This window comes from Sphingomonas hylomeconis (assembly GCF_025370105.1).
In the GTDB taxonomy this organism is placed as follows: domain Bacteria; phylum Pseudomonadota; class Alphaproteobacteria; order Sphingomonadales; family Sphingomonadaceae; genus Sphingomonas; species Sphingomonas hylomeconis.
Genome location: NZ_JANQBK010000001.1, coordinates 564,291 through 769,055 on the forward strand (window position 1 = coordinate 564,291; position 204,765 = coordinate 769,055).

General features: G+C 65.7%; 207 protein-coding genes and 2 tRNA genes. 112 read left to right on the plus strand and 97 right to left on the minus strand.

The genetic code is table 11. The features are described 5' to 3' along the window. Nucleotides 1-266: 266 nt before the first annotated feature. Both NV401_RS02775 and NV401_RS02780 read left to right on the plus strand, forming a co-directional pair. Nucleotides 267-767, plus strand: coding sequence for a hypothetical protein (locus NV401_RS02775; RefSeq protein ID WP_261292844.1), 501 nt, complete (start codon nucleotides 267-269; stop codon nucleotides 765-767). A gap of 2 nt (nucleotides 768-769) precedes the next feature. Next, nucleotides 770-1,156 carry a SpoIIAA family protein gene (locus NV401_RS02780; RefSeq protein WP_261292845.1) on the plus strand — a complete coding sequence of 129 codons (387 nt, stop codon included), beginning with the start codon at nucleotides 770-772 and terminating at the stop codon, nucleotides 1,154-1,156. 20 nt (nucleotides 1,157-1,176) lie between these two features. Here NV401_RS02780 and NV401_RS02785 read toward each other — a convergent pair whose 3' ends face one another. The 5 genes from NV401_RS02785 to NV401_RS02805 all read right to left on the minus strand — a co-directional run bounded on the left by NV401_RS02785 (nucleotide 1,177) and on the right by NV401_RS02805 (nucleotide 7,036). Then, complete coding sequence (locus NV401_RS02785) at nucleotides 1,177-1,935, minus strand: class II aldolase/adducin family protein (RefSeq protein WP_261292846.1); 759 nt, start codon at nucleotides 1,933-1,935, stop codon at nucleotides 1,177-1,179. 52 nt (nucleotides 1,936-1,987) lie between these two features. Then, on the minus strand, nucleotides 1,988-3,094 hold the full coding sequence (locus NV401_RS02790) for a CaiB/BaiF CoA transferase family protein (protein ID WP_261292847.1): 1,107 nt from the start codon (nucleotides 3,092-3,094) through the stop codon (nucleotides 1,988-1,990). 161 nt (nucleotides 3,095-3,255) lie between these two features. Continuing rightward, complete coding sequence (locus tag NV401_RS02795) at nucleotides 3,256-4,374, minus strand: CaiB/BaiF CoA transferase family protein (protein WP_261292848.1); 1,119 nt, start codon at nucleotides 4,372-4,374, stop codon at nucleotides 3,256-3,258. A gap of 109 nt (nucleotides 4,375-4,483) precedes the next feature. Beyond that, nucleotides 4,484-5,668: an acyl-CoA dehydrogenase gene (locus tag NV401_RS02800; protein ID WP_261292849.1), complete on the minus strand. Its 1,185-nt coding sequence runs from the start codon at nucleotides 5,666-5,668 to the stop codon at nucleotides 4,484-4,486. Nucleotides 5,669-5,794: 126 nt separating this feature from the next. Next, complete coding sequence (locus NV401_RS02805) at nucleotides 5,795-7,036, minus strand: TetR/AcrR family transcriptional regulator (RefSeq protein ID WP_261292850.1); 1,242 nt, start codon at nucleotides 7,034-7,036, stop codon at nucleotides 5,795-5,797. 157 nt (nucleotides 7,037-7,193) lie between these two features. On the opposite strand from NV401_RS02805, the gene NV401_RS02810 reads away from it, so the two are divergent. The 6 genes from NV401_RS02810 to NV401_RS02835 all read left to right on the plus strand — a co-directional run bounded on the left by NV401_RS02810 (nucleotide 7,194) and on the right by NV401_RS02835 (nucleotide 12,658). Continuing rightward, nucleotides 7,194-8,471 (plus strand): acyl-CoA dehydrogenase family protein, encoded by a 1,278-nt coding sequence (locus tag NV401_RS02810; RefSeq protein ID WP_261292851.1) that lies wholly within the window; start codon nucleotides 7,194-7,196, stop codon nucleotides 8,469-8,471. Nucleotides 8,472-8,600: 129 nt separating this feature from the next. Continuing rightward, the gene (locus NV401_RS02815; protein WP_261292852.1) at nucleotides 8,601-9,686 is read left to right on the plus strand and encodes a Zn-dependent alcohol dehydrogenase; all 1,086 of its coding nucleotides are present in this window, start codon (nucleotides 8,601-8,603) and stop codon (nucleotides 9,684-9,686) included. Next, nucleotides 9,686-10,738 (plus strand): phosphotransferase family protein, encoded by a 1,053-nt coding sequence (locus NV401_RS02820; protein WP_261293064.1) that lies wholly within the window; start codon nucleotides 9,686-9,688, stop codon nucleotides 10,736-10,738. The genes NV401_RS02815 and NV401_RS02820 overlap by 1 nt, the downstream gene beginning before the upstream one ends. A gap of 125 nt (nucleotides 10,739-10,863) precedes the next feature. Further along, nucleotides 10,864-11,628, plus strand: coding sequence for an SDR family NAD(P)-dependent oxidoreductase (locus NV401_RS02825; RefSeq protein WP_261292853.1), 765 nt, complete (start codon nucleotides 10,864-10,866; stop codon nucleotides 11,626-11,628). Between the two features lie 11 nt (nucleotides 11,629-11,639). Next, complete coding sequence (locus NV401_RS02830; protein WP_261292854.1) at nucleotides 11,640-12,440, plus strand: SDR family NAD(P)-dependent oxidoreductase; 801 nt, start codon at nucleotides 11,640-11,642, stop codon at nucleotides 12,438-12,440. 23 nt (nucleotides 12,441-12,463) lie between these two features. Continuing rightward, nucleotides 12,464-12,658, plus strand: a complete 195-nt coding sequence (locus NV401_RS02835; protein ID WP_261292855.1) for a hypothetical protein — start codon at nucleotides 12,464-12,466, stop codon at nucleotides 12,656-12,658. Here NV401_RS02835 and NV401_RS02840 read toward each other — a convergent pair. From NV401_RS02840 to NV401_RS02870, 7 genes are all read right to left on the minus strand, one after another. Then, the gene (locus NV401_RS02840) at nucleotides 12,655-13,956 is read right to left on the minus strand and encodes an NRAMP family divalent metal transporter (protein WP_261292856.1); all 1,302 of its coding nucleotides are present in this window, start codon (nucleotides 13,954-13,956) and stop codon (nucleotides 12,655-12,657) included. The genes NV401_RS02835 and NV401_RS02840 overlap by 4 nt on opposite strands. Nucleotides 13,957-14,111: 155 nt before the next feature. After that, complete coding sequence (locus tag NV401_RS02845) at nucleotides 14,112-15,956, minus strand: DUF885 domain-containing protein (RefSeq protein WP_261292857.1); 1,845 nt, start codon at nucleotides 15,954-15,956, stop codon at nucleotides 14,112-14,114. A gap of 40 nt (nucleotides 15,957-15,996) precedes the next feature. After that, complete coding sequence (locus NV401_RS02850) at nucleotides 15,997-16,875, minus strand: acyl-CoA thioesterase (RefSeq protein WP_261292858.1); 879 nt, start codon at nucleotides 16,873-16,875, stop codon at nucleotides 15,997-15,999. Nucleotides 16,876-17,022: 147 nt separating this feature from the next. Further along, nucleotides 17,023-18,150: an acyl-CoA dehydrogenase family protein gene (locus NV401_RS02855; protein ID WP_261292859.1), complete on the minus strand. Its 1,128-nt coding sequence runs from the start codon at nucleotides 18,148-18,150 to the stop codon at nucleotides 17,023-17,025. Nucleotides 18,151-18,268: 118 nt separating this feature from the next. Then, nucleotides 18,269-19,459, minus strand: coding sequence for an acyl-CoA dehydrogenase family protein (locus tag NV401_RS02860; RefSeq protein ID WP_261292860.1), 1,191 nt, complete (start codon nucleotides 19,457-19,459; stop codon nucleotides 18,269-18,271). A 110-nt stretch (nucleotides 19,460-19,569) separates the two neighbouring features. Further along, nucleotides 19,570-21,603 carry a 3-hydroxyacyl-CoA dehydrogenase NAD-binding domain-containing protein gene (locus NV401_RS02865; RefSeq protein WP_261292861.1) on the minus strand — a complete coding sequence of 678 codons (2,034 nt, stop codon included), beginning with the start codon at nucleotides 21,601-21,603 and terminating at the stop codon, nucleotides 19,570-19,572. 97 nt (nucleotides 21,604-21,700) lie between these two features. After that, nucleotides 21,701-22,921: a serine hydrolase domain-containing protein gene (locus tag NV401_RS02870; protein ID WP_261292862.1), complete on the minus strand. Its 1,221-nt coding sequence runs from the start codon at nucleotides 22,919-22,921 to the stop codon at nucleotides 21,701-21,703. A gap of 130 nt (nucleotides 22,922-23,051) precedes the next feature. On the opposite strand from NV401_RS02870, the gene NV401_RS02875 reads away from it, so the two are divergent. Next, a complete protein-coding gene (locus tag NV401_RS02875; RefSeq protein WP_261292863.1) occupies nucleotides 23,052-24,803 on the plus strand; it encodes a class I adenylate-forming enzyme family protein in 1,752 nt (583 codons plus the stop codon). A gap of 11 nt (nucleotides 24,804-24,814) precedes the next feature. Here NV401_RS02875 and glpK read toward each other — a convergent pair whose 3' ends face one another. Further along, a complete protein-coding gene (gene glpK, locus NV401_RS02880; protein WP_261292864.1) occupies nucleotides 24,815-26,287 on the minus strand; it encodes a glycerol kinase GlpK in 1,473 nt (490 codons plus the stop codon). Between the two features lie 77 nt (nucleotides 26,288-26,364). Between glpK and NV401_RS02885 the strand changes: the two genes are divergently transcribed. Together NV401_RS02885 and NV401_RS02890 are read left to right on the plus strand one after the other, a co-directional pair. Beyond that, entirely contained in the window at nucleotides 26,365-27,615 is a 1,251-nt protein-coding gene (locus NV401_RS02885) for an AI-2E family transporter (protein ID WP_261292865.1), read from the plus strand. Nucleotides 27,616-27,682: 67 nt separating this feature from the next. Continuing rightward, a tRNA-Asp gene (locus NV401_RS02890) sits at nucleotides 27,683-27,759 on the plus strand. Nucleotides 27,760-27,917: 158 nt separating this feature from the next. On the opposite strand, the gene NV401_RS02895 is transcribed toward NV401_RS02890, so the two are convergent. The 4 genes from NV401_RS02895 to NV401_RS02910 all read right to left on the minus strand — a co-directional run bounded on the left by NV401_RS02895 (nucleotide 27,918) and on the right by NV401_RS02910 (nucleotide 29,357). Further along, nucleotides 27,918-28,193 carry a DUF2842 domain-containing protein gene (locus NV401_RS02895; RefSeq protein WP_315369052.1) on the minus strand — a complete coding sequence of 92 codons (276 nt, stop codon included), beginning with the start codon at nucleotides 28,191-28,193 and terminating at the stop codon, nucleotides 27,918-27,920. After that, nucleotides 28,139-28,681 (minus strand): 5-formyltetrahydrofolate cyclo-ligase, encoded by a 543-nt coding sequence (locus tag NV401_RS02900; RefSeq protein ID WP_261292867.1) that lies wholly within the window; start codon nucleotides 28,679-28,681, stop codon nucleotides 28,139-28,141. Before NV401_RS02900 ends, NV401_RS02895 begins: the two co-directional genes overlap by 55 nt. A gap of 212 nt (nucleotides 28,682-28,893) precedes the next feature. Beyond that, the gene (locus NV401_RS02905; protein ID WP_261292868.1) at nucleotides 28,894-29,181 is read right to left on the minus strand and encodes a cell division protein ZapA; all 288 of its coding nucleotides are present in this window, start codon (nucleotides 29,179-29,181) and stop codon (nucleotides 28,894-28,896) included. After that, a complete protein-coding gene (locus NV401_RS02910) occupies nucleotides 29,181-29,357 on the minus strand; it encodes a hypothetical protein (protein ID WP_261292869.1) in 177 nt (58 codons plus the stop codon). Before NV401_RS02910 ends, NV401_RS02905 begins: the two co-directional genes overlap by 1 nt. Nucleotides 29,358-29,622: 265 nt before the next feature. Between NV401_RS02910 and gap the strand changes: the two genes are divergently transcribed. The 8 genes from gap to thiE all read left to right on the plus strand — a co-directional run bounded on the left by gap (nucleotide 29,623) and on the right by thiE (nucleotide 35,148). Continuing rightward, entirely contained in the window at nucleotides 29,623-30,633 is a 1,011-nt protein-coding gene (gap, locus tag NV401_RS02915) for a type I glyceraldehyde-3-phosphate dehydrogenase (RefSeq protein WP_261292870.1), read from the plus strand. Further along, nucleotides 30,633-31,172, plus strand: coding sequence for an MOSC domain-containing protein (locus NV401_RS02920; RefSeq protein WP_315369053.1), 540 nt, complete (start codon nucleotides 30,633-30,635; stop codon nucleotides 31,170-31,172). Before gap ends, NV401_RS02920 begins: the two co-directional genes overlap by 1 nt. Continuing rightward, entirely contained in the window at nucleotides 31,169-32,365 is a 1,197-nt protein-coding gene (locus NV401_RS02925; protein WP_261292871.1) for a phosphoglycerate kinase, read from the plus strand. The genes NV401_RS02920 and NV401_RS02925 overlap by 4 nt, the downstream gene beginning before the upstream one ends. A 55-nt stretch (nucleotides 32,366-32,420) precedes the next feature. After that, nucleotides 32,421-32,690: a hypothetical protein gene (locus tag NV401_RS02930; RefSeq protein ID WP_261292872.1), complete on the plus strand. Its 270-nt coding sequence runs from the start codon at nucleotides 32,421-32,423 to the stop codon at nucleotides 32,688-32,690. Beyond that, on the plus strand, nucleotides 32,687-33,013 hold the full coding sequence (locus NV401_RS02935; protein ID WP_261292873.1) for a type II toxin-antitoxin system PemK/MazF family toxin: 327 nt from the start codon (nucleotides 32,687-32,689) through the stop codon (nucleotides 33,011-33,013). The genes NV401_RS02930 and NV401_RS02935 overlap by 4 nt, the downstream gene beginning before the upstream one ends. A 61-nt stretch (nucleotides 33,014-33,074) precedes the next feature. Then, complete coding sequence (locus tag NV401_RS02940; protein WP_261292874.1) at nucleotides 33,075-33,983, plus strand: class I fructose-bisphosphate aldolase; 909 nt, start codon at nucleotides 33,075-33,077, stop codon at nucleotides 33,981-33,983. A 9-nt stretch (nucleotides 33,984-33,992) separates the two neighbouring features. Continuing rightward, nucleotides 33,993-34,475 (plus strand): hypothetical protein, encoded by a 483-nt coding sequence (locus NV401_RS02945; RefSeq protein ID WP_261292875.1) that lies wholly within the window; start codon nucleotides 33,993-33,995, stop codon nucleotides 34,473-34,475. Beyond that, complete coding sequence (gene thiE / locus NV401_RS02950) at nucleotides 34,465-35,148, plus strand: thiamine phosphate synthase (RefSeq protein WP_261292876.1); 684 nt, start codon at nucleotides 34,465-34,467, stop codon at nucleotides 35,146-35,148. Before NV401_RS02945 ends, thiE begins: the two co-directional genes overlap by 11 nt. 211 nt (nucleotides 35,149-35,359) lie before the next feature. On the opposite strand, the gene NV401_RS02955 is transcribed toward thiE, so the two are convergent. After that, on the minus strand, nucleotides 35,360-35,953 hold the full coding sequence (locus tag NV401_RS02955; protein ID WP_261292877.1) for a DUF882 domain-containing protein: 594 nt from the start codon (nucleotides 35,951-35,953) through the stop codon (nucleotides 35,360-35,362). An 80-nt stretch (nucleotides 35,954-36,033) separates the two neighbouring features. Here NV401_RS02955 and NV401_RS02960 point away from each other — a divergent pair, with 80 nt between their 5' ends. The 25 genes from NV401_RS02960 to NV401_RS03080 all read left to right on the plus strand — a co-directional run bounded on the left by NV401_RS02960 (nucleotide 36,034) and on the right by NV401_RS03080 (nucleotide 58,491). Next, the gene (locus NV401_RS02960; RefSeq protein WP_261293066.1) at nucleotides 36,034-36,990 is read left to right on the plus strand and encodes a L,D-transpeptidase family protein; all 957 of its coding nucleotides are present in this window, start codon (nucleotides 36,034-36,036) and stop codon (nucleotides 36,988-36,990) included. A gap of 9 nt (nucleotides 36,991-36,999) precedes the next feature. Beyond that, a complete protein-coding gene (locus tag NV401_RS02965) occupies nucleotides 37,000-37,608 on the plus strand; it encodes a M23 family metallopeptidase (protein WP_261292878.1) in 609 nt (202 codons plus the stop codon). A 36-nt stretch (nucleotides 37,609-37,644) separates the two neighbouring features. Further along, nucleotides 37,645-38,208, plus strand: a complete 564-nt coding sequence (gene efp, locus NV401_RS02970; protein WP_260599351.1) for an elongation factor P — start codon at nucleotides 37,645-37,647, stop codon at nucleotides 38,206-38,208. 124 nt (nucleotides 38,209-38,332) lie between these two features. Beyond that, entirely contained in the window at nucleotides 38,333-39,145 is an 813-nt protein-coding gene (locus tag NV401_RS02975; RefSeq protein WP_261292879.1) for an inositol monophosphatase family protein, read from the plus strand. A 240-nt stretch (nucleotides 39,146-39,385) separates the two neighbouring features. Further along, nucleotides 39,386-39,760, plus strand: coding sequence for an NADH-quinone oxidoreductase subunit A (ndhC, locus tag NV401_RS02980; protein WP_261292880.1), 375 nt, complete (start codon nucleotides 39,386-39,388; stop codon nucleotides 39,758-39,760). Further along, nucleotides 39,751-40,305, plus strand: a complete 555-nt coding sequence (locus NV401_RS02985; RefSeq protein WP_261292881.1) for a NuoB/complex I 20 kDa subunit family protein — start codon at nucleotides 39,751-39,753, stop codon at nucleotides 40,303-40,305. The genes ndhC and NV401_RS02985 overlap by 10 nt, the downstream gene beginning before the upstream one ends. Beyond that, entirely contained in the window at nucleotides 40,302-41,129 is an 828-nt protein-coding gene (locus tag NV401_RS02990) for an NADH-quinone oxidoreductase subunit C (protein ID WP_261292882.1), read from the plus strand. The genes NV401_RS02985 and NV401_RS02990 overlap by 4 nt, the downstream gene beginning before the upstream one ends. Before the next feature lie 17 nt (nucleotides 41,130-41,146). Beyond that, nucleotides 41,147-42,361 (plus strand): NADH-quinone oxidoreductase subunit D, encoded by a 1,215-nt coding sequence (locus NV401_RS02995; protein WP_380817277.1) that lies wholly within the window; start codon nucleotides 41,147-41,149, stop codon nucleotides 42,359-42,361. Continuing rightward, the gene (locus NV401_RS03000) at nucleotides 42,358-42,585 is read left to right on the plus strand and encodes a hypothetical protein (RefSeq protein ID WP_261292884.1); all 228 of its coding nucleotides are present in this window, start codon (nucleotides 42,358-42,360) and stop codon (nucleotides 42,583-42,585) included. Before NV401_RS02995 ends, NV401_RS03000 begins: the two co-directional genes overlap by 4 nt. Next, on the plus strand, nucleotides 42,585-43,253 hold the full coding sequence (locus tag NV401_RS03005) for a complex I 24 kDa subunit family protein (protein ID WP_261292885.1): 669 nt from the start codon (nucleotides 42,585-42,587) through the stop codon (nucleotides 43,251-43,253). The genes NV401_RS03000 and NV401_RS03005 overlap by 1 nt, the downstream gene beginning before the upstream one ends. Continuing rightward, nucleotides 43,250-43,414, plus strand: coding sequence for a hypothetical protein (locus tag NV401_RS03010; protein WP_261292886.1), 165 nt, complete (start codon nucleotides 43,250-43,252; stop codon nucleotides 43,412-43,414). Before NV401_RS03005 ends, NV401_RS03010 begins: the two co-directional genes overlap by 4 nt. After that, nucleotides 43,415-44,719, plus strand: a complete 1,305-nt coding sequence (gene nuoF, locus NV401_RS03015; protein WP_261292887.1) for an NADH-quinone oxidoreductase subunit NuoF — start codon at nucleotides 43,415-43,417, stop codon at nucleotides 44,717-44,719. It begins immediately after the preceding gene. Then, nucleotides 44,719-46,722, plus strand: a complete 2,004-nt coding sequence (gene nuoG, locus NV401_RS03020; protein ID WP_261292888.1) for an NADH-quinone oxidoreductase subunit NuoG — start codon at nucleotides 44,719-44,721, stop codon at nucleotides 46,720-46,722. Before nuoF ends, nuoG begins: the two co-directional genes overlap by 1 nt. Next, nucleotides 46,719-47,897, plus strand: coding sequence for an NADH-quinone oxidoreductase subunit NuoH (gene nuoH / locus NV401_RS03025; RefSeq protein ID WP_261292889.1), 1,179 nt, complete (start codon nucleotides 46,719-46,721; stop codon nucleotides 47,895-47,897). The genes nuoG and nuoH overlap by 4 nt, the downstream gene beginning before the upstream one ends. Further along, entirely contained in the window at nucleotides 47,894-48,379 is a 486-nt protein-coding gene (gene nuoI / locus NV401_RS03030) for an NADH-quinone oxidoreductase subunit NuoI (RefSeq protein ID WP_261292890.1), read from the plus strand. The genes nuoH and nuoI overlap by 4 nt, the downstream gene beginning before the upstream one ends. 33 nt (nucleotides 48,380-48,412) lie before the next feature. Further along, nucleotides 48,413-49,024 carry an NADH-quinone oxidoreductase subunit J gene (locus NV401_RS03035; RefSeq protein WP_261292891.1) on the plus strand — a complete coding sequence of 204 codons (612 nt, stop codon included), beginning with the start codon at nucleotides 48,413-48,415 and terminating at the stop codon, nucleotides 49,022-49,024. Then, nucleotides 49,021-49,326 (plus strand): NADH-quinone oxidoreductase subunit NuoK, encoded by a 306-nt coding sequence (gene nuoK, locus NV401_RS03040; RefSeq protein WP_261292892.1) that lies wholly within the window; start codon nucleotides 49,021-49,023, stop codon nucleotides 49,324-49,326. The genes NV401_RS03035 and nuoK overlap by 4 nt, the downstream gene beginning before the upstream one ends. Before the next feature lie 4 nt (nucleotides 49,327-49,330). Beyond that, complete coding sequence (gene nuoL, locus NV401_RS03045) at nucleotides 49,331-51,457, plus strand: NADH-quinone oxidoreductase subunit L (protein ID WP_261292893.1); 2,127 nt, start codon at nucleotides 49,331-49,333, stop codon at nucleotides 51,455-51,457. After that, nucleotides 51,454-52,980 carry an NADH-quinone oxidoreductase subunit M gene (locus NV401_RS03050; RefSeq protein ID WP_261292894.1) on the plus strand — a complete coding sequence of 509 codons (1,527 nt, stop codon included), beginning with the start codon at nucleotides 51,454-51,456 and terminating at the stop codon, nucleotides 52,978-52,980. Before nuoL ends, NV401_RS03050 begins: the two co-directional genes overlap by 4 nt. Then, nucleotides 52,977-54,425, plus strand: a complete 1,449-nt coding sequence (gene nuoN, locus NV401_RS03055; protein ID WP_261292895.1) for an NADH-quinone oxidoreductase subunit NuoN — start codon at nucleotides 52,977-52,979, stop codon at nucleotides 54,423-54,425. The genes NV401_RS03050 and nuoN overlap by 4 nt, the downstream gene beginning before the upstream one ends. Before the next feature lie 5 nt (nucleotides 54,426-54,430). Next, a complete protein-coding gene (locus tag NV401_RS03060; RefSeq protein ID WP_261292896.1) occupies nucleotides 54,431-55,174 on the plus strand; it encodes a biotin--[acetyl-CoA-carboxylase] ligase in 744 nt (247 codons plus the stop codon). A gap of 9 nt (nucleotides 55,175-55,183) precedes the next feature. Next, nucleotides 55,184-55,966, plus strand: coding sequence for a type III pantothenate kinase (locus NV401_RS03065; RefSeq protein ID WP_261292897.1), 783 nt, complete (start codon nucleotides 55,184-55,186; stop codon nucleotides 55,964-55,966). 72 nt (nucleotides 55,967-56,038) lie between these two features. Then, nucleotides 56,039-57,724, plus strand: a complete 1,686-nt coding sequence (locus tag NV401_RS03070) for a ribonuclease J (RefSeq protein ID WP_261292898.1) — start codon at nucleotides 56,039-56,041, stop codon at nucleotides 57,722-57,724. A gap of 10 nt (nucleotides 57,725-57,734) precedes the next feature. Continuing rightward, the gene (locus NV401_RS03075) at nucleotides 57,735-58,013 is read left to right on the plus strand and encodes a DUF1467 family protein (RefSeq protein WP_261292899.1); all 279 of its coding nucleotides are present in this window, start codon (nucleotides 57,735-57,737) and stop codon (nucleotides 58,011-58,013) included. Nucleotides 58,014-58,161: 148 nt separating this feature from the next. Continuing rightward, nucleotides 58,162-58,491 (plus strand): GIY-YIG nuclease family protein, encoded by a 330-nt coding sequence (locus tag NV401_RS03080; protein WP_261292900.1) that lies wholly within the window; start codon nucleotides 58,162-58,164, stop codon nucleotides 58,489-58,491. 150 nt (nucleotides 58,492-58,641) lie between these two features. Here NV401_RS03080 and NV401_RS03085 read toward each other — a convergent pair whose 3' ends face one another. Next, complete coding sequence (locus NV401_RS03085; protein WP_261292901.1) at nucleotides 58,642-60,933, minus strand: coiled-coil domain-containing protein; 2,292 nt, start codon at nucleotides 60,931-60,933, stop codon at nucleotides 58,642-58,644. An 81-nt stretch (nucleotides 60,934-61,014) separates the two neighbouring features. Between NV401_RS03085 and NV401_RS03090 the strand changes: the two genes are divergently transcribed. From NV401_RS03090 to NV401_RS03115, 6 genes are all read left to right on the plus strand, one after another. Continuing rightward, nucleotides 61,015-61,308: an Hpt domain-containing protein gene (locus NV401_RS03090; protein ID WP_261292902.1), complete on the plus strand. Its 294-nt coding sequence runs from the start codon at nucleotides 61,015-61,017 to the stop codon at nucleotides 61,306-61,308. 102 nt (nucleotides 61,309-61,410) lie between these two features. Further along, nucleotides 61,411-62,592 carry a hypothetical protein gene (locus NV401_RS03095; protein ID WP_261292903.1) on the plus strand — a complete coding sequence of 394 codons (1,182 nt, stop codon included), beginning with the start codon at nucleotides 61,411-61,413 and terminating at the stop codon, nucleotides 62,590-62,592. Nucleotides 62,593-62,626: 34 nt separating this feature from the next. Further along, the gene (locus NV401_RS03100) at nucleotides 62,627-63,727 is read left to right on the plus strand and encodes a DUF2336 domain-containing protein (protein WP_261292904.1); all 1,101 of its coding nucleotides are present in this window, start codon (nucleotides 62,627-62,629) and stop codon (nucleotides 63,725-63,727) included. After that, a complete protein-coding gene (locus NV401_RS03105) occupies nucleotides 63,724-65,094 on the plus strand; it encodes a sensor histidine kinase (protein ID WP_380817083.1) in 1,371 nt (456 codons plus the stop codon). Before NV401_RS03100 ends, NV401_RS03105 begins: the two co-directional genes overlap by 4 nt. A gap of 236 nt (nucleotides 65,095-65,330) precedes the next feature. Beyond that, the gene (locus tag NV401_RS03110; protein WP_261292905.1) at nucleotides 65,331-66,170 is read left to right on the plus strand and encodes a tetratricopeptide repeat protein; all 840 of its coding nucleotides are present in this window, start codon (nucleotides 65,331-65,333) and stop codon (nucleotides 66,168-66,170) included. 469 nt (nucleotides 66,171-66,639) lie between these two features. Further along, nucleotides 66,640-66,873, plus strand: a complete 234-nt coding sequence (locus tag NV401_RS03115) for a hypothetical protein (RefSeq protein ID WP_261292906.1) — start codon at nucleotides 66,640-66,642, stop codon at nucleotides 66,871-66,873. 6 nt (nucleotides 66,874-66,879) lie between these two features. Here NV401_RS03115 and NV401_RS03120 read toward each other — a convergent pair whose 3' ends face one another. Further along, nucleotides 66,880-67,179, minus strand: a complete 300-nt coding sequence (locus NV401_RS03120) for a hypothetical protein (protein ID WP_261292907.1) — start codon at nucleotides 67,177-67,179, stop codon at nucleotides 66,880-66,882. Between the two features lie 236 nt (nucleotides 67,180-67,415). Here NV401_RS03120 and NV401_RS03125 point away from each other — a divergent pair, with 236 nt between their 5' ends. Continuing rightward, complete coding sequence (locus NV401_RS03125) at nucleotides 67,416-69,290, plus strand: M1 family metallopeptidase (protein ID WP_261292908.1); 1,875 nt, start codon at nucleotides 67,416-67,418, stop codon at nucleotides 69,288-69,290. A 128-nt stretch (nucleotides 69,291-69,418) separates the two neighbouring features. Here NV401_RS03125 and NV401_RS03130 read toward each other — a convergent pair whose 3' ends face one another. Beyond that, complete coding sequence (locus NV401_RS03130) at nucleotides 69,419-70,495, minus strand: SDR family oxidoreductase (RefSeq protein WP_261292909.1); 1,077 nt, start codon at nucleotides 70,493-70,495, stop codon at nucleotides 69,419-69,421. 96 nt (nucleotides 70,496-70,591) lie between these two features. Between NV401_RS03130 and NV401_RS03135 the strand changes: the two genes are divergently transcribed. Then, nucleotides 70,592-70,978 (plus strand): winged helix-turn-helix transcriptional regulator, encoded by a 387-nt coding sequence (locus NV401_RS03135; protein ID WP_261292910.1) that lies wholly within the window; start codon nucleotides 70,592-70,594, stop codon nucleotides 70,976-70,978. 19 nt (nucleotides 70,979-70,997) lie between these two features. On the opposite strand, the gene NV401_RS03140 is transcribed toward NV401_RS03135, so the two are convergent. Further along, nucleotides 70,998-71,708, minus strand: a complete 711-nt coding sequence (locus NV401_RS03140; RefSeq protein ID WP_261292911.1) for an SDR family NAD(P)-dependent oxidoreductase — start codon at nucleotides 71,706-71,708, stop codon at nucleotides 70,998-71,000. 123 nt (nucleotides 71,709-71,831) lie between these two features. After that, nucleotides 71,832-73,289, minus strand: coding sequence for an amidophosphoribosyltransferase (purF, locus tag NV401_RS03145; RefSeq protein WP_261292912.1), 1,458 nt, complete (start codon nucleotides 73,287-73,289; stop codon nucleotides 71,832-71,834). Between the two features lie 133 nt (nucleotides 73,290-73,422). Here purF and NV401_RS03150 point away from each other — a divergent pair, with 133 nt between their 5' ends. From NV401_RS03150 to NV401_RS03170, 5 genes are all read left to right on the plus strand, one after another. Further along, nucleotides 73,423-73,671 (plus strand): DUF7218 family protein, encoded by a 249-nt coding sequence (locus tag NV401_RS03150; RefSeq protein ID WP_261292913.1) that lies wholly within the window; start codon nucleotides 73,423-73,425, stop codon nucleotides 73,669-73,671. Between the two features lie 252 nt (nucleotides 73,672-73,923). Then, complete coding sequence (hisI, locus tag NV401_RS03155) at nucleotides 73,924-74,286, plus strand: phosphoribosyl-AMP cyclohydrolase (RefSeq protein ID WP_261292914.1); 363 nt, start codon at nucleotides 73,924-73,926, stop codon at nucleotides 74,284-74,286. Then, nucleotides 74,283-74,792, plus strand: a complete 510-nt coding sequence (locus NV401_RS03160; RefSeq protein WP_261292915.1) for a hypothetical protein — start codon at nucleotides 74,283-74,285, stop codon at nucleotides 74,790-74,792. Before hisI ends, NV401_RS03160 begins: the two co-directional genes overlap by 4 nt. 31 nt (nucleotides 74,793-74,823) lie before the next feature. Next, the gene (locus tag NV401_RS03165) at nucleotides 74,824-75,246 is read left to right on the plus strand and encodes a MerR family transcriptional regulator (protein ID WP_261292916.1); all 423 of its coding nucleotides are present in this window, start codon (nucleotides 74,824-74,826) and stop codon (nucleotides 75,244-75,246) included. Nucleotides 75,247-75,256: 10 nt separating this feature from the next. Then, nucleotides 75,257-77,059 (plus strand): acyl-CoA dehydrogenase C-terminal domain-containing protein, encoded by a 1,803-nt coding sequence (locus NV401_RS03170; protein WP_261292917.1) that lies wholly within the window; start codon nucleotides 75,257-75,259, stop codon nucleotides 77,057-77,059. Nucleotides 77,060-77,103: 44 nt separating this feature from the next. Here the strand turns inward: NV401_RS03170 and NV401_RS03175 are convergent, their stop codons facing one another. From NV401_RS03175 to NV401_RS03200, 6 genes are all read right to left on the minus strand, one after another. Continuing rightward, nucleotides 77,104-78,174, minus strand: coding sequence for a winged helix-turn-helix domain-containing protein (locus NV401_RS03175; protein WP_261292918.1), 1,071 nt, complete (start codon nucleotides 78,172-78,174; stop codon nucleotides 77,104-77,106). A gap of 92 nt (nucleotides 78,175-78,266) precedes the next feature. Continuing rightward, nucleotides 78,267-78,539, minus strand: a complete 273-nt coding sequence (locus NV401_RS03180; RefSeq protein ID WP_261292919.1) for a hypothetical protein — start codon at nucleotides 78,537-78,539, stop codon at nucleotides 78,267-78,269. Further along, nucleotides 78,539-79,549 carry an aldo/keto reductase gene (locus NV401_RS03185; protein ID WP_261292920.1) on the minus strand — a complete coding sequence of 337 codons (1,011 nt, stop codon included), beginning with the start codon at nucleotides 79,547-79,549 and terminating at the stop codon, nucleotides 78,539-78,541. The genes NV401_RS03180 and NV401_RS03185 overlap by 1 nt, the downstream gene beginning before the upstream one ends. Before the next feature lie 217 nt (nucleotides 79,550-79,766). Next, on the minus strand, nucleotides 79,767-81,386 hold the full coding sequence (locus tag NV401_RS03190) for a DHA2 family efflux MFS transporter permease subunit (protein WP_261292921.1): 1,620 nt from the start codon (nucleotides 81,384-81,386) through the stop codon (nucleotides 79,767-79,769). Beyond that, entirely contained in the window at nucleotides 81,373-82,440 is a 1,068-nt protein-coding gene (locus NV401_RS03195; RefSeq protein ID WP_261292922.1) for an HlyD family secretion protein, read from the minus strand. Before NV401_RS03195 ends, NV401_RS03190 begins: the two co-directional genes overlap by 14 nt. Further along, complete coding sequence (locus NV401_RS03200; protein WP_315369054.1) at nucleotides 82,433-82,894, minus strand: MarR family winged helix-turn-helix transcriptional regulator; 462 nt, start codon at nucleotides 82,892-82,894, stop codon at nucleotides 82,433-82,435. The genes NV401_RS03195 and NV401_RS03200 overlap by 8 nt, the downstream gene beginning before the upstream one ends. A 127-nt stretch (nucleotides 82,895-83,021) precedes the next feature. On the opposite strand from NV401_RS03200, the gene NV401_RS03205 reads away from it, so the two are divergent. The 5 genes from NV401_RS03205 (at nucleotide 83,022) to NV401_RS03225 (ending at nucleotide 88,546) form a co-directional block, all read left to right on the plus strand. After that, on the plus strand, nucleotides 83,022-85,484 hold the full coding sequence (locus tag NV401_RS03205; RefSeq protein ID WP_261292923.1) for a TonB-dependent receptor: 2,463 nt from the start codon (nucleotides 83,022-83,024) through the stop codon (nucleotides 85,482-85,484). 75 nt (nucleotides 85,485-85,559) lie between these two features. Continuing rightward, entirely contained in the window at nucleotides 85,560-86,243 is a 684-nt protein-coding gene (locus NV401_RS03210) for a Fe2+-dependent dioxygenase (RefSeq protein ID WP_261292924.1), read from the plus strand. Then, nucleotides 86,240-86,824 carry a DUF922 domain-containing Zn-dependent protease gene (locus NV401_RS03215; protein ID WP_261292925.1) on the plus strand — a complete coding sequence of 195 codons (585 nt, stop codon included), beginning with the start codon at nucleotides 86,240-86,242 and terminating at the stop codon, nucleotides 86,822-86,824. Before NV401_RS03210 ends, NV401_RS03215 begins: the two co-directional genes overlap by 4 nt. A 121-nt stretch (nucleotides 86,825-86,945) precedes the next feature. After that, on the plus strand, nucleotides 86,946-87,779 hold the full coding sequence (locus NV401_RS03220; RefSeq protein WP_261292926.1) for a diacylglycerol/lipid kinase family protein: 834 nt from the start codon (nucleotides 86,946-86,948) through the stop codon (nucleotides 87,777-87,779). Then, nucleotides 87,776-88,546 carry a metallophosphoesterase family protein gene (locus NV401_RS03225; RefSeq protein WP_261292927.1) on the plus strand — a complete coding sequence of 257 codons (771 nt, stop codon included), beginning with the start codon at nucleotides 87,776-87,778 and terminating at the stop codon, nucleotides 88,544-88,546. Before NV401_RS03220 ends, NV401_RS03225 begins: the two co-directional genes overlap by 4 nt. On the opposite strand, the gene NV401_RS03230 is transcribed toward NV401_RS03225, so the two are convergent. The 4 genes from NV401_RS03230 to NV401_RS03245 form a co-directional block, all read right to left on the minus strand. Beyond that, a complete protein-coding gene (locus NV401_RS03230) occupies nucleotides 88,543-89,028 on the minus strand; it encodes a hypothetical protein (RefSeq protein ID WP_261292928.1) in 486 nt (161 codons plus the stop codon). The two genes, NV401_RS03225 and NV401_RS03230, sit on opposite strands and share 4 nt — an antisense overlap. Nucleotides 89,029-89,132: 104 nt before the next feature. Beyond that, nucleotides 89,133-89,690 (minus strand): 30S ribosomal protein S9, encoded by a 558-nt coding sequence (gene rpsI, locus NV401_RS03235; protein WP_261292929.1) that lies wholly within the window; start codon nucleotides 89,688-89,690, stop codon nucleotides 89,133-89,135. Further along, the gene (rplM, locus tag NV401_RS03240; protein WP_261292930.1) at nucleotides 89,690-90,169 is read right to left on the minus strand and encodes a 50S ribosomal protein L13; all 480 of its coding nucleotides are present in this window, start codon (nucleotides 90,167-90,169) and stop codon (nucleotides 89,690-89,692) included. Before rplM ends, rpsI begins: the two co-directional genes overlap by 1 nt. A gap of 135 nt (nucleotides 90,170-90,304) precedes the next feature. Beyond that, nucleotides 90,305-91,339 carry a COX15/CtaA family protein gene (locus tag NV401_RS03245; protein ID WP_261292931.1) on the minus strand — a complete coding sequence of 345 codons (1,035 nt, stop codon included), beginning with the start codon at nucleotides 91,337-91,339 and terminating at the stop codon, nucleotides 90,305-90,307. Between the two features lie 166 nt (nucleotides 91,340-91,505). Between NV401_RS03245 and NV401_RS03250 the strand changes: the two genes are divergently transcribed. From NV401_RS03250 to dxs, 3 genes are all read left to right on the plus strand, one after another. Then, nucleotides 91,506-91,898, plus strand: coding sequence for a MerC domain-containing protein (locus tag NV401_RS03250; protein WP_261292932.1), 393 nt, complete (start codon nucleotides 91,506-91,508; stop codon nucleotides 91,896-91,898). Between the two features lie 61 nt (nucleotides 91,899-91,959). Beyond that, complete coding sequence (locus tag NV401_RS03255; RefSeq protein ID WP_261292933.1) at nucleotides 91,960-92,430, plus strand: Fur family transcriptional regulator; 471 nt, start codon at nucleotides 91,960-91,962, stop codon at nucleotides 92,428-92,430. Between the two features lie 248 nt (nucleotides 92,431-92,678). Continuing rightward, complete coding sequence (gene dxs / locus NV401_RS03260; protein WP_261292934.1) at nucleotides 92,679-94,604, plus strand: 1-deoxy-D-xylulose-5-phosphate synthase; 1,926 nt, start codon at nucleotides 92,679-92,681, stop codon at nucleotides 94,602-94,604. A gap of 39 nt (nucleotides 94,605-94,643) precedes the next feature. Here dxs and NV401_RS03265 read toward each other — a convergent pair whose 3' ends face one another. Continuing rightward, the gene (locus NV401_RS03265) at nucleotides 94,644-95,315 is read right to left on the minus strand and encodes an RBBP9/YdeN family alpha/beta hydrolase (RefSeq protein WP_261292935.1); all 672 of its coding nucleotides are present in this window, start codon (nucleotides 95,313-95,315) and stop codon (nucleotides 94,644-94,646) included. A 265-nt stretch (nucleotides 95,316-95,580) separates the two neighbouring features. Here NV401_RS03265 and NV401_RS03270 point away from each other — a divergent pair, with 265 nt between their 5' ends. From NV401_RS03270 to proC, 5 genes are all read left to right on the plus strand, one after another. Next, nucleotides 95,581-96,327: a TlyA family RNA methyltransferase gene (locus NV401_RS03270; protein ID WP_261292936.1), complete on the plus strand. Its 747-nt coding sequence runs from the start codon at nucleotides 95,581-95,583 to the stop codon at nucleotides 96,325-96,327. Nucleotides 96,328-96,445: 118 nt separating this feature from the next. Next, nucleotides 96,446-97,000, plus strand: coding sequence for a TspO/MBR family protein (locus NV401_RS03275; protein ID WP_261292937.1), 555 nt, complete (start codon nucleotides 96,446-96,448; stop codon nucleotides 96,998-97,000). Nucleotides 97,001-97,019: 19 nt separating this feature from the next. Continuing rightward, a complete protein-coding gene (locus tag NV401_RS03280) occupies nucleotides 97,020-97,274 on the plus strand; it encodes an accessory factor UbiK family protein (protein ID WP_261292938.1) in 255 nt (84 codons plus the stop codon). Between the two features lie 109 nt (nucleotides 97,275-97,383). Continuing rightward, the gene (locus NV401_RS03285; RefSeq protein WP_261293069.1) at nucleotides 97,384-97,881 is read left to right on the plus strand and encodes a type III secretion system chaperone family protein; all 498 of its coding nucleotides are present in this window, start codon (nucleotides 97,384-97,386) and stop codon (nucleotides 97,879-97,881) included. After that, nucleotides 97,881-98,669 carry a pyrroline-5-carboxylate reductase gene (gene proC, locus NV401_RS03290; protein ID WP_261292939.1) on the plus strand — a complete coding sequence of 263 codons (789 nt, stop codon included), beginning with the start codon at nucleotides 97,881-97,883 and terminating at the stop codon, nucleotides 98,667-98,669. The genes NV401_RS03285 and proC overlap by 1 nt, the downstream gene beginning before the upstream one ends. Nucleotides 98,670-98,679: 10 nt before the next feature. Here proC and NV401_RS03295 read toward each other — a convergent pair whose 3' ends face one another. Beyond that, complete coding sequence (locus NV401_RS03295; protein ID WP_261292940.1) at nucleotides 98,680-99,168, minus strand: MarR family winged helix-turn-helix transcriptional regulator; 489 nt, start codon at nucleotides 99,166-99,168, stop codon at nucleotides 98,680-98,682. A gap of 88 nt (nucleotides 99,169-99,256) precedes the next feature. Between NV401_RS03295 and NV401_RS03300 the strand changes: the two genes are divergently transcribed. Together NV401_RS03300 and NV401_RS03305 are read left to right on the plus strand one after the other, a co-directional pair. Continuing rightward, a complete protein-coding gene (locus NV401_RS03300; RefSeq protein ID WP_261292941.1) occupies nucleotides 99,257-100,354 on the plus strand; it encodes a branched-chain amino acid aminotransferase in 1,098 nt (365 codons plus the stop codon). A 53-nt stretch (nucleotides 100,355-100,407) separates the two neighbouring features. Beyond that, nucleotides 100,408-100,482 (plus strand) — tRNA-Gln (locus NV401_RS03305). A gap of 344 nt (nucleotides 100,483-100,826) precedes the next feature. Here the strand turns inward: NV401_RS03305 and NV401_RS03310 are convergent. Then, nucleotides 100,827-101,831 carry a zinc-binding dehydrogenase gene (locus tag NV401_RS03310; protein ID WP_261292942.1) on the minus strand — a complete coding sequence of 335 codons (1,005 nt, stop codon included), beginning with the start codon at nucleotides 101,829-101,831 and terminating at the stop codon, nucleotides 100,827-100,829. A 162-nt stretch (nucleotides 101,832-101,993) separates the two neighbouring features. Between NV401_RS03310 and NV401_RS03315 the strand changes: the two genes are divergently transcribed. Beyond that, a complete protein-coding gene (locus tag NV401_RS03315) occupies nucleotides 101,994-102,818 on the plus strand; it encodes an alpha/beta fold hydrolase (RefSeq protein WP_261292943.1) in 825 nt (274 codons plus the stop codon). 32 nt (nucleotides 102,819-102,850) lie between these two features. Here NV401_RS03315 and NV401_RS03320 read toward each other — a convergent pair whose 3' ends face one another. From NV401_RS03320 to NV401_RS03415, 20 genes are all read right to left on the minus strand, one after another. After that, a complete protein-coding gene (locus tag NV401_RS03320; RefSeq protein ID WP_261292944.1) occupies nucleotides 102,851-103,141 on the minus strand; it encodes a DUF1330 domain-containing protein in 291 nt (96 codons plus the stop codon). 69 nt (nucleotides 103,142-103,210) lie between these two features. Beyond that, on the minus strand, nucleotides 103,211-104,104 hold the full coding sequence (locus NV401_RS03325) for an alpha/beta fold hydrolase (RefSeq protein ID WP_261292945.1): 894 nt from the start codon (nucleotides 104,102-104,104) through the stop codon (nucleotides 103,211-103,213). Beyond that, nucleotides 104,064-104,621, minus strand: coding sequence for a carboxymuconolactone decarboxylase family protein (locus NV401_RS03330; protein ID WP_261292946.1), 558 nt, complete (start codon nucleotides 104,619-104,621; stop codon nucleotides 104,064-104,066). The genes NV401_RS03325 and NV401_RS03330 overlap by 41 nt, the downstream gene beginning before the upstream one ends. Beyond that, nucleotides 104,611-105,357 carry a DUF3108 domain-containing protein gene (locus NV401_RS03335; RefSeq protein WP_261292947.1) on the minus strand — a complete coding sequence of 249 codons (747 nt, stop codon included), beginning with the start codon at nucleotides 105,355-105,357 and terminating at the stop codon, nucleotides 104,611-104,613. The genes NV401_RS03330 and NV401_RS03335 overlap by 11 nt, the downstream gene beginning before the upstream one ends. Beyond that, nucleotides 105,354-106,343 (minus strand): MDR family NADP-dependent oxidoreductase, encoded by a 990-nt coding sequence (locus tag NV401_RS03340; RefSeq protein WP_261292948.1) that lies wholly within the window; start codon nucleotides 106,341-106,343, stop codon nucleotides 105,354-105,356. Before NV401_RS03340 ends, NV401_RS03335 begins: the two co-directional genes overlap by 4 nt. Further along, nucleotides 106,340-107,131, minus strand: coding sequence for an aspartate/glutamate racemase family protein (locus NV401_RS03345; RefSeq protein WP_261292949.1), 792 nt, complete (start codon nucleotides 107,129-107,131; stop codon nucleotides 106,340-106,342). Before NV401_RS03345 ends, NV401_RS03340 begins: the two co-directional genes overlap by 4 nt. Then, nucleotides 107,128-108,027: a VOC family protein gene (locus NV401_RS03350; protein ID WP_261292950.1), complete on the minus strand. Its 900-nt coding sequence runs from the start codon at nucleotides 108,025-108,027 to the stop codon at nucleotides 107,128-107,130. Before NV401_RS03350 ends, NV401_RS03345 begins: the two co-directional genes overlap by 4 nt. Beyond that, entirely contained in the window at nucleotides 108,027-108,791 is a 765-nt protein-coding gene (locus tag NV401_RS03355; RefSeq protein WP_261292951.1) for an enoyl-CoA hydratase/isomerase family protein, read from the minus strand. The genes NV401_RS03350 and NV401_RS03355 overlap by 1 nt, the downstream gene beginning before the upstream one ends. Next, nucleotides 108,788-109,654 (minus strand): polysaccharide deacetylase family protein, encoded by an 867-nt coding sequence (locus tag NV401_RS03360; protein WP_261292952.1) that lies wholly within the window; start codon nucleotides 109,652-109,654, stop codon nucleotides 108,788-108,790. The genes NV401_RS03355 and NV401_RS03360 overlap by 4 nt, the downstream gene beginning before the upstream one ends. Then, entirely contained in the window at nucleotides 109,654-110,451 is a 798-nt protein-coding gene (locus NV401_RS03365; RefSeq protein ID WP_261292953.1) for an SDR family NAD(P)-dependent oxidoreductase, read from the minus strand. The genes NV401_RS03360 and NV401_RS03365 overlap by 1 nt, the downstream gene beginning before the upstream one ends. Further along, nucleotides 110,451-110,756 carry an REDY-like protein HapK gene (locus NV401_RS03370; RefSeq protein WP_261292954.1) on the minus strand — a complete coding sequence of 102 codons (306 nt, stop codon included), beginning with the start codon at nucleotides 110,754-110,756 and terminating at the stop codon, nucleotides 110,451-110,453. Before NV401_RS03370 ends, NV401_RS03365 begins: the two co-directional genes overlap by 1 nt. Before the next feature lie 10 nt (nucleotides 110,757-110,766). Next, entirely contained in the window at nucleotides 110,767-112,086 is a 1,320-nt protein-coding gene (locus tag NV401_RS03375) for an amidase (protein ID WP_261292955.1), read from the minus strand. Beyond that, nucleotides 112,087-113,457, minus strand: a complete 1,371-nt coding sequence (locus NV401_RS03380; RefSeq protein ID WP_261292956.1) for a phenylacetate--CoA ligase family protein — start codon at nucleotides 113,455-113,457, stop codon at nucleotides 112,087-112,089. Beyond that, a complete protein-coding gene (locus NV401_RS03385) occupies nucleotides 113,454-114,767 on the minus strand; it encodes an MmgE/PrpD family protein (RefSeq protein WP_261292957.1) in 1,314 nt (437 codons plus the stop codon). Before NV401_RS03385 ends, NV401_RS03380 begins: the two co-directional genes overlap by 4 nt. After that, entirely contained in the window at nucleotides 114,764-115,999 is a 1,236-nt protein-coding gene (locus NV401_RS03390; protein ID WP_261292958.1) for an MmgE/PrpD family protein, read from the minus strand. Before NV401_RS03390 ends, NV401_RS03385 begins: the two co-directional genes overlap by 4 nt. Further along, nucleotides 115,996-117,075: a CaiB/BaiF CoA transferase family protein gene (locus NV401_RS03395; protein ID WP_261292959.1), complete on the minus strand. Its 1,080-nt coding sequence runs from the start codon at nucleotides 117,073-117,075 to the stop codon at nucleotides 115,996-115,998. Before NV401_RS03395 ends, NV401_RS03390 begins: the two co-directional genes overlap by 4 nt. Beyond that, a complete protein-coding gene (locus NV401_RS03400; protein WP_261292960.1) occupies nucleotides 117,075-118,277 on the minus strand; it encodes a CaiB/BaiF CoA transferase family protein in 1,203 nt (400 codons plus the stop codon). The genes NV401_RS03395 and NV401_RS03400 overlap by 1 nt, the downstream gene beginning before the upstream one ends. Further along, a complete protein-coding gene (locus NV401_RS03405) occupies nucleotides 118,277-119,458 on the minus strand; it encodes an acyl-CoA dehydrogenase family protein (RefSeq protein WP_261292961.1) in 1,182 nt (393 codons plus the stop codon). Before NV401_RS03405 ends, NV401_RS03400 begins: the two co-directional genes overlap by 1 nt. Nucleotides 119,459-119,465: 7 nt before the next feature. Next, the gene (locus NV401_RS03410) at nucleotides 119,466-119,975 is read right to left on the minus strand and encodes a MaoC family dehydratase (RefSeq protein WP_261292962.1); all 510 of its coding nucleotides are present in this window, start codon (nucleotides 119,973-119,975) and stop codon (nucleotides 119,466-119,468) included. Next, a complete protein-coding gene (locus NV401_RS03415; protein ID WP_261292963.1) occupies nucleotides 119,968-120,798 on the minus strand; it encodes an HpcH/HpaI aldolase/citrate lyase family protein in 831 nt (276 codons plus the stop codon). The genes NV401_RS03410 and NV401_RS03415 overlap by 8 nt, the downstream gene beginning before the upstream one ends. Before the next feature lie 357 nt (nucleotides 120,799-121,155). Here NV401_RS03415 and NV401_RS03420 point away from each other — a divergent pair, with 357 nt between their 5' ends. From NV401_RS03420 to NV401_RS03445, 6 genes are all read left to right on the plus strand, one after another. Further along, on the plus strand, nucleotides 121,156-123,690 hold the full coding sequence (locus tag NV401_RS03420; protein ID WP_261292964.1) for a TonB-dependent receptor: 2,535 nt from the start codon (nucleotides 121,156-121,158) through the stop codon (nucleotides 123,688-123,690). A 2-nt stretch (nucleotides 123,691-123,692) separates the two neighbouring features. Next, the gene (locus NV401_RS03425; protein ID WP_261292965.1) at nucleotides 123,693-124,970 is read left to right on the plus strand and encodes an MFS transporter; all 1,278 of its coding nucleotides are present in this window, start codon (nucleotides 123,693-123,695) and stop codon (nucleotides 124,968-124,970) included. Continuing rightward, nucleotides 124,951-126,510 carry an FAD-binding oxidoreductase gene (locus NV401_RS03430; RefSeq protein ID WP_261292966.1) on the plus strand — a complete coding sequence of 520 codons (1,560 nt, stop codon included), beginning with the start codon at nucleotides 124,951-124,953 and terminating at the stop codon, nucleotides 126,508-126,510. Before NV401_RS03425 ends, NV401_RS03430 begins: the two co-directional genes overlap by 20 nt. Before the next feature lie 84 nt (nucleotides 126,511-126,594). Then, nucleotides 126,595-127,791, plus strand: a complete 1,197-nt coding sequence (locus NV401_RS03435) for a class I SAM-dependent methyltransferase (protein ID WP_261292967.1) — start codon at nucleotides 126,595-126,597, stop codon at nucleotides 127,789-127,791. Nucleotides 127,792-127,857: 66 nt separating this feature from the next. Beyond that, on the plus strand, nucleotides 127,858-128,220 hold the full coding sequence (locus NV401_RS03440) for a hypothetical protein (RefSeq protein WP_261292968.1): 363 nt from the start codon (nucleotides 127,858-127,860) through the stop codon (nucleotides 128,218-128,220). Next, nucleotides 128,220-128,951 (plus strand): DUF3108 domain-containing protein, encoded by a 732-nt coding sequence (locus NV401_RS03445; protein WP_261292969.1) that lies wholly within the window; start codon nucleotides 128,220-128,222, stop codon nucleotides 128,949-128,951. Before NV401_RS03440 ends, NV401_RS03445 begins: the two co-directional genes overlap by 1 nt. A 90-nt stretch (nucleotides 128,952-129,041) precedes the next feature. On the opposite strand, the gene NV401_RS03450 is transcribed toward NV401_RS03445, so the two are convergent. From NV401_RS03450 to NV401_RS03460, 3 genes are read right to left on the minus strand one after another with little or no spacing between them, the layout of a single operon-like run. Next, on the minus strand, nucleotides 129,042-129,965 hold the full coding sequence (locus NV401_RS03450; protein ID WP_261292970.1) for a polysaccharide deacetylase family protein: 924 nt from the start codon (nucleotides 129,963-129,965) through the stop codon (nucleotides 129,042-129,044). Then, nucleotides 129,962-130,858 carry a polysaccharide deacetylase family protein gene (locus tag NV401_RS03455; RefSeq protein WP_261292971.1) on the minus strand — a complete coding sequence of 299 codons (897 nt, stop codon included), beginning with the start codon at nucleotides 130,856-130,858 and terminating at the stop codon, nucleotides 129,962-129,964. The genes NV401_RS03450 and NV401_RS03455 overlap by 4 nt, the downstream gene beginning before the upstream one ends. Beyond that, the gene (locus NV401_RS03460; RefSeq protein WP_261292972.1) at nucleotides 130,851-131,543 is read right to left on the minus strand and encodes an isochorismatase family protein; all 693 of its coding nucleotides are present in this window, start codon (nucleotides 131,541-131,543) and stop codon (nucleotides 130,851-130,853) included. Before NV401_RS03460 ends, NV401_RS03455 begins: the two co-directional genes overlap by 8 nt. An 83-nt stretch (nucleotides 131,544-131,626) precedes the next feature. On the opposite strand from NV401_RS03460, the gene NV401_RS03465 reads away from it, so the two are divergent. The 9 genes from NV401_RS03465 to NV401_RS03505 all read left to right on the plus strand — a co-directional run bounded on the left by NV401_RS03465 (nucleotide 131,627) and on the right by NV401_RS03505 (nucleotide 139,623). Further along, nucleotides 131,627-133,003 carry an alpha/beta fold hydrolase gene (locus NV401_RS03465; protein ID WP_261292973.1) on the plus strand — a complete coding sequence of 459 codons (1,377 nt, stop codon included), beginning with the start codon at nucleotides 131,627-131,629 and terminating at the stop codon, nucleotides 133,001-133,003. Next, nucleotides 132,990-133,490: a DUF3598 domain-containing protein gene (locus tag NV401_RS03470; protein ID WP_261292974.1), complete on the plus strand. Its 501-nt coding sequence runs from the start codon at nucleotides 132,990-132,992 to the stop codon at nucleotides 133,488-133,490. The genes NV401_RS03465 and NV401_RS03470 overlap by 14 nt, the downstream gene beginning before the upstream one ends. Then, nucleotides 133,459-134,883, plus strand: a complete 1,425-nt coding sequence (locus tag NV401_RS03475) for a 3-isopropylmalate dehydratase large subunit (protein ID WP_380817050.1) — start codon at nucleotides 133,459-133,461, stop codon at nucleotides 134,881-134,883. Before NV401_RS03470 ends, NV401_RS03475 begins: the two co-directional genes overlap by 32 nt. Continuing rightward, entirely contained in the window at nucleotides 134,880-135,500 is a 621-nt protein-coding gene (leuD, locus tag NV401_RS03480) for a 3-isopropylmalate dehydratase small subunit (RefSeq protein WP_261292976.1), read from the plus strand. The genes NV401_RS03475 and leuD overlap by 4 nt, the downstream gene beginning before the upstream one ends. Continuing rightward, on the plus strand, nucleotides 135,497-136,423 hold the full coding sequence (locus NV401_RS03485; RefSeq protein ID WP_261292977.1) for a hydroxymethylglutaryl-CoA lyase: 927 nt from the start codon (nucleotides 135,497-135,499) through the stop codon (nucleotides 136,421-136,423). The genes leuD and NV401_RS03485 overlap by 4 nt, the downstream gene beginning before the upstream one ends. Continuing rightward, nucleotides 136,420-137,544: a CaiB/BaiF CoA transferase family protein gene (locus NV401_RS03490; protein ID WP_261292978.1), complete on the plus strand. Its 1,125-nt coding sequence runs from the start codon at nucleotides 136,420-136,422 to the stop codon at nucleotides 137,542-137,544. The genes NV401_RS03485 and NV401_RS03490 overlap by 4 nt, the downstream gene beginning before the upstream one ends. Before the next feature lie 95 nt (nucleotides 137,545-137,639). Beyond that, nucleotides 137,640-138,392 carry a GntR family transcriptional regulator gene (locus NV401_RS03495; RefSeq protein ID WP_261292979.1) on the plus strand — a complete coding sequence of 251 codons (753 nt, stop codon included), beginning with the start codon at nucleotides 137,640-137,642 and terminating at the stop codon, nucleotides 138,390-138,392. A gap of 170 nt (nucleotides 138,393-138,562) precedes the next feature. Then, complete coding sequence (locus tag NV401_RS03500; protein WP_261292980.1) at nucleotides 138,563-139,249, plus strand: hypothetical protein; 687 nt, start codon at nucleotides 138,563-138,565, stop codon at nucleotides 139,247-139,249. After that, on the plus strand, nucleotides 139,249-139,623 hold the full coding sequence (locus tag NV401_RS03505; protein WP_261292981.1) for a c-type cytochrome: 375 nt from the start codon (nucleotides 139,249-139,251) through the stop codon (nucleotides 139,621-139,623). The genes NV401_RS03500 and NV401_RS03505 overlap by 1 nt, the downstream gene beginning before the upstream one ends. A 211-nt stretch (nucleotides 139,624-139,834) precedes the next feature. On the opposite strand, the gene NV401_RS03510 is transcribed toward NV401_RS03505, so the two are convergent. Continuing rightward, nucleotides 139,835-140,437: a pseudouridine synthase gene (locus NV401_RS03510; RefSeq protein WP_261293070.1), complete on the minus strand. Its 603-nt coding sequence runs from the start codon at nucleotides 140,435-140,437 to the stop codon at nucleotides 139,835-139,837. A 155-nt stretch (nucleotides 140,438-140,592) separates the two neighbouring features. Further along, on the minus strand, nucleotides 140,593-143,277 hold the full coding sequence (gene acnA, locus NV401_RS03515) for an aconitate hydratase AcnA (RefSeq protein ID WP_261292982.1): 2,685 nt from the start codon (nucleotides 143,275-143,277) through the stop codon (nucleotides 140,593-140,595). A 408-nt stretch (nucleotides 143,278-143,685) separates the two neighbouring features. Here acnA and NV401_RS03520 point away from each other — a divergent pair, with 408 nt between their 5' ends. Continuing rightward, the gene (locus tag NV401_RS03520; RefSeq protein WP_261292983.1) at nucleotides 143,686-143,958 is read left to right on the plus strand and encodes a hypothetical protein; all 273 of its coding nucleotides are present in this window, start codon (nucleotides 143,686-143,688) and stop codon (nucleotides 143,956-143,958) included. 131 nt (nucleotides 143,959-144,089) lie between these two features. Here NV401_RS03520 and NV401_RS03525 read toward each other — a convergent pair whose 3' ends face one another. Further along, nucleotides 144,090-145,088, minus strand: a complete 999-nt coding sequence (locus NV401_RS03525; RefSeq protein ID WP_261292984.1) for a 2-hydroxyacid dehydrogenase — start codon at nucleotides 145,086-145,088, stop codon at nucleotides 144,090-144,092. Between the two features lie 97 nt (nucleotides 145,089-145,185). On the opposite strand from NV401_RS03525, the gene NV401_RS03530 reads away from it, so the two are divergent. Further along, complete coding sequence (locus NV401_RS03530; protein ID WP_261292985.1) at nucleotides 145,186-145,674, plus strand: SH3 domain-containing protein; 489 nt, start codon at nucleotides 145,186-145,188, stop codon at nucleotides 145,672-145,674. Next, nucleotides 145,674-146,129, plus strand: a complete 456-nt coding sequence (locus tag NV401_RS03535) for a GNAT family N-acetyltransferase (protein WP_261292986.1) — start codon at nucleotides 145,674-145,676, stop codon at nucleotides 146,127-146,129. The genes NV401_RS03530 and NV401_RS03535 overlap by 1 nt, the downstream gene beginning before the upstream one ends. A gap of 148 nt (nucleotides 146,130-146,277) precedes the next feature. Here the strand turns inward: NV401_RS03535 and NV401_RS03540 are convergent, their stop codons facing one another. After that, nucleotides 146,278-147,471, minus strand: coding sequence for an acetyl-CoA C-acyltransferase (locus NV401_RS03540; protein ID WP_261292987.1), 1,194 nt, complete (start codon nucleotides 147,469-147,471; stop codon nucleotides 146,278-146,280). Nucleotides 147,472-147,674: 203 nt separating this feature from the next. Here NV401_RS03540 and NV401_RS03545 point away from each other — a divergent pair, with 203 nt between their 5' ends. The 5 genes from NV401_RS03545 to NV401_RS03565 all read left to right on the plus strand — a co-directional run bounded on the left by NV401_RS03545 (nucleotide 147,675) and on the right by NV401_RS03565 (nucleotide 153,147). Continuing rightward, nucleotides 147,675-149,444 carry a putative bifunctional diguanylate cyclase/phosphodiesterase gene (locus NV401_RS03545; protein ID WP_261292988.1) on the plus strand — a complete coding sequence of 590 codons (1,770 nt, stop codon included), beginning with the start codon at nucleotides 147,675-147,677 and terminating at the stop codon, nucleotides 149,442-149,444. 169 nt (nucleotides 149,445-149,613) lie between these two features. After that, nucleotides 149,614-150,342, plus strand: a complete 729-nt coding sequence (locus NV401_RS03550; protein WP_261293071.1) for a prepilin peptidase — start codon at nucleotides 149,614-149,616, stop codon at nucleotides 150,340-150,342. After that, nucleotides 150,339-150,779: a hypothetical protein gene (locus NV401_RS03555; RefSeq protein ID WP_261292989.1), complete on the plus strand. Its 441-nt coding sequence runs from the start codon at nucleotides 150,339-150,341 to the stop codon at nucleotides 150,777-150,779. Before NV401_RS03550 ends, NV401_RS03555 begins: the two co-directional genes overlap by 4 nt. A gap of 13 nt (nucleotides 150,780-150,792) precedes the next feature. Then, the gene (locus NV401_RS03560; protein WP_261292990.1) at nucleotides 150,793-152,208 is read left to right on the plus strand and encodes a coniferyl aldehyde dehydrogenase; all 1,416 of its coding nucleotides are present in this window, start codon (nucleotides 150,793-150,795) and stop codon (nucleotides 152,206-152,208) included. A 63-nt stretch (nucleotides 152,209-152,271) separates the two neighbouring features. After that, on the plus strand, nucleotides 152,272-153,147 hold the full coding sequence (locus NV401_RS03565; RefSeq protein WP_261292991.1) for an ATP-grasp fold amidoligase family protein: 876 nt from the start codon (nucleotides 152,272-152,274) through the stop codon (nucleotides 153,145-153,147). On the opposite strand, the gene NV401_RS03570 is transcribed toward NV401_RS03565, so the two are convergent. The 4 genes from NV401_RS03570 to hppD form a co-directional block, all read right to left on the minus strand. After that, on the minus strand, nucleotides 153,144-153,767 hold the full coding sequence (locus NV401_RS03570) for a DUF1989 domain-containing protein (protein ID WP_380817039.1): 624 nt from the start codon (nucleotides 153,765-153,767) through the stop codon (nucleotides 153,144-153,146). The two genes, NV401_RS03565 and NV401_RS03570, sit on opposite strands and share 4 nt — an antisense overlap. Then, nucleotides 153,734-154,441 carry a guanitoxin biosynthesis heme-dependent pre-guanitoxin N-hydroxylase GntA gene (gene gntA, locus NV401_RS03575; RefSeq protein WP_261292993.1) on the minus strand — a complete coding sequence of 236 codons (708 nt, stop codon included), beginning with the start codon at nucleotides 154,439-154,441 and terminating at the stop codon, nucleotides 153,734-153,736. The genes NV401_RS03570 and gntA overlap by 34 nt, the downstream gene beginning before the upstream one ends. A 185-nt stretch (nucleotides 154,442-154,626) precedes the next feature. Further along, entirely contained in the window at nucleotides 154,627-155,913 is a 1,287-nt protein-coding gene (gene hmgA / locus NV401_RS03580) for a homogentisate 1,2-dioxygenase (protein WP_261292994.1), read from the minus strand. Between the two features lie 144 nt (nucleotides 155,914-156,057). Continuing rightward, nucleotides 156,058-157,140 (minus strand): 4-hydroxyphenylpyruvate dioxygenase, encoded by a 1,083-nt coding sequence (gene hppD / locus NV401_RS03585; protein ID WP_261292995.1) that lies wholly within the window; start codon nucleotides 157,138-157,140, stop codon nucleotides 156,058-156,060. A gap of 109 nt (nucleotides 157,141-157,249) precedes the next feature. Here hppD and NV401_RS03590 point away from each other — a divergent pair, with 109 nt between their 5' ends. The 9 genes from NV401_RS03590 to NV401_RS03630 all read left to right on the plus strand — a co-directional run bounded on the left by NV401_RS03590 (nucleotide 157,250) and on the right by NV401_RS03630 (nucleotide 173,683). Next, nucleotides 157,250-157,903 carry a YoaK family protein gene (locus NV401_RS03590; RefSeq protein ID WP_261292996.1) on the plus strand — a complete coding sequence of 218 codons (654 nt, stop codon included), beginning with the start codon at nucleotides 157,250-157,252 and terminating at the stop codon, nucleotides 157,901-157,903. Further along, on the plus strand, nucleotides 157,900-158,358 hold the full coding sequence (locus NV401_RS03595; RefSeq protein WP_261292997.1) for a MarR family winged helix-turn-helix transcriptional regulator: 459 nt from the start codon (nucleotides 157,900-157,902) through the stop codon (nucleotides 158,356-158,358). The genes NV401_RS03590 and NV401_RS03595 overlap by 4 nt, the downstream gene beginning before the upstream one ends. A gap of 219 nt (nucleotides 158,359-158,577) precedes the next feature. Continuing rightward, nucleotides 158,578-160,650 (plus strand): malate synthase G, encoded by a 2,073-nt coding sequence (locus tag NV401_RS03600; protein ID WP_261292998.1) that lies wholly within the window; start codon nucleotides 158,578-158,580, stop codon nucleotides 160,648-160,650. A gap of 181 nt (nucleotides 160,651-160,831) precedes the next feature. Next, nucleotides 160,832-162,943 carry an autotransporter assembly complex protein TamA gene (locus NV401_RS03605; RefSeq protein ID WP_449325412.1) on the plus strand — a complete coding sequence of 704 codons (2,112 nt, stop codon included), beginning with the start codon at nucleotides 160,832-160,834 and terminating at the stop codon, nucleotides 162,941-162,943. Further along, nucleotides 162,943-167,214 (plus strand): translocation/assembly module TamB domain-containing protein, encoded by a 4,272-nt coding sequence (locus NV401_RS03610; RefSeq protein WP_261293000.1) that lies wholly within the window; start codon nucleotides 162,943-162,945, stop codon nucleotides 167,212-167,214. The genes NV401_RS03605 and NV401_RS03610 overlap by 1 nt, the downstream gene beginning before the upstream one ends. A 133-nt stretch (nucleotides 167,215-167,347) precedes the next feature. After that, nucleotides 167,348-168,835: a flavin-containing monooxygenase gene (locus tag NV401_RS03615; RefSeq protein ID WP_261293001.1), complete on the plus strand. Its 1,488-nt coding sequence runs from the start codon at nucleotides 167,348-167,350 to the stop codon at nucleotides 168,833-168,835. 631 nt (nucleotides 168,836-169,466) lie between these two features. Further along, nucleotides 169,467-170,708, plus strand: coding sequence for an EAL domain-containing protein (locus tag NV401_RS03620; RefSeq protein ID WP_261293002.1), 1,242 nt, complete (start codon nucleotides 169,467-169,469; stop codon nucleotides 170,706-170,708). 55 nt (nucleotides 170,709-170,763) lie between these two features. Continuing rightward, nucleotides 170,764-173,238: a tetratricopeptide repeat-containing sensor histidine kinase gene (locus tag NV401_RS03625; RefSeq protein ID WP_261293003.1), complete on the plus strand. Its 2,475-nt coding sequence runs from the start codon at nucleotides 170,764-170,766 to the stop codon at nucleotides 173,236-173,238. A 55-nt stretch (nucleotides 173,239-173,293) separates the two neighbouring features. Then, the gene (locus NV401_RS03630) at nucleotides 173,294-173,683 is read left to right on the plus strand and encodes a response regulator (protein WP_261293004.1); all 390 of its coding nucleotides are present in this window, start codon (nucleotides 173,294-173,296) and stop codon (nucleotides 173,681-173,683) included. A gap of 13 nt (nucleotides 173,684-173,696) precedes the next feature. On the opposite strand, the gene NV401_RS03635 is transcribed toward NV401_RS03630, so the two are convergent. Continuing rightward, nucleotides 173,697-174,533 (minus strand): class I SAM-dependent methyltransferase, encoded by an 837-nt coding sequence (locus NV401_RS03635; RefSeq protein ID WP_261293005.1) that lies wholly within the window; start codon nucleotides 174,531-174,533, stop codon nucleotides 173,697-173,699. 42 nt (nucleotides 174,534-174,575) lie between these two features. On the opposite strand from NV401_RS03635, the gene NV401_RS03640 reads away from it, so the two are divergent. Genes NV401_RS03640 through NV401_RS03655 form a run of 4 tightly spaced genes read left to right on the plus strand, consistent with a single transcriptional unit; the run spans nucleotide 174,576 to nucleotide 176,878 of the window. After that, complete coding sequence (locus NV401_RS03640) at nucleotides 174,576-175,310, plus strand: ComF family protein (RefSeq protein ID WP_261293006.1); 735 nt, start codon at nucleotides 174,576-174,578, stop codon at nucleotides 175,308-175,310. Nucleotides 175,311-175,341: 31 nt separating this feature from the next. Beyond that, the gene (gene grxC / locus NV401_RS03645; protein ID WP_261293007.1) at nucleotides 175,342-175,599 is read left to right on the plus strand and encodes a glutaredoxin 3; all 258 of its coding nucleotides are present in this window, start codon (nucleotides 175,342-175,344) and stop codon (nucleotides 175,597-175,599) included. Further along, the gene (locus tag NV401_RS03650; protein ID WP_261293008.1) at nucleotides 175,596-176,417 is read left to right on the plus strand and encodes a carbon-nitrogen hydrolase family protein; all 822 of its coding nucleotides are present in this window, start codon (nucleotides 175,596-175,598) and stop codon (nucleotides 176,415-176,417) included. The genes grxC and NV401_RS03650 overlap by 4 nt, the downstream gene beginning before the upstream one ends. Then, nucleotides 176,414-176,878 (plus strand): DUF1178 family protein, encoded by a 465-nt coding sequence (locus NV401_RS03655; RefSeq protein ID WP_261293009.1) that lies wholly within the window; start codon nucleotides 176,414-176,416, stop codon nucleotides 176,876-176,878. The genes NV401_RS03650 and NV401_RS03655 overlap by 4 nt, the downstream gene beginning before the upstream one ends. A 252-nt stretch (nucleotides 176,879-177,130) precedes the next feature. Here NV401_RS03655 and NV401_RS03660 read toward each other — a convergent pair whose 3' ends face one another. After that, a complete protein-coding gene (locus NV401_RS03660) occupies nucleotides 177,131-177,427 on the minus strand; it encodes a hypothetical protein (protein WP_261293010.1) in 297 nt (98 codons plus the stop codon). Between the two features lie 183 nt (nucleotides 177,428-177,610). On the opposite strand from NV401_RS03660, the gene NV401_RS03665 reads away from it, so the two are divergent. After that, nucleotides 177,611-177,841 (plus strand): hypothetical protein, encoded by a 231-nt coding sequence (locus tag NV401_RS03665; protein WP_261293011.1) that lies wholly within the window; start codon nucleotides 177,611-177,613, stop codon nucleotides 177,839-177,841. A 728-nt stretch (nucleotides 177,842-178,569) separates the two neighbouring features. Here the strand turns inward: NV401_RS03665 and NV401_RS03670 are convergent. From NV401_RS03670 to NV401_RS03745, 16 genes are all read right to left on the minus strand, one after another. Continuing rightward, the gene (locus NV401_RS03670) at nucleotides 178,570-180,558 is read right to left on the minus strand and encodes an acyltransferase family protein (protein WP_261293012.1); all 1,989 of its coding nucleotides are present in this window, start codon (nucleotides 180,556-180,558) and stop codon (nucleotides 178,570-178,572) included. A 708-nt stretch (nucleotides 180,559-181,266) separates the two neighbouring features. Then, the gene (locus NV401_RS03675) at nucleotides 181,267-182,172 is read right to left on the minus strand and encodes a hypothetical protein (protein ID WP_261293013.1); all 906 of its coding nucleotides are present in this window, start codon (nucleotides 182,170-182,172) and stop codon (nucleotides 181,267-181,269) included. 225 nt (nucleotides 182,173-182,397) lie between these two features. Further along, on the minus strand, nucleotides 182,398-183,177 hold the full coding sequence (locus tag NV401_RS03680; protein WP_261293014.1) for an FkbM family methyltransferase: 780 nt from the start codon (nucleotides 183,175-183,177) through the stop codon (nucleotides 182,398-182,400). A gap of 1,018 nt (nucleotides 183,178-184,195) precedes the next feature. Next, entirely contained in the window at nucleotides 184,196-185,284 is a 1,089-nt protein-coding gene (locus NV401_RS03685) for a tyrosine-type recombinase/integrase (RefSeq protein WP_261293015.1), read from the minus strand. A gap of 207 nt (nucleotides 185,285-185,491) precedes the next feature. Continuing rightward, nucleotides 185,492-185,641 (minus strand): hypothetical protein, encoded by a 150-nt coding sequence (locus NV401_RS03690; protein ID WP_261293016.1) that lies wholly within the window; start codon nucleotides 185,639-185,641, stop codon nucleotides 185,492-185,494. Then, nucleotides 185,638-186,897 carry a phosphoadenosine phosphosulfate reductase domain-containing protein gene (locus NV401_RS03695; RefSeq protein ID WP_261293017.1) on the minus strand — a complete coding sequence of 420 codons (1,260 nt, stop codon included), beginning with the start codon at nucleotides 186,895-186,897 and terminating at the stop codon, nucleotides 185,638-185,640. The genes NV401_RS03690 and NV401_RS03695 overlap by 4 nt, the downstream gene beginning before the upstream one ends. Further along, the gene (locus NV401_RS03700; protein WP_261293018.1) at nucleotides 186,897-187,085 is read right to left on the minus strand and encodes a hypothetical protein; all 189 of its coding nucleotides are present in this window, start codon (nucleotides 187,083-187,085) and stop codon (nucleotides 186,897-186,899) included. Before NV401_RS03700 ends, NV401_RS03695 begins: the two co-directional genes overlap by 1 nt. Continuing rightward, nucleotides 187,085-187,252, minus strand: a complete 168-nt coding sequence (locus NV401_RS03705) for a hypothetical protein (RefSeq protein WP_261293019.1) — start codon at nucleotides 187,250-187,252, stop codon at nucleotides 187,085-187,087. Before NV401_RS03705 ends, NV401_RS03700 begins: the two co-directional genes overlap by 1 nt. Continuing rightward, on the minus strand, nucleotides 187,252-187,623 hold the full coding sequence (locus tag NV401_RS03710) for a DUF2312 domain-containing protein (RefSeq protein ID WP_380817022.1): 372 nt from the start codon (nucleotides 187,621-187,623) through the stop codon (nucleotides 187,252-187,254). The genes NV401_RS03705 and NV401_RS03710 overlap by 1 nt, the downstream gene beginning before the upstream one ends. Further along, nucleotides 187,620-188,063 carry a hypothetical protein gene (locus NV401_RS03715; RefSeq protein ID WP_261293020.1) on the minus strand — a complete coding sequence of 148 codons (444 nt, stop codon included), beginning with the start codon at nucleotides 188,061-188,063 and terminating at the stop codon, nucleotides 187,620-187,622. The genes NV401_RS03710 and NV401_RS03715 overlap by 4 nt, the downstream gene beginning before the upstream one ends. 16 nt (nucleotides 188,064-188,079) lie before the next feature. Then, nucleotides 188,080-188,286: a hypothetical protein gene (locus NV401_RS03720; RefSeq protein WP_261293021.1), complete on the minus strand. Its 207-nt coding sequence runs from the start codon at nucleotides 188,284-188,286 to the stop codon at nucleotides 188,080-188,082. 10 nt (nucleotides 188,287-188,296) lie between these two features. Next, the gene (locus tag NV401_RS03725; protein ID WP_261293022.1) at nucleotides 188,297-190,789 is read right to left on the minus strand and encodes a toprim domain-containing protein; all 2,493 of its coding nucleotides are present in this window, start codon (nucleotides 190,787-190,789) and stop codon (nucleotides 188,297-188,299) included. 7 nt (nucleotides 190,790-190,796) lie between these two features. Beyond that, nucleotides 190,797-191,174 carry a hypothetical protein gene (locus NV401_RS03730; RefSeq protein WP_261293023.1) on the minus strand — a complete coding sequence of 126 codons (378 nt, stop codon included), beginning with the start codon at nucleotides 191,172-191,174 and terminating at the stop codon, nucleotides 190,797-190,799. Nucleotides 191,175-191,271: 97 nt separating this feature from the next. Next, a complete protein-coding gene (locus NV401_RS03735) occupies nucleotides 191,272-191,634 on the minus strand; it encodes an ogr/Delta-like zinc finger family protein (protein ID WP_261293024.1) in 363 nt (120 codons plus the stop codon). Beyond that, a complete protein-coding gene (locus tag NV401_RS03740) occupies nucleotides 191,631-192,128 on the minus strand; it encodes a hypothetical protein (protein WP_261293025.1) in 498 nt (165 codons plus the stop codon). Before NV401_RS03740 ends, NV401_RS03735 begins: the two co-directional genes overlap by 4 nt. Further along, on the minus strand, nucleotides 192,125-192,472 hold the full coding sequence (locus NV401_RS03745) for a transcriptional regulator (RefSeq protein WP_261293026.1): 348 nt from the start codon (nucleotides 192,470-192,472) through the stop codon (nucleotides 192,125-192,127). The genes NV401_RS03740 and NV401_RS03745 overlap by 4 nt, the downstream gene beginning before the upstream one ends. 42 nt (nucleotides 192,473-192,514) lie before the next feature. On the opposite strand from NV401_RS03745, the gene NV401_RS03750 reads away from it, so the two are divergent. Both NV401_RS03750 and NV401_RS03755 read left to right on the plus strand, forming a co-directional pair. After that, nucleotides 192,515-193,216 (plus strand): XRE family transcriptional regulator, encoded by a 702-nt coding sequence (locus NV401_RS03750; protein WP_261293027.1) that lies wholly within the window; start codon nucleotides 192,515-192,517, stop codon nucleotides 193,214-193,216. Nucleotides 193,217-193,280: 64 nt separating this feature from the next. Further along, nucleotides 193,281-194,264 (plus strand): DUF2971 domain-containing protein, encoded by a 984-nt coding sequence (locus NV401_RS03755; RefSeq protein ID WP_261293028.1) that lies wholly within the window; start codon nucleotides 193,281-193,283, stop codon nucleotides 194,262-194,264. A gap of 126 nt (nucleotides 194,265-194,390) precedes the next feature. Here NV401_RS03755 and NV401_RS03760 read toward each other — a convergent pair whose 3' ends face one another. From NV401_RS03760 to NV401_RS03815, 12 genes are all read right to left on the minus strand, one after another. Continuing rightward, the gene (locus tag NV401_RS03760) at nucleotides 194,391-195,392 is read right to left on the minus strand and encodes a contractile injection system protein, VgrG/Pvc8 family (RefSeq protein ID WP_261293029.1); all 1,002 of its coding nucleotides are present in this window, start codon (nucleotides 195,390-195,392) and stop codon (nucleotides 194,391-194,393) included. Further along, a complete protein-coding gene (locus NV401_RS03765; RefSeq protein ID WP_261293030.1) occupies nucleotides 195,389-195,775 on the minus strand; it encodes a phage tail protein in 387 nt (128 codons plus the stop codon). Before NV401_RS03765 ends, NV401_RS03760 begins: the two co-directional genes overlap by 4 nt. Beyond that, nucleotides 195,772-198,270: a phage tail tape measure protein gene (locus NV401_RS03770; protein WP_261293031.1), complete on the minus strand. Its 2,499-nt coding sequence runs from the start codon at nucleotides 198,268-198,270 to the stop codon at nucleotides 195,772-195,774. Before NV401_RS03770 ends, NV401_RS03765 begins: the two co-directional genes overlap by 4 nt. Nucleotides 198,271-198,273: 3 nt before the next feature. Further along, a complete protein-coding gene (locus NV401_RS03775) occupies nucleotides 198,274-198,390 on the minus strand; it encodes a GpE family phage tail protein (protein WP_261293032.1) in 117 nt (38 codons plus the stop codon). A gap of 14 nt (nucleotides 198,391-198,404) precedes the next feature. Then, nucleotides 198,405-198,710, minus strand: coding sequence for a phage tail assembly protein (locus NV401_RS03780; RefSeq protein WP_261293033.1), 306 nt, complete (start codon nucleotides 198,708-198,710; stop codon nucleotides 198,405-198,407). 86 nt (nucleotides 198,711-198,796) lie between these two features. Beyond that, nucleotides 198,797-199,309, minus strand: coding sequence for a phage major tail tube protein (locus tag NV401_RS03785; RefSeq protein WP_261293034.1), 513 nt, complete (start codon nucleotides 199,307-199,309; stop codon nucleotides 198,797-198,799). Between the two features lie 50 nt (nucleotides 199,310-199,359). Beyond that, on the minus strand, nucleotides 199,360-200,559 hold the full coding sequence (locus tag NV401_RS03790; protein ID WP_261293035.1) for a phage tail sheath subtilisin-like domain-containing protein: 1,200 nt from the start codon (nucleotides 200,557-200,559) through the stop codon (nucleotides 199,360-199,362). An 11-nt stretch (nucleotides 200,560-200,570) separates the two neighbouring features. Beyond that, nucleotides 200,571-200,936 carry a GPW/gp25 family protein gene (locus NV401_RS03795; RefSeq protein WP_261293036.1) on the minus strand — a complete coding sequence of 122 codons (366 nt, stop codon included), beginning with the start codon at nucleotides 200,934-200,936 and terminating at the stop codon, nucleotides 200,571-200,573. Further along, nucleotides 200,933-201,484 (minus strand): phage baseplate assembly protein V, encoded by a 552-nt coding sequence (locus NV401_RS03800; RefSeq protein ID WP_261293037.1) that lies wholly within the window; start codon nucleotides 201,482-201,484, stop codon nucleotides 200,933-200,935. The genes NV401_RS03795 and NV401_RS03800 overlap by 4 nt, the downstream gene beginning before the upstream one ends. A 320-nt stretch (nucleotides 201,485-201,804) precedes the next feature. Beyond that, nucleotides 201,805-202,731: a hypothetical protein gene (locus NV401_RS03805; RefSeq protein ID WP_261293038.1), complete on the minus strand. Its 927-nt coding sequence runs from the start codon at nucleotides 202,729-202,731 to the stop codon at nucleotides 201,805-201,807. After that, nucleotides 202,728-204,461 (minus strand): TolB-like translocation protein, encoded by a 1,734-nt coding sequence (locus NV401_RS03810; protein WP_261293039.1) that lies wholly within the window; start codon nucleotides 204,459-204,461, stop codon nucleotides 202,728-202,730. The genes NV401_RS03805 and NV401_RS03810 overlap by 4 nt, the downstream gene beginning before the upstream one ends. Beyond that, nucleotides 204,458-204,765, minus strand: a 308-nt coding sequence (locus NV401_RS03815; protein ID WP_261293040.1) for a hypothetical protein, incomplete at its 5' end; no start/stop codon positions are given. The genes NV401_RS03815 and NV401_RS03810, both read right to left, overlap by 4 nt.

A 204,765-nucleotide genomic window follows, 5' to 3' on the forward strand; every position in this document is an offset into this window, starting at 1 on the left:
CGTTCGCGGCCCCGACCGGGCATACAGCAGCGCCGCCGGATTTGTCACGACATCGCACCGTCCTAGCAGGCTTTGCTCCGCCGCGTTGCGACACCGGACGTCGTCCAGCCAATCCCACAAACCGGCCACCGGCGGATAGCTGTCGTTTCGGATCGATTTTCGACAAAATCGTTCTTTAACATCTTGGTAGCGAGACCCGCCTAGCCCGGATGTGCGCAGCGCGGCCATATCGCGTCGTAGCTGCAGCGCGAGAGGATATCGATGTCGTGATCCATTCCGAAATCTTGGCGTCTTCGAACGACCCTGGGCGCGACGGCGCGGTGGGTCATGTGCACGCGTCGGCGGAAAAGGTCTCGAGCGGGAAATACAGCATTACCGTCGATCCCCAGACCGCCTTTGTGCGGATCACGCTGGATGGGTTCTTCGCGCTCAGCGACGTGCAGGAATTCGCGGCGGCGCTGGCGCGCGCTTATGCCGGGCTGGCGTCGGGCAGGGGCCATCACCTCACCTTGTGCGACGTCTCGGAATGCAAGATCCAGCCCCAGGAAGTGGTCGAGGCGTTTCGCGGGCTGCTCACCGACCGGAGCCTGATGTCGGAACGCCTGGCCTTCGTCACGGGCGGATCGCCGGCGAAGATGCAAATCCGCCGGTTGATTGCGCGGGATACGTGCCGCTTCTTCGAGCAGGCCGATGCCGCGGAGCGATGGCTGCTGGATCTCGGCCGGGGCGGCGGCCGGGCCGATGCCGCGCATTGGGCGGGGTTGTAAGCGTGTATACCGTCGTTCCGGACCCGATCCATCCGCTGGTGCGGATCCACCTGTCGGGTTTCTTCGACAGCGCCGAAGTGGCCGTGTTCTGGCGTGAGGAGCAGGATGTGGCGCGGGACGCGTTTGCCCGACACGGCCTGTACGACCTGCTGATCGAGACGCCGGGGGGCGGCCCGCAGGGGCAGGAGGTTCTCGACGCGTTTCGGCGCATCGTGACCGAATCCCCGGTCAAGGCGCGTCGCATCGCGATCGTCTCGGGCAGCACGCTGCTGCGCATGCAGATCCGCCGCGTGTTCGTCAGCGACACGTTCCAGGTATTCGCGACGACCGCCGAGGCGGAGGCGTGGCTGACCTCGCTGGTCGCCGACGCCGCCGCCACGGTCGCCTGAGGCGCGCGCGCCAGCCGCGGCTAGTTGCGCCAGCTGGTGTCGATCTTGTCGACCTTGCGCACCATCGCCGCGAAATCGGCCGCGCCGGCGCCGCCCGGCACCTGCGCCATATGCAGATCGCGCTGGTGCACTGCGACCACCGCCTCGTCGACCAGCAGCGGCCGGCCCATGCTCATCGTCGCGACCTGGATCTCGCAGGCGCGCTGCAGCGACCAATGCTTGATGAACGCTTCCGGCAGCGTCTTGCCCATCACCAGGATGCCGTGATTCTTGAGCAGCATGACGCGCTTGTTGCCGAGATGCGCGAGCAGGCGATCGCCTTCCTCGTCGCGCACGGTGACGCCCTCGAAATCATGGTATGCGATCTGGCCGGCGAAATTGCAGGCGTAGAAATTGCTCGGCTGCAGCCCGCCCTCGACCGAGCTGACCGCCATGCCCGCCGTCGTGTGCGTGTGCATGATGCAATGCGCATCGGGCAGATGGCGGTGAAACAGCGCGTGCTGGACGAAGCCGGCGCGGTTGACCGGATAGGGGCTGTCGTCGAGCTTGTTGCCGTCGATATCGATCTTGACCAGGCTGGAGGCGGTGACCTCGCTGAAATGCAGCCCGAACGGGTTGATCAGGAAGGCGCCTTCCTCATCGAGCTTCACGGTGATGTGGTTGTAGATCATCTCGGACCAGCCGAGCATGTCGAAGACGCGATAGCAGGCGGCGAGCTGCTGGCGCGCTTCCCATTCGGCTTCGCTCATCTGGCTGTTGCGGAAGACTGCGGTGGCCATGATGCTCTCCAATTTTCTGAACTGTCGGTATGATTATCGCACGACAGGCGGATCAGTGCAAAGCGGCGATTTCCGCGTCGCTGAAGCCGAGCTCGCCGAGCAAGGTGGCATCCGGCCCGGTCGACATGACGGGGGCGACGGTCGGGCTGGCGGAGTAACGCGGGGCAGGCGCGGGCTGGGTGACGCCGCCGGCGTCGACAAAGGCGGCGCGCGCGACATTATGGGGATCGGCGACGGCCTCGTCGAAGCCGAGGACAGGGGCGAAGCATACCTCGTGGCCTTCGAACGCGGCGCACCATTCGTTGCGCGTCCTGGTCTTGAACTGTTCGCCGAGCCGCGCCTTCAGCGCCGGCCATTGTCGCGGATCGAACTGCGCGGCCCATTCGTCGCCATCGAGCGCCATCACGCGGCGCAGCGCGGCATAGAATTGCGGTTCGATCGCGCCGATCGAGACATATTTGCCGTCGGCGGTTTCGTACGTGTCGTAGAAATGCGTGCCGCCATCGAGCAGATTGGTGCCGCGCGCATCGCTCCAGCGGCCCATCGCGCGGAAGCCCCAGATCATGCTCATCAGCACCGACGAGCCTTCGGTCATCGCGCAATCGACGACCTGGCCTTCGCCGCTCGCCTTGGCGTGGAGGATCGCGGCGAGCATGCCGAAGGCCAGCATCATCCCGCCGCCGCCAAAGTCGCCGACCAGGTTGATCGGGAATTGCGGCTTGCCGCCGGCCGCGCCGAGCGCGTGCAGCACGCCCGATTGCGCGATATAGTTGATGTCATGCCCGGGTTGCGGCGCCATCGGGCCGGTCTGCCCCCAGCCGGTCATCCGGCCGTAGACGAGCCGCGGGTTGGCGGCGAGCAGCACGTCCGGCCCCAGGCCCAGCCGCTCCATCACCCCGGGGCGGAAGCCCTCGATCAGGCCATCGGCGGTGGCGACGATGCGCTTGACCGCGGCAATCGCCGTCGGCGATTTGAGATCAAGCGCGATCGTGCGGCGCGAGCGGAGCAGCGGGTCCCTGGCACCCGCGCCGGCGTCGCCGGGGCGCTCGATGCGGATCACCTCCGCGCCATGATCGGCCAGCATCATGCCGCAAAACGGGCCGGGGCCGATGCCGGCGATCTCGACGATGCGGATGCCGTGGAGCGGGGCGGTGGGCATGATGGCTCTCCTGAGTGTCGTTTTGTTTTGCTTAGATTGCCTGCTCGTCCGTCATCCTGAACTCGATTCAGAATCCATTTCGCCTCTCGGACGATCGCCCCTGAGGCGCGACGGATCCTGAAACAAGTTCAGGATGACGGGGTCGGGGCGGCGTCTGCCGGTCACGGCCGGGGCGGGCTGGGGGTATCGGAGACCATGCGGACGCCGTCGATGACGATCGGCGAGGCGACGCCGGGGATGCCGTCGCGCGTGATCGCGAGGCCGCGGGCGACGACCTGCGCGTCGGCGAAGACCTCGTCGACGCGGTTGATCGGGCCAGCGGGAACGCCCGCCTCGTCGAGCGCCCAGGCAAGATCGGCCTTGCGCCAGGTGGCGATCGCGGTGCTGAGCAGCGGGATCATCGCCAGGCGGTTGCGGACCCGCGCCGGGTTGGTTGCGAAGCGGTCGTCGTCGGCGAGCGGCAGATCGAGGATCGCGCAGAGCTTGGCGAACTGGCTGTCGTTGCCGACCGCGATGATCAAGTCCCCATCCGATGCCGCAAACGCCTGATACGGCGCGAGGTTGGCATGCCCGTTGCCCATGCGGTGCGGCACCGTGCCACTCGCCATCCAGTTGAGCGCCTGGTTGGCGAGCACGGCGACCTGGGTGTCGAGCAATGCCATGTCGATATGCGCGCCGGTCCCGTCGCGGTCGCGGGTACGCAGCGCGGCGAGGATCGCAACGGCGGCATAGACGCCGGTGAAGATGTCGGCATAGGCGATGCCGGATTTCTGCGGCGGGCCGTCCGGCTCGCCGGTCAGCGACATGATCCCGCCGATACCCTGGATGATGAAATCGTAGCCGGCGCGCTGCGCATAGGGGCCGGTCTGGCCGAAGCCGGTGATCGAACAGGTGATCAGGCGCGGGTTGAGCGCCGCGAGCGCGGCATGGTCGAGCCCGTATTTGACTAGGCCGCCGACCTTGTAATTCTCGATCATCACGTCGGACTGGGCGGCAAGCGCGCGGATCTCGGCCTGGCCTTCGGGCGTGGCGATGTCGACCGCGCGGCTCGTCTTGCCGCGATTGGCCGAATGGTAATAGGCCGCGTCGAGATTCTCGCCGTTCGGGCCGGTGATGAACGGCGGGCCCCAGTGGCGCGTATCGTCACCGGCGCCGGGGCGTTCGATCTTGATCACCTCGGCGCCGAGATCGGCGAGCAGCTGGCCGCACCACGGGCCGGCCAGGATTCGCGCGAGTTCGAGGACCTTGATACCGGCGAGGGGTTTTAGTTGCCCGTCCACCGTTATCCCCGCGACCGCGGGAATCCCGCTTCTCTGCCCGGTCGAGCAGAAGAAGCGGGACCCCGGGTCAAGCCCGGGGTGACGGTAGGGGGTGGGCCGCCGGCGTGCATCAGAACGCCGCGATCCCCGTGATCGCGCGGCCGAGGATCAGCGCGTGCACGTCATGCGCACCCTCATAGGTGTTGACCGTCTCGAGGTTCATCATGTGGCGCATGATCTGATATTCGCCCGAAATGCCGTTACCGCCATGCATGTCGCGGCTCATGCGCGCGATATCGAGCGCCTTGCCGACATTGTTGCGCTTGACGATCGAGACCATTTCCGGCGCGAAGCGGCCTTCGTCCATCAGGCGACCGACGCGCAGGCTGGCCTGCAGCCCGAGCGCGATCTCGGTCTGCATGTCGGCGAGCTTCTTCTGGTAGAGCTGATTGGCGGCGAGCGGCTTGCCGAATTGCTGGCGGTCGAGGCCGTATTGGCGCGCCGCGTGCATGCAGAATTCGGCGGCGCCGAGCGCGCCCCAGCTGATGCCGTAGCGCGCGCGGTTGAGGCAGCCGAACGGGCCCTTGAGGCCCTGCACGTCGGGCAGCAGCGCGTCCTCGCCGACCTCGACCTCGTCCATCATGATCATGCCCGTAATCGAGGCGCGCAGGCTCAGCTTGCCTTCGATCTTCGGCGTCTCCAGGCCCTTCATGCCCTTGTCGAGGATGAAGCCGCGGATGCCGCCACCATGCTCGTCGGACTTCGCCCAGACGACGAACACGTCAGCGATCGGCGCGTTGCTGATCCAGGTCTTGGCGCCGGAGATGACATAGCCGCCATCGACCTTGCGCGCGCGCGTCGTCATGCCGCCGGGGTCGGAGCCGGCATCGGGCTCGGTCAGGCCGAAGCAGCCGATATATTCGCCGCTCGCCAGCTTGGGCAGATATTTCATCTTCTGCGCTTCGGAGCCGTAGGCATAGATCGGATACATGACGAGGCTCGACTGCACGCTCATCATCGAGCGGTAGCCGCTGTCGATCCGCTCGACCTCGCGCGCGACCAGGCCGTAGGCGACGTAGCTCGCACCGACGCCCCCATATTGCTCCGGCACGGTGGGGCCGAGCAGGCCGAGTTCGCCCATCTCGCGGAAGATCGCGACATCGGTGACCTCGTTCTGGAATGCATCGATGATGCGCGGCGCGAGCTTTTCCTGCGCATAAGCGCGCGCGGTGTCGCGGATCATGCGCTCGTCATCCTCGAGCAGGTCGTCGAGCAGGAAGGGGTCGGCCCAGTCGAATTGGCCCATGCCGGTCATGATATACTCCACACTGAATTGCTTCCCCGGCACCTGCCGGGATCGATCATGCGATAGACGATATCGTGCGCCGCACCGCGCTTCCACCGCCATCGCAGGCGAAAGCGCCGGCGCGCCGCACTATTCCTATTGCGACAGCACCCGATCATCGAACAGGCCGAACGCCAGCGTCGAGGCATAGAAGGCCACCGCCTTGTCGCGCGGCATCGTCGCGGCCCATTTGCGCATGTCGAACGCGGCATTCTGCAGTGCCATCAGCGCTTGCGCGGCGACCAGGGCGTCGACCGGGCGGATCGAGCCTTCGGCGATGCCGTCGCTCATCGTGCCGGCATAGCGCCGGGCGATGCGGTTCGAGCGTTCGAGCATCTCCGCGCGCACGCCGAACGGCAGGCCGGACAAGGCCGTGGTGCGCAGCAGCGGCCCGCGTTCCGAGAACTGCACGTCGAGCAGGGTAGCGATCGTGCTGGTCAGCCGCTGCCAGTGGCTGCCGCCGGCTTCGTCCGCGAGATGCTGCGCGTCGGCGATCGTATCGAAACTGCGCTTGTAGCAGGCGATGACGAGATCGTCCTTGGCATCGAGATGATGATAGAAGCTGCCCTTGGTGACGTTGAGCTCCGAGGCGATCTTCTGCACCGAAGCGCCGCGATAGCCGAGCTCGTTGATCAGCCGCGTGGCAGCGAGCAGGAATGCGGCGCGGCCGGGCTCCGCACTGTTATGGTCGAGATCGACCAGCCCGGGCGCCCAGTTCTGGCCGGGCGCGGCGATGCCGTGTTCGAATACGTCCATCAGCCGCGCCTCGACGCGCGCGAACTGATCGGGATCGTAGCGGGTCAGCCAGACCGGCAGCCAGAAGGTGTTCTCGAGCAGGACGTGAGCGCGCGCGCCGCGCAGATCGGTTTCCGCACGGTTCTTGGCCGGGCCCCAGAGCGTGCGGGTCTTGCGGAACACGTCGCGCCAGGCGGTCATCAGCTGGCCGCGCGCCGGTTCTTCCATCGCGCGCAGATCGGACAGCACGGCGAACGGCGTCTGCGTGCCGGCATGGATCGCGGCGAGCCGGCCCATGTTGATCGAGAGATATTTCGCGACGCGCGCCTGCGGCGTCGGCTCGCGCAGCGCTTCGTCGAGCATCGCCTGCAGCCGATCCAGCGTGTTTTCGAAACAGGCGGACGCGAGGTCCTCCTTGCGCTTGAAATAATAGGTGACGCTGGTCGTGTTGAGGCCGACGCGGCGCGCGACATCGGCAAAGGTCATGCCCTTGGCGCTTTGTTCGTTGATCGCCTGGGCCGCGGCGGCCAGGATTGCGTCGCGCTTGGCGCGGAACCGCTTGGTGCCGCTTTCTTCGTCGAGGAGCGTGGGGTCGGTCGCCATGATCCATGTCTATCAACTTCCTTTAGAAGAGACAGTCTTTTTTCCGGGCCTGTCCTAGCGGGCAAAATTTGTCGTGCGGCGGCTTTACCGAAAACGCGGTACGGTCTACCCAACGGTCAAACGGTGATCAGCCAGAGCGGTTTTGAGGAGAGAGATCATGGATTTCACGCTGAGCGAGCGGGAGACCTATTTCCGGGATCGGGTGCGCGATTTCATCGACCAGAACATCCGGCCGCGGCAGGATGTGTATGATGAGCAGGCACGTGCCGGAGAGCGCTGGAAGGTCATCCAGGTGATCGAGGACATGAAGGTGAAGGCCAAGGAGGCCGGCCTGTGGAATTTCTTCATGCCGCCGCATTCCGGGCAGAACCATGTCGACGATACCTTCGAGTTCGAAGGCACGCAGCTCAGCAATCTCGAATATGCGCTGTGCGCCGAAGAGATGGGCAAGGTCGGCTGGGCCTCGGAAGTGTTCAACTGCTCGGCGCCGGACACCGGCAATATGGAAGTGTTTCATCGCTACGGTACGCGCGCGCAGAAGGAACGCTGGCTCACGCCGTTGATGAATGGCGAAATCCGCTCGGCCTTCCTGATGACCGAACCGGCGGTCGCCTCGTCGGATGCGACCAATATCGAGACCTCGATGGTCCGTGACGGCGACGACTATGTCATCAACGGTACCAAATGGTGGTCGAGCGGCGTCGGCGATCCGCGCTGCGCGGTGGCGATCGTGATGGGCAAGACCAATCCGGAAGGCGCGCGGCACAGCCAGCAGAGCCAGATCCTGGTGCCGATGGACGCGCCCGGCGTGACGATCAAGCGCATGCTCAGCGTCTATGGCTATGATCATGCGCCGCACGGCCATGGCGAAGTGGTGCTGAAGGACGTGCGCGTGCCGGTGGACAACCTGCTGCTCGGCGAAGGCCGCGGGTTCGAGATCGCGCAGGGGCGGCTGGGGCCGGGCCGGATCCATCACTGCATGCGCACGATCGGCGTGGCCGAGACGGGCATCGAGGCGATGGCCAAGCGCCTGCTGACCCGCGTCGCGTTCGGCAAGCGCATCGCCGACCAGTCGGTATGGGAAGAGCGGATCGCGCGGGCGCGGATCGATATCGAGATGACGCGGCTGTTGTGCCTCAAGGCCGCGGACATGATGGACCGTGCCGGCAACAAGAGCGCGCAACAGGAAATCGCCATGATCAAGGTGCAGGCGCCCAACATGGCGCTGAAGATCCTCGACGATGCCGTGCAGGCGCATGGCGGCGGCGGCGTTTCGGGCGATTTCCGGCTGGCGCATGATTGGGCCAACATGCGCACCTTGCGGTTCGCAGACGGGCCGGACGAAGTGCACAACCGGGCGATCGCGCGCAACGAGTTCGGCAAATATGCCGATCTGCCCGCGGCGGTCGCGGCGAAGGATGCGGTGCGGCGATAAGCCGACGCCCTCTCCCCGCTTGCGGGGACAGGGCAGGGAAGCGGGCAGTCCGCGATCAATGCAGATACGGGCCGGAGGAGGGACTGCCCCTCTCCCCGGCCCTCTCCCCCGAGGGGAGAGGGAGATAATGTGAAAGCAGCAGTCCTTTACGCCCCCAAGACCGATCTGGTGATCGAGGACATCCGCGTTTCCGATCCGGGGCCGCGCGAAGTGCTGATCCGCACGATGGCGGTCGGCGTGTGCCGCAGCGATCTGCATTTTATCGATGGTGCCTTCCCGCACCCGATGCCGACCGTGCCGGGGCATGAGGCGGCGGGGATCGTCGAGGCGGTCGGCTCGGACGTCGCGCATCTCAAGGTCGGCGATCATGTCATCACCTTCTTCACCGTATTCTGTGGCGCGTGCGAGTTCTGCGTGAGCGGGCGGCCGAGCCTGTGCATCGATCCCTCGACGCGGCGGGCAAAGGGCGCGCCGCCGCGGCTGAGCCTGAACGACGGCACGCCGCTGGCGCCATTCCTCAACCTCTCGGCCTATGCCGAGATGATGCTGGTGCACGAAAATGCCTGCGTCGCGATCTCGAAGGAGATGCCGATGGATCGCGCCGCGCTGCTCGGCTGCGCGGTGATCACGGGGGCGGGCGCGATCTTCAACGACAGCCAGCTGCGGCCGGGCGAGACGGTGGCGGTGATCGGCTGCGGCGGGATTGGCCTTGCGGCGATCAACGCAGCCAAGATCGCCGGCGCGGGGCAGATCATCGCGATCGATCCGGTGGCGGACAAATTGGCGCTGGCGGAGAAACTCGGCGCGACGCACGGCTTCGATGCGATGGACCCGGACCTGACCAAGAAGGTGATCGGGCTGACCGGCGGCGGCGTGCATTATGCGATCGAGGCGGTCGGCCGTCCGAACACCGCGGAGCTGGCGTGGAATATCCTGCGCCGCGGCGGCACGGCGACGATCCTCGGCATGATCGCGCCGGGCGGCGAGGTGAAGATCCCGGGGCCAACCTTCCTGACGGGCAAGAAGCTGCAAGGCTCGCTGCTGGGATCGACGCGCTTCCCGATCGACATGCCGCGACTCGTGCAACTGTATCTCGACGGCAAGCTCGATCTCGACACGATGGTGGCGGAGCGGATCAGGCTCGAGGACGTAAACGCAGCGATGGGCAAGTTGCGCACCGGCGATACGGTGCGCTCGGTGATCGAGTTCGCATGATGGATGAATCCCCGCAGACGATGGATGTGCCGGAGAAGGACCGGCTCGACGAAGCGAAGCTGACCGCCTGGATGGCGGACAATGTCGAGGGGTTCGAAGGACCCTTGCGCTATTCGAAATTTTCCGGCGGGCAGTCCAACCCGACGTTCAAGATCACGTCGCCGTCCGGCACCTATGTGCTGCGGCGCAAGCCGTTCGGCAATCTGCTGCCCTCGGCGCACGCGGTGGACCGCGAATATCGCGTGATCGAGGGACTGTACCCGACCGGCTTTCCCGTCGCGCGGCCATATGGTCTGTGCACCGATCCCGATGTGGTGGGGACGGATTTCTACGTCATGGGCTTCGCCGACGGGCGCAACCTGTGGGACGGGACGCTGCCGGATTATGCGCCGGCGGAGCGGACCGGCATCTACAATGCGATGTGCGACACGCTGGCCGCGCTCCACAATACCGATCATGTCGCGGCGGGGCTGGGCGACTATGGCCGGCCGGGCAATTATTTCGAGCGCCAGGTAGCGCGCTGGACCAAACAGTATCGCGCGTCCGAGACCGAGCATATGGAATCGGTCGAGCGGCTGATCGACTATCTCGGCCGGACCGTGCCGGAGCAGACGCGCACCTCGGTGGTGCATGGCGATTTCCGCATCGACAATATGATCTTTCACAAGACCGAGCCGCGCGTGATCGCGTTGCTCGACTGGGAATTGTCGACATTGGGCGATCCGCTGGCAGACTTTTCCTATTTCCTGATGAGCTGGGTGACCGAGCCGGAAGGCCGTTCGGGCGTGAAGGGCATGACCGGGGCGGAGACGGGCATTCCGACGATCGAGCAGATGGTGACGCGCTATTGCACGGCCACCGGGCGCGACGGCGTGCCGGACCTCAACTGGTATTTCTCGTACAATCTGTTCCGGCTGACCGGGATCGTCCAAGGGATCAAGAAGCGGATCGTCGAGGGCACGGCATCCAGCGCGCAGGCGGAGAAATCGGCGGCGGGCGTGTACCGGCTGGCCGATGCGGCGTGGGATTTTGCGGTGAAGGCGGGGGCATAAATTCCCCTCCCGCTTGCGGGAGGGGCTAGGGGAGGGCGTGTCCCAATAAGGCGCCATTCGCTGGCGAGCAGGCCCTCCCCCGACCCCTCCCGCAAGCGGGAGGGGAGACAAGAAGGAGAGGCAGAATGTCGCTATTCGATCTGACGGGGAAGGTGGCGATCGTCACCGGTTCGACCAAGGGCATTGGCAAGGCGAGCGCGATCGCGCTGGCCGAACAGGGCGCGAAGGTCGCTATCTCGAGCCGCAAGCAGGAGGCGTGCGACGCGGTCGCGGCGGAGATCAACGCGCGGTTCGGCGCGGACACCGCGATTGCCGTGGCGGCGAATATTTCGGACAAGGCCGGGCTGCAGCACCTCGTGGATGCCACGCGCGCCGCGTTCGGGCCGATCGACGTTTTGGTCTGCAACGCTGCGTCCAATCCCTATTACGGGCCGCAATCGGGGATCAGTGACGAGCAGTTCCGCAAGATTCTCGACAACAATATCGTCTCGAACCACTGGTTGATCTCGATGGTCGCGCCGGAGATGCGCGAGCGCAAGGACGGCGCGATCGTGATCGTCTCGTCGATCGCGGGCATTCGCGGCACGCCGACGATCGGCGCCTACGGCATTTCCAAGGCGGCGGACATGCAGCTGGCGCGCAACCTGGCGCACGAATTCGGGCCGGACAATGTGCGCATCAACTGCATTGCGCCCGGGCTGATCAAGACCGATTTCGCGCGTGCCTTGTGGGAAGATCCGGCGCGGATCGCGGCGGCGAACAATACGGTGCCGCTGCGCCGCATCGGCGTACCGGAGGAGATTGCCGGGGCCGTGGTGTTCCTCGCCAGCCCGGCGAGCGCGTTCATGACCGGCCAGGCGATGGTGATCGACGGCGGGGTGACGATTTGACGGAGGAAAATATGGCACGGTTCAGCGGCAAATCGATCATCGTCACCGGGGCGGGCTCGGGCATCGGTCGGGCGGCGGCGCGCTTGTTTGCGCAAGAAGGCGGGTCGGTGGTGTGCGCCGACATCACCGCGGCGGCGGAGGAAACCGCGGAGATGATCGTCGCGGCCGGGGGCACGGCGCACGGCATCATCATCGATGCGGGCAAGGAGGAGGACGTGATCCGCGCGGTCAGCGTCGCAGGCGAATATTATGGCGGGCTCGACGTGATGTTCGCCAATGCCGGCATTTCCGGCGGCATGGCCAATATCTTCGATACCGATGTCGCGCTGATCACCGAGGTGCTGCGCGTCAACCTGATCGGGCCCTATCTGGCGATCAAGCATGCCGCGCCGAAGATCGCCGAACGCGGCGGTGGGGCGATCGTGCTGACCGCAAGCGTGGCGGGGATCCGTTCGGGGGCGGGGTCGCCGGCCTATTCCGCGTCCAAGGCGGGCGTGATCAACCTGGCGATGGTCTCGGCGCAGCAATTGTCCGGCTCGAACGTGCGCGTCAACGCGATCTGCCCGGGGCTGACCGAGACGGGGATGACCAAGCCGACGTTCGATTATGCCAAGGAGGCGGGCAAGATGGACCGCGTCGGGCGGCTCAATCCGCTGCGCCGCGGCGCGCAGCCCGAGGAACTGGCCAAGGTCGCCGCGTTCCTTGCGTCGGATGATGCGAGCTATGTCAACGGCCAGGCGATCGCGGTGGACGGCGGTCTGTCGTCGAGCCATCCGGTGACCAAGCAGGAATATGGCAAGACGGCGGTGTAAGGGGCTGCACGGGAGGCACGACGATGGCGAAGGCGAACGTCCGGGTGCGCGGCAGACGGTTCGAAATCGATCTGCACGCGCAGATATCGCCGGCCGGGCTGTTGGCGGTCGCCGCGATCGTGCTCGCCGCCGCGGTGGTGACCGGCGTCGCCATTCGCGAGGCGCGGCGGCCGGTGCCCGCACGGCGGTTGCGCGACGCGGGTGAGCCGCAGCGCTAAAGCGTGAAGGCGAAGAAGATCACCGTGGCGACGGCCATCACCAGCGTCGCCGCCCAGCCCAGCACCGTCGCGCCGAGCGGTAGGGTCAACCGCCCCATTGCGCGCTTGTTGCGGACGATCAGCATCATCATCGCCATCAGCGGTGCCGCCAGCACGCCATTGACCACCGCTGCCCAGTATAGGGCACGGACCGGATCGATCGCGACCGAGGTAAGCGCCGCCCCGGCCAGCGTGGTCACCGCGATCGTCGCGTAGAACAGGCGTGCCTGCAGCGGTTTGGCGTCCAGGCTGCCGGCCCGGCCGGTCATTTCGGTGACCGCATAGGCCGCCGAGCCGGCCAGCACCGGCACCGCGAGCAGGCCGGTGCCGATGATGCCGAGCGCGAACATGGCGAAGGCGAAGCGGCCGGCGATCGGGCGCAGCGCCTCGGCCGCCTGCGCCGACGTGGTGATATCGGTGATGCCGTGGGCGTTGAGCGTCGCCGCGGTGGCGAAGACGATCGCCAGCGACACGATCGAGCTGAACGCCATGCCGACCAACGTGTCGGTGCGGACACGGGCGAGCTCGGGCCCGGCCTCGCGCGGCGCGATGCACAGCGGCTTGGCGTGGTGGCGATGCTGTTCCTCGATCTCCTGCCCGGCCTGCCAGAAGAACAGATAGGGGCTGATCGTGGTGCCGAGGATGGCGACGAATGCGGTGGCATAGGCCGCGTTCCATTGCAGCTCGGGCACCACCAGCGCGGTCAGCGCGCGGGACCACGGCACGCCCGCCACCGCCACCACCGCGACATAGGCGAACAGCGACAGCGTGGTCCATTTGAGGATCGCGGCGTAGCGGGCATAGTTCAGCAGCACTTCGAGCACCACGCACAGGGTCCCGAACAGCAGGGTATAGAGCACCGCATTGCCGCCGGTCAGCAACACCAGCGCGGCGCCCATGGCGCTGAGATCGGCGCCGAGATTGATCACATTGGCGATCAGCAACAACGAGACCATCGTCCACAGTACGGGCCGCGGATAATGGCGGCGCAGGTTGCGGGCGATGCCCGCGCCGGTGACGCGGCCGATCTCCACGGCGACCTGCTGGATCACCACCATCAGCGGGAAGCTCAGCACGAACGTCCAGGCCAGGCCGTAGCCGAACTGCGCGCCGATCTGGCTGTGCGTGCCGATACCGCTGGGATCGTCATCGGCGGCACCGGTGACGAGCCCGGGCCCCAGCGTGCGCAGGAACCCTTTCTTCGTCATGGCCGGCGTGGGCGGGTGAACGGTATCGTCACGCAAGGTCTGGCCCGTCATCGATCCGTCGTTCCCCGCTACAGGCTGATGCTTGTAGGCCGACGGGCGACGCGCGCCCTACGCAGTTACCCGGATGCGGGCGGGCCGCGTGGCGGTGGGGAAGGGTCGCGGGGACGAACGGCGGCGTCTCGCCAATGCGGACGCTCGCCGGTGCCTCAATAGGGTTTCCACTTGCCGATCCATGCATCGACGATCTGCGCCAGCACGCTGAGCGGCACGCCGCCGGTGCCGACGACGAGATCGTTGAACGCCTTGACGTCGAAGCGCGGGCCGAGCTCGGCGCGGGCCTTGGTGCGCAGGCGATTGATCTCGTTATGGCCGGTCTTGTAGCCGAGCGCCTGGCCCGGCCAGGCGCAATAGCGGTTGAGCTCGCTCTGGCATTGCGACGGCGTGTAGCCGGTCGCCTCGCCGAACCAGCGCGTCGCCTGCGCCATCGTCCAGCGTTTGTGGTGCAGCCCGGTGTCGGCGACGAGGCGGCTGGCGCGGAAGTTCATCGATTGCAGGTAGCCGAGGCGGCCGATCGGATCCTTTTCGTAGAAGCCGACCTCGTCGCCGATCTGCTCGCCGTACAGACCCCAGCCTTCGCTATAGGCGTTGAACGCCAGCAAGGTGCGGATCAGCGGCAGGTCGTAGGTATATTCGCCCTGCCAGACATGGCCGGGAATGCCCTCGTGGAAGGTCAGCGTGGGCAAGGCGAAGCGCGGCCATATGCCGGTATCCTTGAGGTTGATATAATAAGCGCCGGGCGTCTTGCCGTCGATCGAGCCGGCCGAGGCATAGCCGTTCGGCATGCCGTTCTCGATCGAGGGGGGCACCCGCTTGACGTCGAGCCGGCCGGGAACGAGCTTGTTGAACGCTTGTCGCATGCGCGGGCGGATGTCGGCGACGACGGTGTTGAGATAGGCGAGCAGCTCGGCGCGGCCCTTGTCGGTGTTGGCGTAGAGCAGATCGGGGCGCCTGCCGAGTTCGATCAGGCGCTGGCCGACGGTGCCCTTGGTCAGGCCCTGCGCCTTGAGCAGCACGTCCATCTCGGCGGTGAGCGCGGCGACCTGGTCGAGGCCGGACTGGTGAATGTCCTCGGGGCTGCGCTTGGTGGTCGTGCCCGCCTCGACCAGCCAGGCATAGCTGCGCTCGGCACCGGGGAGATTCCACATGCCGGGCGTGTCGCCGGCCTTGGGCTTGAGTGCTTCGAACGTGGCGGCCTGACGGGCGAGCGCGGGGGCGATCTTGCCGGTAGCGATGCCGGCAGCGCGATCGGACCAGGCGCCGGGCAGGGCGGCCTTGCTCGTCTTGGCAGCGAAGGTGGTGACGAGGTTCCACGCGGCCACCGGTTGCGCGGCGGCGGCGGCGAGCTGCGCGGCGGTGATGTCGATCAGGAAGCGCGGCAGGATGACGCCGGCGGCGGCATCCGCCGTGATGCGCGCGGTCTCGGCGTCGAGCTGCACGGCATAGGACTCGAGGCGTGCGAGATAGGCGTCGGCATCGGCGCGGGTGGCGATGCTGTGCTTGCTTTCCAGCATGTCGGGGATTTCGGCGAACGCACCGGTGCCCTGGCTGACGATATAGGGCGTGCTGCGATAGGAGGCGTTCTGGTTGAGGATCGCGACATCGCCGTGCGGCAGCGCGGCGAAGCCGTCGTGCGCGAGATCGTAGGCCGCCTGCGTGACATCGACGTCGAGCGCGACCTGCGGCGAGAGCGCGGTGCGGTCGATTTTGCCGAGCTGTGCGCGCCGCGTATCGATGCGGGCGGCGCGGGCGCGATCGGCGGTGAGGCTGTGATCGGTGAGCCGGGCCTTGAGCGCGGCGCGGGCGCCGGTGTCGATGCCGAGCTGCGTTGCGCCTTCGGGAAAGTCGGCGAGCAGCTCCTCGGCGATGCCGGCGAGCGTCTTGCTGGCGGCGGCGTCGCCGGGGGCGGGTCTGGTGCCTTGCGCGATGGCGGGGAGGGTGGTGGCGAGGCCGGCGATCCCGGCTTGGGCGAGCAACGTGCGACGATTGAGCATGGCGCGCAACGTGGCACAGATTGCGCGTAGCGGAACAGGGTTATTCGCGCAGGCGCATCAGTCCTTCCTGCGCAACGCTGGCGACGAGGCGGCCGTCCTGCGCATAGATCTGACCGCGGTTGAAGCTGCGCGCGTGGCCAGCCCAAGGGCTGTCGCAGGCGTAGAGCAGCCATTCGTCGGCGCGGAAGTCCTCGTGCAGCCAGATCGAATGATCGAGGCTGGCGGTCTGCAGATTGTGGGTCATCCAGTTGACGCCGTGCGGCAACGTACCGGTGCCGAGCAGCGCCATATCGGACGCATAGGCCAGGATCGCGCGGTGCAGCGCGGGATCGTCGCCGATCGGCGCGGCGATGCGGAACCAGGTCTGCTGGCGTGGTTCGGTCTTGACCGGGTTGAGCCAGGCGCGGGGGGAGACCGGGCGGATCTCGATCGGGCGCGCTTTCAGGAAATTGCGGCGGAAGCGTTCCGGAATCCGGTCGACCATCTCGGCCCGGAGCGCGGTATCGGTCTTGAGATCGTCCGGCCCCGGCACGTCGGGCATCGTATCCTGATGGTGCAGGCCCTGTTCGGGAATCTGCAGCGAGCAGGCCATGTTGAGGATCGGCTGGCCCTTTTGCATCGCGATGACGCGGCGCGTGGCGAAGCTCTTGCCCTCGAAATCGCGCACGACGCGGTAGAGGATCGGGAAATCCTCGTTGCCCGGGCGCATGAAGTAGGCGTGGAGCGAATGCGCGATCTTGGGCGCGTCGGTCGAGCGTTGCGCGGCCTGCAGCGCCTGGGCGATGACCTGCCCGCCGAACACGCGACCATAGCCGTCCTTGCCGCGCTTGCCGCGATAGAGATCAGTGTCGATCTCCTCGATGTCGAGCAGATCGCAGAGGTCGGTGGCGAGCGATTCAGGGGTTGGCGTGTCGGTCATGTTTTACCTTAACTATTCCGTCCCGTGTGGGGGAGGGGGACCGGCCAAGCTGGTGGCGGGGGCGGGCCGGCAGCGTAGCGCCTGGGGAGGGCCCCCTCCACCATTTGCTGAAGAAGCAAATGGTCCCCCTCCCCGTGCCGGGGAGGATCAGTAGCCTGCGGCCCTGGCGATCTTGTCGGCATGGAAGCTGGCGTCGCCGAACATTTCGGCGAGGACGCGGGCGCGCTTCATGTAGAAGCCGATATCATATTCGTCGGTCATGCCGATGCCGCCGTGCATCTGCACGCTTTCCTGCACGCTGAGCGTGGTGGCGAGCGTGGTCATCGCCTTGGCGACGGACACGGCGTCGTCGGCCTGACGCGAACCCGCATCGAGCAATTGCGCGGCCTTCATCACCGCGGCGCGGGCGACTTCCATTTCGCTGTAGAGGTGCGCGGCGCGGTGCTGCAGCGCCTGGAAGCTGCCGATCGTCACGCCGAACTGCTTGCGTTCCTTGAGATAGCCGACCGTCATGTCCATCGCGCCGGCGCCGACGCCGAGCGATTCCGCCGCCGCGCCGGTGCGGCCGGCGCGGAGCAGGCGCCCCAGCGGATCGGCGCCGGCATCGATCTCGCCGATGACCGCATCGGCGTCGACCTCGAGGCCGTCGAAGTCGAGCCGCGCGGCGAGGCTGGAATCGGCCAGCCGTTCGGCGTTGGCGGTCAAGCCCGCCGCGCCCTTGTCGAGCGCGAACAGCGTGATGCCCTGCGCGTCATCGGCGCTGCCGGCGGTGCGCGCGGCGACGATGATCAGGTCGGCGATGTGACCGTGCGTGACAAACTGCTTCTTGCCCTGGAGCTTGAAGCCGTTGCCGGAGCGTTCGGCTTTCAGCGAAATGGCATCGCGATGCTTGGCGGTTTCGTCGATCGCCAAGGCGGCGATCGTGTCGCCGGAGAGGATGCCCGGGAAATAGCGGGCGGCGTGCGAGGTGCCCTTGAGCGCCTCGACTGCGGCGACGGCGGTGGTGAGGAAGGGGGAGGGGGAGAGGTTGCGGCCGATTTCCTCGAGCAGCACGCCGGCTTCGACATGGCCGAGGCCGAGGCCGCCATCGGCCTCGCTCATCAACATGCCGGTGAAGCCCATCTCGGCGAAGCTCTTCCACAGGTCGCGGGAGAGGCCGTCGGCGTTGTTCTCGTCGCGGAGCTTGCGGAGGTGGGAGACGGGGGCGTGTTCGGCGATGAAATCCTTCGCGGTGTCGCGGAGCATCTGCTGTTCGTCGTTGAGATAGAGGGGCATGTCATCATTTCCTGTACGTCACCCCGGACTTGTTCCGGGGTCCACCGTGCCTCGGTGGCGAAGGACTCGGGGAGGAGTGGACCCCGGACCAAGTCCGGGGTGACGGTGGGTGACGGGGCTAGGCCGAGGGCAGTTCCAGGATCCGCTTGGCGATGATGTTGAGCTGGACCTCGCTGGTGCCGCCCTCGATCGAATTGGCCTTGGTGCGCAGCCAGGCGCGTGGGGTGCCGCCGCCCGACGAGGCCTCGCTTTCCCATTCGAGCGCGTCGCTGCCGCCGGCGGCCATCATCAGTTCGTAGCGGCTCTTGTTGAGCTCGGTGCCGTAATATTTCATCATGCTCGGCTGGGCGGGGTGCGCGCGGCCGGCCTTCAGCTCGTCGATGAAGCGCTCGCTCATCATGCCGAACGCCTTGGAGCGGACCTCGAACAGGGCGATGCTCGCGCGGAGCAGTGGATCGGCCAGGCGGCCGTCATGATCGAGGCCGACGGTAGCGATCGCGCCGTCGATCAGCGGGTTGCCGCCGCTCGAGGCGAGACCCATGCCGGAGATCATCTCGCGTTCGTGGCCGAGCAAATACTTGGCGACGTCCCAGCCCTTATTCTCTTCGTGAACAAGGTTTTCCTTGGGCACCTTCACATTGTCCATGAAGGTTTCGCAGAAGGGCGAATAGCCGCTGATCAGCAGGATCGGCTTGGTCGAGACGCCTTCGCTGGCCATGTCGAACAATACGAAGCTGATGCCGCCCTGCTTGGTCGTCTTGTCGGTGCGGACCAGGCAGAAGATCCAGTCCGCCTTGTCGGCATAGCTGGTCCAGACCTTCTGGCCGTTGACGAGATAATGGTCGCCCTTGTCCTCGGCCGAGGTGGCCAGCGCGGCGAGATCGGAGCCGGCATTGGGCTCGCTATAGCCCTGGCACCAGCGGATCTCGCCCCGCGCGATCTTGGTCAGGTGATTGAGCTTCTGCTCCTCGGTGCCGTATTTGAGCAATGCCGGCCCGAGCATCGAGATGCCGAAGCTGTTGAGCGGGTTGCGCGCGCGGATCGCGGCCATTTCCTCGCGCAGGATCTTGGTTTCGGCCGGGGACAGGCCGCCGCCGCCATAGGCCTTGGGCCAGTCGGGGACGGTCCAGCCCTTGGCCGCCATCTTGTCCATCCACGTCTTCTGCGCCGGCGTGAGCATCGACTGGTCGCGCCCGCCCCAGACCGCATCCTTGTCGGAGCGGACGGGCTCACGCATTTCGGGCGGGCAGTTTTCCGCGAGCCAGGCGCGGGTTTCGGTGCGGAAGGTTTCGAGGTTTGTGTCGGTCATGTCGTTCATCCTGATCCGTCACCCCGGACTTGTTCCGGGGTCCACCGTGCCTCGGTGGCGAAGGACTCGTTGAGGAGTGGACCCCGGAACAAGTCCGGGGTGACGATAGGTTATTTGTTGAACTTGCCGCCGCTCTCGGCCTTGCTCTTAAGCAGCTCGGCGACGGTGAAGCCATGTTTCTCGAGCGCCGCGACGATCTTGGGCAGGCCTTCGGTATCGGCCCAGAACATCGGCCCGCCGCGATAGACCGGCCAGCCATAGCCATAGATCCACACCACATCGATGTCCGACGCGCGCTGCGCCATCTTCTCGTCGAGGATCTTGGCGCCCTCGTTGACCATCGTGTAGAGCGTCTTCTCGATGATCTCCTGATCGCTGATCTCGCGCTTCTGCAGGTTCGACTTGCTGCGGAAATCCTCGATGATCTCGGCGACGCGTGGGCTCGGCGTGGGGTTCCGCTTCTCGTCATAATCGTAGAAGCCGGCCTGCTTCTTCTGGCCCCAGCGCCCTTCGGCGGCGAGCGCGTCGCGGATGCTCTCGATACGCGTCGGATCGCGGTGCCAGCCGATATCGACGCCGGCGAGATCGCTCATCTGGAACGGGCCCATCGGCATGCCGAATTCGACATGGACACGGTCGATCTGCTCGGGCGTGGCGCCTTCCATCAGCAGCTTGTTGGCTTCCTGCTGGCGCGGCGAGAGCATGCGGTTGCCGATGAAGCCGGGGCAAACGCCGGAGACGACCGCGACCTTCTTGATCTTCTTGCCGAGCGCCATGACGGTGGCGAGCACGTCGTCCGACGTCTTGGCGCCGCGTACGACCTCCAGCAGCTTCATCACATTGGCGGGCGAGAAGAAGTGCATGCCGATCACGTCGCCGGGGCGGCTGGTGACCGCAGCCATCTCGTCGATGTTGAGATAGGAGGTGTTGGAGGCAAGGATCGCGCCGGGCTTGGCGATCGTATCGAGCTTGGCGAACAGCTCCTTCTTGACGTCCATATTCTCGTAGATCGCCTCGATGATCAGGTCGCAATCGGCGAGTGCGGACAGATCCAGCGTGGGGGTCAGCGCGCCCATCGCCGCCTCGACCTGTTCGGGCTTGATGCGGCCGCGCGCGGCGGAACCTTCGTAATTCTTGCGCATCACGCCAGTGCCGCGGTCGAGCGCTTCCTGCTGCGTCTCGACGATCGTCACCGGGATGCCGGCGGAGAGGAAGTTCATGCTGATCCCGCCGCCCATCGTGCCGGCGCCGATCACGCCGACCTTCCTGATCTCGCGCAGCGCGATGTCCGGCGCGATGCCGTCGATCTTGGCGGCCTGGCGCTCGGCGAAGAACAGATGACGCTGCGCGGCGGACTGGGTGCCCATCATCAGCTTCATGAATTCCTGCCGTTCGAAGGCGATGCCTTCTTCGAAGCTCGATCCGTCGGCGGCTTTCTCGACACAGGCGATGTTGGCGGCCGGGGCGTCGAAGCCGCGGAAGCGCTTGCCATTCTCTTTCTTGAACGCGGCGACTGCGTCGGGATCGGCGGTGGCGGTCTTTTCGCTGGCGATGGGGAGCGGCCGCACGTCGGCGATGTCGCGTGCGAAAGCGATGGCGTCCTCGACCAGACTGTCTTCACCGGCGAGGCGATCGATCAGGCCGGCGTCGAGCGCCTTCCTGGCGCTGATCGGATCGCCCTTGGCGGTCATTTCCAGCGCGAGCGGCACGCCGGCGATGCGCGGGATACGCTGCGTGCCACCGGCACCGGGGAGCAGGCCGAGCTTGACCTCGGGGGTGCCGATCTTCGCGCTCGGCACGGCGATGCGGTAATGGCAGCCGAGCGCGGTCTCGCAGCCGCCGCCCAGCGCCGTGCCGTGGATCGCGGCGACGACCGGCTTGGTCGAGGCTTCCATCGCGTCGATCACCTCGCCCAGGCCCGGACCGGTCATCGGCTTGCCGAATTCGGTGATGTCGGCACCGGCGAAGAAGGTGCGGCCCTCGCAGCGCAGCACCATCGCCTTGACCCCATCGTCCGCGAGCCCTTCGGCGATGCCGGCGGCGAGGCCGGTGCGCACCGCGCTGCCCAGCGCGTTAACCGGCGGGTTGTTGGAAATGATGACGAGGATATCGCCATGGCGTTCGGTGGTGATCGGACCGGTCATTTTTCTCTCCTACTTGTTCCCCGGCGAAGGCCGGGGCCCAGGGCCGCTTGGCGCGGCGTTTGTGGTTCTGGGCTCCTGCTTGCGCGGGAGCACGCCGTCAGGTCAGTGCACTGTAGATCAACGTCTTCAACTCTCTGCGGATCGGATACTGGCTGCTGGGCGACAGTTGCGTCATGAACACCATGCTCAGCCGCTCGACCGGATCGATGAAGAAGGCGGTGGAAAACATCCCGCCCCAATAATATTCGCCGACCGAGCCGGGCACCATCCCCGGTGCCAGATCCTTGTTGACCGCGAAGCCGAGCCCGAAGCCGGTGCCGGCCAGCGCCGCTTCGCTGAACAGCGAGCGCGACATCTGCGTCAGATCGCTGTCACCGGGCAGATGGTTGAGCGTCATCAGCTGGAGCGTCTTGCGGCTGACGATGCGCTGACCGTCGAGCGTCCCGCCGTTCAGGCACATCTGGCAGAAACGATGATAATCGAGCGCGCTGGACACGAGCCCGCCGCCGCCGGACAGGAACTTGACCGGGCGGCCCCAGGCGCTCTCCGCGCCGCGATCGTACATCACGCGGCCCTTGCCGGGGACGAACGTGTAGCAATCGGTCAGCCGGTCGAGTTTGTCGGCGGGGACGGTGAAGAACGTGTCGTCCATGCCGAGCGGCGCGAAGATGGCGGTGCGGAGGAAGTCGTCGAACTTCATGCCGGACACGCGCTGCACCACCGCGCCGAGCACGTCGGTAGAGACCGAATAATTCCACGCCTCGCCGGGCGAGAATTCGAGCGGGATTTTGGCCAATGCGGCGACGAAACCGTCGAGATCGTAATCGCCGTGCCAGTTTTCGAGCTTGCCGGCGCGGTACGCGGCATCGACGCTGGTGCGGTACTGGAACCCATAGGTCAGGCCCGACGTGTGGCGCAGCAGATCGACCATGCGCATCGGCTGGCTGGTCGGGCGGGTCTGGAACGGGACCGAGCCGCCGCCGGCAACATACACGCCGATATCCTTGAATTCGGGCAGCACGTGATGGACCGGCGTATCGAGCGCGACCTTGCCCTGTTCGAGCAGGATCATGAACGCGATCGAGGTGATCGGCTTGGTCATGCTGGCAATGCGGAACAGCGCGCGCTCGTCGAGTGCCGCGCCGTCCTCGCGCGCCGGGCCCTGGCTGGCGAAATGGACGATCTCGCCATCGCGCGCGACCAGCACCTGCGTGTTCGCCAGCTTGCCACTGTCGATATAGCGCTCTTTCAGCAGCGTATCGATGCGAGCGAGCCGCGCGGCATCGAAGCCATGGTTTTCAGGCTTGGCGATCTTCATGGTCTGGCCCATACCCCGGTTTCGAACTTTCCTGCACCCTATTGCCTTGAGTGGGGCGGGAATCAACACTAAACGGGTGGGAAGCGGCAGATAAGCCAAACCCGATGTTCAGATTCTTGGGAGAGACGCCTTGGACCAACAACCGCTGATCGCACTCGATCCGTCCTGGCCGGCGGTATCGCTGGCCGAGGCGCAGGCGATGCTGACCGCACCGGGCACGAAGTTCGAGATGGAGACGATCGAGATTCGCGGCGTGCCGACGCGGGTGTGGAAACATGCCCCGCCGAGCCTGGCCTGGCTGGCGCAGGCGGCGCGCGCGCACGGTCAAAACCTGTTCACGATCTACGAGGATGAGCGCGTCACGTTCGAGGCCAATTATCGCGCGGTGGCGACGCTGGCGACGCGACTGCAGGCGATGGGCGTGGTGAAGGGCGACCGCGTCGCGCTGGCGATGCGCAACCTGCCGGAATGGCCGGTGATCTTCTTCGCCGCCGCCAGCATCGGCGCGATCGTCGTGCCGCTCAATGCGTGGTGGGCGGCGGGCGAGCTCGAATATGGCATCAACGATTCGGGCGCGCGCGTGCTGTTCGTCGACGACGAACGCTACCAGCGCTTCGTCGAGGCGGCGCCGGCCTTGCCGGCGGTGGAGCGCATCATTGTCGCCCGCGCCTCGACGCCGCTGGAGGGGCGGGCGTCGCGGCTGGAGGATCTGATCGGGACGCCGCACGATTATGCGACGCTGGACGAACTGCCGTTCCCGCAGGTCGCGATCGACACCGACGACGATGCGACGATCTTCTACACCAGCGGGACGACCGGCAACCCGAAGGGTGCGCTCGGCACGCATCGCAATTTGATGACCAACATCATGTCGAGCGGTTTTGGCGCGGCGCGCTCGCTGATCCGGCGCGGCGAGGCGATCCCCGATCCGTCTCCGCGCACCTCGCTGACGGTGATCCCGCTGTTCCATGTGACGGCGTGCAGCGCCGGGCTGATGGGCGCGGTGGCGAGCGGGTCGACCGCGATCTTCATGCGCAAATGGGATGTCGTGCGCGCGATGGAGATCATCGAGCGCGAGCGCGTGCACATGACCGGCGGCGTGCCGACGATCGCCTGGCAATTGCTCGAGCATCCGGAGCGCGCGAAATACGACCTCTCCTCGCTGGAAGTGATCGCCTATGGCGGCGCGCCGTCCGCGCCCGAGCTGGTGCGGCGCATTCACGAGGAATTCGGCGCGCTGCCCGGCAATGGCTGGGGCATGACCGAGACGATGGCGACGGTGACCAGCCATTCGAGCGAGGATTATCTCAACCGCCCGACCAGCGCCGGCCCGCCGGTGGCGGTGGCCGACCTGAAGATCATGGACGATGACGGCGTGACCGAGCTGCCGGTGGGCACGGTCGGCGAATTGTGGGCGCGCGGGCCGATGGTGGTGAAGGGCTATTGGAACAAGCCCGAGGCGACAGCGGAGACGTTCGTCGACGGCTGGGTGCGCACCGGCGATCTCGCGCGCGTCGACGAGGAGGGCTTCGTCTATATCGTCGATCGCGCCAAGGACATGATCATCCGCGGCGGCGAGAACATCTATTCGAGCGAAGTGGAAAACGTGCTCTACGCGCATCCGGCGGTGACCGATTGCGCGCTGATCGGCCTCCCGCATCGCATCCTGGGCGAGGAGCCCGCCGCGGTGGTGCATCTCGCGCCGGGGATGCAGGCGAGCGAGGCGGAACTGCAGGCCTGGGTGCGCGAGCGGCTCGCCGTGTTCAAGACGCCGGTGGCGATCCGCTTCGTGCACGAGACATTGCCGCGCAACGCCAATGGCAAGATCCTGAAAAAGGATCTGAAGATGCTGTTCGAGGACCGGGCGAGCGTCGCGGCCTAGGCCGCGACGCGTCAGTGCTGCGCCAGCGTGACCACGCTGGCGACGGCGCGCTGCCAGCCGGCGAGACGCTTGTCGCGCTGCGCGTCGCCGAGGTTGGGCGCGAACGTCTCGACCGCGCCGCGCATCACGCTGGCCTCCGCCAGGCCGGCGTACAGCCCGCTGCCGACACCCGCCAGCATCGCCGCGCCCAATGCCGTGGTCTCGGCGAATTTCGGGCGTTCGACGTCGATCCCGAGCATGTCGGCCATGTCCTGCGCCATCCAGTCATTGGCGACCATGCCGCCATCGATGCGCACGCAGTTCCAGTCCACGCCGTCGGCGGCGAAGGCGGCTTTCAGATCATGCGCCTGGTGCGCCATGGATTCGAGCGCGGCGCGGACGATATGCGCCTTGGAGGTGGAGAAGCTCAGTCCCGAGATGCTGCCGCGCGCGTCCGGCTCCCACCACGGCGCACCGAGGCCGGACAAAGCGGGCACGAGATAGGTGCCGCCATTATCGTCGACACTGCGGGCAAGCGCCTCCGTTTCGTGCGCAGTGCCGATCAGCCCGAGCGTGTCGCGCAGCCATTTGATCAGGCTGCCCGCCACGAACACCGAGCCTTCGAGCGCATAGGAGCGGCGGCCGCCCAGCTGCCACGCGATCGTGGAGAGCAGGCGGTGGCGCGAGGTGGGGGGCGTGGGGCCGGCCTGGGTGAGCACGAACGCGCCGGTGCCGAAGGTCGCCTTGGTCTCGCCGATCTTGAGGCAGGACTGGCCGATCGTCGCGGCCTGCTGATCGCCGGCGATGCCGCAGATCGGGATCGGTGCGCCGAACAAGCGGGTCTCGCCGAACTGGCCGGCGCAATCGACGATCTCCGGCAGCGCCTTGCGCGGTGCGCCGAACAATTCGATCAGCCCGTCGTCCCAATGCCCGCTGCCGATCGCCATCAAGGCGGTGCGGCTGGCATTGGTCGCGTCGGTGACGTGCAGGCCGCCGGTGAGCTTCCAGATCAGCCACGAATCGATCGTGCCGATGGCGAGATCGTCCCCGGCCTCCCTGAGCTGCGGCCAATGCTCCATCGCCCAGCCGATTTTCGAGCCGGAGAAATAGGGATCGAGCAGCAGCCCGGTCTTGGCCTGCACGACGGGCTCGTTGTCCTGCTCCTTGAGGGTGCGGCAGATCGCGGCGGTGCGACGATCCTGCCAGACGATCGCGGGCGCGAGCGGTTCGCCGGTGCGGCGGCTCCAGAACACGATCGTCTCGCGCTGGTTGGTGATGCCGATCGCGGCGATCGCCTCGGCGCCGCCAGCCTGCTCGACCACCTCGCGCGCGACGGCCAGCGTCTTCGTCCAGATTTCGGCAGCGTCGTGCTCGACCCGACCGGGCTCGGGATACGATTGCCGCAGTTCCTGCTGCGCGCTGTGCCGGCAGCTGCCATCGGGGGCGAACACGATCGCCCGGGTGGAGGTGGTGCCTTCGTCGATGACGAGAATCTGGTTCCGCATGGCCGCCGTGCTAGCCGGGATTACAAGCGCTGGGAATGCCGCTAGGGTATCGAGCTGTGGGCGTGAGGGATGGTGCGATGGCGGTGAGCAACGAGACTGTGGTGCCGGCAACGCTGCCGCCCGGGCCGGCGACCTCGCCGCCCGCCTCCGGTGCATTCGGCCTGCCGCTGGCCGGCGAGGATGCCGAGGACGAGGCGCGCATCGCGCTGCGGCGTGATCGGCTGCTGGCCGCGTTGACGCTGATTGCCGGCGTCGGCCTGATCCTGGCGACGCCGTTCGCACTGAAGGCGGGTGCGGAATTCTTCCTGCCGACGACCACCGCGCTGGTGATCGCGGTGGCGCTGATCCCGCTGCTCGAATGGCTCGAGCGGCGCGGCGTGCCGTCCGCGCTGGCGGCGTTGACCTGCGTCCTGCTGTTCCTGATCGTCGCCAATATCGCGCTGGCCGCGATCGTCGTGCCGGCGACCGAATTCTTCCGCCTGCTGCCGACGCGGATCGATCGCATCCAGACCAATCTCGCGCCGTTGCTCGATCTGTATTCGAGCCTCGAGAAATACGCCAACCGCACGCTGCGGCAGATCGCCTCGACGCCGATTCGCCAGGCGCCGACCGCGGGCGTCGCGCCGCCGAGCTCGATCCTCGAACTTGCCGCGACCTCCGCACCGGCGGTGATCATCCAGATCTTCTTCGGCATCCTGACCGCCTTCTTCTTCCTCTCCGGCTGGACCAGGATGCGCAAGCGCACGATCACCAGCCGGCAGAGCTTCGGCGGTGCGATGGCCACCGCCCGCGTGATCCAGGACGTGGTCGACGACGTCTCGTCCTATCTCGGCACGATCACCGCTATCAACATCGTGCTCGGGCTGGTCATCGCCGGGGCGCTCTATGCGCTGGGCATGCCGTTTCCGCTGATGTGGGGCGGGATCGTCGCCTTGCTCAACTATGTGCCCTATTTCGGGCCGGTGGTGGCGGCGCTGCTGCTGGCGATCGGCGGGCTGATGACCTTTTCCGACGTGTGGGTCGCGCTTGCACCGCCGGCGATCATGTATGGCTGCCACCTGATCGAGGCCAACGTGGTGACGCCGCTGATCGTCGGGCATCGCCTGACCATCAACCCGATCATGATTCTCATCTCGATCAGCTTCTGGGGCTGGGTGTGGGGCACGACGGGGGCGCTGCTGGCGGTGCCGCTTCTGATCATCATCCAGACCGTGATCGGCGCGGCGGGCAAGCCGGACATTGCCGGCTTCCTGTTCGAGCATGGCACGCTGACCCAACGCCGGCGTGAAAATGCCGCCGTCGACACGCGTTCTGAGACGGGAAGTTGATTTGTTGCAAAAAGCGCGTTGACAGGGTGCGGCCCCGCGCATAGTGAGCCGCCTCCACGCTTTACAAGCGGGTGTAGCTCAGTTGGTTAGAGCGCCGGCCTGTCACGCCGGAGGTCGCGGGTTCGAGCCCCGTCACTCGCGCCACTCCCTTATCGGGAGGGTATTTGAAGGTGGTTTTTCCACATACCCGCCGTCATCCTGAACTTGTTTCAGGATCCATTTGGCGGCTTGCGGAGCGTTCAGGGCTCGTGCGCTGAGCGTGCGGCACGATGGATCCTGAAACGAGTTCAGGATGACGGCAATTATTGGGAGGGGCGGCGCCAGACGCCGGTTTCCATCCATTGCAGCAGGCGGCGCATCGGCAGCACCCAGAGCCAGATCACGCCGGTGAAGACGTAGAAGGCCAGCTGCAGCAGCCAGTGCCAGCCGCCAACCACGTTCGACAGGCTGGCCACGCCGACCACCCAGATCGCCAGCAGCAGCAGGATGAACAACATGCCTGCGGGTTTGCGCCAGGAAGGCGTCATGGCGTGATCCAGTCTGATTCGGTGGCGATGGCGTGCAACGGCACGTCCCATGGGTCGGCGGGGAGCGATTCGACCTGCTGGATGCCCCAGGCGACGCCGACGCGCCAGGCATGGGGGAAGGCGACGAAGGCGCGGTCGTAATGGCCGGCGCCCTGGCCCAGGCGGTTGAGCGTGGCGTCGAACGCGACCAGGGGGGTGAGGATGATGTCCGGCTGGCGCTCGGCCGCGGTATGCGCGGGCTGGTGCAGGCCGAACGGGCCGGCGATCAACGCCGCTTCGGTATCCCAGGCGAGGAAGCGGAGCGGGGTGGCACGGTCGACGACATGCGGCAGGACGATCTCGCAGCCCGCCTCGACCGCGGCGCGGGCGAGCGGGGCGGGATCGGCTTCGCCGCCCATCGGCACGTAGGAGGCGACGGTCAGCCCGTGCTCCAGGCGATCGAGGAAGGCGGGCGGCACGGCGATGCCGGGATGCGCCTCCAGCACAAACCGTTCGCGCGTGGCGCGCATGCGGGCGCGGAGCGTCTTCTTATCGATCATGGAATGCGGCCGCAGGGCCAGATGGGGTGGCGGGACCACCATGGCCGTTTGCCTGAATATCCTCTGACGCCAAAAGCATCAGGTGGGGATCATGTACGACAGACCAGGATCTGCGCAGGGACAACCCCCTAGGAAGAAGAATCGCCTCAGGGATAATCGGTAAGGCTCGTACCGGGCAGTGCCCGCCACCGATGTATATAGCGTGCAAGCCGCTACTTCTCAATACTCTCGGCGAGCGCTTCGAGGCGATCGGCGAGCTTTTCGAGCAGGTCGCCAGCCGCGTCGGCGGCGGGGCGGCGTTCGGCCTCGTCGAGCGAATCGGCGAGCATCAGCGCGACGAGCAGCATCGTGCGCTCGCCGTTCATCCCGCCGGTGGCGCGCAGCGCGACGGGCCAGCGCGCATCGAGCAGTTCGCCGAGGCGGCGCAGATGATCCTCTTCGCCATCACGGCAGGCAACGATATGGCGGCGATCGCCGATGGTGAGCGTGACCTCGGCCATCAGTCGGACCTGCCGCGGGCGATGACCTCGTCGAGCGCGGCGACGGCCTCGGTCATGCGGGTGCGGAGTGCTGCGTGGCGGTTGGTCAGGGCGTCGCTCGCTTGGGCACGGCGCGCGGCGGCGGCCGCGATCCGGGCAATCGCGGCGTCGATCCGATCAATGGGGGTCTCGGGCATGGGGTAAGCGGATAGCATGGTTGGAAGCTGCGACAACACGGATTTGCCGCAGCCCGGTTGACGCAGCGGCCGGTCCACCGCAAAGACCGCGCACAGTATCGACCCCGTGGGGACGCAGCCCCGCACAGCCGGTGGAGATTCCGACGCCAGGCCCGTTTGCGGCCACTTCCCCATCAACCGCCGCTGTCGTTCGCCGCGCCTGTCGGGCGGCGGATGCCCGCGGTTTCGACACGCGGCCCGGGCGGCCGACTTCAGGAGAATGACCATGACGATCAAGGTAGCGATCAACGGGTTCGGACGGATCGGCCGGCTGGTCGCCCGCGCGGTGCTGGAACGCGGCGACACCGGCCTCGAGCTGGTGGCGATCAACGATCTGGCGGATGCCAAGTCGAACGCCTGGCTGTTCAGCCGCGACAGCGTGCATGGCCGGTATCCCGGCCAGGTCTCGGCCGAGGGCAACGATCTGGTGGTCGACGGCAAGCGCATCCGCGTCACCGCCGAGCGCGATCCGGCCAATCTGCCGCATGCCGAACTGGGCGTGGATATCGTGCTGGAATGCACCGGCTTCTTCACCGATCGCGAGAGCTGCCAGAAGCATCTCGATGCCGGCGCCAAGAAGGTGCTGATCTCGGCCCCGGGCAAGGGCGTCGATCTGACCGTGGTGTTCGGCGTCAATGACGACAAGCTCGAGGCTGGGCACACGATCGTGTCGAACGCGTCGTGCACGACCAACTGCCTGGCGCCGGTCGCCAAGGTGCTGAACGATGCGATCGGCATCGAGCGCGGGCTGATGACCACGGTGCACGCTTATACCAACGATCAGAAGATCCTCGATCAGATCCACCCCGATCTGCGGCGCGCGCGGGCTGCGGCGATGTCGATGATCCCGACGACCACCGGCGCGGCGCGCGCGGTGGCGGAAGTGCTGCCGGAGCTGAAGGGCAAGCTGGATGGCTCGGCGATCCGCGTGCCGGTGCCCGACGTGTCGCTGATCGACCTGACCTTTACGCCATCGCGCGACACGACCGTCGACGAGGTCAATGCGGTGCTCAGGGCGGCGTCGGAAAGCGGGCCGCTCAAGGGCATCCTCGCTTATACCGACGAGCCCTTGGTCTCGATCGATCTGATGCACACGCCGGCAAGCTCGACCGTCGACAGCCTGGAGACGGCGGTGATCGACGGCAAGCTGGTGCGCGTGCTGAGCTGGTACGACAATGAATGGGGCTTTTCGAACCGCATGGTCGATACTGCCGGCGCGATGGGCAAGTTCATCTGATGACCGACGTCGCCCCGGCGCAGGTCGGGGCTGCTTCGATTGGGGCAGACGACATCGCCGATGACGCAGCTGCCACGGATACGGTGACGGGCGTGCTGGGCGGGATTGCCCGGCACGCGCGGCCCAAGGCGGCGTGCGAGCTGGTCGATCACATCCACGTCACGCTGGAAGGCGGGATCGCCGGGGATTATCGCGGCGCGATGCGGGGCAAGCCCTATCGCCGGCAGGTGACGCTGATCGAACGCGGCGACTGGGATGCCGCGCTAGCCGAGGTCGGGGTTGATATTCCGTGGCAGGAACGGCGATCCAACCTGTTGATCGAAGGGCTGGATTTGCCGCAGACCAAGGGCGTCCGCCTGCGCATCGGCGCCGACGTCCTGCTGGAGATCACGCGCGAGACCGATCCGTGCGAGCGGATGGAGGCACTGGCGCCGGGGCTTAAAGCGGCGCTGCTGCCCGATTGGCGCGGCGGCGCCTGCGCGATGGTGATACAGGGCGGCACGATTGCCGTCGGTGATACAATCAGGATCGAGACATGACCGATAGAGCCTTCAAAACACTCGACGATATGGGCGACGTGCACGGCAAGCGGGTGCTCGTGCGCGAGGATCTCAACGTGCCAATGAACGACGGCGCGGTGAGCGACGATACGCGGCTGCGCGCCACGTTGCCGACGATCACCGAACTGGCCGATCGCGGCGCGATCGTGCTGATCCTGGCGCATTTCGGGCGGCCCAAGGGGATGCGCGACGCGACGATGTCGCTGGCGCTGGTCACGCGGCCGTATGAGGCGGTGCTCGGCCGGCCGGTGCGGTTCGTCGACTGGGACGGCGCGGCCGAGGCGGCGGCGATGATGCAGCCGGGCGATGTGGCGATCATCGAGAACACGCGCTTCTTCGCTGGCGAAGAAAAGAACGATCCGGATCTCGTTGCGAAGATTGCCGAACTCGGCGATTTTTACGTCAACGACGCCTTCTCCGCGGCGCACCGTGCGCATGTTTCGACCGAGGGGCTGGCACATGTGCTGCCGGCATTTGCCGGTCGCGCGATGGAAGCGGAGCTCGACGCGCTGGATAAGGCGCTGGGCAATCCCGAGCATCCGGTGGCGGCAGTGGTGGGTGGCGCCAAGGTGTCGTCCAAGCTCGATGTGCTCAAGCATCTCGTGACCAAGGTCGATCACCTGATCATCGGTGGCGGCATGGCCAACACGTTTCTCGCCGCGCGCGGCGTGAACGTCGGCAAGAGCCTGTGCGAGCATGACCTGACCGGCACCGCGGAAGAGATTTTCGATGCGGCGGAGCGGGCCAACTGCACGATCCATTTGCCTTATGACGTCGTGGTGTCGAAGGAATTCGCCGCCAATCCGCCGAGCCTGCGAACCTGCAACGTGCACGAGGTGGCGGCCGACGAGATGATCCTGGATGTCGGGCCGGCGGCGGTGGAGGCGTTGGGCGACGTGCTGAAGAATTGCCGGACGTTGGTGTGGAACGGGCCGCTCGGCGCGTTCGAGACGCCGCCGTTCGACGCGGCGACGGTGGCGCTGGCGCGGACTGCCGCGGCGCTCACCCGCGATGGATCGCTCGTCTCGGTCGCAGGCGGCGGGGATACCGTCGCGGCGCTCAACCAGGCCGGGGCGGGGGATGACTTCACCTTCGTCTCGACCGCGGGCGGCGCGTTCCTCGAATGGATGGAAGGCAAGGATTTGCCGGGGGTCGCCGCGTTGACGCGATAAACGCTGAAGACTATGTTCAACTTGTTGAACGGAGGCGGCCATGCTTGGCATAAGATTGAGCGACGACGCGGAAGATCGCCTGACGCGCTACGCGCGCGATGTCGGCCGTCCGAAGAGCGTCATCGCGCGTGACTGGATCATCGAACGTCTGGAGCGGGAGGCGATCGACGACTTGCTGCGCAATGCGTCGAAGCTTCATCGAGCAGATCGCGATCATGCCCTCAACAGCGCGGCAGCCGAGGCATCGGCGGCGCACTTGCGATGGCTTGACGCAGAGGACGGTGGTTACGATTGGGGCCCCGAAGGTCCCCCGAACCCGCGATGAAACGCGGCGATGTCATCCTTGTCCACGAGCCAAACACCCCGGCTAGCAAGCCGCGACCCTATGTCGTGGTGCAGCGGGACAGTGCGTTGGAAGATGCCGCGAAAGTGACAGCATGCCCGCTAACGTCGGTATTGCACGGAAGCGCTGGTCAGCGGCCCTTCGTCGCACCGAACCACCAAAACGGTCTGCGTCGACCGAGCGAAGTACAGATCGATTGGATCTATACCCATCCGATCGACTATGTTGGCGGTGTTATCGGAGAGGTGGACGGGCCGACCTTGGCGGCGATCGATCTTGCCCTGCGCCGCTGGCTCGACCTCTAGTCCGTCAGATGATCTCACGCTAACAGCGCCGCAATACATCTCCATAAACCAAGGAAACCCCATGACGCCGACCGTCCAGGCCATTCTCGACAACTACGAATCCGATTCGCCCGCGACCAAGGCCAATATCGGGCGCATCCTGATGCAGGGCAAATTGGGCGGCACCGGCAAGCTGGTGATCCTGCCGGTCGACCAGGGCTTCGAGCATGGCCCGGCGCGCAGCTTCTCGGTCAATCCGGCGGCCTATGACCCGCATTACCATTACCAGCTGGCGATCGATGCCGGCTTGTCGGCCTTTGCCGCGCCGCTCGGCATGATCGAAGCGGGTGCCGCGACGTTCGCCGGGCAGATCCCGACGATCCTCAAGGTCAACAGCTCGAACAGCTGGGCGCAGGGCGCCAACCAGGCGATCACCGGCTCGGTCGAGGATGCGGTGCGGCTCGGCTGCGCGGCGATCGGCTTCACCATCTATCCGGGCTCGGACGATCTGTTCGACATGATCGGGCAGATTCGCGAGATGTCCGCCGAGGCCAAGTCGGTCGGCATCGCCACGGTGATCTGGTCCTATCCGCGCGGCGGCATGCTGCCCAAGTCGGGCGAACTGGCCTTGGACGTCGGCGCCTATGCTGCGCACATGGCGGCGTTGCTGGGCGCGCACATCATCAAGGTGAAGCTTCCGAGCGATCATATCGAGCAGAAGGACGCCAAGCCGATGTACGAGGGCACCGACTGGTCGAAGCAATCGGACCGCGTCCGCCATGTCGTGCAGGCGAGCTTCGCCGGACGCCGCATCGTGGTCTTCTCGGGCGGCGCGACCAAGGGCGAGGACGCGGTGTTCCAGGACGCGCGCGACATTCGTGACGGTGGCGGCAACGGCTCGATCATCGGCCGCAACACCTTCCAGCGGCCCCGCGGCGATGCGCTGGCGATGCTCGAGAAGATCATCGCGATCTACAAGAACGAGGCATAAGCCCCGCCCGTGCAGTTCGCCTATCATCGCAGCCTCGGCCCGATGATCGGCGTGCTGCTGGGGCTGGCGATCGTCGAGATGCTGGTTGTGCATCTCGTCGTCGTCGCGCTGGTCGGGCCGGTGGCGGCGTTGGTGATCGGCGCGCTCGATCTGGCGCTAGTAGGCGCGCTGGCGTGGCTGCTGCGATCGTTCCGGCGCAGGCCGGTGACGCTGGTGGATGGCGTGCTGACGCTGCATGCCGGCTATCTGCAATCGATCGTCGTGCCGGTCGGGCAGATCGCCGGCCTGCGCGCGACCTGGGATGCGGCGGCGATCAAGGATCGGCGACTGCTCAACCTGGCGCTGATCGCCTGGCCGAACGTGGTGATCGACCTCGCCGCGCCGATTGCGCTGCGCCGCGGGCGGCAGGTTGAGGCGGTGGCGCACAAGCTCGACGATCCCGCGGCTTTCCATGCCGCGATCGCGGCGCTATCGCCGCGCCATGGATATTGACCCGCTCGGCCCGCTCGACCCCAATTTTGCTGCGCAGTTCACGCGTGATGTCAGGCGCCCGGCGTGCCAGCTGTACCTGGTCTCGCCGCTCGACGTTGGCGGGGCGTTTCCCGATCGGCTGAGGCGCGCGCTTGATGCGGGGCCGGTGGCGGCGTTCCAGTTCCGTGTGAAAGACGTCGACCAGCATGTCGCGGCGGCCCTGGCCGAGCCGTTGCAGCGCATCTGCGGCGATGCAGACGTAGCGTTCATCGTCAACGACAGTATCTCGCTGGCCAAGCGGCTAGGCGCGGACGGCGTGCATCTGGGGCAGGGCGATGGCGATACGCGCGAGGCGCGCGACGCATTGGGGCCGACCGCGCAGGTCGGCGTGACCTGCCACGACAGCCGGCATCTGGCGATGGAAGCGGGCGAGGGCGGGGCCGATTATGTCGCATTCGGCGCTTTCTATCCGACCACGACCAAGACGGTCGAGCATGTCGCCGAGCCGGTTCTGCTCAGCTGGTGGTCGACCGTGTTCGAGATACCGTGCGTGGCGATCGGCGGCATCACGCCGGCGAATGCAGCGCCATTGGTGGCGGCGGGGGCGGACTTTCTGGCGGTATCGAGTGCGGTCTGGGGCGGAGATGAGGCCGCGGCGGTGCAGGCATTCGCGGCGGCGATGGCGCGGCGGTAAGGCGGGCTGGCGATGTGGCGCTCGGCTATGGGCCGGGCGGGGCGTTACTGTAATGACCGTCATCCTGAACTCGATTCAGGATCCATCGTGCCCCACGGACGATCGGATTTGAGGCGCGATGGATCCTGACTTTCGTCAGGATGACGGGAATGGGCGTGTTCTGGTCGTGTGCGGAGCGGCAAGCACGCTACCCGCCACTATCCTTGAACGCTCACCAGTGGCGCACGCGCCCGGTATCGACATGGACGAAGCCGTCGCGTGGGTAATAGCCGACACCGCCGCCGCCCAGCGCGAGCGCGGCGCCGCGTAGCTTGTCGAGCGTGACGCCCGGAACCACGATGTCGGTCGCTTTGCCGAGCATGTGCTGGCTGGTGCTGGCGACGCCGGTGTGTGCGCCGCCGCGCGCGCGAAGCGCGGCATTGGTGTGCGGCGAGCGATAGCCGGAGATCAGCTCGATCTTGCTGCGGCCGGAAAGGTCGAGTTTCTCGCGCAGCTGCACGAGCAGGGCCAGCAGGCGGCGATCCATCTGTGTCACCTCGCCGGTGCGCCAATCGCGCAAGCCGTGGTTTAGTTCGGCCAGGCCAGAGGCAACGAATTGCCCGGAACGGGCGAACACCGCATCGACGGTTTCGTTGGTATGTACGTTGCGGATCGCCAGCCGCCATTCGCTGCCGGCGGCCATTGCGGGGAGGGGCATCAGCGCCGCAATCCCGCCGAGTGCGGCACCGCCGATCAGGCCACGGCGCGAAAGCTGCGGTAATCGTGACGGCTCGGAAACAAGCCGCGCGTCCATCGTTGTCTGCATATGTATTATTGTAGGAGCTTGGATTGTTGAGTAAAACCGCGCTTGGCGCAGCTTGTCTGGCGATTGCCTCGCTTGGTCCGATCCATGCTTCTGCGCAGGGAACAAATGCCGGCTCGGCAGGCCTCGATCGCTCCATTCTTCATGTTCAGGTGATCCTCGATCATCTTGGATTCGCCCCCGGTGTACTTGACGGGCGCCCGGGCAAATCGCTGACGGCGGCGCTCAAGGGCTTCCAGGAAGCGCGCGGACTGAAGATCAGCGGCGCGATCGACAAGCCGACGCTACAGGCGTTGTACCCGTACCGCGCGATGCGGCCGACCAAGACTCTTGCGCTGACCGATGCGATCCTCGCGGGGCCCTATATCAACCCCTTGCCAAAGGATCCGGCGGAGCAGGCCAAATTGCCCCAGCTCGGCTATCGCAACGCGATGGAGAAGCTGGCCGAGATGTTCCACACCAGGCCGGAGGTGCTGGTCGAGTTGAACAGCAAGGAGACCAGACTCGCCCCGGGCACCAAGGTGGTCTTCCCCAACGCATTGCCGGTGTCGCGCGACTATGACGCCAAGTTGCCGGAGGCGTGGCGCAAGACGCTGAACGATCTCAACGTCGACGCCACCCAGCCGCAGGGCGCGAAGGTGGTGGTCGACAAGTCGGACGGGGTGCTCCGCGTGCTCGACAAGAACGGCAAGCTGGTCGCGCAGTTCGTGGCGACGATGGGCAGTGAGCACGATCCGCTGCCGATCGGCAAATGGACGATCAAGGGCGCGTCGTACAATCCGCCGTTCCACTACAATCCCGATCTGTTCTGGGATGCCAAGGACGATTCCAAGGCGGCCAAGCTCCCGCCCGGGCCGAATGGGCCGGTGGGCGTGATCTGGCTCGATCTGTCCAAGCCGCATTACGGCATTCACGGCACGCCGTCGCCCGAGACGATCGGGCGCGCGGAAAGCCATGGCTGTATCCGCCTGACCAACTGGGATGCGGCGCGACTGTCGATGATGGTCAAGCCGGGCACGCCGGCGGTGTTCCAGGAGTAAGGCGTCGCGATGCGACGGCTTGGTTTGATCCTGCTCGGCGCGCTGGCGCTGGTCATCGGCATCTGGATCGCGATGCTGGTATTCCTGCCCGACGCGCCGGGCGGGCAGCGGCCGCGCGCGTCGAAGGCACCCGCGCCCGCCGTGGCTGCCGTGGCCGAGACGGTCGTCGAGGGCGCGCCGCTGGCCATGCCGGTTGCGGGCCTGCCGCGCGCCGCCGTCACCGAGAGCTGGGGCGATCCGCGCGAGAACGGCCTGCGCGAGCATCACGGCAATGACATCATGGCGCCGGCGAACACTCCGGTGGTCGCCGCGGCGGCGGGTCGGGTGGAAAAGCTGTGGAACAGCGCAGCGGGCGGCATCACGGCATACGTGCGCTCGCCGAAGCGCAACTGGAGCTATTATTATGCACATCTCAGCGGCTATGCGCCTGGCCTGCACGAGGGGCAGGTCGTGAAGGTCGGCGATGCGATCGGCTATGTCGGCGATACCGGCAATGCCGGCGCCGGCAATTATCACCTGCATTTCGGCCTGACGCGGACCGCGCCCGAACAGCATTGGTATGAAGGGCGGCCGGTCGATCCCTACCCATACCTTGCCGGAAAGCCCGTCACGCGCTAAGGGCCGCGCCTCGCTCTTTCCAGCTACAGGTTTCCCATGAAGATCAATGCGGTCGAAATTCGTCCCGGCAACATCCTCGAGTACGAAGGCGGCATCTGGAAGACCGTCAAGATCCAGCATACCCAGCCGGGCAAGGGCGGGGCGTATATGCAGGTCGAGATGAAGAACCTGATCGACGGACGGAAGACCAATGTCCGCTTCCGCTCCGCCGAAAGCGTCGAGCGGGTGCGGCTGGACACGGTCGATTTCCAGTATCTGTTCCGCGACGGCGACACGCTGACCTTCATGGACAAGCAGAATTACGAGCAGATCACGCTCGATGCCGGTATCCTGGGCGATGCCGCGGCGTTCCTGCAGGACGGCATGGATGTGGTGATGGAATTGTGGGAGGAGCGCCCGATCTCGGTGCAGCTGCCCGACACGATCGAGGCGCTGATCGTCGAGGCCGATGCGGTGGTGAAGGGGCAGACCGCCTCCTCCTCGTTCAAGCCGGCGATCCTCGAGAACGGCGTGCGCGTGATGGTGCCGCCGCATATCGGCGCGGGCACGCGGATCGTGGTCGATGTCTACGAGCAGACCTATGTGAAGCGGGCGGACTGATTTTCGCTCCCCTCCCGTTTGCGGGAGGGGCCGGGGGAGGGGCTGCCCTCCCTCATTGACGTTCGCTTTGGCGGACATGCCCTCCCCGAGCCCCTCCCGCGAGCGGGAGGGGAGGAGTTTTGATATGGTTTCCCATTCCGGTTTGATGACGGTCATGGACCGCGCCGCGCGCAAGGCGGGGCCGCGGCTGCGTCGTGACTTTAACGAGGTTCAGCAGCTGCAGGTCAGCCGCAAGGGGCCGGCCGACTTCGTGACGATGGCCGATCAGCGCGCCGAGCAGACCTTGTTCGAGGAACTGAGCCATGGCCGCCCTGATTGGGGCTTCCTGATGGAAGAGCGCGGCGAAGTGGCCGGCGATCCGAACAAGCCGCGCTTCATCGTCGATCCGCTCGATGGCACGTCGAACTTCCTGCACGGCATTCCGCATTTCGCGATCTCGATCGCGGTCGAGGAGACGCTGGCCAACGGCAAGCGCGAGGTGACCGCGGCCCTGGTCTATCAGCCGCTGACCGACGAAAGCTTCTGGGCCGAAAAGGGCAAGGGCGCCTGGGTCCAGTCCGAGCGGCTGCGCGTCTCGGCGCGGCGCGACATGGGCGATGCGCTGATCGCGACGGGCATTCCCTTCCTCGGCCACGGCAATTTCGGCCAGTGGAGCCGGATCTTCGGGGCGATCGCACCGGAAGTGGCCGGGATCCGGCGCTTCGGCGCGGCGTCGCTCGATCTCGCCTGGGTCGCGGCGGGGCGGTTCGACGGTTTCTGGGAATCGGATCTCAAGGCGTGGGACGTCGCCGCGGGGATCCTGCTGATCAAGGAAGCCGGCGGGTTCGTCACCGACTATCGCGGCGGCGACCAGATGATCGCGCGCAAGGAAGTGCTGGCGGCGAACGACGTGCTGCAATCCAAGATGCACAAGCTGGTGGCGAACGCGCTGCGGTAAGGTCGTTCCTCCCCGGTGCGGGGAGGTGACGCGCGTAACGCGACGGAGGGGGTGGGCCAGCAACGCTACCGGTGCGCTGCCGGCCCGCCCCCTCCACCACCCGGCTGAAGTAGCCGGGCGGTCCCCCTCCCCGTGCCGGGGAGGATAAGAGTTGCGAGTCATTCTCATGCCCCCAAGCCTTGCCCGGTCCGGGCCATCGGCCTAAAGCCCCAGCTTCCACTTCGCACATGCGAGATAGCCTTGGTCGACCTGTCGCAATACCTTCCGATTCTGCTGTTCCTGGGTGTCGCCCTGATACTGTCCAGCGTGTTCGTGTTCCTGCCGATGATCGTGTCGCGCGCGACCGGCAGCCACCAGCCGACGGCGGAAAAGCTCACCGAATATGAATGCGGCTTCCCCGCGTTCGAGGACAGCCGCAGCCAGTTCGACGTGCGTTTCTATCTCGTCGCGATCCTGTTCATCATCTTCGATCTCGAGGCGGCGTTCCTATATCCCTGGGCGGTGAGCGTGTTCACGCTCGGCTGGACGGCGTGGTTCTCGATGATGATCTTCATTGCCGAACTGGCGCTCGGCCTTGTCTATGCCTGGAAGAAGGGAGCGCTCGAATGGGAGTAGAACTCACGCATCCGACGGCGCCCGTCGCTGCCGGCACCGGCACGTTGCCCGACGTCGCGTTTCTCAACGACATCAACGGCGAGCTCAACGACAAGGGCTTCCTGGTCACCTCCACCGAGGAGCTGTTCCAATGGGCCCGCACCGGCTCGCTGTGGTGGATGACCTTCGGGCTCGCGTGCTGCGCGGTCGAGATGATCCACGTCAACATGCCGCGCTACGATCTCGAGCGCTTCGGCGCTGCGCCGCGCGCCAGCCCGCGCCAGTCGGACGTGATGATCGTCGCCGGCACGTTGTGCAACAAGATGGCCCCGGCGCTACGCAAGGTCTACGACCAGATGTCGGAGCCGAAATACGTCATCTCGATGGGCAGCTGCGCCAATGGCGGCGGCTATTACCATTATAGCTACAGCGTCGTGCGCGGCTGCGACCGGATCGTGCCGGTCGACATCTACGTGCCGGGCTGCCCGCCGACCGCGGAAGCGTTGCTGTATGGCATCATGCAGCTGCAGCGGAAGATCCGCCGCATCGGGACGATTGAACGGTGAGGGCGCCGGCACCTGCGTACACCGCCAATGATGGCGTGATCGACGCCGCCGCTGTGGCGCTCGGCGGCAGCCTGCTGTCGTCGCTCGACGCGGTTGGCGAGGTCGCGCTGACGGTCGATCGCGACAGCCTGGTCGCGACGATGATCGCGCTGCGCGACACGCCCGGCCTCGAATATCAGCAGCTGATGGAAATCGCCGGTGTCGATTATCCCGAGCGCGCCGATCGCTTCGAAGTGGTCTATTGCCTGCTCAGCCTGACGCGCAACCATCGCATCCGTGTCCACGTGCAGACCGACGAAGAGAAGCCGGTACCGTCGGTGACGGGCATCTGGCCGGTCGCCGGCTGGCTCGAGCGTGAAGTGTACGACATGTACGGCGTGCTGTTCTCGGGCAATCCCGACCTGCGCCGCATCCTCACCGATTACGGCTTTCGCGGCCATCCGCAGCGCAAGGATTTCCCGCTCTCCGGGTTCGTCGAGCTACGCTATTCGGAAGAGGCCAAGCGCGTCGTGTACGAGCCGGTCAAGCTGGCGCAGGATTTCCGCACGTTCGATTTCGAATCGCCGTGGGAAGGCGCCCAATATACGCTGCCGGGTGACGAGAAGGCATCTTTGCCGGAAGCCAAGGGCGCACCGACTCCGCTGAAGGCGGACGAGATCGTCAAGGCAGACGCGGCCAAGAGCGAGGCGAAGGGACCCGCGGGCGATCCGAAGACGACCGATACGCCGGCGCAGACCGGCGCCGGCAAGGCGGGACCCGATGAAGGGCCGAAGCCCGCCGACCCAGACGTCAACCCGACGCCCGGCAAGGGACAGAACCAGTGAGCGATCATCTCGAAGCCGTGCTCGGCGAGCGCGATGCCGCCGACCCCACCGTGGGCGACGTGGAAATCCAGAACTACACGATCAACTTCGGCCCGCAGCATCCTGCCGCGCACGGCGTGTTGCGGCTGGTGATGGAGCTGGACGGCGAGATCGTCGAGCGCGTCGATCCGCATGTCGGGCTGCTGCATCGCGGCACCGAGAAGCTGATCGAATACAAGACCTATATGCAGGCGCTGCCCTATTTCGATCGGCTCGATTACTGCTCGCCGATGTGCATGGAGCATACCTATGTGTTGGCAGTCGAGAAATTGCTCGATCTCGAAGTGCCGCTGCGTGCGCAATATCTCCGCGTGTTCTTCGCCGAGCTGACGCGGATCATGAACCATATGCTGAACCTCGGGTCGCATGTGATGGACGTCGGCGCGATGACGCCGAACCTGTGGCTGTTCGAGCTGCGCGAAGACACGATGGGCTTCTACGAACGCGCCAGCGGTGCGCGCATGCATGCGGCCTATTTCCGGCCCGGCGGCGTGCACCAGGACGTGCCGTTGAAGCTGCTCGCCGATATCGGCGACTGGCTCGACACGCGCCTGCCGCGGCTGTTCGACGATGCGATCAGCCTTGTCGCCGACAACCGCATCTTCAAGCAGCGCAACGTGGATATCGGCGTGGTCAGCCGCGACGACGCGATCAAGTGGGGCTTTTCGGGGCCGATGATCCGCGGTTCGGGCCTTGCCTGGGATCTGCGCAAGTCGCAGCCTTATGACGCCTATGCCCGGGTCAATTTCGACGTGCCGGTCGGCACGCGGGGCGACTGCTATGACCGGTTCATGGTGCGCGTCGAGGAAGTGAAGCAGTCGGCGCGGATCATGAAGCAGTGCCTCAACGACATGCCCGACGGCCCGATCTCGAGCCTCGATCGCAAGGTCGTGCCGCCCAAGCGCGGCGAGATGAAGCGTTCGATGGAAGCGCTGATCCATCACTTCAAGCTGTACACCGAGGGCTTCCACGTGCCCGCGGGCGATGTCTATGTCGCGACCGAGAGCCCCAAGGGCGAGTTCGGCGTGTATCTCGTCGCCGACGGCTCGAACAAGCCGTACCGCTGCAAGATCCGCCCGACCGCGTTCAGCCATTTGCAGGCGATGGACTTCATGCTGAAGGGCCACATGCTGGCGGATGCGACGGCCGTGCTGGGCGCGATGGATATCGTGTTCGGGGAGTGCGACCGGTGACGGACGAGGTCGGCAACCTGATCCTGGAGCGCCTGCGGCGCATGGACCAGGTGCTGCAGGATATTCGTGGCGATGTTCAGGACCTGAAGATTCGCATGATGGCGGTTGAGGAAGGATTGGTGAGTGTCCAGACGAGCATCGTCGGCCTCAATTCCCGCATGGACCGGTTTGACGAGCGCCTCTCCCGGCTCGAGCGCCGCCTTGATCTTACGGATGCACGTTAATGGCTGAAGCACCTCAAATCCCCGACGAAGCCGAGACCCGCGCGCGCTGGGGCGCGTTCGCGTGGACCGACGACAACCAGAAGAAGGCGAACGAGATTCTCGGCCGCTATCCCAAGGGGCGCGAGCAATCCGCGTCGCTGCCGCTGCTCGACCTGGCGCAGCGCCAAGTTGGCGCCGAAACGCAGACGCAGGGCTGGTTGCCGGTGCCGGTGATCGAGTTCGTCGCGCGCATCATCGGCGTGCCGTACATGCGCGTGTACGAGGTCGCGACCTTCTACACGATGTTCAACATGGCGCCGGTCGGCCGCTATCACGTGCAGGTGTGCGGCACGACGCCGTGTCTGCTCGCCGGCTCCGACGACGTGATGGCGGCGTGCAAAAATCGTGGGCTGATCAAGGGCGCGACCACGCCCGACGGCCTGTTCACGCTGACCGAAGTCGAATGCCTCGGCACCTGCGCCAATGCGCCGATGGTGCAGATCAACGACGACAATTTCGAGGATCTCGATTACGATCGCACCACCGTGATCCTCGAGGCGCTGGCCGCAGGACAGGTGCCGACGCCGGGTTCGACGATCGGGCGCAAGTCGAGCGAGCCGGCCGGCGGGCCGGTGGCCTTGAAGGCGATGGTCGACGAGAACCATGACTATCGGGGGGAGTGGGCGTGACCAAGATTACGCTCATCACCATCCTGGCGATCATCGGCGCGATCGTCGTGCTCGGCTGGGTGCTGAAAATCAGTTTCAAGCTGCTTGGCCTGGCGATCGGCGCGGCGATCGTCATCGCCGTGCTGGCCGGTGGCCAGAAGCTCCTGGGAGGCGGCAAGTAGATGCTCGCTGATAAAGATCGTATCTTCACCAACGTCTATGGGTTCCAGCCGTGGAACCTGAAGGCGGCCATGGCGCGTGGCGATTGGGACAAGACCAAGGACCTGATGGTGCTGGGTCAGGACGGCATCATCGACAAGGTGAAGGCATCGGGCTTGCGCGGGCGCGGTGGCGCCGGCTTCCCGACCGGCATGAAGTGGAGCTTCATGCCCAAGGAGCCCAAGGCCGATCGGCCGAACTTCCTGGTCATCAACGCCGACGAATCCGAGCCGGGCAGTTGCAAGGATCGCGAGATCATCCGCCACGATCCGCACAAGCTGATCGAAGGCGCGCTGATCGCCGGGTTCGCGATGCGCGCGCGCGCGGCATACATTTACATCCGCGGCGAATACATCCGCGAGGCCGAGACGCTGTTCGCGGCCGTGGCCGAGGCATATGACGCCGGGCTGATCGGCAAGAACGCCTGTGGCTCGGGCTATGATTTCGACGTGTTCGTGCACCGCGGCGCCGGCGCGTACATTTGCGGCGAAGAGACCGCGATGCTCGAGAGCCTCGAGGGCAAGAAGGGGCAGCCGCGGCTGAAGCCGCCATTCCCGGCGGGAGCGGGCCTCTATGGCTGCCCGACGACGGTCAACAATGTCGAATCGATCGCGGTGGTGCCGACGATCCTGCGCCGCTCGCCGGAATGGTTCGCGAGCTTCGGGCGCGAGAAGAACGAAGGCACCAAGCTGTTCCAGATCAGCGGCCATGTGAACAAGCCGTGCGTGATCGAGGAGGCGATGAGCATCTCGTTCCGCGAGCTGATCGAAGTGCATTGCGGCGGCATCCGCGGCGGCTGGGACAATCTGCTTGCGGTGATCCCAGGTGGCTCCTCGGTGCCGCTGGTGCCGGCCAAGGAGATCATGGACGCGCCGATGGATTTCGACGGGCTCAAGGCATTGGGCTCGGGCCTCGGCACCGCGGCGGTGATCGTGATGGACAAGTCGACCGACATCGTCCGGGCGATCAGCCGGCTCAGCTACTTTTACAAGCATGAGAGCTGCGGCCAGTGCACGCCGTGCCGCGAAGGCACCGGCTGGATGTGGCGCGTGATGGAGCGGATGCGCACCGGCGATGCCGACATCTCCGAGATCGACACGCTGTATCAGGTCACCAAGCAGGTCGAAGGGCATACGATCTGTGCGCTCGGCGATGCCGCGGCCTGGCCGATCCAGGGGCTGATCAAGCATTTCCGCCCCGAGATGGAGCGGCGGATTACGGAAAAGAATGGCGGCGGGCTCTCGCCGATGATGGAAGCGGCGGAATAATGCCCAAGCTCAAAGTAGACGGCGTCGAGGTCGAAGTGCCTGCCGGTGCCACCGTGCTGCAGGCGTGCGAGATCGCCGGCAAGGAAATCCCGCGTTTCTGCTATCACGAGCGGCTCAGCATCGCCGGCAATTGCCGGATGTGCCTGGTCGAGGTGAAGCCCGGACCGCCCAAGCCGCAGGCGTCGTGCGCGCTGCCGGCGGCGGACAATCAGGAAGTGTTCACCAATTCGCCGATGGTGAAGAATGCGCGCGAAGGCGTGATGGAATTCCTGCTGATCAACCATCCGCTGGATTGCCCGATCTGCGACCAGGGCGGCGAATGCGATCTGCAGGACCAGTCGGTCGCCTACGGCCGTGGCCAGTCGCGCTATGACGAGAACAAGCGCGCGGTCACCGAGAAATATATGGGCCCGATCGTCAAGACGGTGATGACGCGGTGCATCCAGTGCACGCGCTGCATCCGTTTTGCGGAGGAAGTCGCCGGCGTCGAGGAGATCGGCGCGATCGGGCGCGGCGAGGACATGCAGATCACGTCCTATCTCGAAGGCGCGGTGACCAGCGAATTGTCCGGCAACGTCGTCGATCTGTGCCCGGTCGGCGCGCTGACGAGCAAGCCGTACGCGTTCGAAGCGCGCCCGTGGGAGCTCAAGAAGACGCTGACGATCGACGTGATGGACGCGGTCGGCACCAACATCCGGCTCGACAGCCGCGGTCGCCAGGTGCTGCGCGCGCTCCCCGTGATCAACGAGGACGTCAACGAGGAATGGGCCAGCGACAAGACGCGGCATGCGGTTGACGGCCTGGTGCGCGGGCGGCTCGACACGCCCTATGTGCGGGTGGGCGGCAAGCTGCAGAAGGCGAGCTGGGACGATGCATTCCGCGCGATCGCTGCGGTCGATGCCGGTGACAGCGTCGCTGCGGTGCATGGCGACCTGGTCGATTGCGAGACGCTGTTTGCAGCCAAGACGCTGCTCGCCGCAATGGGCTCGACGCTGATCGAAGGGCGGCAGACCGGGATGGCGTATGACGCCACCTCGATGGCGGCGGTCAATTTCAACACCACGATCGCCGGCACCGAAGACGCCGATGTGATCCTGCTGGTCGGCACCAATCTGCGCTGGGAAGCGCCTTTGGTGAACACGCGGGTGCGCAAGGCGATCAAGAAGGGGGCCAAGGTCTTCGCGATCGGGCCGGAGACGGACCTGACCTACCGCGTCGACTGGCTCGGCGACGATCTGGCGCTGCTCGGCGATCTGCCGCAGGCGGTGCGCGAGGCGTTCGACGGCGCCGCCACGCCGATGGTGATCGTCGGCGGCGCGGCGCTCAAGGGCGGCCACGGCGCGGCGCTGGCGCTGGCCGGCTCGCTGAACCTGGTGCGCGACGGCTGGAACGGCTTCAACGTGGTGCACATGGCGGCATCGCGCATGGGCGGGCTGATGCTCGGCTGGGCGCAGCCGGGCGGGATCGCCGATCTTGCCGCGGCCAAGCCGAAACTCGCTTTCTTCCTCGGCGCGGACGAGCTGGATTACGGCGCGTTCGCTGACAGCTTCAAAGTCTATGTCGGGCATCACGGCGATGCCGGTGCGCGGCATGCCGACGTGATCCTGCCGGGCGCCAGCTATGCCGAGAAATCCGGCACCTGGGTCAATCTCGAAGGGCGTGTCCAGCGCGGGGAGCGCGCGGTGTTCCCGCCGGGCGATGCGCGTGAGGACTGGACGATCTTCCGTGCGCTGTCGGCCGTGCTAGGCAAGACGCTGCCGTTCGACACGATCGACGAACTGCGCGCCGGCATGGGCGCGGCGGTGCCGGAGCTCGGCAGCCTCGGGCTGAAAACGTTCGCCTGGAACCCGCCGACGCTCGACGCGACGGCGAAGGGCACGATCGCCGGCTATCCGATCAAGGACTTCTACCTGACCAACGCGATCTGCCGGGCGAGCCCGACCATGCAGCGCTGTTCGGCTGAACTGGTCCATGGCCAGGAATTCGCGGAGGCCGCGGAATGACCGCCTTCTTCACTTCATACGGCATGGACTACGGCTGGGCCTGGTTCCTCTCGACGATCATCGGCATCCTGGTGATCGCGCTGCCGCTGATGCTCGCCGTCGCCATGATCATCTATGCCGATCGCAAGATCTGGGCAGCGATGGCGCTGCGCCGCGGCCCCAACGTGGTCGGGCCGTTCGGCCTGCTGCAGAGCTTCGCCGACGGGCTGAAGGTGTTCCTGCAGGAAACCATCGTGCCGACCGCGGCGAACAAGGGGCTGTTCCTGCTCGCGCCGATCATCACCTTCACGGTCGCGCTGATCGTCTGGGCGGTGGTGCCGTTCGGTGTCGGCGTGGTGCTGGCCGACATCAATGTCGGGCTATTGTACGTGCTCGCCGCCTCGTCGCTCGGCGTGTACGGCATCATCCTGGCGGGCTGGTCGTCCAACTCGAAATATCCGTTCTTCTCGGCGATCCGCGCAGCGGCGCAGATGGTCAGCTACGAAGTCGCGATCGGCTTCATCCTGATCTCGGTCGTGCTGTGGAGCGGCAGCTTCAACCTGTCGGACATCGTCAACGCGCAGCGCGCGATCTATCCGTGGCTGCCGGTCAACGGCTTCATCTTCAATCCGCTGCTGTTCCCGATGGCGATCATGTTCTTCATCTCGTCGCTGGCCGAGACGCAGCGCGCGCCGTTCGATCTGACCGAGGCGGAGAGCGAGCTCGTCGCCGGCTACCAGACCGAATATTCGTCGATGTCGTTCGCTTTGTTCTGGCTCGGCGAGTACGCCAACGTCATCCTGATGTGCGCGCTGAACGCGATCCTGTTCTGGGGCGGGTATCTTCCGCCGTTCGACTGGGCGCCGCTGTATCTCGTGCCGGGGATCATCTGGCTGTTCGCCAAGATGCTGTTCTTCTTCTTCCTGTTCAGCTGGGTGAAGGCGACCGTGCCGCGCTATCGTTACGATCAGCTGATGCGGCTGGGCTGGAAGGTGTTCCTGCCGGTGTCTTTGTTCTGGGTGTTCCTGGTTTCGGGCTTCCTGATGCTGACCCGCGTCGGCACCGAATGCGATGCGTCCGAGCGTGTCTACCTGAAGCAATACGGCACCGCGACCGCGCTGTATCAGGCGCAGCGTCCTGTTTACCCGACCGACGGCGTGTGCCGTGACAAGGTCCTTTCGGAGAAGCGCCCGTGAGCGTCGCTCAGTATATCAAGGCGTTCACGCTGTGGGAGTTCGTCAAGGCGCATGCGCTGACCTTGCGGTACTTCTTCAAGGCGAAGGCAACGATCAACTATCCCTTCGAGAAGAATCCGATCTCGCCCCGCTTCCGCGGCGAGCATGTGTTGCGGCGCTATCCCAATGGTGAAGAGCGCTGCATCGCGTGCAAATTGTGCGAGGCGGTGTGCCCGGCGCAGGCGATCACGATCGAGGCCGAGCCGCGCGACGACGGCAGCCGCCGCACGACGCGCTACGATATCGACATGACCAAGTGCATCTTCTGTGGCCTGTGTCAGGAAGCCTGCCCGGTGGATGCCGTGGTCGAGGGACCGAACTTCGAATATGCGACGGAAACGCGCGAAGAACTGATCTACGACAAGGCCAAGCTGCTCGCCAATGGCGATCGCTGGGAAAGCGCAATCGCGGCAAACCTTGCCGCCGATGCACCGTACCGTTAAGCGCGCGACAACTTCTAGGGGCACCCTGATTCCGTGATCCAAGCCATAGCCTTTTACCTGTTCGCGATCATGGTGATCGTATCGGGTGCGTTGACGATCACGTCGCGCAACCCGGTGCATGCCGTGCTGTGGCTGATCCTGGCCTTCTTCAACGCCGCGGGGCTGATGGTGCTGGTCGGCGCCGAGTTCATCGCGATGCTGCTCGTGATCGTCTATGTCGGCGCGGTGGCGGTGTTGTTTCTGTTTGTCGTGATGATGCTCAACGTCGACTTCGCCGAGCTGCGCGCGGGCTTTGCGCGCTATGCCGCGATCGGCCTGGCGCTGGCGATCGCGCTGGCAGCGGAAGTGATGATCGCGTTCGGCGCGTGGAGCGCTGGCGGGATCCAACTTGCGCGCCGCGCGGCGCCGATCGATCCGGGCGTGTCCAACATCGCGGCGATCGGGCAGCTGCTCTACACGCGCTATCTGTTCGTATTCGAAGGCGCCGGGCTGGTGCTGCTCGTCGCCATGATCGGCGCGATCGTGCTGACGCACCGCGAACGCGGCGGTGTGCGCGGGCAGAATGTCGCGCGGCAGATCGCACGGCGGCCGCAGGACGCGACGCGCAACACGCAGCCCGTGGTCGGGCAGGGGATCGACTTGTGATTGGGCTGACGCATTATCTGGTCGTCGCGGCGATCCTGTTCGCGCTGGGCGTGGTGGGCATCATCGCCAACCGCAAGAACCTGATCGTCATGCTGATGGCGATCGAGCTGATCCTGCTGGCCGTGAACCTGAACTTCGTGGCCTTTTCGAGCTATCTGAACGACCTGGTCGGGCAGGTGTTCGCGATGTTCGTGCTGACCGTCGCGGCAGGCGAGGCCGCCATCGGGCTGGCCATTCTGGTGATCTATTTCCGCGGACGCGGCACGATCTCGGTCGACGACGTCAACCGGATGAAGGGGTGATTTGGTGATCCTCCTTATCGTATTCCTGCCTCTGCTCGCGGCCATCGTTGCCGGCTTCGGCAATCGCGCGATCGGCAACGGCCCGGCGAAGATTGTCACCACGGCGGCATTGTTCGCCTCGGCGGCGCTGAGCTGGATCGTGTTTGTTTACTTCTTGACCCCCATGGGGCCGGGGGACTCGCGACCGACTGAGATGGTGGTGCAGGTGCTGCACTTCATTCACTCCGGTTCGCTGGACGTGTCCTGGGCGCTCAGGGTGGATTCGCTGACCGCGGTGATGCTGGTCGTGATCACGTCCGTCTCGGCGCTCGTCCACCTGTATAGCTGGGGCTATATGGCGGAGGACGAAAGCCAGCCGCGCTTCTTCGCCTATCTCTCGCTGTTCACCTTCGCGATGCTGATGCTGGTGACCGCCAACAACCTCGTCCAGATGTTCTTCGGCTGGGAAGGGGTGGGGCTCGCCTCGTACCTGCTGATCGGCTTCTGGTTCCGCAAGCCATCGGCCAATGCCGCCGCGATCAAGGCGTTCGTCGTCAACCGCGTCGGCGATCTCGGCTTCATGCTCGGCATCTTCGGCACGTTCCTGGTGTTCGGCACGGTCTCGATCCCTGAGATCCTCGCCGCCGCGCCGGGCATGGCGGGTTCGACGATCGGTTTCCTCGGCTACCGGCTTGATACGATGACCGTGCTCTGCCTGCTGCTGTTCGTCGGCGCGATGGGCAAGTCGGCGCAGCTTGGCCTGCACACTTGGCTGCCCGACGCGATGGAAGGCCCGACCCCGGTGTCGGCGCTGATCCACGCTGCGACGATGGTCACCGCCGGCGTGTTCATGGTCTGCCGCCTGTCGCCGATGTTCGAGACGTCCCCGGTGGCGCTCGGCGTGGTGACGACGATCGGCGCGGCGACGTGCCTGTTCGCCGCCACGGTCGGCCTGGTGCAGACCGACATCAAGCGCGTGATCGCCTATTCGACCTGCTCGCAGCTCGGCTACATGTTCTTCGCCGCCGGCATCGGCGCGTACGGCGCGGCGATGTTCCACCTGTTCACGCACGCCTTCTTCAAGGCATTGCTGTTCCTCGGCGCCGGATCGGTGATCCACGCGATGCATCACGAGCAGGACATGCGCTTCTATGGCGGCCTGCGCAAAAGCATCCCCGTCACTTTCTGGGCGATGATGATGGGCACGCTGGCGATTACCGGCGTGGGGCTTCCCGCGGTGTTCGGCAACGAACTGGCGATCGGCTTTGCTGGCTTCCATTCGAAGGACGGGATTATCGAGGCGGCCTGGGCTGCCGGCCAGCCGGGCGTGTGGTTCGTCGGCGTGCTCGTTGCGCTGCTGACCAGCTTCTATTCCTGGCGGCTGATGTTCCTGACCTTCTACGGCGCCCCGCGCTGGGCGCAGTCGGAGCATATCCAGCACGCCATTCATGACGCGCACGGCCATGGCCATGACGATCATCATGACGCGGCGCACGATGCGCATCACGACGCGCATCCGGCAGCGGAAGATGCCGGCCACGCGCCGAGCGTTCACGCGACCGACGCGCATGCGCTGCCGGAAGGGACGGGCGGCTATCACCCGCACGAAAGCCCGCTGCCGATGCTGATCCCGCTGATCGTGCTGTCGATCGGCGCGATCGCCGCCGGCTTCGCGTTCCACGGCTTCTTCATCGAGCCGGAGGCGGGTGAGCGTTACTGGAAGGGGGCGATCGCCTTCCGTGAGCATCTGATGCACGAAATGCATGGCGTACCGACGTTCATCAAGCTGTCGGCGACGATCGCGATGCTGCTCGGCCTGTGGACCGCCTGGATGGCCTATATCCGCAATCCAGGCTTCCCCAAGACGGTGGCGACGCAGTTCAGCGTGATCTACGATTTCCTGCTGCACAAATGGTATTTCGACGAGCTGTATAATCTGCTGTTCGTTCGCCCCGCCTTCGCGATTGGCCGGTTCTTCTGGCATCGCGGCGACGAGAAGACGATCGACCGGTTCGGGCCCAACGGCTCGGCCTGGCTGGTGCAGCAGGGCACGCGCCTCACCGCGCGGGTCCAGACAGGATACCTTTATAGCTATGCGTTCGTCATGCTGATCGGCCTGACCGCCGCGATTACCTGGGCGATTTCGAAGTGAGCGGCTTTCCGATCCTGTCCGTCATGCTGGCAATCCCGGCGATTGCCGCTGTCGGCTGCCTGTTCCTGAGCGCGAGCGGCGCGCGATGGCTGGCGCTGGCCGCGACGCTGATCGATCTGCTGCTCGGCATCGGTATGTGGGCACAGTTCGACGTCGGCGGTGCGCAGTGGCAGTTCGTCGAGGATGCCGGCTCGCTCGGTGTGTTCGGCTGGAAGCTCGGCATCGACGGCATCGCGCTGATGCTGATCATGCTCAGCGTGTTCCTGATGCCGATCTGCATCGGCGCCAGCCAATCGATCACCAAGCGCGTACCGGAATATATGGCGGCGTTCCTCGTCACCGAGACGCTGATGATCGGTACGTTTGCCGCGCAGGACCTGTTCCTGTTCTACATGTTCTTCGAAGCCGGCCTGATCCCGATGTACCTGATCATCGGCATCTGGGGCGGCGTGAACCGCATCTATGCCTCGTATAAGTTCTTTCTCTACACGCTGCTCGGCTCGGTGCTGATGCTCGTGGCGATGCTGTGGATGGTGCACGAAGCCGGCACCAGCGACATCCCGACGCTGATGAACACCGATTTCCCGGTTCAGGCGCAGACCTGGCTGTGGCTCGCCTTCTTCGCCTCGTTCGCGGTGAAGATGCCGATGTGGCCGGTGCACACCTGGCTGCCCGACGCGCACGTCCAGGCGCCGACCGCCGGTTCGGTGATCCTGGCCGGCGTGCTGCTCAAGCTCGGCGGCTACGGCTTCCTGCGTTTCTCGCTGCCGATGTTCCCGGAAGCGAGCGGCGAGCTGACCTGGCTGATCCTCGGCCTGTCGGCAGTGGCGGTGATCTACACCTCGCTGGTCGCCCTGGTGCAGTCGGACATGAAGAAGCTGATTGCCTATTCCTCGGTCGCGCATATGGCGATCGTGACGATCGGCCTGTTCGCGTTCAACCAGCAGGGCATCGAAGGCGCGATGATGATGATGCTGAGCCACGGCCTGGTATCGGGTGCGTTGTTCCTGTGCGTCGGCGTGATCTATGATCGCCTGCACACGCGCGAGATCGACCGTTACGGCGGCCTGGCGATCAACATGCCGCGTTATGCGCTGTTCTTCCTGCTGTTCACCATGGCCTCGATCGGCCTGCCGGGGACCAGCGGCTTCGTCGCCGAATTCCTTGCGCTAATGGGCGTGTATCAGGTCTCGACCTGGGCGGCGTTGCTGTGCACGACGAGCATCATCCTGGGCGCGGCATACATGCTGTATCTGTATCGGCGCGTCGTGTTCGGCGAGTTGATCAAAGACGATGTCCGCGCGATGCCCGATATCTCTCTGCGCGAATTCGCGTTGCTGGCGCCGATCGCGGCGGTGGTGATGTGGATGGGCGTGTATCCGGAAAGCTTCATGGCGCCGATGCGCGGTGACGTGGCGACCCTGGTCGCGCGTGTCGCCCGCGCCGCGCCGGCAAGCGATTCCCAACCGACTATAGGCAAGGCACCGGCCGCTTCGGCCGCGCATGCCGGGGGCCACGAATGAGCACTTCCGCCAATCTGTTGATGACGCTGCCGGAGATCGTTCTGGCGGTCGGCGCGCTGGCCCTGATGCTGGTCTCCGCCTGGGGCGGTCAGGCCGTCACGCGCGCCGTTTCCTGGGTGAGCGTCGCCGTGCTGATCGGCGCGGGGATCGCGCTGATCGGCCCGGCGTCGAGCGGTGGCGAGGCGTTCGGCGGCCTGTACCGCGCGGATGCGTTCGCCGCCTTCTGCAAGGTGCTGATCTATGGCGCCAGCGCCGTCGCGATCATTCTGGCGCCGCGGTTCTTCACGCGCACCGCCGGCGACGATCTGCGCCCGGAATATCCGGTGCTGATCCTGCTTTCGGCGGCCGGCATGGGCATGATGGCCTCGGCCAGCGATCTGCTGACGCTGTATGTCGGGCTCGAGCTGCAGAGCCTGGCCGCCTATGTGCTGGCGAGCTTCATGCGGCAGGACACGCGCTCGGCCGAAGCGGGGCTCAAATATTTCGTGCTCGGCGCGCTGGCCAGCGGCATCCTGCTGTACGGCATCTCGCTGGTCTATGGCTTCAGCGGCTCGACCGTATTCGATCAGATCGCCACCGCGTATAGCGCGACCGGCCAGTCGCTCGGCCTGACCTTCGGGCTGGTGTTCATCTTCGCCGGGATCGCCTTCAAGATCGCTGCCGTGCCGTTCCACATGTGGACGCCGGACGTGTATGAAGGCGCGCCGACGCCGGTGACGGCGTTCTTCGCCAGCGCGCCCAAGGTGGCGGCGATGGCGATGGCGGTGCGGGTCGCGATCGAGGCGATGGGCCCTGCCACCGACCAGTGGCGGCAGATCGTGATCTTCGCCGCGCTGGCATCGATCATCCTCGGCGCGGTCGCGGCGATCGGGCAGAGCAATATCAAGCGGCTGCTGGCCTATTCGTCGATCAACAATGTCGGCTTCGTGCTCGTCGGCCTGGCCGCCGGCACCGAGGCCGGGATTGCCGCGGTGCTGTTCTACCTCACCGTCTATGTCGTGATGACGCTGGGCAGCTTCCTTGTCGTGCTGCAGATGCGCGATGCGGCGGGCCAGCCGGTCGAGACGATCGCCAGCCTGTCCGGCCTGTCGCAGACGCGACCGGCGCTGGCGCTGGCGCTGGCCATCTTCATGTTCTCGCTGGCCGGCATTCCGCCACTGCTCGGCTTCAACGCCAAGCTGGCGGTGTTCAACGCCGCGGTCGGCGCGGGCCTCTATCCGCTCGCGGTGGCGGGCTTCGTCGCCTCGGTGATCGGCGCCTATTATTACCTGCGCATCGTCAAGGTGATGTATTTCGACGATCCGGCGCCCGAGTTCCACAAGGACGGCAGCGTCGCCGAGGGCGGGCTGATTGCCGCCGCGGCGGTGTTCGTCTCGCCGATCGGCTGGGTGCTGCTCGCGCCGCTCGGCGTGCTGACGCTGAGCGCGGCGCACTCGCTGTTCTGAATACGGTGAGCCGGCCCGTCATCCGTACGGTCGCGGAGACGGGGTCGACCAACGCCGACATGCTGGGCCTGGCGCAGAGCGGCGCCGCCGAAGGGCTCTGGCTGCGCGCCGAGCGTCAGGTGAGCGGACGCGGGCGGCAGGGCAGGGTGTGGGTCGCCCCGGCCGGCAATCTGTCGGCGTCGACGCTGGTCCGCCTGCGGGCGACGGATCCGCAGGCCGCGACGCTGGCGCTGGTCGCGGCGGTGGCGCTGGAGGAAGCGGTGGGTTTTTACCTACGGTACCACCCCGGCGAACGCCGGGGTGGTGCTCATGGGGATGTGGCGCTCAAATGGCCCAACGATCTGCTGGTCGACGGTGCCAAGGTGTCGGGCATCCTGCTCGAGCGCGCCGGCGATGCGGTGGTGATCGGCATCGGCGTCAATCTCGCCGCCCACCCCGACGATCTCGAACGCCCGACGACCAGCCTTGCCGCGCATGGCGTGACGCCCGATCCCGCGGAGTTTCTCGAGACGCTGGCCGACGCGTTCGCGCGCTGGGTGGCGCGCTGGCGCAGCGCGGGGCTGGCGCCGGTGCGGGCGCGCTGGCTCGAGCGGGCGCATCCGATCGGCGCCGCGCTGACCGCGCGGCTGCCCGATGGCAGCGCGATCGACGGGCTGTTCCACGGGCTCGACGCCGACGGTGCGCTCATCCTGCGCTTGGCGGACGGCGACAGCCGTGTCATTCACGCCGCCGACGTGTTCCTGATCTGAAGGGTCGCCATGCTGCTCGCCATCGATGCCGGCAATACCAATGTCGTGTTCGCGCTTGTCGAGCGCGGCGCGATCAAGGCGCGCTGGCGGATCGCCACCGATCCCAGGCGGACGGCGGACGAATATGCGGTGTGGCTGAGCCAGCTGCTGAGCCTGGAAGGCTATGACCGCGCGGTGGTCAGCGGGGTGATCATCGCCACCGTCGTGCCGCGCGCGCTGCACAATCTGCAGGTGCTGGCGCGCAAATATTTCGGCGGCGAGCCGCTGATCGCGGGCGAGCCGCCGGTCGCATGGGGCATGGCGCTCGATGTCGACGAACCCAAATCGGTCGGCGCGGATCGCGCGGTGACGATGATCGCGGCGCATGCGCTGCACCCCGGCGACCTGATCGTGATCGATTTCGGCACCGCGACGACGTTCGACCTGGTCGACTATTCGGGCGCCTATAAGGGCGGGATCATTGCGCCGGGCATCAACCTGTCGCTCGACGCGCTGGTCACCGCCGCCGCCAAGCTGCCGCGGATCGCGATCGAAGCACCGGCCAGCACCAGCGTGATCGGGCGCGACACGGTCAGCCAGATGCATATCGGCATCTATTGGGGCTATGTCGCGATGATCGAGGGGCTGGTCGCGCGGATGAAGGCGGAGGTCGGGCGGCCGGTCAAGGTGATCGCCACGGGCGGTCTCGCCACCCTGTTCGAGAAGCAGACGCGGGTGTTCGACGTGATCGAGGCCGACCTGACCATTCAGGGGCTGGCGATGTTGTACGATCGCGCCCATATAGCGGGCTGAGCGTCGAGTGCGCGCCTTCATGGCGGCGCCCCTTTCCTCAACCAGATCATTCGCGCCTGACGGCGCACTCCTATGTCGCCCGCCCGAGGGCGAGCGGCTGTTTCAAGAAAGACCTACGTGACCAATTTAAAGAACGAACTTCTCTATGTAGCCCTGGGCGGCTCCGGCGAGATCGGCATGAACGTCAACCTCTATGGCTGTAACGGCAAATGGGTGATGGTTGATTGCGGCGTGACCTTCGCCGATCCGCAATATCCCGGCATCGATCTGATCCTGCCCGATCTCGCTTTCATCGAGGAACGCCTGGGCGATCTCGTCGGCATCGTGCTGACGCACGGCCATGAGGATCATATCGGCGCGCTGCCGTATCTCGCCGAGGATCTCGGCGTGCCGCTGTTCGCCACGCCGTTCACCGCCGGCCTGATCCGCGGCAAGCTGGAGGAAGAAGGCAACGCCTCGCGCGTCAAGCTGAAGACGATCCAGGTCGGCGAAGGCTTCGACCTCGGGCCGTTCCACTTCACCTTCGTGCCGATGTCGCACTCGATCCCGGAATCGAGCGCGCTGCTGATCGACACGCCGTACGGCAATATCTTCCACACCGGCGATTGGAAGCTGGATGCCACGCCCGTGATCGGCAGCCCGGCGACCGGCGAGCAGCTGTCGGCGATCGGCGATGCCGGTATCCTGGCGCTGGTCTGCGATTCGACCAACGTGTTCAACATGGAGGCCTCGGGCTCGGAGCGCGACGTGCGTGCCGGGCTGATGGAGCAGGTCGCCAAGGCGCCGGGTCGCGTGATGGTCACGTCGTTCGCATCCAATGCCTCGCGCCTGCACACGCTGGGCGAAGTGGCACGCGAGACCGGGCGGCAATTGTGCGTCGCCGGCCGCTCGCTCGATCGCATCATCAAGGTCGCGCGGGCGACGGGCTATCTCAAGGATTTCCCCGAGCTGATCTCGCCCGAGGCGGCGATGCGGCTGCCGCGCAACAAGGTGCTGGTGATCGCGACCGGCGGGCAGGGCGAGGAGCGCGCCGCGCTCGGCCGCGTCGCCGCAGGGTCGCACCCGATCTCGCTCGATGCCGGCGATACCGTGATCTTCTCCTCGAAGCAGATCCCGGGCAACGAAGTCGCCATCGGCCTCATTCAGAACAAGCTGGCGGCCAAGGGCGTGATGATGGTCAATGATCGTCAGGCGCTGGTCCATGTGTCGGGCCATCCGGGCCGTCCGGAACTGGCGCAGATGTATCGCTGGATGCGCCCCGAGGTGCTGATCCCGGTGCACGGCGAAATGCGTCACCTGATGGAGCAGGCGCGCTTCGCGCTGTCCGAGGGCGTCGAACGCGCGCTGGTGCAGACCAATGGCGATATCGTGCGCCTCGCCCCGGGCGAGCCGACCAAGATCGGCCATGCGCATCACGGCCGCCTCGTGCTCGACGGCGACGTGATCCTGCCGGGCGACGGCGGGACGATCAACGAGCGCCGCAAGCTTGCGGTCAACGGCCAGATTTCGGTCGCGGTGGCGATCGACAAGGGCGGTCGCATGCTCGGCCAGCCGCAGGTCCGCCTGCAGGGCATTCCGGTTGAGGAGGATCGCGATCCGTTCGTCGCCGAAGTCGCCGATGCGCTGGTCCAGGCGACCCGCCAGGGCGGGCGTGACCGCGCCAAGCTGCGGGAAGCCCTGCGGCTTGCAGTGCGCAAGGTGGCGACGCGCTGGACCGGCAAGAAGCCGATCGTCGACGTGCTGCTGATCGAGGCGTAAGACCTCAGCCATGCGGTGGACCTCGGCCCTGGCGATCTACGTCCTGTTCTGGGCGTTCTCGGTGTTCTTCGTGCTGCCCTTCGGGGTACGCACGTCGGACGAGGCCGGCGTCGCGCGCGTGCCGGGGCAGGCGGAAAGCGCGCCGCACACGTTCGCGCTGGGCAAGGTCGCGCTGAGGGTGACGATCGTCGCGACCGTGTTGTTTACGCTGTTCCTGCTCAATTACGTGAACGGCTGGGTGGTGGCGAAGGACCTCGATCTGTTCGGCGCGCTGGCCGGGCTGGAATAGGCGGCGCCAGCGTCGGCCGCTTGGATTGTGCATGCGGCTTGATGGATCCTGACTTTCGTCAGGATGACGGCAGGAAAAAAACACTGCCGTCATCCTGAACTTGATTCAGGATCCATCGCGCCGCAGTCTCCCCGGTGGGGGGCATGCGATGGCCAAGCAGCCATGCGTCTATATCCTGGCAAGTCAGTATAACGGGACGCTGTACATCGGCGTCACCGCGCATCTGCTTGCGCGGCTGTACCAGCATCGAACCAACAGCATGCCCGGTTTCTCCGCGCGTTACGGCGTGGGCAGGCTCGTATGGTACGAATTCCATGCCGACATGCCCTCCGCCATCGCGCGCGAAAAGCAGCTGAAGGCGTGGCGGCGCGACTGGAAGATTGCGCTGATCGAGGGGGATAATCCACGCTGGGTGGATCTAGCGGTGGGCTTGGGACTCGAGCCGCTCGGCCCAACCCCGCGGCACGATGGATCCTGACGTTCGTCAGGATGACGGAAGGATAAGATAGCTGCCGTCATCCTGAACTTGATTCAGGATCCATCGCGCCACAAACCCCCGGTACGGCGAATGCGATGCCCCGCCAGTCGTCGCTTCTGAACCGCCGACGGGATGGCGGTAGTGGGAGTGTCAGGTACGCAGGCGCTCGATTGCCTGTGCCAGGGCGACGTACAGCTTGCCCATGTCCGACGACAGCAAGGTGACGCCGAGCGGCGAGCCGTCGCGTTGCGCCAGGATCGCGCGCAGCATCGCTTCGAAATCGTGGATGTAGCGGTTGACCTGATCGCGGAAGGCGTCGTCCTCGTCGTACAGGCGGACGATCTCGCGCACGTCGCTGGTGTCGAGCAGGCGGACCGCGCGGCGCGTGAAGACGCCGCGGTCGCCCTTGAGATAGGCGGCCCAGGCGCTGTCGGTGACATCGGCGGAGAAGGCCTTGGTGATGTCGATCGAGGCGGAGTTGAGCGATTCGATCAGTAGCGACACGCGGCGCGCGAAATTGTCCTTGTCGGCCGTTTCGCGCTCGGTGCGCGCGTCCTCGATCCGGCTGTCGACGACCGTCGTCGCCTCGCCGATCGCGTGGATCTGCTGCGTCAGGCGATCCGAAGCGCGCCCGGCAATGTCCGCGGCATCCTCGGCGGCGCGGCCGATCGCGGCGATCTGATCGCGCAGCGCGTTGCCCGAGGCGCGCTGGATCGCGGCGGCGCTGGCATGTTCGAGCGCTGCGGCGGCTTCCGGAATGACCGTGGCCAGCGTTTCGCGGGCGCGATCGGCGGCGGCGCTGGCGGTGTCGCGCACGCGCATCAGCGCCTCGACCAGCCGCGGCGCGGCTTCCTCGGCGAAGCGGTTGGTGCGGCCGATCGTCTCGTCGACCATGTTGCCCAGTTCGTCCGCCTTGGCGCGGCCGTCGGTCAGCGTCTGCAGCAGCGCCCCGGACAATTTATCGAGCGTCGTGCGCTGGCCGGAGATGACGTGGGCGATCGCCTCGATCGCGTCGTGCGTGCTTTCCGCGGCAGTCACCAGCGCGAGCAGCTCCGGCTTGGCCTGGCCGATCACGCGGCGGCTGCCGGCAATGCGGTCGTCGAGCCGCGCCAGTGCATCGGGCAGCGTCTCGTCGATCTCGCGCGCGGCGGCGTCCAGCGCGGTGAGCAGATGTTCGGTGGTGGTGATCGCGCCGCGCGCCATGACGTCGCCGGTCCTGAGCGCCTCGGTCATCGCATCGGCCGAGCCGCCCAAGGCGCTGATCGAGGCGGCGAGATGCTGCGTGCGATCCACGCCCTGCGCGTGCAGCGTATCGAGCCGGCCGGACACGCGGGTGATGCCGCTGTCGAGCTCGTCGATGATCGCGTCGCTGGCGGTGCGCTGGTCGCCGAGGCGATCGGCGATCCGGTCGATCACCGTCTCGATCGCCGCGATCCGCCCCGATAGCGCCTCGGCGCTGTCCGTCGCGGTGCGATCGAGCGCGGCCTGGTTGGTGCCGAGCATCGCCAGCATCGCCTCGCCCTGCGCGGCGATGCCCTTGCGCGCTTCCTCGACCGCATCGGCGGTGCGGCCGAGCAGGCCGTCGACCGCGTCGGACATCTGCGCAGTGACCAGTTCGAGCCGCGCACCGGCGGTCTCGCCGGTTGCTTCCATCCGCACCATATGCGCGGCGAGGCGCTGCGCGGCGCCGCCGGCCAGCGCATCCGCCTCGCGGCCACGCTCGGCCAGCGCGACGAGTTGCGCATCGAGCGCGCCGGCATGTGCGGCGGCGCTGAGCCCCGTGCGGTCAAGCGCTTCGCCGATCGTGGTCGTTTCGAGGTGCGCGCGCGGCAGCATTGACAGCAGCACGTCGAGCTTGGCATGCGTGCCGGCGGCGGCATCGGCCAGTTGGCGCACATGCGCGTCGGCCGCCGCGACCTGATCCGCCAGCCCGCCACCGATCGTGGCGAGCCGCGTGGCGGCGGTGTCGCCGAGGGCCAGCAGTTGCGTGGTCTGATCGGCCAGCCGGGCGCGGTTGGCGTCGATCGCGCGGGACAGCTGACCGACGGTGCGCTCGAGGCTGGCGGCCTCGGCGCGCATCGCCGCTGCCGTGCGGCCGAAGCGGCGCGCTTCCGCCGTGCTGGTGCGCAGGCGCAGCAGCAACAGCACGCCGATCAAAGCGGGGGGCACGCACAAGGCGGCGATGAAGCCGGTCAGCTCGATCGGCGAGACCGAGCGCAGCGCGCTCCAGGACAAAGCGAGCATCGCGGCGATCCAGCCGAGCGCGACGACCAGCCCGAGCGCGGGCACGATCCAGTCATGCCCTGCTGGCACGTCTTCGTCATAGGGGTCGCTCAGCAGTTCGGGCGTGTCGATGGCGACGATATCCTCCAGCAACAGGTCCTCTTCGGGCCAGGCGGCCGCGGTCGATCGTCGCGTGAAGATGGTCGAACCCCCGTTCATGCATCCGTTTACCACGATTCCCCCGCCAAGAAAGCGAATAGCGAAACCTTGCCTTAAGGGATTGTCCGTAAGCCGGCAGACATGGCCTATGATCCCGGAGCAATCGATGCGACCTTGGCGGCAGCGGTCGGCGACGAGCCGGCGCTGATCGCCGAGTTGCGCGAGGCGTTCCTCAATAGCGTAAGGCGTGGCCTGGACGGGCTGGAAAGCGCGCGCGACGTGGCCGGCTGGCAGACCGCGGCCTTCCGGCTGAAGGGGCTGGCGGCAAGCTTCGGCGCGGTGCGCCTAATGGCGATCGCCACGGAAGCGGCGGGCGGGGCGGTGCAGGACGCCGTCGTGCTGCGCAAGCTGCGGCGTGCGGTGGAACGGCTTTAACCGCCGGGCCGGCATTTCTGCACGCCGGACGGGGCGCGCCGGAGGTGACGAAGCGGGCTACCCCCTTTGCCAACGACGTTCCGACCGCCTAACAGCCGCAAGATGCTGGCTGGACTGATTTTTGCAACCGACGATGCCGACGACCGCCCGGGGACGCTGGCCGCGACCCTGCCGTTTGGCGGGCTGACGCTGATCGAATTCCAGGCCCGACTGCTGGTCGGGGCGGGGGTGAGCCAGTTGCTCGTCGTGGTCGCGCGGCTGACGCCCGAACTGCTCGGTGCGATCGCGCGGATCGGGCGCCGCGGTGCCTCGGTCGATGTCGTGCGCACCGCGGTCGAGGCGGCGGACAAATTGCATCCGCTGGCGCGCGTGCTGGTGATGGCCGATGGGCTGGTGACCACCGGCGACGTGCTGTCGCTGCTCACCGAGGAGGGCGGCGATGCGCTGCTCACCGTGTCCGATCACGACGCGGCACCGGGATTCGAGCGGGTCGGGGCGGAAACCGCCTGGGCGGGGCTTGCCCGGCTCGATGCCAAGCGCGTCGCCGAAGTCGCGATGCTGCCGCGCGATTACGATTTCCAGTCGACGCTGCTGCGCGTCGCGGCGCAGGGCAAGGCCGCGCATATCCGGCTGCCGGCGGCGCTTTCCGGCGGGGCGCACGGCATCGAGCGCGATTCGCGGGCACTGGCGACGCGCGGCACGCTGATGCTCGCGGTGCTGGTCTCCAAGCCGGTGGTGTGGGCCGACCGCTACATCCTGGCGCCGCTGGCCCGACTCGCGCTGCCGCCGCTGATGGCGCGCACCGTGCCGAGCGTGGCGATGGCTGCCGCGGGCGTGTTGCTGGGCCTCGGCGCGCTGGCGGGGATCCTGTTCGAGACCGCGTCGATCGGCGTGGCGCTGTCGATCGTCGCCGCCTTGCTGTTCACGATCGGCGCGGCGCTGGCGTGGCTGCGCGACGAGGAGCCGCTCGCCGCGTTCCAGAATCTCGCGATTCCGGGGCTGGCTGCACTGGCTGCGTTGCTGCTTGGGCACGTCACGTCGATGCGCGACGGCACGGCGACGGGCTGGACGCTCGGCATTGCGCTGGTCGTCGCGGCGGCGCTGAGCGAGCGCGCGGCGCGGCCGGGGGGCAAGCGGCGCTGGTGGGGCAGCCCGGTCGCCTATCTGCTGATCATATTGCCGTTCACCATCGCCGGCATGCCGCTCGTCGCGCTGGCGGCGGCGGCCAGCTATGCCGCGATCACGCTGGCGGCGGCGATTGAGGGTTTTCGCGAAAAGCCTTAGGGCGGCTTTAACGACATTCCCCTATGGGTGCCGGATGGCGAGCAACCTTCGCGACATGGATGATGGGATCCACCGGGATCCCGGCCTGCTGATCGCGCGCGCGGCGGCGGCGGACCTGCGCGGCCGGGCTCGGCTGGCGACGGCGATCGACGATTTCTTCCTGGCCAGCGACGGGCGGCTCGACGACCGCATTCGCGCGTCGATCCAGCAGACGCTGGCGGCGCTGGTGGCCACGATCGAGGCCGGCATCGCGACGCATGCCGCCCGGCTGTTGCTGGCGCGGGACGCGGTGCCGCTGGCGACGGCGCTGCAGCAGCCGGCACCATCGGTGCTCGATCGGCTGTCCGATGCCGGCCTGTTGCGCGACAGCGACCTGATGGCGGAGCTGATCGCGCGCGCGCGGCACGACCTGACCGCTGCGGCCTTGCCCGCCGAGGCCCCCAGCCAGGCCGATGCGCCGAGCCTGCTGGCGCGGCTGGCCAGCCACTCCGATGGGGTCGTGGCCAGCGCCGCCAACGCACTGTTCGCGGCCGAAGGCCGGCGGCACGGGCTGCTCGATGGCGTGGCGCAGAGCGACCTGCCGGCCGAACTGCACCACCGGCTGGTCTGGTGGGTCGCCGCGGCGCTGCGCGAGCGGATCCCCGTGCGCGACGATCTCGCTGCGCTGGATCGCGCGCTGGCCGAGGCGGCGGTGCGCAGCCTGACCGCGCATGACGAGGGCGAGCGGCTGGAAGCCGCGGCGATGCGGCTTGCCGCAGCCTATGATGCCGGGGCCGGCGAGCTACCCGATCTGTTGCTCGAGGCGCTGGGCGACCGTCGTCTTGCATTGTTCACCGCCTTGCTCGCGCAGGCGACGGGGCTGGGCTACGAGCAGGTGCGCGCGCTGACCACCGATCCGGACGGGGCCCTGTTGTGGCTGATGCTGCGCGCGCTCGAACTGGACCGGACGGCGATCGCCCGTATCGGCCTGGCGCTGTGCGAGGCGGATCCGCGCCGCGATCTCGAGGCGTTCGCCGCATCGCTCGACAGTATCATGGCGGTGCCGATCGATGACGCCTGGGCGGCGCTCGCACCGCTCAAACTTCATCCGGATTATCGCGCGGCGCTCGCCGCGCTGGCGGGAGCCCGTACGTGAACGCGCCCGAACTCGGCATGGCAGCGGTGCGCGGCCGGATCGATCCGCACGGTCGGCTGGTCGAGGCCGAGCAGCGGCTGATCGATCTCAACCAGCGCGCCGGCGGCCGGCTCGGCGAGCCGATCGCGATCCCGCAGATCGCCACGCTAGCGCGGCTCGCCGCGCGGCTCGGCATTCTGATCTCGCGCGGCGTGGTGGCCGGCGATGGCGATGGCGACGTCGACCTGTGGGTCAAGGCGGATCCCGATGCGCACGGCGTCCGGCTCGAGATCAGCGGCTGGCGGCTGCGCGCGGCGTGGCGACCGGCGGGCACGGACCACGACCGCGACGGCGATTTCGTGCGCAGCGGGGCCGACTGGCTGTGGGAATCGGATGCCGCGCTGCGCCTGACCTTCCTGTCGCCGACCGCGGGATCGCGGTTCGGCTTCGACGCCGCAGAGATGCTCGGCCAACCGCTGACCCGCCTGTTCGTGCTGGGCGAGGACATGGAGGGGGCGTTCCCGATCCTCGGCGGGCTCGCGATGCGACAGCGCTTCGACGACCAGCGCGCGACGATCCGCGGCACGAACCACAAGGTGCGGCTGGCGGCGATCCCGCGCACCGACCGCATCGGCATCTTCGCCGGCTTCATCGGCGCGGCGCACATGATCGAATCGCCACCGGAACCGGCACCGTTCCCGCCGGAAGAGGGGCTGCCAGGCGCGTTCGCCGTGCGGCTCGATGCCGCGCTGCGCACGCCGCTGGGGCGGATCATCGCCAATGCCGACAGCATCAACGCGCAGTCGGAAGGGCCGCTCAGGCAGGATTACGCCGATTATGCCGCGGATATCGCCAGCGCCGGGCGGCATCTGATGGGGCTGGTCGACGATCTGGTCGATCTGCAGGCGATCGAACGGCCCGATTTCGCGGTGCTCGCCGAAGCGCTCGACCTGGCCGACGTGACGCGGCGCGCTGCCGGGCTGCTCAGTGTGCGCGCGGGCGAAGCCAATGTCCGGATCGACAAGCCGGCGCCCGACGAGGAGCTGCCGGCGAGCGGCGAATTCCGCCGCGCGCTGCAGGTGCTGGTCAACCTGATCGGCAATGCGGTGCGCTATTCGCCGGAAGGCGGGATGGTGTGGATCCGCACCGAACGCGAGGGCGATCTCGCCGCGGTGATCGTCGCCGATCAGGGCAAGGGCATTGCGCAGGAGGATCAGGCGCGAATCTTCGAAAAGTTCGAGCGCGTCGATCCGCGCGAGCCGGGCGGCAGCGGGCTCGGCCTGTATATCGCGCGGCGGCTGGCGCGGGCGATGGGCGGGGACATCACCGTCGACAGCGCGCCGGGACAGGGCGCCCGGTTCGTGTTCACCTTGCCGTATCGCGGGTAGGGGCTTCTCCTTCTGAACACGCGCTTTTCCCCGGCGAAGGCCGGGGCCTGGTCGCGACGGTCGATGTGCTGCAGCACGACAAGGGCAAACCGGTTGTACGACCTCCTGCCCTTGCAGGCGCTATATGATGATGTCCGGTTTCAGTCGGAAAGGCGGACTGGCAGAAACTGCTTAGTTGAAGAGGTTTGCTGGTCGTCCCATTGCTTCCGCGCGCGAGTTATTCCACCATCACGACGATGTTCGATGACATTCCTACAAGAGCTTGGCTTTATATTGGCTTAGCTGCGGCTGCCTTCACACCCATGCGATACGTAGCTCGTCATTTTCAGAGCGCTCGTTCAGAGCGCGAAACTTTGCAGCCGCCCGCGGACACCAACTGGCGGTCGCCAGCAGTGCTGGCGCGCAGTGTTATCGCGCTTGTCCTGCTTTCTGTCCTCGCGGTCTTCATTGCGACGCCAGCCGCAGAGCGATTTGCAAAGTCGCCGAGCTTCCTACCAATCCTAATGGCGGCGGCAGGACTGTGGTCACTCTCAACGGTGGTGAAAGGTCACGTGTCTGGCGCGATTGAACCGATGGCGCGCGGAGCCAGCTGGATCTTTCACCGCGACGCTCAGCCAAAGCGGTTCTGGGCATCCATGGCGTGGAATGGGCTGTTAGGTGGCGCAATCCTGTTCTTCGCCTACCAGCTAATGCAAGACGGGCCGAAGCAAGTGCTTCGGGATAAATGTTACAACAGCACCGACTCTTTCCCCCAACAGGAAGCTTTGGCAGCGTGTAACAAGTTGCTTACAGATCTCGAAGGCGAGCGCAGAGCTGATTGGATCTTTGCCCGCGGCTCCGCCCATTACATGCTAAATGACTACGAGCAGGCACTTGCTGATTACCGCACTGCTGTCAGATTGAACCCTGAAAACTCGTCCGCCCATTTCAATATAGGACTTGTATATGAGCAGTTGGGCGACCGCCGCATGGCAAGCGAGGCCTACACTGCAGCCATCAAAGCAGATCCGAATAATGCCGAAGCGGCCGAACGGCGCCGCGTGATTTTCAGCGGACTGGACATAGTTAAGCCCTAGGCTGTGTTTATGTCCAAACCTCCGCTATCCACCAATTTTTGTCGTTCAGGACGTGCTTGGGCGATCAAGATGCCCGAAAGCCGACCGGCACCAAAAGCCCGATTGCATACATCGGATGATGTCGGCATTGTCTCCGAATGCGCTGGCGGTATAGCTATAGTTGGATAATCTTCATTGCTGGAAACGCTGCGATTGCCGCGGCAGTCGGTGAGTCTTGGTTACAGCGTGGCCTGATCTTTGCTTTTGCGGCTCTTCCAATCGGCATCTGGGGATGGTCCAAAGCACGGAACGACAACGTTTTCTAACAACCACAATCGGATGTTAGTCGCGGCTGGCCTAGGCTTCAAAAGCGGACCGTCCGCTTCCGCCCAATAGCGGACGTTGAGAGGAACGGCTACGAAGGGGCATGGCAGTCCGTCTATTCACCTTCGTTTGCGAGTTCAGGGGCACGACAGCAATCTCGCAGGTGATGGCGAGCGACGAGCGAGAAGCTGTTCCTGTCTGGACGGAGAGCCTTCTGGCCGAGAAGCCATTCGGACGTGCATCGACTTATCTTGCGAGGTCGGCGGCGCGCGGCGACACCAGCTTTATGCCTGTCGGGATCGTCGGCTTAGCAAACGTATGGTCTGTAACCGGGTTATGCGGCGGCGATCTGCTGCTCGCGGACATCGTTGAAACCGTCCTGCCGCCCAACGGCAGCTAAACACCATTAATAGACATTCGCAGCGAAGCGCTTGGCGGCTACGACAGCGCGAGCTACGCACGTGGCGAGTTCGTCTTCGGTGGTAGTGCAGCGACTGACTCCGATGTACTTCCCGCCGCGATCAAACTTGACCACGGTGAGCACTTTATTGCCTCGCTTAGGTGTGACCTGCTCGACAATGGCTCGTATCTGATAATCGCCGTCCCTCATCTCTATCTGCTCAGCTTCGGTTCGGAAGAGGGTAGCAAAGCTTTGGGTCAGCCCATCGTCGCCGCCTGTCCAGACGTCTAAAGATGGATGCTGCATTACATTAAGTAGAATAAGTAAAACGTATCCCATAACGTAGGCTAAGCGCTTCCATGTCCGCTTTCCACCACAGTCGGTCATTCCCTACCATTTTTTATGATGCTCCGGTTCAACCTCCGAAAAATCCTGTTCCACTACTGGGCCCCGGCCTTCGCCGGGGAAAGCGCGGCTGATGGGGTGATCTGCACACCGCCGGCGGCCTTGTCTTGCCGCCGGCCTGTCGGCAAAGATGCGGCATGAAGAAACTCACGCTCGCCGCTCTGCTGCTCCTCTCCGCCGCCCCATTGATCACCGCTCCATCGACCGCCGCACCGCGCGATCCGGTCGCCCCGATCCTGACCACGCCGGAGGCACGCGACGTACTGTCCTATGCGCGGCCGGAGATTGCCCGCGTCACGCATGTCGAGCTCGACTTGGTCGCCGATTTCGCGGCCAAGGAAATGCGCGGGACGGCGACGCTCGACCTTCTCGCCGCGCCCGGCGCGCGCGAGATCGTGCTCGACGACAAGGGGCTGGTGATCGAGCGGATCGCCGATGCGCGCGGCAAGCCGCTGCCGTGGAAGGTCGGCGCCGGCGAAGACTATAAGGGTGCGCCACTGACGGTGACGATCGGCGCGGCGCGCAAGATCGTCATCACTTATCGTTCGAAGCCCGATGCCAGCGCGCTCGGCTGGATGGCGCCGGCGCTGACCGCGGGCAAGAAGAAGCCGTTCCTGTTCAGCCAGGGCCAGGCGATCGAGACACGCAGCTGGATCCCGACGCAGGACAGCCCCGGGATCCGCCAGACCTGGGCGGCGACCATCACCGTGCCGGGCGACCTGATGGCGGTGATGAGCGGCGAACGGCTGACGCCGAAGGGCGTGGCGGTGGCCGGCGGGCGGAAGCGCTTCAGCTTCCGCATGGATCATGCCGTGCCGCCCTATCTGATCTCGCTGGCGGTCGGCGATCTGGCGTTCAAGCCGCTCGGCCCGCGCACCGGCGTCTATGCCGAGCCGGTGACGCTCGCCAAAGTGGCGCCCGAGCTCGACGATACCGAGCGGATGGTGACGGCGGCGGAGGGGCTGTACGGCCCGTATCGCTGGGGCCGCTACGACATGCTCGTGCTGCCGCCGAGCTTTCCCTATGGCGGCATGGAAAATCCGACGCTGACCTTCCTCACGCCGACGATGTTCACCGGCGACAAGGCCAATGTCGACGTCGTCGCGCACGAGCTGGCGCACAGCTGGTCGGGCAATCTGGTGACCAACGCGACCTGGTCGGATTCGTGGCTCAACGAAGGCTTCACGACCTATTTCGAGAACCGCATCGACGCGATCGTCTATGGCGAGGAGCGCGCCGCCGTGCTCGCCGACCTGTCGTGGGACGATCTGCAGCGCGACCTGAAGGAAGCCGCGCCGAGCGCGACGCGACTGCATGGCGGGCCGGAGGAACTGTCCGGCCAGCTGGCCTACACCAAGGGATCGACGTTCCTGCGCACGATCGAGCGGACCGTGGGGCGGCCGCGCTTCGACGCCTATCTCAAGGGCTATTTCGATCGTCATGCCTTCCAGCCGCAGACCACCGCCGGTTTCCTGCAGGATATCCGCGCCAATCTGATCAAGGGCGATGCGGCGCTGGAGGCCAAGCTGCAACTCGATCGCTGGTCGTACGAGGCCGGGCTGCCGGACAATGCGGTGCATGTGTCGTCGGCGACGCTGGCAGAGGTGGACAAGGCGATCGCGGCGGCCAAGGCAGGCGCGCCGATCGCGTCGATTGCGTTCGCCAAATGGGGAACGCAGGAGTGGCAGCGCTTCCTCAATGGCCTGCCGCGCACGCTGCCCGCCGCGCGGCTGGCGGAGCTGGATGCGACGATGAAGCTGTCGGCCTCGCCCAACGCCTATGTCCGATCGGCCTGGCTCGAGCTGGCGCTGGGCAATCGCTACCAGCCCGCGGTCGCCTCGGCCGAGGAATTCCTGCCACGGGTCGGGCGCATGCTGCTGATCCGGCCGGTGTATCGCGCGCTGGCGGCGCAGGGCGACTGGGGCATGCCGATCGCGCGGCGGATCTATGCCGGCGCGCGGCCGGTCTATCACCCGGTGACGGTGGCGATGGTGGATAAGTTGCTGAAATAGCCCCCGTCTGACCCGATCCCTTGCCGTCACCCCGGACTCGTTCCGGGGGCCACCGTGCCGCAAGCCATAAGCTGTCGATCCTGCGGGCCGGTGGACCCCGGAACAAGTCCGGGGTGACGAAGGAAGGTTTACGGGATCAGACGCTCGGCACGCAGCTCGGCGAACAGGTCGAAGAAGGCGTCGTCGGTCGGCTGGTAGGCGGTGAAGCCCAGGCGGCGGCTTTTCGACATGTCGGTCACCACCTCGATCGGGCGGCCGAGATCGGCGTCGGTGTGCCACGGCGAGGCCAGCCGCGACAGGTTCCGCTCGACCAGGCCGTCGCGTTCTGCGATCTGCCGCCACAGCGCCGCATCGTCCGCCATCTGCGTCTCCAGCGGCTGGACGCTGCCGTCGAACGGCGCCGCCGCGATGCCGAACCAGTCGGCGATGCGCGACCACATCCAGCTCCAGCGGAACACGTCGCCATTGACGATATTGAACGCCTCGTTCGCCGCCGCCGGCGTCGTCGCCGCCCACAGCAATTGCTGCGCGAGCTGGCGGGCGTCGGTCATGTCGGTGAGGCCGTCCCATTGCGCGGCCGAGCCCGGGAAGCGGAACGGGCGGCCGGTTTCCTTGCACAAGGTGGCATAGACGGCGAGCGTGGTGCCCATGTTCATGGCATTGCCGACCGCCTTGCCGATCACGGTGTGCGGGCGATGCACGCTCCAGGTGAAGCCGTCGCGCGCCGCCGCGGCGAACACCTCGTCTTCCTGCGCATAATAGAAATTCTCCACGTCGAGCCGGCCCTGTTCCTCGCGGAACGGGGTCTGCGGCAACGCGCCTTTGCCGTACGCCTCGAACGGCCCGAGATAATGTTTGAGCCCGGTGACCAAAGCGACATGGCGCGGGCCCTTGCTCGGGCGCAGGCCGTCGAGCAGGTTGCGGACCATCGCCGAATTCACGCGGATATTCTCCGCCTCGCTGTCCTGGCGCAGCCAGGTGGTGATGAACACCGCGTCGGGCGTGAGATCGGCCAGCGCCGCGGCGGTGGCGGCGGGGTCCAGCAGATCGGCGGCGACGCCGGTCACGCCGTCCTGCGCGGTCGGGCGCCGGGCGAGGCCGTGCACGGTCCAGCCCTGTTCGACCAACAGTTTCGAGGTCGCGCTGCCGACGATCCCGCTCGCGCCCACGACCAATGCGGTTCCGGCGCTGTTACTTCCAGCCATGTCTCTGCTCCAATAAGGTCCCTGCCATCTAGGCAGGGGCGGGGAAGGCTTCTAGACGGCACCAAATGGTGACCTAGGCACCGGGAGGTGACCGCGATGAACCCCGTTGACGACGACAACGACTGGCGCGAGGATTGTGCCCCGCGCCGCGTGCTCGACCTGTTCTCGACCAAATGGACCAGCATGATCCTGCACACGCTGCACGCGCGGCATCACGGCGCGGCGCGCGCCGGCGTGCTGCTGCGCTCGCTGCCGGGCATCTCCAAGAAGATGCTGACGCAGACGTTGCGCGACATGGAGGGGAGCGGGCTGGTCAGCCGTCACGTGCAGGAGATCATGCCGCCGGCGGTGGAATATCGGCTGACGGCGCTCGGCCAGCGTTTCGTCGCGCCGGTCGAGATGCTCTACGCCTGGGGGCGGGACAATGCCGATGCGCTCGACGCGATGGGCAGCCGGCCGACCACGCGGCGGCGCGGCGCCTGAGGCGCGCGCCGGAATTGGGTCAACCGACCCGTTCGAAATGCCCGGTGGCGAAATCTTCCTGCACCAGGACGACGATCCGCGCCGCCACCACGCCCGGCTCCTTGACCGACGCGGGATCCTCGCCGGGATAGGCGCGCTCGCGCATCTTGGTGCGTGTGGCACCCGGATCGAGGATCGCGGTGCGGATGTTGCTGATCCGCTCCATCTCCTCGCCATACGCCGCGACCAGCACCTCGAACGCCGCCTTGGAGGCGCCGTACAAGCCCCAATAGGCGCGCGGCGTGCGCCCGACGCTGGAGGTGATGCCGATCACCCGCGAACGCGGCGATTTGCGCAGCATCGGATCGAACGCCGCGATCAGCGCCGCCTGCGCGCTGACGTTGAGCGTCAGCACCTGCGCCAGTTCCTTGGCGTCGATCGACGGCACCGGCGTCAGGCTGCCGAGCATCCCGGCGTTGAGCACCATGATATCGAGCTGCGGCCAGCGCTCGCCGATCGCGACGCCGAGCCGGGCGATGCTGTCGGTTTCGGTCAGATCGAGCGGGGCGATGGTGGCCGAGCCGCCGGCGTCGAAGATCGCCGATTCGACGTCCTCCAGCCCCTTGGCGGTCCGCGCGGTGAGCACGACATGCGCGCCGGCCGCGGCGAGCGCCTTGGCGGTGGCGGCGCCGATGCCCCGGCTGGCGCCGGTGACGAGCGCGATCTGGTTGGCGAGGGGGAGGTCGGTCATCGTTCTTCCTTCGTCACCCCGGATTTAGTCCGGGGTCCACCGTGCCGCAAAAAGCAATGGCTGCGGCGTTTGCACCACGGTGGATGCCGGAACAAGCCCGGCATGACGGGGCAGGGGCAGGGATCAGATCATCCGCTCGGCGAGCAGCGCGAACTGGTCGATCTGCACGACATCGTCCTGATCGGTCAGCTTGGTCGGATAATCGCCGGTGAAGCAGGCGTCGCAATGGCTTGGCCGGATCGCGTTGCGCTGCGGCTCGCCGAGTGCCTTGTACAGCCCGTCGATCGAGACGAACGCCAGGCTGTCGGCCTGGATATAGGTGTTCATCTCCTCGATGTTCATGTTCGCCGCGAGCAGCTTGGCGCGTTCCGGCGTGTCGACGCCGTAGAAGCACGAATGACGCGTCGGCGGGCTGGCGATGCGCATATGCACTTCCGCCGCGCCGGCATCGCGCATCATCTGCACGATCTTCAGGCTCGTCGTGCCACGGACGATCGAATCGTCGATCAGCACGATCTTCTTGCCCTTGATCAGCGCGCGATTGGCATTGTGCTTGAGCTTCACGCCGAGGTGACGGACCTCGTTGTTCGGCTGGATGAAGGTACGGCCGACATAATGCGAGCGGATGATGCCGAGCTCGAACGGGATGCCCGATTGTTGTGCGTAGCCCAGCGCGGCGGGCGTGCCCGAATCCGGCACGGGGATGACGAGATCGGCATCGACCGGGCTCTCGATCGCCAGTTGCGCGCCGATCGCCTTGCGCACCGTATAGACGCTCTGATCGTCCGAGATCGAATCCGGCCGCGAGAAATAGACGAATTCGAAGATGCAAGGGCGCGGCGCGACGGGCGCGAACGGGCGGTGCGAGGTGACCTGGTCGCCCTTGACGATGACCAGTTCGCCCGGATCGATCGAGCGCACGAATTCCGCGCCGCAGACGTCGAGCGCGACGGTTTCCGAGGCGAAGATCACGGCATTGCCGAGCTTGCCCATCACCAGCGGGCGGATGCCGAGCGGATCGCGGCAGGCGATCATGCCCTCGGGCGTCATCACGATCAGCGAATAGGCGCCCTCGACCTGCTTCAGCGCATCGATGAACTTGTCGACCACAGTGCGATAATTGCTCGTCGCGACGAGGTGGATGATCGTCTCGGTATCGCTGGTCGACTGGAAGATCGAGCCGCGCCGCACGAGATCGCGCCGGATGCGCATCGCGTTCGAGATATTGCCGTTATGCGCGATGGCGAAGCCGCCGCTGGCCAGATCGGCGTAGAGCGGCTGGACGTTGCGCAGCGCCGTCTCACCCGTCGTCGAATAGCGCACATGGCCGCAGGCTACGGTGCCGCGCAGCGCGAAGATCACGTCGTCGCGGTCGAAATTGCCCGCGACATGGCCCATCGCGCGATGCGTGTGGAACTCCTGGCCGTCGAAGCTGGTGATGCCGGCCGCCTCCTGGCCGCGGTGCTGCAGCGCGTGCAGCCCCAGGGCAACGAGCGCGGCCGCGCCCTCGCTGCCGGAAACACCGAACACGCCGCACTCTTCGCGCAGCTTGTCATCGTCATAGGGATTGGTTGTCAGCATGGCGCCCTTTGGGGGTGGGTAGCGTCGCGCTGGCATATAGGGAGGCGATCCGGCTTTGTCGCGCTTTTGTAAGATTTGGCGGGAGCAATCCGTCGCATCGCCCGTTTTCGGCGGATTAGCGGAGGAGATCGGCATGGCCAAGGATCACGGGCCGAGCGTCAAGGACGACAAATTGTACGAGGATCTGCGCCGGGACGGTGCGTCGCCGGAGAAAGCGGCGCGAATCGCCAATGCCAAGGCGGCGGGTACGCTGAAGGCCGGCGGCGGCAAGCTGGAGGAGCGGACCAAGGCGGACCTGATGAAGGAAGCGCGCGAGATCGGCATCGCGGGGCGGTCGACGATGGACAAGGCGGCGTTGGTGAAGGCGATCCGCAAGGGGTAACTGCTCCCCTCCCTGGAAGGGAGGGGCTGGGGGTGGGTAGAGGCCGGGTGTACGGCAACGTCATACCCGGACCCGCCGTATCGCGTCCATCCACCCACCCCCGGCCCCTCCCTTGCAGGGAGGGGAGAAAGTAGCGCGTCCCGTCATCCCAGCGAAAGCTGGGATCTTTGTGGGTCAGGCGCCGCCCTTCCCCCATGGATATCCCAGCATGCGCTGGGATGACGGCGTTGCGTTGGGGTAGTAGGAGGGGCCATGACCGACCCCCGCGACACCGGCCTGGTGCTGAACCCCAAATACGACGCCGCCGGCCTGATCACCGCTGTCGCCACCGATCGCACCAGCGGCGAGCTGCTGATGCTCGCGCATATGAACGCCGAGGCGCTCGCCGCGACGATCGCTACGCGCGAGGCGCATTTCTGGTCGCGCAGCCGCGGCGCGCTGTGGAAGAAGGGCGAGAGTTCCGGCCATGTGCTGCACGTCGCCGAGATCCGCATCGATTGCGATCAGGATGCGGTATGGCTGATCGTCGATGCCGCTGGCCCGGCCTGCCACACCGGCGCGCGCAGCTGTTTCTTCCGCCGGATCGACGGGGACGCGCTGAGCCCGGTGGCATGAGGCGAGCAGTGCTCGCGCTGCTGCTGCTCGGCGCCTGTGCGCAGCAGCCGGCGGCCGCGCCGTCGCCGCGCCCCACGCCTGCCGCCGGACTCGAGGCGGCGGCAATCGAGGCCGGGCTGGTGACCGATCCGGCCAGCACGGACCTAACCGGCCTGTACGCGCGCGACACCGACCGGCTGTGCATCGTGCCGGCGGCAACCGATTATCGCATCGGCGTGTCGATCGATTACGGCGAGGACCAATATTGTTCGGGGAGCGGCACGGTGGCGCGGGCCGGCGAGACGCTCAAAGTCGACTTTCCCGGCGCGCCGGGCTGCACGTTCGCGGCGCGCTTCGACGGCGATCGCATCGCCTTTCCCGGGCGCGTGCCGGAGGCCTGCCAGACCCTGTGCCGCAAGCGCGCCTCGATCGCCGCATTGGGCGTCGACCGGCTGAGCGATTCCACCGCCGAAGCCTCCACGCTGCGCGATGCCAAGGGGCGGCTGCTGTGCAGCACGGGCGGTTGACGTTCACGTAAACGGAATTACATATGGGGTCATGTCGAACACGGATTATGCCCCCGCCTATGTGGTCGTCCCGCCGGCCGACGATCGCGCGCATTTTTCGATTTCCGATCTCTCGGCCGAATTCGACGTCACGGCGCGCGCGCTGCGCTTCTACGAAGACGAAGGCTTGATCGCCCCCGAGCGTCGCGGCACGGCGCGGATCTATTCGCATCGCGATCGCGCGCGGCTGGCCTGGATCCTGCGCGGCAAGCGCGTCGGCTTTTCGCTCACCGAAATCCGCGAGATGATCGATCTCTACGATCTCGGCGACGGTCGCAAGGCGCAGCGCGAAGTGACGATCGACCGCTGCCGTGAGCGGATCCGGCTGCTCGATTCGCAGAAGCGCGATATCGATGCGGCCATCGCCGAACTGACCGATTTCATCGCCGTCATCGCCCAAACAAAGAACGCCTGAAGGAACCATCATGCCCCAGTTCACGCCCCCGGTGCGCGACACCCGCTTCGTCCTCGAGCATGTCATCGGGCTCGCCGATCACGCCGCGCTGCCCGGCTTCCAGAATGCCACGCCCGACGTGGTCGATGCCGTGCTCGACGAAGGCGGCAAGTTCGTCGCCGAAGTCCTGTTCCCGCTCAATGCCAGTGGCGACCAGGAAGGCTGCACACGGCACGAGGACGGATCGGTCACTACGCCCAAGGGCTTCAAGGAAGCTTATACGCAGTTCGTCGAATCGGGCTGGGGCACGCTGTCCGGTCCGGAGGAATTCGGCGGACAAGGCATGCCGCACGTCATCTCGATGGCGTTCCAGGAATATATGATCTCGGCCAACATGGCGTTCGCCATGTATCCCGGCCTGACGCACGGCGCGACCGCGGCGCTGCTGGTCAAGGGCACGGACGCGCAGAAGGCGATGTACGTCCCCAACATGGTCAGCGGGAAGTGGGGCGGCACGATGAACCTCACCGAGCCGCAGTGCGGCACCGATCTCGGCCTGATCCGCACCCGCGCCGAGCCGCAGGCCGATGGCAGCTATGCCATCACCGGCACCAAGATCTTCATCTCGAGCGGCGAGCATGACCTGACCGAGAACATCATCCATCTCGTGCTCGCAAAGACCCCGGGCGCGCCGGAAAGCTCGAAGGGCATCTCGCTGTTCGTAGTGCCCAAGTTCATCGTCAACGAAGACGGGTCGCTCGGCGCGCGCAACGCGCTCAGCTGCGGGTCGATCGAGCATAAAATGGGCATCCACGCCAATTCGACCTGCGTGATGAACTATGACGGCGCCACCGGCTGGCTGGTCGGCGAGGAGATGAAGGGCCTCGCTGCGATGTTCATCATGATGAACGCGGCGCGCCTCGGCGTGGGCCTGCAGGGCCTGGGCATCGCCGAAGTGGCGTATCAGAATGCGGTGCAATATGCGCAGGATCGCCGCCAGGGCCGCGCGCTGACCGGCCCCAAGGAGCCGAACGAGAAGGCGGACACGCTGTTCGTCCATCCCGACGTGCGCCGCATGCTGATGGAAGCCAAGGCGATGACCGAAGGCTTGCGCGCGCTGTGCCTGTGGGTCGCGGTGCAGGCCGATCTCGAGCACGCCGCGCCGACCGACGAGGAGAAGCAGCTGGCGGGCGATCTGCTCGGCCTGCTGACGCCGGTGATCAAGGGCTATGGCACCGACAAGGGCTATGAGATCGCGACCAACGCGCAGCAGGTCTATGGCGGCCACGGCTATATCGCCGAATGGGGCATGGAGCAGTATGTCCGCGATGCGCGCATCGCGATGATCTACGAAGGCACCAACGGCGTGCAGGCGATGGATCTGGTCGGCCGCAAGCTGGCCTCCAACGGCGGCCGTGCGGTGCAGGCGTTCTTCAAGCTGGTCGGCGAGGATGTCGCCGCGGCCAAGGCGGTGCCGGAAACCGCGGCGTTCGCCGAGGCGCTGGAAAAGGCCAGTGGCCAGCTGCAGGCGGCGACGATGTGGTTCATGCAGAACGGCATGCAGAACCCGGACAATGTCGGCGCCGGCGCCTATAGCTATATGCAGATCATGGGGCTGGTCTCGACCGGGCTGATGTGGCTGCGCATGGCTTCGGCGGCGGTCAAGCTGAAGGCGGCAGGCGAGGGCGATGCCGCTTTCCTCGACGCCAAGCTGATGACCGCGCGCTTCTTCGCCGAGCGCATCCTGCCGGATGCAGGCGCGCTGCGCCGCAAGATCGAGGGCGGCAGCGAATCGCTGATGGCGCTCCCGGTCGAGGCATTCCTGGCGGCGTAAACCGCGCACCTTCCCCGGCGATGGCCGGGGAAGGGCTGGCTGTTCTAGGCGGTCGGCAGCACGACGCCATCGAGCGCCAGCCAGCCGGCCATCCGCTCGAGTTCGATCGTCAGCCGGTCGCGCGTGTCGGGCGGCGCGCCCGGCTCAAGATGGATGCGGTGCGCCAGCAAGCGGCCGTTCTGGCGATCGGCCTTGAGATCGACGCGCGCGACCAGCGCGTCGTCGAGCAGCAACGGCAGCACGTAATAGCCGTGCACGCGTTTCTCCGCCGGGACGTAGATCTCGATGCGGTAGCGGAAACCGAACAGCCGTTCGGCGCGGTCGCGTTCCCAGATCAGCGGGTCGAACGGGGCGAGGAGCGCGGCACCCTCGATCCGGCGCGGGCGGCGCGCGTCGCGGTGGAAATAGGCGGTCTTGGGCCAGCCGGCGACCTGCGTGGGGAGCAGCACGCCTGCCTCGACCAGATCGGCCACGGCGCTGCGCGTCTCGACGACGCCGAGCCGGAAATAATCGCGCAGGTCGGTCTCGGTGGCGACGCCCATCGCGATCGCCGCGCGCTCGACCAGTGCGCGGTGGGCATCTTCCTCGGACGGGGTGGGCAGGGCGAGGATCGCCGGCGGGATGACACGGTCGGTGAGGTCGTAGACACGCTCGAAGCTGCGCCGCCGCGTCGCCGTGGTGATATGGCCGGCCCAGAACAGCCATTCCAGCGCACGCTTGGTATCCCCCCAGGCCCACCAGCCGGTGCCGCTTCTGCCTTCGGTGAAATCGGACGCGGCGAGCGGGCCGTCGGCACGGAGGCGGTCGAGGATCAGCTGTGCCTCGGCGCGTCCTTCGGTGGCGTAGCGCCGCATCGCCGCCCAGCCATAGTCGCCGCGATCGGCGCGGGCCATGCGCCAGCGCAGCAGCGGGTGCAGCTCGAGCGGCAGCAAAGAGGCTTCGTGCGCCCAATATTCGAACAGCCGGCGCTCGCTCTTGCGGCCCCAGGCGGCGCGATCGAGCAAGGTGCGGTCATAGCTGCCGAGGCGCGAGAAGGCGGGCAGGTAATGCGCGCGGGACAGGACGTTGACGCTGTCGATCTGGTGCAGCGCAAGCCGCGCGATGGTACGGCGCATCTGGGCCTGATCGACGCGTGCCGGATGCGGCTGGCCGAAGCCCTGCGCGGCGAGCGCGATGCGCCGCGCCTGGGGGAGGGAGAGCGTGTCGCTCAGGAATTTTCCGCCCGGTAGGCGGCGCGGTCGGCGGCATGGGCATAGTCCTCTGCCGCGCGGCGCGCGGCCGGATCCTTGAACGCGACGGCGGGATCGGGCGCGTCGCCGAGCGCGTGGAGCAGCGACCAGAGCGCGAAGCGGCGGCCGGGCTCCTTCTCCACGCCGAACGCGGTGCCGAGCTTTTCGACGCCGTGTTCGAACCCGGCATCGTCGAGCGTGGTCAGATCGGTGGTGCCGAAATAATGCTGCAGCAGGATGTCGAGCTCCATCAGGCGAGATCCTCGCCCGGCAGCGTCTCGGTATCGATCTGCGCCTGCATCGCCGCGGCATAGCGGGCGCCGCGGATCGCGCCGGGGGCGAAGATCGCATCGATCTCGGCGAAGATGTCCTCGGGCAGAGCCATGGTCGCGGCGGCGACGTCTTCCTCGAGATGGCGGATGCTGCGCGTGCCGGGGATCGGGATGATGTGCTCGCCCCTGGCCAGCGTCCAGGCGATCGACAATTGCGCGGGCGTCATGCCGTGCCGCGCGGCGAGCGCGTCATAGGCGTCGACCGCCTGCAGATTGTGCGTCAGGTTGGGCTCGGTGAAGCGCGGCATCTGCGCGCGGATATCGTGCGCCGCATAATCGGCCTTGCGCACTGCGCCGGCGAGCAGGCCGCGCGCGACGGGGGAGAAGGCGACGAAGGCGATGCCGAGTTCCCGGCAGGCGTCGAGCACGGCGAGCTCGGGATTGCGCACGACCGGCGAATATTCGCTCTGCACGGCGGCGATCGGATGCACCGCCTGCGCGCGGCGGATCGTGGCGGCGGACATTTCGGACAGGCCGATCGCGCCGATCTTGCCCGCTTCCTTGAGCCGTACCAGCGCGCCGACCGACTCCTCGATCGGCACCTTTTTGTCGAGCCGGTGGAGATAGACGAGCGCGATATGATCGGTGCCGAGTCGATCGAGCGATCCTTCGACAGTGCGGGTGATGGCGTCGGGCGCGCCGTTCAGCGAGCGTTTGCCGTCGACGAAATCGAGCACGCATTTGGTGGTGAGCGTGACGGGTTCGCTGCGCGTGGCGAGCGCCTTGGCGACCAGGCGTTCGTTGTCGCCGAGGCCGTAGAGCGCAGCGGTGTCGAACAGGGTGATGCCGAGATCGACCGCGCGGTGGAGCAGCGCGATCGCGTCCGCCTCTTGCGGCGGGACGCCGTACGCATGGTTCAGGTTCATGCAGCCGAGGCCGATCGACGACACGGTGTAAGGGCCGAGCGCGCGGGTGGGGAGAAGGGTCATGCGGGTGGCCTAATGGGGCAGGGTGGTCGGGGCAAGGATGGTTGGTTCGGGCTGGCGCGCGATCATTGCTCAAACGATGCGTCACCCCGGACTTGTTCCGGGGTCCACCCTGCCGGGTATCACACGCTTGAGCGTAACCGGCACAGTGGACCCCGGAACAAGTCCGGGGTGACGACGGGGGTGGAGGCGGCACAGCGTTGCCAAGACGGTTCAGGACTCAATCGAAATGCACGGCCGGCGCTTCGACCTTCTCGCCCTTGGCCGGCGGCTTCGGCCGCTTGAGCAACAGCACCAGTGGGATCGCCGCCATGGTGAGGATCATCATCAGTTTGAAATCGTCGAGATAGGCGATCATCGCTGCCTGCTGGTTGACGATGCCGTCGGCCATGGCGAGCGCCGCATCGGTGCTGCCGCCGAGGATCGAGCCGACCAGCGGATCCGCCGCGGTGAGCCCGCCCGCCGTGATATGCGCGCCCAATTCGGCATGGTTGATCTGAAGGTTGCGCGCGAGCAGCACCGTCACCGTGGAAATGCCGACCGACCCGCCGATGTTGCGCGACAGGTTCATCAGGCTGGCGCCTTCGGTGCGCTGGTGCGGCGGCAACGTGCCGAACGCCATGATGTTGAGCGGGATGAAGATAAGCCCGAGCCCGACGCCCTGCACCAGCCCGGTGACGATGAACGGCGTGGAGCCCATCTCGATCGTCCAGCCGGTCATGTCCCACAGCGAATAGGCCGCGATGATCAGCCCGCTGCCGACCAGCAGCCGCGGATCGACATTCTGCTTCATCAGCCGCCCGGCCAGCGCCATGCTGGCGACGATGCCGACGCCGCGCGGCATCAGCAGGATGCCGGTTTCCAGCACGGGATAGCCGAACAGGCTCTGCAGCATCGGCGGCAGCAGCGCGAGCGAGGCGGTCATCAGCACGCCGATGACGATCATGAAGCCGATGCCGGTGACCAGATTGCGGTTGGCGAACAGGCTGCGTTCGAACATCGGGTTCTTGCCGGTGAACAGATGCACGCCGAACATCCAAGCGGCGCAGAGCGCCACCATGCCTTCGATGCGCACCTCCCACGACTCGAACCAGTCGTTGGTCTGGCCGCGATCGAGCATCAGCTGGAACACGCTGATCGCGATCGCCAGTAGCGAAAAGCCGAACAGATCGAAGCGGCGCAGGCGGATCTCGCGCGTCGGCAGCAATGCCCAGAGGATTGCGAAGGTCACGATGCCGACCGGCACGTTGACGTAGAAGCACCAGCGCCAATCATAATTGTCAGTCAGCCACCCGCCGATCACCGGCCCCAGGATCGGCCCGACCATCACCCCCATGCCCCAGATCGACATTGCGCCGGCCTGTTTGGAGGGCGGGTTGATGTCCATCATCACCGTCTGGCTGAGCGGGTTCATGAACGCCGCGGCGATGCCCTGCAGGACGCGGAACAGCACCATCTCGGGCAGGTTGGTGGCGAGACCGCACAGCATCGAGGCGAGCACGAAGCCGACCACGGCATAAAGGAACAGGTTGCGGCTGCCGATCCGGTCGGACAGCCACCCGGTCATCGGAATTGCGACCGCCGAGGCGACGATATAGGAGGTCAGCACCCAGGTGACGGTGTCGGCGGTGGCGCTGAGCGACGCCTGCATGTGCGGCAGCGCGACATTGGCGATAGTCGAATCGAGGATCTGCATGATCGTCGCGGCCATCACGCCGATGGTGAGCATCGGACGATTGCTGGTGTGGAGCGCAGCGCGCTCGACCGCCGGCGCCGGTGCCTCGGTCGATTCGACTTCGGCGAGCGGATCGACGCCGCCGGGCGGGTTAGCGGTTGCCATGATCGCGCACGTCGATCGTCACCTCGGCGGACAGGCCGGCGATCAACGGGCGCGGGCTCGGTTCGTCGATCGCGATGCGCACCGGCACGCGCTGCGTGACCTTGACCCAATTGCCGGTCGCGTTCTGCGCCGGCAGGACGGAAAATTCCGAACCGGTGCCCGCACCGATCGACTGGACATGGCCCTTCAGCTTGAGGCCCTTATAGGCGTCGAACGCGACCTCGGCAGGCTGGCCGACGCGCATCTGATTGAGATCGGTTTCCTTGAAATTGGCCTCGACCCAGGAGCGGTTGCTCTTGACGATCGATACCGCGGGGAGGCCGGAAACCATCATCTGGCCGACCTGTAGCCGGTCCGACTGGCTGATCGTGCCGCCATAGGGCGCATAGACCGCGGTGCGCGTGAGATCGAGCGCGGCCTTGGCGCGTTGCACCTGTGCCGCGGCGATCGCCGGCGAGACCGCGCTGCCGCCGGTGGCAAGCTTGGCGCGGGCCTCGGCGGCACCAGCCTGCGCATTGCCCAGCGTGGCGCGCGCCTGCTGCAGGCTGTGTTCGGCCTGTTGCAGCCGTGCGCGCGTGGTGAAGCCCCGCTTCATCAATGCGGCCTGACGGTCATAATCTTCCTGCGCGGCGAGGATCTGGTCCTGCGCGGCGGCGATATCGGCGCCCTTGCCCTGATAGCTGGACTGCAGCGTGCCGACATCGACCCGGGCGTTGGCGATCGCCACATCGGCCTGCGCGACGGCGATGCGGTAGGGATCGGGATCGATGCGGAACAGCAGGTCGCCGGCCTTGACGGTCTGATTTTCGTGCACCGCAACCTGCACGATGCGGCCCGCGACATCGGCCGACACCGAGACCTTATCCTGCGCGATATAGGCGTTGTCGGTGGAGACGAAGCGCCCCGCGGTGAGCCACAGATAGGCCGCCACGGCGATCACCAGCAGCGGCACGCTGATCATCAGCGCGGTGCGCTTCCAGCGGCGCTTGGCGGTGGGCTCGGGCACGATCACGGTCTCCGCCACGAACGGCTTCCGGGGGTCTGCATCAGCCATGGTCGGCCTCGTTAGTGTCGATTGCGGTGAGGTTGTCGCGGATCCGCTGCAGCGTTTCCGAAAATAGCGTGCGGCTGTGATCGTCGATCCCGGCCAGCGCGTCGTCGAGCAGGCCGTCCGCCACGACATGGAGCTTGTCGAGCAGCGGGCGGGACGTGTCGGTGAGGTAGATGCGCCAGACACGGCGATCGGTCGGATCGCGGCGGCGCTCGACATGCCCGGCTTCCTCGAGCCGGTCGATCATCCGGCACAGTGTGATCGGCTCGACCTCGAGCCGATCCGCCAGACCACCCTGGTTGATGCCTTCGACGCGGCTCAGCGTGGTGAGCACGCGCCACTGTGCACGTGTCACGCCGATCAGCCGGGCGCGCGCATCGAAGCGACGCCGCAACAGGCGCGACACATCGCTGACCAGAAAGCCGACATTTTCCATCCGCACGCACATAGTAAGCATGCTTAGGGTTGGCAATGGTAGAGCAACATTGGCGACAGGTTGCGACTATGGTGCGAGTTACTCTCAATAGCGTTGACAATGCGAGTTACTCGCAATAGCGGCTTTGTAACAACAAGGGGATCTTTTCATGCGTTCCGATACCAGTCGCCGCTCGCTCACCGCCACGCCGGCATTCCTGGCGCTGTCCTGCTTCGGGGCGTTCATGACGGCGCCGGCGGCAGCCGCAATCGATGGCACGCCCGCGGCCGACACCGATCAGTCGCAACGCCAGGATGACGACATCATCGTCAACGGCGAGCGGCAGAAGTCGGTCGAAAGCCCCAAGGCAACGCGCCCGCTGCTCGATACGCCGCAGACGATCACGGTGATCGGCGACCAGACGATCCGCAAACAGAATTTGCTGACGTTGCGCGACGCGCTGCAGACGATCCCCGGCATCACCTTCGGCGCGGGCGAGGGCGGCGGTGGCTATGGCGACAGCATCAACCTGCGCGGTTATTCGGCCAACAACGACATCACGATCGATGGGGTGCGCGACAGCGCGCAGTATAGCCGCAGCGAGACGTTCAACCTGCAGCAGATCGAAGTCTATAACGGCGCGAACAGCGTGTTCAACGGCGCGGGCTCGGTCGGCGGCACGATCAACCTCGTCACCAAGGTGCCACAGCGCGAGAACCTGACGGTGGTCCAGGCCGGCGTCGGCACGGACGATTATTACCGCGCGACGGTCGACAGCAATGTGCGGGTCAGCGATCTCGTCGCGGTGCGGCTCAACGGCGTGTATCACCGCAACGACGTGCCCGGCCGCGATGTCGAGAAGAACAAGCGCTGGGCGGTTGCGCCGTCGCTGACCATCGGCGTGGATAGCCCGACCAATCTGGTGTTCCAGTATCTGCACCAGAAGGACAATAATGTGCCGGTCTACGGCGTGCCCTATTACCGCAACGCCTTCTTCAGCGGGCCACTGCCCGGCGTCGACGACAGCAATTATTACGGCATCGAAAATCTCGACAAGCAGGACATTCTGGTCGACCAGGCGACGGTGCGCTTCACGCATGCGTTCAGCGACAAGGTGTCGATCCGCAACCTCAGCCGCTGGCAGCGCGTCAGCCAGGATTCGGCCACCAGTGCGCCGCAGGGCACCTATTGCCTGCCCGGGGCGACGGCGGGGACGGGGATTGCCGGCAACGGCACATCGTGCACGACGCCCGGTTTTTACGTGCCGAGCGGCCCGCGCGGGACGATCCGCGATCAGGAAAATCAGCTCCTGTACAATCAGACCGATCTGCGCGCGGTGTTCGACACGTTCGGGCTCGAGCATACGGCGGTGCTCGGCGCATCCTTCGCGCAGGAGGATTATTCGATCGTCAGCGGCAACGTGCTGCGCACCGCGAGCGGCGTGGTCGTCGCGCAGCCCAATATCGACCTCTTCAACCCGAACACCACCTACACCGGCGCGCTGAACTTCATCCAGGCGAGCCGCGCGCAGGGCGTCAGCACCAATGCCGCGGCCTATCTGTTCGACACGATCAAGATCGTGCCGCAACTCGAGGCCAATGTCGGGCTGCGCTACGAGCATGCCAAGGCGACGTTCCGGACCGATACCTATTCGACGGCGACGGCAGCGGGATCGCCAGCACTCGGCACCTATACGCGCGGGCTGAACCAATCGAGCGACGAGACCCTGTTCTCGTACCGCCTGGGCCTCAATTTCAAGCCGATCGACACGGTCAGCCTCTACGTCGCCTATGGCAATTCCACCACGCCGACTTCGGCGACGGTGCGGTTGAGCTGCGGCACGGTGATCACCGCGCCGTCGGGCGCGCTCGATCCGTGCGACGTGCAGCCGGAAAAGGCGGTCAATTACGAGATCGGCGCCAAGGCCGATCTGTTCGGCCGCCGCCTGCAACTGACCGCCGCGGTGTTTCGCAACGACCGCACCAATTACCGTGTCGCGACCAACGATCCGATCGTCGGCACGCTGCCGGTGACCGACGGCCGCTCGCGCGTCGACGGCATCGCGCTCGGCGCCAGCGGCAACATCACCAAGGCGTGGAGCGTGTTCGCCAACTATACCTATCTCGACAGCGAGATCAGACAGAGCGTGTCGAACTTCTGCCTGGCCAATCCGGGGCGGCTGACCACCAGCACGGCGACGCCGCCGGTGACCACCAACATCTGCGGCAATTCCACCGCGGTGCTCGACCCGCAGGCCGGGCAGGAGCTGAACAACACGCCCAAACATTCGGGCAGCCTGTTCACCACCTATACGCTGCCGTTCGGGCTACAGCTCGGCTATGGCCTGAGCTACCAGGGCAGCTTCGCGCTCAACAACAGCGCGCTGGTGACGCCGATCGTGGCCGGCAGCAACGGCCTGGCCAACGGCGCGGCGCTGACCCCGGTGTTCCGGACCAAGGCCTATACCACGCATCGCGCCTTCCTGTCCTATCCGGTCACGCCCGGCCTCACCGCGCAGGTCAACGTGCAGAACTTTACGAACGCGCGCTACTTCACCGGCATCCGCAACAATGGCTGGGCGGTACCGGGCGAGGATCGGTCGGCGGTGTTCAGCCTCTACTACAGCTTCTGACCGATCTGGCGCGATCGGGCTGGCATGCGTCGCCCGATCGCGCCACACTGATGCCATGACCGGGAAATCGAACCGATGCTGACTACCATCCCCGACGTTCTGGATGCGGCGGCGGTCGCGCGGCTGCGCGCGCTGATCGATGGTGCGCCGTGGGTCGACGGCAACGTGACGTCGGGCGCGCAGAGCGCGCTGGTCAAGCGCAACGAGCAATTGCCCGAAGACAGCGCCGAGGCGCGCGCGGCGGGCAATATGGTGCTCGAGGCGCTGGGCCGGTCGCCCCTGTTCGTCGCGGCGGCACTGCCGGCCAAGGTATTTCCGCCGCTGTTCAACCGCTATGCCGGCGGGCAGGCATTCGGCACACATATCGACAATGCGATCCGCATGCAGCGCGGCACCGATTTCCGCATCCGCAGCGATCTCTCGGCGACGTTGTTCCTCGAACCGCCCGAAGCCTATGACGGCGGCGAGCTGGTGATCGAGGACACGTTCGGGGTGCAATCGATCAAGCTGCCGGCCGGCCATCTGCTGCTCTATCCCGCTTCCAGCCTGCACCGCGTCGAGCCGGTGACGCGGGGCACGCGCACCGCCTCGTTCTTCTGGATCCAGTCGATGGTGCGCGACGACGGCGCGCGGCGCATCCTGTTCGATCTCGACCAGGCGGTGCAAAGCGTCGCGCTGGCGCAGGGGCAGGGCGATGCCGCGGTGGTGCAACTGACCGGCGTGTATCACAATCTGTTGCGGCGCTGGGCCGAGGCATGAGGCGGGCGGCGGTCGCGCTGCTGCTCGCCGCCGGCGCAGGCCAGGCGCAATCCGGGCCGTTTGCCGCGATACCCGATGTCACGATCCTTTATTACGATGTCGCCGGCACCGACCTGCCGACGATCCGCGCCGACATGCGCAAGCTCAGGCCGACCGACCCCGCCGACCAGCAGCGCGTCGATGCGCTGACGCGTACCGCGCTGCGCTGGTCGTGGCCGGTGCGCGACGGCGCATGCCAGCTGCAGGACGCGACGGTGACGTTCAGCGCGACGGTGACTCTGCCGCGGCTGGCCGATGCCGCGGTGCCGGAGACCGTCCGGCTGGACTGGGCGCGGTATCTCGCCGTGATCGAGGCGCACGAGCTGGCGCATCTGCGCAACGGCTATGACGGCCGGCTCGAACTGCTGGCAGCGATCAACGCGGCCACTTGCGATACGGCCGATGCGGTGGCCAAGGCGGCGCTGGCGGCGATCCAGCAACGCGACTTCGCCCTGGACCGGGCGACCGATCACGGCGCGCGCGATCCCGCAACTGGCGCGGAAACCCCTGCTGCGCCGGCAACGGCAGCGCGCCCGCACTAAGCCGGGGGGGCGGCCGGCGCCGCCCGGTTCGCCCTGGTCTTATCTGAGCAGCACCGGCGGTTGCGCGCGGATTGTTTGGCTGCCGCGCACCCCTTCCTCCCGGTCGTGCGTTCGGCGGGCAATGAAGAGCGTGTGGTTCATCACCAATCCGGCCTCGGGCTCGACCAGCCAGGCGAAATGCGATGCGATCCAGGCGGTGTTTGCCGAGCGCGGGCTGACGCTGGCCGGGCGCACCGCGTTCCCGGCGGATGACCTGCCCGAGCCCGCCGCGCTCGATGCCGCCGGGGTGGACACCGCCATCCTGTTCGCCGGCGACGGCACGGTCAACGCCGCGGTATCGCGGCTGGCCGCATGGCGCGGGAAGATTCTGATCCTGCCGGGCGGAACGATGAACCTGCTCGCCAAGGCGCTGCACGGCGATGCCGATGCCAGCGCGATCGTGCATGCCGCGCATCGCGGTGGCGAGACCGTCGCGCTGCCGGTCGTCGCGGCCGGGCCGCATCGCGGGCTGGTCGGCGTGATCCTGGGGCCGGCGGCAAGCTGGGTGCGGGCGCGCGAACTGGTGCGCGCCGGCCGGCTGCGCGGGTTGCTGCGCGCGATGCGCCACGCCTGGGCGAAGACGTTCACGCGCGGCATCCGGCTTGAGGACGTACCGGCGCTGCGCCACCGCCAGCAGGCGATCTTCGTCATGCCCGACAATGGCAACCTCGATCTGCGCGGCATCGACGCGCGCGCCTGGCGCTCGATCGTCGCGCTCGGCTGGGACTGGCTGACCGGCGACTGGATCGCCTCGCCGGCGGTGACGCAGGTGCATGTCGCCGCGCTGCGCGTCGCCGGGCGCAAGCCGACGCTGGCGCTGTTCGACGGCGAACCGGTGATGCTCGCGCCGGGCGTGACGATTACCGGCGGGATGACCGCCAAGATGTTCATTCGGACCAAGGGGAAAAGTGCGTGATCCGCCTGTTTCATGTCAGCGACGTGCATTTCGGACGCGAGGATCGCGCCGCGGTCGCCTGGTTCGAGGAGACGGTGCATGCCGAGAAACCGGACGCGGTGATCATGACCGGCGATCTCACGATGCGCGCCAAGAAGGACGAGTTCGATGCCGGACTCGCCTGGCTGCAGCGGTTGGGCGTGCCGGTGACGGTGGAGGTGGGCAATCACGATCTGCCGCTGTTCAACCCGCTGCGCCGCTTCTTCCGCCCCTATCATCGCTATCACAAGGTCGAGCGGCTGGTTGAAAAGCCGCTCGACCTGCCCGGCGTGGTGATCGTGCCGCTGGTCACGACGGCGCGATTCCAGTTCCGGCTCGATTGGTCGAAAGGCTATGTCGGGACGCGCAACCTGGAACAGACGCTGGCGCTGGTCGAGGCGGCGCCCAAGGACGCGCTGGTGTTCATCGCCTGCCATCATCCGCTGATCGAGGGCGACACGCAGGCAACCTCCGAGACGCGGCACGGCAAGCAGGCGTTCGCCGCACTCGCCGCCGCCGGCGCGGATGCGGTAATGACCGGCCATGTGCATGACGCGTTCGACATCGTGCACGAGACGGGCGGTCACCGCATGCGGATGATCGGCGCCGGCACGCTGTCGGAACGGACGCGCGCGCTGCCGCCGTCGTTCAACGAGGTGCGGATCGCCGACGGCACGTTCGATGTGGTGTTGCGCAATTTCGGGCCGCAGCCGGATGTCGTGCTGCCCCGGGAACAGACGTCGGCCTAGCGCAACCAGCGCTGCATCTGGGGGAAGGGGGCGGCACCGTGCGCCTTGGCCGTCGGCGCATCGTACGCCATGCCGAACCATTGCAGCAGCGGCAGCGCGAGATAATCGCCCGCGTCGAACAGGGCGGCAAGATGCGCCCCGCCGCCCTTATAGCCGTGATCGTGAAACACGATGCGGGGATCGATGCCGATCGCCCGCGCGGCGGCATAGGACCAGGCGATCGCCGCCATCTCCTCGCCGCCATCCGGCGGCACGTCGCCGAGCGTCGGGCGCGCTGCCGGATCGGTCACCGCGATATGCCCCGCCTCGTGCAGCAGATCGCCCGGATGGGTCAGTCGCGCGAGATCGACGACCAGCGCGCCGTCCCGGATCGCCATGGCGGGTAGAAAGGTATCGCCGGGGATTGCCTCCAGCACCACCGCAATGCCGATGCGATCGAGGAAGGTGAGGATGCCCGTGGTGATGTCGTTCTGCGGCGTCATGGTCGGCAACGATAAGCGACCCTGCAGCGGAAGAGTAGCGGCTTGGAACCGAAAAGGGCGGCCCGTTGCCGGACCGCCCTTTTGCGTAGCAATAAAGGAAAGACTTAGCGCTTCGAGAACTGGAAGCTCTTGCGTGCCTTCGCCTTGCCGTACTTCTTGCGCTCGACGGTGCGGCTGTCGCGGGTCAGGAAGCCTGCCGCCTTGACCGCGGCGCGCAGCACCGGCTCGTACTTGGTCAGCGCCTGGCTGATGCCATGCTTGACCGCGCCGGCCTGGCCCGAAAGACCACCACCCTTGACGGTGCAGATCACGTCATAGGCGCCATCGCGCTCGGCGATACCGAACGGCTGGTTGATCACGAGACGCAGCGTTGGACGTGCGAAATACACTTCCTGATCGCGGCCGTTGATCGTGATCTTGCCCGAACCCGGCTTGATCCACACGCGGGCAACCGCATCCTTGCGGCGGCCCGTGGCATAGGCGCGGCCCTGCTTGTCGATGATCTGCTCGCGCAGCGGCATCGGCTCGCGCTCGATCACCGGCGCCGACGGTGCATATTCGTCACCGGCGAGGACCGGCGTGCTGACGCCGTTATTCTGGGTTGCCGGCTCCTGGTTGGTCAGGCCGGCGAGGTCGGAAAGCGACTGGCGGTTGTCGGACATTATGCGCCCACCTTGTTCTTGCGGTTCATGCTGCCGATGTCGAGGACCTGAGGGTCCTGCGCTTCGTGCGGATGCTCGGTGCCGGCGAAAACGCGCAGGTTGCGCATCTGGTCACGACCCAGAGGACCGCGCGGGATCATCCGCTCGATCGCCTTTTCGATGATCCGCTCCGGGAAGCGACCCTCGAGGATCTTGCCCGCGGCCACGCCCTTGATGCCGCCCGGATAGCCGGTGTGGCGGTAATAGATCTTGTCCTTGAGCTTGTTGCCCGTGAACCGAACCTTGTCGGCGTTGATGATGATGACATTGTCACCGCAATCGACGTGCGGGGTATAGCTCGGCTTGTGCTTGCCTCGCAGGATGTTCGCGACGATCGAGGCCATGCGGCCGACGACCAGCCCATCGGCATCGATAATATGCCATTTCTTCTCCACCTCGTACGGCTTGGCCGACTTGGTGGTCTTCATCAGCGCCTTCATGGCAGACCTTCCAGTGTTAAACGAAACCGCGCCGCCAGTTGCCGGGCGGCGCGAATGACGAGGCTAATGATCGGAGGGCCGCGCAAAGTCAAGCTTTGCGCGGCTTTGCTGACGGGTAATATGATACCATGCGCCTCAGTGCGAGCGGCGGCCGACCTGATGGGCCGCCACCGTCACCGCGATCAGCAGCAGCGCCGCGTTGACCTGATGCGCCACGGCGACCGCGATCTGCACGCCGGTCATCAGCGTCGCGATGCCGAGCAGGATCTGCAGCACGACCAGGGTGATGATCGCATGGCCCGGGCCCTTGCTGCCGGTGCGCGACGATCGCAGCGCCAGCCAGATCAAGGCGGCGGCGGCGGCAAACGCGGTCCAGCGGTGGATGAACTGCACGACGATGGGATTGTCGATCGCGTTGCGCGTCACCGACCAGCCGGCATGCCAGCCGCCCGCCGGGAACCAGGCATCGCCCATCAACGGCCAGCTCGAAAAGGCATAGCCGGCGTCGAGCCCGGCGGTGAAGGCGCCAAGAATGATCTGCACGAACAGGACGAGGAGCGCGACGATCGCCACGGAGCGCAGCGGCGCGGGGCGCGCGAAGCGATCGCGGTGCAGCGCGCGCAGGTCGAGCGCGGTCCATACCGTGCCGGCGAGCGTCGCCAGGGCGGTGACGAGATGCGTGGCAAGCCGGATATGGCTGACATCGGTGCGCTGGCTGAGGCCGGATTTGACCATCCACCAGCCGATCGTGCCCTGCAGCGCGCCGAGCGCAAGGATCGCGACCAGCCGCCGGCCATAGCCCTTGGGGATCTGCCGCCGCACCGCGAACCACAGCAGCGGTAGCGCGAAGACCATGCCGATCAGCCGCGCGAGCACGCGATGCAGATATTCCCAGAAGAAGATCGCCTTAAACCCGGCCAGCGTCATGCCGCTGTTGATCTGCGTATATTCGGGGATGCGCTTGTAATTGGCGAACTCGGCCTGCCACTCAGCCTCGCTGAGCGGCGGGACGATGCCGCTGATCGGCTTCCACTGCGTGATCGACAGGCCGGATTCGGTCAGCCGGGTGATCCCGCCGACCGCGACGATCGCAAGAATCATGGCAGCGACGACCAATAGCCAGAGTGCGATCGCGCGCGGGCGGGTGGAAGATTGTGTCATCTGCAGCATGGGAGGGTGGTAGCGTGGCACGGCAGTGTCGTCGATATGACAGATGGTCGCACCCGCGGCGCTCGACATGCCGGTCCAGGCGCGGTTTGGGCATCATTTGCCAAAGGCCAGAAACAGCACATGATATATTGTAACCCGGCGCAACCGGCGATATATAGCACCCACGATGACGACACACTCCCGCATTTCTCCGCTCGGCTGGATCGAGTCGCATGCCGATCGCCTGGCGATCGGCCTGTCGGGCCTGTGCATGGTGCATTGCCTGACCAGCGCGATCCTGCTCGCCTTGCTGTCGACTGCGGGCGGAATGCTGCTCAATCCGATCTTCCATGAAATCGGTCTGACCATCGCGATCGGCTTCGGCATTCTTGCGCTGGGCCGTGGCATTGCCGCGCACGGCTATATGATGCCGGCATCGGTCGGTGCACTCGGCCTTGGCATCATGGCCGGCGCGATGTCGCTGCCGCATGACGGCAGCGGGCTGGAGACGATCTGGACCCTGGTCGGCGTCGGTCTGCTCGCGCTGGGCCACGATCTGAACCGCCGCGCGACCTACTGAGCCGGCGGCGCGACCGGGACGGGCGCTTGCTCAACGGCGGCGCAGCTCTTACCTTATGACGATGGCTTCGCATCATCATCACCACGAACCCCTGGGCGCCGATCTCGCCACCGCGGCGCAGGCCACGCTGGAGAAATCCGGCGAGCAATGGACGGCGATGCGCGCAAACATCTTTGCGGCGCTGGCCGGGTTCGACAAGCCGGCCTCGGCTTATGATATCGCCGAAGCCGTTTCCAAGTCCGAGGGGCGTCGGGTCGCGGCCAACAGCGTGTATCGCATCCTTGACCTGTTCGTTGCGTCGAACCTGGCGCGCAAGGTCGAGAGCGCCAATGCCTATGTCGCCAATGCGCATCCCGATTGCCTGCACGACTGCATCTTCCTGGTCTGCGACTCGTGCGGGACGACGGTGCATATCGACGACGACGTGATCACCAAGGGCGTCCGTTCGGCTGCGGCGGCGACTGGTTTTTCTCCTGTTCGTCCGGTCATCGAAGTGCGCGGAACCTGCGCGGACTGTGACGCCCCGAGCTGAGGCTGGCCGATCGCGGTTAGTACCGCGCAATGTCTGTCGGGTGTCCGGTGGTGTGCTGACGGCGCGAATCGGGCGCGACGTCGGTGGGGTGAGGCAGGCGTTGCACGCGGCAGCGGCTCACGTATTCACTGGCATCATTCTGCTCCGGCCGTCCGCCGAAATCCGGGGTCGATCTAATATGGATCAAGAAACGATGCAGATGATCCAGCCCAATCGACAGCGGTTTCCGGCTCGGCTAAACCCCATCAATGTCTGATGTTACCGAAACGCCGTTGCTCGATACGGTCCATATCCCCGCGGACCTGCGCAAGCTCGCTCCGACCCAACTTCGCCAGCTGGCCGACGAACTGCGCGCCGAGACGATCTCCGCGGTCGGCGTCACCGGCGGCCACCTGGGATCCGGGCTCGGCGTGGTCGAGCTGACCGTCGCGATCCACTATGTGTTCGATACGCCCAACGACAAGCTGGTGTGGGACGTCGGGCATCAATGTTATCCGCACAAGATCCTGACCGGGCGGCGCGATCGAATCCGCACGCTGCGCACCGGTGGCGGCCTGTCGGGCTTCACCAAGCGCAGCGAGAGCGAATACGACCCGTTCGGCGCGGCGCATTCGTCGACCTCGATCTCGGCGTCGCTGGGCTTTGCCATCGCCAACAAGCTCGCCGGTACGCCGGGCAAGGGCATCGCGGTGATCGGCGACGGCGCGATGTCGGCGGGCATGGCCTATGAGGCGATGAACAATGCCGAGGCGGCGGGCAACCGGCTGATCGTGATCCTCAACGACAACGACATGTCGATCGCGCCGCCGGTCGGCGGGCTCTCGGCCTATCTTGCGCGGATGGTGTCGAGTTCCGAATATATGGGCTTCCGCAGCCTGGCCAAGAAGGTGGTGAGCAAGCTCTCCAAGCGCGTGCACAGCGCTGCGGCCAAGGCCGAGGAATTCGCCCGCGGCATGGCCACCGGCGGCACGCTGTTCGAGGAATTGGGCTTCTATTATGTCGGCCCGATCGACGGGCATAATCTCGAACATCTCATCCCGGTGCTGGAGAATGTCCGCGACGCCAAGGAAGGCCCGGTGCTGATCCATGTCGTGACCAAGAAGGGCAAGGGCTATGCCCCGGCCGAGGCGGCAGCGGACAAATATCACGGCGTGCAGAAGTTCGATGTGATCACCGGCACGCAGGCCAAGGCACCGCCGGGCCCGCCGCAATATCAGAACGTGTTCGGCGCGCAGCTGGTCAAGGAAGCGGCGCGCGACGAGCGCATCGTCGCGATCACCGCGGCAATGCCGTCGGGCACCGGGCTGGATGCCTTCGCCAAGAATTATCCCGATCGTTTCTTCGATGTCGGCATTGCCGAGCAGCATGCCGTGACCTTCGCCGCCGGGCTCGCCGCGCAGGGCATGCGCCCGTTCTGCGCGATCTATTCGACCTTCCTGCAGCGTGCCTATGACCAGGTCGTGCACGACGTGGCGATCCAGAACCTGCCGGTGCGCTTCGCGATCGACCGTGCCGGGCTGGTCGGCGCGGACGGCGCGACGCATGCCGGATCGTTCGACGTGACCTATCTCGCCACGCTGCCGAACTTCGTCGTCATGGCGGCGGCGGACGAGGCCGAGCTGGTGCACATGACGCACACCGCGGCGTGCCACGACAGCGGCCCGATCGCGCTGCGCTATCCGCGTGGCAACGGCACCGGCATCGACCTGCCCGCAACGCCCGAACGGCTCGAGATCGGCAAGGGCCGGATCGTGCGCGAGGGCAAGAAGGTCGCGATCCTGTCGCTCGGCACCCGGCTGGGCGAGGCGCTGAAGGCGGCCGACGCGCTCGATGCCAAGGGACTGAGCACGACGGTCGCCGATCTGCGCTTCGCCAAGCCGCTGGACGAAGCCCTGATCCGCCGCCTGCTCACCACGCACGAAGTCGCGGTGACGATCGAGGAAGGCTCGGTCGGCGGGCTTGGCGCGCACGTGCTGACGCTCGCCTCGGACGAGGGGCTGACCGATGGCGGGCTCAAGATCCGCACCATGCGCCTGCCCGACACGTTCCAGGACCAGGACAAGCCCGAGCTGCAATATGCTCAGGCTGGGCTGGACGCCGACGGCATCGTCGAGACGGTGCTGAAGGCGCTGCGGCACAATGATGCCGGGGTGGCGGAGGGCGCGCGCGCCTGAGCCCGGTTGGAGCAGGGCGTCAGGCGAGGTCCTAGCGGTTCATCGCCCCGGCTGCTGTGCCTGCGCCGCATCGGTGCCGTCGATCGCGAGGATCGAACGCGCGTCGCTGGGCTGGCGGGCGCGGCCCTTGCCGTCGCTGGCGGCGGCGATGACGCGCTCGAGCAGTTCCTGCCCCTCGCTCCACCAGCCGATGCCGCTGGCGGCGTTGAGGTGCCCCTGCGCGCCGGCATCGATGAAGTGGCTACCCCAGCCGACCGCCAGGCTGTGCGCGCGATCGAGATCGATCCAGGGATCGTCTTGGCTCGCCACGACGATCGAGGGAAAGGGCAGCGGTATGGTCGGTGTGGGGCCGAACGCTCTGACTTCGTCCTGCGCCGAGGGGCGATCGGCATCGGCCGGCGCGACCAGCAGCGCGCCGGCGACCGGCCAGCCATAAGGCTGGCGCGTCAATTCTGCCCACCACGCGACGGCCAGGCAGCCCAGACTATGGGCAGCAAGGATCACGGGCGCCTGCGCCTGGCGGATCGCCTGATCGAGCTTGGTCACCCAGGCATTGCGATGCGGGGTGTGCCACATGCCGAGTTCGACGCGCAGCGTATCGGGGCGCGCGCCTTCCCATAGCGTCTGCCAATGCGACGGGCCCGAACCGCCAAGGCCCGGCACGGTGAGGATCGTCGGCTGGGCCGGATCGAACGGTGAAAGACTTCCCATGTTCTCGGCTCCTGTTGATGTCGCAGAAGACGTGGCCGTGCTTAGCTCTAGGGGGACCAGCATGACCACGCCTCCCGACCTCGAAGCTATTCCTATCAATGTGATCGGCAATAGGCCTTGCGCCGGATCGACGAGGCGCTGCGCCAGTCGGAACGCCGTGGCGGGTTCCGTTCGGCTGGTCGCGGATCGCCTTCTGGTGGCCGCTCAAGCTGGGGGTGCGCGGCACGCCGTGCCCGGCTAGGGTCCGGCGCGAATCGAGGATTGCATGGCAAAGATACGGGTCGATCAATTGCTGGTGGAACGCGGCCTGGCCGAGAGCCGGACGCGTGCGCAGGCGTTGATCATGGCCGGGCTGGTGTTTGCGGGCACGCGCAAGGTCGACAAGCCCGGGCAGATGCTGGCCGACGACGTCGTGCTCGACGTGCGGGGACGCGATCATCCCTGGGTGTCGCGTGGCGGGGTCAAGCTGGCGCACGGGCTGGACCATTTCGGCTGGGCGGTGGACGGCGCGGTGGCGATCGACGTCGGATCCTCGACCGGCGGGTTTACCGACGTGCTGCTCACGCGCGGCGCGCACCGCGTCTATGCGGTGGATAGCGGCACCAACCAGCTGGCCTGGAAACTGCGGCAGGACGACCGCGTCGTGGTGCACGAACAGACCAGCGCGCGGATCCTGACCGCCGCGCATATCCCGGAGCCGATCGATCTGGTGGTGTGCGATGCGAGCTTTATCGGCCTCGCCAAGGTGCTCGCCGTGCCGCTCGGCTTCGTGGTGCCGGGCGGCCGCCTGCTGGCGCTGATCAAGCCGCAGTTCGAGGCCGGGCGCGAGGAAGTGGGCAAGGGCGGGGTAGTGCGCGATCCAGCAATTCACGACCGCGTCTGTGCGCAAGTCGTCGCGTGGCTGGAGTCGATCGGGTGGGCAGTGGCGGGCGTGGTCGAAAGCCCGATCACCGGGCCGGAGGGCAATATCGAGTTCCTGATTGCCGCGACCAGGCGGCCGATCGCTGCGTGAACCCACTATCGCGCACCGCGTGTGCAAATATTTTCGGCCAACCGGCGGGCTTTATCTTATATTGATGGTCTGGGATCTTAAACCGCGCGGCAGGCGTGGCGCAGGAAAGGTGTAGGCGTTGAGGGAAATTGCATCGAAGCAGCAACTGCGCCTGGCCTATTTGCGCTGGGCGGTGGTGACGGTGCCGCTGATCCTATTGCTCGGCTTCGGCTCCGCCCGGCTCGCGCCGATGGGCTCGAACAACCTATGGTACGAGGCGCTGGCGAAGCCGGCGGCGACCCCGCCCAATTGGGCCTTTCCGGTCGCCTGGACGACGATCTACATCCTGATGGGGCTGGCGTTGGCGATGATCATCCACGCGCGCGGATCGACGCTGCGCGGGCCGGCGATCGGCTTGTTCGTGATACAATTGCTAATCAATCTGATCTGGAGCCCGCTCTTCTTCGGCGCGCACCAGGTATTCGCCGCGCTGATCGTGATCGGGGTGATGTTCCTCGCCGCGCTGGCCACGACCCTGATGTTCGGCCGGATCCGCAAGGCGGCCGCCTGGCTGATGGTGCCCTATCTTGCCTGGCTGGTCTGTGCCGCGATGCTCAACTTCCAGATCCACCAGTTGAACCCGGACGCCGCCACCCTTGTGCCGTCTTCCAGCACCACCCAAATACCGCTCTGACATTATCGCAGGAATTGACATGCAAGCCGACAACAAGATTTTCGACGATTTCGTGAAGTTCGTGAACGGCGCCGCCGGGACGCTGGCCGGTGTCGGCCGCGAAGCCGAAGCAAGCGCGCGCTCGCGCGCGAGGGAATGGATCGGCGGGCTCGATTTCGTCAGCCGTGACGAATTCGACGCGGTCAAGGCGATGGCGGCGGCCGCCCGCGACGAGGCGGACGCACTGCGCGCGCGGCTGGATGCGCTCGAGGCCAAGGTCGGCACGGGAGCCTGAGCATCTTATCCACAGAATTATCGACCGGCTTGTTCCCCTCCATGTTGCGGACCTCGCTGGGCCGGGGCACGCCCTACGCCCTGGTCCCGACCGGGGAGGGGGGCGCATGATGCTCGATGCCGATGACGACCGTGACGATGCTGCGCCGATCGACATGCTCGAGAGCTATTTCTCGGCGCATGGCTGGGAGCATGAGCGGCTTGACGACGAGGTGATCGCCAAGGTCAAGGGCAGCTGGACGACGTACGAGTTGCGCGCTTTGTGGCGTGACGAGGATAGCGTGCTGCAGTTCCTGGCCTTCCCCGACATCCGCGTGTCGGACGAACGCCGGATCGCGATCTACGAGGCGATCGGCCTGATCAACGAGCAATTGTGGGTCGGGCATTTCGAACTGTGGTCGTCGAGCGGCATCCTGCTCTATCGCCATGCGGCGATGATCGAGGGCGAGGGCGGCACCTTGTCGCTCGGCGCGGCGGAATTGCTGGTCGAATCCGCGATCGACGAGTGCGAGCGCTTCTACCCGGTGTTCCAGTTCGTGATGTGGGGCGGCAAGACGCCCAAGGAAGCGCTGGCGGCGGCGATGACCGAGACGCAGGGCGAAGCCTGATGCGGCTGTGGATGATCGGGTGCGGCAATATGGGCGGCGCGATGCTGCGCCGCTGGATTGAGACCGGGGCGGTCGCGGCGGGCGACGTGGATGTCGTCAATCGCGGTGACCGCGCGCTGCCCGAAGGCGTGCGACAGGCGCGCACGCTGCCCGCGGGGCCTGTGCCGGATGTCGTGCTGCTGGGCATGAAGCCGCAGCAGATCAATGATATCGCCGCGCGCTTCGCCGGCCAGATCGCCGGCGCGCCGCTGCTGATCTCGATCCTGGCCGGCGTGGACGAGGCGGCGCTGGCCGGGCGGTTCACCGCCGGCGCGATCGTGCGTGCGATGCCCAACCTTCCGGTCGGGATTGGCAAGGGCGTGGTCGGGCTGCAGTCCGCCAGTGCCGGGCCGGATGCGCGGGCGGCCGTGGCGGCGTTGATGGCGCCGCTCGGTCTGGTCGAATGGGTCGAGGCCAAGCTGTTCGATGCGGTCACCGCCCTGGCCGGCAGCGGACCGGGTTTTCTCTATCGCTTCATCGATGCGCTGGCGGCCGGCGGCGTGGCGCTCGGCCTGCCTGCCGATCAGGCGCAGCGGATGGCCGTGGCGACGGTCGAGGGTGCCGGCCTGATGGCGGCGGCGTCGGCGGACAGCCCCGCGGCGCTGGCCGATCGCGTGGCGAGCCCCGGCGGCTCGACCCGCGAGGGGCTCAACGTGCTCGATCGCGACGAGGCGCTGGCGGCGTTGCTGCGCGAGACGCTGGTCGCGTCGGCGCGGCGCAACGCGGAGATGGCGGCGGCGGCGCGCTGACGCGGCGGCGTCAGTCTCGCAAGCTCGCCACGCGCGAGCGCTCCTCGGCCGGGATCAGCCCTTCCAGCACTGCCCAGAAGCCCCCGACCGCGCCCTGGCCGGCACTGGCATAGGCCGCCGACAGCCGCTCGCGCAGCGCTTCGAACAATTCGTTTTCGAACGCCGCGCCCTCCGGCGTCAGGCGCAGCAGACGCTGGCGGCGGTCCTTGTCGCCGGGGCGCATCTCGATCAGGTTGCGCTCGGTCAGCTCGTTGATCACCCGGCCGAGCGATTGCTTGGTGATGGCGAGCAAGGCGAGCAGCTGGCTCACCGTCAGGTCCGGCTGGCGGGCGATGAAATACAAGGCGCGGTGATGCGCGCGGCCCAGTCCCTTGGCGGCCAGGCCGCGGTCGATCGCGCGCGTCAGATGACTGTTGCCGAAATAAAGCAGTTCGACGCCGCGGCGGATTTCGGTCTCGCGCAGGAACAGCGGCGAGGCGGAGGGAGTGGGGGAGGCCATGTTGACCGCGTTTGCCATCCGTCTTAGGCGGCTGCAACCGCCTTGACCGTGCAATCGCGCGGGTTGGCCTGTAATCCAAGAGGATGCGATGACCGCCGATCCCAGCTTGACCTTCGCGCATGAGCCCAATGCCACGCCGGTGGAGGCCAATGAGCGCGCCGCGCGGCTGGTCGATCCGCAGTTCGGCCGGGTCTTCACCGATCATATGGCGGTGATCCGCTATAGCGACGACAAGGGGTGGCACGATGCCAAGATCACCGCGCGCGCGCCGCTGACGATGGATCCGGCGTCGTCGGTGCTGCATTACGCGCAGGAGATCTTCGAGGGCATGAAGGCGTATCGCCTCGCCGATGGCGGGACCGCGCTGTTCCGCCCCGAGGCCAATGCGCGGCGCTTCCAGAATTCGGCGCGGCGGCTCGCCATGCCGGAACTGCCCGAGGCGCTGTTCCTCGAATCGATCGAGCGGCTGGTGAAGGTCGATCACGACTGGATTCCGACCAGCGACGGCGGCGCGCTCTATCTGCGGCCGTTCATGTTCGCCAGCGAGGTTTTCCTCGGCGTCAAGCCGAGCGCGGAATATCTCTATATCGTGCTGGCCTCGTCGGTCGGCGCCTATTTCAAGGGCGGCGCGCCGACCGTGTCGATCTGGGTGAGCCAGGATTATACGCGGGCCGCGCCGGGTGGCACGGGCGAGGCCAAGTGCGGCGGCAATTACGCCACCAGCCTGGTGGCGCAGGCCGAGGCGAGCCGCAATGGCTGCGACCAGGTGGTGTTCCTCGATGCGGTCGAACGCCGTTATGTCGAGGAACTGGGCGGCATGAACGTGTTTTTCGTGTTCGATGACGGCAGCATGGCGACGCCGCCGCTGACCGGCACGATCCTGCCCGGCATCACCCGCGATTCGATCCTGACGATCGCGCGGTCGCAGGGCATTGCGGTGCGCGAGGCGCCCTATGCGATCGATCAGTGGCGCGCGGACGCGGCGAGCGGCCGGCTGGTCGAGGCGTTCGCCTGCGGCACCGCGGCGGTGGTCACGCCGATTGGCAGTGTGGCCGAGCCACAGGGCCGCTTCACTATCGGCAGCGGCGGACCAGGCCAATTGACGATGCGGATGCGCGATGCACTGGTCGCGATCCAGCGCGGCACGGCGCCCGATGCCAATGGCTGGCTGCATCGTATCGACTAATCGTCTTTCAGGGGTTTTCTAAGAGAGGCGCGCCGCTATAAGGCCGCCTTCGTTGGGGCGTCGCCAAGTGGTAAGGCAGCGGCTTTTGATGCCGCCATTCGCAGGTTCGAACCCTGCCGCCCCAGCCAATTTTCTGTCTTAATGCCGAAATCGATGGCCAACCGCTGATGGCCGGGATCGGCGTGCGTCAGCGTGCGCCGATCGCTTGGGCGGGGGGTATCAACTTTAGCCACGCTGCAGCATCCGCTGCTGGCGCAGGCCAGTGTACTGGTGACGGCGCCCTCAGCGATCGTGCGATGGTCTGCGCTTGAGGTAATCAGGGTGCGACCCCGGGATTGCGAACGACGTCCGGAAGGGCTGGGTTCGGACGACGGGTCCGCATCGGCGTAACACGGGGCTATCCGGCTCATGCTTTGGCGGCCGGAAAGCGTTTTTCCTCTGGGGGGCCCAAGAGCCCGCTGGTTTGTCACGATCAAATATCGACCATCACCTTGCCCATTGACCGGCCCGATAACAGCCATTCGACCGCGTCCGGGATGGATTCCACGCCGCGGAAGGCGCTGGCGTCGCGCACGACCTTAATGTCGTTCGCCGCATAATAGGCGAAAATGCGAGCACGTGCTTCAGGCCAATGGTCGGTCAGCAGGCCGTTCATGAACCCGCGGACGGAGACGCCCTTGTAATAGATGGAATGGGCGATCCGCGGCGCTGAGACGATTTCCGGCTTTCCGTCCAGGTCGGATGCCGCACCCGACACGACCAAGCGGCCATGCGGCGCCATGTTGGCAAGGAAATCGTCGAAAACCTTCCCGCTGACACTGTCGAGGGCAACATCGATCCCGCGGGGATATTCTTCACGCAGGATCTCACCGATATCCTCGCACTTGTAATCGATGACGCGATGCACGCCGAGGTCCTTCAGAAACGCGCCTTTTTGCGCGCCGCCCGCGACGCCGATCACCGTACAGCCTCGTAGCAGGGCCAGCTGTACGAGCAGATGCCCCAGTCCCCCGGCGGCGGCAGAGATCGCCACCGTCTCGCCATCCTTGACCTGGCCGATATGTTCGAGTGCCAGCAGCGCGGACACCCCGGTCGAAGCAAGCGTCAGAATATCGGGCGTGGCTTCCGGAACGCGCACGAATTCCGATGCAGGCGCGGTATTGATCTCGCGGTATCCACGCCCGAAGCGTGTTGTCGCAACCGCATCGCCGATCGAGAATTCCGCGACATCGGCTCCCACAGCTTCGACCACGCCGATCGCTTCGACGCCGGTGAACGTCGGCAGGCCGATTTTCACATAGTCCACGGCGTCTCGCGCGATTTGGGTGTCGAAAATGCCGTTGATGCCGCAGTGTAGGTTACGCACCCGGAGTTCCCCGGATCGAGGGTGGGTGATCGGCAATTCGACGATCTCGGTCGCGTCGCGGAAGGTGTCAGTGAATCGCTGTTGCTGGATGGCACGATAGGTCTCGGGCATACGGTCCTCCGCTTCGGTCACAGTGTCTGGGCGATCGCGGCCAACGCGACCCCCTTCCAATTCACTATCGTCTATGCCAAAGTTGTCCGGACAATTCGATCATAAAATGTGCGAGAGACCGATTGGCACTCAGCGCATTGCCCGCACATGGGAGCATCGGGCATGCCGTTACGCCGCCACTTCGTCGATCTCGATGATCGTCAGATCCATGTTCGTGTCCGCGGGGGCATTGGCCCAACGCTGGTCGTTCTGCACGCGTCACCTGGATCATCGGCACAGATGGTGCCGCTGATGCAGGCGATCGACGACCGTCGCGTAATAGCCCCCGATCTGGCAGGATTGGGAGACAGCGATGCACATCCGAAGGCGTTGCCGACGATGGCCGACTTCGCCAGCGACAGTGCGGCGGCGATCGAACGATTGGCCGACGGGCCGGTCGATCTTTATGGCTCGCACACCGGCGCGTGCGTCGCGACCGAGCTGGCCGCGACCCGCCCGGACTTGGTCCGTCGCGTCGTGCTGGACGGGGTGCCACTGTGGAGCGATGCGGAGCGCGCCGAGCTGGCCGCACGCTACGCGCCGGCGGTGCAGCCCGACCCGTATGGCGCCCACCTGCTATGGGCGCATCACTATTGCCGCGACCAGCTTCTGTTCTGGCCGTGGTATGACAAGTCCGCCGCTGCCGCGCGGTGCATCGGCTTGCCGCCCGCACGTGAGTTGCACCGGCTCGTGGTGGAGGTGGTGAAATCGATCGAGACCTATCATCTCGGATATCACGCGGCGTTTGCCTATCCGATCACCGAGCGGCTCCGCGCCGTGATGCAGCCGACACTGTGCCTGTCGACCAAGGCCGATCCTTTGGGATTGATGACCGCCCGGATTGCCACCTTGCTGGCCGATGCGCGCGTCCGCCGCATCGGGGATGACGACGCGCTGCCGGCACCAGATCACGTGGCCGGAGCAATCATGGATTTTCTGGCGGCCTGATCACCGTCGACGGTAACCACACTGATCCCTCGTCATACACTATCGACCAGGCGGACCGTCACCTCGGCCGCGCCGAGCCGATGCTGCTTCGCCGCGCGATATTCCGCACAACCGAGATATTCGCGGGCCGCCTCAATATCCGGAAAGCGACTGACGATCACGCGCTCCGTCGCATCGGCACGACCTTCGACGACTTCGGCGACCACTCCTTTCAGGACCGGTTCTCCTCCAAATTTTGCAGGTAGCCCGGCGATACCCTTCAGATACTGGCCGAAGCGCACCGGATCGGTGATCGTCACCGTGGCGATGAGGTAGGCGGGCATAGTTTTCTCCGATTGGATGGCAGCGCCGACGCGCAGGGGCGGCCTTGCGCACGACGGCGCTGTAATGCGCTATGCCGTTGCTGCACACGTTGGTTGCGCGGGCAAATCATCCAGAAAGCCTCGCGCCAGCGCGACGGCACCCTCGGTATCCGCATCAAGGAAGCCATGCGCCCAGCGCGGCTTCTCGACGACGATGCCGTTGACCAGCAGCGCGGCGCCACGGCGCGTATAGTCGCTCAGATCGTCCTGCGCGTTAATTACCAAGATCGGCTGTGCGATCTGCGGGAGGCCCATATCAGGCTGATGGTTGAAAGCGGCACGGTGGCCCCACCAAGCACGGCCGCGGCCGAGCAGCGCATCGGGAAACATGTCGGCGATGCTGTCGAGATCCAGGCCGCTCTCGAGATTGTGTCGGAGATAGCCGGTCCAGCGCTTAAGCACGTGCGACCCATCGACGTGCGGGGATTCCGGCTTGTATAGATCGCGCATCGCCTGGCGTTCCTCGTCGGTGAAGACCGGAAGCGAGACCAGGATCAGCCGGCGGATCTGTTCAGGTCGCGCGCGGGCGACGTCGCACGCGATCATCGAACCGGTGTGATAGCCCATCAGGTCGATCGGCCCGGTAACGTCCAGTGCGTCGATCGCGGCAAGCATCGCTCGTGCATAATCGGCGATTTCGGGCGGTCCTTCCGGCGTGTCGGACATGCCGAAGCCGGGTGTGTCTACTGCGACTACCAAGCGGTCAGCGCCCATCTTGGCCATGAACCGGGCATAAATCCGTCCGCTCATCGGGCTCATATGAAAGCAGAACAGGGCGGGCCGGGCGGAGGCCTCCCCGGCAATACGCAGGTGTATCTGCCCGAACGGGCCATCGACATAGTGGCGGCGTATATCAACCATCGGGGTGTCCTTTCGCGCGCGCTCAGACGAGCGGGCAGTAATCTTCCTTCTCGACCAGATCATAGGCGAAGATGAACTTCGCCATGCCGGTTAGCACCGCCATCACCACGCCCAGTTCGACCAGGTCCGCGTCGCTGAAGTGCGCCTTGAGGCGCGCGTAGAGCGCACCGCTAACCGCGCCCTTGGCGTTGGTCAGCGCCATCACGTCGGCGAGTTCGAGCGCGGCCTTCTGGCGTTCGTCGAACGGCCCGGCGGCATAGTCGCCGATCGAATCGACTTCGGCCTCGCTCAGCCCGGCGGTTAGCGCTGCGATACGGTCGCTGCGGTTGCAGAAGGCGCAGCCATGGACATTGGCGAGACGCAATCGGACGAGCTCGAGCAGTTTCGTGTCGATGCGACCCGAATAGAAGAGCTCGCCATAGAAGCGCTCGGTGTACCATTTGGCAACGGCGGGGGCGTTGCCCATCACCTCGACGAAGGTCGTGTCGCCGTGCAGCTTTTGCGTGGTATCCCACATTGGCAGTAGCGCGGGATCGAGCGCCGCGCGGGGCACGCGGTTGAACGGGGTGTCAGGCAGCATCAACGGGTGCCCTCTGTTCGTCGATCGGCGCGCCGGCAAGCTCCTCGAGTTCGAACACCGAGGCCATATATCCCTCGACGAGGCCTTTGACGTAAAGATGATCGCCGTCCGTCGAGAGCCACATGTCATAGGGCGGATGCGCGTTGGTGGTGCCTTTCAGGCGGATGCGGCGGCACTCGAAGGTGCCGGCCGGCACGGTGACGGTTTCTGTGCCGACATATTCCAGTCCACTTTGCGTCGTCGCAAAGAACGGCCCGCTGGCGCCCAGGTGATGCAGGCTGTGCATCAGGTTCTGGCCCCAGAATTTCACGTGGCCCGGTCCTTCCTCGAACGGAAAATCGGCGCCGAGCCATGCATCGCTCTGCAACGCGTGAACGCCAAAGCCGCGGATCGGGCGCTGGATCGGGATAGTCTGCGACAAGCGGCCCTCTGCCGCGGTGAAAGTCTCGCACTCGGCATGGGTCTGGTCGAACCGGAACCAGCCCGATCCGGTCAGTCGGCCATGGTTCATGATCCGCACATAGGCATCGCATGGCTGGAACGCGGCATCGACGGAAATGACGCTGTCGCGCACTACATGATCGCTGCCGATTTCCATTTCGCAATGCGTCGTCAGCACGCGGCGGCCATCCGCGCCGCGCGCAATCCCCCAGCGCTCGGTACCCCACAGCCCGCCATCGGCATGGCGGTAGCTGATCAGTCCATCGCGGCGGGGAAGGGGAACAAAGCCGTTCATGTGCCGATCCGCACCAAAGCGCGACCCTCGTTTCGCCCAAGCGATACGCGCTCGATCTGCGCGCCGGCCTGTTCGAGCCCCTCGGCAATGTCCTGCACCTCGATCAGCCGACCATCGCGGATGTGCGGTGCGGCAAAGGACACCCATTCCTCGCGACGTGCGAAATAATCGTAGACGACGAGCCCGAAGATTTGCGCGCGCTTGCCGATGATCGTGCCGACCGGCATCCGCGCGACGCTGCCGTCGCCATAATGCTGTGCGAGGCCGCAGAGCACCATGCGGGCATTGATCGCGAGGCGCGGCAGCACCGCATCGAGCACACGCTGGCCGACATTCTCGAAATGCACCGAGATGTCGCGCGGCAGCTTTTCCTCCCAACCTTCGAGGGAATAATCGACGCAGTCGTCAAAGCCGTAGCGATCGGTGGCGATGGCGCATTTGGCGGCGCCGCCGGCAATGCCGACCACGGTGGCACCGGCGATTTTGGCAATCTGACCGGCCGTCCCGGCGACGATGCCGGCGGCGGCATCGACGGTGAACAGGTCGCCTTCCTTCACCTTGGCGAGTTGCGTCATCCCCGCCCAAGCGGTGAGACCGGGCATGCCGAGCACGCCGAGATGCTCCGCGATGGCGATCGTCGGATCGACACGGCGAAGCCTTGCGACCGGAACGATCGCCTCTTCGGCCCAGCCGCAATTGCCGACAACGTGATCGCCGGCAACAAAGCCGGCATCATTCGAGGCAAGCACGATCCCGACGCTTTCGGCGGGAAGCGGCTCGCCCGGTGCGGGGGGCTTCTCGCCCATGTGGCGCGCGCGCAGCGTTTGGCCGATATAGGGATCGAGCCCAAGCCACAGCAGTCGGACATGCACGGTGCCGGCCGGCAGGGTGTCGGGAAGGCGCCGCTCGACGATGTCAAAATCGCTCGCCCTCGGGGCATCGGTAAGGGCGTGGCGGAGCACGACTTCGCGAATGACGATGCTCACTTCACAGCGCCTATGCACACGGGACAGTCTTCCGACGGCATGTCGGCGAGCGTCGCGACCATGGTTTTGAGCATGTCGATTCTTCCTTCTCTGAGCGGCGGTGCCTGATCGATCGGGGCAGCGGCCAGCGCGGCGCGCACCCCCTCGGCAAGCGGGTTGATGACGGGAATGGCGGTGGCCGCGGCAATCCGGTCGGCGATCGGGGACATGCAGGTGCAGCCAAGCAGGATGGCATCGGCGCCGCGCGCTGCGGCACGGGCGACCCCGGCATGGACGGCATCGAGGATCATGGTGCTGCCGTTCCTGACCCCGGCAAGATATCCGTCGGGACCGGTGAGCCGGTCGAGATCGCCTTCCTGCCCGACGTTGTCGATGTCGATGCAGGCGGCGTCGAAGCCATAGTCACGCAGCAGACCGGTCACGATGAAATTCATCGATTCGGGCCAGACGGTGACGATCGCGAAGCTGCCATGTGCCGCGGCGGCCGTCATCCCGGCCTGCCCCGCGCCGATCGCCGGGATCGCCAGCGCGGCGGTCATCGCGGCGAGGCCGTAATCGCCGAGGCTGTCGATCACGACCGCGTCACACCCCTGTTCGGCGGCGGCGACCGCGGCCTCGGCATGGCCGATCGCCTGCATCGCGCGTTCGAGCGGGGTATAGGGGAAGACGGGCACGCGTGAGGGCCAGGCGGACAGCAGCGCGCCGTGCGGCAGAAGCCCGGTCAGCTCGGCCGCGGGCGGGCCACGGCGCAGCGGATCGTGCGGTGTTCCGATCAGGCCGATCTTCACGCGATTTCCACCAGCTCGAGCAGTTCGCCGGCCGGGCCGACTACGGTCGCGGCGCGGCGACCTTCGTAGAACGCGCCCGTGCGGGGCTGGGGCGGGGTGAGGAAATCCAGCCCGCGCCCGTCGAGCGTATCCACCGCCAGCGTGACCAGCGCATTGCCTGGGGGGAGGGCGCCCGCCGCCCGGCCACGCACGATCGCCTGCGCCGGATAGTCATCGACTTCGACGATCGGCATCCGTCCCTTCTGCGCCATGCTGATCGTCGTCAGCGTCGCCGCATCGAGGCCGAAGGCGGTGTTTATCATGCTGTAGGGGATGGTGTAGGTGCCGCCTTCCTCAAGCGCCAAATGATCGGCGTACCAGCGCATCGTCCGGGCGCGATCAGGCGCGGCCAGGATCACGATGAACATATGGTCGACGGGGGCGGCGGCGCGCGGCAGGTCGGAGGTCGGCGTGTCTTCGCGCACCTCGTTGAGGTAGACCATCTCCCTACCTCGCCCGAGCATCTGCATCGCCACGAAATAGGGCAGGCCGGGAATTTCTTTGGGCTGGCCAACAATCTCAAACCCGCTGCCGGCAAGCCGGTCCGGCCAGCCGAACACGTCCTGCACGGTGATCTCATAGGCGGCCCAGCCATAGCTGCGCGTGGGCATGAAATCGTCCGGCAGCGGCTGTTCGACGAGACGCAGGCGGCACGGCGCGCCGCTGACCGACGCCAGCGTGGCAAAGCGCGCACCGGCCGAGGCCGGGCAACCCCAGCTGGCCGCGAGATCGGCATCGAGCGCGCCGTGCTCGATCACGGCAAGCCCGAGCATATCGCGATAATCGGCCAGCGCGCCTTCGAGATCGGGGGTGGTCGAAAGCCCGCCGATGATCCGGCCATGCGTCAAAAAGCTCATCAATCGGCTCCGCGGGTGAAATCAGGCGTGCGTTTGGCGAGAAAGGCATCGACCCCCTCGGCGAAATCGGGGAGCGAAAAGGCCTCGGCGAACAGCGCCGCGGTCTCGGCGTCGTCATCGGCCTGGCCATCGAGAATGCGGCGGACGATTGCCTTGGACTGACGGATGCTGTGCAGCGATTTGGCGGCGATCGTGTCGGCGAGCGGGCGCGGATCATCGGCGACGAGATCGATCAGGCCGATCCGCAATGCCTCGTCTGTGTCGAGCAGCGATCCGGTGAAGAGGATCCGCTTGGCCTGTGCCGGCCCTACCAGATCAACCAGCAGCTTGGTATCGTGAAGCGAATAGACGAGGCCGAGATTGGCCGGGGTGATGCCGAAGCGCGCCGGCGCGCGTGCAACGCGCAGATCGCAGGCGATCGCCAGCCCGCAGCCGCCGCCGACGCAATCGCCCTCGATGAACGCGATCACCGGCTTGGCGGCGCGTGCGAGCGTGCGTTGGGCGTGCGCGATCGCTGCCTGGTTCGCGGCACGCCACTTCGGATCGCGCGCGCCGGCGCCGAACTCGCCGATATCGGCCCCGGCACAGAACGCGCCGGGCTCGGCGGCGGCGAGGATCAGCACACGCACCTGCGGGTCGGCCATCGCTTCGTCGACCAGGCGCGGCAATTGCTCCCACATTGCCTGGGTGAAGGCGTTGCGCTTCGCCGCGCGGTCAATCAACAGGTGCGCCACCGCACCGTCGCGTTCGAGCCGCAGCGTCATGCCGGATCGACCTTGGCGAGATGCTGCGCGATCTCACGGCGGGTCGCGATCCACACATCGTCATGGCCGCGGACATGTTCGAGGAATTCCTCGAACGCCCAGATCCGCGCCGGGCGGCCGATGATGCGCAGGTGCAGCCCCAGCGACATCATCTTTGGATTGCCCTCGGCGCCTTCGCGGTAGAGCTGGTCGAAGCAGCGGCGGGCATAATCGAGCCAGCTTTGCGGCGTGTAGGACGGATCGGTCCACATCTTCATGTCGTTGGTGTCGAGCTGGTACGGCACGATCGCGATCGGACGGCCAGGGACGGTATCGCGATCCCAGAAAGGCACGTCGCCCGAATAGTCATCCATGTGATATTCGAACCCTGCCTCGATCAGCAGGCGCCGGGTATTGTCGGTATGAAGATAGCGACTGAGCCAGCCATAGGGCCGCGTGCCGGTGGTCCGTTCGATCGAGGCGACCGCCTTGGCGATGAAGTCGCGCTCGGCGGCCTCGTCCATCTTGAACTGGTGGATCCAGCGATAGCCGTGGCTGACGGGTTCATGGCCGAGCTCGCGGATCGCCGCCGCGATCTCGGGATGATTTTCGAGCGACAGCGCGGCAACCGTCCAGCTCGCGCGGATATCGTGCGCGCGCAGCAGCTTGACGATCCGCGGCGCGCCCGCGCCGATGCCGTAGCGATAGTTGCTCTCGTTGCCGTAATTGCGCAGGGAGCCTTTCACGAAGATGCCGAGTTCGTCGACCGGCTCCATCCCGCGATCGCCGCGCGCGACCGTCATTTCCGAGCCTTCCTCGACATTGACCACGACCGACAGCGCGATCCGGGCCTTGGCGGGCCAGTCGATCCGTTCCTCGCGCATCAGTGCATTTCCTCGCCGCCGGAGACGTTGATCGCCTCGCCGGTCACGTAAAAGGCCTCATCGGAGGCGAGCCATGCGCACGCCGCGGCGGTGTCGGTAGCCTTGCCGGGGCGACCCATGGGATTCTTGTGCGCCATGTTGGCGAGATAGGCGTCGGTATCTGCGAAACCCAAAAGCTTGGCGAAATAGTCGTTCTGCTGCGCGCCGAGACCGGTCGTGACGTGGTTGGGGCACACGGCGTTGACGGTGATCGCGTGCGCGCCGAGCTCGATCGCGCTGGCGCGGGTCAGGCCGATCATGCCGTGTTTCGAGCTGACATAGGCGGGCAGATGCGGGAAGGCCGATTTGGCTGCCTGGCTGGCGATGTTGATGATCCGCCCGCCCTTGCCGTGCGCGACCATCGCCCGCGCGGCCGCCTGTGTGGCATAGAAAGCGCCCGACAGATTGACCGCGATCACCGTTGCCCAATCGACAGGATCGACCTCAAGCAACGGCTTCATCATGAATCCGATCCCGGCATTGTTGACGAAGATATCGACGCTGCCGAACGCCGCGACGGCGCCGTCGACCAAAGCGGTACATTGCGCGGCATCCGATACGTCGCAGGCGATCGTCTCGACGCTGGCGCCGAGGGCACGCAGGCGATCGGCGATCGCGCGGGCTTCGTCATCGATCTCGCGATCCGAGACGACGCAGTTGGCGCCCTCTTCGGCAAAGCGCTGCAGGATCGCCTGGCCGAGCCCCTTGTCCTTGCCCGATCCAGTGACGACGACGGTCTTGCCGGCAAAGCGCGCCATCACAGATCCTCGGTGAGCAGGAACTGGGGATTGTCGGCATAATCCGCGAATGCGGCGGCGACCTTCTGGAACGCCTCGGTCGAGACTTCCGCTACGAACGGATCGAGCGCGGTGATGTCGATCACCTCGATATAGTCATACGGCGCGGGTGCGTCGCTGCCGAACAGGCCGGTGGTGCGATGCACGCTGAAGCGCTCGACCGAGGGCAACGCGTTGGCGCCGGGAATATCGGCCTCGCGTGCCCATGCCTCATAGGCGGCCGCATGGACACCGGGCTTGAGATTGAACAGGACGACGATCCGCATGGTTTTTCTCCTAAGGGGCAGTGGCGGTCGGGCCCGCGGAAAGGCGGGCGGCAATGTGGCGGGCGATTGCGATCAGCGCGCGCTCGCTTTCGGCCGGGCCGATCAGTTGGACCGCGACGGGCATGCCGTCGGCATCGGTTCCGGCTGGCAGCGAGAGTGCAGGGAGACCGGCTATATTGGCGAGCGCAGTGAAATCGGCCTGGTTGGCGGGCGCGCGGGTGCCCTGTTCAAACGCGGCTTGCGGCGCGGTCGGCAGCAGCAACACGCCATCTGCGCCGATCCGTTCACGCAGCGCGGCGCCGATGTCTCCGAGCAGCGCCGGATCGGCAACCGCCCGATCGGCATAATCGAGCAGCCAGCGCAGCTCTTTCGACAGCAGATCGGCTTTGGCACTGCGCGCCGCGCCAAGCCAGTCGGACAGCTCACGCGCGCTCTTGACGAACCCCGCGGTGCGGACCGCGGACAACGGGCCCAGCCGCAGCGACGAACGCCCGAGATGATCGAGCGTGGCGAGCGCGCGATCATAAGCATCGCAGACGGCGGGTGCGCACTCCACATCGCCGAGATCGTCGAGCACCACGAGCCGGCCGAGCGCCGGGGCGGGCCGGGCTGCGCCGAGCGCCATCCACACCGCCTCGAGATCATCGAGGGAGCGGGCGAGCGGGCCGATACAGTCGAGCGAGCGGGCCAAAGGGATGAGCCCGTCGTCGGGCAGCGTGCCATTGGTCGGCTTGAGGCCGTAGACACCGCAATAGGCCGCGGGAATGCGTACCGAGCCCAACGTATCGGTGCCGAGCGAAGCGAAGCAGAAGCCAGCGGCCACCGCGGCACCGCTGCCGCCCGAGGATCCCCCGGGGGTGCGATTCCTGCCGATCGGGTTGCGTGCGGTCCCGAACCATATGTTATCGGTCGTGGCGCCAAGTGCCGCCTCGTGCATGTTCAGCGTGCCGAGCACCACTGCGCCCGCCGCGCGCAGCCGTTCGACGACCACGGCGTCGCGATCGGCGATGATGCCGCGACGCAGCGCCATGCCGGCATTCCATTCGAGCCCCGAGACCGCGATGTTCGCCTTGACCGCGATCGTCATGCCTTCGAGCGGGCGCACCTGCCCGCCAGCGAAGCGCGCATCGCTTTGCGCCGCAGCGTCGCGGGCGCCATTGCGATCGAGCGCGATGAAGCTGCGCAGCTCGGGATCCCGGCGGTCGATCTCCGCCAGTGCCGCCGCCACCACCGCGGCAATGCTCGTTTCACCGGCGCGCACCGCAGCATGCAGCGTGGCAAGGTCATGTATGGCCGATGAGCGGGCGGGCAGGGCGGCGGGGGCGGCCATTCAGTCGCGCTCGTCGATCAGGCGGATCGGCTTCTGGCGAACGTCGATCTGCGTCAGTGCCGCGGTGCCGCCCGGGGCTTCGAACTCGACGAGAACTTCCACGCCGAGCCCCTGGCGCAGCACCGAGGCGAGTTCTCCTCTGTTGCTGCCGCCCTTGCTCTCCAGCACCACCACCATGTCTTCGCGCTGCGTCGCGGGGTCGCGGACCATCCGGCACACGAACTCGCCCGTCAGATCGGGGCGGTTCTCGATGATCGCGCCGATCGCGTGCGGAAACACGTTGATGCCGCGCAGCTTGACCATGTTGTCGCTGCGACCCTTGAATCCGGCGATGCGCTTGAACACGATCCCGGTATCGCTCTGGCCCGACAGCTCGTGCGTGATGTCATGCGTATTGAAGCGGATGCACGGCGCGATATCGTCCTTGTAGAGGCACGTCACGACCATGTCGCCGGTGCCGCCCGGCGAGACCGCAGCACCGCTATCGACGTCGAGCAATTCGAGATACTGCGCGTCCTCCCAAACATAGAGGCCGTTGCGATCGGGGCCCTCACCCGCGATCGCGCCGGTGTCGCCGACGCCGTACCAGTCGAACGCCTTGGCCCCGCCCCAGGCGGCCTCGACCGCCGAGCGATCCTCGGTGCCGAGATGCGCAAAGATCATCCGGACGTTGAGCTGCTCGAGCAGCCCCTCTTCGCGTGCGACATCGGCGAGCTTGCGCAGATAATCGATGAATCCTGCCAGCACGGTCACGCCGAAATCGGCCATCAGCCGCACCTGCGCCAGCGAACGGGTTTCGATCCCGGTGCCCGCCGAAAGGAAGATCGAGTTGGTGTAGCGAGTGACGGCCTCGCGGATATAGTGGCCGCCGTTGATCATGCCGTGGCCATAGACCGACTGCACGACGTCCGACGGCTCGAGCCCCTGCCAGCGATACATCCGCCCGACCAGCAGGTTGGGCACTTCACGCCCCTTGGGGCCGAACAGCAATGGCTGGGGTCGGCCGGTCGTGCCCGACGTGGTGTGGAAGATCACCGGGACATGATCATCCCCCTCGATCCCCGCAAAATCGCCAAACGGGGGGCAAGCGGCGACCGAGGCCATCACGTCCGACTTGTCATAGGTCGGCAGCTTGGTGATGTCGGCCAGGCCGCGAATGTCGCCGGGCTCGATTCCCTGCGCGCCCCATAGCCGCTGATAGAAGGGAATCTGCCAGCCGCGCGCCATCAGCCTGCGGAACTGCGCATCCTGGATCGCGAACAACTGGTCGCGGCTCATGCCCTTGTAGCGCGCCTCGAATGCGTCACCGACCGGATAGGCGTCGAGCATCGCCTTGGCGTCGATCGCTTCGAAATAGGTCGGAAAGGTCATTGCGGCTCCGTCTGGGTAAGATAGGCAAGGGGTGCATCGAACAGCCGCGGATCGGCGGCGGGATCGGCGAGGGCGCGCGCCAGGCGCTGCTTCGCCGTGGCGCTCGCGGCGTCGAGCGGCGCGCCCGGGCTGCCCAGCGTATCGGCGATCGCACGCTCGATCCGCGTGCCGTCGGTGAGGGCGATGGTGAGACGCTGCGGCGAGAGCGCGTTGAGATCGGGGTTGGTGTCGACCGAGACCGTGAGCTTTTCGGCAAGCGCGCGCAGCGTGGGATCGGCGAACTGCCCGCTGGTGAAGCAGCGCGGATCGATCATCCCATCGCGCAGCATCAGCGCGGTTAGAAAGGGCAGACACAGCCGGGCATAGGCGGGGCTCATCTCCGGCATCGGCGGACGGCCGACGAGCCGCGCGATCAGCGGCGGCACCTCGGCATGGATCGTCGCGATCCGATCGGGCGCGATTACGCCCTCGGCCCGAAGCGCGGCGAGCGTACCGAGCGTCGCATGACTGGCGCGGCCCGACGGATAAGGCTTGGTGCTGACTTCGGCGATGCGCCAGACGCGACCCAGATCGCGCGTGTAGGTGGCGAGATCGCCCTCGTCGATCAGCTTGAAATAGCCGTACGGGCCCTCGAGCGCGTCGTGCGGGCCCGTGAGGCCGGCGCGCACCAGATCCACTGCGCATAGCGCGGCGCGCGCGGCGGTGGCGACTTGCAGCGGCAGCGCGACCGAGCCTTCGACATGCGCCTGCATGGTGCCGGCGCAAGCCGAATAAGCCGCGCCGAGGACATCGTCGAACTGACTACGGGAAAGTCCTTCGATCCGCGCGACCGCGAGCGCGGCGCCGATGCAGCCGGCGGTGGCGGGGCGGAAGAAGCGCAGCGCGCTGGTTGCGGCGATACCGAGGCCGCTTGCGACATCGACGCCGACCGCGATCGCGGCAAGCGCCTCGGCCGTGTCGCAGCCGCCGCGCCGGTCGATCGCCGCGCCGACCGCAGCGGTCACCACCGAGAGCGCATGAACCACAGCGGGTTCGTGTACCGCGTCCCATTCGAGGCAATGGATCGCAAAGCCGTTGAAGAATGCCGCCGACGGGGCGGGGAGGCGATCGGCGACGCCGAGCGCGCGCGCGTCGTCGCCGCTTCCCCAGCCCGTGACCGCGGCGAGGACTACGCGCCCAGCGGGCGATGCGGCACCGGCTGCGCCGACTGCCAGCGTATCGCCGAGCAGACGTTCGGTATCGGCGCGGACCGCCGCCGGGAGGCTGTGCGGCGCGTGTGCGAAATCGAGCAGCGCAGTGGTTGCGATCATGCCCAGACCTCAATCCAGTCGCGCGCGGCCTGTGACGAGTCGCTGTCGAGCGAAGCGGCAAGCGCGGCGTCGATCCCGGGCTCGGAGACGCCGCCCCACGCGAGCAGTGCATGCGCCTTGGCGATGATCGCGGCGCGGTCCATCGGCCGCTCGGGATCGCCCAGCGTATCGATCAGCGTCACTTCGCCGCTGGCGCTGCGCACCGTCGCGCCGAAATGGGCGGGGTAGCGCGCGGTGAATTCGCCATCCTCGCGCACGCTTATCCGCGCGCGCGCCGCGGCCAGCGACGCGACGCTGTCAGGCTCGAAATCGGCCAGTTCGGGCATGCCGCGCTCGGCGACGATCGCGACGGCATGCTGCAACGAAAACTTCGCCTCAATCACGCTGGCGGGGGCCGGGCGGTCGCAAAAGGTGATCGCGTCCGCATAGGTCGCGATCTCGATCGCGCCGTGCAGATGCCCCTGGCGCTTGAGCTCGAGTGCGGCGTCGATCGCCGGGTGCGCGTGGCGGCACGCGCCCCACGGCTTGAAACTGACCTCGCCGATCCGCCAGCCCTCGCCCAGCACCAGCGGGCGCGGCGTTTCGCATGTTGCGGCATGCAGGCCAAGCGGCCCGTCGAGCATCGCGCGCGGCCCGGTCACGCCCTGTACGGCAAGGCGCGCGGCGCGCCGCCCCGTGTCGACCACATGGGCGATATGCCATTGTTTCGCATCGTTGGGTTCGCGACGCATCTGCCACAACCCGCCCGCGACTGACCCCGCCAGCCCGAGCGCGGCGACGTAGGCCTCTGCATCGGCACCAGCGAGGCTGGCCGCCGTGGCGGCGGCGCCGAAGCCGCCCGCGGTCGCGCTGTTATGATAGAAGCCGTAATGCCGTGCATCGAAGGTCGCGCCGATGGCGATGACCGCTTCGTAGCCGCGGACGGCGGCGCTCAGCACTGTCGCCATATCAGTGGTGGCGTCCATCAGGGCGGTCGGCCAGACCACGGGGCCGGGATGCAGGATCGCACCGCGATGGACATCGTCCATCTCCAGGACGTTGCCGAGCCACGCCGCGCGTTCGATCGGCCGTTCGCCCGCCAGCTTGCGCGCGATCGGGCTTTGCCGGGCGGCGCCGACACAGGCGAGCCAATCAAGCAGGTGCAGACGCGCGCGTTGCTGCGAAGCCGGGTCGACCGTGCGCACGAGATGGGCGGCCATCGTTTCCGTCAGCGTGGCGGCATTGGCGCTCATCCGCCGAGCGCCGGGGTGGGGGCGGGGGTCCAGGGCGCGCCAGCGAAGCGGATCGCCGGCACAAGATGATGCGCGCCATCGCTCTCGATCAGCAAGCCGCGTTCGGCGACATGCGCCTGGCGTAGCGCCTCGGCGAAATCGAGCACCGGCGCGAAGGCGACATCGCGGTGCGCGAACCATGCGGTCCATTCGTCCCGTGTACGAGCCGCGAAGGTTTCCCGCAGGAACGCGATCGCCGGCATCTGGGCGTCGCCTGCCTCGCTCTCGGCCGAGGCGATCAGGTCGCTTCGGTCGAGCGCAGAAAGCAGGGTGCGGACGAACTTGGGCTCGCGTCCGCCGAGCGCGACGTGGCGCCCGTCGGCGGTGCGATAGACCTGGTAGAAGGCGGCACCGCCGAGCGAGCGTTGGCTCGCCGAGCGTGGCGCTGGGCCACCGGCCAGCGCATCGCCTGCGATGTGCACGCACCATGGCAGCAGCGAATCAAACATCGCGATATCGAGAACACTGCCGCGCCCGGTCTTTTCGCGGCCGATCAGCGCCATCAGCACCGCGGACAGCGCGGTCAGCCCGCCCGCCATGTCGGCGGCGGGAACGCCGGGCACCACCGGCATGCCGTCCGCCCCGTCATTGACCGAGAGAAAACCGGCCAGCGCCTGGACCACGATGTCATGCGCGGGATGATCGGCGAGACCGCCCGACTGGCCGAACGCGCTGATCGAGCAATAGATCACGCGCGGCGCGCGTTCCGCGACCAGTTCGGGCGCGAAGCCAAGCCGTGCCATCACGCCGGGTCGGAAACCCTCGACGAACACGTCGGCGCCGGCGATCAATTCCCACAGCTGCGCCTTGCCGTGGTCGGTCTTGAGATCGATCACCTGGCTTGTCTTGCCGCGGTTGAGGTTGCGGAACCACACCGAATGGCCGTTCTCGAACGGCGCCATCCGGCGCACGGGATCGCCCGCCGGCGGCTCGATCTTGATGACCTCGGCGCCCTGATCAGCCATCATCACGGTCATCATCGGGCCCGGAAAGAATTGCGAGCAATCGACGACTCGGATCCCGGTCAGGCTACCCATCAGACCACACCGTCGCGGCGCAGCGCCGCGATTTCGTCGGGATCGTAGCCCGCTTCGGCAAGCACCGAATCGGTATCCTGGCCGAGCAGCGGCGCCGCCCGGTTGGGCAGGCGCTGCCCGTCGATCCGGATCGGGTTGGCGAGCACCCGCAGCGCGGCGCGATCGGCATGCGGCACCTCGTCCACCATGCCCGTCTCGGCGAGATAGGGATTGTCCAGCGCTTCATCGAGACCATACACCGGCGCGACCGGCATATGGCCCTGCAATGCCGCCAGCCAATGGGCTGTCGGATATGCGGTAAGGATAGAATCGAGCACCTGCGTCAGCACGTCGCGGTTGGCGGTGCGCTCGGCCGGTGTGGCAAAGCGCGGATCCTGCGCGAGCTCGGGTCGGCCGATGCGATCGACCAGGACCGTCCAGAATTTCGGCAGCTGCGCCATGACGAAGATCCAGCCATCGGCGGTGCGATACAGCTGGCTCGGCGTAACCGACGGGTGGCTCGAGCGCGGCGTGCGCGTCACCACATCGCCCTCATTCAAATACCACATGGCGGGATAGCTGGTCTGGTGGAGCGCTGCCGACAGCAGATCGACGTCAACGTCGCGACCCACGCCGGTATCCTTGGCGGCGAGCAAGGCGGCCAGCAACCCGATCGACATCATTGTGCCGGTCATGAAATCGACGATCGACAGCCCGAACCGCGATGGCGGTCCGTCCGGTTCTCCGGTCAGCGACAGGAATCCCGCCTCCGCCTGCATCAGATAATCGTAGCCCGGCCATTTCTCGCGACTGTTTCCGCGGCCATAGGCAGACAGATGCGCGCAGACGATCGCCGGGTTGACGGCCTTCAGCGCGTCATAGGTCAGCCCCAGTTTCGCGGGCAGGTCGCCGCGCTGATTATTGGCTACCGCATGGCTGCGGGAAACCAGCTTGTGGAATACCTCCTGGCCGGCGGCGGTTTTCAGATCGAGCGTGATCGAGCGTTTGTTGAGGTTGAAGCTCTGGAAGAACAGGCTTTCCCGGGCACGCAGGAAATGCGGCCCGACCGCGCGCGCCGTGTCTCCCTCGGCACTTTCGACCTTGATCACCTCGGCGCCGAGCTGGGCGAGGAACATGGTGCCGTAGGGCCCGGCACCATATTGCTCGGCAGAAAGGATCCGATAGCCGGCCAGCGGCAGGGGGCGGGGCGTGTCCTCGCTCATCATGCGGGGTTCCGCTTGATCCACTGCTTCGAGATGATGATCCGCTGCATCTCGTTCGTGCCTTCGCCGATGCACATCAGCAGCGCATCGCGATAATAACGTTCGATCTCATATTCCTTCGAATAAGCGTAACCGCCGAAGATCCGCATCGCCTCCTCCGAATTGCGGACAGCCGCTTCGGATGCGTAATATTTAGCCATACCTGCCTCCATGTCGCAGCGGTCGCCGCGATCATAGGCCTCGGCGGCATCGAAGGTCAGCAGCCGCGCCGCGCGCGCGCGCGTCACCATCTCGCCGATCTTCAGCTGGATCGCCTGATGCTCGGCGATCGGCTTGCCCATCGTCTCGCGGACTTGCGCATATTCGGTGGCGAGCCGCAGTGACCCTTCGGCCAGGCCGACACCGCGCGCTGCGACGTTGATCCGACCAAGTTCGAGACCGCCGGTCGCCTGGAAGAATCCCTTGCCCTCGACCCCACCGATCAGGTTCGTTGCGGGAATACGGTAATTGTCGAACACCAGTTCGGCGGAATCGATCGACTTGTAGCCGAGTTTGTCGAACTTCTTGCCGACCGTGAACCCATCTGCCTTGGGGGCAATGAACAGGCTCATGCCCTTGTAGCGCGGATCGGCAGACTGATCGGTCTTGACGAGGAGCGCGAAGCAGCTCCCGTGGACGCCATTGGAAATCCAGGTCTTGGTGCCGTTGATGACATAGTCATCGCCGTCACGCACGGCGGTCATACGGATCGCCTGAAGATCGGTGCCGGCATTGGGCTCGGTCAGCGCCAGGCCACCGCGAATCTCGCCACTGGCCAGTTTCGGCAGCCATTCACGCTTCTGCTCTTCGGTGCCGAAGCGCTGGATCGCAACCGCCAGCATCAGATGCGAATTGAAGATGCCGGTTACCGCCATCCAATAGGAAGAGATCAGCGCGACGATCTTGGCATAGGTAACGGCTGGCAGCCCCAGACCGCCATATTCCGGATCGATCACCGCACCGAACAAGCCCAGCTCGGCCATCTGGTTGACGATTTCTTCAGGCCAGATGTCGCCGTGATCGTGTTTCATCACCACCGGCCTGACGTCGCGATCGACCCAGCGCGAAATCGTGTGAAGCAGTGCTTCCTCCTCTTCGGGAGGCAATTGCGCCACGGCGGTGCGGGTTTCCGAATTGCTCATTCTGCGATCAATCATCCACGGGGCCGAAGCCGTTTTTCCAGATCAGCATGGTGCGGTTGAACGTGCATACCACGTCGCCATGCTGGTTGAGGCCTGTCGTCTTGACGGTGACGATGCCCTGTTCGGGCCGCGAGCCAGACTCGCGTTTTTCAAGGACTTCGCTCTCGGCGTACAGCGTGTCACCGGGAAACAGTGGGTGGGTCAGGCGGATATTGTCCCAGCCCAAATTGGCGACGGCCTTCTGACTGAGGTCCGACACGCTCATTCCGACCATCAACGCGACGGTCAGGGGTGAGCATACCAAGGGCTTCCCAAATTCTGTCTTCTTGGCGAACTCATAATCGAAATGCGCCGGATGCGTGTTCATGGTCAGCAACGTGAACCACACATTATCGGTATCGGTGATCGTGCGGCCGGGACGATGTTCATAGATATGACCGACGACGAAATCCTCGTAGCTGCGGCCGAACACTTCCCTGAACCGGCCGGGTGAGATTTCCCTTGCCCCCTCACGCATCGTTGTTGCTCCTTTGATGATCTGATTTGGCTAGGATCCGGCGGAAACGCCGCATCACCGGTTCCTCGAGCATCCTGCCTTTGAACCGAATGGCGGCGCCACCCGCCGCCTCGAAAGCGGCGATCGCCTCGCGCGCGTCGGCGATTTCCTGGTCGCTCGGTCGCAATACGGTATTGATGATGTCGATCTGCGCCGGATGGATCGCGGCCTTCGCCTGGAAGCCGATCGCTTTTGCGCAGCGCGTTTCCTGCGTCAGCCCAGCGGTATCGTCGAGATGGATGAACGGCACGTCGATCGCCGGCCTGGCGGCCTCTGCGCACCCCAGCAAGAACGCGCCACGCGCGGCAAGCAGCGGTTCCCAGGCCAGTTCCACGCCCAGTTCGGCCGACATGTCGCCACCCCCGAACATCATCGCTGCCACCGATACCTCGGCGGCGATGCGCGCTGTTTCGCGTAGCCCGGCGGGCGTTTCGATCAATGGTACAATCGGCATGCCGGGTAACAGATTTGCGACGATGCGGATCTCGGCGGCCGACTCGACCTTCGGGATCAGCAGCAGTGCGGGGCGGTTGGCATGGTCGGCCAGCGCGAGCAGATCGCGCAGCCCGGCTGTCGTGTTCACGGCGTTGGTGCGCAGCGACAGGCGTGAAGAAAGCGATAGCGCTTCGAGCGCGACAATGCGGGCGGCGGCCTTCGATCCGGCCGGAACAGAGTCTTCCAGGTCGATGCAGATCGTGTCGGCGTCACTCGCCAGCGCCTTTTGGATTCGCGCGGGCGTTGCGGCCGATACAAACAGCAGGGTCGAGAGATAGGCTGCAGACAATGGCTCACCTCAAAATTTCTAGCTGATAGTTGTCCGGACAACCGGGGCAGGTCAAGGGGTTTCTGGCCGGGCTTGGTCGGGAGCGCTCGCTGGGGAATTAGAATTGCACGGGGTGCGGAGTCGGATCGGCAAGCAAGCAACTGAAAAACGGTCAAAAAACAAATCAAAATACAGGCGCACTCGAAGCGTCTCGGTCCACTATCTGCTGCGATGGTGGAATTTACGGAGGCCTGGGCGACGATTTTGCCTTGCTCTCATTTGGCGCTTGACAAGGCGGGATGATAACGAGAGGTTGTCCGGACAAATATAAAAAAGTCCGCAGGTTGCCGTGCCAACTAAACTTGATGGGGATGCGTAATGAGACTGAAACTTCTCGCTTCGACCAGCGCGCTTTGCGTCGCGATGGCGATCGTGCCGGCTAGTGCTCAGACGAGCGCATCTACGCAGTCGACCACGGCCGCTCCGGCGGACGGAGTAGCAGCGGACGAAGCACCAGAGGCGCAGGGTGGTCTGGCCGATATCGTGGTCACCGCGCAGCGCCGCAGTGAAAGCGTTCAGGACGTGCCGATCGCGATCTCTGCTTTCTCAAAAGCGGAAATCGAGGCGCGCGGGATAACGAACACGCTGGAGATCGCCCAGTACGTGCCAAATATGGTGGCGCAGGCGAATACCGGCCTGGGCTCGTCCAATTCGTTCTACATCCGCGGCATCGGCAGTACGGAATCGCTGCCGACCTTCGATCCGCCGGTCGGCACCTATATCGACGACATCTATATCAGCCGCCAGAACGCCAACAATCTCAGCCTGTTCGACGTCGAGCGCGTCGAGGTGCTGCGCGGGCCGCAGGGCACGCTGTTCGGGCGCAACACGACGGGCGGCGCGGTCAACGTCATCATGGCGCAGCCCCGCTTCGGTGAGTTCAAGGGCTTTGGCGAGGTCGGCTACGGCGCGTATAACAAGAAGCTGGTGCGCGGGTCGGTCGACATACCGCTTGCACCCACCTTCTCGGCCAAGGTCAGCGGTTACTGGCAGGACGATGACGGCTATGCGCGCAACGTGACGACCGGTCAGCGCGTCAATGACGATGATGGCTGGGGTGTCCGCCTAGGACTGCGCGGTGCGCTCAGCAGCTCGGTCCGCTGGAGTGGCTCCTTCGCGCATATCGTTGCCAACGGCGACAATATCCTCAACTTCGCGTGCAACCCGCTCAAGCCCACAGAATGCGACGGGCGCTACACCTCGACCGGGTATCGTAGTGGCAAGTCCGCCGAAACGTCACCCTTCGCACCGCTTGCAATCTCCGGACGCAAGGCGAACTATCTCAACGGCAACTACACTCAGAGCAACATCGTCACGTCGAACTTCGCCATCGATGTCGGGTCGAACGCCACGATCTCGCTGATCAGCGGATATATCCGCCAGGCGCAGCAATACGGTCTCGATTTCTACGATGGTCGCTCGGCGCCGACGCTTGCTGTGCCATATCCTGCCGTCACGCAGAATGCGCGCGGCGGCTTCGTCATCGTCAATGACAGCTATGCCGACCAGGTGAGCCAGGAAGTGAAGCTCAACGGTGAGATCGGTAAGGGCTTCATCGAATATGTCGCGGGCTTCTACTATATCAACGAAACCAACCGCTCCGACTTCGCGGATATCTTCAGCACCTCGCCGACCACGTCGCTGCTGCTCGCCGACCGTACGCTGCGCAATGGCACCGAGGCCTATGCCGGCTATGCGCAGGCCGATTTCAACATCACCGATACCATCAAGCTGACCGCGGGCATCCGCTACACCGACGAAACCAAGACGTTGGATATTTCGGACAACCGCCCGCAGTGCAATGTCAGCGGCGCCGCGCTGCCGGCAACATGCCTCGACAACGCCAACCTCATATCGGCGAACGGCACGGCGATCCCGACCCGGCTCAACACCAAGATCTGGACGCCGCGTTTCGCGATCAATTACAAGCCCAACTCCGATCTGCTATTTTTCGCCAGTGCGACGCGCGGTTTCAAATCGGGGGGCTGGGCCGCTCGCGCAAGCTCGCCGACCAACCTGCTGCCGTTCGATCCGGAAAAGGTCTGGAGCTACGAGGGGGGGGTGAAATCGGAATTCTTCAATCGTCGGGTACGCCTGAACCTCACCGCATACTGGACCGACGTTAGCGAGCTGCAGACCCCGGCCGGTGTGGTGGCGCCGAACGGCGCAGTGAGCTTCGTGACGCGCAATTTTGCCGATTACCGCAATCGCGGCATCGAGGCGGAACTCACTTTCGTGCCCGTCGATGGGCTTAACGTGTTCGTCAACGGTGGCTTCCAGGACGACAAGTACATCATCGATCCGAACGCACCCGAATTCGACCAATATGGCACGCGCTCGGTCGCATCGCAGCAAGCGCTGTGCCGTGCAGCGCTTGCGGGCGGTGCGATCGGGGGTGGCCCGGGAACCACGTCGGTGTGTGGCGTCGGCATCGTCGCGCCGAACGGGGACATCGCCACGCCGGTCCGCACGCCCAAATTCACGGTCTCGGTCGGCGGCAGCTACCAGATCCCGCTGGGCAGTTTGTCGTTGATCCCGAACGTCAACGCCGCCTATCGCGGTGAGCAGGAGGTGCAGGCCGCCAACGTGACGTATTATGACCAACCGATAACCGGCACCAATGGCACCTTTCCCGTCAATCCTTATGGCAATGGCGATATCGTGCTCGGCGCGCGGTCGCCAGGGGTGTGGATGGTCAATGCGGGCCTTGCGCTCAGCGGTCCCGACAAGGCTTGGCAGCTGTCGCTGACCTGCACCAACTGTCTCGATGAGGAAGCCGCCAACACCTATCTCGGCTACAACTACATCAATCCGCCGCGGAGCTGGATGGCCCGCCTCCGGCATAACTTCTGAGCATGGCGCGCGACGTGCCTCATGCCGCTGGTTCGGCTCCGGCCGGCTCGTCCGAGTTCAAGCTCGGCGGGCGGGTGCTGGCGGCGGCGCTGCTTGGCACCGCGTGCGGCGCGTCGCCATTGCCGTTCAATGTCCTGCCCCTCGTCATGGGGCCGATACATGACGAATTCGGTTGGGATTTCGCCGCGATCAGCGTCGGAATGACGATCTTCGGTACGACCGCGTCGCTGCTCGCGCCGGTGATTGGCGGGCTGGCGGACCGGGTGGGCGTCCGCCTGATCGGTCTATGGTCGCTGTTCGCCTTTGCGATGGTCTTTGCCGCCTTCTATTTCGTGCCCGGCAACATCGGTGGGTGGTATGCCTTCTGGCTGCTGCTGGGCGTGATCGGGATCGGCTCGACCCCGGTGACGTGGAGCCGCGCCGTCAGCATGTGGTTCGCCAAGAATCGCGGGTTGGCGCTCGGCATCATGCTGATCGGCACCAGTCTTGCGGCGCTGGTCGTGCCGCAGATCGCCAATTGGGCGATCCGGACGGGCGGCTGGCGGTTCGCGTTTCCGATCGTCGCGCTGCTTCCGCTGCTCGTGGCGCTGCCCGTTGCGATCGCCTGGTTCAGGGAACCCAAACCGGAGGAGGCACCCGCGGAAACGCGGATGGCCGATGGCAACGTCGCTGGCCTGACGCTTGGGCAGGCGATCCGGGGCTATCGCTTCTGGATGTTGATCGGATCGATCATCCTGATCTCGATCGCCTATGGCGGCGCGCACATCCATATGGCGCAGATCGTCAAGCTCCACGGCTTTACGCCGGCGACCGCGGCGAGCGTGCTGGGCGTGGTGGCGATGGGCATTCTTGCCGGGCGCGTGCTGGTCGGCCTGCTGTTCGACCGGATCTGGGCGCCGGGCGTCGCCTTCGCCTCGATGCTGCTGCCCGCGATCGCGTGCACGCTGCTGATGGGGACAGGCGGCGCGCTGAGCGTGGTGATGACCGGTGCGTTCCTGCTCGGCTTTGCGGCGGGCGCCGAATCCGATGTGATTGCCTTCCTTACCGCACGCTATTTCGGGATGCGGCATTACGGCCGGATCTACGGCATGCTCTACATGCCCTTCGGCATCGGATCGGGGGTCTCACCGATCCTCTACGGCGCGGTGCGCGATCGCACCGGCAGCTATGATGCGATGCTGATGGCAGCAATCTTCATGTTCGCGATCGGCGGCGCGATGCTGCTGTCGCTCGGACGATATCCTCGATTGGGAGAGACCGGTGGCCACCGACCTGCTTGATACGCCTGGCGTGCTCGATACGCTGACCGCGGCGGTCGGCGCCGACGCGCTCATCACCGACGACAAGGAGCTGGGCTTTTTCGGCCAGGATATCTTCAGCGTCGGCCAGCGTCCCATCGCGATCTTCCGGCCGCGCACCATCGAGGCGTTGTCGAAGGGCATCGCCGCGGCGGCACGCGCGGGGCTGGCAGTCGCGCCGCGCGGCGGCGGGATGAGCTATACCGGGGGGCTGCTCCCGGCCGATGCTGGCGCGCTGATCGTCGATGTCTCGGCGATGGATTCGATCCTGGCGATCAACGAAGAAGACATGACCGTCACGGTCGAGGCCGGGTGCACCTGGGCGAAGCTCTACAACAAGCTTCACCCGATGGGGCTGCGCCCGCCGGTCTGGGGAACGCTGTCGGGGCTGATCGCCAATGTCGGCGGCGGAATGAGCCAGAACGGCGTGTTCTGGGGTGCGGCGCGCGGACCGATCGTATCCTCGGCCCTGTCGTTCGATGTCGTGCTTGCCGATGGCCGCATCGTGCGCACCGGCAATCCCGGAATGCGCCCGTTCGGCCCCGACGTGACCGGGATTTTCGCCGCCGATTGTGGCGCGTTCGGGATCAAGGCGCAGATCACGCTGCCACTGATCCGCGAGGCCAATGCATTCGCTTATGGCAGCTTTGCTTTCACCGATGCCGCGGCCTTCATGGCGGCGATCAGCGAGATCGCGCGCGCGGGGCTTGCCACCGAGATCTTCGGCTTCGATCCCTTCCTCCAGGCACAGCGCATGAAGCGCGAGAGTCTTGCCAAGGATGCCAAGGCGCTGGTCGGGGTGATGAAGTCCCAGGGCGGTTTCTGGAAGGGGATCAAGGAAGGCGCCAAGATCGTCGCGGCGGGCCGCTCGTTCCTCGATGATGCGGGCTTTTCGGTCCACACTATCTGCGAAGGCCGCAACCAAGCGTCGGCCGACGCCGATCTGGACGCAATCGACGCGATCGTGAAAGCGGCGGGCGGGCGGCCGGTCGAAAACACGATCCCCAAGGTGATGCGCGCCAACCCGTTTCCCAACGTCAATTCGATGGTCGGGCCGCAGGGCGAGCGCTGGGTGCCGACGCATGGCGTGCTCCGCCATAGCAAGGCGCTGCCCGCGCTCAACGCGATCCTCGCGCTGTACGAACAGCATCGCGAGGCGATGGAGCGGCTAGAGATTGGTGCTGGCTATCTGTTCCTGACGATGGGCACGACGAGCTTCCTTCTCGAGCCGGTATTCTTCTGGCCCGACCAGCTCGAACAGGCGCACGAGCGTGCGATCGAGCCGGCGCACTATGCCAAGCTAACGCGCTTTCCCGCCAATCCCGAGGCGCGTGCGCTGGTCGAGACGCTGCGTGCCGGTCTGCTCGCAATCTTCGCGAGCCTCGAGGCGGGGCATTTCCAGATTGGGCGCGCTTATCCGCTCGAGCAGCGCAGCGATCCGGGCGCGTGGGAAATCCTCAAGGCGATCAAGCAGACGGTCGATCCCGATCGCCGGATGAACCCGGGGTCGCTCGGGCTGTGATCGTTCCGGGCCGATCGCCGCCGCGGGGGCGGGGCAGGGGATCGGCACGGTGTCGTACGCCAGCGCAGTACAGAAGGGCCTGATATGAAGCACGATGTTCCGCCGCCTTATACCGCCGTCACTCAGCATCCGGTGTTTCCCACGCCGAGCCATGACGAAGCGGCGCGGTTCGATTTCCTCGCCAATCTGAACAAATATCTCTCGGGCAGTATCGGCACCGGAAACAAGCGCGCCTATGAGACGCGTGTCCTGCCGGCGTTCCGGGCCGAGCATGGCCGCGATCCGGCCGATCGCACCGAGATCCGCCGCGCGATGAACCGCGATCCGTGGCATCGCTTCTGGTCTGCGCTCAAGCGCAACTCGATGGAAATGCGCCAGCAGAACGGCCGCCAGATGGCATTGCGCCAGATGGATGATCTCGAAAGCCACGCGCGCCAGTTCAACGAAGGCCGCGACACGCTCGAGCTCGATGCGGGCGTCGCGGTGCCGCGCTACCAGGCGGCGGTGGATATCCACTGCATGCCTGGCAGCTATCACGGGGAGGATCGCCCGGGCGATGTTTCGGCTGGAGCGAACTACGATGCCGGCATTTTCGCCACCACCGCAGGCGGGCTGGGCGCGCTTTCGGACGGCGGCGGGCAGGCGCTGGTCGAATGGATCAAGCGCGAGCGCCCGGGCTGGACCCCGCGCCGGATCCTCGATCTGGGATCGACGATCGGGCACAATATCGTCCCGCTTGCGCTCGCCTTTCCCGATACGGAGGTCATCGCGATCGATACCGCCGCGGCGTCGCTGCGCTACGGCCATGCGCGCGCGCAGGCGCTCGGCGCGCGCAACCTGCGCTTCATCCAGATGAACGCCGAGGATATGCACCGCTTTGGCGACGGACATTTCGACTGGGTGCAGACGACGATGTTCCTGCACGAGCTTTCGGGCACCGCACTGCCGCGGATCATCCGAGAGGGTTACCGCGTGCTCGCCCCCGGTGGGCTGATGTTCCACCTCGAGCAGCCCGAATATACCGACGAGATGCCGCTTTACGAGCAGTTCATTCGCGATTGGGACGCGTTCAACAACAACGAGCCTTTCTGGTCGGCGATGCATTCGCTCGACATGAAGCAGGTGATGATCGACGCGGGCTTCGCGCACGGCAGCCTATTCACCAGTGGGGTGCGCGCGGTGGTCGATACCGATGTCTTCCCCGAGGCCAAATCGGGCGGCGATGAGGATCATGGCCGGGCCGCGTACTGGCACGCGTACGGCGCCTGGAAAGCGGCCTGACGCCGCGGCCTATTCCCCTCACCCGACCGAAGCAAGAGCCCCGCAAGACTGCGGCAGGAGATTGATGTGAGCGACGAACCCCTCGACTGGATCGCCCTTGCCGGCAAGCGCGCCAAGGGCAAGCGCCCCGACTATTTCGACGATCCCGCCGTCGATCGGCTGCTGTCGATCGTGATGGCACTGGTGGGCGAGGTCTCGGTCCAGCGCCAGCGCGGCGACACGCTCGAACGGCTGCTCGAGGCAAAGGGCATCGTCGCGCGCGAAGACATCGAAAGCTTCGTTCCCGATCGCGCGGCGGCCGAGGAACGCGGCGTGGCGACCAAGGCCTATATCGCCCGCGTCATGCGCGGGGTGCAGCAGGCGATGGAAGCCATGGCGGCAGACGACAAGCCGGTAGAACAAGTGAGTGAGGAGCTCAAAAAGCTATGATGAAGCACCGTTCGGTTCGCGGAAAGATCCGCTACACCTCGAAGAAGCCCGAAATGCTCGATCACGAGCGCGGCCGGGAATGGTTCGCCTTCACGCATCACGATGACGGCTCGGTGATCGTGCGCGCGCAATGCGAGATCGAGGAGCCCGCCCCGACGGTGTTGCGCGACATCGTCTATGCGGTCGGCCCCGACGGCCGTCCGCGTAACCTCCACGTCCATCTGACGGTGGGGGACGCGTTCATGGGATCGGGCTGGTTCAACGTCGACGCCGGCGACGAGGGCGGGGTGATCGAATGCGAGAGCCACGGGCCGAGCATCGGCCGGCTTTCGCAGGTGGTGAATTTCGAAGGGCCGATCGACGCGCTCGGGACGCACCCGATTATCTGCGATGCGTTCAACACACGCTGCATCGATGTCTCGAAGGGGCCACATCGCCGCACGCTGCGCTGTTACCTGCCATCGCCCGATCACCGCGGCGCGACGCCGCCGATCGCGGTCGAGGTCAAGATCGATCTCGAATATCTCGGCGACGAGGAAGTGACGGTCGAGGCGGGCACGTTCGCTTGCCGGCACTTCCGCTTCGTCGACGATACGGAGACCGGGATGGGCGGGAAGACGCACCCGCATTACGACCTGTGGGTGACCGCAGACGAGGACGCGATCTTCGTTCAGGGTGGGGTCGGCGGCTATATGCAGACCTGGTACGAACTGGTCGAACTCGAGCGCTGAGACGGTGAATGCCCCGCGCCGTCGTGCCGAACCGGCCGGCGGAGCGGGGCACTGGCGCGGCCGGACCCATCGGCGTTGCGGCAGCGCGCCTCAGGCGTTCGCTTCCTGCGCCGCCCAGGCATCGACAATTGCCCCGCCGGGGGCGACCCACGCCTCGGCGCGGCCCGCGAGATCGGCGATCATCGTCTCGATCGCGTCGATGCGGTACGGCAATCCGGAAATATAGGGCGTCAGATGCACCGGCAGCAGCCGGGCATCGGTCTGCCCCGCCTCGCGCGCGAGCCAGTCGAATGCGTCGCCGAGCTGCTCGGCATAGCTGTCGGCCGATTGCTGCTGGACCGCGATCACCTGTCGATCGGAAAGCTCGTGGTTGAGCGGAAGGTTTAGCAGCCCGTTGCTGAAGCGGTACGGAAGCTCGTCATTGACCCAGTCGCAGCCATAAACGAGCCCGGCCGCGTGGAGCAGATCGAGCGTATTGAAGCTCTGCGAGCGCGCGATCGACAGCCAGCCACGCGGGCGCGTGCCGGCCACCCGTTCGATCGTGTCGAGCGATCGGGCGATCAGCGCGCGTTCCTGCTCGATCGGCAGGCCGCTCGCGATCGTGCCGTTCATGTCGGTCGAATGCGCGATGATTTCGTGGCCGGCGCCGACGATCTCGACGATCAGCTCGGGATAGCGTTCGGCGATCGTCGAATTGATCGCGATCGAGGCGGTGACGCCGGCCTTCGCAAAGGCGTCCAGCAGGCGATAGAAGCCGACGCGCGTGCCATATTCGCGGGCGGTGTAATGGCGGTAATCCGGGTAGGGCGTCACCATATGACCTGGCGCGCGGAACGGGGTGTCACTCGGGGTCAGCGGAAACCATTCGAGGCTGACACAGAACCATACCGCCACCCCCTTGTCGCCCGGCCAGCGCAGCTTGGGCCGGTCCTTGATCGCCGACCACGAGTACAGATCATGATCATAACCCAATTGGCGCTTGGGGTAGGTGAGGTAGCTGGGGTCGAGAGTCATGCGCCGTCTCCCGCTTGCTGCCCGCGCCAGGCATCGATGATTTCCCCCGCCCGCGCGATCCAGGCGCGGCCATCGCCCGCGATATGCTCCAGCACGCGTTCGAATGCTGCGATCCGATGTGGCTGGCCGATCAGATAGGCATGGAGGGGGATGCACATTACCGTGCCGGAGGCCGCGCCTTCGCTTGCGAGCCGCTCATATTGGCGGATCAGCGTGTCGGCATAGTCGCGCGGGGACATATTGTAGACGAAGAAGCCGTAATGATCGTTGACCTCCAGGCTGTAGGGGATCGATGCGAGCCGCCCGCGCGTCACCTTCACGTCGCCGACCTGATCATCGTGATACAGGTCGCAGGTATAATCGAGCCCATATTCGGCGATCAGGTCCAGCGTACGCGGCGTGTGGGTCAGCGCCGGCGCCAGCCAGCCACGAATTCGCTGGCCGGTCGCGGCCTGCACCGTTTCGATCGAATCCTCGATGATCGCGCGCTCCTGCGCCTCGTCCATGCCGTAGGCGTAACGCGTATTGTAAATGCCGTGACTGAAGAACTCCCAGCCACGCCGCGCACCATCTTCGACCACCTCGGGGTGGTGCTGACACAGCGCGACCGACAGGCTGACCGATCCTGGAAAGCCGTGGCGGCTCATCACCTCCGCCATCCGCCAGTGCGATACACGGTTCGAATGGTCGCGGTGGGCATAGCCGACGACATCGGGATGCGGTTTTGCCCAGCTCTTGCGATGCGGATTGGCCGGCGGATCGATCTCGTAATATTCGAGATTGGGTGCGACCCAGACGGCGACGGTTTTGCCCCCGGGCCAGACGATGCGTGGGCGGTTCCTATAGGGCTGGAAAGCGTAAAGGCCGGGGTCGGCTGACTGTGCCTCAGCCACGGCGCGCTTCCAGCCAGTCGATGACGGTCTGGACCGGTTCGACATCCGCATATTTGAGCTGGAGGTCGGTCAGGTTGGCGAAGTGATAGCTGGCATGTTTGTCCGCGCAGGTTTCGATCGGGACGATGGTCCGATAGCCCCGGCTGAGCGAATCCACGGCAGTCGCGCGCACACAGCCCGATGTCGATCCGCCGGTAACCACAACGGTGTCCACCTGGTGCCAGATGAGCAGGCTTTGCAGCGGCGTTTCGAAGAACGCCGACGGCATGCGCTTGGTGTAGATCGCATCCAGGCCATGATCGATATCACAGCGATCGTCGAAGTGGTGGCGGCGGCTATCGACCTTGATGTTCTGAAGGCTGTCGGCGGTATTGGTGCGCGTACCCCAGACACCGGCATCGCTGGCATCGTCCATATAGGCGACATGGGTCCAGATTACCGGCATGTCTCGTTCGCGCGCCAGCCGAGACAGAGTGTTGGCATATTCGATCTGCCGCGGATCGGTTTCATACGCGGTCTTGAACTCGTCGATCCGTGTATAGGCGTTCTGAAAATCAACGTTCACGATGGCGAGCTTTTTGCCGAAGCCGAATTTCGTTCGCGCCGGATTGGCCATCACTTCCTCGAAGATCTGCCGCGCCGTGCGGTCATCCTCGACCATCCGGGTGCCAATGATCTCGGTCATGGAATGTCTCCTTGTTCGCGGAAACGAACATGCTTGGTCGAAAAGGGCTTGTCTAGTTGAATTTGTCCGGACAAGTTGTGGTCATGAAGATCACCCGTCACTTCGTCGATGTCGGTAGCCGGCGCGTTCACTACCGCCGTTCGGGGCAAGGACCCGTCCTCCTGATGGTCCACCAAAGTCCCCGTTCCTCAGCGGAATATGCACCGTTGATGGCAGAATGGTCGGACCGCTTCACCTGCATTGCGCCCGATTCGCCGGGCTTCGGACATTCCGATCCGCTGCCCGATCCCGCGGCGCCAATCGAGGCGTTCGCCGATGCGCTGGTCGACCTGCTCGATGCGCTGGGAATTGAACAGGTTGCCGCCTACGGATTTCATTCCGGCGGGATCATCCTGGTCAACGCATTGAGCCGGCACCCGGCGCGCTTCGCGGCGCTCGCGATCGGCGGCTACGCGATCTGGACAGACGCCGAGCGCGCCGCCTTTTCCGAAAGCTATCTGCCCGCCTTCCAGCCACGCGCCTATGGCGAGCACCTGACCTGGCTGTGGAATCGCATTCTCGAACAGACCTGGTTCTTCCCCTGGTATCAGGTCGATCCCGGCGCGCGGATGACGGTGGCGCATGACGATCCGGTCCGGGTCGATGCCGTGGTGCGCGACATGCTCGATGCAGGCGATGCGTACCGTGCCGGCTATGGAGCGGTGCTGCGCGCGTCGCGCGACATTCCCGCCGCTGGTACCCCGACCGCGCCGGTATTGATCACCGCTTATGATGGCGACGTGTTGCAGGAGCATATCGACCGGCTCGGCGATCTCCCGCCCGAATGGTCGGCACGCAAGGTGGCCAGCCCGATCGCGCACCAGCAGGCGAGCGTCGAGCATCTCGCTTTGCGCGCGATGCCGGGCCCAGATCAACTCGGCGAAGCGGACGACGAAGGCTTCGTTCATGTCGTCACCACGGGGTTTGACGGTCTGATCCACTGGCGCGGCACGCGCGGCGCGGCGATGCATGTTCATGGCCCCGGGCGCGCGCTCGATCTGTTGGACGGTGCGGCGCTGGCGATCGACCTGCCAGGCCACGGGCTCTCCGATCCCTGGCCGGGCGCAGCGCCAAGCGATGTCGGCGCCTGGCAAACGGTGATCACGGCCTGCGCGCAGGCGCTCGGCGCCTCGCGCACTACCTATGAAGCGCTCCCGATCGGAGAGCCTGCCAAGCTTTTCCCATCGCTCGAGCCGGATCGCTTCGGCGCCTATCTCACGCGCGCCTGGGCGATCGTCCGTGCCGCGCACCTGTTCGCACCGTGGTACGACGCGAACAGCGCGTCGCAGATCGATTTCGATCCCGCCACGCTCCGCCCGGAACGGCTCGGCGCCGAACACCTCGCACTGATCCGATCGACCGCAGCGCGCGAATGGCTGATCGCACGCCGTCAGATGGAGGTCGATGATGGGAATTCGTGATGCGATGCCGCTGCTCGCCCGGCACGAGGGCGTATGGGACGGCACCTATGTTCATTACAACGCAGCCGGCGAAAAGATCGATGCGCACCGGTCCCGCCTGCTGTGCCGGATCGATGATGATGCCCGCAACCCGTATCATCAGACCAACTTCTATAGCTGGGCGGACGGGCGCACCGAAGTCCGCGATTTCCCGGCCGAATACCGCGACAGCCGGATCTGGTGGAACAACGATCTGATTACCGGTTGGGCGGCCGAGGTGGCGCTCGATGACAAGAAGCGCACGCTGATGCTCTATTGGCAGCGCACCGGCACCCCCGATCTCTATCTCTACGAGATGATCCAGCTTTCCGACGACGGCGCCCATCGTTGCCGCACTTGGCACTCGATCCGCGGCGGGATGATCGAGACCCGCACCGCGATCGAGGAGCGGCTGGTGACGCGCGACTGGCGAACCTATGAGGGGGAGAGCACAGTTCGTGTCGATTGAACCCCGAACGCTGTTCGCCAAGCTGTGGGATCAGCATCTCGTCGCGCGGCTCAACGGCGAGGATCTAATCGCGATAGACCGGATATTCCTGCACGAACGCACCGGATCGGTCGCACTGCGTTCGCTCGCGGCAGCCGACCGCCGCGTGCTTGATCCGCACCGGGTGTTCGCGGTGACCGATCATATCGTCGATACCAAAGCCGGCCGGACCGGGACGCTGGTGCCGGGCGGCGACGTGTTCCTGACCGCGACCCGCGAGGAGACGCGCGCAGCGGGCATCCGCCTGTTCGATGTCGACGATCGCGATCAGGGCATCGTCCATGTGATTTCACCCGAACTGGCGATCGTGCTGCCGGGCACGACGCTCGTTTGCCCTGACAGCCATACCTGCAGCCAGGGTGCGTTTGGCGCGCTTGCCTGGGGGATCGGATCGACGGAGGCCGAACATGCCATGGCGACCGGCACGCTGCGGCTGCCGCGGCCGATGGCGACCCGGGTCAGCTTCGAGGGCGCGCTGCCGTCCGGCGTTACCGCCAAGGACATGGCACTAACGCTGATCGCGCGCTACGGTGCCGGCGGCGGGCAGGGCCATGCTATCGAGTTTGCGGGCGCGGCGGTGCGCGGGCTCGATCTGGAGGGCCGGCTGACCTTGTGCAACATGGCGACCGAATTCGGCGCGATGAGCGCTTTTATCGCCCCCGACGACCTCGTCTTCTCCTATCTCGAAGGGCGCCGCTACGCTCCTAGCGGGGCAGCGTGGCGCGCTGCTCTTGCCGTCTGGGCCGGTCTCAAAAGTGACGAGGGTGCGGTGTTCGACCGTGAGATTCGCATAGACGCCAGCGTGATCGCGCCGATGGTGAGCTGGGGCACAAGCCCGCAGAGCACCATCGGGATCGATGCGCTTGTGCCGCGGCAACCGGAAAGCGGGCTTGACGTGCAGGGGTTTGCGCAGGCGATCGCCTATATGGGCGTCGAGCCGGGCACGCGGATCGACGATCTTGCCATCGATGCCGCCTTTATCGGCAGCTGCACCAACGGTCGTATCGCCGATCTGCGCCGCGCCGCCGCGCTGGTGAAGGGGCGCAAGGTGGCGCCCGGCGTTCACGCGCTGGTCGTGCCGGGCTCGTCCGCGGTGCGCCGCGCCGCCGAGGCCGAGGGACTCGACCAACTGTTCAGAGATGCCGGGTTCGAGTGGCGCATGAGCGGTTGCTCGCTGTGCTTCTACGCCGGTGGCGAGGGCTTCGCGCCGGGCTCGCGCGTAATTTCGTCGACCAATCGCAATTTCGAAGGGCGCCAGGGGCCGGGGATCCGGACTCACATCGCCAGCCCCGAAACCGTCGCGGCCAGCGCGATCGCCGGGCGGATCGCCGATCCGCGGGCGCTGGTGCAATGAGCGCGTTCCCCCCCGTTCCCAGAGTCGAGGGAATCGCCGCGCCGCTGCTGCGCGACAATGTCGATACCGACGCGATCATACCATCGCGCGAGATCAAAGGTGTGGGCAAGACGGGGCTTGCCGGCGGGCTGTTTGCGGGCTGGCGCTATACCGCGCCGGGCACGCGCGATCCCGATCCCGATTTCGTGCTTAATCAGCCGCGCTATGCACACGCCCCGGTGCTGCTCGCGGGCGAGAATTTCGGCTGCGGGTCGAGCCGCGAGCATGCGGTATGGGCGCTCCATGAATATGGCGTGCGCGCGATCCTAGCGCCGAGCTTCGCGCCGATCTTTCGCGGCAACTGTATTCGTAACGGCATCATCCCGGTGGTGATCGATATGGCCGTGGTGCGCGCCATCGCCGCGGCAGATATGGTGGTGGTAGTCGATCTGCTTGCGCAGCGCATCGAGGCGGGGGAATCGCACCATGCCTTCGAGATCGACGAAGAGGCCAAGGCGATGCTTGCCGAAGGCCTGGACGGCATCGATCTCACGCTCCGCCACCATCCGGCAATCGCGGTGTTCCACGCCGCCGATCGCCTGGCGCGTCCCTGGATCTATCTGAGGCAAGAACCATGAACATCCTCATCAGTGAAGTCGGTCCACGGGACGGCCTGCAGAGCATCGAGCGCATCATGCCGCTCGAGGCCAAGAAGGCGTGGATCGCCGCCGAAGCCGCGGCGGGCGTGCGCGAAATCGAGGTGGGCAGCTTCGTGCCGGCCAGCGTCCTCCCGCAGATGGCCGATACGGCCGAACTCGTTGCCTTTGGCAATACGATCGCGGGTCTGACCGTCGCCGTGCTGGTGCCCAATCTAAAGGGGGCGGAGCGCGCGCTGGCGGCGGGCGCCCGCAAGCTTTCGATCCCGCTTTCGGTGTCTGAAACGCACAGCCTGAAGAATCTGCGCCGCAGTCATGACCAGGTGATCGACGAGATTGCACGGGTCGCGACGATGGTCGCGGCGGCGCCGGCGGGTGAACGCGCGCATTTCGAGGTCGGCCTGTCGACCGCCTTCGGCTGCACGATCGAGGGTACGGTGCCCGAAGACAAGGTCGTCGACCTCGCCGAGCGCGCGATTGCCGCGGGGGCGGCGGAGGTCTGCCTGTCGGACACGACGGGCTATGCCGACCCGGCAAAGGTCCGCCGGCTGGTCCGGCGCGTCAAAGCAGCGATCGGCGATGACCGGCTGACCAGCCTGCATCTGCATAACACGCGCGGGCTCGGCCTCGCCAACGTGCTGGCCGGGCTCGATGAGGGTATTACCACGCTCGATGCGTCGCTCGGCGGGCTGGGCGGCTGCCCCTGGGCGCCGGGCGCATCGGGCAACATCGTTACCGAGGATCTGGTCTTCATGTTGCAGGCAATGGGATATCAAACCGGGATCGATCTGGAGGCGCTGATGAAGGTCCGCGCAATCGTCAGCGATGCGCTGCCCGGCGAGCCGCTCTACGGCTTCACACCAGATGCGGGGCTGCCGCTCGATTTCGAAAGCCGTGCGGCATGAGTGCGCCGCAGCCGCTCGCCGGCCTCAAGGTCATCGAATTCACGCACATGGTGATGGGCCCCGCAGCGGGCGCAATGTTCGCCGCGCTCGGCGCCGACGTGGTGCGTGTCGAGCCGCTCGGCGGCGATCACACCCGTAATCTGATGGGGTCGGGCGCGGGCTATTTCCCGATGTACAACCGCCACAAGAAGAGCATCTGTCTCGATCTCAAGGCCAAAGACGGTCTCGCGACCGCGAATGCGCTGGTCGGCGAGGCCGACATCCTGATCGAGAATTTCCGCCCCGGCGCGCTCGATCGGCTCGGGCTTGGCTATGAAGCGCTCGCCGCGGTCAACCCCCGGCTGGTCTATTGCTCGCTCAAGGGATTCTTACCCGGACCGTACGAGAACCGCACAGCGCTGGACGAGGTCGCGCAGATGATGGGCGGGCTCGCCTATATGACCGGACCGCCGGGCCGCCCGCTGCGCGCCGGATCAAGCGTGATCGACGTGACCGGCGGGATGTTCGGCGTGATCGCGGTGCTCGCCGCGATCGAGGAGCGTCACCGCACCGGGCGCGGCCAGAAGGTGCAGGCTTCGCTGTTCGAGACGACCGCATATCTGGTCGGACAGCATATGGCGCAGTTGGCCGTTACCGGAAAAGCCGCAGCGCCGATGCCTGCGCGCGTCTCCGCCTGGGCCATCTACGACGTGTTTGAAACAAAGGATGAGCCGGTGTTCATCGGCGTCGTTACAGATGCGTTGTGGCAGAAATTCTGTGCGCTGTTCCAACTGGACGCACTGTGGGCCGACGAGGGGCTGCGCCGCAATAACGATCGGGTGATGGCGCGCGACCGTATCCTGCCCGAGATCCGTGCTCTCGTGGGGAGCTTTACACGCGAAGAGGTCATCGCACGGCTGGAAGGATCGGGGCTGCCGTTCGCGCCAATCGGTCGTCCTGAGGACATGTTTGACGATCCGCAACTGGCGGAGGGCGGACTTGAAGCCGTGACCTTGCCGGATGGGCGCGAGACCCGGCTGCCCGCACTGCCGATCGAAATGGATGGCAAGCGGCTTGGCCGCGCGTCAGCATTGCCGATACCAGGTGCCGACGACGCTACGATCCGGTCGCGGACCGCGTGAGATGATCTAGGACTTGGGCGGTTGCCGAGTGTGGACAACTGCGCCATTATCGCCGAGGGGACGAACAGGTTATCCCAACAATTCAGGAGCAGGATGTGATCCGCGACGCAATCGCCGCTGGAAAAGCGCACCCGCGTTACCTTCAACTGTCGGAAACCTTGCGATCTGCGATCCTGTCGGGCGAATTGTCGCCGTCCGAGCAATTTCCGACCGAAAGCGATCTCTGCAAGACGCATGGCGTCAGCCGATTCACTGTCCGTGAAGCATTACGTCGGTTGGAGGTGGAGGGGCTGATCGCCCGGCGACGTGGCTCTGGCACCGTCGTACGTCCGGCGGCAGCGCGTGGCGGGACGCTGCACCAGCCGCTGTCGAACGTCGGCGAAATCCTGCAATACGCCAAAGATACGTCGATCGTCTTCACCGCCGAGGGGGAAGCGAGACTACCACGCAAGATTGCCGAAGAGGTTGATGTACCGACGAACGAAAAATGGGTCTGCTTCCGCGGCATTCGCGCGCGTGATGGCGACCCGCGTCCGATTGCGGTGACCGATGCCTATGTGCATGGGCGGCTACGCGACGTCGCGCTTGCTATTGATCTGTCGCAAAGCACGCTGTTTCGCCAGCTCGAACAAGCAGGCAACGTCCGTATTGGACGCATTACTCAGGACATTGCGGCGGTGTCCGCCAGCGCTGACATATCGACGTTGCTGCGCGTGCCGCGCCGCAGTGCATGCCTGCGGATCCTGCGCTGTTATTACGATAGCGAGGACCGCCTGTTCGAAATTTCCGCAAGCCATCATCCGGGCGATCGGTTCGCCTATTCCATGCATATCGAGAATGATCGCTAGGCTTGTTTCTGCATGGCCGGGTGCGGTGGGGTGTACCGCGCGGTGCTTTCCGTCCCGGCGATCGTAGCGGCTGGTCAGGTGCCTCCATCAACCGCAGAGCGTGCCAGCAATAAGTTGTTGCGCCGCCCCGGATCTCCTGCTCTAAATTTGTCCGGACAAATGACGTAGATTTGAGAGCTATCATGGATGCCTATGCCTATCCGTCACTGGTCTTCGTGCACCTGCTGCTATTCGTGCTGTGGTTGGGGGCGGACGTTGGCGTATTTGTGCTGGGGCAGCATTTCCGCAAACGCGATCGGTACACGCTTGAGCAGCGGTTGGCGCTGCTGAAACTGCTGGTCGAGGTCGACATGGTACCGCGTACCGCATGGGCGCTGATGGTGCCGGTGAGCCTGTCCGTGGTGGCGATGGGCGGGTTCTGGGCGGTTCCATCCTGGCTGTTGATCGTGGCATGGGCGATTGGGGCGTTGTGGATCTGGCTGGTGTGGGACGCGCATCTCCATGACCAGACACCGCGTGCCGCTCGCGACCGGCGGATCGAATTTGGGCTGAAGATCGGTCTGGCGGCCTTCTATCTGTGGCTGGGCGGCGCGTCGTTGATCCAACAGGAACCGATCACGGACACATGGCTCGCGTCGAAGGCATTGCTGTTCGGTGTTATTTTCGGCGCGGCAATCATGATCGATGTTGCGTTCAAACCAGTCGGCCCGTTGCTTGCGCGATTGCTCAAGGAAGGATCGAGCGACGAGATCGAGATCCCGTTGCTGCGCACGATGAACCGCACGCGGCTGTGGGTGTGGACAGTTTATCTGCTCCTGCTCGCCACCGCCTATATCGGCCAGGTAAAGCCGTTCTGATGCGCCTGTTCGTGGTTGTATCGTCCTTGTCACTGGCGGCCTGCGGGGCGCAGTCTCCTGGCGACCCGGCACCGGCGCAGCCGTCATCGGCTCTCGCTTCCTGCACCACCTGTCATAGCCTGAAGGCGGCCGGTCCGAAGCGATCCGGTCCGCACCTGGCGGGCGTGATCGGTCGTAAGGCAGGATCCCTATCTGGCTATGCCTACTCCGCCGCGATGAAGCGGAGCAATTTAATTTGGACGCAAGCCGCGCTGGACGCATTTCTCGCCGATCCGACCGGCGTTATTCCTGGAACCAGAATGTCGATGCGGGTTCCGGATGCGCAAAGACGCAAGCAGATCATCGCGGAACTGACCGTCGGCCGCGAGCGGTAACCCTTAATTGCCATCGGGGTTGGTGGGGCAGGGCTCAGTTCGTCCATTCGGTCGGTACGCGATATGCTTCCCCCATCTACCGAAAAGCGATTTTTCCGGCGCACTGTGGGCACTGAAGATAAAGTCTTCTCCTTGGTCGGGCGTTTCTCTCGGCTCAGCGGTCAACATCAGCGGGCGACAATCCTGGTTGCGATCCTGCCGCCCCAGCCAACTATCTGCCCTCAGGGCTCTCCCGCCAGGCGCCCGGGGCGAGGTCGTCGAGCGACCAGTCGCCGATCGACCACCGTACGAGCCGCAGCGTCGGGTGGCCCACCGCGGCCGTCATGCGGCGCACCTGGCGGTTGCGGCCCTCGCGGATCGTCAGCTTGAGCCAATTGTCGGGAATGCTCTTGCGGAAGCGCACCGGGGGATCGCGCGGCCATAATTGGGGCGGCGCGATGCGCTCGACCTCGGCCGGGCGGGTGATGCCGTCCTTCAGCACGACGCCGCGACGCAACTGGTCCAGCGCCGCATCGGCGACGTCACCCTCGACCTGCACCAGATAGGTCTTGGGCAGCTTGAATTTGGGATCGGCAATGCGCGCCTGCAGCCGGCCGTCATCGGTCAGCAGCAGCAGCCCCTCGCTGTCGAGATCGAGGCGACCCGCTGGGTACACGCCAGGCACGTCGACGAACGCCGACAGCGTCGGGCGATCCGATCCGGCGGTGCCGCGATCGGTGAACTGGCAGAGCACGCCGTAAGGCTTGTTGAACAGAAGGAGCGAGGCGCGTCTCCAATCGGCGGAGCCGGAGAGTGGTACGGATGCGGAGACGATGTTGCCCCCACCTTTCGTCACCCCGGACTTGTTCCGGGGGCCACGGCGCCACGGACCCATACGCCGTCGATGTGCGGCACGGTGGACCCCGGAACAAGGCCGGGGTGACGATTGAAAGGTGGCGGGGGCAGCGCGCGCGGCCCCCGCCGAGCTTATCAGGCGGCCAGCTTGCGCAGCACGTAGTGCAGGATGCCGCCGTTGAGGAAATATTCCAGCTCGTTGACGGTATCGATGCGGCAGCGCGTCTCGAACGTCTCGGTCGAACCGTCGGCGCGGGTCAGCGTGACGGTCACGTCCTGGCGCGGGCGGATCTCGGCGACACCGGTGATGGTGAAGCTTTCCGAGCCGTCGAGGCCGAGCGTCTGGCGCGTGACGCCGTCGGCGAACTGCAGCGGCAGCACGCCCATGCCGACCAGGTTCGAGCGGTGGATGCGCTCGAAGCTTTCGGTGATGACCGCGCGGACCCCAAGCAGGTTGGTGCCCTTGGCCGCCCAGTCGCGTGACGAGCCGGTGCCATATTCCTTGCCGGCGATGACCACCAATGGCGTGCCATCGGCCTTGAAGCGCATCGCGGCGTCGTAGATCGCCATCGTCTCGCCCTTGTACGACGACATGCCGCCTTCGATGCCGGGGACCATCTCGTTCTTGATGCGGATATTGGCGAAGGTGCCGCGCATCATCACGTCATGGTTGCCGCGGCGCGCGCCATAGCTGTTGAAGTCGGCGCGGCTGACCTGATGCTCCTGCAGGAACGTGCCGGCCGGGCTGTCAGCCTTGATGCTGCCGGCGGGCGAGATGTGGTCGGTGGTGATCGAATCGCCGAGGATCGCCAGCGGCCGTGCGTCGATGATGTCCTGCACGGGCGCAGGCGTCATCGTCATGCCCTCGAAATAGGGCGGGTTGGCGACATAGGTGCTGCCGGCGCGCCACGTATAGGTGTCGGAGCCCTCGACCTGGATTTCCTGCCATTTGGCGTCGCCGGCATAGACATTGCCGTAGCGGTTGCGGAACATGCTATCGTCGATATTGGCGGTCATCACCGAGGCGATCTCGGCGTTCGATGGCCAGATGTCCTTGAGGTACACGTCCTGCCCGTCGGAGCCCTGACCCAGCGGCGTTTCGACCATGTCGGTCGTGACCGAGCCCTTGATCGCATAGGCGACGACCAGCGGCGGCGAGGCGAGGAAGTTGGCACGCACGTCGGGCGAGACGCGGCCCTCGAAATTGCGGTTGCCCGACAGGACCGAGGCGGCGACAAGATCGTTCTCGTTGATCGCGGCGGACAGTTCGGTGGCGAGCGGCCCGGAATTGCCGATACAGGTGGTGCAGCCATAGCCGACCAGATTGAAGCCCATCGCGTTGAGGTCGGTGGTGAGACCGGCCTTGTCGAGATAATCGGTAACGACCTGGCTGCCGGGGGCGAGCGAGGTCTTGACCCAGGGCTTGCTCTTCAGGCCCAGCGCATGCGCCTTGCGCGCGACGAGGCCAGCGGCGACCAGGACGCTCGGGTTCGAGGTATTGGTGCAACTGGTGATTGCGGCGATCACGACGTCGCCGTCGCCCAGATCATGCTCGCGGCCCTCGACCGCGACGCGGTTCGGGCGATCCTTGTTGTAGAGCTTGAACAGATCGCCGTTGAACACTTCGTCGACCTTGTTGAGCGCGACCTTGTCCTGCGGGCGCTTGGGGCCGGCGAGCGACGGCACGACGCAGCTCATGTCGAGCTCGAGCGTGTCGGTGAACACCGGATCGACGCTGTCCGCGTCGTGCCACAGGCCCTGCGCCTTGCAGTATGCCTCGACCAGCGCGACGGTTTCTTCCGAGCGCGCGGTGAGGCGCAGATACTCGATCGTCTTAGCGTCGATCGGGAAGAAGCCGCACGTCGCGCCATATTCCGGCGCCATATTGGCGATCGTCGCGCGATCGGCGAGCGTCATCGTATCGAGGCCAGGGCCGTAGAATTCGACGAACCGGCCGACCACGCCGCGCGAACGCAGCATCTGCGTGACGGTGAGCACGAGATCGGTGGCGGTGATGCCCTCGGCCATCGCGCCGGTAAGCTTGAAGCCGACCACTTCGGGGATCAGCATCGACACCGGCTGGCCGAGCATCGCCGCTTCGGCCTCGATCCCGCCGACGCCCCAGCCGAGCACGCCCATGCCGTTGACCATCGTGGTGTGGCTGTCGGTGCCGACCAGCGTGTCGGGATAGGCGACCATGCGGCCATCGGCGTTATCGCCCGAGCTTTCCGCCGACCACACGGCCTGACCGATATATTCGAGGTTCACCTGGTGGCAGATGCCGGTGCCCGGCGGCACGACCTGGAAATTGTCGAGCGCCTTGCTGCCCCACTTCAGGAATTCGTAGCGCTCGAAATTGCGCTCATATTCGAGATCGACGTTATCCTCGAACGCCTTGGGCGTGCCGAATTCGTCGACCATCACCGAGTGATCGATGACGAGATGGACGGGGACCAGCGGATTGATCTTGGCCGCGTCGCCGCCCAGCTTGGTGATCGCATCGCGCATCGCCGCCAGATCGACCACGCAGGGCACGCCGGTGAAATCCTGCATCAGCACGCGTGCGGGGCGATACTGGATCTCGCGATTGGAGCGCTGCTCCTGCTGCCAGTCGACGATCGCCTGTACGTCTTCGGTAGTGACGGTCTTGCCGTCCTCGAAGCGCAGCAGATTTTCCAGCAGCACCTTCATCGAGAAGGGCAGGCGGCTGATATCGCCGTACTTTTCCGCTGCCTTGGCCAGGGAGTAATAGTCGTATTGCTTGCCGTTCACGTCGAGCGTGGTGCGGGTGCCGAGTGTGTCCTGGCCGATGGCGGTCATGGAGGCGGGTCCTTCCCTTATGGTGCCCGGGGCGTGGGGCGCGCAATGGGGAAGCGGGCAGGGCCGCAAAGGCGCGCCTCTGGCCGGGGCGAAATGGCTAGAGTCGGGGTCGCCTTAGCAAGGGGGTGGGGGCAGGGGAAGGGTGGTTAGCCGCGCTTTGCCCGTCGCGGCATCGTGGCGGGCGACCCCAGGGGACGGCTGGGGATCGCTGCCCGCCAAAGGAGCACGGATCCGGTGCTGCTGCACGATCGTCGCCGGCAATGGCGCTCGCCTCGGCAGGCGCCTTACATCCATATGACAGCGAGGCGCCCGGAGGCGGAATTGCGACGACCTGAGCGCGGGCAAGGGTGTTAGGACAGCAAAATTGTCGTAATCGGAGGCATCGCAAGAATCAGGCGGTTTCGACGGATGATGTTCAGGACAGAGCGCCTTGCGCGCGTTGCGCATGCGATCGACGATGAGATGTTTTACCAGCGCCATGGCTTCATGCCGGCGGCGGATCAGCCCGATCCGGCACCCGCCGTCGTCGCGATCGCCGAGGTGGCAATGCTGGCGACGGACGGTGATCTCGAGGCGCTCGATCGGCTGCGCGCGATGCGCGCCCAATATATGGCAACGCTAATCGACGGGCCTGCCGCGGAGGCTGGCGCTGACGCTGCGGTCGTCAGGCTGGGCGTCTGACGCTGCCCATAAGGGGCACGCTTTGACCGCTGCCACAGTCTCACGCCAACGCACGGTGATGGGTCGCTTGGGATCGTTCCGGCGCTACCCCAGGCACGCGGCATGAACTGCCATCGCAGGCTCGACCGGGGTTACGCCCAACCTTCCAGAACCTGATCCGGCGGTCGATGGCCATCGGCCCACATGCGGATGTTCTGGATCACCTTGTCGCCGGTCGCCATGCGGCCCTCAAGCGTGGCCGAGCCCATGTGCGGCAGCATGACGACATTGGGCAGCGCCAGCAGGCGCGGGTCGATCTGCGGTTCGTGCTTCCACACATCCAACCCGGCGCCGGCGAGCCGGCCCTGTTCAAGCGCGGTGGTCAGCGCATCCTCGTCGACGATGCCGCCGCGCGCCGCGTTGATCAGATAGACGTGGCGGCGGAGCAGTGCGATGCGACGCGCGTCGATCAGGCCGCGGCTGTCGGCGTTCAGCGGGGTGTGGATGGTGAGGATGTCGATCTGGCCGAGCATCTCGTCCAGGTCTTCGTGCCAGGTGGCGGCAAGCTGCGCTTCGAGCACGGCAGGAAGGCGATGCCGATTATGGTAATGGACCGAGAGGCCGAAGGCGCGCGCGCGTAGCGCGACGGCCTGGCCGATCCGGCCCATGCCGATAATGCCGAGTGCCTTGCCGCCGATACGATGGCCGAGCATGCCGCCCGGGCTCCAGCCGGTCCATTGGCCCGAGCGCACCAGCTTCTCGCCCTCGGCCAGGCGGCGCGGGACGGACAGGATCAGCGCCATCGTCATATCGGCCGTGTCTTCGGTGAGCACGCCGGGCGTGTTGGTGACGATGATGCCGCGCGCGCGCGCCGCCTTGAGGTCAATATGGTTCACGCCGGCGCCGTAATTGGCGATCAGCTTGAGCCGCGGGCCGGCGGATTCGATCAGCGCCGCGTCGATCTCGTCGGTGACGGTGGGGACGAGAACGTCGCAATCCTGCACGGCCGCGGTGAGCTGCGCGCGGGTCAGCGCGCTGTCGGAGCGGTTGTTGTGCGTGTCGAACAGCTGCTCCATCCGATCCATCACCGCGTCGGCCAGTTCGCGGGTGACGATTACCTTCGGGTTCGGGCAGCGTCTCATTTCGGGCATGAATGCGGCTTGGCGGAGGGGCGCGGCGACGTCAACGGTGGTTGAAGCACCGACGCCCGACGGGGTAGGTACAAGGCTGGTTTTATCGGGAGCATGTATGCGTATTGGAGCGAAGCTGGCGCTGGGGGGACTCGCGATGGCGCTCAGCGTGCCGGCGGTCGGCGCGCTGGTGCAGAAGAAGGTGCCGTATTTCGCGTCGATCTCGGCCGGCAAGGCGCGGATGCGCGCCGGCCCCGGGCGAACCTATCCCGCGAACTGGCTGTACCAGCGCGCCGGGCTGCCGGTGAAGGTGGTGGCGGTGTTCGAGAAAGGCAGCTGGTACAAGGTCGAGGATCCCAGCGGCACGCAAGGCTGGATCCTCGGCGCGCTGATCAGCGACACGCGCACCGCGCTGGTGACCGGCGGTGTCGCCGAACTGCACGATTCGCCGCGGATCGCGGGGCGGGTGACGTGGCGCGCGGCGCCCGGCGTGGTGGGCCGCGTAAGCAAGTGTGCGCGCGGCTGGTGCTATCTCGATGTGAAGGGGCGCGGCGGCTATGTCGAGACGCGCAGCCTCTGGGGCGTCGAGGCTGAAGAGACGCTGTGATGCGGATCGAGCGCGACGATCTGACTCATCCCGACGTCATCGCGCTGCTCGAACTGCATGTGTGGACCGCACACGAAAATTCGCCGCCCGGAAGCGCCTTTGCCCTGGATCTCAGCGGACTGCGCGATCCCAAGGTGCCTTTGTGGTCGGCCTGGGAGGGCGATACGTTGCTCGGGCTCGGCGCGCTCAAGGAACTGGCGGCGACGCATGGCGAGGTGAAGTCGATGCGGACGGCGCCGGGCCAGTTGCGGCGTGGCGTGGCGGCGGCGATGCTCGACCATCTGATCGGCGCGGCACGGGCGCGAGGCTATACGCGGCTCAGCCTGGAGACGGGCACGAACGAGGCGTTCGCGCCGGCGCGGGCCTTGTACGAGCGCGCCGGGTTCGTGCCGAGTGCGGCGTTCGGGGATTATGCGCTGACCGAGTTCAATAGGTGTTACGCGCTGGCGCTGTAGGCTCGGGAAAGCTGAAGCAGCTGATATTCCCGCGAAAGCGGGAGTCCCCGGGGCATAATCGCTTGTGCGCTTGGCCCTGGGTCCCGCTTTCGCGGGAGAACCAGAGGCGGCACACGCTGGGCGGTGCCGCCTTCGACATCGCGCTGAGCTAGTCCATCAGTTCCACCGCCACCGCCGTCGCTTCGCCGCCGCCGATGCACAGAGCGGCGATGCCCTTCTTCAGCCCCCGGTTCTGCAGCGCGGCGATCAGCGTCGCCAGGATGCGCGCACCGCTGGCGCCGATCGGATGGCCGAGCGCGGTCGCGCCACCATTCACGTTGACCTTGTCGTGCGGAATATCGAGATCGCGCATCGCGATCATCGAGACGACGGCAAATGCCTCGTTGATCTCGAACAGGTCGACGTCCGCCACGCTCCAGCCGGTCTTGTCGAGCACCTTGCGGATGGCGTGGACCGGCGCGGTGGTGAATTTCGCCGGGGCATGTGCGTGCGCGGCGTGGGCAACGATGCGCGCGAGCGGCTTGAGGCCGGCGGCATCGGCGACACTCTGGCGCGTCATCACCAATGCGGCGGCACCGTCCGAGATCGATGAGGCGTTGGCGGCGGTGATCGTGCCGTCCTTGGCGAAGGCGGGCTTCAGCGTCGGGATCTTGTCGGCATTGCCCTTGGGCGGCTGTTCGTCGGCGGTGACGCTTTCGGTGCCTTTGCGACCGGTGATCTCCACCGGGGTGATCTCGCGATCGAACGCGCCGGATCGCTGCGCGCTCTGCGCGCGGCTGAGCGACGTGATGGCATAATCATCCTGCGCGGCGCGGGTGAACTGATAGTCGGTGGCGGTTTCCTCGGCGAAGCTGCCCATCGCGCGGCCCGGTTCATAGGCATCCTCGAGCCCGTCGAGGAACATGCTGTCCATCACCCGGTCATGCCCCATGCGCGCGCCGCCGCGATGCTTGGCGAGGATGTACGGCGCGTTGGTCATGCTTTCCATGCCGCCGGCGACGAGCAGGTCGACCGAGCCCGCGGCCAGCGCCTCGGCGCCCATGATCGCCGCCTGCATGCCCGAGCCGCACATCTTGTTGACCGTGGTCGCCTCGACCGATTCCGGTAGCCCGGCCTTGAGCGCGGCCTGGCGCGCCGGGGCCTGACCGAGCCCGGCGGGGAGCACGCAGCCCATATAGATGCGCTCGACCGTCGCACCGTCGACGCCGGCACGCGCGATCGCCGCCTTCACCGCGGTCGCGCCGAGCTCGGTCGCGCTGGCGCCGGCCAGGGCACCCTGGAAGCTGCCCATCGGCGTGCGCGCATAGGACAGGATGACGACGGGATCGAGCGTATCGGGCATGGAAGGACCTTATAGCGAAGGGCGGCGTTATAGTGGGGTGGTCTAATGGCCGGCGCCGCGATTTACAAATCGACGGTTCTGGTCGGCGACCAGCGGCAACTGCCTTGCTGATCTGCCTATGCAACCCAAGTTGCATTTTTCTCTGCTCTATTATCAGTTCTTTAGTGGCAAATCCTGATTGTGCGGCAATGAAGGGAACTGCCGTGCATACCGAAGACGCGCGCCTCTACGCGCTCCATCAGCTGAAATTGCTGGATACGCCGGCCAGCGAAAGTTTCGATCGCATCACCCGCATGGCGGCGCAGATTTTCGGCCTGCCGATCGCCGCGATATCTCTCACCGACAGCGACCGGCAATGGTTCAAATCGCGCGTCGGCGTCGACGACCAGACAATTCCGCGCGCGCAAGCGCCCTGCAGCCAGGTCGCAGAGCTGACCGAATCGCTTGTCATCCCGGACCTGGCGGCGGACCCGGACTATGCGACCAGTCCGCTCGCCGCCCAGGGCGTGCGTTTCTACGCCGGCGTGCCGCTGGTCACCCCGGGGGGCCACGGGCTGGGCGCGTTGTGCGTGCTCGGCACCACGCCTCGCACCGCGACCGATTCGGAGATGCGCGCGTTGCGCGACCTGGCCGAGATGACGATGTCGCAAATCGAACTGCAGCATGCCGTCGGCCGTATCGATCCGATCAGTGGCCTGCCCAACCGGCGGCAGCTGATGGAGGATCTGGACGATGTCGCGCCCGATCAGCGCGGCAGCAGGCGGCTGTTGGTGCTGCTCGATCTCGCCCGAGACGATCAGCTGAAGCAGGGCATGCGCGTGATGGGATCGGCGTTCGTCGACGATATGGTCACCGAAGCCGCGCGCCAGCTGTATCGCGCTTTGGGGAAGGACAGGGTCGCCTACCATGTCGGGACGACGCAATTCGCCTTTCTGGCACCGGCGGACGTCGACGACACGGCCTATGCCCGGTTTCTCGGCAGCCGCCTCAACGCGATCCTGAGCGTCGCGCCGGCGCGCTTCGTGCTGACCGCGGCGATCGGTGTCGCGCCGTTCAGCATCGGCACGACGCGCGCCACCGATGCGCTGCGCGCCGCTTTCGGCGCGGCGCAGGATGCGCGCGGCGACAATGTCGCGGTGCGGTTCCATTCGCTGGCCAATGACGGGCAGCAGGCGCGCAGTTTCAAGCTGCTGCACGCGTTCGAGGCGGCGCTGGGCCGGCCGGGCGAACTGCGCCTGGTCTTCCAGCCGCGCGTCGATCTCGGCACGGGGCGCTGCGTCGGTGCGGAAGCGCTGTTGCGGTGGCGCCATCCGACGCTGGGCGACGTCTCCCCGGCGGAGTTCATCCCGATCATCGAGCGCACCGCGATCGTGCGGCAGGCGACGATGTGGGTGCTCGGCGCGGCGATCGCGCAGCTTGCCGCCTGGCAGGCGGCGGGGCCGGACGTGCATCTGTCGGTCAACATCTCGGCCGCCAATCTCGAGGAGCCCGACTTCGCGGCACGGGTCCTGCTGCTGCTGATCAAGCATCACGTGAAGCCCGAACTGCTCGAGCTCGAGATTACCGAGAGCGCCGTGATGGAGAATGCCACCACCGCCTCGGCGCAGCTCGAAGCGCTGGCGGATGGCGGCGTGACGCTGGCGATCGACGATTTCGGCACCGGCTATAGCAGCCTAGCCTATCTGCAGCGGCTGCCGGCGCACATCGTCAAGATCGATCAGTCGTTCGTCCGCGCGCTGGCGGACAATGCCGGCGACCGCATGCTGGTGCGATCGATGATCGGCCTGTCGCACGGGCTGGGCTATAGCGTCGTCGCAGAGGGCGTGGAAACCGCAGCGGTGGCCACCTTGCTGCGCGAGATGGGGTGCGAGGCGGCGCAGGGCTTCCTGTTCGCGCGGCCGCTCGAATTGCCGGATTGGGACCGCTGGCTGCACGATCATGCCGCGTCCGTCGCGGCGAGCCTGGCGGCCTGAGCGGCACGCCTGGCGGCAACGCGCTGTCGGGTGCGGCGAGGGGTGACGCGGTGCCGGCTTCGGACTATCGCGCCGGGATGGACAGCGCCCCCCCGCACCGTCGTTTCTCCGCGTGGCGCATGGCGGGGGCCAGCGGCACGTGACCGCCGCAACGATCTTCTGGCCGGCGATGCTGGCACTGCTCGGCGCGATCCTCGGCAGCTTCATCGCCACCCTGGTGATCCGCTGGCCGGCGGGGCGATCGGTGCTGCGCGGACGATCGCATTGTGATTCATGCGATGCGGCGCTGACGGCGCGTGATCTCGTGCCGCTGCTCAGCGCGGCGCTGTCACGGGGGCGGTGCCGGACGTGTGGCGCCGCGATCGACGCGCGGCACTGGCAGATCGAGCTCGCCGCCTTGTGGATCGGCGCCGCGGCGGGGCTGGCGATCGGCGGGCCGGTGGCGCTGGCCGGTGCGCTGTTCGGCTGGCTGCTGCTCGCGCTGGCAGCGCTCGACATCACCGATCTATGGCTGCCGGACCGGCTGACGGGCACGCTCGCGCTGGCGGGGCTGGCGACCGGGCTGCTCGGCATCGCGCCGGCGCCGATCGATCGGCTGATCGGCGGGGCGGCGGGCTTCGCGTCGCTGTGGGCGATCGGCGCGGCGTACAAGGCATTGCGCGGGCGCGAGGGGCTGGGCGCCGGCGACCCGAAATTGCTCGGCGCGATCGGACTGTGGCTGGGCTGGGCGATGCTGCCGGCGGTGTTGCTGCTGGCGGCGCTGACCGGCCTGGCGGTGGTGCTGGCCGGCATGATCCGCGGGCGGGCGGCGCGGCTCGACGACAAGGTGCCGTTCGGCGCGCTGCTGGCGATCGCGGCTTACCCCGCCTGGCTGTTTCTGTTAGGCTTTGCGCGATGATATTTTCCGCGCTTGTGATGATGCTGGCCCAGGCGGTCGCAATCGTGCCGTCGCCGCTGCCCAGCGATCTGCCCATCGCGCCCCTGGCCGGGCAGAACATGCCGGTGCGCGGTTGCGCCGCCTTTCTGTTCGCACCGGGCGACAAGCCGGTATTCCTCGCCCAGGCGGGCGCCGATCCCGCGCAGTTGCGTGTCTCGCTGGGTGGCACGGTCACCGATCTGCCACGCACCGCGCAAAGCGGTGCCGGAAGCTTCGGTTTTGGCGGCACGATGAACTATGCGGCGGGCGACGTGACGGCGGTGCTCGACATGACGATCGCGACGCGCGCCGATCTCAAGGACGGCGCAGCGGTAAAGGATGCGACGCTCAGGATCGAGCGCGTCGGACAGGATGGTGTCGTGGTGCCGGTCGTGGGGATCGTCGCCTGCGCTAAATAAGGGGGAGAGCGAGATGGCTGATTTGGCGGCAATGCTGGCGGTGCAGCGCGAGGCGTTCATGGCCGAGCTGCCGGTCTCGCTCGAGATGCGCAAGGATCGGCTGAAGCGCGCCGCGGCGATGCTGAGCGAGAATGGCGACCCATTTTGCGATGCGCTGTCCGAGGATTTCGGGCATCGCAGCCGCGAACAATCGATGCTCACCGACATCGCCGCCTCGGTCGCGCCGATCAAGCATGCGATCAAATCGCTCGATCGCTGGGCCAGGCGCGACAAACGCCCGGTGCAGTTTCCGCTCGGGTTGCTCGGCGCCCGGGCGTGGGTCGAATATCAGCCCAAGGGCGTGATCGGCGTAATCGCGCCGTGGAATTTCCCGGTGCAGCTGGTGATGGCGCCGCTGGCGGGCGTGTTCGCGGCGGGCAACCGGGCGATGGTCAAGACCAGCGAATATACGCCGCGCGTGGCGGCCTTGTTCGAACAGCTGGTCGGCAAATATTTCACCCCTGACGAGCTGGTGTTCGTGACCGGCGGGCCGGACGTCGGCCAGGCCTTTGCCGAACTGCCGTTCGATCACTTGCTGTTCACGGGGGCGACCGCGGTGGGCAAGCATATCCTGCATGCCGCGGCGGACAATCTGGTGCCGGTGACGCTGGAACTGGGCGGCAAGTCGCCGGTCATCGTCGGCAAGGGCGCGGACATCAAACAGGCGACCGAACGCGTCGCGCTGGGCAAGATGCTCAATGCCGGACAGATCTGCCTGGCGCCGGATTACATGCTGGTCGAGGAACGCGACGAGGCAGCGGTGGTCGACGGGCTGCGCTCGGCGGCGTCGGCGATGTATCCGACGTTGCTCGCCAATCCGGATTATACCGCGATCGTCAACGATCGGCATTTCGAGCGGCTGACCGGGCTGATCGACGATGCCCGCGCCAAGGGCGCGAACGTCGAGGTGGTCAATCCGGGGAACGAGGATTTCGGCGCGTCCAATGCGCGGAAAATGCCGCTGCATATCGTCACTAACGTCACCGACGATATGAAGGTGATGCAGGAGGAGATTTTCGGCCCGTTGCTGCCGGTGCGGCGCTATGCCGGCGTCGAGGACGCGATCCAGCAGGTCAATCGCCGCGACCGGCCGCTGGGGCTGTATTATTTCGGACCCGATGCGGGCGAGCGGCGCCGCGTGCTGGATCGCACGATCGCCGGCGGCGTGACGCTCGACGATGTCGTGTTCCACGTCTCGATGGAGGATCTGCCGTTTGGCGGGGTCGGGCCGTCGGGCATGGGGGCCTATCACGGGCATGACGGATTCAAGACGTTCAGCCATGCCAAATCGGTATTCAAGCAGGCGCGGTTCGATGTCGCCAAGCTGGCCGGGCTGAAGCCGCCTTATGGCAAGGCGACGCTGGCGAGCGTGAAGCGACAGATGGGTTGAGGTCGCGCCAGCTGCGTTCGATTCGCAGCTGGAACAACAGCTCGGGTGCGGCTTTCAGTCGCGATGGAGACCGTCCTTCCGGGTATCGGCGATGACGCCGGCGCGTTGCTGCGCATCAATCTGACCTATCTGTGGCGCCATCGGCGCTTGCCGAACCTGGCCGATCCCACGCTGTTCACCGAGCTGGTGCAGCTGCGCAAGCTGCGCGACCGCGACCTGCGCATGCCGGCAATGGCCGATAAGGTGGCGGTCAAGGCGCTTGTCGCGGCGCGGCTGGGCCGCGCGTGGGTGGTGCCGACCCTGTGGCACGGCACGACGTTGCCGGAGCAATCCCGCTGGACGTCGCCGATCGTCGTCAAATCGCGCCATGGCTGCAACCAGAACCTGTTCCTGCCGGATGGGGGCGCGGCGGACTGGCCGGCGGTGTGGCGCCAGGCGGCGGGCTGGCTGGGCGCCAGCTATGGCGGGTGGCTCGACGAATGGCTGTATACGCAGATCCCACGCGGCGCGCTGATCGAGCCGTTCGTCGGCACTGACGGGCAGTTGCCGATCGACTATAAATTCTACGTTTTCGGCGGGCGGGTCAGCCATGTCCAGGTGCATCTCGATCGCGCGCACGACCATCGCTGGGTGGTGCACGATTCGGACTGGGTGCCGCTCGCCAACGGCGCGCCGCGCCTCCCGCGCCCGTCGGCGCTGCGCGAGATGATCGCGGCGGCCGAAGAGCTTGCAAGCAACATGGATTTCGCCCGGGTCGATCTGTACCAGCCCGGCGCGCAGCCGCTGTTCGGCGAAGTGAGCTTCTATCCGGGGTCCGGCCTCGACCGGTTCGATCCGCCGGCGCTCGATGCGGCGATGGGCGCGCTATGGCTGCGCGCCGGCGGACATCGACTGGTTACGCGGCAGCCGGCGCCGACAGCGATCGAAGTCGCCGTTTAGCCGCGCTCGATCCGGTAGTGGATCGGCTTGAACGTGCCACCGTTGCTGTCCGGCGCGGAGCAGGCAGTGAGGCCGATGATCAGATCCATGTGCGCACGAAAGGCGATGTGGTCGCCCGCCTTGCTGATCGGGGGCAGGACCTTGAGCTTGCCGGTCTCGCCGTCGATCGGCACGTTCATGAAGCAGTTGAACGCGGTCGGGATCTGATCGGGCAGGATGCCGTGTGGTTCGAGCGCCGCCGCGAGGTTGCCGAAGCAGCCGCGATGCGGCTGCAGCTTCGGGTAGAAATGGTGGAACGTATCGTAGGAGCAGGGCGTGAGCAGAAAATCGTGCCGGCCGACCGTATCCTCGATGATGCCGAGCATCGGCCGGCTGCGGTTCGAATAAAGCTGATGGCCGGTCGTCAGATAAATCGTCTCGGCATAATCGAGCGTACGACCCGACGAGATGACTTCCGCCACGTCCTCGGCATTGAAGGCGAGCAGATCGGCGACCTGCTCACCGCGCGGATCGATCACGATCAGCGTGTCGCCCTGGTTGAGCGTAAAGGCGGTGCCGCTGCGCTCGGGAATTTCGACAGTCTCGCTCACTTGGACGCACCGGCATAGTGGAACGGACATTTCCATTGATCGTCAACCATCCGGCCGGAATATTGCCGTGCCTCGCTGGCATCGCCGTGGCGCGCCAACATCGGGTTGCGGCTGCCGGCGAGCGCCTCGTCCCGAACCATGATCTTTTCGCGCATATTCTCGTACTTGTTCTGCGCGCGCAGCGTTTCGAACTGATCATGCAGGTTGAAGACCATGGTCGGGCGCGGGAAGCGGCGCGCCGGGCGGCTTGCGTTGGGGTGCAGCCCGACGATGAAGAACGCCTCGCCACCGAAGCTCAGCGAGAAATGTGGGCTTTCCGGATCGTGGCTGACGGCATCGTCATAGCGCTGACCGCGCCATACATCCTTGTCGGAGATCGATTGCGCGCGCTTCCACAGCTGCTTTTCGAATTCGGCTTCGCTGAGATCATCCGGCCCTTCGAACACCACGGCGAAGCTGCGGAACAGCGCGGGCTCTTCCTTATACGCTTCGGCGAAGCGCAGCAGGCCGTCATGGATGCGCAGATCGTCCCAGCCGCTATCGATGCGGTTGCAGGCGAGCACGTGCAACGTTCCCTTGGCCAGCGCCGCCTTGGCGCCGACACAGGGGAAATCCATCTCGGAGACGCGCGCATGCATCATCGCTTCGAGTTCGGCCTGCGCTTCGTGCTGCCATTTGAACAGGGGGGTCTGGGGTGCTGGCATAGTTGGGGAGAGACGCGCGGGCGGGGCGTCTGTTCCTGGGATTCTGACTGATACGGATCAGGCGTGTCGTCACACCACCGTCATCCTGAACCAGATTCAGGATCCATCGTGCCTCACATCCGACCGTCCCTAGGGGCACGATGGATGCTGACCTTCGTCAGGATGACGGTAATGTGAGGGTTTCCCTATGCTTCAGGCAGCTGCGCTTTTGGGAAGCCGGTCCAGGCCTGGTCGTAATCGTCGTCCAGCGCGCTGGTTTGCAGCGCGAAATCGGTCGGGCGGAACACCCAGCGGCTTTCGATCATGAACGCCATCGTGCCGTCGATCTTGTGCGGCTGGAGCGCGGCATTGCTCGCCGCGGTCCAGGTGGCGACGTCGGGGCCGTGGCCGCTCATCTGATTGTGCAAGGAGAGCGCGCCGGGGCGGAAACCCTCGGCCTTGGCGTCGTACTGGCCAGTGATCAGGCCCATGCACTCGCTCATCGTGTTGCGGTGGAACCAGGGCGGGCGGAACGTGTCCTCCGCCACCATCCAGCGCGGCGGGAAGATGACGAAATCGACGTTCGCCGTGCCGGGCATGTCGCTGGGCGAGGTGAGCACGGTGAAGATCGAGGGGTCGGGATGATCGAAGCTGATGCTGCCGATCGTGTTGAAGCGCGCGAGATCGTATTTCCACGGTGCGTAATTGCCGTGCCAGGCGACGACGTCGAGCGGCGAGCGGCCGAGCTCAGTGGTCCACAAGCTGCCGAGGAATTTGTGCACCAGTTCGTAGTCGCCCTCGACATCCTCGAACCAGGCGACCGGCGTTTCGAAATCGCGCGGATTGGCGAGGCCGTTGGCGCCGATCGGCCCGAGATCGGGCAGGCGGAAGGGCGCGCCATGGTTTTCCGCGACATAGCCGCGCGCGGCGCCATCCGGCAGCGTGACGCGAAAGCGGACGCCGCGTGGGATCAGCGCGATCTCGCCCGGCTTGACGTCGATCCGGCCGAGTTCGGTGAGCAGGGTGAGTGCGCCTTGCTCGGGGAGGATCAGCAGTTCGCCGTCGCCGCTGACGAAGGCGCGGTTCTGCATGTCCTTGCCGGCGCGGTAGAGGTGCATCGCGACGCCGGTCTGCGTGGCGGGGCCTTCGCCGGCGACGAGCATCGTGGTGAGGCTGTCGAGCCAGTCCTGCGGTTCGATGTCGAGCGGGCCCCAGCGCAAGCGATTGGGCGCGAAGGGGGCGTCGACCGTGCCGGGGGCGAACAGCCTGGCGCCTTCGTAGCGCGTGAAGGCGGGGTGCGCGGCGCTGGGGCGCAGGCGGTACAGCCATGAGCGGCGGTTCTCGGCGCGTGGCGCGGTGAAGGCGGTGCCGCTGAGCTGCTCGGCATAGAGGCCGTAGGGCGGTTTCTGCGGCGAATTGCGCCCGATCGGCAGCGCGCCGGGGACGGCCTCGCTGGCGAAGTGGTTGCCGAAGCCGGTCATGTATAGGGGCATGGCTTTGGTCCTTAATTCCCTCTCCCATCGGGAGAGGGAGGGAGGAGCGAAGCGACGGAAGGGTGAGATGACTGGCGTGGCCAACGTCGCCCTCATCCGGCGCTTCGCGCCACCTTCTCCCGGAGGGAGAAGGGTTTTAGGGGTTTAAGCGTCGGTCTTTTCAGCGGCACCCGGCACGACGCCGCGACGGATCTGGTCGAGCTCGATGCTCTCGAACAGGGCCTTGAAATTGCCCTCGCCGAAGCCGTCATTTCCTTTCCGCTGAATAATCTCGAAGAAGATCGGGCCGACCATATTCTCGGTGAAGATCTGCAGCAGCAGGCCACCGCCGGTTTCCGGCGCGCCGTCGATCAGGATGTCGCGCTTGCGCATCTCCTCGACGTCGTGGTCGTGGCCGGGGAGACGCTTGTCGATCAGGTCGAAATAGGTCTGCGGCGTGGTCTGGAAGCGGATGCCGTTGGCGCGCAGCGTGTCGACCGTCTTGAAGATGTCGTCGGTCGCGAGTGCCAGATGCTGGATGCCTTCGCCCTTATAATCCTTGATGAATTCCTCGATCTGGGAATGCTCGTCCTGGCTTTCGTTCAAGGGGATGCGGATCTTGTCGTCGGGTGCGGTCATCGCCTTGCTGAACAGGCCGGTCGACTGGCCCTCGATGTCGAAATAGCGGATCTGGCGGAAGTTGAAGATGCGCTCGTAATAATCCGCCCAATAGGCCATCCGCCCGCGCTGCAGATTGTGCGTGAGGTGATCGAGCGTGTGCAGGCCGACGCTGTTGTCGTCCGGCGTCGTGCCCGCGACGGGCGTGAAATCGGTCTCGTAGATGCGCGACTTCTCGTCGACGAGGTACAGATTGGCGCCGCCAATGCCCTCGATCGCCGGGATGTCGAGCTCGCCCGGGCCATGTTCGCCCTTCACCGCCGCCGCGCCGCGCTCGAGCGCGAGCTTGAGCGCCTGTTCCCCGTCGGCGACGCGGAACGCCATCGCGTTGGCGCTCGGGCCATGCGCGTTGCGGAAGCCGGCGACCTGGCCCGCTTCGTCCATGTTGAGCAGGAAGTTGATGTCGCCCTGTGCATAGCGGCGGACGTTTTTCGATTTGTGGTTGCCGACATGGGTGAAGCCCATCTTGACGAACAGGCCGGCCAGCGCCTCGGGATCGGGCGAGGTGAATTCGACGAATTCGAAGCCGTTCAGGCCCATCGGATTGGCGGTCGCTGGCAGGTCGGTCATGATCTCTCTCCGGTCACTCAACTGGTAACAGATGAAACTAGGTACGCGATGTTTACCCGCGCGTCCAGCGCTGCTCGCCAAGCGCGCGTCGCGCGGCTAGGCTGGCCGGGTGACTTCGATCGATCATCCCGAACGTGTGCTGGCGGTATTGCTGTCGGCGGCGGCGGGCTATGTCGATGCGGTCGGCTTTCTGGCGAGCGGCGGCTATTTCATGTCGTTCATGAGCGGCAATTCGACCCGGCTGGGGGTCGGGCTGGCGGGCGGCTCGGCCGCGGCGGCGATCGCCGGCGGGTTGATCCTGCTGTTCGTCGCGGGGGTGACGGCGGGATCGCTGATCGGCCGCGTCGCGCGGGCCCGGCGGCGGGCCTGCGTGCTGGCGACGATCGCCGCGCTGCTGGCGCTGGCGGCGTTGCTCGGCGATGCCGGCCGGCTGTGGCCGGCCTGCGCGGTGATGGCGATCGCGATGGGGATGGAGAATACGGTGTTCGAACAGGATGGCGAAGTGCGGATCGGGCTGACCTATATGACCGGGCGGCTGGTCAAGGTCGGGCAGCGGCTGGCGGCGGCGCTGGCGGGCGAGGACCGCTGGAGCTGGCTGCCGCATGTCCTGTTATGGTCGGGGCTGATCGCCGGCGGCGCGGCGGGCGCGGCGAGCTTCGCGGCGTGGCGGCTCGATGCCTTGTGGCTTGTCGCCTCGGGCATGGCCGTGCTGGCCGTGCTGATGCTGGTGGGGCCGTTGCGGGCGCGGGAGAGCAGGACGTGACGGCCGGCAAGACGACACTGAGGCTCGACGATTTCCTGCCGTATCGCCTGTCGGTCGCGTCGAACCGCGTGTCGTCGGCGATCGCCACGGCCTATCAGGCGCTGTTCGGGCTCAGGATCGCCGAGTGGCGGCTGATCGCGGTGATCGCCGAGGGGCAGGGGATGACGCAGCAGGCGCTGGGCGCGGCGACGCGGATGGACAAGGTGACGGTCAGCCGCGCGGCGATCGCTTTGGTCGATCGCGGCCTGGTCGCGCGGCAGCCGAACGCGCAGGACCAGCGCTCGCATCTCCTGTCGCTGACCGCGGCGGGGCAGGATCTGTACGAGAGCGTGGCGCCCAAGGCGCTGGAACTCGAAGCGCGGATTTTCGGCGGGTTTTCGCCGAAGGAACTGGCGGCGTTTCGTGCGGTGCTCGACCGGCTCGAGGCATCGGCGGCGGCGCTCGACCCGGAATAGGCTCCGTCATCCCGGACTTGGTCCGGGATCCAACTTGCGGCTTAGAATGGGTGTCGCCCTGATGTGCAGCGCTTGCGGCACGTTGGATCCCGGACCGAGCCCGGGATGACGACATGGGGAGGGGGGCGCGAACTCGCTGGTTGCGGGAATTGGGGGCGGGCTTTAAGCGGCTTCTGGTCCTCCCCAGGCGTCGTTCGTTTCGAACCCCAAGGAGATATCATGCCTGCAATGCTCGATCGTGCCGGATTGTCCGTGGCCGAACCGCTGGTGCGTTTCGTCGAGGAGGCGGTGCTGCCCGGCCTGACGATCGATGCGGCCGCCTGGTGGCAGGGGGCGGCGGAGATCTTTGCGCGGTTCACGCCGGAAAATGCCGCGCTGCTGGCGGTTCGCGACGAACTCCAGGCCAAGATCGACGCGCGCTACCAGGCGGGCGAGGGGGTCGATGAGGCCTATCTGCGCGAGATCGGCTATCTGGTGCCCGAGCCCGCGCCGTTCACGATCGGCACGAATAACGTGGATGCGGAAGTCGCGACAATGGCCGGTCCGCAACTGGTCGTGCCGATCCTCAACGCGCGCTTCCTGCTCAACGCCGCCAATGCGCGCTGGGGGAGCCTGTACGACGCTTATTATGGCACCGATGCGCTGCCGGGGACCGCGGTGCCGGGCGGCTATGATCCGGTGCGCGGCGCCCAGGTGGTCGCGGCGGCCAAGGCGTTTCTCGATACCGCCGTGCCGCTGGCACAGGGCTCCTGGACCGAATTGCGCGACGCTCAGCCCGAATTGGCCAACCCTGCGCAGTTGATCGCACGCAAGGGTGCGTCATGGCTGTTCGAACATCACGGTCTTCACATCGTAGTGGTGGTCGATCGCACCCATCCGATCGGACGGGACGATGCATCGGGGATCGCCGACGTCATCCTGGAATCGGCACTGACGACGATCTGCGACCTCGAGGATTCGATCGCCGCGGTCGATGCCGAGGACAAGGTCGCGGCCTATGCCAATTGGCTCGGGCTGATGACCGGAGAACTCGAGGAGGTGTTCGAGAAGGGCGGCAAGACGATCACGCGCCGGCTCAATCCCGATCGCAGCTATGATGACGGCACGACGTTGCCGGGGCGCAGCCTGTTATTCGTCCGCAATGTCGGCCATTTGATGACCACGCCTGCAGTGCGGCTCGCCGATGGCCGCGATGCGCCCGAGGGCATTCTCGACGCGATCGTCACCAGCACGATCGCGCTCTACGACCTGCGCAAGCTGGGGAAGTTCCAGAACAGCCGCGCCGGCTCGGTCTATATCGTCAAGCCGAAGATGCACGGCCCCGCCGAATGCGCCTTCACCGACGCGCTGTTCGACGCGGTCGAGGATCTGATCGGGGTCGAGCGGCACACGATCAAGGTCGGGGTGATGGACGAGGAGCGCCGCACCTCGGCCAATCTCGCCGCCTGCATCTTCGCGGTGAAGGACCGCATCGCCTTCATCAACACCGGCTTCCTCGATCGCACCGGCGACGAGATGCACACCGCGATGCGCGCCGGGCCGATGATCCCCAAGGCGGAGATGAAGGCGAGCGACTGGATCAAGGCCTATGAGGATCGCAATGTGCGGATCGGGCTGGCGGCGGGCCTGTCGGGCAAGGCGCAGATCGGCAAGGGCATGTGGGCTGCGCCCGACCGGATGGCCGATATGATGGACCAGAAGATCGCGCATCCGATGTCGGGCGCGAACACGGCCTGGGTGCCGTCGCCGACCGCGGCGACGCTGCACGCGATGCACTATCACCAGGTCGACGTGTTCGCGCGGCAGAAGGAGATCGCTGCGGAAGCGGTGCCGGGGCTGGATCGGTTGCTCGCCGTGCCGGTGGCGGGCGGGCGCAACTGGACGGCGGAGGAAGTGCGCGCCGAGCTCGACAACAATGCGCAGGGGATACTGGGCTATGTCGTGCGCTGGATCGATCAGGGGGTGGGATGTTCAAAGGTGCCGGATATCCATGACATCGGGCTGATGGAGGATCGCGCGACGCTCCGCATCTCGTCGCAGCATATGGCCAATTGGCTGCTGCACGGGGTGGCGACCGCGGCCGATATCGATGCTGCGTTCGAACGGATGGCAGCCAAGGTCGACGCCCAGAATGCCGGCGATGCCCTGTATCGCCCGATGGCGGGTCATGCCGAAACGAGCCTGGCCTATCAGGCGGCACGCGCGCTGGTGTTCGAGGGCGTGCGCCAGCCGAGCGGTTATACCGAGCCGTTGCTGCATGCCTATCGGCTGCGCGTAAAGGCGGCGGCGTAACCGGTTTTTCCGCGTGCGTCCCTGGCCGTTGCCGTGGAAACACGCGGAAAAGCGCGGATGGCGTTGAGCCAGCGCGGTAAAGCCGCTAGGAACCAAGCCGATTCCCGTGCGTTAGGCGCGGGAGGTGGGGATTAGACGGTGCCAGCCGCGCCCCTAAGGGGAAGTGTGCGTTTTGACTGGTCTGTGGCTTACGTCGAGTTGGGTAGCATTGGCTTTGGCGGGCGCGACGCCCGTGCAGCAGGCGCCAGCCCCTGAAACCGTCCAGGCTCAGCCGGTCGATCCTGATCAGAATCAGCCGATCGTTTCCGACCCCGAATTCGATGCCGCGCTCCCCGCTTTGTCCGACGACATCAACGCGCCGCTCGAAGCCATGCCGGCGACGATCCCGCCCGTCGCGACCGTGCCGCCAACGCCGGCGGATGCGGTCTCGCCCGACGGGCAGACGCTGACGCCGGTCGCGCAGGCCGAGCCAGATCTCGTCGCGCCGCTGCCGACGCTCGGATCCTACGATACCACGCCGCCGGTCGAGCTGGCCGATACCGACGACGAAAAGACCGTCGTGATCCGCTACGACACCGAGGTGCGCGGGCTGGATGAAATCGAGGCGACCGCGCAGTTCAACGGCCTGTCGGCGCTCAAGGAAGGCGACGGCAAGGCGGCCAATTCGGCGATGATCGCCGCGCGCGGCCGCGAGGACGAGGCGCTGGCGGTCCGGCTGATGAAGTCGAGGGGCTATTATGACGGCACCGCGATCTCGACGATCGAGCAGCCGCCGGCCGCCGACAAGAATGGCCGGATTAAGGCGATCGTCAGCGCGACGCCGGGCAAGGTCTACACCTTGTCCTCGGTGAACATCGTGGCGGGCGCGGTGACGCCGCCCGATCTGCTGCGCCGTGAATTGCCGCTGGTGGTGGGCGACAAGATCGAGGCCGATCGCGTGCAGGGGGCGGAAGCCAATCTCGCGCTGAAGCTGCCGCAACAGGGCTATCCTTTCATCACGCTCGGCCAGCGCGACATCCTGCTCGACGACGCCAAATGGACCGGCGATTATACGCTGCCGGTCGATCCCGGCCCGCGCTCGTCGTTCGGCAGCTATTCGACCGAAGGCAAGCTGGCGTTCGATGCCGAGCATGTCGGCGTGCTCGCGCGCTTCAAGCAGGGCGAACTGTACGACAATCGCAAGGTCGACGACCTGCGCCAGGCGCTGGTCGCGACGGGGCTGTTTTCGACCGTCTCGGTCGAGCCGGTGCGCACCGGCACGCCGGGGCCGGACGGCACCGAGCAGGTCAACCTGCTCGTGCGGCAGGAGGCCGGGCCGCCGCGCTCGCTCGCCGGCAGCGCGGGCTACAGCACGGGGCAGGGCTTCACGCTCGAGGGCTCGTTCACGCATCGCAACGTGTTCCGCCCGGAAGGCGCGCTGATCGGCACGATCATCGCCGGCACGCAGGAGCAGGGCGCGAGCGGCACGTTCCGCCGATCGAATGCGGGCAAGCGCGACCGCACGGTGACGCTGACCGCGTCCGCCAACCATTCGAGCTATGATGCGTTCGACGCCTTCACCGGCACGCTGTCGGGCCGGATCAGCTATGATTCGACGCCGATCTGGCAGAAGAAGTTCACCTATGCCTTCGGCTTCGAGCTGACCGGCACCAACGAGAGCGTGTACGATTTCACCACGCAGCAGCGCGAGCGCCGCACCTACGGCATCTTCGCGCTGCCGGGGCAGGTGCTGTTCGACCGGTCCGACAGTCTGCTCAACCCAACCAAGGGCTATCGCCTCAAGCTGAGCCTGAGCCCCGAGACGTCGGTCAGCGGCGGGGTCAAGCCCTATGCGCGCGTGCTGGTCGAAGGCAGCATCTATCAACCGGTGACGGACAGCATCGTGCTTGCCGGGCGAATCCGCGCGGGTACGATCCCCGGCATCGATCGTGACGATCTGGCGCCGTCGCGGCGCTATTATGGCGGCGGCGGCGGATCGGTGCGCGGCTATGGCTATCAGCGCCTCGGGCCATTCGATCCCAATGGCGATCCGGTCGGCGGACGCAGCATCAACGAATTCTCGCTCGAGGCGCGCTATCGCTTCGGCGATTACGGCATCGTGCCGTTCATCGATGGCGGCAACGCCTATGAAGGCGTGATGCCCAAGGGCCAGAACCTGCGCTACGGCGCCGGGATCGGCGGTCGCTTCTATACCAATTTCGGGCCGATGCGCGTCGATGTCGCGACGCCGCTCAACCCCCGTGAGGGCGACGGCAAGGTCGCGCTCTATATCTCGATCGGGCAAGCATTCTAATGGCCGACGAGGCAGAAGTAGCGACCGAAACCGTCGTCGTCGCCAAGCGGCCGTTGTGGCAGCGCATCCTGAAATGGCTCGGCATCGCGGTGCTGAGCCTGGTCGTGCTGATTGCCCTGCTGTTCTTCGGCGTGGATACCGGCCCGGGGCGGCGGATCATCGCCAATTATATCGGCGGCTACAACACGGCGTCAGGGCTCAACATCAAGGTCGGGCGGATCGACGGATCGATCTACGGCAAGATGGTGCTGAGCGACGTGCGGGTCAGCGACCCCAAGGGCGTGTTCCTGACCTCGCCGCGGCTCGACGTCGACTGGCGGCCGTTCGCCTTCGCCAACAACCATGTCGACGTGAAGTCGGCCGGGGCCAAGCTGATCACGCTGGCGCGCTCGCCCGAACTCAAGGAAACGCCGAGCGATCCCAACGCGCCGCTGCTGCCCGATCTTGATATCGATATCGGCCGGCTGACGGTCGACCGCTTCGTCATGGCCAAGGCGGTATCGGGCGCGCCGCACATCCTGCGCTTCGACAGCGCGGTGCATATCGCCGATGCGCGCGCCCAGATCTCCGCCAATGCGCTGGCGCTGACCGGCCCCGGCATCGCCGGTGGCGATCGGCTGGTGTTGAAGCTCGATGCGGTACCCGACCAGAACCGGCTCGATGTCGATGCACGGCTGACCGCGCCGGCGAACGGCGTCGTCTCGGCCATGGCGGGGCTCAAGCAGCCGCTCGAAGCCACGGTTACGGGCAACGGCACGTGGAAGGCGTGGACCGGCAAGGCGATCGCCACTTTGGGCAGCAAGTCGCTCGCCGACCTGAACCTCGCGGCAAATGATGGCGCGTTCAAGGTGCGCGGCAATGCGCATCCGGCGCTGTACGCCGATACGCCGGCCGAGGGCGTGGCGCAGGTCCGCGCCGGCCGTGCGCAGCAGCCCGACGCGACCAATCCGCTCGCGGCGATCACCGCGCCGCAGCTCGATCTGGCGATCGATGCGACCCTCGACGAGCGCAAGGTCAATACGCGCTTCCAGCTCAAGTCCGACGCGCTGGCGGTGGCGGGACAGGGGCTGATCGACATGGCGGCGAGCCGGTTCGGCAATCTCAAGGTCGATGCGCGGCTGCTGACACCGGGCGCGATCCTGCCCAATCTGAACGGCCGCGACGTCGCGGCGAGCGTCGTGCTCGACGGCGCGTTCGCGACGCCGACGGTCAATTACGTGATCAAGGCGGCAAGCATCGGCTTCGGCGAAACGCGCGTCGACGATGTCTATGCCTCGGGGCTGGCCAAGGTCGATGCCGACCATATCCTGGTGCCGATCGCGGCGCGCGCGCGGCGCATCGCCGGGCTGAACGCGGCGGCGGGCGATCTGCTCGACAATGTCACGATCAACGGCGATCTGGCGATCTCCGGCGTCAACATCCTGTCGGACAATCTCAAGATCCGCTCGCGCCGCATCAATGCGACCGCGATCATCGCCGCCAACATGCAGACCGGGCGCTATACCGGCGCGCTCAACGGCACGGTCAACGGCTACCGGCTGGAAAGCATCGGCATCCTCAACATCACCACCAATGCCAAATTGGTGACGGTGCCGAGCGGCGGGTTCGGCATCACCGGGCGGGTGGTGGCCAAGACCTCGCAGATCTTCAATTCGGGCATTCGCGATTTCCTCGGCGGCAATGCCGTGGTGCGCACCGATATCGGCTATGATCCGAGCGGCGTGATCACGTTCCGCAATCTGCGGATGAACGCGCCACAGTTCCGCATCACCGGCGGCTCGGGCCGCTACGATCCGAGCGGCGCATTGCTGGTCAATGCCGATGCCTATTCCACTGCTTACGGCCCGCTCACCGCGCGCGTGACGGGCAGCGCGACCGCGCCGGTCGTGCTGCTGCGCGCGCCGCGGCCGGGCGTCGGCGTCGGGCTGGTCAATCTCGAAGCGCGGGTGCGCGGCAACGGCACGTCCTATGCGATCGTCGCGACCGGCGGGACCAATTACGGGCCCTTCTCGGCCGATGTGGTGGTCAAGCCGAGCCCGGTGCTCGCGGTGGACATCCGCACCGCCAGGTTCGCCGGGGTCAATTTCTCCGGCCGCGTGCAGCAGGTGCCGGCCGGGCCGTTTGCCGGCCGCATCCAGTTCGCCGGCTCGGGCATCACCGGCGCGGCCAATCTCGGCGCGCAGGGCAAGTATCAGCGCGCCGATATCGCCGCGCGGGCCTATGCCGCCAAGATCCCCGGACAGGCCGACTTCACGATCGGTCGCGCGATCATCGCCGCCAATATCGTGCTGTACGATCAGCCGCAGGTGCGCGCCGACGTGCAGATCGCCGATCTGCGCTACGGCCCGACCGTGCTGTCCTCGGCGCGGGCGAAGATCAACTATGCCGGCGGCACCGGCACCGCGCAGGCGGTGGCGACGGGTTCCAACGGCGTGCCGTTCAACATCGCGCTCAACGCGCGGCTCAGCCCGAAATTGTGGCTGGCGGCGATCCAAGGACGTGCCAACGGCATCGGCTTCCGCACCGCCTCGCCGGCACGGATCCAGCTCGAAGGCGCCGGCTATCGCCTGCTGCCGACGCGGCTCGATTTCGACAAGGGTTCGGCGCGCCTGGCCGGCACCTATGGCCGCGGCACCACCGCGCAGGTCCGGCTCGATCGGCTCGATCTGTCGGTCGCCAATGCTTTGATCCCCAACCTCGGGCTCGGTGGCACGGCGACGGGCAGCCTCGATTTCACCCAGGCCAACGCTTCGGCCTTCCCGGTGGCGGACGCGCGGATGACGGTGACCAACTTCACCCGATCGAGCCTTTCGGCCGTGTCCGAGCCGGTCAATATCGTCTTCGCCGGCAAGCTGGCGCAGAGCGGCGGCGATGCCCGCGCGCTGGTCAAGCGCGGCACGAACACGGTCGGGCGGATGGTCGCGACGCTGCAGCCGATTGGCGGCGGCGGATCGTGGAGCGAGCGTCTGCTCGCCGCGCCGCTCTCGGGCGGCATCCGGTATAACGGCCCGGCCGGCGTGCTGTTCAGCCTGGCGGCGCAACCCGACCAGCAACTGACCGGCGGGATCGCCATCGCGGCCGATTTCGGCGGGCGGCTGCAGGCCCCGACGCTCAACGGCGTGATCCGCGCCGACAAGCTGGCCTATGAGAACGAGACTTATGGCACGCGGCTGTCGAACATGCGGATCGCCGGGCGGTTCAATAATTCGCGGCTCGAGATCACCCAGTTGCAGGCGCGCGCCGGCGAGGGCAGCGTGCAGGCGCAGGGCTCGGTCGGCTTTGCGGCGGACGAGGGCTTCCCGATCGACATCCGTGCCACGCTGAACAATGCGCGGCTGGCCAAGAGCGATGCCTTGGGCGCGACCGCCAGCGGCACGATCGCGATCACCAACAGCAAGGCGAATGGCGGGCTGATCAAGGGCGATATCGATCTGCCCGAGGCGCGCTACGAAATCATCCGCCAGGGTCAGGCAGAAGTCGCCGAGCTCACCGGGGTGCGGCGCAAGAGCGATCTGGTGACGCGGCCGACCGATCGGCCGGCGGTGGCGTCGGCCGGGCTGTTCAAGCTCGACCTGCGGGTGCGCGCGGACAACAAATTGTTCGTCTCGGGCATGGGGCTCGAATCCGAATGGGAGATGGACCTGCGCGTCGGCGGCACCTCGACCGCGCCGAAGGTGGTCGGGCGCGTCCAGATCGTGCGCGGTACCTACAGCTTCTCGGGCAAGCGCTTCGAGATCACCAAGGGCGACGTCCGCTTCAACGGTGGCCTGCTGTCCGACCCCGAGATCGCGATTACGGCAAGCACGACGACCAACGGCATCACGGTGAACATCAACGTCACCGGGACCGGGCAGAACCCGCAGATTGCGTTCAGCTCGACACCGTCGCTGCCGCAGGACGAGGTGCTCAGCCGCCTGTTGTTCGGCTCGTCGGTGACCAACCTGTCGGCGACCGAGGCATTGCAGCTCGCGTCCGCGCTCAATTCGTTGCGCGGGTCGGGCGGCGGGCTCAATCCGCTGGGCAAGCTGCGTGGCGCGACCGGGATCGATCGCCTGCGCATCCTGGGCGCGGACGAGGCGAGCGGGCGCGGGACGGCGCTCGCGGCGGGCAAATATCTGACCGACGACATCTATATCGAGATCATCACCGACTCGCGCGGCTTCGCGGCCACGCAGCTGCAGATCGCGCTGACCAAAAGCATCAGCATCCTGTCGCAGGCCGGGTCGTTCGGCGGATCCAATGTCAGCGTGAAATACTCGAAGGACTTCTGACGCCCCCGATCGTCCGCCGCGACCGCTCAGTCAGGGGGCGGTCGCGGCCGGCGGGGTAGGACGAAATGCTGACGTGAAAACAAGTCCTTTTCTGCAACCGATAGATATCCTATCGTCCCTGCAGGAGAGACAAATGTCGCTAGAACATTTCGATGTCGTGGTGGTTGGCGCGGGGATATCCGGCATTGGCGCGGGCTATCACCTGCAGACGCTGTGCCCCGATCGCAGCTATGTGATTCTCGAGGGGCGCGCGCAGCTCGGCGGGACTTGGGACCTGTTTCGCTATCCCGGCATCCGCTCCGATTCGGACATGTATACGCTTGGCTATTCGTTCAAGCCGTGGACCGCCGCCAAGGCGATTGCCGATGGCCCGTCAATTCTCGGCTATCTGCAGGAGACGGCGCAGGAAAACGGCATCGATCGCCACATCCGCTATTCGCAGCATGTTAAGACGGCCACCTGGTCGACCGCGGACGCGCGTTGGACGGTAGGCGTGGAGGGGCCCGACGGGCCGGTTTCCTATACCTGCAACTTCCTTTTCATGTGCTCGGGCTATTACAATTACGCCCAGGGCCACACGCCCGATTTCCCGGGCGCGGAGAGTTTCGCCGGGCGGATCGTCCATCCCCAGCACTGGCCAAGCGATCTCGATTATACCGGCAAGAACGTCGTCGTGATCGGCAGCGGCGCCACTGCGGTCACCCTGGTGCCGGAAATGGCCAGAAGCGCGGCGCACGTGACGATGCTGCAGCGCTCGCCGACCTATGTCGTGTCGCGCCCGAGCGAGGACGGGGTCGCCAACTGGCTGCGCGCCAAGCTGCCCGGCAAGATGGCCTATGGCATCACGCGGTGGAAGAACGTGCTGTTCAGCATGTTGTTCTTCAACATGGCGCGCAAACGGCCGGAAAAGGTCAAGGAGCGGTTGCTGGGCATGGTCCGCGAACATCTCGGGCCGGACTATGACGTCGCCACGCATTTCACGCCGCGCTACAATCCTTGGGATCAGCGGCTGTGCCTGGTGCCGGACGCCGATCTGTTCGATTCGATCAAATCGGGCAAGTCGGAGGTGGTGACCGACCGGATCGCCACGTTCACACCGTCCGGCATCAAGCTTGAGAGCGGCCGTGAACTCGCGGCAGACGTGGTGGTCACCGCGACGGGGCTGGAACTGCAGTTGCTGAGCGACGTGGCATTCAGCGTCGACGGTGCGCCGGTCGATTTGGCGCAGACGTTCAACTATAAGGGCATGATGTATTCCGGCGTGCCCAACATGGCGTCGTCCTTCGGCTATACCAATGCCTCCTGGACGCTGAAGGCGGACCTCACCTCCGGCTATGTCTGCCGTCTGCTCAACACGATGAAGAAGCGCGGCCTGCGCCAAGCGACGCCGCGAATCGGCGGCGGGGCATTGGAGCCGGCGCCGTTTCTCGATTTCACCTCGGGTTATGTGACGCGCGCGATGGAAAAGTTTCCCAAGCAGGGCGATCGCCATCCGTGGAAGCTTTACCAGAATTACGCCAAGGATCTGGTGACGCTGAAATACGGCTCGGTGGATGCGGAAATGGACTTTTCCAACCCGGCGCCGTCAACCGCGGCCGGGCGTACCAATGTCGACGCCTGATATCGGGCCGTCGTTCGCGGCAGCGATCACAGTATCGTAAAGTAGCATTGGCTGAGCCGCGGCGCATATCGCGACGGGACGGAGATCTGTGCGCCAAATCGACCCGGCGGGTCGGGGTCGCAACTACAACCGCTCTGGTGCCATTCGTCGGCGAAAATTAACGGTAACCGCGGTAGTCTTTCCGATCCCGGTGCTAAACGCTTCAATTACATGTGAATCAGCTCGGGACCGGATCGACGGCCTGGTTTACCAGGGGCGGACGTTGTCGCCATAAACAAGCGAAAGCAGGAACTTCAGCATGGAGTTTCTCCCTTGATACACTCAGTTGAGTGCGGGAAATAGTTAAGAGGTCCTTAACGATAAATCAACAGGATTTCCGGGCGTTGCGGGGATCCCTTAGTCGCGCTTAAGGGTTCCTTTAAGCCTGAGACCTATCTCGTTGGGGATGGGCCGTGTTCCGATCAGCAAACCATCGCGTGCTACGGGACCTTCGCGCCTTGCGTCGGGCGGCGGCGACAGCGTGCTGCTGTCTGCCAATGCGCCTGCCGAGACGGTCGTCGCAACGCCGTCGCGACCGCGTGCTGCGCTCGTCGGCGAACGCCAGTCGACGGATCGAACAGATTGGCCGCGATTGAACAGCTGGACGTTTCTTGCACTGATCGAGATCTCCAATTTCGATGCGCTGCGCCGCCATCTCGGGCGCCATCGCGGCGATGAACTGGTCCTCGACGTTGCCGATCGTATTGCGCGGGTGCTGCCCGACGCACGCGTCGGCATCGTCGGGCGCGCGTTGCTGGAAATCGCGTTCGAAGGCGATGCCGTGGCCGATCTCGACAGCGCCATCGCCGACCTCGCGGTACACCTGGACGCGCCGTTCGATCTCGACGGCGAACCGCATGTCCTGAAGGTGCTGCTCGCCGCGGCGGCGGCGCCGGTCGGCCATACCGAAGACGTGCGGTTGATCGAAGAAGCGGAGGCAGCGCTGGCGCAGGCGCGCGTCGACCAGAAAGCCATCGTGCGCGATCTTTCCGCCGGCACCCCGGCGTTCGACAAGCTGACCCTGGCGCGCGAACTGACCGCAGCGATCGCCAATCGCGACATGTTCCTGCAATACCAGCCCAAGGTGCATGTCCGGCGGCAGGAGATCGCCAGCGCCGAGGCACTGGTCCGCTGGCAGCACCCGACCCGCGGCCTCGTCCTGCCCGGCGATTTCATTCCGCTGGCCGAGGAAATCGGCGAGATCGGCGCGCTGACGCTATGGACGCTGGAGCGGGTGATCGCCGATCAGAAGATCCTCGCCGCGGACGGGCACGATCTGACGATCTTCATCAATATTTCCGGCCAGCTGCTCGCCGACACCGCCTTTGTCGATAGCGCCTGCGCGATGGTGCGCAGCCACGGTGCCAAGATCGGCTTCGAGATCACCGAAACCTCGGTCATCCGCGATCCGCAGGTGGCGATCGCCCACCTCCAGACCTTTGCCGATGTCGGCATCACGATCGCGATCGACGATTATGGCGCCGGGCTGTCCTCGCTGGCCTATCTCAAACAACTGCCGGCGCGCGAACTGAAGATCGACAAGTTGTTCGTCCTGCAGCTGACCAGCAGTCACCGCGATCCGCTGATCGTGCGGTCGACGATCGATCTGGCCCATGCGTTGGAGATGGAGGTCACGGCAGAAGGTGTCGAAACCCAGGCGGCGCTCGCCTTGCTGACCGTGATGGGCTGCGACATGGTGCAGGGCTATCTGATCAGCCGGCCGATCTCGATCGACGCCTTCCGCCAATATCTGCGCGACGATCGGCTGAAGCTGGGCGAAGACAGCCGCCATTCCATGTTCTCGCGTCCGGCAAGCTTCTGGAAGAGCGCCTGACCGGCGGCGCGCGGCCTTAGCCCGAATTTAAGGGGTTCTGGCTAATCGCGATTGGATGAAATTCCGCTTTCCTGCCGCCCTGGCCACGATCCTTGCCATCGGGATGATGGTGGCGGCAGCGACAGGCCGGCCGGCGCACGCCGCTGCCCCGGCCGGCGGGGTCGCCCAGGATGGAACGCGCTTCGACAGTGTGATTGCCGATGCCAAGGCGATGATGCTGATCGACCCGAGCAAAGCGGTGGCGCGCGCGAGCCTGGCCGAGACGCTCGCCGGACGGCTCGACGGCCGTCGCCGGCTGATCGGGATCGCGACCGCCCAATGGCTGCAGGGTGAGGCCTATCTGCGGCTTAACGATTCAACCAGGGCCGCGCCGCTGATCGATCGGGCGATCCGCCTCGTCAATCAGGCCGGCAAGCCGACCAAGCTGAACGGTGATCTGCTGCTATCGCGCGGCGGACTGCATACGTCGACCGGGGGCGTCGCCGCCGCGCTCGACGATTATCAAAAGGCGCACAATATCTTCCGCGATATCGGCGAGACGCGCAGCCAGGCGATCGCGCTGCTGAGCATCGCATTGCTGTATCAGGAAGCGGAGGATTACCGGAACGCACTGAAATATTACGATCAGGCGCTCGACGTCTATCGCGGCGACCCGCAGATCCTCTATGCGATCTACAACAATCGCGCCAATGCGCTCAAGGAGTTGGGGCGGGTCAACGCTGCCGACGGGCAGCTGCGCACGGCACTGGAGATCGCCCGGCAGCAGAAGAGCCCGGCGATGGAAGCGCGCGTGCTCAGCAACATCGCGCGCGGGCAACTCGTTGCTGGCCAGCTCGCGCTCGCGGACCGCACGATCGCGCAGGGCTTCGCGCTGACCGCCAGTGACGAGGGCGCGGTGGCGCGCAACCAGTTCTGGGTATTGGCGGCCAGTTCGGCGTTCCGCAAAGGCCGCAGGGACGAGGCGGTCAGGCTGATCGCGCGGAGTTTCGACGGCGTCGATCCGACCAAGACGACGCTCGAGATGCGCGAGGGGCACAAGGCCGCCTATGAGATATTCCGCAGGGTCGGCGAGGAGGGGCAGGCCTTGGTGCATCTCGAGGCGCTCAAGCGGCTCGACGACCAGACGTCGCGCTTGGCGGCATCGGCCAATACCTCGCTGGTTGCCGCCCGGTTCGATTTCGCCAACCAGAAGACGCGCATCGCCCAGTTGAAGGCGGACGAGCTGCAGCGCAACATCGATTTCGAACGCGCGCGCGCGGCGACGCGGCAGAATATCGCAATCGGCATCGCCATCGTCGTGATGGTCATCGTCAGCCTGCTCGCGTTCGGCATCGTGACGCTCAGGCGCAGCCGCGATCAGGTGCGCCACGCCAATATCGATCTGGCCGCGACCAACACGGCATTGGCCAAGGCGCTGGCCGCCAAGACGGAATTCCTGGCCACAACGAGCCACGAGATCCGCACCCCGCTCAACGGCATCCTCGGCATGACGCAGGTGATGCTGACCGACCGCACGCTGACCGCCGCGCTGCGCGACCGGATCGGCGTGGTGCACGGCGCCGGCATCACGATGCGCGCGCTGGTCGACGATATTCTCGACGTGGCGAAGATGGAGACGGGCAATCTGACGATCGAACAGGTGCCGTTCGATCTGCAGGCGACGCTGCGCGATGTCGCCAAGCTGTGGCAGGAACAGGCCAGCGCGCGCGGCATCCAATTCGTGCTCGAGGTGGACGGTGGCCTGGGCTGGGTACAGGGCGATGCGGCGCGATTGCGACAGATCGTGTTCAACCTCCTGTCCAACGCGCTAAAATTCACCGAGCGCGGTACGGTGACGCTCCGCGCCGCATCGCTCGATGACCGTCTGTCGATTGCGGTGATCGACAGCGGGATCGGCATCCCGGCGGAAAAGCACGATCTGATCTTCGAATCCTTCCGGCAGGTCGACGCCGGCACGACGCGCAAATTCGGCGGCACCGGGCTCGGGCTCGCGATCTGCCGCAATCTCGCCCGGGCAATGGGCGGCGACGTTCGCGTCGAGAGCGTCTGCGGGGAGGGGGCCAGCTTCATTCTCGATCTGCCGCTGATCCCGGCCAGTGCCCCCGAGACGGTGTCGGTCGCTCCCGGGCAGAAGGCGTTGCTGATCCTGGATCGCAGTCCGATCACGCGCAGCATGTTGCGCGCGGTGCTGGAGGCCGAGGCCGGGGCGGTGGCCTTTGCCGCCTGCGCCGACGAGGCGCTCGAGCGGATCCGCGCGGGCCATGTCGCGCAGGTGCTGATCGACGATGCCACGATCGCCGCCGAGCCGGATCGCGATGCGGCGCTGTCGATGATCGCCGCCGCGGCCGCTGCCGCCGGCGCCGCAACCAGCCTGTTATGGCCGGGCACCAATGCGGCCGATCAGCCGGCGCTGCTGGCCACCGGCATCGGCCAGGTGATCGTCAAGCCGATCGCGGCGGCGGCACTCGTCGCAAAAATGTTCGGTTCGTACAATTTGTCGTCCGACCATCTTGTTTCGCCCGCGGCATGAGACGATAGGCTCCCCCGACCATGCCGCAGACCAAACCTACCCGGGCGACACAGCCATGAACGTCCTCTTCATCGAGGACGATACGATGAATCGGCGTGTGGTCAGCGATATGCTCGACGTCGCCGGCGCGACGATGACCGGCGCCGAAAGCGCGGAAATCGGCCTCAAGCTGCTCGACGAGAACGATTATGCGATCATCCTGATCGACCTGCGCATGCCCGGCATGGACGGCATCACCGCGATCAAGCACATCCGCGCTCGCGGCGACGCGAAAGCCAAGTTGCCGATCATCGTGGTCACCGCGGATACCGCGATCGATCTGCGCGAACGCTGCATCGCGCAGGGCGCGGACGACGTGTTGTTCAAGCCGGTGGCGATGGATTCGCTGTTCGATGCGATGGGCCGCATGCTGGCCAAGGCGGCCGGCGACGGGATGATCGGCTGAGCCTCGCCCGCGGCTAGTCGCGCTGTCGCAAGGCGTCGGCGAGGGACGCCGTCGCGCTGCCGCGCCGAGCCGGCTTGGGTTGGGTCTCGGCCGGCGCCCAGCCGGTGAGATACACGATATCGAAGCGTTCCGCGGTGCGCCCGTCGGGATCGGCACGCGCGGCGAACGCTTGCGCCGCCCGCGCGAGCGTATCGCGGGTGAGCGGCGGCGTACCCGGCATCAGGTTGGTCGCAGCCATGCCGCGCAGATCGCGGATCAGGCCGAACAGATCGCCATAGCGCACCGAAAGCGTCTCGATATCGGCAACCGGCAGCGCGAAGCCGGCACGGGCGAGCAGATCGCCACCGGCGCGCACATCGACCTGCGGGTGGATCCGCGCCGCCGGGGCATCGCCCTCCGCCGCACGCAATGCCGCACGCAGCGTCGACAGCGTGGCGCCACCGGTAAAGGCGGCCAGCAACAAGCCGTCGGGGCGCAGCGCACGCCGCGCCAGCGCCAGCGCACCGGGCAGGTCGCTGACCGTATCGAGCGTGCCGACGGACACGATCAGATCGAACGAGGCGTCGGGAAAAGTCGGGCGATCCTCGTCCGCCTGCACCCCGCCGGCCGCCCCGGCGAACGCCGCGCCGGGATCTATCCGGGTGATCCGCGCGCCGGGTGGCGGCGCGAACGCACCGTCGAAACAGCCGAGATCGAGCACATCCTCGAAGCGTCGCGTCACGCTGTCGAGCCGCTCGGCGATGCCATCGAGCATCTGCGCGCGCAGGAAATCGAACGCGGCATAGGCGGGTTGGGCGCGATCGCGGCGCAGGCGGCGGAGCGAACGGTCGAAGATTTCGGGTGGGGTCACGGCGGGTCTTGTGCCGCGTGGGAGACGCGGCGACAAGAGCATGTGTCGCCCTTGCTCCGGCCTTTGCACTTCGTCGCCGGCCTCGCGCTGCCGCCGCGCTGCCCGGGATGCGGAGCTGTGGTGGCGGAGGATCATGTCTTTTGCGCCGCCTGTTTCGGGGCGCTTCGGTTCCTCGGGCCGCCCTGGTGCGCCGGCTGCAACCTGCCGTTCGACTATGACCGCGGGGAGGGGGCGTTATGTGGCGCATGCCTGGCCCGGCCGCCGCGCCATGCCGGGCTGCGCGCGGCGGTGGCCTATGGCGAAGTCGCCCGGACGGTGGCGCTGCGGCTCAAATATGGCGGCCGCACCGCCTTTGCCGAAACGGTCGCGCGGCAGATGCTGCGCTGGATGCCGGCGGATGCGGGGTTGATCGTGCCGGTGCCGCTGCACCGCTGGCGCATCTGGTCGCGCGGTTTCAACCAGGCGGCGTTGATCGCGCAGGCGCTAGCGCGCGGCAGCGGCGTACCCGCCGATCTCACCGTGATCGGGCGCGTCAGGGCGACGCCGATGCTGCGTGGGCTGGGCGCGACGGGCCGCGCCAAGGCGGTCGCCGGGGCCTTTCGGGTCGATCCTGGTGCGCGCGACCGGGTGCGCGGCAGGGCCGTCGTGCTGGTCGACGACGTGCACACCAGCGGCGCCACGACGGACGGTTGCACCCGCGTTCTGCTCCGCGCCGGGGCGGCCCGCGTGACGATCCTGTGCTGGGCCCGCGTGCTGCGCGACCAGCCGGCGGATTGACAATGGCGCCCCCGCACCACATTTCAGCATCATGGCTAAAGTAGAAATCTATACCAAAGCGTTCTGCCCGTACTGCGCGCGCGCAATGAAGCTCCTGTCATCCAAGAATGTCGAGGTCGAGGAATTCGACATCACGATGGGTGGTCCCAAGCGCGCCGAGATGCTCGAACGCGCCAACGGCGGCAGCACGGTTCCGCAGGTGTTCATCGACGGCAAGCATGTCGGCGGGTCGGACGATCTTGCCGCGCTGGAACGCGCCGGCAAGCTGGATGCGCTGCTGGCCGCATGAGGGCGGCGGTGCTGCAGATGACCAGCGGGATCGATCCCGCGGTCAATGCACGCACGTTGCAAACGGCGATCGCCGGCGCCGCGGCGCGCGGCGCGGCGATGCTGTTCACCCCCGAAATGGCCGGGCTGCTCGATAGCGATCGGGCGCGCGCTGCTGCCAACATCGTCGCCGAGGACGCCGATCGGGTGCTGGCGGCGGTGCAGGCCGCCGCCGCCGAACACGGTATTTGGGTGCATCTCGGTTCGCTGGCGGTGCGCCGCCCCGATGGCCGGTTCGCCAATCGCGGTTTCGTGATCGACGAGCGCGGCGTGATCCGCGCGCGCTACGACAAGCTCCATTTGTTCGATGTCGATCTGCCGGGGGGCATTTCCTGGCGTGAATCCGCGGCGTACGCGCCGGGCGAAAGCGCCTGCGTCGTCGCGAGCTCGATCGGGCAAATCGGCCTGTCGATCTGCTACGATCTGCGATTTGCCGATCTGTATCGCGCGCTGAGCGACGCCGGGGCGACGATCCTGACGGTGCCGGCGGCGTTTACCCGCCCGACCGGTGCGGCGCATTGGCACGTGCTGTTGCGCGCGCGCGCGATCGAGGCGGGGGCGTGGGTGATCGCCGCGGCGCAGACCGGTGTGCATGAAGACGGACGCGAGACGTTCGGCCATGCGCTGGTGATCGATCCATGGGGCGAGATCCTGCTCGACATGGGCGAGGCGCCGGGGCTGGCGCTGGTCGATATCGATGCTGAGCGCGTCGCCGAGGTGCGTGCGCGCCTTCCCGTGCTCGCCCATCGCCGCGCGATCCCCAGGGTCGGCATGGCATGATCGTGTTCGATCTGAAATGCGGGCACAACCACGTGTTCGAGGCGTGGTTCGGTTCGAGTGCGGCGTTCGAGGAGCAGCGCGCACGCGGTCTGGTGACCTGCCCGATGTGTAGCGACACGCAGGTGGAAAAGGCGCTCATGGCGCCCAACCTCGGCGCGCGAAGCAACAGCAAGGCAGCGCCGACGCCGGCTTCCAACCAGTCGGACAAGCCGGTGCTGACGCCGGAGGTGATGAAGGCGGCGCTACACGCGCTGGCCGAGGCGCAGGGCAAGGCGCTCAAGGAATCGCAATGGGTGGGCCGCGCCTTTGCCGATCGCGCCCGCGCGATGCATGCCGGCGAGGAAGCGATCGCGCCGATCCACGGCCAATCGACGCGCGCGGAAGCCGCGGCCCTGCTCGACGAAGGGGTGGCAATCGCGCCATTATTGCTGCCGGTGTTGCCGCCGGAGACCTTGAACTGAACGGTGTTCTGACCGACCCGCGGAACGCTGCGTCGAGTGACTAACCCAGGCGCCCCTCGCTAGTAACCGCAGTGTCCATTCAGCTCTGGGGAATAAGGCAACGGTTACTCGACACCGACGACTTGGACGACTTGGACGCCTTCGATATCATCCACCAGCCTGTCTTCCCGGATGACCGTGCTTCGAGCAGGACTGCGATTCGCGGCCCGCTCTGCATCATCGTGAGGAGGCGAGTGACCGTACCTCGTCGGTTCACCCCACCAGAACGTCGTTAAACGCGATCAGCGCCGGTGCGACGAGCGCGTAAACAGCCACGATCGCCCGCGTGCTATTGGCATATCCCCGCGCGGCCAGGAACCAGCCGAAAATCCACGGCAATATGAGGAGACCGACAATCAGCCGGCCGCTTGGAGTCCGCCTGACTTGGGGCGATCCACCCAGCGCCTCCACATCGAACGTCATCCGGTCAAAGCTAACTTCTTCGTGTTCACGCTTGCGCGCAGCGATCTCCGCAATATCCCTGCGCGCCGATTTACGATTACCTGCCACTCGACTTAGTTCCTATTCTTTACGCACGTCAATTTTGCCTAGACTGTACACCAGGGTCGCCCTGCAAGGCATTCGCAGAAATATCATAGCCGCGATCACGGCGCGGCTATGTCGAGATCGGTCGCGCGCAGCATGCGGAGTCCATCATTCCCTGATGCCCCCGCTCCGCCCATCGACGCCACGGTGCGCGTCGTCGCGACGGCAGCCGTTTTTGTGAGGATCTACCATTGCGCCGATATGGCAGAATGGCAAAGAGGCGGCATGGACAACAGCCAAATCCGGTTCGTGGAACGCAGCGGTAGACCGAGGCCGAAGAAGCGGGGGCTGGAATTCACGCCGAACCATGCACTGCTGATAATTGTCCTCGTCCTGATCGCGGCTGCTGCAGCCTTCTCGATCTGGTACGATCGCTGAACAACGGACGCAAGTATTAAGACGCCAGCGGCTGCCGGTCGTTCATGCCGGTAGAACTCGCATGACGGTGCAATTTATATCGCCGCCGACCGCGCCGATGCGGAAGCCCCATCGATCATTTTAGATTGGTTGCCTCAGCGCGTGATTTTACGGTCATTATGCTGCTCGCGGGACATGGCCTTCATTATCCGCCGCAAATCTGGCCCATCCCCATCCGAAGACCGTGCCTGCAGAACCGCGCGCCCAGCCGAGACGCCAGCGCTTGGCACCGCTTCATACTGGGCTTGCCCGATGGAAAACGTCGCCACCAGGCCCGTCAAAATGCGCTATCTTCACAACAGGCTGCGCACTGCGAATAGGGTTGGCGCGGTGGATCGAGGCGCCCGCCACAGCCGCGACACACGGTGCCGTGACGTGCTGCCTTATACCGTTGAAGAACCAGCCGAGCAGACCGCGACCAAGACAGAAAAGCTTTTGCCAAGAGAGCCAAGCGGTCGTTAATCCCATTTATAGCCAGTCTTTTGACAACTGTATTTCGTTCGACGAGCACTCATAGCCTTCATCGTCGGGCGAGGCCTTAAAGCAGGTTAGATGAACTGGTGAAACGGGGCCGGTACGTTGCCGATGGCAGGATGCACGGTGTCTATGACATATGGTTATCTTCCCAGCGCATCGCCAACCTGCCTGGCTGAACAGCCTCAGCGCTTTTCCGCAGGTGCTACGTTCCGTTACCGTGGAAGCGCCGCTGCCACGGGGCCGCGCAATATGGGGGCATAGAAACGCGCACCTTCCACGCTAAGGTGATGGGCGTCGCGGAACAGCAGGTGCCCGTTTCGCACAGGGCTGCAGGTCCGTGCCCGGCACAGGGTGCGGGCGGGGTGGATGACGGTCACCTGGCCCGAGGCGGCACGCGCGTCCATAATCTTGACGATGTCTTTGCGAACGTCGGGGGCAACGGCTTCGGGGCGATCGCAGCTTGCGGCGGGCAGCTCGTCTCGTAGCGCGCGCGCCACGCAGTTGCGTGGTGACCGCGTGAATTCGGGAAGCTGATCGATCAGCAATACATGGGCGCCGGTCGATCGGGCGGCCTGTACCGCGGCTCCAAGTCCGATCGCGAACAAGCGGCGGGCCTCGTCTGCTGACGCGCGCTTGCCCTCACGTGTCGTGAACCAGCGGTCGCTCGTATCATCGGCGCGACGCGAGGGAATGAACGCCGTCCATCGTGCCGCGAGAATAACGAGCCGCAAGTCCGCGATGCTGGCCATTTTTGCAGGCATCGCAGCGTTAGCTTTCATGCATTTCCGGCCGACCGGTCCGCCTGCCGTGAGGATCGCAAGCGAAACGCCGATGAGTGGCGGGCAGGACCGTACCGAGGCCAATACGACAGTATAGCCGAGCGGGTTTAGCTGGCTCGCGATCGCGGCTGAGAAATGTTCGGCGTGGGAATCCCCCCAAATTACCACCGTGCCGCGCTTTGCCGAGGTCGCGACATGGCCGCACATCGTCGGCTGACTGGGCACTATCCCGCGCACGCATGGGGGCAGCAATGCCGACGCGAACTGGCCGTCGGCGTTGACCTGCAACACCCGCGGATCAACGCGTTGCGGGAAGCCATGTGCCAGCGTCAGGACGATGCCGCCGGCAGCGAACGGCACAAGGGCGGCGAGCGCGACGGTCAGACGACGGGCGGGGCGTGCGGCAAAGGTTCGACGTCTCACCGGGCACTCGATCCAACGCCACGAAATGTAAGAGATCGGAAGCGCTACGATGACGATGACCAGCGCCTGCAGGACGGTTGGCGTGCTGTCCGAACGAAGGCCGAAGAACGACAGCAGCGGCCAGTGCCAGAGATACAGCGAATAGGAGATCAGACCCAGTCCGACCAGCGGGGGAAGCGCCAAGATGCGTGATCCGGCATTGCCCTCTGTCCGGCCGGCCCAGATCACCATCGCGGCCCCGAGCACCGGGGGGATCGCCGCAAAGCCCGGGAAAGCGGTACCCGCATCGAATTCGTATATCGCATAGCCAATCATCGCCAGGCCGATAAGGGCAACAGCCGTGGCTGTTCGTCGCCCGGTGGGGCGCGTGTCGACTACGGCGAGAAGACAGCCGATCAGCAATTCCCATGCGCGCGGCGGGAGCAGGTAAAAGGCTGCCGTCGACGGTCGCCGTACCAGGATCTCGGCCAGTCCCAGCGAAACCAACGCCGCGGCAGCGATAAGCCAGGGCAATGCTCGGACGGGAAGGTACCGGTTGATCAGCCAAAGCACCAAGGGGAAGACGAGATAGAATTGTTCCTCGACGCCCAGCGACCAGAGATGGAGCAGCGGCAGGTCGAGCGCTTCCGGGCCAAAATATCCTGACGATTTCCAGGCGAAGACGTTCGGCACCAGCAAGCCCGTCGCTGCCAGTTCCCGGGCATAAAACTCCATTTCCCGCGGCAGCAGGATCACCCAGGCGGCGATCGTCGCTACCGTAAGCATCGCCAGCAGGGCGGGTAGAAGCCTGCGAGCCCGGCGCTCGTAGAAGCGGATGAAACTGAACGCTTCATCCTCCCCGATCAGGCGGGTGATCAGAAAGCCGGATATGACGAAGAACACGTCCACGCCGACATAGCCCCCCGTAAAACCGGGCATGCGCGCGTGGCACAGTACCACCGCGGCAATCGCAATGGCGCGAAGGCCGTCGATGTCCGGCCGGTACGATTTAGTGGTCAAGCCGCGTCCTTGACCTTGCCGCTCAGCGGCGATCTGGCTCTGCCAACCCTGTTGGTCGGTATTTGACGGTGAGCCAATATCATCTCCAAAGCGCCCGTTTCCCGCCGCTAAACTACGGAAACGTACGCGGCAATTTGCCACGTGCTTTTCCGCGCGCGCGGCGAGAAATGCCGCAGACGGAATCCGGCGGTACACGGGATATTCGAGGTTTGCTATTGAGCCTGACAGCACGCCGAGCGGAGCTGCGTCGACGCCGCTATAAAGGACTTAGCGGGCGTCGCCGTTGCCGGACTAGTCCTGCTATTTGTCGATCGTTCGCCAGTTGGCGGTGTTGGCGTAACGCATCATCGGCCGGGCGCACCGAGCGCAAACCGCGCGGTGGCCATCAAGAACGACGTAGCCCCGCTTTCGCGACCGGCGATGACCCAAAACCCGGCAGATCAGTCTTGAAATGTAATAGTGCCCATCGGCGGTCATCACGCCGTTATGCCAGCAATTAGGAGAGGTGGACAATCAATTCGAACAACGCGCCGGATCTATCGGATTATCCTAACAAATGAAGGCTTCAACGTCATAACAAACATCAAGAATGGCCGGGGCTCATTTCAGCAGCGGGCAGCCATGCGCGCCCTCGACAAGCAACGGATTGGCATAAATAATGTTAGAAGGTCGCGTTGGCCGTGATCCGGCAATCGCGTTCCTGAACGATTATGTGGCTGCCTTGGCGGCGCGGATCACGTCGCGCCGTGCCCGCAAATTGGCGAACATGTAAGCGTTATGGCGCATCAGATAGCGTCGCGGCGTCGTACCGAGAAACCGACGAGCGTCACGCAGGAAATGTGACCTGTCGAAATAGGTCGGCGCAATTTTCGAATAATCTGTGATGCAGTCGCCCAGCATCATGCGCACCAGGGAACGGACGAAACGTGCACGGACCAGCAGCACCTTTGGCGGAAAACCGAAATAACGGATCGCGATTCGCCTTAGCGCATTCGCTTCGACTCCAAGCTGGCGGGTGGCGCTGGCGATGTCCTCGGTCTTGTCGTCGTTGATCAGGTGGGTGAGGCCAACGATCACCTCTTCATGCGGCCCCGGCGGCGACAGGCGGTCCCGCAGGAAATCGTTGAGGATGGGGCCCAGATCTTTCACAAGGTCGGCCGTACGAAGCGTTTCGACCAGCGCATGTACCGCAGCGGCCGGCATCATCGTATCGAGCGGTACAACCTGGTCGCGTACCTTGTCCGCCGACACGCTGAACAGGCGGGACCAACCAAGCGGTGATATGCCGATACCGATCGTTACACCGCCATATGAAGTGACGGCCATGGAGCGCGTCGTGGTGCCGTACAGAGAAGCCACCGGCAGAACGTATCGGCGCGGACCAAGCTGGAGCGAGATCGCTTCGGTGGCCAGAATGATGCGGATGACCGGCCACGCCGGCAGAGGATAGGTCACCGTGCCGGCGTGCACCGCTTCATCGGAGTCCTGAATGTGATAGTCGGTAATGAACGGGCGCAGATCGGGCGCCGGAAGGTCTAGTCGGAACGCGGTTCCGGGCGGTAGCCCCCACGACGCCGGATCGACACCGACCACAGAAGAACCACTCTCAATCACTGTCTGTGGCTCACTTGACCTATGTTAAGACGCCTGCCTAGCAGCGGTCGGCCGCCGCCGAAAGCGCGATCTCGCCCGGGTGTGCGACGAAACTGCCGCCTGCCCATACATTTATCGCGGCCCCTTTTGAGCTGCCGGGATCGCCGCTTTCGGCCCTGCGTGATTCAGGGCAGGGGGCGACAATATCGTTGCCGATACACGTGATATGTCGCGCAACTGCCTCGGTCAGGCGCGCTTGAATACCAGGCAACGGAACGACGATTCATCGATTACCAAATCGAGGCCAAGCTCCCGCAGGCGAATGATCAAATCGAGGCAGCGGTCGTTGCCGATCAAATGGGGGTGCACTTCAACGCAGATCATGCGTATTGTTCGCAACTCCTCCAAGGTGAGCAGTTCAACCTCGGCGCCCTCGACATCCATAATGATGACCGTTGGTCGCCATTCGGCGAGCAGGCCTGCCAGCGGCAAGCGTGGAACTGTAACGCGGTGACCGCTGCCATCGGAGCGGTCACGGCCGGTAGACACCATGTCGTCGTTGACCGTAATCTCTTCCTCGCCGGGAATGTCGGTCACGAAACCGGTCAGCAGCGTCGGCGATACGCCGTTCAACTTCCATGTTTTCTCAATCAAGTCGCGCATCCGCGGGTCCGCCTCTACGGCGACCACGTTGTTGCTGCCGACGATAAGCGCGCTCGTCGCACTGATCGCGCCGATCCCGGCGCCGCACTCGAGAACGCGGTCGTCGGGGCGAAGATTTCGAACGATTGCAGCCAGTTCGGGACGCTCGTAATTTTCACGGCGGATCGAGCGCCGCACCGTGGCGCTCAACTTGCTGTCGCGTACCGGCAGCTTCAGTCCGTTCATGGAAATGTGTTGCACGGGAAGGAGTGAGCGCACGACATAAAGCACTTCGCGGCGAACAAGGCTGGTCGACAGTCCCAATATTCGGCTACCGAATGTTCGGTGCTCGCCATAACGCAAACCTAATTTCTCGACCGACATGCGCAACCCCTGTTTTTTGGCAGATCCTTAGAGCCACCACGGCGGCTCGCAAGCTGAATCGCGTGTTGCAACCTGCTGATTTGATAGAAATCTTGCATGTGCCGCGTGCGCACCGTCGCAATAAGCTCGAGGCACAACTAAGTCGTCGCAACCAGCAGCGCAAAGGCTGGTCGCTAAGTTATTGATGTTCATTTGGCGGTCGCGTCCTTTTGAATTAAAAGCGCGATCAACGGGGGGCAAACCGGCGAATATATCCGTGATATAGCAGGCTGCACCGCGATGTTGGGGCCGCATCTAGCTCCGCTCCGCCGGAGCAGCCCGCGTAGCCAAACGAATGCGTCACCTTTCGATCAGCCAGACGACGGAGCCACTTCACGTATTGAAGCTGACCATGGTCGCCTCCGCACGGAAGAGATATCCAGGCGGCCGAGCGCTCGCGATTGCGACAAGCCGCTTCGGCGGCATGCGGCGCGCGCTTTCTTCCGTCGCATAGATATGCGGTTGCGTGCCTTGTTGGCCTCGCCAACTGTAACCGTCTGGCGCTGCGCCTTCGCGATCATGCCCTTACGGCATTGGCACATGTCCAGCGTCTATTCTACAACTCTGATCTGAACCGGAAGCAGGATTGCCGTCTAATCCAATCTTTCCCGTAACCTGAGCCCAAAACCCCGATCTGATCATCGGAGACGGAGTAAAAGATTGGCCCAAAATCCGTTTAGCTCTGGGCATGTTGGGGGACGGAGTTGCCCCGCGCGCTACTCTTGCTCGCGGGGAAGGGCCATGTTTGGAGCCTTGGCAGGTGCGGCGATTTATGCCGCCGACGGTATTTAACGCGCCGCGCCATCCCAACCGTAGGTCTTCATGTGTTTCGCGTGTTGGTCATTGACCTGTAAGCCGCAGAAACCTACGAAAACTGCCAGTGCCCCCGTAGCTCAGCCGGATAGAGCAACGGTTTCCTAAACCCACAGGTGGGCAAGATTGCATATTCAGAAATTGGCGGTTTTCTGCGGGTAACAGCCTAGTCTGCCGCGCCAGACCGTCGCTTGTGTGCCGCTTTTTGTGCCACCCCCACCATCGCTGCCGCGGCCTGATCCGGCGTGAGATAATCAAGATAGATCTCGGTGGTCTTAACGCTGCCGTGACCGAGGATGCGCTGCAGATCGTAAATGCCGCCTCGGCCGTCGCGCAGATACTCCACCGCGAACATGTGGCGCAGGTCATGGAAGCGGAAGCGGCGATATTCGACGCCGGCGACCTTGGCCCGCTTCTCCGCCCGCCTGGTGTAGTCGCCGAAGTTCGATCCGACGTTGGTATATCGAAGAGCGGTTGGCTTCCCCTCGGCATCCTCCGCGAGATGCCAGAACACGAACGGACACGACAGGAATCGGGGCTGCCTTTGCACAATGGCGATCGCCGCGTCTGACAGCGGGACCGATCGCAAGCGTCGGCCTTTTCCGACGAAGGTGGCCGTGCGGTTCTTCACGTCAACCTCGCCATGCTCGAGACTGGCGATCTCTTCTTGGCGCATGCCCGTCTCGCGGGCGAATAACATCAGATCGCCGAAGCGCGTACGCTCCCGGCCAATCGTCAGTTCTATCGCCTCGGGCGTAGGGAGGGTGATGGGGTCGCGCCGCTCGGGCAGACGCTGGCGGCTATAGGCCTGGGCGGCGTTGTCCTCGATCCAGCCCTCATCGATCGCGTGTGTCAGGACGCTGGATATCGCGGTGAGATCGCGCCGGATGGTGGCGTTGCTGGCGCCTTGGCGCTGTCGCCCCTTCACCAGCTCGCGAATAGTCGCACCGTCGATCTCGTGGATCGCCTTTGTCTCGATAAACGAGCGCACCTGGTTGAGACTTACAACGTAGCGGGTGAAGGTCGACGCGCCGATCTGGCGCTCAATGCTTTCGTTCCAAGACACGACGGCTGCGGGCCAGCTAGTTGTCGCAGCAACCCCGAAGCGCGCCTGATCCTCAACCTGCTCGCGGCGGATCCTCAGCCGTTTTTTCGCGAGCGATTCAGAACGTGTTCGTAGGCTTTCTCTGTATTCTTCGCCCCTGACCTTGAAGCGCGCCCAATAGATGCCGTTGCGTTGATAGAGGTTCGACATGGTGCCTTTGTTGCGCGGTTCACGCGATTCGACCAGCGCTGGAGATCCGCAACGATAAATAACCAGCGGCCGGCCGGCTTAGATGCCCCGGGGATCGCGCCCTGCAGAGCAAGATCTTGCAGCGTCCTGACAGGGAGCCCGGTGATTGTACGCGCGCCGGCGATGCCGACCCGCTCGGGTGGGGTGCTGACTGGCGCGCGCGACATGTCAGGCAGCCAGCTCGAACCGCAGCGGCACCGGTGCGGTATCGCGGGGCGGGGCCCATGCCTGTTCGACGTACCAATCCCACGGATGGCGATCGACCTTTTCCCTCTTCGACTTGCGCGGCTTGGCAACGGTCAGCTCTCCCCCAATCATTTCCCGACAAGCTCGCGAAAAAGGATCGGCTGTACGGACCCATCGTTGTCAACTTGGTCAAGCCAGACGTCAGCGTTCGGTTCCTCGCCAGTCCAACCGCGTGGCCACGTCTGCAGCGCGATCAACTCCCGAATGCGCGCCTCTTCCTCGACGTCGATAAGCACGATCCCGACGCGGCCAAGTCGATCAGCGGCCTCATTCACGGCAGCTTGAATTCCGAGAACCCGCTCTAAGCCCATGAGCCGCGCGTCGAACGTCAGTGGCCCCATGCGCTGTTGGTTCGACTGCAGCGTGCCATCTTTGCGATATTGAAAGCCGGGTTGGCGCTTGCGATGCCGAGGGAGGCGCAACTCGAGATAGAGTTTCTTAAGCCCCAACAGCGGGGTGAGATGATCCCAGCCGGGCAATTTAAGAACCGAGGCGAGCGCACCGTCGTGCGCGATCAGATTGCAGCCAACGCAGCCGGTTCGCATATCCTCGTCACCGCCATAGCCGTCCGCGATCATACGCGTTGGCCAGGCACCGAACTCTGGCATGGGCGCGAAGATCTTCAGCCAGTCCCACACCATGCAGAGTGTCCAGTGGTCGATCGGAGCGAATGTGTCCGTTAGAGCACCGGGAAGATCGGTCTGCAGCCAGCCTTGACCGCACTCCGCACCATTGCGCGAACAGGACAGCGAGATACGCTGATCGCGTGCGGCTGATTCCCCTCGGCGAACGCCGGTGATGGTCAATGCTCGGCCGCCGAGACGCCCAACATGCTCGGCTATCGCGGCCGTCATCGGTTCGACTTTGATCTGCGGGGTGCACCAGCGGAACGTATTGGAGGGGGGTGGGACACCTCGGCCGAACATGTAGACGAAGAAGCGCTCATCCATCGGGGCGCATACCTCAAGCACGGCGATCCCCATGGCGCGGAGCCGGGTCATCATTTCCCTCGCCGCGGCCTGCAGCGGTGGCAGCTCGACGCGCGTGTCCGCATACATGACGGTCAGCGTCTTTGGCCGCTCAAGGACGCCCAGCTCAAGCAGTGAGACGATTAGGGTTGCAACGGTCGAGCTGTCTTTCCCGCCCGAATAGGCGAGGATCCAGTGATCATATCCTGTCGCATGCGCGATCATGTTGGAGACTGTCCGCTCAACGCACTCTCCGACTGACGCGCGATGGTCACCAGAGAATAGCGATGCCTCGCCGCGTGGAATGTATTTAACGAACCGCTCGGCGATCGCCAGCTGGCTATCGAATGCGTTCATCATCACAGCACGCCCAGGGCGGCGCCGATCGCCGGCGTGCAGCCGGACAGATCGAGCAGGATGCCGGCCGCGCCGCCTGCGGCGACGGCGATCGCCAGCGGCCAGGCAAGCAGCGAGCGCGGGGTTGGCAGGCAGGGGCGGCACGCGGCGCAGGGACAGCGCATGGCGTGGATCGAGGATGCTCGAGTCATCAGCGGCTCCGATCGAATGAGGCCAGGAAGGCGATCAGCAGGAAGGGCATGGCGACGATCGTCATCAGGACGATCATCACGGTGCGAGCGCGGCTGCGCGGTGCCGGCACAGGTTCGGCGACCGAGCGGCGAGCGGGGCGGGCGCGGGTATCGGTGACGCCGCGCATCAGGCGAGACCCAGCGCGATCTTGTACGTTTCGAGGATGCCCTCGAATTCGTCGCGGTGATGCTTCTCCTGTCTGCGGAGAGTGAGCATCGCGCGGATCGCCTTGGTGTCGTAGCCGTTCGACTTGGCCTCAGCGAGCTTGTCGCTGATATCATCGGCGATGCCGGCCTTTTCTTCGTGCAGTCGCTCAAGCGCCTCGACAAGCAGGCGGAGCTGCTCTGCCGCGGCCTCGCCGTTGGTGATGATCGGGTCGGGAACCACGACCTTCTTCTTCTTGCCGCCCTTGGGCACGATCTGCGGCACGAAGGGCGTGGGGACATGGCGGAAGCCGCCATTGCCGTCGGGCACGGCGCGCATGGTCATGGCGTTCATGACGCGAGACGTTGCGTTTGAGCGGCGCGGTCGGCGCAGCGGCTGCATTCGACCGCTGAGACGAAGTGGCAGCAGTTCGCGTCATCTTCGCAGGCATCGTGCCGGCTGCAGCCGCAGCCCCGGCAGATGACCGGGTGGCGGTCGGATGGCACTTCGCAAAGCTGGCGATATACCGCGACATCGAAACGGTAGATCTGACCAAGAGCGGCTATGGTGCCCTCGTGGCGGGCGCGAGCGCCGCTGGTTTCGAGCATTCGGACCAGCGCAAGGGAATCGTCGCGGTCTTTTGGTGCGGGTGCGAGGCGATTGGCAACCTGATCAACGGTGAGGCCGGCCGACATGCGGCGCAACTTCAGATAGGCGCCAGCCGCCAGCGGCAATTTACGGTCGGACGCCTTCCGGTCTGTGCCGGCGCGGCGTGAAAAAATGACGTGTTCCATCGCTTCGATTCCTTCTTCAGCGGTTGGGGGTGGCGTGCTCAGGGTCGGCAAAGACCCAGCAATTGACGGTCTTTCCGCAGACGGAATTGACCGGTTTGGTCTCGAGGTACTTCCGGGCCTTCGAGGACTTCAGCAGGCGCTTCAGCTCGACCGTCTGGCACGGCAGCTGCAGCTTCCAATCGGCACAGCGGCGCTCGAAATCGATCAGGCTGACCGCGATCACCTCGGGGTTCTTACTGTGATTGATCGGACGTTCGGGGTTCTGGCCCTCGTTCGCCGCGATGTAATCGAAGCGTTCCCAGAACAGTTCGACGTGCGGATGATCGCTCTCGACCGCGCGCTGGCGATCCTCGAGCATCTGATAGATGAACTCGTGCGCCTCGGCCGCGTCGCGATCCGGCAGGTTCGTCACGACCAGGCGGAGCGCATCGAGCATCGCCGCCAGCTGGGCGTGGTTCTTTGCCAGGCGCCCGTTGCGGATGCCGGGATGCTTGATCATCGCCGCTTCGTAGATCTTGAAGCGGTCGCGATAGGTGGCGATCACCTGCTCTTCGCGGCGCACCGCGTGCACGAGAAAGCCAGAGATATCGTCGCCGTCCATGGCGGACAGCGTCTCGACGGCGAGCTTGCTGGCGGGGCTGAAGCGCGACTTGTCGAAATGGATCGCCATGATGCGTTCGCGCATCGCCGGCGACGCCTCGACCGCGTCGTTCTGCGATGACGATCGCCCCGCGGAAGGGCGGCTCGAAGGTCTCCATGCCGCCATTGGCGATCGCGCGGGTGCGGACGGCGCGACCGTTATAGGCCGTCTTCAGCTCGTCCCATTCGAAGCGACGGCCGTGCGGCGTATCTTTGTCGCGATCGCCCTCGATCAGAACGACGGGCAGGTTGCCGACCTGTCCAAGCGTGCGCGCGATGCCGGCATTGGTCGCCTTGGTCGGATCGAAACCTTCGTAATTCGAGCGACCGGTGAGCTTCCAGAAGAACTCGAGCAGGGTGGATTTGCCGGTGCCGGGCAGGCCGGTCGCCTCGAGGAAGGCAAGGCTGTCATTGAGCGAGCGCAAATGGTCGGCGAAGAACGACGCAAACCAGAAGGCGAGCATCACGACGCCTTTGGGTCCGAAGGCGGTGATCAGGTGCGGCACCCAAGACAGATCGAGCTTGTCGGGATCGTAGCGGATGCGGAGGATCCGCTCGGCCGTGCGCAGCTTCACCGACTGCTTGCCGAGGACGAAATAATCCTCTTCGTTCGGCTCGTAGACGCGGCCCTGGTGCACGGCGATATCGCCGAGGATCCACGCCTTGTGATCGATCGAATAGCCTGTGAACTGGATCGCCTCGACCATGCGGATCTGCGACCATTGGCGCATCATCAGCTTGTCGATCTGGTACTGGCTGCCGACCCACTGAGCGCCTGGCGCGATCGAAGCCATGCGCTTCTTGAACTCGGCGCTGGTGGTGCAGGCCGCGCCGGAGAAGGTCGCTTTCACGCTGGCACGATCGGACGGAAAATCTATGCGGAGGAAATAGGCGCCTTCCTCGAGGTTCGGATCGCGCTGGAAATACAGCGTGCGGAAGGTGCAGTTGGCCAGCTCGGCAATCTCGACCGCCTCGGCCGACGCCAGTTCCCAGCGCTCTTCCCACGGCATGTCGGCGAAGCCGTCAGGCCCGGCGTCAGGTGCGTCGGTCCATTGCTGGATGATGCCGTTGATGCGCTCGATCGAGAACGTCGCCCATAGTTGCCGGCCGGCGAACACGAGCGGGAACGATTGGGTCTTGTGGCGCTGGTAGATCAGCAGCGCCTTTTCGTTGGAACTCTCGGCAATGGTGACGCTGCCGTTCCAGCGATATTCCTCGAGGTGCGTCGGGGTGAGCCGGTCGCGCTGCCCGAGATCGTTCCAATCGAGTTTCTCGCCCTCGCCATCGGGGCGAACCTGGGCGGCGCCGGCGGTCCAGCCATCCTTGCGCGCCTGCTTGACGAAGCGGCGCGTATATTCGGTGCCGGCCTTGCCGATATCGAAGGCGAAGATCAGCCGGGGCGGCGCGCGGTTGAGCAACGCCGCGGCGCTGCGCAGCTCGTTGAGCGCTGCCTCGGGATAATTGTTGCACGACATCGCCGAGACGGCCGCGACCTTGGCCTTCTGGTTGAGATCGATGGCGTCGAAGATGCCTTCGGCAATCCAGATCTCGTCGGCGATCGCGAGGTCGGCCATCGTCGTGCCGGGCATCTGCCACCACTGGCCGCGGTAGCCCCTGCCCCATGAAAACAGCGCCTTCTTCTTGCCGAAGCGGGCGGGCTGATCGATCAGCCGTTCCCAATGACCGCCACCGGGCAGCGGGAATCGCACGGTCGCCGATCCGATCCCAAGATCCTGATCGTGATACCATTCCTGGCTATACGATCCGCGAATGCCGGCGAGGTCGAGCCCGCGGGCGTGCAGCAGATAGGCATCGGCCGCGGCGTTGGGGTCGGCGGGAGTCTTCTTGTGGCGCTTCGACCAGTCGTCGAAGATGTCCGGATACAGTTCCTTGACGTGGCCTTCCCAGCCGCAACGCTCGATGCGGCCGCATTTCAGCACCCAAGGCTTGTCGGTCCACGTCCACAGCTCGCGCTGCCCCTTGGAGCATTGCGGACATTTGCCGCGGCGCAGGTATGTGCCCTTCTCCTCGAAGCCGTAATCCTGCTTCAGGCGCTTGGTCAGTTCGGTGAGCAGCTCGGTGCGCATGCTGTGGTCAGCCCGCCACGCCGGCGCGTGCCGCGGCTTCACTGCTGATGATTTTGACCAGGCCGGTGATGCCGCGGGAAAGATTGAAGAGAGCCGGGCCGAGATCTCCGACAATCGCCGGAGATGGCACTAGCCCCGTCATCAGGAGATCCTCGAGCCGTATGCGGATGATCAGCAGGTCGCCGAGCAGCTCTCGCGATGTCCGGTAGATTGCGCGCTCGGGACGAGCAGGGTGGATCGATGCGGCGCGTGATAGGTCGCGCAATGCCTCGCGCAGTTCGTGGCGCAGCAAGCCGATGTCGAACGGGCCGGCGCGGCCATCGAGCGCATCGTATACCTGCAGCAGATCGGCGCGAAGATCGGAGATGGTTTGGTCGGCAAGCATGGGTGTCTTTCGGGCAAGCGGGTGGCGTTTCCGGAAGCGGGGGCTTTTTCCGGATCGGTTATTCAGCGGGGGCGGTGCGCAGCGGGCTGCGCTGGGATCAGGTGGTCATGAAGGCCGCGGCGAGCGCGGCGCCGATGCCGTGATCATCGTTGGCGGGCGGCGGGGGGCCGTCGTCATTCGCTGGCTTCGGTTTCGGCCCTAGGTTCGGGTTGCCAAAAGGGAGGCGGACGTCCGGGTTCGGGCAATCGCTCGGCCGGATCGTGCGGATGACCGACAGCTGCGCCACATAGGTGTGGCGGCAATCGTCATTGGTGCAGCTCAGGCGCAGTTCTCGCACCATGAAGAAAACCTCTGTGCTGTCGCGCACGATGGCGCGCGATTTGCAGTGCGGGCATTCGATCGCCGGAATACGAGGCGTGTAGTTCCGCTTCTTCTCTTGTCGCTTCGCTAGTGCAGTCATTGGTGGAGCTCCCCGCTCATTTCCCCGCGCGACACGGTGTCGCGTGGCAGGAAACCTTTGAGGCGCCCGATCAACCTGGCGACGGCGCTCTGCGCTTCGTTCGCCTGGACAAGCGCATGATGGACTAGCGACGGGTCGGCCCCTGGCTGTGTGATGACGATACCGCTGGCGATCGCGTCACCGCATTCGCGGGCGACGTTGCCGATATCGTTGCTCAGCTCGATCTGGCAGGCCGATTGCTCGACAACCGCAAGATCGAGTTGGTAGGCGTAGGCCTCGTGGATCGGTGCCCCTTCGCCGCCGGCGGCGTGATAGGCGGCGTCGAGCGCCAACGCCTGCATGAGGTTCGGCGTCGCCTCGTGCACAGGATTGATCCAGTTGTAGATCGTCGTTTCCGAGCGATCGACAATCTCGGCGGCTTTGCTGGCATGTAGCAGGCCGACGATCCGGGTAAGCGCGTCGGATATGGTCAGGGGTTCGCGAGGCTGGGTCATCGTGCCGCACCGGGCTGGGAAATTGGCTGCCGATCGCAGGCGACGGTCACCGCACGCGGCGATATCACAGATCGATCGTCATTGGGGACGGGGAGGTGAGGTTGCTCGATCGGATAAATGTCAGGGCGCAACTCGTGACGCGGTACGCCGGTGGCCGCCTCAACTTTAATGACAAAGCGCTCAGGCAGCAGAGAGCCGGCGCGGAGCAATTGAGAAATATTGCCCTGGGTGCACCTGCAGATATTGGCGAACGCGATCTGGCCGGGAGCCAGCGCGACGGCTTGTTTGAAAGCAGCGTATGCCGCCTCGTATGCCGTGTCGGAGATGTCGTATCGCGTCGTCATTCTCTTTTAGTAATAGCCAACTAATACGATCGCAATAGCAAAATGAATAAGGCAGCTAATATTCTTTGCTATGGGGAGGCGATGAATTCGCCCGCCGAACGCCTTCGTGACGCTATGGCCGCGCGCGGCATCGATCAGCCGGCGCTAGCGGCAGCGGTCGGTTGCACGCAGGGCGCGATAAGTCAGATTTTGACGGGCGCGACACAGCGCTCAAGGTTTCTGCCGGACATAGCGATGCACCTTCACGTTCCCTTGGTCTGGCTAAAGGGCGATGGGCAGGACGCCGTGCCAGAAGCGGATGCTCTAAACTTTTCCGATGAGGCCATGGCCGATCAGCTCGAGCTGGTTCCGATCGCCTCGGTCGATCAAGCTTATGGCATGGGCGCGACCTTCGCCGACGACGGTGCATTGGTGGACGTCCAATATTTCCCGAAAGTCTGGATCGAGCAGCTTACGCATACGGCGCCCGTCAGCCTCACCTGGGCGCGCGGCAAGGGCGACTCGATGGCGCCTACGATCAACGACAATGACATGGTGCTGATCGACAGGTCGGAGCGCCGGGTCGAGGATCAAGATTTAATCTGGGCGTTCACGATCGGCGATATCGCCATGATAAAGCGGCTGCGCATTCGAGGGGATAAGGTCACGATCCTATCCGACAATAGCGACGTCTCGGACGACACCGCTCATCCAGATGAGATCAACATTATTGGGCGCATAACGCGAGTGGTAAAGCCAGTTTGAGCTTGCTGCCCCGTATTAAACTGTGACTTCGCGCGGCAAGCGAGCTTTGGTGGGGAGCGGAGTTATGCGTAGCATTTCAGGATATTTTGATACCGAAGCAAACCGCTGGATATCGCTGGCGCGTAACTTGCCGCGATCAGATGATAGATTTATCTCTTATTCCAGCAATGGAAGTATCCGTGATAACTACCGAAGAGCAGCATCATTCATTGCGACTGCTGTTTCAGATGGTGGAATTCGTACGGGCCCGCTTATATATCACTATACTCAATTAGAAACCTTCAAAAATATAGTTCGCGGGGGTGAGTTATGGGCGAGCCACCATGCGATCATGAACGATTTTAACGAGATTGTTTTCGCATGGGACTTGTTGGCGATACAGATTTCACAAAAGCTCGCCGAGAGAGGATTAAGCACAACTTACGAATTCTTGCAGCGAGCTAAGCAAATAATGCTGGAGGACGTAAACTATTATATAGTATCCTTTAGTCAAATATGCTCTATATTAAGTCAGTGGAGAGCCTACGCCAAACCGGTAGGTGTTTCAGTGGGAATACCCATCGCACTCTTTGCTCCTAGAAAACAAAAATCACTCAACATTAACCTATCGCCTGTTTTGTACGGTCGCGATGAACATATACAAATACTTGAGCCGATAGCGAGCGATGTAGCTGACATATTCGCATCGTGGACGGAAATTGACGACCGCTCGATTCCTCATCGCTTTTTGCAATCCAAGGCGAAATTTACCGCTGTTGCTCCTATATTGAAGCATAGTGGATTTGAGGAGGAACTCGAGGTAAGATTGTTCTCTGACGGGGTGGGGTACGAAAAGTTTCAGCGACCCGATGGCAGGGGTGAATTTATAAAGATCGATCTGTTAGAGCTCTTCGAACGTGCACCGTTCGTAGATGTTATATTCGCTGATATATGCGTTTCTCCGACGCGGACGCCAGATGAAGATGTCATGAGAATTCACAAATTCATGCAATCAACTCCACACAGATATAAAATAATCTTCGAGAGTCAGATACCTCTTGTTTACTAGATTTTTTGCTGAAGCTTATCTATCCGTTAATTTTCAGTCGGCAGAGACTGTGTGGTAGCGGCGGTCGCCTCCAACTGGACGTATTCCGTATCATCGAGTGCTCGATGCAAGTCGTGATTTGATCGATTAATTAGAGGTTTCAAGCTTCAACGCAGTAACGTAGCCCTGTGAGCCCAGCGAATGCGTCACTTCGCCGACCAGCCACGCGACCGCGTCGATCGGCGCCTTGAACCCGGCCACGGTCGCCTTCTGCTCAGGATAGATATCCGGCCTGCCGAGCGCGAGCGATAGCGAGAGGCTGACCGGCTGGCGCGCCGCGCGACCCTTGGCCGAGGCCGCAGCGCGGCGCGCATCTTCCTCGGTCGCATATGTGCGGCTGAGCTTGCGCGCGCTGTTGGCCTTGCCGACCGTCACCGTCTTGCGCTTGGCCTCGCCGCGATCGTGCCAGTCGGCCTGGACGCCTTCGACGTTGTCGCGCTTCTCGATGCGAAAGCTATGACGATCGCCATCGCGGCGCAGGATCCGCAGCGAGGGCAGGGCCGCGCCCTTCGTCGTCACGCCGGCGCCGATCGGCGCGAAGATCAGCGCGCCGCGCTTGATGGTGGCAACGGCGTCATGCTCACGACCGAGGCGGCGCAGGAAGGCCATATCGCTTTCGCGGCTCTGTGCGGTCATCTTGAGAACGACGCCCGCCAGGCGCGGCGCGCAGCGGGGCTGCAGGCCGTTGCGGCCGGCGATTTCGCCGACGATCGTGCCGAGCGTTCGATCATGGTGCGTCGTTTCGCGCCGCACGCGCAGATCGCTGGTAAAGTCGGCCGACCGTGCGCGGATGGTCACGATGTCGGGCGGGCCGCTATGCTCGACCTCATCGACCTTGAAGCTGCCCTTCTCGACCAGACCAGGGCGCACGTCGCTGCCCTGTTTCCAGCCGAGCTGCACGGTCAGCACCGCGCCGGCCGGCGGCAGCTCGAGCCGGCCGTCGCTGTCGTTCAGCACGATATCGAGCTGGTCGGCCTCATCGCCGCGCTTTTCCGTAATGCCGAGCGAGATAAGGCGCGGACGGATCGTGCCGGTCAGGTCGCGGCCGTCGAGCGTGACGCGGAAATCCGGGATATTGGCGATCGTCACGCCGCCTCCTCATCGACGCGGTAGAGATCGAGCGCGAAGTCGATCTTGCGGGGGGTGCCGTCCGACAGGAACTCCTTCTGCTTCTCGTCCACGCCCTCGATCACGAACGCGCCGTAGATGCGGCCGGCGCCGTCGACCAGCGGCCAGGCATCGCCGCTGGCGGCCATGTCGCGCAGCTTGCCGAGCGACACCGCTCCATCGGCGATCTCGGCAAAGGTCGTGCCGCTCAGCGACACGGTCTCTGCACCGACGCCGACGAACTGCGTGGCGTCCCGCGCACCGATACGGGCGGACTTGGCGTGATTGTAATCCGACCGGCGCTGCAGATCCTCATAGGCGAGGGTGGGCAGCGAGAAGACGAACATGCCGAGCGACATCATCATGCGTGCGTGTCCCAATCCTGCTGGTCGGCAAGGCTGGCGCGTGCCTTGGCCGCTTTCTCGCGATCGATCGCTTCCAGCTCGGCACGCACCGCCCGCGCGATGGCGTGAGGATCCTGCCCGGCGCCGGGATAAATATTGATCGTCACCGGCGCCGCGGCCGAGATCGACGCCGCCCCGGTCGCGCCGGCACCTGCGCCGGGCGCGGTCGCGCCGGATGCAGCCATAGCTGGCATGGCAGTCCCGACAGCGATGGCCGTGGTCAGCCGCTTGGACAGCCGATCAAGGCGCGCGATCGGCGCGCCCTGGTTGCCCTCGATGCCGTTGGCCAGGCCGTCCATCATGTAACCGCCGAAGCCCGCAAACACGCGCGACGGGGAATGAATGCCGAGCTTCTGCTTGAACCAGGTAGCGGCCGCGCTGGCGGCGCCGACGATCGTGTTCTTGAGCGCGCCCAGCATCGACATAATCCCATTGATCAGGCCGCGGATCATGTTGCGGCCGACCTCGGCCAGCTGACCGGGCACGCTGCCGCCCAGCCAACCGAGCAACAGCCCGATGGGGCCGAACAGCAGCATGCGCGGATCGAACTGCGAGAAGATCGCCTTGACCGCGCCGATGCCGGCGAAGAACGCCGACTGGATCGATTGCCAAAGGGCGCCGAACCAGGCGCTGATCGCGCCCCATTTGCTGTAGATCAGGTATGCGCCGGCGGCGAGCAAGGCGATGCCGGCGACGATGCCCAGAGCAATACCGATGATCGGCAGCAGCGCCATGCCGGTGTAGGTCGCAGCCGCGCCGAACAGGTACATCGGCCCGACGACGGCAGCGAGCGCGATCGCGCCCACGCCCAGCGCGATGAACAGCGCCGACAGGCCGGCCGCGGTGAGCAGGATAGCGCGCGTCAGGGTCGGGTGCCGTTGCGACCAGGCCGCAAGGCGATTGGCGAACGCGCCGACACGGCCGAGCACGGCGTTGACGGTCGGCAGCAGCGTATTGCCGAGCGAGATCGCCAGGGCGGATGCGTTCACCTTCAGCTGCTTGGTCTGCTCGGCGGAGTCCTTCATGCGCTCGGCGAAGTCTGTATCGGTCGTCCCGTTCGCCGCCGCGGCTTTGGCGCGGATGGCGCGATATTCCTCGAGGTTCTGTATGATCGGGCGCAGGCCCTGCTGCACCTGTGCGTCCTCGAACAGGAAGCCGATCTTGCCGAGATCCCCGCCGGTCGCCTTCTTGGTCAGCTCGGCGATCGCCTCGAGCGGCGTCTTGCCCTCGGCATAGGCCTTCTTCAGCGACTTCGGCAGATCGATGCCGAACTTCGAGAACGCCTTGATCGTCGCCGGCGAGGCGATCTTCTGGATGATATTGGAGACGTTGGTGGCGGCCGTCGCGGAATCGCCGGCGCCCTTGCGCGCGATCTGCAGCGCGGCGGCAAGATCCGCGACGGCGCCGGTGCCGGTCTGGCCGAGCGCCTGATAGCCCGCGGTGAGCGACGGGAACGCGCCGGCCATATCCTTGATCTCGAACGCGCCCGCCTTGCCCGCCTCGGCCATGATGTCGATGACCTTGCCGGTCTGCTCGATCGGCACCTTGAGGTTGTCGTTCGCGGCAAACGCGGCAGCGGACAGATCCGCGATCTCGGCCTTGTACGCGGTCGCCGCCCGGCCGATCGGCTTCATCATCTGCGTCGCCTTGGTCGGATCGAGCCCGAAACCGGACAGCGTATCGACGCCTTTCTGCAGGTCGGCCGGCATCTGGTTGGCGGCACGCGCGGCAATGAGCAGGCTGGCGCCCATCTTGTCGGCCTGCTCGCGCGTGAGGTTCGCCTTCTGGGCGATGTCCGTCATGCCAGACTGGAATTCCTGCGCCTGCTCTACGCCGCCGATGATCGGGCGGGCCATCGCCGCACCGATGGCGAGCGAGGATGCGCCGCCCGCGGCCATGCCCGTGGCGAGGCTCTGCCCGCGGGCGAATCGCTCGCGCGCCGCGCTGAAACGCCGTTGGCGATCGGTTGCCTGATCGAGCCGGCGCGTCTGTTCCTTAAGCTCGCGATTGGTATCGGCCGCGCGTTCGCGCAGTTCGCGTTCGTGCCGCGCAAGATCGGAGGTGGATACGCCGGCCGCGCGCAGGCGATCGCGAAGCTGCTGCAGCTCGCGGCTCTCGGTTTCATGCTGCTGGGTGAGGCGCTGCGCCTCAGCGCGGGCGCGGGCGAAGTTCCGCGTCAGCTCGCGGGTCGGTGTGCTGGCCTGCTGCATTTCCCGGGCGAGCTGGCCGACGCGGGTTTGCGCGGCCTGCATCCCCTGGTCGGTCGATCGCAGGCCGATCTTCAGCTGGCGGAAGCCTGCGAGATCGGCCTGCGCCCGCTCGATCTCTTTCAGCCGATCGCGCGTCGCGCGCAGCGCCTGGCTGGCGCGCGTCGAACCGTTGGCGATATCACGCAGCGGCTTGGTGACACGGTCACCAGCCTCGAGCAGCATGCGGATGCGGAGATTACGGTCCATAGGTCAGCGCTCGGATTGAGATCGTGCGGCCGCGCGCATGCGCCAGCCCATCAGCTCGGTGACGCTCATCGGATCCATGACCGCCGGCGACCAGTGAAACACGGTCGCCAGATCGGCCATGACATCGTCGACGCTTAGTGGGAGGCCGTCGCCTTCGCTGCTTTCGGCAGCAAAAAATCCATTACCTCGCCGCCGAGCTGCATCAGATCGGCAGGGTCGAGCGCGATGATATCGGCCTTGTGCAGAACGGGGCTGGTGATCCGCGGGAGTAGCGTCTCGAGCGCGGCATAGTCGAGCTGGCTGAGCGCCATCAGGGTGAGGCCGCGCAGCTCGCCCGAACCGGGCTTACGGACGGATACGCTATCGATCGTCTCGGTGCCGCGCACGATCGGGGTGTCGAGCGTGACGGTGCGGGCGACGGAGGTTTCGGGAATCTTCATGTCGATCCTTTGGTCATTGGGATAGCGGGTAGGGCGTGGTGGGACGCCCAGGGGGGAAGGCCCTGGCGGCGCCTTCCCCAGCGGCATCAGAAGATCCCGAGCGCGGCGCGGATCTCGGCGAAGCGGTCGACGCCGCCAACGATCATGACCATGCCGAGCGCATCGATCTCGATCTCGGTCACGCCGTTCCAATCGAGCTTGTAGTAGGAGACGGCGGTCTTCACCTTCATCTCGCCGCCTTCACCAGGCTTGGACTCGCCGAGATCGATCTCTTCGTGACGACCGCGCACGACGATCTCGATATTATCGACCGAGCCGGCGTCATCGTTCTGGTAGGCGCCGACGAAGCGGAGCTGGACGTCGGCCACGCCGACCGCGCCATACTGGCGCAGCACGTCGCGCATCGGGCCGGCGCAAGTGAACTCGACCTCGAGCGGCTCGCCGCCCATGTCGAGCTTAACGCCGACGTCCATGCCCGCGCCGCGATATTCCTCGAACTTGCGGGTCAGCTTGGGCTGGGTGAAGGAATTGGCTTCGCCGATATAGGCGGCGCCGGCGTTGAAGATCATCATGTTCTTGAGCTTGCGGGGGAGGCCCATGGTCGTTCTCCGGAATTGTTTGGGGTGGGATCAGGCGGGACGGGGGCGGCTCAGCTGCCGGCCACCAGCTCGGCGAAGTCAGCGAGGAATTCGTCGCTGATCTCCTGCTGCAGGCCGAGCGACTCGAGCGGGGGCACCGGCGTGTAGCGGTAGCTGATCGCCAGCTTGCCGATCTTGAGCGATGCGACCGGGTTCTTGTCCGGATCGAAGTACGCGACCGCGCCGAGCAGCTGGCCCGCCCGCTTCAGCGCGCGGAACTTGGCGTTGATATCCTCGACGATGTCGCGCGCCAGACTAGGGGTCAGCGGCTTGTCGATATACTCGACCAGACCGGCCGCCATCGTATCGGCGAGGATGTGCGCCGTGCGCGTGGCGCTCTCGAAGACGTAGTCGCTATCATCAGCCGCGCAGGTGCGGCTGCCCCAGAAGCGAAGGTCGCCGTTGATGCGCACGAGCGAGGTGATGTGCGCGGCGTTGAGCTGGTTGGCATCGCTGTCGATGCTCTGCAGGTCGAAGCCGATATCGCGGGTGAGGCCGACGACGCCGGCGACGGGCACGTTGGACAGCGTCTTGTGCCAGCCCAGCTCCTGATCGATCCGGGCGCGCAAGCCGAGTGCCCGGGCGGCCGCAAAGCTCGGGCCGATCGTGCCGGCGGGATCGATCGGCGCGAGGAAGTCCGGATGGATCAGCATCAGCTCGCGCTGGGTGAAGGCGGCGCGCGCGGCAATAACGTCGGCCAGCGTGGCACCGGTGACGCTGGCATAGGCCATGGCGCGCAGCTTCTGGCCGATGGTTGCCAGCGCGTTCTTCACGCTATCCGCGGCGTCGAGGCCGGGGGCACCGATGATGCGCGGGCGATATTTCACCTGCGCCTCGGCCGCGAGCAATGCTTGCATGCCGGTTTTCTGGCCGTTCACGGTTCCGCCGATCACGGCCAGATTGGTCGCCGCAACGTCGTTGCCCGGTGCGACCCGCACGACGATGACGGGCGTGCGGACCTGATCGGCGATCGCCTGCAGCGCGCCCTTCAGTGTGCCGCTGGTGCCAGCCACGGCGATGGCGGCCAGCAGATTGGTAACCAATACCGGACGATCGAGCGGGAAGGCCGCGTCGATCGCGGCGCGCTCCGGTGCGCTGGCGGCGCTGGCGGTCGCGACCAGGGCAATGACCGCCGTGGCGATCGTCGCGATCGATCGGCCGGTGCGGGCGACTTCGGAGACGGTAATGCCGTGCTGGTAGGGGTCGGACACAGGAAATCCTTTCAGGCGGGAAGGGCGCTCAGCGCGCGGACGGGGACAGTGAGATCGACAGCGGTTGCTCGGGCGGCATCGGTGCGCCGGCCGGTGACGGTCAGGACAGCCGCGCCAGGCGTCGATCCTGCCGCCAGCATCATGCGCGTGGCGCGCAGGCGGGGTTCCTGGCGTTGAAGAGCGAGCGCGCCGGCGGCGAACAGTCGGACACGGCCGAGCGCGTTCATTGGCTGGTCGAGCAGCTCGGGCACGAGCGAGCCGTATTCGCGGCGCCCGAGGCGCGTGCCGAGCGGCGTGCCGAGAATGTCGGCCACGGACTGCTGCAGGTGATCATCGCCGGCGAGCGGCGCGCCGGTGCGGGCGTTCATGCCGATCATTCGGGATCGCCCGACTTGTCAGTGCCAGCCTTGACCAAAAGATGCTGGTGCTTGGAGAGCTTGACACCCTTCGCGGTGATCTCGCCATCGGCCACGATCGTGCCGGTGACCGAGAGCCTGCCATCGAGCGCGACGTCGCCCTTGATCGACAAGCCGCCATTTGCCTCAATTGTGACGGTCGCGCCGTCCGGCAGGATCGCGCTGAGCGCGTGCGCCGCTGCGTCGTAGGAGATCCGCGCGCCATCGGCATGCTCGACCAGCTCGATATCCTCGGACGCCGGCGCCGGGCGGGCATTCGAAAACAGGCCGGGGAGAACGATGCCAGCGGCAGTGTCGCCTTCGGGGCAGATCAGCATGCCCTGTTCGCCGACGCTGACCGGCGACCAGGTGCGCGTGGCGCCCGAGCGGCCGGCCAGCCAGGGCACGTCACCAGTGACGATATCGCCGGTCCGGAAGCGGCAGGTGCCGGCGGCGAGATCGACGGACACGACAGTGCCGAGACGGATCAGGTCTCCGATCAAACGCTGGCTGTCGGCAGGGTCGCTCATGCGTGGAGCATGGCGCGGGCTGTGGCGCGATGCGCGGGCGCGCTCTTGTAGAAACGGTTTCTACAAGAGCGCGCTACATAGGCAGCTAGATAGCAGCCCCCTCCGCGCAGTCCTGGCACAGCTCATTGATCTGGCCAGGGGTAGGTGCGCCGCAATGGCGACAACATTCACTGTGCAGCGCCTTGCCCGCGATCGCCTGTCGTTTGCGTACGAGCTTTATAGCCTGCTCTAATGTCCAGCCAGGTGCGAGAAAGATACGGGTGAGCGCGTTCATGCAATACCCATATTAGACGCCAGATTGCGAAGCAATGCGGCGGCTATCAAGCAAATGTCGCCGGATCGGTCGTGACTGTGTGGTCGTAGTAGCGACCGCCGACTGCGTGCGCGGCGGTCCACTCGGCAAGATCTTCGGCGTTGGCTTGCGCAAACGTCTTTCCGGTGACCGTAAGATCCTTGATCAGCAGGCTTTCGAAGATGAAGCTGGGCGTCTTTCCTCCCACACCGTAAGGACCGAACCCGCCGAACGCCCCCCATCCCAAGCGGGCCTCGACCGCTGCAGCATTGGCGGGCTTGTCATTGGCCCACTGGTTCGGCGTCACAACCAGACGCTGCGCGCCAGCCGTGTTCACATTGGCGTTTCCGACATCACCGATGCCGGCGATGGTCTGGCCAGCACGCGGCACCAGTTGGGTGGGATACATCGCCGCTTCGATCGGGTTTCCCGTCGCAGTGCTGATGTAAAAATACGGCTGGGTCGGGTTGGTCACCGTCGAGGCCGGTCGCGTGATATAGATCCACAGCGAGATATAGAACTGGTGATCCGACACCGGGTAATCGCCGCCAAAGTCGAAGAAGTATTTCTCGATAGCGGTCGGGATGTCGAAAAAGGCCGCGTCGCCGTTGTCGAGCAAGGTTGGGCTCGTAATACCGTGCAGTGCGCCGGCAGGGGTGCGTTCGATCTTCAGTTCATCAGGCGCGAACCCGGACAACGACAGAACCGGATCGAGCAGTGCGCGATCGTCTTTCGTCTTGCCGGTCAGTCGCGCGGCCGGCTTCCACGCCAGGTTGGGCCAACGCTGGTTATTCGCGGGCGCCGTTGCCTTCGGCATACCATCCGCGATCGTCTGGCTGTGTGCCGGGTCGAGCAACAGCAGGGTGCCGGCGTCGATACGCGGGTCATCGTAGCGCGCCGGGAACGCCGCGCCGAGAGGGGGACCGCCATTTGCCTGGATGATATAACCCGTCACGACCAATTCCTCTGATATTTGGCGACAATTCCGTTCACGTCCGCCGTTCGCCCGAGATTGCTTTCATGGAGCCACTGCGACTCGCTGGTATTCATGAAGCGACGCGGGGCGACACCCGCGGCGATGTCGGCCAGGTCATCCGCATCCTTGGTCAGCCCCAATGCCGCGAAGCATGCGTCCGACTGCATATAAGGGAGCGGGTCGTAATAGCTGTCTGGCCCGACAAGGCTGAGCAGATAGGCGTTTGCCGCTTCGTACGATGCCCGGTTTGCCGAGCCTAGCCGCTCCGCCTGCGCGTGCCCGACCGGCCCCGCGATCGGGAGTTCGCCCGACCAGATGATGCGTGGGTTGTAGCTGTGCTTCGCGACCGCGGCCTTGATGGCGTTGACGGCGACGCCGATGGCCGCAAGGTCCGTCATGGCGTTGCGCATAAGGCGGACGTAAATCATCTGATCGGCAATGCCCGTCAGATCGGCAGCGATCAGCGTTCCGGGCGCCACTGCGATGGCATCGCCGGCGGTCTCGCGCTCGATCGTGTAGGGCGCATTGACCGGGCCACGCAGTATGCAGCGCACCCCGGCGACAGTCACGACCATGCTGCGCGCGGCGGCGGTGTTGGCGAACGGCCCGCGATTTACCGCGGCGGTGCTAGCCGGTTGGGCAAGCGTCACGGCCCCGGAGCCGGGAATGGAGTTCCCAGTCACGGTGATGGCGAACTCCTGCCCGAAGCGATACCCGATGTCCTCCGGGCGCTGCCCGCTGATTCCGCCGTTGGTCGAGACGATGCCGGTCTTTGTCTGGAACGCGGCCGGAAGTCCCTGCTCCACGATCGAATGACCGAGCCAAAACATATTAGTGAGGCGCGGCGTCAGGCGAAGCGGCGCCGTCGAGGTGCCGTCAGGCGATACCACCATGTATGTGGCAGACGCGGCGGAGCGATAGATAACCTTCGCGCCATCGGGCGTGAACACCGGCGAGGTTGCCTTGTCGCCCGTCACGAGATCCACTACCCGGCCGCCGTTGCGCGACACGCTGCGCAGCGTGATCGTGCCATCGCCCATCGCTTTCTGCCCGACGATCCAGTTGGGGGAGATGGCGAGCGCCGGGTTGCTGAGATAGTCGGCCTGAGAAACTGCCATATTGCCAGCATGCGCGACGCCGTCATCGGTGACGTAGAGCGGCATCCGGCTGCCGAGGCCATCCGCATCGGGAACTTCGACGGCCCAGAGTATCCGGCCCTCGGGGGCGATGGGCTGCAGCGTCCGAGCCGAAAGATCCAGATCGAGGCTTGCGCCAGTTACGGATCCGGCCGGCAGCGCGATCGCCGAAGGGCGCATCACACCGGCGATATCAACGAACAAGGCCAGCCGTTCCCCAAGGCCATCGTCGTCTGCGCGCGAAATGCCCCAAAGGATTTTCCCCTCCAAGCCAACAGGCTTGATCGCGTTCTTCCAGTCGGCGGAAGCGGCCGCAGCTTCGGCGCCGGCTCGAGCCGCCCACGCCGACAGGCTCCAATATTTGGCGCCTCTGTCGGCAGGATCAACGGCGCCGGGAATCGCGGCGTCGGTGCTCGCATTGGCGTAATTCCGAGCCAAATTGACGAACGGGACGAGCGCCGCGGAAACGAGGGAAGACAAAAGCGAGCGTTTGGCGACACCATCCTTCAAGATGACGACGGTCTCGGTACCGTCCGGTGCCGCGACTTCGGGCAGGTTTGCGATCTTGCTCACACGGCTGTCTCCAATGGCCAGCGCGGGTCGGCGCTGGCGTCGAATTTACTGAGGGCAGCCATCGCCCAGGTGGTGATCGCCGCCTCGATCTTGTTGCTGGCGATCCGCACCGCATCGATGGCCGCGCGCCGCCCCTGCGCATTGACGGCATCAGCGGTGATGTCCGGGCCGTCCTCGGTACCGGTGACGAGCTGCAGCGCGAGCGACGCCATCACGGCGTTGTCGTTGGCCTGCCGCTCGAGGCTGGCGATCGCGAGGATCCGGCGCGCCGCCTCGCGCTTCACCGCGGCGACCGCGCGTGCGA

Coding starts and splice junctions, on each gene's coding strand:
- NV401_RS02785 (WP_261292846.1), bottom strand. CDS start 1,935: ATGGCCACCGCAGTCTTCCGCAACAGCCAGATGAGCGAAGCCGAATGG.
- NV401_RS02790 (WP_261292847.1), bottom strand. CDS start 3,094: ATGCCCACCGCCCCGCTCCACGGCATCCGCATCGTCGAGATCGCCGGC.
- NV401_RS02800 (WP_261292849.1), bottom strand. CDS start 5,668: ATGACCGGCATGGGCCAATTCGACTGGGCCGACCCCTTCCTGCTCGAC.
- NV401_RS02805 (WP_261292850.1), bottom strand. CDS start 7,036: ATGGCGACCGACCCCACGCTCCTCGACGAAGAAAGCGGCACCAAGCGG.
- NV401_RS02810 (WP_261292851.1), top strand. CDS start 7,194: ATGGATTTCACGCTGAGCGAGCGGGAGACCTATTTCCGGGATCGGGTG.
- NV401_RS02820 (WP_261293064.1), top strand. CDS start 9,686: ATGGATGAATCCCCGCAGACGATGGATGTGCCGGAGAAGGACCGGCTC.
- NV401_RS02825 (WP_261292853.1), top strand. CDS start 10,864: ATGTCGCTATTCGATCTGACGGGGAAGGTGGCGATCGTCACCGGTTCG.
- NV401_RS02830 (WP_261292854.1), top strand. CDS start 11,640: ATGGCACGGTTCAGCGGCAAATCGATCATCGTCACCGGGGCGGGCTCG.
- NV401_RS02835 (WP_261292855.1), top strand. CDS start 12,464: ATGGCGAAGGCGAACGTCCGGGTGCGCGGCAGACGGTTCGAAATCGAT.
- NV401_RS02840 (WP_261292856.1), bottom strand. CDS start 13,956: ATGACGGGCCAGACCTTGCGTGACGATACCGTTCACCCGCCCACGCCG.
- NV401_RS02845 (WP_261292857.1), bottom strand. CDS start 15,956: ATGCTCAATCGTCGCACGTTGCTCGCCCAAGCCGGGATCGCCGGCCTC.
- NV401_RS02850 (WP_261292858.1), bottom strand. CDS start 16,875: ATGACCGACACGCCAACCCCTGAATCGCTCGCCACCGACCTCTGCGAT.
- NV401_RS02855 (WP_261292859.1), bottom strand. CDS start 18,150: ATGCCCCTCTATCTCAACGACGAACAGCAGATGCTCCGCGACACCGCG.
- NV401_RS02860 (WP_261292860.1), bottom strand. CDS start 19,459: ATGACCGACACAAACCTCGAAACCTTCCGCACCGAAACCCGCGCCTGG.
- NV401_RS02865 (WP_261292861.1), bottom strand. CDS start 21,603: ATGACCGGTCCGATCACCACCGAACGCCATGGCGATATCCTCGTCATC.
- NV401_RS02870 (WP_261292862.1), bottom strand. CDS start 22,921: ATGAAGATCGCCAAGCCTGAAAACCATGGCTTCGATGCCGCGCGGCTC.
- glpK (WP_261292864.1), bottom strand. CDS start 26,287: ATGCGGAACCAGATTCTCGTCATCGACGAAGGCACCACCTCCACCCGG.
- NV401_RS02885 (WP_261292865.1), top strand. CDS start 26,365: ATGGCGGTGAGCAACGAGACTGTGGTGCCGGCAACGCTGCCGCCCGGG.
- NV401_RS02895 (WP_315369052.1), bottom strand. CDS start 28,193: ATGGGACGTGCCGTTGCACGCCATCGCCACCGAATCAGACTGGATCAC.
- NV401_RS02900 (WP_261292867.1), bottom strand. CDS start 28,681: ATGATCGATAAGAAGACGCTCCGCGCCCGCATGCGCGCCACGCGCGAA.
- NV401_RS02905 (WP_261292868.1), bottom strand. CDS start 29,181: ATGGCCGAGGTCACGCTCACCATCGGCGATCGCCGCCATATCGTTGCC.
- NV401_RS02910 (WP_261292869.1), bottom strand. CDS start 29,357: ATGCCCGAGACCCCCATTGATCGGATCGACGCCGCGATTGCCCGGATC.
- gap (WP_261292870.1), top strand. CDS start 29,623: ATGACGATCAAGGTAGCGATCAACGGGTTCGGACGGATCGGCCGGCTG.
- NV401_RS02920 (WP_315369053.1), top strand. CDS start 30,633: ATGACCGACGTCGCCCCGGCGCAGGTCGGGGCTGCTTCGATTGGGGCA.
- NV401_RS02925 (WP_261292871.1), top strand. CDS start 31,169: ATGACCGATAGAGCCTTCAAAACACTCGACGATATGGGCGACGTGCAC.
- NV401_RS02935 (WP_261292873.1), top strand. CDS start 32,687: ATGAAACGCGGCGATGTCATCCTTGTCCACGAGCCAAACACCCCGGCT.
- NV401_RS02940 (WP_261292874.1), top strand. CDS start 33,075: ATGACGCCGACCGTCCAGGCCATTCTCGACAACTACGAATCCGATTCG.
- thiE (WP_261292876.1), top strand. CDS start 34,465: ATGGATATTGACCCGCTCGGCCCGCTCGACCCCAATTTTGCTGCGCAG.
- NV401_RS02955 (WP_261292877.1), bottom strand. CDS start 35,953: ATGCAGACAACGATGGACGCGCGGCTTGTTTCCGAGCCGTCACGATTA.
- NV401_RS02965 (WP_261292878.1), top strand. CDS start 37,000: ATGCGACGGCTTGGTTTGATCCTGCTCGGCGCGCTGGCGCTGGTCATC.
- efp (WP_260599351.1), top strand. CDS start 37,645: ATGAAGATCAATGCGGTCGAAATTCGTCCCGGCAACATCCTCGAGTAC.
- NV401_RS02975 (WP_261292879.1), top strand. CDS start 38,333: ATGGTTTCCCATTCCGGTTTGATGACGGTCATGGACCGCGCCGCGCGC.
- NV401_RS02985 (WP_261292881.1), top strand. CDS start 39,751: ATGGGAGTAGAACTCACGCATCCGACGGCGCCCGTCGCTGCCGGCACC.
- NV401_RS03005 (WP_261292885.1), top strand. CDS start 42,585: ATGGCTGAAGCACCTCAAATCCCCGACGAAGCCGAGACCCGCGCGCGC.
- nuoF (WP_261292887.1), top strand. CDS start 43,415: ATGCTCGCTGATAAAGATCGTATCTTCACCAACGTCTATGGGTTCCAG.
- nuoG (WP_261292888.1), top strand. CDS start 44,719: ATGCCCAAGCTCAAAGTAGACGGCGTCGAGGTCGAAGTGCCTGCCGGT.
- nuoH (WP_261292889.1), top strand. CDS start 46,719: ATGACCGCCTTCTTCACTTCATACGGCATGGACTACGGCTGGGCCTGG.
- nuoN (WP_261292895.1), top strand. CDS start 52,977: ATGAGCACTTCCGCCAATCTGTTGATGACGCTGCCGGAGATCGTTCTG.
- NV401_RS03065 (WP_261292897.1), top strand. CDS start 55,184: ATGCTGCTCGCCATCGATGCCGGCAATACCAATGTCGTGTTCGCGCTT.
- NV401_RS03070 (WP_261292898.1), top strand. CDS start 56,039: ATGTCGCCCGCCCGAGGGCGAGCGGCTGTTTCAAGAAAGACCTACGTG.
- NV401_RS03075 (WP_261292899.1), top strand. CDS start 57,735: ATGCGGTGGACCTCGGCCCTGGCGATCTACGTCCTGTTCTGGGCGTTC.
- NV401_RS03080 (WP_261292900.1), top strand. CDS start 58,162: ATGGCCAAGCAGCCATGCGTCTATATCCTGGCAAGTCAGTATAACGGG.
- NV401_RS03085 (WP_261292901.1), bottom strand. CDS start 60,933: ATGAACGGGGGTTCGACCATCTTCACGCGACGATCGACCGCGGCCGCC.
- NV401_RS03090 (WP_261292902.1), top strand. CDS start 61,015: ATGGCCTATGATCCCGGAGCAATCGATGCGACCTTGGCGGCAGCGGTC.
- NV401_RS03095 (WP_261292903.1), top strand. CDS start 61,411: ATGCTGGCTGGACTGATTTTTGCAACCGACGATGCCGACGACCGCCCG.
- NV401_RS03100 (WP_261292904.1), top strand. CDS start 62,627: ATGGCGAGCAACCTTCGCGACATGGATGATGGGATCCACCGGGATCCC.
- NV401_RS03110 (WP_261292905.1), top strand. CDS start 65,331: ATGTTCGATGACATTCCTACAAGAGCTTGGCTTTATATTGGCTTAGCT.
- NV401_RS03115 (WP_261292906.1), top strand. CDS start 66,640: ATGGCGAGCGACGAGCGAGAAGCTGTTCCTGTCTGGACGGAGAGCCTT.
- NV401_RS03120 (WP_261292907.1), bottom strand. CDS start 67,179: ATGCAGCATCCATCTTTAGACGTCTGGACAGGCGGCGACGATGGGCTG.
- NV401_RS03125 (WP_261292908.1), top strand. CDS start 67,416: ATGAAGAAACTCACGCTCGCCGCTCTGCTGCTCCTCTCCGCCGCCCCA.
- NV401_RS03130 (WP_261292909.1), bottom strand. CDS start 70,495: ATGGCTGGAAGTAACAGCGCCGGAACCGCATTGGTCGTGGGCGCGAGC.
- NV401_RS03135 (WP_261292910.1), top strand. CDS start 70,592: ATGAACCCCGTTGACGACGACAACGACTGGCGCGAGGATTGTGCCCCG.
- NV401_RS03140 (WP_261292911.1), bottom strand. CDS start 71,708: ATGACCGACCTCCCCCTCGCCAACCAGATCGCGCTCGTCACCGGCGCC.
- purF (WP_261292912.1), bottom strand. CDS start 73,289: ATGCTGACAACCAATCCCTATGACGATGACAAGCTGCGCGAAGAGTGC.
- NV401_RS03150 (WP_261292913.1), top strand. CDS start 73,423: ATGGCCAAGGATCACGGGCCGAGCGTCAAGGACGACAAATTGTACGAG.
- hisI (WP_261292914.1), top strand. CDS start 73,924: ATGACCGACCCCCGCGACACCGGCCTGGTGCTGAACCCCAAATACGAC.
- NV401_RS03160 (WP_261292915.1), top strand. CDS start 74,283: ATGAGGCGAGCAGTGCTCGCGCTGCTGCTGCTCGGCGCCTGTGCGCAG.
- NV401_RS03165 (WP_261292916.1), top strand. CDS start 74,824: ATGTCGAACACGGATTATGCCCCCGCCTATGTGGTCGTCCCGCCGGCC.
- NV401_RS03170 (WP_261292917.1), top strand. CDS start 75,257: ATGCCCCAGTTCACGCCCCCGGTGCGCGACACCCGCTTCGTCCTCGAG.
- NV401_RS03175 (WP_261292918.1), bottom strand. CDS start 78,174: ATGCGCCGTACCATCGCGCGGCTTGCGCTGCACCAGATCGACAGCGTC.
- NV401_RS03180 (WP_261292919.1), bottom strand. CDS start 78,539: ATGGAGCTCGACATCCTGCTGCAGCATTATTTCGGCACCACCGATCTG.
- NV401_RS03185 (WP_261292920.1), bottom strand. CDS start 79,549: ATGACCCTTCTCCCCACCCGCGCGCTCGGCCCTTACACCGTGTCGTCG.
- NV401_RS03190 (WP_261292921.1), bottom strand. CDS start 81,386: ATGGCAACCGCTAACCCGCCCGGCGGCGTCGATCCGCTCGCCGAAGTC.
- NV401_RS03195 (WP_261292922.1), bottom strand. CDS start 82,440: ATGGCTGATGCAGACCCCCGGAAGCCGTTCGTGGCGGAGACCGTGATC.
- NV401_RS03200 (WP_315369054.1), bottom strand. CDS start 82,894: ATGCTTACTATGTGCGTGCGGATGGAAAATGTCGGCTTTCTGGTCAGC.
- NV401_RS03205 (WP_261292923.1), top strand. CDS start 83,022: ATGCGTTCCGATACCAGTCGCCGCTCGCTCACCGCCACGCCGGCATTC.
- NV401_RS03210 (WP_261292924.1), top strand. CDS start 85,560: ATGCTGACTACCATCCCCGACGTTCTGGATGCGGCGGCGGTCGCGCGG.
- NV401_RS03215 (WP_261292925.1), top strand. CDS start 86,240: ATGAGGCGGGCGGCGGTCGCGCTGCTGCTCGCCGCCGGCGCAGGCCAG.
- NV401_RS03220 (WP_261292926.1), top strand. CDS start 86,946: ATGAAGAGCGTGTGGTTCATCACCAATCCGGCCTCGGGCTCGACCAGC.
- NV401_RS03230 (WP_261292928.1), bottom strand. CDS start 89,028: ATGACGCCGCAGAACGACATCACCACGGGCATCCTCACCTTCCTCGAT.
- rpsI (WP_261292929.1), bottom strand. CDS start 89,690: ATGTCCGACAACCGCCAGTCGCTTTCCGACCTCGCCGGCCTGACCAAC.
- rplM (WP_261292930.1), bottom strand. CDS start 90,169: ATGAAGGCGCTGATGAAGACCACCAAGTCGGCCAAGCCGTACGAGGTG.
- NV401_RS03245 (WP_261292931.1), bottom strand. CDS start 91,339: ATGCTGCAGATGACACAATCTTCCACCCGCCCGCGCGCGATCGCACTC.
- NV401_RS03250 (WP_261292932.1), top strand. CDS start 91,506: ATGACGACACACTCCCGCATTTCTCCGCTCGGCTGGATCGAGTCGCAT.
- NV401_RS03255 (WP_261292933.1), top strand. CDS start 91,960: ATGGCTTCGCATCATCATCACCACGAACCCCTGGGCGCCGATCTCGCC.
- dxs (WP_261292934.1), top strand. CDS start 92,679: ATGTCTGATGTTACCGAAACGCCGTTGCTCGATACGGTCCATATCCCC.
- NV401_RS03265 (WP_261292935.1), bottom strand. CDS start 95,315: ATGGGAAGTCTTTCACCGTTCGATCCGGCCCAGCCGACGATCCTCACC.
- NV401_RS03270 (WP_261292936.1), top strand. CDS start 95,581: ATGGCAAAGATACGGGTCGATCAATTGCTGGTGGAACGCGGCCTGGCC.
- NV401_RS03280 (WP_261292938.1), top strand. CDS start 97,020: ATGCAAGCCGACAACAAGATTTTCGACGATTTCGTGAAGTTCGTGAAC.
- NV401_RS03285 (WP_261293069.1), top strand. CDS start 97,384: ATGCTCGATGCCGATGACGACCGTGACGATGCTGCGCCGATCGACATG.
- proC (WP_261292939.1), top strand. CDS start 97,881: ATGCGGCTGTGGATGATCGGGTGCGGCAATATGGGCGGCGCGATGCTG.
- NV401_RS03295 (WP_261292940.1), bottom strand. CDS start 99,168: ATGGCCTCCCCCACTCCCTCCGCCTCGCCGCTGTTCCTGCGCGAGACC.
- NV401_RS03300 (WP_261292941.1), top strand. CDS start 99,257: ATGACCGCCGATCCCAGCTTGACCTTCGCGCATGAGCCCAATGCCACG.
- NV401_RS03310 (WP_261292942.1), bottom strand. CDS start 101,831: ATGCCCGAGACCTATCGTGCCATCCAGCAACAGCGATTCACTGACACC.
- NV401_RS03315 (WP_261292943.1), top strand. CDS start 101,994: ATGCCGTTACGCCGCCACTTCGTCGATCTCGATGATCGTCAGATCCAT.
- NV401_RS03320 (WP_261292944.1), bottom strand. CDS start 103,141: ATGCCCGCCTACCTCATCGCCACGGTGACGATCACCGATCCGGTGCGC.
- NV401_RS03325 (WP_261292945.1), bottom strand. CDS start 104,104: ATGATCTGGTCGAGAAGGAAGATTACTGCCCGCTCGTCTGAGCGCGCG.
- NV401_RS03330 (WP_261292946.1), bottom strand. CDS start 104,621: ATGCTGCCTGACACCCCGTTCAACCGCGTGCCCCGCGCGGCGCTCGAT.
- NV401_RS03335 (WP_261292947.1), bottom strand. CDS start 105,357: ATGAACGGCTTTGTTCCCCTTCCCCGCCGCGATGGACTGATCAGCTAC.
- NV401_RS03350 (WP_261292950.1), bottom strand. CDS start 108,027: ATGAGCTTTTTGACGCATGGCCGGATCATCGGCGGGCTTTCGACCACC.
- NV401_RS03355 (WP_261292951.1), bottom strand. CDS start 108,791: ATGACGCTGCGGCTCGAACGCGACGGTGCGGTGGCGCACCTGTTGATT.
- NV401_RS03360 (WP_261292952.1), bottom strand. CDS start 109,654: ATGCGCGAGGAACGGATCGACTGGCCCGCCAAGGCCCGGATCGCGCTG.
- NV401_RS03365 (WP_261292953.1), bottom strand. CDS start 110,451: ATGGCGCGCTTTGCCGGCAAGACCGTCGTCGTCACTGGATCGGGCAAG.
- NV401_RS03370 (WP_261292954.1), bottom strand. CDS start 110,756: ATGCGGATCGTCGTCCTGTTCAATCTCAAGCCCGGTGTCCATGCGGCC.
- NV401_RS03375 (WP_261292955.1), bottom strand. CDS start 112,086: ATGGCCGCCCCCGCCGCCCTGCCCGCCCGCTCATCGGCCATACATGAC.
- NV401_RS03380 (WP_261292956.1), bottom strand. CDS start 113,457: ATGACCTTTCCGACCTATTTCGAAGCGATCGACGCCAAGGCGATGCTC.
- NV401_RS03385 (WP_261292957.1), bottom strand. CDS start 114,767: ATGATCGCAACCACTGCGCTGCTCGATTTCGCACACGCGCCGCACAGC.
- NV401_RS03390 (WP_261292958.1), bottom strand. CDS start 115,999: ATGAGCGCCAATGCCGCCACGCTGACGGAAACGATGGCCGCCCATCTC.
- NV401_RS03395 (WP_261292959.1), bottom strand. CDS start 117,075: ATGGGTAGCCTGACCGGGATCCGAGTCGTCGATTGCTCGCAATTCTTT.
- NV401_RS03400 (WP_261292960.1), bottom strand. CDS start 118,277: ATGAGCGAGGACACGCCCCGCCCCCTGCCGCTGGCCGGCTATCGGATC.
- NV401_RS03405 (WP_261292961.1), bottom strand. CDS start 119,458: ATGAGCAATTCGGAAACCCGCACCGCCGTGGCGCAATTGCCTCCCGAA.
- NV401_RS03410 (WP_261292962.1), bottom strand. CDS start 119,975: ATGCGTGAGGGGGCAAGGGAAATCTCACCCGGCCGGTTCAGGGAAGTG.
- NV401_RS03420 (WP_261292964.1), top strand. CDS start 121,156: ATGAGACTGAAACTTCTCGCTTCGACCAGCGCGCTTTGCGTCGCGATG.
- NV401_RS03425 (WP_261292965.1), top strand. CDS start 123,693: ATGGCGCGCGACGTGCCTCATGCCGCTGGTTCGGCTCCGGCCGGCTCG.
- NV401_RS03435 (WP_261292967.1), top strand. CDS start 126,595: ATGAAGCACGATGTTCCGCCGCCTTATACCGCCGTCACTCAGCATCCG.
- NV401_RS03445 (WP_261292969.1), top strand. CDS start 128,220: ATGAAGCACCGTTCGGTTCGCGGAAAGATCCGCTACACCTCGAAGAAG.
- NV401_RS03450 (WP_261292970.1), bottom strand. CDS start 129,965: ATGACTCTCGACCCCAGCTACCTCACCTACCCCAAGCGCCAATTGGGT.
- NV401_RS03460 (WP_261292972.1), bottom strand. CDS start 131,543: ATGACCGAGATCATTGGCACCCGGATGGTCGAGGATGACCGCACGGCG.
- NV401_RS03465 (WP_261292973.1), top strand. CDS start 131,627: ATGAAGATCACCCGTCACTTCGTCGATGTCGGTAGCCGGCGCGTTCAC.
- NV401_RS03470 (WP_261292974.1), top strand. CDS start 132,990: ATGGGAATTCGTGATGCGATGCCGCTGCTCGCCCGGCACGAGGGCGTA.
- NV401_RS03475 (WP_380817050.1), top strand. CDS start 133,459: ATGAGGGGGAGAGCACAGTTCGTGTCGATTGAACCCCGAACGCTGTTC.
- leuD (WP_261292976.1), top strand. CDS start 134,880: ATGAGCGCGTTCCCCCCCGTTCCCAGAGTCGAGGGAATCGCCGCGCCG.
- NV401_RS03485 (WP_261292977.1), top strand. CDS start 135,497: ATGAACATCCTCATCAGTGAAGTCGGTCCACGGGACGGCCTGCAGAGC.
- NV401_RS03490 (WP_261292978.1), top strand. CDS start 136,420: ATGAGTGCGCCGCAGCCGCTCGCCGGCCTCAAGGTCATCGAATTCACG.
- NV401_RS03505 (WP_261292981.1), top strand. CDS start 139,249: ATGCGCCTGTTCGTGGTTGTATCGTCCTTGTCACTGGCGGCCTGCGGG.
- acnA (WP_261292982.1), bottom strand. CDS start 143,277: ATGACCGCCATCGGCCAGGACACACTCGGCACCCGCACCACGCTCGAC.
- NV401_RS03520 (WP_261292983.1), top strand. CDS start 143,686: ATGATGTTCAGGACAGAGCGCCTTGCGCGCGTTGCGCATGCGATCGAC.
- NV401_RS03525 (WP_261292984.1), bottom strand. CDS start 145,088: ATGCCCGAAATGAGACGCTGCCCGAACCCGAAGGTAATCGTCACCCGC.
- NV401_RS03530 (WP_261292985.1), top strand. CDS start 145,186: ATGCGTATTGGAGCGAAGCTGGCGCTGGGGGGACTCGCGATGGCGCTC.
- NV401_RS03535 (WP_261292986.1), top strand. CDS start 145,674: ATGCGGATCGAGCGCGACGATCTGACTCATCCCGACGTCATCGCGCTG.
- NV401_RS03540 (WP_261292987.1), bottom strand. CDS start 147,471: ATGCCCGATACGCTCGATCCCGTCGTCATCCTGTCCTATGCGCGCACG.
- NV401_RS03550 (WP_261293071.1), top strand. CDS start 149,614: ATGCTGGCACTGCTCGGCGCGATCCTCGGCAGCTTCATCGCCACCCTG.
- NV401_RS03555 (WP_261292989.1), top strand. CDS start 150,339: ATGATATTTTCCGCGCTTGTGATGATGCTGGCCCAGGCGGTCGCAATC.
- NV401_RS03560 (WP_261292990.1), top strand. CDS start 150,793: ATGGCTGATTTGGCGGCAATGCTGGCGGTGCAGCGCGAGGCGTTCATG.
- NV401_RS03565 (WP_261292991.1), top strand. CDS start 152,272: ATGGAGACCGTCCTTCCGGGTATCGGCGATGACGCCGGCGCGTTGCTG.
- NV401_RS03570 (WP_380817039.1), bottom strand. CDS start 153,767: ATGTCCGTTCCACTATGCCGGTGCGTCCAAGTGAGCGAGACTGTCGAA.
- gntA (WP_261292993.1), bottom strand. CDS start 154,441: ATGCCAGCACCCCAGACCCCCCTGTTCAAATGGCAGCACGAAGCGCAG.
- hmgA (WP_261292994.1), bottom strand. CDS start 155,913: ATGCCCCTATACATGACCGGCTTCGGCAACCACTTCGCCAGCGAGGCC.
- hppD (WP_261292995.1), bottom strand. CDS start 157,140: ATGACCGACCTGCCAGCGACCGCCAATCCGATGGGCCTGAACGGCTTC.
- NV401_RS03600 (WP_261292998.1), top strand. CDS start 158,578: ATGCCTGCAATGCTCGATCGTGCCGGATTGTCCGTGGCCGAACCGCTG.
- NV401_RS03610 (WP_261293000.1), top strand. CDS start 162,943: ATGGCCGACGAGGCAGAAGTAGCGACCGAAACCGTCGTCGTCGCCAAG.
- NV401_RS03615 (WP_261293001.1), top strand. CDS start 167,348: ATGTCGCTAGAACATTTCGATGTCGTGGTGGTTGGCGCGGGGATATCC.
- NV401_RS03625 (WP_261293003.1), top strand. CDS start 170,764: ATGAAATTCCGCTTTCCTGCCGCCCTGGCCACGATCCTTGCCATCGGG.
- NV401_RS03630 (WP_261293004.1), top strand. CDS start 173,294: ATGAACGTCCTCTTCATCGAGGACGATACGATGAATCGGCGTGTGGTC.
- grxC (WP_261293007.1), top strand. CDS start 175,342: ATGGCTAAAGTAGAAATCTATACCAAAGCGTTCTGCCCGTACTGCGCG.
- NV401_RS03650 (WP_261293008.1), top strand. CDS start 175,596: ATGAGGGCGGCGGTGCTGCAGATGACCAGCGGGATCGATCCCGCGGTC.
- NV401_RS03655 (WP_261293009.1), top strand. CDS start 176,414: ATGATCGTGTTCGATCTGAAATGCGGGCACAACCACGTGTTCGAGGCG.
- NV401_RS03680 (WP_261293014.1), bottom strand. CDS start 183,177: ATGTCGGTCGAGAAATTAGGTTTGCGTTATGGCGAGCACCGAACATTC.
- NV401_RS03685 (WP_261293015.1), bottom strand. CDS start 185,284: ATGTCGAACCTCTATCAACGCAACGGCATCTATTGGGCGCGCTTCAAG.
- NV401_RS03690 (WP_261293016.1), bottom strand. CDS start 185,641: ATGATTGGGGGAGAGCTGACCGTTGCCAAGCCGCGCAAGTCGAAGAGG.
- NV401_RS03695 (WP_261293017.1), bottom strand. CDS start 186,897: ATGATGAACGCATTCGATAGCCAGCTGGCGATCGCCGAGCGGTTCGTT.
- NV401_RS03700 (WP_261293018.1), bottom strand. CDS start 187,085: ATGACTCGAGCATCCTCGATCCACGCCATGCGCTGTCCCTGCGCCGCG.
- NV401_RS03705 (WP_261293019.1), bottom strand. CDS start 187,252: ATGCGCGGCGTCACCGATACCCGCGCCCGCCCCGCTCGCCGCTCGGTC.
- NV401_RS03710 (WP_380817022.1), bottom strand. CDS start 187,623: ATGAACGCCATGACCATGCGCGCCGTGCCCGACGGCAATGGCGGCTTC.
- NV401_RS03715 (WP_261293020.1), bottom strand. CDS start 188,063: ATGGAACACGTCATTTTTTCACGCCGCGCCGGCACAGACCGGAAGGCG.
- NV401_RS03725 (WP_261293022.1), bottom strand. CDS start 190,789: ATGCGCACCGAGCTGCTCACCGAACTGACCAAGCGCCTGAAGCAGGAT.
- NV401_RS03730 (WP_261293023.1), bottom strand. CDS start 191,174: ATGCTTGCCGACCAAACCATCTCCGATCTTCGCGCCGATCTGCTGCAG.
- NV401_RS03735 (WP_261293024.1), bottom strand. CDS start 191,634: ATGACTGCACTAGCGAAGCGACAAGAGAAGAAGCGGAACTACACGCCT.
- NV401_RS03740 (WP_261293025.1), bottom strand. CDS start 192,128: ATGACCCAGCCTCGCGAACCCCTGACCATATCCGACGCGCTTACCCGG.
- NV401_RS03745 (WP_261293026.1), bottom strand. CDS start 192,472: ATGACGACGCGATACGACATCTCCGACACGGCATACGAGGCGGCATAC.
- NV401_RS03750 (WP_261293027.1), top strand. CDS start 192,515: ATGAATAAGGCAGCTAATATTCTTTGCTATGGGGAGGCGATGAATTCG.
- NV401_RS03755 (WP_261293028.1), top strand. CDS start 193,281: ATGCGTAGCATTTCAGGATATTTTGATACCGAAGCAAACCGCTGGATA.
- NV401_RS03765 (WP_261293030.1), bottom strand. CDS start 195,775: ATGATGATGTCGCTCGGCATGTTCGTCTTCTCGCTGCCCACCCTCGCC.
- NV401_RS03770 (WP_261293031.1), bottom strand. CDS start 198,270: ATGGACCGTAATCTCCGCATCCGCATGCTGCTCGAGGCTGGTGACCGT.
- NV401_RS03775 (WP_261293032.1), bottom strand. CDS start 198,390: ATGGCCGATCTGGCGACCGTGTTTCACTGGTCGCCGGCGGTCATGGAT.
- NV401_RS03780 (WP_261293033.1), bottom strand. CDS start 198,710: ATGAAGATTCCCGAAACCTCCGTCGCCCGCACCGTCACGCTCGACACC.
- NV401_RS03785 (WP_261293034.1), bottom strand. CDS start 199,309: ATGGGCCTCCCCCGCAAGCTCAAGAACATGATGATCTTCAACGCCGGC.
- NV401_RS03795 (WP_261293036.1), bottom strand. CDS start 200,936: ATGATCGGCATGAACGCCCGCACCGGCGCGCCGCTCGCCGGCGATGAT.
- NV401_RS03800 (WP_261293037.1), bottom strand. CDS start 201,484: ATGAGCGACCCTGCCGACAGCCAGCGTTTGATCGGAGACCTGATCCGT.